This is a genomic window from Enterococcus sp. AZ128 (genome assembly GCF_051714485.1).
Taxonomy (GTDB): Bacteria; Bacillota; Bacilli; order Lactobacillales; family Enterococcaceae; genus Enterococcus_A.
In genome coordinates this window covers 1,050,344-1,281,029 of sequence record NZ_JBIORZ010000001.1, presented here as the reverse complement: position 1 = coordinate 1,281,029, position 230,686 = coordinate 1,050,344, and the positions used below count along the sequence as shown (strand labels likewise).

At 38.5% G+C, this 230,686-nt stretch carries 212 protein-coding genes, 1 tRNA gene, 1 other RNA gene, 2 pseudogenes, 2 riboswitches and 1 other annotated feature (2 of these 219 cut by a window edge); of the genes and pseudogenes, 119 read left to right on the top strand and 97 right to left on the bottom strand.

The window, feature by feature from the left end; genetic code table 11:
- Both IGI38_RS06240 and IGI38_RS06235 read right to left on the bottom strand, forming a co-directional pair.
- On the bottom strand, positions 1–114 hold the 5' portion of the coding sequence (locus IGI38_RS06240) for an AzlD domain-containing protein (protein ID WP_438727942.1). 207 nt of this gene lie to the left of the window's left edge; the window shows 114 of its 321 coding nt (coding positions 1–114); it begins with the start codon at positions 112–114; its stop codon lies off the left edge, out of view.
- The gene (locus tag IGI38_RS06235; RefSeq protein ID WP_438727940.1) at positions 107–817 is read right to left on the bottom strand and encodes an AzlC family ABC transporter permease; all 711 of its coding nucleotides are present in this window, start codon (positions 815–817) and stop codon (positions 107–109) included. The genes IGI38_RS06240 and IGI38_RS06235 overlap by 8 nt, the downstream gene beginning before the upstream one ends.
- Before the next feature lie 282 nt (positions 818–1,099).
- Between IGI38_RS06235 and IGI38_RS06230 the strand changes: the two genes are divergently transcribed.
- Positions 1,100–1,531, top strand: coding sequence for a universal stress protein (locus IGI38_RS06230; RefSeq protein ID WP_438727938.1), 432 nt, complete (start codon positions 1,100–1,102; stop codon positions 1,529–1,531).
- Between the two features lie 167 nt (positions 1,532–1,698).
- On the opposite strand, the gene IGI38_RS06225 is transcribed toward IGI38_RS06230, so the two are convergent.
- From IGI38_RS06225 to IGI38_RS06215, 3 genes are all read right to left on the bottom strand, one after another.
- Positions 1,699–1,771 (bottom strand) — tRNA-Gln (locus IGI38_RS06225).
- Positions 1,772–1,829: 58 nt separating this feature from the next.
- Complete coding sequence (locus IGI38_RS06220; protein ID WP_438727936.1) at positions 1,830–2,225, bottom strand: hypothetical protein; 396 nt, start codon at positions 2,223–2,225, stop codon at positions 1,830–1,832.
- 60 nt (positions 2,226–2,285) lie between these two features.
- Positions 2,286–2,813: an HdeD family acid-resistance protein gene (locus IGI38_RS06215; RefSeq protein WP_438727934.1), complete on the bottom strand. Its 528-nt coding sequence runs from the start codon at positions 2,811–2,813 to the stop codon at positions 2,286–2,288.
- A 161-nt stretch (positions 2,814–2,974) separates the two neighbouring features.
- Between IGI38_RS06215 and IGI38_RS06210 the strand changes: the two genes are divergently transcribed.
- Together IGI38_RS06210 and IGI38_RS06205 are read left to right on the top strand one after the other, a co-directional pair.
- Positions 2,975–3,178 (top strand): hypothetical protein, encoded by a 204-nt coding sequence (locus IGI38_RS06210; protein ID WP_304569797.1) that lies wholly within the window; start codon positions 2,975–2,977, stop codon positions 3,176–3,178.
- A gap of 12 nt (positions 3,179–3,190) precedes the next feature.
- Positions 3,191–3,685 carry a hypothetical protein gene (locus IGI38_RS06205; RefSeq protein WP_438727931.1) on the top strand — a complete coding sequence of 165 codons (495 nt, stop codon included), beginning with the start codon at positions 3,191–3,193 and terminating at the stop codon, positions 3,683–3,685.
- A 220-nt stretch (positions 3,686–3,905) separates the two neighbouring features.
- On the opposite strand, the gene IGI38_RS06200 is transcribed toward IGI38_RS06205, so the two are convergent.
- The gene (locus IGI38_RS06200; protein ID WP_438727929.1) at positions 3,906–4,502 is read right to left on the bottom strand and encodes a nitroreductase family protein; all 597 of its coding nucleotides are present in this window, start codon (positions 4,500–4,502) and stop codon (positions 3,906–3,908) included.
- Between the two features lie 186 nt (positions 4,503–4,688).
- Between IGI38_RS06200 and lepB the strand changes: the two genes are divergently transcribed.
- The 6 genes from lepB (at position 4,689) to pheT (ending at position 17,100) form a co-directional block, all read left to right on the top strand.
- A complete protein-coding gene (gene lepB, locus IGI38_RS06195) occupies positions 4,689–5,231 on the top strand; it encodes a signal peptidase I (RefSeq protein ID WP_438727927.1) in 543 nt (180 codons plus the stop codon).
- 265 nt (positions 5,232–5,496) lie between these two features.
- Positions 5,497–8,979 carry a PD-(D/E)XK nuclease family protein gene (locus IGI38_RS06190; protein WP_438727925.1) on the top strand — a complete coding sequence of 1,161 codons (3,483 nt, stop codon included), beginning with the start codon at positions 5,497–5,499 and terminating at the stop codon, positions 8,977–8,979.
- Positions 8,969–12,646, top strand: coding sequence for a helicase-exonuclease AddAB subunit AddA (gene addA / locus IGI38_RS06185; RefSeq protein ID WP_438727923.1), 3,678 nt, complete (start codon positions 8,969–8,971; stop codon positions 12,644–12,646). The genes IGI38_RS06190 and addA overlap by 11 nt, the downstream gene beginning before the upstream one ends.
- A 66-nt stretch (positions 12,647–12,712) precedes the next feature.
- On the top strand, positions 12,713–13,057 hold the full coding sequence (locus tag IGI38_RS06180) for a winged helix-turn-helix transcriptional regulator (RefSeq protein WP_438727921.1): 345 nt from the start codon (positions 12,713–12,715) through the stop codon (positions 13,055–13,057).
- A 47-nt stretch (positions 13,058–13,104) separates the two neighbouring features.
- Positions 13,105–13,304, top strand: a binding site (T-box leader).
- Positions 13,305–13,632: 328 nt separating this feature from the next.
- Positions 13,633–14,676, top strand: a complete 1,044-nt coding sequence (pheS, locus tag IGI38_RS06175; protein WP_438727919.1) for a phenylalanine--tRNA ligase subunit alpha — start codon at positions 13,633–13,635, stop codon at positions 14,674–14,676.
- 6 nt (positions 14,677–14,682) lie between these two features.
- Complete coding sequence (gene pheT, locus IGI38_RS06170; protein WP_438727917.1) at positions 14,683–17,100, top strand: phenylalanine--tRNA ligase subunit beta; 2,418 nt, start codon at positions 14,683–14,685, stop codon at positions 17,098–17,100.
- A gap of 56 nt (positions 17,101–17,156) precedes the next feature.
- Here pheT and IGI38_RS06165 read toward each other — a convergent pair whose 3' ends face one another.
- The 5 genes from IGI38_RS06165 to IGI38_RS06145 all read right to left on the bottom strand — a co-directional run bounded on the left by IGI38_RS06165 (position 17,157) and on the right by IGI38_RS06145 (position 22,098).
- Positions 17,157–17,510, bottom strand: a complete 354-nt coding sequence (locus IGI38_RS06165; protein WP_438727915.1) for a DUF1667 domain-containing protein — start codon at positions 17,508–17,510, stop codon at positions 17,157–17,159.
- Positions 17,507–18,769 (bottom strand): NAD(P)/FAD-dependent oxidoreductase, encoded by a 1,263-nt coding sequence (locus IGI38_RS06160; RefSeq protein WP_438727913.1) that lies wholly within the window; start codon positions 18,767–18,769, stop codon positions 17,507–17,509. The genes IGI38_RS06165 and IGI38_RS06160 overlap by 4 nt, the downstream gene beginning before the upstream one ends.
- A 1-nt stretch (position 18,770) precedes the next feature.
- Complete coding sequence (locus tag IGI38_RS06155; RefSeq protein WP_438727911.1) at positions 18,771–20,219, bottom strand: NAD(P)/FAD-dependent oxidoreductase; 1,449 nt, start codon at positions 20,217–20,219, stop codon at positions 18,771–18,773.
- Between the two features lie 180 nt (positions 20,220–20,399).
- Positions 20,400–20,969, bottom strand: coding sequence for a glycerol-3-phosphate responsive antiterminator (locus IGI38_RS06150; protein WP_438727909.1), 570 nt, complete (start codon positions 20,967–20,969; stop codon positions 20,400–20,402).
- Between the two features lie 154 nt (positions 20,970–21,123).
- On the bottom strand, positions 21,124–22,098 hold the full coding sequence (locus IGI38_RS06145) for a polyprenyl synthetase family protein (RefSeq protein WP_438727907.1): 975 nt from the start codon (positions 22,096–22,098) through the stop codon (positions 21,124–21,126).
- Positions 22,099–22,279: 181 nt separating this feature from the next.
- Here IGI38_RS06145 and IGI38_RS06140 point away from each other — a divergent pair, with 181 nt between their 5' ends.
- Positions 22,280–23,182, top strand: a complete 903-nt coding sequence (locus IGI38_RS06140; protein WP_438727905.1) for a prenyltransferase — start codon at positions 22,280–22,282, stop codon at positions 23,180–23,182.
- Between the two features lie 14 nt (positions 23,183–23,196).
- Positions 23,197–24,405: an NAD(P)/FAD-dependent oxidoreductase gene (locus tag IGI38_RS06135; RefSeq protein WP_438727903.1), complete on the top strand. Its 1,209-nt coding sequence runs from the start codon at positions 23,197–23,199 to the stop codon at positions 24,403–24,405.
- A 283-nt stretch (positions 24,406–24,688) separates the two neighbouring features.
- On the opposite strand, the gene trpS is transcribed toward IGI38_RS06135, so the two are convergent.
- A complete protein-coding gene (gene trpS / locus IGI38_RS06130; RefSeq protein WP_438727901.1) occupies positions 24,689–25,699 on the bottom strand; it encodes a tryptophan--tRNA ligase in 1,011 nt (336 codons plus the stop codon).
- Positions 25,700–25,959: 260 nt separating this feature from the next.
- On the opposite strand from trpS, the gene IGI38_RS06125 reads away from it, so the two are divergent.
- From IGI38_RS06125 to IGI38_RS06110, 4 genes are read left to right on the top strand one after another with little or no spacing between them, the layout of a single operon-like run.
- Positions 25,960–26,697: an amino acid ABC transporter ATP-binding protein gene (locus IGI38_RS06125; protein WP_438727899.1), complete on the top strand. Its 738-nt coding sequence runs from the start codon at positions 25,960–25,962 to the stop codon at positions 26,695–26,697.
- Positions 26,698–26,707: 10 nt separating this feature from the next.
- Complete coding sequence (locus IGI38_RS06120; RefSeq protein WP_438727897.1) at positions 26,708–27,541, top strand: transporter substrate-binding domain-containing protein; 834 nt, start codon at positions 26,708–26,710, stop codon at positions 27,539–27,541.
- Positions 27,541–28,185, top strand: a complete 645-nt coding sequence (locus IGI38_RS06115) for an amino acid ABC transporter permease (protein ID WP_438727895.1) — start codon at positions 27,541–27,543, stop codon at positions 28,183–28,185. The genes IGI38_RS06120 and IGI38_RS06115 overlap by 1 nt, the downstream gene beginning before the upstream one ends.
- 17 nt (positions 28,186–28,202) lie before the next feature.
- Positions 28,203–28,853, top strand: coding sequence for an amino acid ABC transporter permease (locus tag IGI38_RS06110; protein ID WP_438727893.1), 651 nt, complete (start codon positions 28,203–28,205; stop codon positions 28,851–28,853).
- A 120-nt stretch (positions 28,854–28,973) separates the two neighbouring features.
- Here the strand turns inward: IGI38_RS06110 and IGI38_RS06105 are convergent, their stop codons facing one another.
- Complete coding sequence (locus tag IGI38_RS06105) at positions 28,974–29,204, bottom strand: hypothetical protein (protein ID WP_438727891.1); 231 nt, start codon at positions 29,202–29,204, stop codon at positions 28,974–28,976.
- Positions 29,205–29,353: 149 nt separating this feature from the next.
- Here IGI38_RS06105 and racE point away from each other — a divergent pair, with 149 nt between their 5' ends.
- The 6 genes from racE to IGI38_RS06075 all read left to right on the top strand — a co-directional run bounded on the left by racE (position 29,354) and on the right by IGI38_RS06075 (position 33,729).
- Positions 29,354–30,166: a glutamate racemase gene (racE, locus tag IGI38_RS06100; RefSeq protein ID WP_438727889.1), complete on the top strand. Its 813-nt coding sequence runs from the start codon at positions 29,354–29,356 to the stop codon at positions 30,164–30,166.
- Between the two features lies 1 nt (position 30,167).
- Entirely contained in the window at positions 30,168–31,505 is a 1,338-nt protein-coding gene (gene rph, locus IGI38_RS06095) for a ribonuclease PH (protein WP_438727887.1), read from the top strand.
- Positions 31,502–32,014, top strand: coding sequence for a metallophosphoesterase (locus IGI38_RS06090; RefSeq protein ID WP_438727885.1), 513 nt, complete (start codon positions 31,502–31,504; stop codon positions 32,012–32,014). Before rph ends, IGI38_RS06090 begins: the two co-directional genes overlap by 4 nt.
- Before the next feature lie 91 nt (positions 32,015–32,105).
- Complete coding sequence (gene cbpB / locus IGI38_RS06085; RefSeq protein WP_438727883.1) at positions 32,106–32,594, top strand: cyclic-di-AMP-binding protein CbpB; 489 nt, start codon at positions 32,106–32,108, stop codon at positions 32,592–32,594.
- Between the two features lie 188 nt (positions 32,595–32,782).
- Positions 32,783–33,052 (top strand): 30S ribosomal protein S14, encoded by a 270-nt coding sequence (gene rpsN, locus IGI38_RS06080; protein ID WP_438727881.1) that lies wholly within the window; start codon positions 32,783–32,785, stop codon positions 33,050–33,052.
- Positions 33,053–33,141: 89 nt separating this feature from the next.
- Positions 33,142–33,729, top strand: a complete 588-nt coding sequence (locus IGI38_RS06075) for a DJ-1/PfpI family protein (RefSeq protein WP_438727879.1) — start codon at positions 33,142–33,144, stop codon at positions 33,727–33,729.
- 41 nt (positions 33,730–33,770) lie between these two features.
- Here IGI38_RS06075 and IGI38_RS06070 read toward each other — a convergent pair whose 3' ends face one another.
- Together IGI38_RS06070 and IGI38_RS06065 are read right to left on the bottom strand one after the other, a co-directional pair.
- Positions 33,771–34,685 (bottom strand): mechanosensitive ion channel family protein, encoded by a 915-nt coding sequence (locus IGI38_RS06070; RefSeq protein ID WP_438727877.1) that lies wholly within the window; start codon positions 34,683–34,685, stop codon positions 33,771–33,773.
- A 99-nt stretch (positions 34,686–34,784) separates the two neighbouring features.
- Positions 34,785–35,732, bottom strand: coding sequence for an IS30 family transposase (locus IGI38_RS06065; protein ID WP_438725454.1), 948 nt, complete (start codon positions 35,730–35,732; stop codon positions 34,785–34,787).
- A 161-nt stretch (positions 35,733–35,893) separates the two neighbouring features.
- Here IGI38_RS06065 and IGI38_RS06060 point away from each other — a divergent pair, with 161 nt between their 5' ends.
- Positions 35,894–36,907, top strand: coding sequence for a branched-chain amino acid aminotransferase (locus tag IGI38_RS06060; RefSeq protein ID WP_438727875.1), 1,014 nt, complete (start codon positions 35,894–35,896; stop codon positions 36,905–36,907).
- A 298-nt stretch (positions 36,908–37,205) separates the two neighbouring features.
- On the opposite strand, the gene fabI is transcribed toward IGI38_RS06060, so the two are convergent.
- Entirely contained in the window at positions 37,206–37,961 is a 756-nt protein-coding gene (gene fabI / locus IGI38_RS06055) for an enoyl-ACP reductase FabI (RefSeq protein WP_438727873.1), read from the bottom strand.
- A 162-nt stretch (positions 37,962–38,123) separates the two neighbouring features.
- Here fabI and fabZ point away from each other — a divergent pair, with 162 nt between their 5' ends.
- Together fabZ and IGI38_RS06045 are read left to right on the top strand one after the other, a co-directional pair.
- Positions 38,124–38,573, top strand: a complete 450-nt coding sequence (gene fabZ / locus IGI38_RS06050; RefSeq protein WP_438727871.1) for a 3-hydroxyacyl-ACP dehydratase FabZ — start codon at positions 38,124–38,126, stop codon at positions 38,571–38,573.
- A gap of 173 nt (positions 38,574–38,746) precedes the next feature.
- Positions 38,747–38,944 (top strand): annotated as a pseudogene (locus tag IGI38_RS06045) (hypothetical protein); the annotation flags it as partial.
- Here the strand turns inward: IGI38_RS06045 and IGI38_RS06040 are convergent.
- Together IGI38_RS06040 and gap are read right to left on the bottom strand one after the other, a co-directional pair.
- Entirely contained in the window at positions 38,934–39,683 is a 750-nt protein-coding gene (locus tag IGI38_RS06040) for a peptidylprolyl isomerase (protein WP_438727869.1), read from the bottom strand. The pseudogene IGI38_RS06045 and the gene IGI38_RS06040 sit on opposite strands and share 11 nt — an antisense overlap.
- Before the next feature lie 157 nt (positions 39,684–39,840).
- Positions 39,841–40,851: a type I glyceraldehyde-3-phosphate dehydrogenase gene (gene gap / locus IGI38_RS06035; protein WP_438727867.1), complete on the bottom strand. Its 1,011-nt coding sequence runs from the start codon at positions 40,849–40,851 to the stop codon at positions 39,841–39,843.
- Between the two features lie 267 nt (positions 40,852–41,118).
- Here gap and obgE point away from each other — a divergent pair, with 267 nt between their 5' ends.
- The 8 genes from obgE to IGI38_RS05995 all read left to right on the top strand — a co-directional run bounded on the left by obgE (position 41,119) and on the right by IGI38_RS05995 (position 49,778).
- Positions 41,119–42,432: a GTPase ObgE gene (gene obgE / locus IGI38_RS06030; RefSeq protein ID WP_438727865.1), complete on the top strand. Its 1,314-nt coding sequence runs from the start codon at positions 41,119–41,121 to the stop codon at positions 42,430–42,432.
- 722 nt (positions 42,433–43,154) lie between these two features.
- On the top strand, positions 43,155–43,889 hold the full coding sequence (locus tag IGI38_RS06025) for a winged helix-turn-helix domain-containing protein (RefSeq protein ID WP_438727863.1): 735 nt from the start codon (positions 43,155–43,157) through the stop codon (positions 43,887–43,889).
- A gap of 165 nt (positions 43,890–44,054) precedes the next feature.
- Entirely contained in the window at positions 44,055–44,600 is a 546-nt protein-coding gene (locus IGI38_RS06020) for a DUF1269 domain-containing protein (RefSeq protein WP_438727861.1), read from the top strand.
- A 93-nt stretch (positions 44,601–44,693) separates the two neighbouring features.
- On the top strand, positions 44,694–45,626 hold the full coding sequence (rnz, locus tag IGI38_RS06015) for a ribonuclease Z (RefSeq protein ID WP_438727859.1): 933 nt from the start codon (positions 44,694–44,696) through the stop codon (positions 45,624–45,626).
- A gap of 28 nt (positions 45,627–45,654) precedes the next feature.
- Positions 45,655–46,443 carry an SDR family NAD(P)-dependent oxidoreductase gene (locus IGI38_RS06010; RefSeq protein ID WP_438727857.1) on the top strand — a complete coding sequence of 263 codons (789 nt, stop codon included), beginning with the start codon at positions 45,655–45,657 and terminating at the stop codon, positions 46,441–46,443.
- A 9-nt stretch (positions 46,444–46,452) separates the two neighbouring features.
- Entirely contained in the window at positions 46,453–46,881 is a 429-nt protein-coding gene (locus IGI38_RS06005) for a LapA family protein (protein WP_438727855.1), read from the top strand.
- Between the two features lie 90 nt (positions 46,882–46,971).
- On the top strand, positions 46,972–49,251 hold the full coding sequence (gene recJ / locus IGI38_RS06000) for a single-stranded-DNA-specific exonuclease RecJ (protein WP_438727853.1): 2,280 nt from the start codon (positions 46,972–46,974) through the stop codon (positions 49,249–49,251).
- A 14-nt stretch (positions 49,252–49,265) separates the two neighbouring features.
- A complete protein-coding gene (locus IGI38_RS05995; RefSeq protein ID WP_438727851.1) occupies positions 49,266–49,778 on the top strand; it encodes an adenine phosphoribosyltransferase in 513 nt (170 codons plus the stop codon).
- A gap of 168 nt (positions 49,779–49,946) precedes the next feature.
- Here the strand turns inward: IGI38_RS05995 and IGI38_RS05990 are convergent, their stop codons facing one another.
- Entirely contained in the window at positions 49,947–50,213 is a 267-nt protein-coding gene (locus IGI38_RS05990) for a hypothetical protein (RefSeq protein ID WP_438727849.1), read from the bottom strand.
- Positions 50,214–50,315: 102 nt separating this feature from the next.
- Positions 50,316–50,939 (bottom strand): transcriptional repressor LexA, encoded by a 624-nt coding sequence (gene lexA / locus IGI38_RS05985; protein WP_438727847.1) that lies wholly within the window; start codon positions 50,937–50,939, stop codon positions 50,316–50,318.
- A gap of 133 nt (positions 50,940–51,072) precedes the next feature.
- Here lexA and IGI38_RS05980 point away from each other — a divergent pair, with 133 nt between their 5' ends.
- The 5 genes from IGI38_RS05980 (at position 51,073) to nth (ending at position 56,474) form a co-directional block, all read left to right on the top strand.
- Positions 51,073–51,315: a DUF896 family protein gene (locus IGI38_RS05980; protein ID WP_438727845.1), complete on the top strand. Its 243-nt coding sequence runs from the start codon at positions 51,073–51,075 to the stop codon at positions 51,313–51,315.
- Between the two features lie 92 nt (positions 51,316–51,407).
- Positions 51,408–53,402, top strand: coding sequence for a transketolase (gene tkt, locus IGI38_RS05975; RefSeq protein WP_438727843.1), 1,995 nt, complete (start codon positions 51,408–51,410; stop codon positions 53,400–53,402).
- A gap of 261 nt (positions 53,403–53,663) precedes the next feature.
- On the top strand, positions 53,664–55,007 hold the full coding sequence (locus IGI38_RS05970; protein WP_438727841.1) for an FAD-dependent oxidoreductase: 1,344 nt from the start codon (positions 53,664–53,666) through the stop codon (positions 55,005–55,007).
- A gap of 110 nt (positions 55,008–55,117) precedes the next feature.
- Positions 55,118–55,828 carry a DnaD domain protein gene (locus IGI38_RS05965; protein ID WP_438727839.1) on the top strand — a complete coding sequence of 237 codons (711 nt, stop codon included), beginning with the start codon at positions 55,118–55,120 and terminating at the stop codon, positions 55,826–55,828.
- Positions 55,821–56,474, top strand: a complete 654-nt coding sequence (nth, locus tag IGI38_RS05960; RefSeq protein ID WP_438727837.1) for an endonuclease III — start codon at positions 55,821–55,823, stop codon at positions 56,472–56,474. Before IGI38_RS05965 ends, nth begins: the two co-directional genes overlap by 8 nt.
- 45 nt (positions 56,475–56,519) lie before the next feature.
- On the opposite strand, the gene IGI38_RS05955 is transcribed toward nth, so the two are convergent.
- Together IGI38_RS05955 and recU are read right to left on the bottom strand one after the other, a co-directional pair.
- Positions 56,520–58,787 (bottom strand): PBP1A family penicillin-binding protein, encoded by a 2,268-nt coding sequence (locus IGI38_RS05955; protein ID WP_438727835.1) that lies wholly within the window; start codon positions 58,785–58,787, stop codon positions 56,520–56,522.
- Positions 58,788–58,791: 4 nt separating this feature from the next.
- Positions 58,792–59,397 (bottom strand): Holliday junction resolvase RecU, encoded by a 606-nt coding sequence (gene recU, locus IGI38_RS05950; RefSeq protein WP_438730331.1) that lies wholly within the window; start codon positions 59,395–59,397, stop codon positions 58,792–58,794.
- Between the two features lie 80 nt (positions 59,398–59,477).
- Between recU and IGI38_RS05945 the strand changes: the two genes are divergently transcribed.
- From IGI38_RS05945 to IGI38_RS05920, 6 genes are all read left to right on the top strand, one after another.
- Entirely contained in the window at positions 59,478–60,035 is a 558-nt protein-coding gene (locus tag IGI38_RS05945; RefSeq protein ID WP_438727833.1) for a DUF1273 domain-containing protein, read from the top strand.
- Positions 60,036–60,103: 68 nt separating this feature from the next.
- A complete protein-coding gene (gene gpsB, locus IGI38_RS05940) occupies positions 60,104–60,508 on the top strand; it encodes a cell division regulator GpsB (RefSeq protein WP_438727831.1) in 405 nt (134 codons plus the stop codon).
- Between the two features lie 14 nt (positions 60,509–60,522).
- Positions 60,523–60,895: RNase P RNA component class B (rnpB, locus tag IGI38_RS05935), an RNA gene on the top strand.
- A gap of 246 nt (positions 60,896–61,141) precedes the next feature.
- The gene (locus IGI38_RS05930; RefSeq protein ID WP_438727829.1) at positions 61,142–62,308 is read left to right on the top strand and encodes a THUMP domain-containing class I SAM-dependent RNA methyltransferase; all 1,167 of its coding nucleotides are present in this window, start codon (positions 61,142–61,144) and stop codon (positions 62,306–62,308) included.
- Positions 62,295–62,942 (top strand): HD domain-containing protein, encoded by a 648-nt coding sequence (locus IGI38_RS05925; protein WP_438727827.1) that lies wholly within the window; start codon positions 62,295–62,297, stop codon positions 62,940–62,942. The genes IGI38_RS05930 and IGI38_RS05925 overlap by 14 nt, the downstream gene beginning before the upstream one ends.
- A gap of 112 nt (positions 62,943–63,054) precedes the next feature.
- A complete protein-coding gene (locus IGI38_RS05920; protein WP_438727825.1) occupies positions 63,055–63,402 on the top strand; it encodes a hypothetical protein in 348 nt (115 codons plus the stop codon).
- 12 nt (positions 63,403–63,414) lie between these two features.
- On the opposite strand, the gene IGI38_RS05915 is transcribed toward IGI38_RS05920, so the two are convergent.
- Entirely contained in the window at positions 63,415–63,729 is a 315-nt protein-coding gene (locus IGI38_RS05915; protein WP_438727823.1) for a hypothetical protein, read from the bottom strand.
- A gap of 124 nt (positions 63,730–63,853) precedes the next feature.
- Between IGI38_RS05915 and IGI38_RS05910 the strand changes: the two are divergent.
- Positions 63,854–65,002 (top strand): annotated as a pseudogene (locus IGI38_RS05910) (VanZ family protein).
- Between the two features lies 1 nt (position 65,003).
- Positions 65,004–66,353 carry a DEAD/DEAH box helicase gene (locus IGI38_RS05905; RefSeq protein ID WP_438727821.1) on the top strand — a complete coding sequence of 450 codons (1,350 nt, stop codon included), beginning with the start codon at positions 65,004–65,006 and terminating at the stop codon, positions 66,351–66,353.
- A 23-nt stretch (positions 66,354–66,376) separates the two neighbouring features.
- On the opposite strand, the gene IGI38_RS05900 is transcribed toward IGI38_RS05905, so the two are convergent.
- Entirely contained in the window at positions 66,377–66,817 is a 441-nt protein-coding gene (locus IGI38_RS05900) for a GNAT family N-acetyltransferase (RefSeq protein ID WP_438727819.1), read from the bottom strand.
- A 70-nt stretch (positions 66,818–66,887) separates the two neighbouring features.
- On the opposite strand from IGI38_RS05900, the gene IGI38_RS05895 reads away from it, so the two are divergent.
- The 3 genes from IGI38_RS05895 to cls all read left to right on the top strand — a co-directional run bounded on the left by IGI38_RS05895 (position 66,888) and on the right by cls (position 72,447).
- A complete protein-coding gene (locus IGI38_RS05895) occupies positions 66,888–67,940 on the top strand; it encodes a DUF7278 family profilin-like fold-containing protein (protein WP_438727817.1) in 1,053 nt (350 codons plus the stop codon).
- Between the two features lie 266 nt (positions 67,941–68,206).
- A complete protein-coding gene (gene alaS / locus IGI38_RS05890) occupies positions 68,207–70,840 on the top strand; it encodes an alanine--tRNA ligase (RefSeq protein WP_438727815.1) in 2,634 nt (877 codons plus the stop codon).
- A 146-nt stretch (positions 70,841–70,986) separates the two neighbouring features.
- Complete coding sequence (gene cls / locus IGI38_RS05885) at positions 70,987–72,447, top strand: cardiolipin synthase (RefSeq protein WP_438727813.1); 1,461 nt, start codon at positions 70,987–70,989, stop codon at positions 72,445–72,447.
- On the opposite strand, the gene IGI38_RS05880 is transcribed toward cls, so the two are convergent.
- Complete coding sequence (locus IGI38_RS05880; protein WP_438727811.1) at positions 72,442–72,828, bottom strand: ribonuclease HI family protein; 387 nt, start codon at positions 72,826–72,828, stop codon at positions 72,442–72,444. The two genes, cls and IGI38_RS05880, sit on opposite strands and share 6 nt — an antisense overlap.
- A gap of 35 nt (positions 72,829–72,863) precedes the next feature.
- Between IGI38_RS05880 and IGI38_RS05875 the strand changes: the two genes are divergently transcribed.
- On the top strand, positions 72,864–73,298 hold the full coding sequence (locus IGI38_RS05875; protein WP_438727809.1) for an EbsA family protein: 435 nt from the start codon (positions 72,864–72,866) through the stop codon (positions 73,296–73,298).
- A gap of 9 nt (positions 73,299–73,307) precedes the next feature.
- On the opposite strand, the gene IGI38_RS05870 is transcribed toward IGI38_RS05875, so the two are convergent.
- Positions 73,308–73,508 (bottom strand): cold-shock protein, encoded by a 201-nt coding sequence (locus tag IGI38_RS05870; protein ID WP_438727807.1) that lies wholly within the window; start codon positions 73,506–73,508, stop codon positions 73,308–73,310.
- Positions 73,509–73,683: 175 nt separating this feature from the next.
- Here IGI38_RS05870 and IGI38_RS05865 point away from each other — a divergent pair, with 175 nt between their 5' ends.
- From IGI38_RS05865 to IGI38_RS05770, 20 genes are all read left to right on the top strand, one after another.
- Complete coding sequence (locus tag IGI38_RS05865; RefSeq protein WP_438727805.1) at positions 73,684–75,357, top strand: formate--tetrahydrofolate ligase; 1,674 nt, start codon at positions 73,684–73,686, stop codon at positions 75,355–75,357.
- Positions 75,358–75,573: 216 nt separating this feature from the next.
- Positions 75,574–76,605 carry an N-acetyl-gamma-glutamyl-phosphate reductase gene (gene argC, locus IGI38_RS05860; protein WP_438727803.1) on the top strand — a complete coding sequence of 344 codons (1,032 nt, stop codon included), beginning with the start codon at positions 75,574–75,576 and terminating at the stop codon, positions 76,603–76,605.
- A gap of 21 nt (positions 76,606–76,626) precedes the next feature.
- Complete coding sequence (gene argJ / locus IGI38_RS05855) at positions 76,627–77,820, top strand: bifunctional glutamate N-acetyltransferase/amino-acid acetyltransferase ArgJ (RefSeq protein ID WP_438730328.1); 1,194 nt, start codon at positions 76,627–76,629, stop codon at positions 77,818–77,820.
- Positions 77,821–77,833: 13 nt separating this feature from the next.
- Complete coding sequence (gene argB, locus IGI38_RS05850) at positions 77,834–78,583, top strand: acetylglutamate kinase (RefSeq protein WP_438727801.1); 750 nt, start codon at positions 77,834–77,836, stop codon at positions 78,581–78,583.
- Entirely contained in the window at positions 78,580–79,731 is a 1,152-nt protein-coding gene (locus tag IGI38_RS05845; protein ID WP_438727799.1) for an acetylornithine transaminase, read from the top strand. The genes argB and IGI38_RS05845 overlap by 4 nt, the downstream gene beginning before the upstream one ends.
- A gap of 331 nt (positions 79,732–80,062) precedes the next feature.
- A complete protein-coding gene (locus tag IGI38_RS05840; protein WP_438727797.1) occupies positions 80,063–80,632 on the top strand; it encodes a DUF2922 family protein in 570 nt (189 codons plus the stop codon).
- A 350-nt stretch (positions 80,633–80,982) separates the two neighbouring features.
- Positions 80,983–81,684 (top strand): CBS domain-containing protein, encoded by a 702-nt coding sequence (locus IGI38_RS05835; RefSeq protein WP_438727795.1) that lies wholly within the window; start codon positions 80,983–80,985, stop codon positions 81,682–81,684.
- Positions 81,685–81,686: 2 nt separating this feature from the next.
- Positions 81,687–82,148 carry a signal peptidase II gene (gene lspA, locus IGI38_RS05830; RefSeq protein WP_438727793.1) on the top strand — a complete coding sequence of 154 codons (462 nt, stop codon included), beginning with the start codon at positions 81,687–81,689 and terminating at the stop codon, positions 82,146–82,148.
- Positions 82,141–83,049, top strand: a complete 909-nt coding sequence (locus tag IGI38_RS05825) for an RluA family pseudouridine synthase (protein WP_438727791.1) — start codon at positions 82,141–82,143, stop codon at positions 83,047–83,049. Before lspA ends, IGI38_RS05825 begins: the two co-directional genes overlap by 8 nt.
- Positions 83,050–83,328: 279 nt before the next feature.
- The gene (gene pyrR, locus IGI38_RS05820) at positions 83,329–83,868 is read left to right on the top strand and encodes a bifunctional pyr operon transcriptional regulator/uracil phosphoribosyltransferase PyrR (protein WP_207106481.1); all 540 of its coding nucleotides are present in this window, start codon (positions 83,329–83,331) and stop codon (positions 83,866–83,868) included.
- 35 nt (positions 83,869–83,903) lie between these two features.
- The gene (locus IGI38_RS05815) at positions 83,904–85,175 is read left to right on the top strand and encodes a solute carrier family 23 protein (protein WP_438727789.1); all 1,272 of its coding nucleotides are present in this window, start codon (positions 83,904–83,906) and stop codon (positions 85,173–85,175) included.
- Positions 85,176–85,208: 33 nt separating this feature from the next.
- Positions 85,209–86,135, top strand: a complete 927-nt coding sequence (locus tag IGI38_RS05810; protein WP_438727787.1) for an aspartate carbamoyltransferase catalytic subunit — start codon at positions 85,209–85,211, stop codon at positions 86,133–86,135.
- A 13-nt stretch (positions 86,136–86,148) separates the two neighbouring features.
- Positions 86,149–87,429 carry a dihydroorotase gene (locus IGI38_RS05805; protein ID WP_438727785.1) on the top strand — a complete coding sequence of 427 codons (1,281 nt, stop codon included), beginning with the start codon at positions 86,149–86,151 and terminating at the stop codon, positions 87,427–87,429.
- Between the two features lie 4 nt (positions 87,430–87,433).
- Complete coding sequence (locus IGI38_RS05800) at positions 87,434–88,513, top strand: carbamoyl phosphate synthase small subunit (RefSeq protein WP_438727783.1); 1,080 nt, start codon at positions 87,434–87,436, stop codon at positions 88,511–88,513.
- The gene (carB, locus tag IGI38_RS05795) at positions 88,514–91,696 is read left to right on the top strand and encodes a carbamoyl-phosphate synthase large subunit (protein WP_438727781.1); all 3,183 of its coding nucleotides are present in this window, start codon (positions 88,514–88,516) and stop codon (positions 91,694–91,696) included.
- 33 nt (positions 91,697–91,729) lie between these two features.
- A complete protein-coding gene (locus tag IGI38_RS05790) occupies positions 91,730–92,518 on the top strand; it encodes a dihydroorotate dehydrogenase electron transfer subunit (RefSeq protein ID WP_438727779.1) in 789 nt (262 codons plus the stop codon).
- Positions 92,518–93,435, top strand: coding sequence for a dihydroorotate dehydrogenase (locus tag IGI38_RS05785; protein WP_438727777.1), 918 nt, complete (start codon positions 92,518–92,520; stop codon positions 93,433–93,435). The genes IGI38_RS05790 and IGI38_RS05785 overlap by 1 nt, the downstream gene beginning before the upstream one ends.
- A complete protein-coding gene (pyrF, locus tag IGI38_RS05780; RefSeq protein ID WP_438727775.1) occupies positions 93,435–94,151 on the top strand; it encodes an orotidine-5'-phosphate decarboxylase in 717 nt (238 codons plus the stop codon). The genes IGI38_RS05785 and pyrF overlap by 1 nt, the downstream gene beginning before the upstream one ends.
- Positions 94,152–94,778, top strand: a complete 627-nt coding sequence (gene pyrE / locus IGI38_RS05775) for an orotate phosphoribosyltransferase (protein WP_438727773.1) — start codon at positions 94,152–94,154, stop codon at positions 94,776–94,778. It begins immediately after the preceding gene.
- A 236-nt stretch (positions 94,779–95,014) separates the two neighbouring features.
- Complete coding sequence (locus IGI38_RS05770) at positions 95,015–96,046, top strand: AI-2E family transporter (RefSeq protein ID WP_438727771.1); 1,032 nt, start codon at positions 95,015–95,017, stop codon at positions 96,044–96,046.
- Here the strand turns inward: IGI38_RS05770 and efbA are convergent.
- Together efbA and IGI38_RS05760 are read right to left on the bottom strand one after the other, a co-directional pair.
- A complete protein-coding gene (gene efbA / locus IGI38_RS05765) occupies positions 96,043–97,746 on the bottom strand; it encodes a fibronectin-binding protein EfbA (RefSeq protein WP_438727769.1) in 1,704 nt (567 codons plus the stop codon). The two genes, IGI38_RS05770 and efbA, sit on opposite strands and share 4 nt — an antisense overlap.
- A gap of 90 nt (positions 97,747–97,836) precedes the next feature.
- Positions 97,837–99,504, bottom strand: coding sequence for a phosphoenolpyruvate carboxykinase (ATP) (locus IGI38_RS05760; RefSeq protein ID WP_438727767.1), 1,668 nt, complete (start codon positions 99,502–99,504; stop codon positions 97,837–97,839).
- Positions 99,505–99,677: 173 nt separating this feature from the next.
- Between IGI38_RS05760 and IGI38_RS05755 the strand changes: the two genes are divergently transcribed.
- From IGI38_RS05755 to IGI38_RS05680, 16 genes are all read left to right on the top strand, one after another.
- Positions 99,678–100,238, top strand: coding sequence for a hypothetical protein (locus IGI38_RS05755; RefSeq protein ID WP_438727765.1), 561 nt, complete (start codon positions 99,678–99,680; stop codon positions 100,236–100,238).
- 447 nt (positions 100,239–100,685) lie between these two features.
- Positions 100,686–101,696, top strand: coding sequence for a tryptophan ABC transporter substrate-binding protein (trpX, locus tag IGI38_RS05750; protein WP_438727763.1), 1,011 nt, complete (start codon positions 100,686–100,688; stop codon positions 101,694–101,696).
- Between the two features lie 4 nt (positions 101,697–101,700).
- Positions 101,701–102,582, top strand: a complete 882-nt coding sequence (locus IGI38_RS05745) for an ABC transporter permease (RefSeq protein ID WP_438727761.1) — start codon at positions 101,701–101,703, stop codon at positions 102,580–102,582.
- A gap of 4 nt (positions 102,583–102,586) precedes the next feature.
- Positions 102,587–103,369 carry an ABC transporter ATP-binding protein gene (locus IGI38_RS05740; RefSeq protein WP_438727759.1) on the top strand — a complete coding sequence of 261 codons (783 nt, stop codon included), beginning with the start codon at positions 102,587–102,589 and terminating at the stop codon, positions 103,367–103,369.
- A 439-nt stretch (positions 103,370–103,808) separates the two neighbouring features.
- Positions 103,809–104,687, top strand: a complete 879-nt coding sequence (locus tag IGI38_RS05735; RefSeq protein WP_438727757.1) for a shikimate dehydrogenase — start codon at positions 103,809–103,811, stop codon at positions 104,685–104,687.
- A gap of 21 nt (positions 104,688–104,708) precedes the next feature.
- On the top strand, positions 104,709–105,752 hold the full coding sequence (gene aroF / locus IGI38_RS05730) for a 3-deoxy-7-phosphoheptulonate synthase (protein ID WP_438727755.1): 1,044 nt from the start codon (positions 104,709–104,711) through the stop codon (positions 105,750–105,752).
- A gap of 11 nt (positions 105,753–105,763) precedes the next feature.
- On the top strand, positions 105,764–106,822 hold the full coding sequence (gene aroB, locus IGI38_RS05725; RefSeq protein ID WP_438727753.1) for a 3-dehydroquinate synthase: 1,059 nt from the start codon (positions 105,764–105,766) through the stop codon (positions 106,820–106,822).
- A 6-nt stretch (positions 106,823–106,828) separates the two neighbouring features.
- Complete coding sequence (aroC, locus tag IGI38_RS05720; RefSeq protein ID WP_438727751.1) at positions 106,829–107,989, top strand: chorismate synthase; 1,161 nt, start codon at positions 106,829–106,831, stop codon at positions 107,987–107,989.
- A 16-nt stretch (positions 107,990–108,005) separates the two neighbouring features.
- Positions 108,006–109,079: a prephenate dehydrogenase gene (locus IGI38_RS05715; protein ID WP_438727749.1), complete on the top strand. Its 1,074-nt coding sequence runs from the start codon at positions 108,006–108,008 to the stop codon at positions 109,077–109,079.
- A 4-nt stretch (positions 109,080–109,083) separates the two neighbouring features.
- Positions 109,084–110,355, top strand: coding sequence for a 3-phosphoshikimate 1-carboxyvinyltransferase (aroA, locus tag IGI38_RS05710; RefSeq protein ID WP_438727747.1), 1,272 nt, complete (start codon positions 109,084–109,086; stop codon positions 110,353–110,355).
- Positions 110,356–110,452: 97 nt separating this feature from the next.
- A complete protein-coding gene (locus IGI38_RS05705; RefSeq protein ID WP_438727745.1) occupies positions 110,453–110,962 on the top strand; it encodes a shikimate kinase in 510 nt (169 codons plus the stop codon).
- Positions 110,962–111,810 (top strand): prephenate dehydratase, encoded by an 849-nt coding sequence (pheA, locus tag IGI38_RS05700; protein ID WP_438727743.1) that lies wholly within the window; start codon positions 110,962–110,964, stop codon positions 111,808–111,810. The genes IGI38_RS05705 and pheA overlap by 1 nt, the downstream gene beginning before the upstream one ends.
- Before the next feature lie 96 nt (positions 111,811–111,906).
- Complete coding sequence (locus IGI38_RS05695; protein WP_438727741.1) at positions 111,907–113,094, top strand: LCP family protein; 1,188 nt, start codon at positions 111,907–111,909, stop codon at positions 113,092–113,094.
- A 79-nt stretch (positions 113,095–113,173) separates the two neighbouring features.
- Complete coding sequence (locus IGI38_RS05690; protein WP_438727739.1) at positions 113,174–114,019, top strand: DegV family protein; 846 nt, start codon at positions 113,174–113,176, stop codon at positions 114,017–114,019.
- A gap of 195 nt (positions 114,020–114,214) precedes the next feature.
- Positions 114,215–114,694, top strand: a complete 480-nt coding sequence (locus IGI38_RS05685) for a DUF6530 family protein (protein WP_438727737.1) — start codon at positions 114,215–114,217, stop codon at positions 114,692–114,694.
- 24 nt (positions 114,695–114,718) lie between these two features.
- On the top strand, positions 114,719–116,953 hold the full coding sequence (locus IGI38_RS05680) for an AAA family ATPase (protein WP_438727735.1): 2,235 nt from the start codon (positions 114,719–114,721) through the stop codon (positions 116,951–116,953).
- Positions 116,954–116,995: 42 nt separating this feature from the next.
- Here the strand turns inward: IGI38_RS05680 and IGI38_RS05675 are convergent, their stop codons facing one another.
- From IGI38_RS05675 to IGI38_RS05665, 3 genes are read right to left on the bottom strand one after another with little or no spacing between them, the layout of a single operon-like run.
- Entirely contained in the window at positions 116,996–117,535 is a 540-nt protein-coding gene (locus IGI38_RS05675; RefSeq protein WP_438727733.1) for a TIGR01440 family protein, read from the bottom strand.
- Between the two features lie 23 nt (positions 117,536–117,558).
- The gene (locus tag IGI38_RS05670) at positions 117,559–118,053 is read right to left on the bottom strand and encodes an ECF transporter S component (RefSeq protein ID WP_438727731.1); all 495 of its coding nucleotides are present in this window, start codon (positions 118,051–118,053) and stop codon (positions 117,559–117,561) included.
- Positions 118,050–118,847 carry a bifunctional hydroxymethylpyrimidine kinase/phosphomethylpyrimidine kinase gene (locus IGI38_RS05665; protein WP_438727729.1) on the bottom strand — a complete coding sequence of 266 codons (798 nt, stop codon included), beginning with the start codon at positions 118,845–118,847 and terminating at the stop codon, positions 118,050–118,052. The genes IGI38_RS05670 and IGI38_RS05665 overlap by 4 nt, the downstream gene beginning before the upstream one ends.
- Positions 118,848–119,135: 288 nt before the next feature.
- Between IGI38_RS05665 and IGI38_RS05660 the strand changes: the two genes are divergently transcribed.
- The 5 genes from IGI38_RS05660 (at position 119,136) to IGI38_RS05640 (ending at position 121,964) form a co-directional block, all read left to right on the top strand.
- Complete coding sequence (locus tag IGI38_RS05660; protein ID WP_438725454.1) at positions 119,136–120,083, top strand: IS30 family transposase; 948 nt, start codon at positions 119,136–119,138, stop codon at positions 120,081–120,083.
- 37 nt (positions 120,084–120,120) lie between these two features.
- Entirely contained in the window at positions 120,121–120,330 is a 210-nt protein-coding gene (locus tag IGI38_RS05655; protein WP_438727727.1) for a hypothetical protein, read from the top strand.
- 102 nt (positions 120,331–120,432) lie between these two features.
- Positions 120,433–121,338: a helix-turn-helix transcriptional regulator gene (locus IGI38_RS05650; protein ID WP_438727725.1), complete on the top strand. Its 906-nt coding sequence runs from the start codon at positions 120,433–120,435 to the stop codon at positions 121,336–121,338.
- 13 nt (positions 121,339–121,351) lie between these two features.
- Positions 121,352–121,651: a YciI family protein gene (locus IGI38_RS05645; RefSeq protein WP_438727723.1), complete on the top strand. Its 300-nt coding sequence runs from the start codon at positions 121,352–121,354 to the stop codon at positions 121,649–121,651.
- Positions 121,652–121,667: 16 nt separating this feature from the next.
- On the top strand, positions 121,668–121,964 hold the full coding sequence (locus IGI38_RS05640; RefSeq protein ID WP_438727721.1) for a YciI family protein: 297 nt from the start codon (positions 121,668–121,670) through the stop codon (positions 121,962–121,964).
- 49 nt (positions 121,965–122,013) lie between these two features.
- On the opposite strand, the gene IGI38_RS05635 is transcribed toward IGI38_RS05640, so the two are convergent.
- Positions 122,014–122,580, bottom strand: coding sequence for a hypothetical protein (locus tag IGI38_RS05635; RefSeq protein WP_438727719.1), 567 nt, complete (start codon positions 122,578–122,580; stop codon positions 122,014–122,016).
- A 126-nt stretch (positions 122,581–122,706) separates the two neighbouring features.
- Here IGI38_RS05635 and IGI38_RS05630 point away from each other — a divergent pair, with 126 nt between their 5' ends.
- The 6 genes from IGI38_RS05630 to IGI38_RS05605 all read left to right on the top strand — a co-directional run bounded on the left by IGI38_RS05630 (position 122,707) and on the right by IGI38_RS05605 (position 128,850).
- On the top strand, positions 122,707–124,242 hold the full coding sequence (locus IGI38_RS05630; RefSeq protein WP_438727717.1) for an ABC transporter permease/substrate-binding protein: 1,536 nt from the start codon (positions 122,707–122,709) through the stop codon (positions 124,240–124,242).
- Positions 124,243–125,196: an ABC transporter ATP-binding protein gene (locus IGI38_RS05625; RefSeq protein ID WP_438727715.1), complete on the top strand. Its 954-nt coding sequence runs from the start codon at positions 124,243–124,245 to the stop codon at positions 125,194–125,196.
- 2 nt (positions 125,197–125,198) lie between these two features.
- On the top strand, positions 125,199–126,524 hold the full coding sequence (locus tag IGI38_RS05620) for a dihydrolipoyl dehydrogenase family protein (RefSeq protein WP_438727713.1): 1,326 nt from the start codon (positions 125,199–125,201) through the stop codon (positions 126,522–126,524).
- Positions 126,525–126,598: 74 nt separating this feature from the next.
- Positions 126,599–127,285: a hypothetical protein gene (locus tag IGI38_RS05615; RefSeq protein ID WP_438727711.1), complete on the top strand. Its 687-nt coding sequence runs from the start codon at positions 126,599–126,601 to the stop codon at positions 127,283–127,285.
- 4 nt (positions 127,286–127,289) lie between these two features.
- Complete coding sequence (locus tag IGI38_RS05610) at positions 127,290–128,201, top strand: sce7725 family protein (RefSeq protein WP_438727709.1); 912 nt, start codon at positions 127,290–127,292, stop codon at positions 128,199–128,201.
- Positions 128,191–128,850 (top strand): GNAT family N-acetyltransferase, encoded by a 660-nt coding sequence (locus tag IGI38_RS05605; protein ID WP_438727707.1) that lies wholly within the window; start codon positions 128,191–128,193, stop codon positions 128,848–128,850. The genes IGI38_RS05610 and IGI38_RS05605 overlap by 11 nt, the downstream gene beginning before the upstream one ends.
- Here IGI38_RS05605 and IGI38_RS05600 read toward each other — a convergent pair.
- Positions 128,830–129,372 (bottom strand): guanylate kinase, encoded by a 543-nt coding sequence (locus tag IGI38_RS05600; protein ID WP_438727703.1) that lies wholly within the window; start codon positions 129,370–129,372, stop codon positions 128,830–128,832. The two genes, IGI38_RS05605 and IGI38_RS05600, sit on opposite strands and share 21 nt — an antisense overlap.
- A gap of 66 nt (positions 129,373–129,438) precedes the next feature.
- Between IGI38_RS05600 and pbp4 the strand changes: the two genes are divergently transcribed.
- From pbp4 to tnpA, 8 genes are all read left to right on the top strand, one after another.
- Positions 129,439–131,463: a penicillin-binding protein PBP4(5) gene (gene pbp4, locus IGI38_RS05595; RefSeq protein ID WP_438727701.1), complete on the top strand. Its 2,025-nt coding sequence runs from the start codon at positions 129,439–129,441 to the stop codon at positions 131,461–131,463.
- A 55-nt stretch (positions 131,464–131,518) separates the two neighbouring features.
- The gene (locus IGI38_RS05590; protein WP_438727699.1) at positions 131,519–131,701 is read left to right on the top strand and encodes a hypothetical protein; all 183 of its coding nucleotides are present in this window, start codon (positions 131,519–131,521) and stop codon (positions 131,699–131,701) included.
- Between the two features lie 207 nt (positions 131,702–131,908).
- Positions 131,909–132,946 carry a DUF1002 domain-containing protein gene (locus IGI38_RS05585; protein WP_438727698.1) on the top strand — a complete coding sequence of 346 codons (1,038 nt, stop codon included), beginning with the start codon at positions 131,909–131,911 and terminating at the stop codon, positions 132,944–132,946.
- Between the two features lie 216 nt (positions 132,947–133,162).
- Positions 133,163–134,011: a hypothetical protein gene (locus IGI38_RS05580; protein ID WP_438727696.1), complete on the top strand. Its 849-nt coding sequence runs from the start codon at positions 133,163–133,165 to the stop codon at positions 134,009–134,011.
- A complete protein-coding gene (locus tag IGI38_RS05575) occupies positions 134,012–135,043 on the top strand; it encodes a hypothetical protein (RefSeq protein ID WP_438727694.1) in 1,032 nt (343 codons plus the stop codon). It abuts the gene before it with no gap.
- 243 nt (positions 135,044–135,286) lie between these two features.
- Entirely contained in the window at positions 135,287–137,167 is a 1,881-nt protein-coding gene (gene asnB / locus IGI38_RS05570; protein WP_438727692.1) for an asparagine synthase (glutamine-hydrolyzing), read from the top strand.
- A gap of 468 nt (positions 137,168–137,635) precedes the next feature.
- Positions 137,636–139,522, top strand: a complete 1,887-nt coding sequence (locus IGI38_RS05565; RefSeq protein ID WP_438727690.1) for an endonuclease MutS2 — start codon at positions 137,636–137,638, stop codon at positions 139,520–139,522.
- Positions 139,523–139,717: 195 nt separating this feature from the next.
- The gene (gene tnpA, locus IGI38_RS05560) at positions 139,718–140,188 is read left to right on the top strand and encodes an IS200/IS605 family transposase (protein WP_438727688.1); all 471 of its coding nucleotides are present in this window, start codon (positions 139,718–139,720) and stop codon (positions 140,186–140,188) included.
- 114 nt (positions 140,189–140,302) lie between these two features.
- On the opposite strand, the gene IGI38_RS05555 is transcribed toward tnpA, so the two are convergent.
- Positions 140,303–142,402: an LTA synthase family protein gene (locus tag IGI38_RS05555; protein ID WP_438727686.1), complete on the bottom strand. Its 2,100-nt coding sequence runs from the start codon at positions 142,400–142,402 to the stop codon at positions 140,303–140,305.
- Positions 142,403–142,650: 248 nt separating this feature from the next.
- On the opposite strand from IGI38_RS05555, the gene IGI38_RS05550 reads away from it, so the two are divergent.
- Positions 142,651–143,415, top strand: coding sequence for an ankyrin repeat domain-containing protein (locus tag IGI38_RS05550; protein ID WP_438727684.1), 765 nt, complete (start codon positions 142,651–142,653; stop codon positions 143,413–143,415).
- A 501-nt stretch (positions 143,416–143,916) separates the two neighbouring features.
- On the opposite strand, the gene IGI38_RS05545 is transcribed toward IGI38_RS05550, so the two are convergent.
- A complete protein-coding gene (locus IGI38_RS05545) occupies positions 143,917–144,561 on the bottom strand; it encodes an HAD family hydrolase (protein ID WP_438727682.1) in 645 nt (214 codons plus the stop codon).
- 92 nt (positions 144,562–144,653) lie between these two features.
- Here IGI38_RS05545 and IGI38_RS05540 point away from each other — a divergent pair, with 92 nt between their 5' ends.
- From IGI38_RS05540 to IGI38_RS05530, 3 genes are all read left to right on the top strand, one after another.
- Positions 144,654–145,601: an IS30 family transposase gene (locus IGI38_RS05540; RefSeq protein WP_438725454.1), complete on the top strand. Its 948-nt coding sequence runs from the start codon at positions 144,654–144,656 to the stop codon at positions 145,599–145,601.
- Positions 145,602–145,612: 11 nt separating this feature from the next.
- The gene (locus IGI38_RS05535) at positions 145,613–146,236 is read left to right on the top strand and encodes an NAD(P)H-binding protein (protein WP_438727680.1); all 624 of its coding nucleotides are present in this window, start codon (positions 145,613–145,615) and stop codon (positions 146,234–146,236) included.
- Positions 146,237–146,395: 159 nt separating this feature from the next.
- Positions 146,396–147,013, top strand: a complete 618-nt coding sequence (locus IGI38_RS05530; RefSeq protein WP_438727678.1) for a hypothetical protein — start codon at positions 146,396–146,398, stop codon at positions 147,011–147,013.
- Between the two features lie 151 nt (positions 147,014–147,164).
- Here the strand turns inward: IGI38_RS05530 and IGI38_RS05525 are convergent, their stop codons facing one another.
- The 3 genes from IGI38_RS05525 to IGI38_RS05515 all read right to left on the bottom strand — a co-directional run bounded on the left by IGI38_RS05525 (position 147,165) and on the right by IGI38_RS05515 (position 149,592).
- Positions 147,165–148,112, bottom strand: a complete 948-nt coding sequence (locus IGI38_RS05525; protein WP_438725454.1) for an IS30 family transposase — start codon at positions 148,110–148,112, stop codon at positions 147,165–147,167.
- A 142-nt stretch (positions 148,113–148,254) separates the two neighbouring features.
- Positions 148,255–148,596 carry a metal-sulfur cluster assembly factor gene (locus IGI38_RS05520; RefSeq protein ID WP_438727676.1) on the bottom strand — a complete coding sequence of 114 codons (342 nt, stop codon included), beginning with the start codon at positions 148,594–148,596 and terminating at the stop codon, positions 148,255–148,257.
- Between the two features lie 96 nt (positions 148,597–148,692).
- Complete coding sequence (locus IGI38_RS05515) at positions 148,693–149,592, bottom strand: YitT family protein (RefSeq protein ID WP_438727674.1); 900 nt, start codon at positions 149,590–149,592, stop codon at positions 148,693–148,695.
- 147 nt (positions 149,593–149,739) lie between these two features.
- Between IGI38_RS05515 and IGI38_RS05510 the strand changes: the two genes are divergently transcribed.
- The gene (locus tag IGI38_RS05510) at positions 149,740–150,231 is read left to right on the top strand and encodes a YajQ family cyclic di-GMP-binding protein (protein ID WP_438727672.1); all 492 of its coding nucleotides are present in this window, start codon (positions 149,740–149,742) and stop codon (positions 150,229–150,231) included.
- 133 nt (positions 150,232–150,364) lie between these two features.
- Here IGI38_RS05510 and IGI38_RS05505 read toward each other — a convergent pair whose 3' ends face one another.
- Positions 150,365–152,707, bottom strand: a complete 2,343-nt coding sequence (locus tag IGI38_RS05505; RefSeq protein ID WP_438727670.1) for a helicase C-terminal domain-containing protein — start codon at positions 152,705–152,707, stop codon at positions 150,365–150,367.
- Positions 152,708–153,027: 320 nt separating this feature from the next.
- Here IGI38_RS05505 and IGI38_RS05500 point away from each other — a divergent pair, with 320 nt between their 5' ends.
- The 4 genes from IGI38_RS05500 to IGI38_RS05485 all read left to right on the top strand — a co-directional run bounded on the left by IGI38_RS05500 (position 153,028) and on the right by IGI38_RS05485 (position 157,522).
- The gene (locus IGI38_RS05500) at positions 153,028–153,654 is read left to right on the top strand and encodes an MBL fold metallo-hydrolase (RefSeq protein ID WP_438727668.1); all 627 of its coding nucleotides are present in this window, start codon (positions 153,028–153,030) and stop codon (positions 153,652–153,654) included.
- A 23-nt stretch (positions 153,655–153,677) separates the two neighbouring features.
- Positions 153,678–154,382, top strand: a complete 705-nt coding sequence (locus tag IGI38_RS05495; protein WP_438727666.1) for a histidine phosphatase family protein — start codon at positions 153,678–153,680, stop codon at positions 154,380–154,382.
- Positions 154,383–154,509: 127 nt separating this feature from the next.
- Positions 154,510–155,343 (top strand): undecaprenyl-diphosphate phosphatase, encoded by an 834-nt coding sequence (locus IGI38_RS05490; protein WP_438727664.1) that lies wholly within the window; start codon positions 154,510–154,512, stop codon positions 155,341–155,343.
- 295 nt (positions 155,344–155,638) lie between these two features.
- Positions 155,639–157,522 carry a heavy metal translocating P-type ATPase gene (locus IGI38_RS05485; RefSeq protein WP_438727662.1) on the top strand — a complete coding sequence of 628 codons (1,884 nt, stop codon included), beginning with the start codon at positions 155,639–155,641 and terminating at the stop codon, positions 157,520–157,522.
- Positions 157,523–157,558: 36 nt separating this feature from the next.
- Here the strand turns inward: IGI38_RS05485 and IGI38_RS05480 are convergent, their stop codons facing one another.
- The gene (locus tag IGI38_RS05480; RefSeq protein WP_438727660.1) at positions 157,559–158,182 is read right to left on the bottom strand and encodes a DUF47 domain-containing protein; all 624 of its coding nucleotides are present in this window, start codon (positions 158,180–158,182) and stop codon (positions 157,559–157,561) included.
- Between the two features lie 15 nt (positions 158,183–158,197).
- Positions 158,198–159,211, bottom strand: coding sequence for an inorganic phosphate transporter (locus tag IGI38_RS05475; RefSeq protein WP_438727658.1), 1,014 nt, complete (start codon positions 159,209–159,211; stop codon positions 158,198–158,200).
- Positions 159,212–159,436: 225 nt separating this feature from the next.
- Here IGI38_RS05475 and rpsT point away from each other — a divergent pair, with 225 nt between their 5' ends.
- Complete coding sequence (rpsT, locus tag IGI38_RS05470; protein ID WP_438727655.1) at positions 159,437–159,691, top strand: 30S ribosomal protein S20; 255 nt, start codon at positions 159,437–159,439, stop codon at positions 159,689–159,691.
- An 85-nt stretch (positions 159,692–159,776) separates the two neighbouring features.
- Here rpsT and nifJ read toward each other — a convergent pair whose 3' ends face one another.
- The 22 genes from nifJ to IGI38_RS05360 form a co-directional block, all read right to left on the bottom strand.
- Complete coding sequence (gene nifJ / locus IGI38_RS05465) at positions 159,777–163,310, bottom strand: pyruvate:ferredoxin (flavodoxin) oxidoreductase (RefSeq protein ID WP_438727652.1); 3,534 nt, start codon at positions 163,308–163,310, stop codon at positions 159,777–159,779.
- A gap of 11 nt (positions 163,311–163,321) precedes the next feature.
- Positions 163,322–164,731, bottom strand: a complete 1,410-nt coding sequence (gene gltA / locus IGI38_RS05460; protein WP_438727650.1) for an NADPH-dependent glutamate synthase — start codon at positions 164,729–164,731, stop codon at positions 163,322–163,324.
- Positions 164,724–165,560: a sulfide/dihydroorotate dehydrogenase-like FAD/NAD-binding protein gene (locus tag IGI38_RS05455; RefSeq protein WP_438727648.1), complete on the bottom strand. Its 837-nt coding sequence runs from the start codon at positions 165,558–165,560 to the stop codon at positions 164,724–164,726. Before IGI38_RS05455 ends, gltA begins: the two co-directional genes overlap by 8 nt.
- A 29-nt stretch (positions 165,561–165,589) precedes the next feature.
- Positions 165,590–166,039, bottom strand: coding sequence for a flavodoxin (locus IGI38_RS05450; protein ID WP_438727645.1), 450 nt, complete (start codon positions 166,037–166,039; stop codon positions 165,590–165,592).
- 452 nt (positions 166,040–166,491) lie between these two features.
- Positions 166,492–167,520, bottom strand: coding sequence for a DNA polymerase III subunit delta (gene holA, locus IGI38_RS05445; protein ID WP_438727643.1), 1,029 nt, complete (start codon positions 167,518–167,520; stop codon positions 166,492–166,494).
- A gap of 232 nt (positions 167,521–167,752) precedes the next feature.
- On the bottom strand, positions 167,753–169,690 hold the full coding sequence (locus tag IGI38_RS05440) for a DNA internalization-related competence protein ComEC/Rec2 (protein WP_438727640.1): 1,938 nt from the start codon (positions 169,688–169,690) through the stop codon (positions 167,753–167,755).
- 287 nt (positions 169,691–169,977) lie between these two features.
- Positions 169,978–170,469: a ComE operon protein 2 gene (locus IGI38_RS05435; RefSeq protein ID WP_438727638.1), complete on the bottom strand. Its 492-nt coding sequence runs from the start codon at positions 170,467–170,469 to the stop codon at positions 169,978–169,980.
- Positions 170,470–170,495: 26 nt separating this feature from the next.
- Positions 170,496–171,101 carry a helix-hairpin-helix domain-containing protein gene (locus IGI38_RS05430; RefSeq protein WP_438727635.1) on the bottom strand — a complete coding sequence of 202 codons (606 nt, stop codon included), beginning with the start codon at positions 171,099–171,101 and terminating at the stop codon, positions 170,496–170,498.
- A gap of 1,354 nt (positions 171,102–172,455) precedes the next feature.
- Positions 172,456–173,499: a SepM family pheromone-processing serine protease gene (locus IGI38_RS05425; protein ID WP_438727632.1), complete on the bottom strand. Its 1,044-nt coding sequence runs from the start codon at positions 173,497–173,499 to the stop codon at positions 172,456–172,458.
- The gene (gene coaD, locus IGI38_RS05420; protein WP_438727629.1) at positions 173,489–173,983 is read right to left on the bottom strand and encodes a pantetheine-phosphate adenylyltransferase; all 495 of its coding nucleotides are present in this window, start codon (positions 173,981–173,983) and stop codon (positions 173,489–173,491) included. The genes IGI38_RS05425 and coaD overlap by 11 nt, the downstream gene beginning before the upstream one ends.
- A gap of 1 nt (position 173,984) precedes the next feature.
- Positions 173,985–174,548: a 16S rRNA (guanine(966)-N(2))-methyltransferase RsmD gene (gene rsmD, locus IGI38_RS05415; RefSeq protein WP_438727626.1), complete on the bottom strand. Its 564-nt coding sequence runs from the start codon at positions 174,546–174,548 to the stop codon at positions 173,985–173,987.
- Positions 174,549–174,641: 93 nt separating this feature from the next.
- Complete coding sequence (locus IGI38_RS05410) at positions 174,642–174,989, bottom strand: YlbG family protein (RefSeq protein WP_438730325.1); 348 nt, start codon at positions 174,987–174,989, stop codon at positions 174,642–174,644.
- Positions 174,976–175,401: a YlbF family regulator gene (locus tag IGI38_RS05405; RefSeq protein WP_438730323.1), complete on the bottom strand. Its 426-nt coding sequence runs from the start codon at positions 175,399–175,401 to the stop codon at positions 174,976–174,978. The genes IGI38_RS05410 and IGI38_RS05405 overlap by 14 nt, the downstream gene beginning before the upstream one ends.
- 1 nt (position 175,402) lies before the next feature.
- Complete coding sequence (locus IGI38_RS05400; protein ID WP_438727623.1) at positions 175,403–176,509, bottom strand: CAP-associated domain-containing protein; 1,107 nt, start codon at positions 176,507–176,509, stop codon at positions 175,403–175,405.
- Between the two features lie 34 nt (positions 176,510–176,543).
- Positions 176,544–179,966 carry a pyruvate carboxylase gene (locus IGI38_RS05395; protein WP_438727620.1) on the bottom strand — a complete coding sequence of 1,141 codons (3,423 nt, stop codon included), beginning with the start codon at positions 179,964–179,966 and terminating at the stop codon, positions 176,544–176,546.
- A gap of 5 nt (positions 179,967–179,971) precedes the next feature.
- On the bottom strand, positions 179,972–181,162 hold the full coding sequence (locus tag IGI38_RS05390; RefSeq protein WP_438727617.1) for an FtsW/RodA/SpoVE family cell cycle protein: 1,191 nt from the start codon (positions 181,160–181,162) through the stop codon (positions 179,972–179,974).
- A 3-nt stretch (positions 181,163–181,165) separates the two neighbouring features.
- Complete coding sequence (locus tag IGI38_RS05385) at positions 181,166–181,468, bottom strand: DUF1507 family protein (RefSeq protein ID WP_438727614.1); 303 nt, start codon at positions 181,466–181,468, stop codon at positions 181,166–181,168.
- 454 nt (positions 181,469–181,922) lie between these two features.
- The gene (gene typA / locus IGI38_RS05380; protein ID WP_438727612.1) at positions 181,923–183,764 is read right to left on the bottom strand and encodes a translational GTPase TypA; all 1,842 of its coding nucleotides are present in this window, start codon (positions 183,762–183,764) and stop codon (positions 181,923–181,925) included.
- A 111-nt stretch (positions 183,765–183,875) separates the two neighbouring features.
- Positions 183,876–184,640, bottom strand: a complete 765-nt coding sequence (locus tag IGI38_RS05375) for an inositol monophosphatase family protein (RefSeq protein WP_438727609.1) — start codon at positions 184,638–184,640, stop codon at positions 183,876–183,878.
- A 10-nt stretch (positions 184,641–184,650) separates the two neighbouring features.
- Positions 184,651–184,920, bottom strand: a complete 270-nt coding sequence (locus tag IGI38_RS05370; RefSeq protein WP_438727606.1) for a UPF0223 family protein — start codon at positions 184,918–184,920, stop codon at positions 184,651–184,653.
- Positions 184,921–184,992: 72 nt separating this feature from the next.
- Positions 184,993–185,592: a sugar O-acetyltransferase gene (locus IGI38_RS05365; protein ID WP_438730320.1), complete on the bottom strand. Its 600-nt coding sequence runs from the start codon at positions 185,590–185,592 to the stop codon at positions 184,993–184,995.
- A gap of 55 nt (positions 185,593–185,647) precedes the next feature.
- Entirely contained in the window at positions 185,648–186,511 is an 864-nt protein-coding gene (locus IGI38_RS05360) for an Rgg/GadR/MutR family transcriptional regulator (protein ID WP_438727603.1), read from the bottom strand.
- A gap of 258 nt (positions 186,512–186,769) precedes the next feature.
- Between IGI38_RS05360 and IGI38_RS05355 the strand changes: the two genes are divergently transcribed.
- Positions 186,770–187,405, top strand: coding sequence for a GPP34 family phosphoprotein (locus IGI38_RS05355; RefSeq protein ID WP_438727600.1), 636 nt, complete (start codon positions 186,770–186,772; stop codon positions 187,403–187,405).
- Between the two features lie 32 nt (positions 187,406–187,437).
- Complete coding sequence (locus IGI38_RS05350; RefSeq protein WP_438727597.1) at positions 187,438–188,025, top strand: DUF3267 domain-containing protein; 588 nt, start codon at positions 187,438–187,440, stop codon at positions 188,023–188,025.
- Between the two features lie 256 nt (positions 188,026–188,281).
- Here IGI38_RS05350 and lpdA read toward each other — a convergent pair whose 3' ends face one another.
- From lpdA to purC, 18 genes are all read right to left on the bottom strand, one after another.
- On the bottom strand, positions 188,282–189,688 hold the full coding sequence (gene lpdA, locus IGI38_RS05345; RefSeq protein ID WP_438727594.1) for a dihydrolipoyl dehydrogenase: 1,407 nt from the start codon (positions 189,686–189,688) through the stop codon (positions 188,282–188,284).
- Positions 189,689–189,695: 7 nt separating this feature from the next.
- The gene (locus IGI38_RS05340; RefSeq protein ID WP_438727591.1) at positions 189,696–191,348 is read right to left on the bottom strand and encodes a dihydrolipoyllysine-residue acetyltransferase; all 1,653 of its coding nucleotides are present in this window, start codon (positions 191,346–191,348) and stop codon (positions 189,696–189,698) included.
- Between the two features lie 16 nt (positions 191,349–191,364).
- Positions 191,365–192,342, bottom strand: a complete 978-nt coding sequence (locus tag IGI38_RS05335; RefSeq protein WP_438727589.1) for an alpha-ketoacid dehydrogenase subunit beta — start codon at positions 192,340–192,342, stop codon at positions 191,365–191,367.
- 2 nt (positions 192,343–192,344) lie between these two features.
- A complete protein-coding gene (gene pdhA / locus IGI38_RS05330; protein ID WP_438727586.1) occupies positions 192,345–193,454 on the bottom strand; it encodes a pyruvate dehydrogenase (acetyl-transferring) E1 component subunit alpha in 1,110 nt (369 codons plus the stop codon).
- A 370-nt stretch (positions 193,455–193,824) separates the two neighbouring features.
- Positions 193,825–196,431: a magnesium-translocating P-type ATPase gene (gene mgtA / locus IGI38_RS05325; protein ID WP_438730317.1), complete on the bottom strand. Its 2,607-nt coding sequence runs from the start codon at positions 196,429–196,431 to the stop codon at positions 193,825–193,827.
- A 325-nt stretch (positions 196,432–196,756) separates the two neighbouring features.
- Positions 196,757–196,921, bottom strand: a riboswitch (M-box (ykoK) riboswitch).
- A 49-nt stretch (positions 196,922–196,970) separates the two neighbouring features.
- Positions 196,971–197,690: a nitroreductase family protein gene (locus IGI38_RS05320; protein WP_438727584.1), complete on the bottom strand. Its 720-nt coding sequence runs from the start codon at positions 197,688–197,690 to the stop codon at positions 196,971–196,973.
- Positions 197,691–199,112: a PLP-dependent aminotransferase family protein gene (locus IGI38_RS05315; protein ID WP_438727582.1), complete on the bottom strand. Its 1,422-nt coding sequence runs from the start codon at positions 199,110–199,112 to the stop codon at positions 197,691–197,693.
- Positions 199,113–199,236: 124 nt separating this feature from the next.
- A complete protein-coding gene (gene guaC, locus IGI38_RS05310; RefSeq protein ID WP_438727579.1) occupies positions 199,237–200,214 on the bottom strand; it encodes a GMP reductase in 978 nt (325 codons plus the stop codon).
- A gap of 273 nt (positions 200,215–200,487) precedes the next feature.
- On the bottom strand, positions 200,488–200,916 hold the full coding sequence (locus IGI38_RS05305; protein WP_438727577.1) for a DUF3788 family protein: 429 nt from the start codon (positions 200,914–200,916) through the stop codon (positions 200,488–200,490).
- 207 nt (positions 200,917–201,123) lie between these two features.
- Entirely contained in the window at positions 201,124–202,377 is a 1,254-nt protein-coding gene (gene purD / locus IGI38_RS05300; protein ID WP_438727574.1) for a phosphoribosylamine--glycine ligase, read from the bottom strand.
- Positions 202,378–202,392: 15 nt separating this feature from the next.
- Positions 202,393–203,925: a bifunctional phosphoribosylaminoimidazolecarboxamide formyltransferase/IMP cyclohydrolase gene (purH, locus tag IGI38_RS05295; RefSeq protein WP_438727571.1), complete on the bottom strand. Its 1,533-nt coding sequence runs from the start codon at positions 203,923–203,925 to the stop codon at positions 202,393–202,395.
- 123 nt (positions 203,926–204,048) lie between these two features.
- On the bottom strand, positions 204,049–204,627 hold the full coding sequence (gene purN / locus IGI38_RS05290) for a phosphoribosylglycinamide formyltransferase (protein ID WP_438727568.1): 579 nt from the start codon (positions 204,625–204,627) through the stop codon (positions 204,049–204,051).
- On the bottom strand, positions 204,624–205,667 hold the full coding sequence (purM, locus tag IGI38_RS05285) for a phosphoribosylformylglycinamidine cyclo-ligase (protein ID WP_438727565.1): 1,044 nt from the start codon (positions 205,665–205,667) through the stop codon (positions 204,624–204,626). The genes purN and purM overlap by 4 nt, the downstream gene beginning before the upstream one ends.
- 173 nt (positions 205,668–205,840) lie before the next feature.
- Complete coding sequence (gene purF / locus IGI38_RS05280) at positions 205,841–207,283, bottom strand: amidophosphoribosyltransferase (protein ID WP_438727563.1); 1,443 nt, start codon at positions 207,281–207,283, stop codon at positions 205,841–205,843.
- Positions 207,268–209,487 carry a phosphoribosylformylglycinamidine synthase subunit PurL gene (purL, locus tag IGI38_RS05275; RefSeq protein WP_438727561.1) on the bottom strand — a complete coding sequence of 740 codons (2,220 nt, stop codon included), beginning with the start codon at positions 209,485–209,487 and terminating at the stop codon, positions 207,268–207,270. The genes purF and purL overlap by 16 nt, the downstream gene beginning before the upstream one ends.
- The gene (gene purQ / locus IGI38_RS05270; protein ID WP_438727558.1) at positions 209,487–210,167 is read right to left on the bottom strand and encodes a phosphoribosylformylglycinamidine synthase subunit PurQ; all 681 of its coding nucleotides are present in this window, start codon (positions 210,165–210,167) and stop codon (positions 209,487–209,489) included. The genes purL and purQ overlap by 1 nt, the downstream gene beginning before the upstream one ends.
- Before the next feature lies 1 nt (position 210,168).
- Positions 210,169–210,423 carry a phosphoribosylformylglycinamidine synthase subunit PurS gene (gene purS, locus IGI38_RS05265; protein WP_438727556.1) on the bottom strand — a complete coding sequence of 85 codons (255 nt, stop codon included), beginning with the start codon at positions 210,421–210,423 and terminating at the stop codon, positions 210,169–210,171.
- Between the two features lie 2 nt (positions 210,424–210,425).
- A complete protein-coding gene (purC, locus tag IGI38_RS05260) occupies positions 210,426–211,142 on the bottom strand; it encodes a phosphoribosylaminoimidazolesuccinocarboxamide synthase (protein ID WP_438727553.1) in 717 nt (238 codons plus the stop codon).
- Positions 211,143–211,398: 256 nt separating this feature from the next.
- On the opposite strand from purC, the gene IGI38_RS05255 reads away from it, so the two are divergent.
- A complete protein-coding gene (locus IGI38_RS05255; RefSeq protein WP_438727550.1) occupies positions 211,399–211,770 on the top strand; it encodes a hypothetical protein in 372 nt (123 codons plus the stop codon).
- A gap of 197 nt (positions 211,771–211,967) precedes the next feature.
- On the opposite strand, the gene IGI38_RS05250 is transcribed toward IGI38_RS05255, so the two are convergent.
- The 8 genes from IGI38_RS05250 to IGI38_RS05215 all read right to left on the bottom strand — a co-directional run bounded on the left by IGI38_RS05250 (position 211,968) and on the right by IGI38_RS05215 (position 218,018).
- Positions 211,968–212,108, bottom strand: a complete 141-nt coding sequence (locus IGI38_RS05250; protein WP_438727547.1) for an IS3 family transposase — start codon at positions 212,106–212,108, stop codon at positions 211,968–211,970.
- A gap of 84 nt (positions 212,109–212,192) precedes the next feature.
- Positions 212,193–212,582, bottom strand: a complete 390-nt coding sequence (locus IGI38_RS05245; protein ID WP_438730414.1) for a hypothetical protein — start codon at positions 212,580–212,582, stop codon at positions 212,193–212,195.
- 73 nt (positions 212,583–212,655) lie between these two features.
- Positions 212,656–212,841, bottom strand: a complete 186-nt coding sequence (locus tag IGI38_RS05240; RefSeq protein WP_438727545.1) for a hypothetical protein — start codon at positions 212,839–212,841, stop codon at positions 212,656–212,658.
- Between the two features lie 191 nt (positions 212,842–213,032).
- Positions 213,033–214,328 (bottom strand): adenylosuccinate lyase, encoded by a 1,296-nt coding sequence (purB, locus tag IGI38_RS05235; RefSeq protein WP_438727542.1) that lies wholly within the window; start codon positions 214,326–214,328, stop codon positions 213,033–213,035.
- 74 nt (positions 214,329–214,402) lie between these two features.
- Positions 214,403–215,524, bottom strand: coding sequence for a 5-(carboxyamino)imidazole ribonucleotide synthase (gene purK, locus IGI38_RS05230; RefSeq protein ID WP_438730315.1), 1,122 nt, complete (start codon positions 215,522–215,524; stop codon positions 214,403–214,405).
- The gene (gene purE, locus IGI38_RS05225) at positions 215,517–216,005 is read right to left on the bottom strand and encodes a 5-(carboxyamino)imidazole ribonucleotide mutase (protein ID WP_438727539.1); all 489 of its coding nucleotides are present in this window, start codon (positions 216,003–216,005) and stop codon (positions 215,517–215,519) included. The genes purK and purE overlap by 8 nt, the downstream gene beginning before the upstream one ends.
- 146 nt (positions 216,006–216,151) lie before the next feature.
- Positions 216,152–217,435 (bottom strand): nucleobase:cation symporter-2 family protein, encoded by a 1,284-nt coding sequence (locus IGI38_RS05220; protein ID WP_438727536.1) that lies wholly within the window; start codon positions 217,433–217,435, stop codon positions 216,152–216,154.
- A 1-nt stretch (position 217,436) separates the two neighbouring features.
- Positions 217,437–218,018: a xanthine phosphoribosyltransferase gene (locus IGI38_RS05215; RefSeq protein WP_438727533.1), complete on the bottom strand. Its 582-nt coding sequence runs from the start codon at positions 218,016–218,018 to the stop codon at positions 217,437–217,439.
- An 82-nt stretch (positions 218,019–218,100) separates the two neighbouring features.
- Positions 218,101–218,198: riboswitch (purine riboswitch) on the bottom strand.
- 246 nt (positions 218,199–218,444) lie between these two features.
- Between IGI38_RS05215 and IGI38_RS05210 the strand changes: the two genes are divergently transcribed.
- On the top strand, positions 218,445–219,362 hold the full coding sequence (locus tag IGI38_RS05210; protein WP_438727531.1) for a CorA family divalent cation transporter: 918 nt from the start codon (positions 218,445–218,447) through the stop codon (positions 219,360–219,362).
- Positions 219,363–219,637: 275 nt separating this feature from the next.
- Here the strand turns inward: IGI38_RS05210 and tdcB are convergent, their stop codons facing one another.
- The 6 genes from tdcB to clpB form a co-directional block, all read right to left on the bottom strand.
- Positions 219,638–220,645, bottom strand: a complete 1,008-nt coding sequence (tdcB, locus tag IGI38_RS05205) for a bifunctional threonine ammonia-lyase/L-serine ammonia-lyase TdcB (protein WP_438727528.1) — start codon at positions 220,643–220,645, stop codon at positions 219,638–219,640.
- Positions 220,645–221,754, bottom strand: coding sequence for an alanine dehydrogenase (gene ald, locus IGI38_RS05200; RefSeq protein WP_438727525.1), 1,110 nt, complete (start codon positions 221,752–221,754; stop codon positions 220,645–220,647). Before ald ends, tdcB begins: the two co-directional genes overlap by 1 nt.
- 335 nt (positions 221,755–222,089) lie before the next feature.
- Entirely contained in the window at positions 222,090–222,524 is a 435-nt protein-coding gene (locus tag IGI38_RS05195; RefSeq protein WP_438727523.1) for a Fur family transcriptional regulator, read from the bottom strand.
- Positions 222,525–222,617: 93 nt separating this feature from the next.
- On the bottom strand, positions 222,618–223,547 hold the full coding sequence (cysK, locus tag IGI38_RS05190; protein ID WP_438727521.1) for a cysteine synthase A: 930 nt from the start codon (positions 223,545–223,547) through the stop codon (positions 222,618–222,620).
- A 212-nt stretch (positions 223,548–223,759) separates the two neighbouring features.
- Positions 223,760–224,620 (bottom strand): glucosaminidase domain-containing protein, encoded by an 861-nt coding sequence (locus IGI38_RS05185; RefSeq protein WP_438727518.1) that lies wholly within the window; start codon positions 224,618–224,620, stop codon positions 223,760–223,762.
- 281 nt (positions 224,621–224,901) lie between these two features.
- Entirely contained in the window at positions 224,902–227,505 is a 2,604-nt protein-coding gene (gene clpB / locus IGI38_RS05180) for an ATP-dependent chaperone ClpB (RefSeq protein WP_438727516.1), read from the bottom strand.
- Between the two features lie 157 nt (positions 227,506–227,662).
- Between clpB and IGI38_RS05175 the strand changes: the two genes are divergently transcribed.
- Complete coding sequence (locus tag IGI38_RS05175; protein WP_438727513.1) at positions 227,663–228,673, top strand: zinc-binding alcohol dehydrogenase family protein; 1,011 nt, start codon at positions 227,663–227,665, stop codon at positions 228,671–228,673.
- A 64-nt stretch (positions 228,674–228,737) separates the two neighbouring features.
- Here the strand turns inward: IGI38_RS05175 and IGI38_RS05170 are convergent, their stop codons facing one another.
- Complete coding sequence (locus IGI38_RS05170; protein WP_438727510.1) at positions 228,738–229,772, bottom strand: lysylphosphatidylglycerol synthase transmembrane domain-containing protein; 1,035 nt, start codon at positions 229,770–229,772, stop codon at positions 228,738–228,740.
- A gap of 101 nt (positions 229,773–229,873) precedes the next feature.
- Positions 229,874–230,686 carry the 3' portion of a peptidase T gene (gene pepT, locus IGI38_RS05165; RefSeq protein ID WP_438727507.1) on the bottom strand. The gene runs 417 nt beyond the window's last position, so only the last 813 of its 1,230 coding nucleotides appear in the window; its start codon lies off the right edge, out of view; the stop codon is at positions 229,874–229,876.

Below are 230,686 nucleotides of genomic sequence, written 5' to 3'. Positions count from 1 at the left end.
TTCGAAAGTTGGCGGCAACGTTAGAGCTTTTGTTAAAACAAAAGGCAGTACTCTAGGAATCCATGTTACTAATGCGCAGCCAAAAAGAGTCAATAAATAGTAGTAGTTACTCATCTTTGCATAACACCCCCGTTAAACATCCTAGTAAAGTTGCCAAAATGACTGAAAGTTCTGCGGAAATAAAACGCATGAAGACGAATAGACTGATTATCGTCACTGCCAAAATTTTGCTTGTTTTTTTCCGTTGTTTTTTTAGAGGTAACTGTACTTGAAAGAGAAATAAGCCGAGAAACATGGCAGTCAGAGCAAAATCAAAACCAAATATCGTTGGATCAGGAATAAAATTCCCTAATAAAGCACCAATAACAGTTGAAAGAATCCACACAAGATAAGCAGTTATATTTAAACCATGCATCCAATTACTGGTTACTTTCTTCTCTTGGGCAAGGGTGGACATTAGAACACCATAGGATTCGTCAGTTAGTAATGTCCCTATAGCAATGCCATTTAATAAAGAATCCTCTTTAAAATAATGGGCTACAGAAAGACTCATTAGTAAATGACGTAAATTCACAAGGAAAACAGTAAATATAATTGATAAAATCGGTGCGCTCAAAAGCAACAATCCGCATAAAATAAATTGAGCACTCCCTGCATAAACGAGTGTCGACATTAGAAATATTTGCCAAATAGCAAGATGGGCAGATTTTCCCACGATCCCCATAGCAATTCCAATTCCAAGATATCCCATAATTGTAGGGAGACAGGCTTTGACTCCATCAATAAAAGTTGAAGTATGTGTTAAACGATTATCCATATATCCACCCTCTCATTTTGTTCTAATCATATTAGACTAAAACTAATAAAAAAACAAGAGTGTAAGGAGTACAAAAAGGAACAACAATTCTAAAAGCTACTGAATACCAGTTGGTGGAAAGCTGTTGTACAATTTATTTTATCATAAGAATATTTTCTGAAATACTAAAAAAATTATTTTTATTAGGTAAATAACTAGAAATTTCTTTATGTAATGAAAATTGCCTATGATTTTATTGACAGAAGTAGTTAAGGTATAATAGACGTAAGGGAGGCGTTTTCTATGAAAGAAAGTTATAAGAAAATACTTGTTGCGGTAGATGGTTCACCATCATCAACAGACGCATTCAATGAAGCTCTAAATGTGGCTGAACGAAACGAAGCAAAACTTTTTATTCTTACTGTGGTTGATTACAAATTTTCGATCGGTGATCCAGCATTTATCAATGACGCGCTGAAATTTCATCTGAACAATGCGGAAATCGAACTGGAACAGTTGATTGCTCATTCAAATGTTAGTCAATTTGACTATGAAACAAAAATTGAATCTGGAAATCCCAAACGCAAGATTATTGATTACGCATTAGAGAACCAGGTTGATCTTATTATGCTCGGAGCCACTGGAAGGGGAACTGTAGAGCAGGCACTAATTGGATCGACAACAGCATATGTAGTGAATCACGCAAATTGCAATGTCATGGTTGTAAAATCCTAAAAATGTCTAATAAAAAACTTTTGCTTCGATTTAGAGCAAAAGTTTTTTTGCGTTTTTTAAGAGTGATCGAATAGAGAGGACAATCTTCTAAAAGCAGTAAATAATGGATTTTAGATAAAAAAAACAATCTACCCTTGAGGAAAGACTGTCGTATAAATTTTTTATAATTGGGATAGTAGGGCTCGAACCTACACTTACCTGATTCAGAGTCAGGCGCCTTACCAGTTTGGCCATATCCCATTAAGAACAGAAAGAATTATAACGCTAGTTTTTCTATTCTTCAACTAAATTGCCTCAGCTATTTTTTACCCGCTTGTTTTAGAGCAGCTAGAACTAGATTGCCATCTGCAAATCCTAGGTTGATAGTAACAATTTCCATATCAAAAGATAGCGTAAGACGAATACCATTCAATTTCTTTTTACCGTAAATTTCTTTACATTGGTAAAGATTATACTTATAGGATTTTTGTTTGCTTAACGCATAAAGAGTATTTCCAGAGATTCCATAGGCGGTCAACCCCTCTTGCTTTTTCACACTTTCATACTTATGAAAGCCTATAAAAGAAAAAGAAAAGTTCGTTTTAGGAAAAGCCTGTAAAAAGCTATCGAATAAACGAATTCCTTTCGTCTCTTTTGTATTGTAATGAATGCCATATTTCTCAGTAAATTGGTAAAGTTCACTTGCTGTGTTCATAATAACCTCGCTCTTCTTAATATACTCAGTATAAATGTTTCTTATAATAGAAACAATTTTTTATTGATTGAAACGGCGAGTATTGATAAATTCTGAAACAGCCATAGTGATCAGTAGAAAACCAAAAATCTGAAAGAGAATCATTAAACTACTGAAGGGATTAAACAAAAGAAAAAAACCAGCAATGATCATCAAGGCACTGTAGACAATTTGTCCAGTTACTGGGAAACCATTTCTTTTTGCATTCCAGCTTTGCATAAACTGCCCAATTGCAAATATCAGAATAATGAACCCTAAAAACATAGGTAAAATGCTGATAATTCCTTTAGAGAACCAAAGAATAACAAATGCAACTATGACTCGCATGATTCCGCTAGTAGCCTCAAATCCAACATTACCAGTATATTTTTTTGTTCTCAAGCCGCGAATGATCTGCATAATCCCAAAAACTAACAAATAGAAGAAGATAATGTAGACAATCCCTTTAAAAACACTTCGCGGTGAAAATAAGATAGCAATTCCAAGAATCAGATAGCAGGCACTTCGCAAATAGCCATATCTTTTGATTGAATCAATAAAATTTGTCATAAAATATCACTCCCTCTGAATAATTTTACCCGATTTGTCCTTTTTTTGCGAATGAAGTGAAAAATTCGATTGTAAACCATTCCATACTTAGGTATAATTGCGAATAACATTGATCCAAAAGCTAGACGAACAAATGAATGTCGATACTGGAGGGCTTACATATGAATGAAGAAGAAATTGAACTAGGAAGAAATTATCGTTGCCATCCGATTGGTTTCGAAGAATCCGTAGAAGGCGAAGTAATTTCAAAGATGACGAATTGTGCGGTTGTTCGAATCAATCAATGTGAAGAGGTTGATCAAGAGCAACGGGATGACAAATCTAACATGGTCGTGGTAAAATATTCTAATTTCATTCCAAGTTAGAAGGCGGTTCTTTTGAATATATTCACACTGTTATTGGGAGTTTTTACAATTGTTTTGTATGTGTTTTTACTAATAGCACGAAAAGACATTGTCATTCCTGTTTTTAAACGACGTAAACAATACCCATTTTATCTTTTTTTAACATTCCTGATTTTATGGATTGGATTTACTAGTTGGCAAGATTTGAACGGACGCGTGCAGACAATTTTGGCTGCACTTGTGATGTTGAGCTTTCTATTAGATAAAAAGGGTTTTACGGAGGATAGTTTAATTCTTTTTAGTCTAGATAACCGAGGAATTCCAATGGATGAGATCGAGCGAGTGGTCCTATTTCAAGTGGAAAACGGCTTGATCAAGCTGAACTATTTTCGTAAAGAACGTCGAGGACCAATCTTGACTTTTGATTATTCATTGACAGAATTTGTCGTTTTTCTATCAACTCACCTTAATGAAGGTACTACTTTAGAAATATTAACCAAAGATGATCAAGATAAAGATGGTAAATAGGTGGCGGAGACGTCATCTATTTTTTATTGGATTTCATCGAAGGTGGCTTAATTCGAATCGTAGAGTGAATTGCAAGCAGTTTTCTGTACTTAAAAAGAAAAATCCCACTCACTTTTATGAGATAGAATTTTCTGTTTTATTGTTTGATCAATGGCAAGCATTCATGAAATGAAAATATAAAAATGGCGCGACCAACTTCGGTCACGCCATTTTTTTAGGATTAATGAAATACGCGGAAACGTTCGTCATCTGCTAAGAATTCTTTTTCGTTAGCTTCGCCCTCTTTTGAACCAAAGACTAATTGTGAACGCAATTGCCAGTTAGCAGGAATGTTCCATTCTTTTGCAACAGCATCATCAATTACAGGGTTGTAATGTTGCAAGTTAGCACCAAGACCAGCAGAAGTTAATGCAGTCCAAGTGTTTGCCGTTGCAATACCATTTGATTGTTCTGCCCAGTCTGGAAAGTTATCAGCATATAATGCGAATTGATCTTGCAAGTTTTTCACTGTATCAGTTTCTTTGAAGAATAACACCGTACCATACGCATTACGGAAGCTTGCGATTTTTGCTTGGGTATTTGGGAAAACTTCAGCAGGGGTCAATGGTTTCAATGCTTCTTCGACAATGTTCCATAATTTTTCATGCGCATCTCCAAAAAGAATGACTGCGCGAGGTGATTGTGCGTTAAAAGCCGTAGGGCTGTTTTTTACAGTATCTTTGATTAATTCTGTAATTTCTTCCTCTGATAATTTTACGTCACGTCCTAGCGAGTAAAATGAACGACGATCTTTTAATGATTCCAAAAATTGAGACATAATAATTTCCACCTTTTCTTGTTTTGTTCTTGTTTACAAAATCTACTTTACCATCTTACAAAAAGTAAGAAAAGAAATATGCTCGGAGAAGAGTAATTTTTTTTAAAGGGGTAATTAATAACTTTCATGAAATACTCATGAGTATGATAAACTAGCAGTATGAATGTAAAAAATGGAGGCCCACAGATGAATATAAAGGAAATAGGAAAAACGCTTCTTTGGCTTTTGATCTTAGGAACACTCTTAATTGGACTGCGCCATTTCGTTTTCACACCGGTAGTAGTCAAGGGAGATTCAATGGATCCAACGCTAATCGATGGTGAACGAGTTATTGCACTAAAAAATACCGAAATCAAACGCTTCGATATCGTAACCTTCCCAGCACCGGATGACGAAGGAAAAAATTATATTAAGCGTGTAATTGGTTTGCCTGGTGACGTAGTGGCGTATAAGAACGATGAGCTTTATATCAATGGAAAGAAATATGATGAACCTTATTTGGACGAGTTTAAAAGTAAACTAACTGATAATCAACCGCTGACTTATGATTTTGACCTAACAGAATTATTCGGGTCTGAGAAAGTTCCAGAAGGTGAATTATTCGTTTTGGGGGATAATCGCCGGATATCAAAAGATAGTCGGATTATTGGAACTATAAAGGAAAAAGATATTATGGCTGATGTGAAATTCGTCTTTTGGCCGTTAAATCGATTTGGTACTGTGGACTAGCAACTTAGCTAGTCCTATTTTTTATAAGCTGTGCCTTTGTTTTTCTCAAAATAGAAGCGACGTCATAGTAAGGATAATTTCTATAGACTGTGAAAAGAGGCTTTTATCACTGAGTTTATATTTCACCAAAGGTAGATTTACTTAATTTTTTATTTGCAAAAATTTGTCAGAGTAATGATAATCTATTTTTTCTTCTTTCATGCGGCATTTTGACCGAACTGTTATAATAAACGAGTATCATAATTTGAAGAAATGAGGGGAAACGATGCCATTACAATTTTTGTTAGGTGCTGGCCAAACCAATGCGACAGAACGAATGATTCAAACGGCACAAGCTTGGTTAAAGCAAACTCCAGAGAATCGTGTGTTTTTCTTAGTCCCCAATTATAATAAATTTGAGCAGGAAATCCATCTGTTGTCAGCAATGAAACAAGAGGGGGAAAGTGCTGATTTCAGTACAATTCGTACACAAGTTTTTAGTTTTCAGCGATTGGCTTGGTATTTTTTGCAGCGTGATGGGCAAGTTCCAGGGAATACTCTATCCGAAGCTGGAAATGCAATGATTTTAAGGAAAATTCTTCATGAGCAACGGGAGGCATTAACGATTTTCCGTGGCGAAGCCAATAAAACTGGTTTTATTCAACAATTGGTCAGCTTTTATCAAGAGATGCAGATTGGAAATGTAACCGTTGAGGATCTAGTTGAAAATGGCAGTGATCAGGATCAAGTCTTGAAACTACAAGACCTACAAAAGATATTTGTTGCTTATGAAGAGGCATTACTTGCCTATCAAGTTTCAAATGAAGACCCATTATTGCTGCTACAAGATTACTTGAGTAGACAGAAATTATCAAATTGTCTTTTTATCATTAGCGGGTTCACTCGATTCAATGCTAGGGAATTAAGTGTTCTAAATGCTTTGATGACTGATAGCGAATTACTTGTATCATTGGAGTTGGATAGACCTTATCCAAGTGAGGAACCTAATCCATTGAATTTATTTGCTGATCCTGGAAAAACGTATTATCAATTAAAACGGAGTGCTGATGTACAACAGATTCCTGTCCGACCGGATCAATTTTTTCAATCGAAAAAGGCGATATTCAATCAAGTAGGTGATTTTTGGGCAAATCAAAAAGGTGTTGATCTATCCCAGACGGATCAATTACAGATTACAAAATATTCAACGGTAGCAGAGGAAATTCGCAAGGTTGGCGAGGAAGTTCGGCGTTTGGTTAGAGAAGAAAACTATCGTTATAAAGATATTCAGATCTTACTACGCAATCCACAAATTTATAACAGTGCTTTGCCAGATATCTTCAATAAACTAGACATTCCATTTTATTTAGACGAGACACAAGAAATGGCTGCACATCCATTGATAGAATTTTTACAAGCGTTATTCTTGGTCAGCAATTATAACTATCGCATCAACGATGTCTTTCGGATGCTTCGAACGGAGTTATTTGCTCCATTCGATTGGCAAACTGATGAATGGTTCATTCAACAGCAACAATATAGAGAAAAAATCGATCAAACGGAAAATGTTTGTTTAGCGTATAATTTTCGTGGCAGTGTATGGACTAAGGAAGCTGACTGGGAATTCGTAGATTATGATTTTGAAGCAGATGTTTTTAATGATGCAAAAGAGTTAGAAGCAACTACTAATGAAGTTCGACGATCTGTACAGCGAGTATTACCAGAATTTTTCAAAATGATAAAACAAGCGGAGGACGGATTAGAAGCAGCAACAATTTTTTATCATTTTCTAGAGAATAGCGGTGTAAAACGACAACTGCTTTTTTGGCGCGATCAAGAAGTCGAAAAAGGCAACTTAGATAAGGCTCGTAATCATGAACAAACATGGCAAGCGTTGCTTGATCTTTTAGACGAGTATGTATTGATTTACGGAAAAGAACCATTCGATTGGACGGATTTTCAAGAGATTTTTTTAGCCGGCTTGATGAACTTGACTTATGGAAAAATTCCGACCGCCATCGACCAGGTTCGAGTCAATGATTTAGAATTAGCTCGTGTGAACCAAATGAAGGTAACCTTTGCGATTGGTTTAAATAACAATGATTTTCCGGCTCGTTTTGATGATAAGGGTTTATTGTCTGCTGAAGAACGATCGATGATTAATCAGAATTTACCAGAAGGAAAGTTCTTGCCGGAAAGTAATAGTTCTAAAGTAACTCGTGAACCGTTCCTAGCCTACTTAGTTTTTCTTTCTGCGACGAATAAACTTTATTTGAGCGTTGCGACAACTGTAGAAGGGGAGAAGAAATTAGAAATCTCCTCCTTTTTAAGACAATTAAGTCAAGGATTAAGAATACCTATTGAAGAAAACGAGTCACTAAAATTAATGAGTGAGCCGGAAAATCATGTCGGAACGATGCGCACATTATTATCTGATCTAATCGCTTTGAATCGTTTTGCTCAGGATGAAAATCGTGCATTTTTACCTGCGTGGCGAGAGCTACAAAAATTTATTCAAAATAGTTCATTCGCTCCGATGGCACAACGAGTTTTCAAGAGTCTACAAGATCTTAATGTACCTCGAGCCCTTTTACCAGAAACGGCGGAACGTTTATATGGGAAAAATCTTTATGTTTCCGTTTCGCGAATCGAAAATTTTTATAACTGTCAGTATAAATATTTTGCAAACTTTGGACTAGGGTTAAAAGAAAGAACGATCTACGGACTTACACCTGCGGCAGCCGGGGATTTTTATCATGAAGCTTTAGACTATTTCTTCCGTCTGTTGAGGGAGCAAGGCATGCGTTTAGCAGAATTGAATGAAGCAGAACGAAATCAGCTAGCCAATGACGTACTGAAAGAAATTTTTGGTGAATTGAAATTTAAAATTTTATCCAGTTCTGCTCGAATGAATTATATTCGTTATCAATTGTCGCGGACAATTCAAAAAGTTAGTTGGGGATTAGTTCAACAAGGCATGCGGACAAAGTTTGAACCGCAACAAACAGAAGTGATTTTTGGTTCTATCGGTGGACAAAAAGGAATTCCAGGAATTAATTTGCCGTTATCCAATGGTGGTGAAGTTGCAATTCGCGGTAAAATCGATCGTTTAGATCAGTTGCAAAGCAATGATAGTGATTGGTTGAGTGTCATTGATTATAAATCGAGTCCGCATAGTTTCAACGTGGCGGATGCTTATTATGGGATCGCATTGCAATTGATTACTTATTTGGATGTTGCTGTGACTGATTTTAGTCAAGTAAACGGAAAAGAAATCAAGCCAGCAGGAGCTTATTATCTGCACGTTCATAATCCTGTCTTAAAAGATCCGAAGAACATCGAAAAAGATATGTTGAAGGCTTATCAATATGATGGATTGTTTGCGAAAGAGCCTGAACTTTATGACCAATTGGATCAAAGCATACAAGAAAAAGAGAATTCTGTATTGTTCCCAATTAAAAAGGATAAAAATGGACAAACGACAATTGTTACTCAGTCCAAAGACAAATTTTATGATTTAGCTGAAATTGAGACTCTACGTAAATACAACCGTGAAAAAATCCAAAAGGCTGGCAATCAGATTGTTTCTGGTGAGATCAAGCTGAATCCGTCGTATAAAGATAATCAGCGGATTGCTTGTCAATATTGTCCTTTCCGAAGTGTTTGTAAATTTGATGCGATGCTGAAAGAAAATAACTACCATCGCTTAGAAAAACTTTCTAAAGAAGAAGTCTTGAAACGAATGGAGGAAGAATTGCATGACAACTAATTTTCCCATCCCTCCAAAAGCACCAAATGAGATGTATACTGACTCTCAGTGGCAAGCAATCTATGATCAAGGAACAAATCTCTTGGTCTCTGCTTCGGCGGGTTCAGGAAAAACAGCGGTGCTGGTTCGGCGTGTGATTGAGAAAATCAAACGACAACAACTATCAGTAGATCAACTCTTGGTCGTGACCTTTACTGAAGCAGCAGCTAGTGAAATGAAGGAACGAATTCAATTGGCTTTGCAGGAAGCGATTAATGAAGAAACAGATCAAGAATTGAAAAATCACTTCACGCGTCAATTAACATTGTTGCCGATGGCGAACATCTCAACCTTACACTCGTTCTGTTCAAAAGTGATTCAACGCTTTTTCTATCTGATTGACTTAGATCCAAGTTATCGGATGTTAACAGATGAGACAGAGACGATTTTATTAAAAGAAGATGTCTGGGATGAACTTCGGGAGACATTCTATGAGGAAAATCAAGAGATTTTCTATCGTTTGACCGAGAATTTTTCAAATGACCGCAGTGACAGCGGGCTAGAGGATTTAGTACTCTCTATGTATAACTTTGCTCGAGCCAATCCTCAACCGTTTCATTGGCTTGATAGTTTAGTTGAGAATTATCGAGTAGAAAAGTTAGCAGAATCAGATTTATACCGCGATCTGATTCGTCCACAAGTATTAAGCACCTTACAGGAGATTAACCAGACTTATCAGTGGATGATTGACGCTAGTCATGGGACTGAGGAATTACAGAAAATTACCGAACTTGGCCAAAGTGAACAAAGTACAGTAAAACAGATTGAACAATTACTAGTAGAAGATAAGCTGAATGACGTCTTTTCCATTTTAGAAAACATAAAATTTCCCGCTTATCCTTCGCCAAGAAAAAAAGAGATCAAAGAGCTTTACGGTGACATCATCATAGAATGTAAGAAATATCGGGATCAGGCGAAGCAAGAACTGACTAAGATTAAAGAGATGTATTTTGCAGTCTCGCCTGAGGAACAAGTCGATCGGTTACAAGAAGCGTTACCAATCGTGGAAGAATTAGTTCGTGTTGAAAAACGGTTCATTGAAGAATACTCGGCCAAAAAGCGTGAAAAAGGCATGTTGGATTTCAATGATTTGGAACACTATACTTTGCAGATATTATTAACCGATGTTGACGGAAATAGACCCGCTGAAAATTATTATCGAAATCGATTTGCTGAAGTTTTAGTCGATGAGTATCAAGATATCAATCAGCTGCAGGAAACTATCCTACGACAGTTAAGTACAGAAGAACCAGGAAATCTTTTTATGGTTGGAGATGTAAAACAGTCCATTTACGGTTTTCGTTTAGCTGATCCAACACTGTTTATTCAAAAGTACCATGACTTTGCTGAGGAAAAAAATGGACGTCGTATTATTTTAGCGGAAAACTTTCGTTCCAGGAGAGAAGTCCTTGATTTCACCAATTTGATTTTCACACAGTTAATGGATCAAACAGTAGGGCAGATTGAATACGATAAACAAGCGGAACTGATCAACGGGTTCACTGCATTTCCTGATACAGATACCTTAAGCCCAGAATTATTGATTTATCAAAAAAATGGTGAAGTCCCTGAATGGATCGAGGATAAATCTATGGGCGAGATATTTATGACAGCTGTGAAGATTCGTGAATTAATTGATCAGAATTTTGAAGTTTATGATAAGAAACAAAAAGCAATGCGACCCGTTCGTTATGATGATATTGTTCTATTAACACCGACAAGAAGTAATAATTTAACGATTTTGGAAGTGTTTAAGCAATTAGGTATTCCGCTATCTATCAATGATACTCAGAATTATTTTCAATCAACTGAATTGCGAGTAATAATCTCCTTGTTGCAGATTATTGATAATCCGTACCAAGATATCCCTTTGGCAGCCGTATTACGTTCTCCAATTGTTGGATTACAAGAAGAAGAATTGGCGCAAGTTCGTTTAGCATTGCCGCAAAAAGAATATTTCCAAGCAGTAAAAAGTTATCTTCAACATAAGGATGACATCACAGCAAAAAAAATGACGAGTTTCTTGGCTCAATTAAATGAATGGCGCGAGTTTGCTAGACGAGAATCCTTGGCTAATCTATTATTAAAAATTTATAACGAAACTGCTTACTTGGATTATGTTTTGGGGATGCCGGCTGGTCAGCAACGTCATGCGAATCTTTTAGCGCTGATTGAACGAGCAAAAGATTATGAACGCAGCAGTTTTAGAGGTTTGTATCAATTTATTCGCTTTATTGAAAAAATGCAGGAAAAAGATAAAGATCTGGGTGAACCCCCTACAGAAGAAATACAAGATTCTGTAAGAGTAATGACCATTCATGGAAGTAAAGGTCTAGAATTTCCAGTAGTCTTTTTAATGGACATGAGTAAAAGCTTCAATGTACAGGATACTCGGAGAAATTATGTTTTTGACGAACGATTAGGTCTGGGCGTGAAATTGTTGACACCAGATACTCGCGTTAGGAAAGACACATTGCTATTTCAAACAGTGAAACAGAAAAATCTAAACAAATTACTTTCGGAAGAGATGCGGAAACTATATGTTGCCCTGACCCGAGCGGAACAAAAGTTATTTCTGGTTGGTTCCTATGATGATGAAGAGGCCGCCTATAAAATTTGGAGCAAGGGATCTTTAAATGAAAATTTAGTCTTAGATACGAGTCTTAGAAATGGTCAAAAAGACAGTTTCATCGACTGGGTAGGACTAACTTTGTTCAGACATCCAATTATGGAGAATTACCAAAAAGAATATGCCGTCAATCAAGTAGTAGGCTTGAAGAATCATCCGGCGATTTTTAAATTAGATTTTGTTGATCCTCAAACAATTGCGGAGGCTGTTCAAAGTTATCTTCCAGAAATTAAAGCCTTGGAGATTCCACAAGGTGCTATCAATATAGAAGCGTTGAAAAAGCGGCTAGTCTACAAATACCCGTATCCTGAAGCAACAAAAACGACAAGCTATCAGTCAGTATCCGAACTAAAACGTTTATATGATGATCCCGACAATCGTGAATCATTGGAACTAACGGCAACACAAACGCCCTATCGATTTACTCAAAGTGACTTGGGAGAACCAAGGTTTTTAAGTACGAAAAAGGAGTTGGCAGCTTCCGAAATTGGGACAGCTACTCACTTAGTGATGCAACTATTACCGCTGAAAGCCTCACCTCAACGAAAAGAAGTCGAAACAATGATTGATAGACTGGTTTCTCGTCAAACGTTGACAAAAGAGACTGCAGAAAAAATCTCTGTTGACAATATAATGCAATTCCTTGATTCTGATGTTGGCCGCTTTATCATTCAGCATGCGGATCATCTATATCGTGAAGAACCATTTGCGATGTTGCTTCCGGCAGATCAATTATTCAACGACTATCAGAATCAGGACGAGATTTTGATTCACGGAATCATTGATGGCTATTTAGAATTTGAGGATAAACTCTTTTTGTATGATTTAAAAACTGATTATTATACACCTGAAAGAGAGCAACAGCTGATCCAGCGTTACCGAGGCCAATTGCATCTATATAAAGAGGCCTTAGAGAAGGCGAAGCAAAAGCCTGTTGAGTCTGCCTACCTAATCTTTTTACAAGGAAATCAAGCAATTGATTTGTTAAAAACTCCTTAGGGATAGGCAAGTTGTACTTATAAAAGGTAAGTGATGTGCTATACTCTCTCTATCGAGGTGAGAATTATGGAACAAGTAGAAGTAATGGACTTTTCACTCTGTCCAAAATTTGAGAAGGGGTTTCAAATTTTGGGCAAAAAATGGAATGGTTTGATTATTGATGTATTGTTAGAAGGCGGACCTCAAAGATTTGTCGATATTGCTGCGATGATTCCAGATGTCAGCGATCGGGTTTTAACAGAACGACTAAAAGAATTAGAAGCAGAAGGTATTGTTGGTCGTGTGATTGCTTGCGGAAGCCAAAAGCGGATGGATTATTGTCTGACGAATAAAGGCGAAGCTTTGAAAAAGGTGATGGATGAGATTCATCAGTGGGGCGATACCTGGATCACGGATGAAGAATGTAGTTGATAAATTTTTTGATTTCTTGTAGTATTGGGTTAGTCAATTGAATAGTTTGAAAAGCGTTGATGGAAAAGAGTAATTTTTTTGGATCTTAAAAGGGAATGTCTGTCGTTGACTGTGAGCAGACTAAGAAAAGAAAAAACGAAGTTCACTTCTGGAGCTTGTCGAAAGACCGGTATAGCCGTTAAAGAGTGAGAGCGTCAATTTATTCAGTTGGCGAATTAGGATGGTATCGCGAGACCTCGTTCCTTTGTGGGACGAGGTCTTTTTTTGGTGATTTTAAATTAGGTTGTATTCGTCTAACTAAAAGCGTTCATTCGTTCTATTAGTGAAAATTCTGGTAGGAAAAATTAAGAGAATTAGAAGGATGCTTTATAAATCAAAAGTTTTTTGCGGATTTTCTTTATAGTTTAAATAGAAAAAGTAAATCAACTTAATGTTTTTAGTTTCTGAGTGATGAGGAATTGTCTTAATATCCGAATCTAAAAATATATCAAAACATCCTAGAGACAAAAAAATTTGATAGATCCTTATTTTTAAAGTTTCTATCTTTTTAAAGCAATAGGGAAAGGAAGAAAACAATGAGTTTACAAGAGCAATTAGAAGAACTAAAAAGTCAGACGTTAGCTAAAATAGATGCAGCTGATGAGCTTTCCATCGTTGAAACGATTCGTGTAGAAACGCTAGGAAAAAAAGGACCAATCACTGAGGTATTACGGGGAATGCGCGATCTCTCAGCAGAAGAACGTCCGAAAGTTGGTGCTTTTGCTAATGAGATTCGAGATCTTTTGGCAACGGCAGTTGAAGAACGCAAGGCAACACTAACGGAGTTGGCCTTAGAAAAACAATTAGCAGCAGAATCTATTGATGTGACTTTACCTGGCAGGCAAGTTTCTCATGGAACGCGACATGTGTTGACTCAAATTATGGAAGAAATTGAAGATACTTTTGTTGGCATGGGCTATCAAGTTGTAGAAGGAACAGAAATCGAATCTGATCATTACAATTTTGAACGGATGAACTTGCCTAAGGATCATCCTGCTCGTGATATGCAAGATACTTTCTACATTTCTGATGATGTATTATTGCGTACACATACCTCGCCGGTTCAAGCGCGTACGATGGAAAAACATGATTTTTCAAAAGGTGCATTGCGAATGATCTCGCCTGGTAAAGTCTTCCGACGTGATACTGACGATGCCACTCATAGTCATCAATTCCATCAAATTGAAGGACTAGTTGTCGATAAAGGAATTACGATGGGAGATTTAAAAGGAACACTAGAAGTATTATTGAAGGAATTGTTTGGGGCAGATCGCAAGATTCGTCTACGTCCAAGTTATTTTCCCTTTACCGAACCATCGGTTGAAGTCGATGTCAGCTGTTTCAAGTGTGGTGGTAAGGGCTGTAACGTCTGCAAACACACTGGTTGGATCGAGATTCTCGGAGCCGGAATGGTTCATCCGGATGTCTTGGAAATGTCAGGGATTGATCCAAAAGAGTATTCTGGTTTTGCTTTTGGTTTAGGACCAGATCGGATCGCAATGCTGCGCTATGGTGTGAATGATATTCGAAATTTCTATTTAAACGATGTTCGTTTCTTGGAACAATTCAAGGGGGAGTAAGAAGCAATGTTAGTTTCATATAAATGGTTAAATGAATATGTTGATGTTAAGGATGTTACGCCAAAGGATCTAGCGGATCGTCTTTCATTGACAGGGATTGAAGTTGAAGGATTAGAATCACCAGAAGACGGCTTAAAGAAAATCGTGGTCGGTGATGTAAAAGAATGTATCCCGCACCCTGACTCAGATCATCTTTCAGTTTGTCAGGTTGATATAGGCGAAGATGAATTGTCTCAAATCGTTTGTGGTGCACCTAATATTAAAGCAGATGTTAAGGTAATTGTTGCGTTGCCTGGTTCTCGAATCACTGGCAATGTAAAAATCAAAAAGGGCAAGATGCGCGGTCAAGTATCTAACGGAATGATTTGCTCGTTGCAAGAACTTGGCTATAGTGATTCCGTAATCCCTAAAGAATATTCTGAAGGGATTTACTATCTGCCAGAAAATGCAATTGTTGGGGAACCTGTATTTCCCTATTTAGAGATGGACGATACAATTATTGATCTATCAATTACACCAAACCGTGCTGATGCATTAAGTATTCGCGGTGTTGCTCATGAAGTAGCGGCCATTTACAACAAGAAGGTAAACTTCCCTGCTGTAGAACTAAGCGAAGCAGAAAATAAAGCCAGTGACAAAATCAACGTTTCTGTGACTGATGAGAATGATGCACCGCATTATGAAATTCGAATCATTGAAAATGTGAAGATTGGACAAAGTCCGCAATGGTTGCAAAACCGCTTAATGAACGAAGGTATCCGTCCAATCAGTAACGTAGTAGATGTAACGAATTATATCTTATTATTGTTCGGACAACCTTTACATGCGTTTGACTATGATAAATTAGGCAGCAATGAAATCTTGGTTCGTCGAGCAAAAGATAATGAACCATTTACTACATTAGATGGCGTTGACCGGACATTAAATCCTGAAAATATTGTGATCACCAATGGTGAGATTCCTGTAGCTTTAGCCGGTGTTATGGGGGGCTTGGATTCAGAAATTTCCGATGAAACAACAACGGTTGCTCTAGAAATGGCAATGTTCGATCACACGTTGGTTCGTCGTACGTCACAAAGCTATAATTTACGCAGTGAATCATCTATGCGTTTTGAAAAAGGGATCAATCAAGGGGATATCAGTTTAGCTGGTGAAGTGGCGGCCGCAATGATCGCTGAATTAGCTGGCGGGAAAGTTTTGCAAGGAGCTGTCAAGGGGAGCGAAGTACAGCCTAAAGAAGTGGAGGTAAGTACAACCCTTGAAAGTGTCAATCGTTTCTTAGGAACTGACTTGTCACAAAATCAAGTCAACGATATTTTTAAAGCACTTGGTTTTGCGTTTGAAGTTAAAGAAGACGTAACGATCGTTAGTGTACCACCGCGTCGTTGGGATATTACAATTGAAGCGGATTTAATGGAAGAAATCGCTCGAATCTATGGATATAATAACTTACCTTCAACATTACCAGAAGGACAAACAGTTGCCGGTTTCTTAACTGAAGCACAGAGAGCGGCTAGAAAAGTACGGAATCTTCTGGAAGGTGCTGGTCTATCTGAAGCAATTAGTTATGCATTGACAACTGAGACAAAAGCGCAGCAATTCTTGCTAAATGAAAGCAAGGTGACTCGTGTTGCTTGGCCAATGAGCGAAGAACGTTCAACAATGCGATTAAATTTAATTAGCGGTTTGCTAGAAGATCTATCTTATAATGTCGCTCGTAAAAACAACGATGTAGCATTTTATGAAATCGGACATGTTTTTTATCAAAACAATGATCCTAAAAAAGATCTGCCTCTTGAACAAAATCATGTGGCAATCGCTGTGACAGGAAATGTTATCGATAAATCTTGGTCAGAGAAGGCCGAACCATGCGATTACTATACAATCAAGGGTATGGTTGAGGAATTGATTGAAGGTTTAGGCCTTACGGAAGAAATTTCTTACCAAGCAATTCAAATGCCTGAAATGCATCCAGGTCAAACAGCCGGTATTTATTTGGGAGAAGTACTGATTGGTTTTGTCGGTCAGGTTCATCCGAAGGTAGCTGATGACTATGAATTGAAAACTGCATATATTGCTGAATTAAACCTAGAAGCGTTGATCGAACAAGAAAAAGCACCATTAGTATTTGAAGCTGTTTCTAAATACCCAGCTGTCAGTCGCGATATTGCAATGCTGGTTAATGAAGCAAGTACTAGTTCTGATATTGCTGAGGTCATTACAGCGGCTGCGGGGAGATTTTTGACTAAGCTGCAAGTTTTTGATGTTTACCAAGGTGCAAATATTGAAACAGGTAAAAAATCAATGGCTTACAATTTAACTTTCGTAAATCCTGAAGCGACATTGACTGATGACGAGATTAATCGCATAGTGGCGAAGGTTATTAAAAATTTAGAAGAAAAACTACAAGCGGTTATCCGCTAGTCATAAAAATGCCCCTCAATTTTTTTGAGGGGCATTTTGCTTAAATGAATAATTTTTCAGCTAGCTTGAATGTCACTTGTGACAACGACGTCAATACCAGTATCCAAAAGATTCTCAATAGCAACATCGCCAATTTTTACTGGAGCCTTTAACTGAACGCTATTTATTTCTCTCATTGCTTCCAATACGGATTTTTTGGGAATCCCGTCAGCAGTTTTTACAGAACAAAGCTGATTGTTGCCGCCATTTACGATAACTGTAGATGTCACAACTCGAATAGGATTTGTTGCTTCTGATTTTCCATATTTTACTCCCTTATTGCAACTATTGCCGCTAACTCGATAATCGTTGTCTTCATCAACTGTTAAGTGACAGCCTTTTGGGCACATGATACAGATAAATTTTTTCATACTCTTGAAACCTCCTCAACGCAAATTTCTAGTTCACCATTTGTAACTTTATCCAAAACTTTTTTCGATAGTTTGATCTTTTCCATTTCTCCTGGAACAATGTAGCTTTTCTTTTGTTTTACTAAGATTTCACCTTGAGATTTGATTAGAATCTGACTGTCATCAAATACCTTATTCACACGAAAGAAAAGTTCAGTTCGACGATCAATCTTTTCTTCACGAATTTTTTGCGGCACAACATAAGTGACGTGGTCACCATTTTTGATGTTTAGAAACTGGGTTGGTTCATTTTCTTGTTCTAAAATATATGAAGCAGCTGAGCTACCAGCCTTTATACTTTCAGCAGTTACAAAGTCCACTAAGTCATGGACATGAACGACATTGCCGCAAGCAAAAATACCAGGGATCGAAGTCTCCATATTTTCATAAACGAAGGGACCGTTAGTTTTTGAATCCAATTCAAGGTTGGCATCACGACTCAATTCATTTTCTGGAATTAAACCAACAGATAATAAAATCGTATCACAGTCAAAAATTTGTTCTGTTCCCATCACAGGTTGTCTATTTTCATCTACCTCTGAAACAACCACTTGTTCTACACGATTTTTTCCACGAATTTCGGTAATTGTATGTGAAAGAAGAAGAGGAATCTCGTAATCATCTAAACATTGAACAATGTTCCGAGTTAATCCACCTGAGTAGGGCATAACTTCGACACAAGCTAAAACATCAGCACCCTCCAATGTCATCCGGCGCGCCATGATCAAGCCGATATCGCCAGAACCCAAAATGATGACTTTCTTTCCAACTAAGTATCCTTCCATATTGACATATCTTTGTGCTGTTCCTGCTGTAAATACACCAGCTGGGCGACTGCCAGGAATTCCGATAGCTCCACGAGTACGCTCACGGCATCCCATAGCGAATACTAATGCCTTGGTTTTCAAAATTTGATAGCCTTGTTCTTTGTTGACGATATGAACTTCCTTATTTTCGGTAACCTCTAAAACCATTGTATCTAGTAAAACATTGATAGTCGTTTGTTGAATCAGATCAATGAAGCGAGCCGCATATTCCGGTCCAGTCAACTCTTCTTTAAAATAGTGCAGGCCAAAACCATTATGAATACATTGATTCAAAATGCCTCCAAGCTTTTGATCGCGTTCAATAATTAGAATATTCTTGACGCCTTTTTCATACGCTGCAAAAGCTGCCGCTAAACCGGCAGGACCTCCGCCAATTACTATCAATTCATACATATTAATGACCTCCTTTTGTTGCTTCTGCTAAAATATAGCTGTCTTCACGGTCTTGTAAAATATCTAGCGGGGACATATTTAGTTCGTCCGCTAATATCTCAACGACACGCGGGCCGCAAAAGCCCCCTTGACAACGTCCCATCCCAGCGTTGCATCTGCGCTTTATCCCATCAAGTGATACCGGTGGAATAGGGGATTGTGCGGCTGTTCTAATCTCACCTTCAGTAATCGTTTCACAGCGGCAAATAACTCTTCCGTAAGTATCATTAGTAGAAATAACCGCATTTTTTTCCTCAAGACTGAGTTCTTCAAAGACGATTTTTTCTCGCGAATCAATATATTTCTCTTTTTGTAAAAATATACTGCCAGCCGATTTTTCTAACATTTCAATACCATAAACAGCAATTGCAGGAGCAGAGGTGAGACCAGGAGATTTAATTCCTGCCAGATCGATAAAACCGGGAGCAGCTTCTTGTAAAATAAAATCACCAACGCTGTTATTTGCTCTAACGCCAGAAAAATTACGAATAGATTGTCGCAGATTAAGGGTTGGGAGTGATTTTTTTGCTAACTCTGCAACATTTTTCAATCCTTCAGAAGTATTTCTCGTGTCCCTACCGCTGTCTAAATCATCTCGTTGAATGGCTTCAGAGTTAGGACCAACCACCAAATTCCCATGAACAGTGGGGCTGACTAAAACTCCTTTTCCAACACTCGATGGGCATTGGAATATTACATGATTAACAATAGTTCCCTCTGACTTATCTAATAAATAATATTCACCGCGTTTGGGTGTAATCTCAAAATTTGGTTCAGCGATTAAATTGTGAATATCATCTGAATGCACACCTGCTGCGTTAATAACAAATCGCGTTTGATAATTTCCTTTATTGGTGGTTATCTTGTAGCCTTTGTCAGTCTTATTGATAGCACTCACGCGATTCTTTAAGGCTATCTCTACATCATTTCTCACGGCCGTTTCTGCTAATGCGATGCAAAATTCCCATGGATTTACGATTGCTGCAGTAGGAGCATGGAGAGCACCTAGACTTTCGGATGAGAGATTAGGTTCCATTATGTGGAGAGCCTCTTGATCAAGCAATGCAAGATCCTTCACGCCATTTTTGACTCCACGCTCGTAAAGATCCTGAATCAAGGCAAGTTCCTCATCTGAAAATGCGACAACAAGTGATCCAATCTGATTATAGTGGACAGAGAGCTTTTGGCAGAGTTCTTTTGCACGTTCCGCACCTTCAACATTCAATTTGGCCATTAGGCTGCCAGGCTCAGGATCAAAACCAGCATGTAAAATGGCGCTATTGGCTCTAGTAGCGCCTAGGCTAACGTCATTTTCAGCCTCCAAGACGAGTGTTTTTAACTGAAATTTGCTAAGTTCATATGCGGTAGCCGCCCCAACGATCCCGCAACCGATTACAATTACATCATACATAGATTTTTTCCTCCTGATTATTTGAGTCATTAGTGACTCAGTAGTCAATTTTGAATACAGCAAAAAAGAGTACAGTTAACAAACGTCAATGATTGTTGACGTTTGTCGCTATACTCTTTTTATCTCTAGCCAATATTTAATTACCTGTATTATAACACCTTTGTAAAAAATCAACAATCGTTAAATCGACCAAATCGAACTTTCTGTTGTTGATACAGCAAGACTTCCAGCACCTAGAGCCCCCATAATGTCTTCTTTATCCCTGATCAGCCCCCCAACGATTAGTGGCCTTTTCGAGTGGGTGACTAGCTCTTTGATAATCTTTGGCGATACATTAGGAAGAACCTCAACTAAATCAGCCTGAGTGTATTTTAGTTGACGGTCAACATTTTCTAAAGCGGAAGAATCTAATAGAAAAAAACGTTGAATGGCTAATAATCCATGCTTTTTTGCATGACGAATAATTGCAGGTTTCGTAGAAATAATTCCGTCAAAGGAGGTAGCCTGTTTAATGTAGTCAATGGCTTTTTCATCAGATGATAAACCCTTGACTAGATCGGCATGTAAAATAGCCGCCTTGCCACTTAATTTAATCTCGTTAGCTAGATTAGGTAGTTCCAATAAGTGAGATTGAAGAATAAAAATGACTTCGCTTTCAGATTTTATCGCTTCCTTCAGCTCGATCTCATTTTTTGCTGCAGCGATTACAGGGGAGAGTTCCAATTTTTGATATAGTTCATGAGTATTCATCTATTATTACTCCTTAGGTAGTTTCATATCCATTTTACCACGTAAAAAAATGAAGAAGAAGCACTGTTTGTAATGATTAAATAAACTAAAAAAGTTCCAAGCGTATGAAAGTGCTAATTGCATTTTCGGACACTTGGAACTTAATATTGAAATTCTAATAAGAACGCTCTAATAATTGTAAAGCGACTGTTTTAAGAATCGCCTTACTTTTTCCGTCGGGTAATCCTTCAATCTCGGATAAAGCTTTTTGTGTTAGATTCTCAGCAAAATTCAGTGCACCGGCTATCCCCCCAAAACTCTCAACATAGTCGGCTAATTGGATTAATTCTTGTTGAGACAGCGTTTCAGGACTTTCTAGATAGGGACGAATTATTTCAGGCTGGCTATCCCGCGCGATCAATAAAGGGAGAGTGAAAATTCCTTGCTGAACATCAGTTAAAATTGGTTTCTGCTCTTCTCCTAGTTCTAAAGAAAAATTCAAAATATCATCATATACCTGAAAAGCTAGTCCAATTGCAGATCCAATTCGTTTTGCACGCGCCTGTAATTTCTCGTCTGATCCGCCAAAATAGGCTCCTTCATGACAACTGAGTCGAATTAATTCAGCAGTTTTCCCATTAATATTTCGTAAATAATCGCCTATAGTCTGATCTGGATTGAATGTACATGACATTTGAGTTAATTCACCTTGTAAGATTTTTTTCATTGCTTGTGCATTTTTTAGTAGGAAAGGTGTCTGACTCATACATTCTGCCAACAGTTCAAAATAACTAGTATACATAAAATCTCCAGTGTAAACTGCGACATCTTTGCCAAACTGCGATTGAATTGACGGCATGCCACGACGAGCAGGAGAATCATCGATGATATCATCATGGATGAGTGTAGCGGAATGCAGTAACTCAATGGATGCCGCGATTTTTATCAATTGATCTTGGTCATTCTTGACCCCGAAATCAGCGAAAAGAAAGAAGAGTGCCGGACGAATCATTTTCCCTCCTGTAGAAGAAAATTTTTGGATGGCCTCTTCAATCGATTTATTATTAATAACAAGTCTTTGTGAGATCAAATTCTTAACCTGGATTAGATTTTTCTGTATTTTGGGGTATTCATTCCAGTAGTCTAACATAAATGCTCCTTCTAACAACGTTTTCAAGTTCATTCTATCGCAAGCGTACCAGAAAGACTACTAGAATGCTCGATGAGTGTTTCGTGAGAGGAAACACATGTTAAGTAAGCAAATCCTTTGAACAAAAAGTATAAAAATAGCATAATGAATATGAAAAAGAAATTTAAGAAAGTTGGGTGAGATGAATTTAACCGTTTTCTTGGAGCTCGTGGAAATTAAAGCGAAAACCGCGAGTATCCTGCCTTTTTTTATTGGGATTTGTTTCAGCCTGTATAATTTTCACAAACTTCATTTAGGTCTAGTCCTGTTATACTTTGTCGCAATGGTCATTTTTAATATGGCGGTTGATATTTTAGACAACTACAATGACTACCACCATGCAACAGAAATTCACGACTACCGAGAGAAAACCAATATCATCGGAAGAGAGAATCTGGAGTTGAAATTGGTGTTTAGAATGCTGATAGCTATGATCATTGTATCGGCAGTGATTGGAATCGCATTGTCTTTCATAGTCGGGTGGCCTTTTTTAGTGATGGGGTTATTTTGTTATGGTGTTGGTATTTTTTATTCATCCGGACCTAGGCCTTTATCTAGTTTACCATTAGGGGAAGTATTTTCAGGATTAACGATGGGATTCATGATTACGATGTTGTGTGTCTATCTAAATACGTTTGAGGTATTTCAATGGAATTTTACTAATTTAGGTGCGATTTTACTAATTTCATTGCCGAATACATTGTGGATAGCAAACTTGATGCTGGCGAACAATATCTGTGATTTAGAAGAAGACGAAAAGAATAATCGCTTTACTTTGGTTCACTATTTAGGAAGACAGCGAGCGCTTCAACTTTTTGTGGAGCTGAACATCGCGGCTTTTCTAGCAATTTTACTTTCGGTGATCGTTGGAATAGCCCCATGGTCAATGCTGGGGACGTTTTTTGTCGCGCCGTTTATTTACAAGCAAGTACAATTATTCCGAAATAAGCAGGTGAAACGCGAAACATTCATCTGTGCAGTCAGAATATTAGCGGTAGGGGCTGCCGCACAAGTTATCAGCTTTGCATTGACGTTTTTATTTTAGAGGAGGAAACAGAAATGAAAGAAATTGTCATTTTAGGCGCGGGATACGCGGGATTGCGAGCTTTACATGTACTGCAGAAATCAGGAGCAGATATTCATATTAGTTTGGTGGATCGGAATGATTACCATTACGAATCTACTAGTCTGCATGAAGTAGCAGCAGGTACGCAACCAGATGAAAAAATCTGTTATAACATAAAGGATGTAGTGAATCCTAAAAAAACCACATTCATTAAAGATAATGTTGAAAAGATTGACGCTGATCAAAAAGAAGTTTATTTAGAGAATCAAACATTGAACTATGATTATTTGATCGTTGCATTAGGCTTCCAGTCTGAATCATTCGGCATTCCTGGTGTGAAGGAAAACTCTCTAGAGATGGTTGATGTGAAAACAGCGGATCAAGTGCATAAACACATCATCGAACAAATGAAGCAATACAAAGAAACTAGCAATGAGGAATATTTACGGATTGTTGTCTGCGGAGCGGGCTTTACCGGAATAGAATTAGTCGGAGCTTTGGTTGAGGGAAGTAAGGCTTTTGCTGATATTGCTGGTGTAAAACCAGAAGATATCCAGATCTATTGTGTCGAAGCAGTTGATAAAATTTTGCCAATGTTTAGTGATAAATTAGGCCAATACTGTATTGACCATTTGAACAAGTGGGATGTCAAACTGTTAACTGGTAAACCGATTAAAAAAGTGGAACCAGGAGCTGTAATTTACCAAAATTCAAAAGACGCTGAAAATGATCTTGTAGCCCTTAAGGCAAAAACAATTGTTTGGACTACTGGTGTAAGCGGAAGTCAGGTGATTGGAGAGTCTGGCTTTGAAGAACGTCGTGGCCGTGTGATGGTTAAACCAAACTTGACTGATCCAAATCATGATGATGTGTATCTATTAGGTGATGTTTCTGCTGTTATGGACCCTTCAAGCAACCGTCCGTATCCAACAACTGCACAAATCGCATTGAAAATGGGGTCATATGCTGGAAAAGATATCTTGAATCAAATGAAGGGACAACCAAGCAAGCCATTTTCATTTAAATCTCTTGGTTCTGTTGCATCAATTGGAAATGCCCATGCGTTTGGTGTTGTAGGCAAAACAGAAGTAACCGCTTATCCAGCTTCCTTTATTAAAAAGGCCATCATGGACCGTTCATTGTTCGAAACTGGTGGGGTTAAAGAAGTCATGGCAAAAGGTCGCTTCGACTTTTATCATTAAATCGAAACTATTTTTAACACTCGTGATGATATTCTCGAGTGTTTTTTTGAGTTTATTTTTCTGTCATGGTATACCGGTTGATTCATAGCTTACTTTTCGTAAATAATCGAAGGAATCAATGAGGAAAACACATATATCTTATTGAAAATGGTGGGAAGGATTTTGAATAGGACTATCCATTCAAATATTTACCCGATTTCAACGATGTTTAACACTCGATGATAGAATAATGAGCAATAAAAAAACTCGAAATAGTTTCGAGTTTTTTTTGTATCAATACTTTTTATGCGAAATAATTAATCCCCATTGCCTGCTTAACTTCTGACAACGTTTCAGCAGCAACAGCTTGAGCCTTTTCGCTGCCTTCTTTTAACATATGCATAATGGCTTCTGGATTTTTTGCATATTCTTCACGACGTGCGCGGATTGGACCAAATTCTGCTTCTAAAACATCAATTAAATAGCGTTTGATTTTTACATCTCCGAGGCCGCCATGACGATAATGATCTTTTAGTTCAGCGATTTTTTCTTTGTCTGTTCCAAAAACATCTAAATAAGTAAATACCATATTTCCTTCGACTTGACCAGGATCTTCCACATGGATGTGGTTTGGATCAGTATACATGCTCATGACTTTTTTAGCTAAAATGTCGGCTGAGTCTGCAAGGTAAATACCATTACCCAGTGATTTGCTCATTTTTCCGTTACCGTCAATTCCTGGTAAACGGCCTTGTCCCTTTTCAGGAAAAACGCCCTTTGGTTCAACAAGAACCTCTCCATATGTGTGATTAAAGCTTTGTACAACTTCTTGTGTCTGCTCAAGCATCGGTTTTTGATCCTCACCAACAGGGACGAGGGTTGCTTTGAAAGCTGTAATATCGGAGGCTTGAGAAATAGGATAAATAAAGAATCCAGCTGGGACACTTTCGCCAAATTTCTTTTGTTCAATTTCAGATTTTACTGTTGGATTACGACGAACGCGACCTACGCTGACAAGGTTCAAATAGTACATTGTCAATTCAGCTAATTCAGGAATTTGTGATTGAATAAATAACGTGGAACGTTTTGGATCTAAACCAACTGCTAAATAATCTAATGCAACTTGCAACACATTTGATGATACTTTTTCTGGATTTTTCGCATTATCGGTCAATGCCTGCATGTCAGCAATCATGATAAATAATTTATTGTCGGGGTCTTCTTGCATTAAAACGCGATTTCTTAATGAACCAACATAATGCCCCAAATGTAATTGTCCTGTTGGACGATCTCCAGTCAAAATGATATTTTCCATTAACTCACCTTTTCATAAAATTCTTTCAATAGTCTCTTCAAATACTACCTTTTTTTTTCAAACATGACAACTCTTATCCCAATTTTTATCAAAAGTACAAAATGATTCTATGTCACCAAATGTAACATTAAGATGAAAGTTATTGAGATGTTTTTTTTTAACCGTGAGTTTTTTTCTTTACAAAGTAAAAAAACTTGGCTTATAATTAAACTCACATTGGAAAAATTAGAGAATGCTAAGGAAAAATGAGGTGGTTAGACATGCCAATGGTTGAATTTAAGCATGTAGAAAAATACTATGGAAAGTTTCATGCCTTGAAAAATATTAACTTGACCTTTGAAAAGGGTGAAGTGGTTGTGGTTATCGGACCATCTGGTTCTGGAAAGAGTACGATGTTACGCTGTATCAACGGGCTAGAGGATATCTCGTCAGGTGAATTACTAGTGAATGAAAAGGATTTACATAGTAAGGATGTTAAATTAAAGGACATTCGGAAAAATATTGGAATGGTCTTTCAACACTTTAATCTCTATCCAAACAAGACAGCGTTAGAAAATATTACGTTAGCGCCAATCAAGGTTTTAAAACAATCTTCTGAGGAAGCTACCAAAGCGGCAGAGAAATTATTGAATCGGGTAGACATGTTAGATAAGAAAGACTCTTATCCTTCTATGTTATCTGGTGGACAGCAACAACGGATCGCCATCGCTCGAGGGTTAGCGATGAATCCTGATTTGCTGCTTTTTGATGAGCCGACATCAGCTCTTGATCCGGAAATGATTGGTGATGTTTTAAATGTCATGAAGAAGATTGCTCGTGACGGCATGTCAATGATTGTTGTGACACACGAAATGGGATTCGCTAAAGAAGTGGCAGATCGCATCATTTTTATGGCTGAAGGAGAAGTATTAGAAGATACACGTGACGTCAAAGGATTCTTTGATAAACCACAGGATGAACGCGCGCAACAATTCGTCAGCAAAGTAATCAATCATTAGGAGGCGGCTTATGTCGAGAATAAAAAAATTAGTCTCCTTTTTATTTCTTCCGATGCTGCTCGCGATAGTACTGTCTGGATGTAAAGGAGAAAGTGTCGCAAATAAAAATATTGCGAAACGAATCAAAGAAGATCCCGTCATCACTTGGGGTGTGAAATACGACACACGCCTATTTGGGATGATGGATATAAAGACTCGTAAAGTCGAAGGATTTGATATTGATATCGCTAAGGCAATTACCAAAGAGATTCTAGGGAAAGATGGAAAGGCCGAGTTCGTTGAAGTTACTTCGAAAACACGTATTCCGTTACTTAAAAATGGGAATATCGATGCAATCATTGCAACAATGACGATTACTGAAGATCGCAAAAAAGAAGTAGATTTCTCTGATATTTACTTTGACGCAGGGCAGTCCTTGCTAGTCAAAAAGGGGAGTCATATCAAAGATATTAAAGATCTGACTTCTGCTGATACAGTTCTAGCTGTTAAAGGTTCGACTTCGACGATTAATATCCGTAAACATGCACCGGATGCAAAAATTCTTGAATTAGAGAATTATGCGGAGGCTTTTACTGCTTTGCAGTCAGGTCAAGGTCAAGCGATGACAACCGATAATGCGATTTTATTAGGGATGGCGTCAGAAAATGATCATTATGAGTTAACTGGAGGTACCTTCACAAATGAACCTTATGGAATCGCTATTAACAAAGGACAAGATGATTTCTTAAAAGAGGTTAATACTGCACTGCATAAGATGCATGAGAATGGCACCTATAACAAAATTTTTGAAAAATGGTTCCCTAAAGATGCAGATGGTCGGGCGAAGAAGGGGGCACAGTTCTAATGGCACAATTATTTCAAACTTTTTCAGCTGATTTTGTCAGTGGTTTTAAGTATACGATTTATGCAAGTTTATTGGCTTTGGTTTTCAGTTTACTTATTGGAACATTGATGGCGATTTTACAATTGTCTCATAATCGGATCATTCGAGGTTTGTCGAAAGCATATGTTGCATTTTTCAGAAATATTCCATTACTGATTATTGTTATGTTCTTCTATGTAGTAGCACCAATGTATTTCTACAGTTTTGATGGATTTCAGGCAGGAACTATCGGTCTGACGATCTATACTTCAGCATTTATCGCAGAAACAGTGCGTTCAGGGATCCAGACAGTGCCTAATGGGCAAATGGAAGCAGGTCTGTCCTCGGGATTTTCATATGCAGAAACCCTACGTTATATAGTTTTACCGCAAGCCTTCAAAATCGTAGTGCCGCCACTAGGAAATCAATTTATTAACTTGATCAAGAATTCATCTATTCTAGCAATGGTTGCTGGTCTAGATTTGATGTATCAAGGAGATCTGATTGCTAGCACGACATTTAACACCTTCGATACTTACATTATTGTCGGATTATTTTACTTGATTTTAACATTGCCGTTGTCTTATCTAATGAATTACTTAGATAAGAATTGGTCAAATGCCTAGAAAGGAAGGGGAAAAATATGAGTGATGCTTTTTCATGGGTCAATATGCGATTCCTTTTAGATGGGCTATGGGTAACGATCCAAGTTTCGATTGTTTCGATTGTCTTCAGTATGATTCTTGGCGGAATTGCTGGAACTGTTCGTTATAGCAATGTTCCAGTTCTTTCTAAAGTCGTAGGAATTATTGTTGACATCATTCGTAATCTGCCGCTATTGCTGATTATCTTCTTTACCTATTTTGCTTTACCGCAAATTGGTATCAAATTGAATATTTTTTGGGCTGCGGTTGCTGCATTGACGATTTTTGAATCAGCGATGTTATCAGAAATTTTTCGTGCTGGATTGAACGCTGTTCCGATTGGACAAACAGAGGCTGGAATGTCTTCCGGCTTGACGTACGTACAGACTTTAATAATGATTGTATTACCACAAGCCATTAAATCGATGCTGCCGGCGATTTTGAGCCAATTAATATCTTTAATCAAAGATACGTCATTAGCGGTAATCATTTCACTACCAGAACTGACTCATAATGCAAAAATCATATATGGACAAAACACGAACTACGTCATCCCAATGTTTATAGCGATGACTGCAATGTATTTTGTTGTTTGTTATCTATTATCGTTGGTTTCTAATTTATTGGAGACGAGCAAATATAACTATTAAAAAAACGAGAATCTCTTCGAATAAAAGAGATCCTCGTTTTTTGATGTCATAATACAAACAGGAGTAACATGTAAGTTAGCTAAACACCGAGCATAGAAATTTCCATGCATGTTTTATTACTTATTCCTTCTTTTTCTCAGTTTCCTGTTCAGTTTTTTTCATAGCGGGGTCTTCATAGACGGCACCAGCCTGTGTCTTTCCAAGTTTTTCCAAAAGACCTGGTTCTGAATCCTTTTTGTGACTTCTTTTGCTATTCTCAGTTTCTTTTTCAGTTGCTTTGATTGCAGGGTCTTGATTGCGATCGCCTGCAGAAATTTTACCTAGGTTTTCAGTTAGTTCTTTTTTATCCATTGTCGTCCACCTCTCTCATAAACAGTGTAGCACTGATCGTTATTCAATCAAAAGAAAACGCTTTTTATTACACAAGGTTCTAGGGCTTGAAATATTTCGCTAAAAAGTGGAAAATAAGATGATACTTGGAACTAGATAGGGTGAGCGTTTTGTCAAATGAAAGACCAATTGGATTTATCGACTCTGGCGTAGGCGGTTTGACTGTAGTCAAAGAAGCGATGCGTCAGCTACCAAATGAAGAAATTTTATATCTTGGAGATACGGCGCGCTGTCCGTATGGTCCTCGACCGGCTGAGCAAGTCATTGAGTTTACCTGGCAGATGACTCGCTTTTTACTGAAAAAAAATATAAAAATGCTCGTAATTGCTTGTAACACAGCGACTGCTGTAGCTTTAGCTGAAATAAAAGAAAATGTAGATATACCTGTGATTGGTGTTATCCAGCCTGGTTCCCGTGCTGCACTGAAGGCAAGTGAAACAGGACGTGTCGGAATCATTGGAACGATAGGAACAATTAAAAGCGGTTCTTATAAGCATGAGTTACAAGAAAAGGCTCCTGATACTTATGTTTCTAGTCTAGCCTGTCCTAAATTTGTGCCAATTGTTGAGAGTAATCAATTCAATAGTTCTGTAGCGAAAAAAATTGTCTCACAAACATTAGCACCATTGAAAAAAGAAAAACTGGATACGCTAATTTTAGGTTGCACACACTATCCTTTGTTGCGTCCAATTATTCAAAATGTGATTGGGCAACAGGTGGCCTTGGTTGATTCAGGGGCTGAGACGGTTAATGATGTCAGCACACTGTTGGACTATTTCAATTTAAATAATTATGAACAATCTGAAATGAAAGCACGGACTTTCTATACGACTGGTTCGCCTAAAATGTTTATGGATATTGCGGGTGAATGGTTGAATATTACAAATTTGAATGTTACACATATAGATTTAGGAGGAGAGTAATTTGCGACATGATGGAAGAGCGGTTCAACAATTACGGCCGATAAAAATTGAAACGAAAGTTTTTAAACATCCAGAGGGATCAGTAGTTATTTCATTCGGGGACACGAAAGTAATTTGTTCTGCAACATTAGAGGATTCCGTACCCCCGTTTTTGAGAGGCAGTGAGACAGGCTGGGTGACTGCAGAGTATAGTATGCTACCTAGGGCAACTAATACGCGTAATCGTCGTGAAAGTGCTAAGGGGAAATTAACAGGACGTACGATGGAGATACAACGCTTGATTGGTCGTTCTTTGCGCGCCGTGATCGATTTAGAGAAGCTAGGTGAACGTAGTATTATCGTAGACTGCGACGTTATCCAAGCCGATGGTGGAACGCGTACCGCCAGCATTACTGGCGGTTTTGCGGCATTGCGTTTAGCTATCAATAAATTACTAGCTAATGGTGAATTGAGAGAAGATCCAATTAAAGAACATTTAGCTGCAATCAGTGTAGGGATGCTTCCAGATGGAACAGTTGTGACTGATTTAGATTATCTAGAGGATTCTTCAGCAGCAGTTGATATGAATCTGGTTATGACAGAATCTGGTCGTTTTGTTGAAATCCAAGGTACTGGTGAGGAAGCGACTTTTGATGACAACGAATTAAATGCTTTGATTCGTCATGGAAAAACCGGTATTGAAGAATTAATTACCTATCAAAAGGAAGCATTGTTTGAAGAAATAAAAACAGAAGAAAAAACAATCGTAATCGCAACACGCAATCCAGGGAAAGCGAAGGAGTTCGCCGCTTTGTTCGCCAAAGAAGGGTATCAGACCAAGACACTATTGGATTATCCTGAACTACCTGATGTAGAAGAAACGGGAACGACGTTTGAAGAAAATGCCCGCTTAAAGGCAGAAACAATCGCTCAAATCCTACAACAGCCGGTTTTAGCGGATGATTCTGGGTTAGTAGTAGATGCTTTAAATGGCATGCCAGGAATTTATTCTGCTCGTTTTGCTGGAGAACACAAAAGTGATGCTGCAAACAATGCCAAATTATTGCATGAATTGACAGATGTTTCGGATGAAAAGAGAACGGCGCATTTCCATTGTACACTTGTTTTTGCTGCACCTCAAAAAGATAGTTTAGTCGTTGAAGCGGATTGGGATGGCCGAATTGCGCGTATCCCCCAAGGAGACAATGGTTTTGGCTATGATCCTTTATTCATTGTACCGGGATATGAAAAAACTTCTGCTGAATTAATAAGTGATGAAAAAAATGTGATCAGTCATCGAGGGCTGGCGGTGAAAGAATTGGAAAGAGTCTGGAAAAACTGGTTGGAGGGGAATCAATGAAATATTTAGTTGTTAGTGATAATCATGGAGATCGTAATATTTTAGTAGAGATCGTCAACCGTTATGTCGGTATGGTTGATCATATGTTCCACTGCGGCGATTCGGAACTGAAAGCTAGCGATGAATTATGGGAACATTTTACTGTGGTTACTGGAAATTGCGACTATGATCCGGGTTACAAAAAAGAACAAATTGTATCGATTGGTGATGACACCATCTATATGACACATGGGCATCTATCCAATGTCCGTTTTGGACTTACGATGCTCTCGCTGCAAGCTCAAGAGGCTGGAGCGAACATCGCTTTGTTTGGTCATATTCATCAAGCTGTTGCTGAGTTGGATAAAAATATTTTATTTGTCAATCCGGGAAGTATTTCCCAACCTCGTGGCCCTGTACAAATTCCTAGTTACGCGATCATCGACAGCGAGAAGGATGGCTATCGCGTAGAATTCTATAATCGAGCGCATCAACCAATAGAAGAATTGGTTGCAGATTTTGAACGTTAGTTCCTAATTTTTATTAAATATTTGGATAAATAACGCTTTCTTTTCACCGGTAAGGTAGAATAAGATGAAGATATTAGAACGGAGGCGTCACATGATTAGTCCTGCGATTGAACAATTAATGAAGGAACATGAAGAAACCATGATGATTCCAGCGGAAAATGTTGCAAACGTGATGAAGGAACACCCATTGGAACATGCTCTACTACTGCTTTCTCAAGCCGGTTATTCAACCATCCCAGTTTTAGATAAAGAGGATCATTTTGTCGGTTTATTGAGTTTGAATGATATTGTAAAAAAAATGTTGGGTATCGATGGTATAGATATATCCAATTTGGAGGAGTTTACTGTCGCTGATGTTATGAAGACTGATGTAGCGGTGATGCGACCGGACGCAGAATTAGAGGATGTGCTCCATTTATTAGTGGATGCATCTTTCTTGCCTGTTTTGGATCAGAATGGCGTATTTTGTGGAATCGTGACTCGTAGAGAAATTTTAAAAGCAGTGAATTATACTTTTCACGTATTTGAACGAAAAAGTCTTGATACTAAAGTAGTTATTCATGCAAATTCACCAAGCTAACGCTAATCAAAAGAGACCTTTGAGAAAGGGTCTCTTTTTTCGATATTTTTTTCTTTGAAATACTTTTGTTCAGAAAAAGAAGACTGAAGGTTTGACTTTGATTTTCAAATATGCTAATTTTGTTTAGTGTTTTAAACAGTAATCATTACGGTTAAGTTTGGTTGAATAAAATGATTAGGAGAGAATAGATGGCGAAAAAATCTAAAATTGTAAAAATGCAAAAGCAACAAGTATTGATTAATCAATACGCAGAACAACGTTTAGCATTAAAGGCAGCTGGGGACTACGAAGGATTAGCGAAATTACCTAGGAACTCAAATCCTAATCGGCTAAAGTATCGCGATTTGATTGATGGTCGACCTAGAGGGTATATGCGTAAGTTTGGGATGTCACGAATCAAATTCCGTGAATTAGCTCATAAAGGTCAAATACCTGGTGTCAAAAAAGCAAGTTGGTAAAAAAGAAATAAACTATTGAGATCTAAAAGCTTTCCTTTTTCGTTTTTGTTAAACTGAAGGTATTCAACGAGACGGAAGGGAGCGATAGTATGAAAACAGCATTATTTATTTTACTAGATCAATATGCTGATTGGGAAGGTGCATATTTGCTAAGTTTACTTAATCAGAGGGACGATTGGCAAATTAAGACAGCTTCGAATTTGCCTCAGGTAGAATCAATTGGCGGATTACAGACAGTAATTGATCTGAATTTTTCTAAGATTGATCAAGTTTTTGATTTGTTAGTTTTGATTGGCGGTAACTCTTGGAATCTTCAAGACCAAAATCTTTATAATTTAGTCGAAAGACAATTGGCTCATAAACTACCTGTAGCTGCAATTTGCAGAGCAGTAGATTATTTAGCTAAGCATGGTCTTCTTGAAGGATATAGGCACACAGGAAATGATCGTTTTCTTTGGCAAAACTTCTCAAACTATCTGACTCCACAAAATTTCTATGAGAGACTAGCTGTTAGCGATAGAAATCTCGTTACAGCAAATGGAACTGCAACGTTAGAATTTACTGAATTCGTATTGCAGCTAATCGGAGATAGTCTTATTGAGGCAAAAAAAGAAGTTGATTTGTATCGCTTAGGTTATTACAGTTATCGGAAGAGATATGGCAATTCTTATGCATAAAAAAGTTCGATCCATGAGTTTATTCTATGGATCGAACTTTTCTATTTTCCGATTACAATTGGTTCATTCGGAATGGTGAAACCATTCTGATTCAATTTTTTTACATAAGTAGTTAGAAATTCTTCTTGCAGTTTATATTGCTTGCCATTTGTAACATACATGATTGTGCGGATGGCATAATTACTATTACCTAGATCGACCATCCCGAAAAGTGTTGGACCATCAAATATCTCATCTTTAAAATATTCTGCCAATTCTTGGTTTGCTTGATCAATCAAGCGGCTAATTTTATCGTATCCTTCATCTGGTTGAATTCGGACATCTACCTTAACCTGCATATGAGCTCTAGAAAGGTTACTAATTGTTGTGATATTTCGATTAGGAATAAAGTGTACGGTTCCATCTGAAGCTTTCATCTGAAGCATCCGAATACCAACTGAGGTCACAGTTCCTTCAATCTGCAAATTAGTCAATCGAATATAATCCCCTACATCAATTTGTTGCTCCATAATAATGAAGAAACCAGTAATGATGTCATTGGTAATTCCTTGTGCACCCAATCCAATGGCAATACCAGCAATACCAGCACCGGCTAAAAGAGAACCCACTGGGATACCGAGTGTATCTAATATGGAATAAAGGAAAAAGAAAAACAAGGTATAAGAGAAAACGTTCATTGATAACGCGTGAATGGTTTCAATTCTTGTAGCATTATCTGTCATTTTTCTCTTTTGTCGTTCAAATGACTGATCAATCAGAAAACTTCCAATCCTTCGAATCAAGTAAAATAGCACTAAAACTGCTAAAATTGTTAAGCCTTTTTGAACCACGATAGAGAATACGCGATCCCAGTCAATTGTCTGCCAGTATTTCTGCCATGCGGATAATTGCTCAGTTGCTTGATCTACTACACTGGTATTACTTGAATCAACTGTTTGTGAATTAAGTAAAAGCATAAGCCACTCCTATAGATTAATAAAAATAGTGTAACAATCTTTCGCTTTTCTGTCGACTGGAGAAGCAGAAAACACAATTTTCTTATAACTGCTGAATTGTCAAATTAATTGCAACATTTCTTCTTGAAAGACTTCCCAACAATTTTTCCAGTTCAATGTTTTTTTAGGACGCATATTTATCTTGCGTAATGCTTCCTGTTTCTCCGTAGGGGGTACCTTTGAAAAATCAGTTCCCTTAGGGAAGAATTCTCTAAATAAACCATTCCCATTTTCGTTAGATCCGCGTTGCCATGGGGAGTATGGATCACAAAAATACATAGGTACGTCTAAATCTTTCTCAATTTCTTTCCAGCAAGAAAACTCTTTCCCACGGTCGACCGTAAAGCTTAAAAATGCCTTGTGACTCCCTAGGTCTTGCACAAAAGCTTTAATCGCTTGTGCCATTGACTTCGCGGTACGATCCCTCATTGAGATCGCCCAATAAAAGCGTGTTTTCCGTTCAATAAACGTTGCTTCGCAGGCTTTGCTTTCCCCTCTGCTAGAAACAACTGTGTCCAACTCCCAATGTCCAAATTCTTCTCGAGTTGACACAGAAGCTGGGCGTTCATCAATGGTATGCCCTACAGTCATTTTGCCTCGTGCCTCTTCTTGTTTTTCTTGTCTTCTGCCTTTATGTCTCAGACACTGTTTAGACACATTAAGAATACCGGCATAGAGCCAATTGTAAATGGTTTTGAATGAAACTATTTGACGATCATTCGCAATTTGTTCAGGGGACCAGCTGTCTTCAAGATCACATTCAATCTGATAAGCGAATTCAGAAGTCCATTTGGACTTCGCACCACAGGCACTGCGCTTCATTTCCGCATCTAATTGCGCATTGTCGGCATTATAGATCAAATCTTCGGGTACTCGTTTCAACTCACGATCAATCGTTGTTCGGCTAACACCAATTCTGTCCGCTATTTCTTGAATACTCTTGGCATCATAAATCATCGTCTCTATACATTTTCGATTATCTCGTGTAAGCTTTTTGTGTGAACCCATCAAAATCACTCCTAGTAGTTTGTTATCCTAAACTCATTTTACTAGAAATTTTTGATGGGTTCTTTGTTGCGATTAATATTACAATTCAGCAACTTAAAAAAATCATGACAACGGTGAGAGAAAGTGATAGACTAACATTTAAATAAGAAGGGGATGATAGAATGGTGAACATAAAATGGGAAGAACTAGGGTTTGATTATATCAAGACACCTTTCCGCTATATTTCTCATTGGAAAAATGGTCAATGGGATGAGGGAGTATTAACTGAGGATAATACGATCACCATTAATGAAGGCTCTACATGTCTCCATTACGGTCAAGAATGTTTTGAAGGGTTAAAGGCTTATCGTCGCAAAGACGGAAAAATCAATTTATTCCGACCAGATGAAAATTCAAAACGATTGAACAAGAGCGCTGAGCGATTGCAGATGCCAGCTATTCCGGAAGATAAGTTTATTGATGCTGTTAAACAAGTAGTACGAGCTAACGAAGACTATGTCCCTCCATATGGAACTGGAGCAACTTTGTATCTACGTCCATATTTAATTGGGGTTGGACCCAATATTGGGATCGTGCCTGCTCCAGAGTACTTATTTGGCGTATTCTGTATGCCAGTTGGGCCTTATTTCAAAGGCGGATTAACGCCAAGTAACTTTATCGTATCAGAATATGATCGTGCGGCCCCATATGGAACTGGCGCGGCTAAAGTTGGAGGAAATTACGCGGCAAGTCTGTTACCAGGACAGATCGCTCATGATCGCAATTTTTCTGATTGCATTTATTTAGATCCAGCGACTCATACCAAAATTGAAGAAGTTGGATCAGCAAACTTTTTCGGGATTACTCATGATAATCAATTTATCACGCCTGAGTCGCCATCGATTTTACCGAGTATTACGAAATATTCATTGTTGTATTTAGCAAAAGAACGATTTGGTTTACAGGCTGTCGAAGGAGACGTGCGTTTGGATGAACTAGACAAGTTTGCCGAAGCAGGTGCTTGCGGAACAGCGGCAATCATCGCACCTATAGCAGGAATTCAAAATGGAGATGACTTCCATGTGTTCTATAGTGAAACAGAAACAGGTCCAGTAACCACAAAATTATATGAAGAGCTTGTTGGTATTCAATTTGGGGATATTGAAGCACCGAAAGGATGGACTTTCGAAGTTTAGTTACTTATTGAGAAGGATACGGGAGAAGAGATGAACATTATTTGGGGTGTCATAGGGGTATTAATGTTACTATTTTTGATTCTATGGTATTGTCTTGCACATATTCACTACGTAAGAAGTACGATCAAATCGCCGATAAAACGATTTTTTTTGGCGATGTTGATGGGGATACTAGAAATATTTTAAATCTACAAGAAGAGCTGTTCTTTGTGAGCAGCTTTTTTGTTTCAAAAAATAGTATGGTATTTTCCTTAATAGATAAAAAAAGTGCGTCGCGAATACGACACACCCTAAAAATTTAACTTAAATGAACGCCTTTGTCGACATAGATAATGTCTCCAATAATACCCGTCGCTAAGTGACTAAGCAGAAAGGCACAGGAATTTCCCACTTCTTCAATCGTGACAGCCACCCTATCTGGCGTACGTTCCTCAGAAAGATTCAAGAGGGATTGATAGTCTTTTACACCAGTTACTGCTAAAGTCTTGATTGCGCCAGCGGAAATAGCGTTAACACGAATATTTTTTGGAGCTAATTCAGTCGCTAGGTAGCGAACCTCTGCTTCCAAAGCAGCTTTGGCAATTCCCATCATGTTGTAGTTAGGAATCGAACGTTCAGAACCCATATAAGTCATTGTTACAATGCTGCCGCCGTCTGTCATCAATGGAGCTGCATACTTTGAAACTGCTAATAATGAATAAGCACTGACATCTTGTGCTAATTGGAATCCATCACGTGTAATTTCAGTTACGTTACCCGACAATTCTTCTTTATTAGCAAAGGCGATGGAGTGAACCAGACCATCTATAGAACCAAAAGCCTCCTTAATAGAATCGAAGGCTGTTTTGATTTTCTCGTCACTAGCAACATCCAGTTCAAACATGTTGGCATCTTCACCAACTAACTTCACCAAATTTTTCTTCATTCGATCATTCTGATACGTATAAATGATTTCTGCACCTTGATCAGCGATGGCTTTTGCACATCCCCAAGCAATACTCTTTTTATTTGCTACGCCAGTCACGATTATTTTCTTTCCAGATAAAATAGACATTAAATGACACACTCCTAAATAATATAAAAAATAATATGCTCTCATTATGTTGGAAAAAGCTTTGATTGTCAAACTATTTTTTTGATTATTCCAATACATCTTGATTAAACTGTAAGAATATGATAGTTTGATAATCAAATAAAATATTCATAGAGGTGCAGAATGAAAAAAATTATGAATGTCGAAGAAATAATGGCTGCGATCCCGAATCGCTTTCCCATTTATTATTTAGATGCAGTCACAGAGTTTGAAGATGAGAAGCATATTACCGCAGTTAAGAATTTGACGATGAATGAAGACTTTTTCCAAGGATATTTTCCTAGTGAACCGATCATGCCAGGAACATTGATTGTGGAGGCTTTAGCACAAGCAGGTTCATTGTTAATTCTGAAATCAGCAGCTTTTGAAGGAAAAACTGCGTACATTGGCGGTATCAATAAGGCTAAATTTATAGAATTTGTACGACCAGGTGATACTTTATTTTTGAATTTTGATATTCAAAAAGTTAAAGGTCCAGTTGGAACTGCCAAAGCATGGGCAACAGTAGAGGATAAAACTGTAACAGAATGTGAATTCACTTTTATTGTTGGCGATAAAGAACAGAAAAAATAATTTAAAAAAGAATTCTCTGTATCGATCCCCAAAAGTTAGGTTAAAAATCTAACTTCTGGAGGTCGGTATTTTTATGGTTAAATATAGTTTTAAACTTAAGTTAAAATCGTTCAAAAGTGTTTTGATTGAAACTGGAAAATTATCGCGGAAGAGAATAATACCGCAGACTTAAGGAATTAAAACAAGCAATTGATGACTATATCCATTACTACACTCATGGGCACATGAAGAAAAAACTAAATTGGCAGAGTCTGATGCAATTTATAGGAGCATCTTTGAAATCTGCCAAGAATAAAATCATCAAGAAGAGCAAAGAAAAACGGAGTGGATTTCTCCACTCCGAAAAGTCTAACTTTTTGACTATTTCTTAGGTTCTTGCAGTACTTTTACTTCAGTGACCTTAACTGGATCAACAGGCGTTGATTTTTCGCCAGAATCACTGTCTTTTACTTCAGCACCAGCAATTTTGTCAACGACATCCATTCCCTCGGTAACTTGTCCGAATACAGTATATTCACCGTCAAGTTGCGGAGTACCACCATTTTTATAGGCTTCAATGATTTTTTCAGGATAGTATTGAATTGCAAGGCCATCGCTGACATCATCCTTATTCGTTACAATAAAGAATTGGCTGCCATTGCTACTGCGAGATTCAGAACGCGCCATAGACAAAGCGCCGCGAATATTATAAAGTTGTTTGGAATCTTCTGTTTTAAAGCCTTTCTTCCAAATGCTTTCTCCGCCCGTACCGTCGCCTTTAGGATCTCCACCCTGAATCATGAAGTCCTTGATCACTCGATGGAAGGGAGTATCTTTATAGTAGCCATCCTTAGCATGCTTAACAAAATTTTCTACGGCCTTAGGTGCTTGTTTAGGGAATAGTTTGATTTTAACATTTCCCTCAGTAGTCACAAGTTCTACTAAATATTCATCATCAGTGACTTTGTCATTGAGTTGAGGAAGATCTAATTTATTTAAATCTATACTAGATTCAGTAGTTTTTGCGGTACTTTCTTTTGTATCCTTAGTGGAATTATCGCTGCCGCAAGCTGCGAATAAACCGATCGATAAGGCTAGGCTTACACCGATCACTGTTTTTTTGAATTGCATATCATTCTCCTTTTAAAGTTATTATCATCTTTATGATAACAAACTTTTGGTAGAGTTCATATGAAAAAATAGTGACTTTTGCTTCAAAATTTTTAATTAAATGAAGGCAATATAAAAAGGAGATCATTTCGATCTCCTTTAAAAAATAGATTAGCTCTTATAAGTTTGCAAATTTTTCCAACAAACGAATCATTTGGCAGGTGAAACCATATTCGTTGTCATACCAAGCAACTGTTTTAACCAATTGATAGTCGCCAGCAGAAGTTACTTCTGTTTGAGTTGGGTCAAAAATTGAACCCTGAGTCGTTCCGATTACATCACCAGATACGATTTCACGATCATCATAACCAAATGATGGGTTATCAACCGTATGTTTCTTGATTGCGTCGTTAACTTGATCAGCCGTAACATTAGTTTTAAGAATTGAAACTAATTCAGTCAATGAACCATCAACAACGGGAACACGTTGTGCATGACCTTGTAATTTTCCGTTCAATTCTGGAATTACTAGACCAATTGCTTTAGCCGCACCAGTTGAATGTGGGATAGTGTTATCTGCTGCAGAGCGTGCTGCACGTAAGTTTCCACCTTTGACTGGTCCATCTAGTAACATTTGAGTTGAAGTGTAAGCATGAACAGTTGTCATTGTACCGACTTCAATTCCAAATTCTTCATTCAGGAAGTAAGCCATCGGAGCAAGACAGTTCGTTGTACAAGAGCCAGCTGAGATGATTTTATCGTTTGAATCTAAAGTGTCATCATTTACGTTATAAACGATTGTCTTCATTTGTCCAGCAGGAGCTGAGATAACGACACGTTTTACACCAGCATCAATATGAGCTTGTGCTTTTTCTTCCGAAGTATAAAAACCAGTACATTCAAGCACGATGTCTACACCGTTTTCTTTTACCCAAGGGATCTTGCTTGCGTCTGGTTCTGCATATACACGCGTTTTTTCGCCATCAACAACAATTGAATCTTCTGTCGCAGTAACTGTGCCAGGGTACGTGCCATGGGTTGAATCAAATTGTAATAATTGCGCCAACATTGTGGGACTTGTTAAGTCGTTGATTGCTACTACTTCTATATCGTCAGATACTTCTTTAATCCGACGGAAAGCTAAACGACCGATACGTCCAAATCCATTAATACCTACTTTTACTGTCATAACCAAAAGTTCCTCCTTTTTTATATCAAGCAAAGCTTGATGTCTTACATTTTTTATTGTGCAACGCATCATTTTTTTTGTCAAAAGATACATCTTGCGGAAAAATAAAGAGTCATGGATGATAATTATAGAAGAAAAAACGAAAAAATTTTTAAGCTTCTATCAATAAGAATGGACTTTTTCAGCTATTCTAGCTACAATAAACAAGACTTTGTTTAGTGTGGAGATTCAGTAGTCATTAGAATAATGGATAAGGAGGACACCGAAATGTCCATGTTTTTAGATCAAGTAACGATCGATGTCAAAGCTGGTAAGGGCGGCGACGGAATGGTTGCTTTTCGCCGAGAAAAGTACGTACCAGACGGCGGACCAGCCGGGGGTGATGGTGGTCGCGGCGGCGATGTTGTTTTAGTTGTTGATGAAGGATTGCGTACTTTGATGGATTTCCGTTTCAACCGTCATTTTAGAGCTACTCCGGGGGAAAACGGAATGAGTAAAGGAATGCACGGACGCGGGGCCGATGATACTTATGTGAGCGTTCCGCCTGGTACAACAGTACGTGATGCTGACACTGGAGCATTAATTGGCGATTTAATTGAAAACGGTCAAGAATTAATCGTAGCTCACGGTGGTCGCGGTGGTCGCGGTAACACCCGTTTTGCGTCACCAAGAAACCCTGCACCTGAGTTAGCTGAAAACGGTGAACCGGGTCAAGAACGAAATATTGAATTAGAATTGAAAGTTTTAGCTGATGTTGGATTAGTTGGTTTCCCTTCTGTTGGAAAGTCAACAATTCTTTCAGTGATTTCTTCTGCACGTCCGAAAATTGGTGCGTATCATTTTACAACGCTTGTTCCTAACTTAGGAATGGTAACGACCAGTGATGGGCGCAGTTTTGCAGCTGCAGATCTGCCTGGTCTGATAGAAGGTGCATCGCAGGGTGTCGGACTAGGTACACAATTTTTACGTCATATTGAGCGGACCCGTGTCATTTTGCATGTAATTGACATGAGCGGGATGGAAGGCAGAGAGCCTTATGAAGATTATCAAGCAATCAATAAGGAACTAGCTTCACATAACTTACGTTTATTGGAACGACCTCAACTTATTGTGGCTAATAAAATGGACATGCCAAATGCTGAAGAAAACTTAAAAAAATTCAAAGAACAATTGAAGAAAGATAAGGAAGATGAATTTGCAGATGACATTCCAGTCTTTGCGATTTCAGCGATAACAAAGCAAGGATTGGATAATTTGTTGAATGCAACTGCTGACTTATTAGAAGTTACACCAGAATTCTTGTTGTATGACGAAGAAATAGAAGAGGACACTGTTAATTACGGATTCGAGTCAAGCGAGCCTGAGTTCACAATAACTCGTGAGCCCGATGCTACTTGGGTGCTAAGTGGCGAAAAATTGGAAAAACTTTTCAAAATGACAAATTTTGATCATGATGAAACAGTTAATCGATTCGCGCGCCAGTTGCGTTCGATGGGAGTAGATGAAGCGTTACGTGCTCGTGGAGCGAAAGATGGAGATATTGTGCGCATTGACAAATTCGAATTTGAATTCGTGGATTAATAAGGTTTAAACTCATTATTAATTTTTAAGAGTACTGCAAGTGATTTTGCAGTACTCTTTTTGTGTATTGAAAGTGAATGGAAAGTGTTTTTAACCGTCAATAATGGTAGTATTTTTCAAAAAAAAGCTCAAAAGGTATCGTTGTTTATTAATTTATTTTTAAGAGAAAATTTTGATTGAAGAATTTTGAACAGTTAAAAAAACAAAAACCAAATTTATCAAGAACTAATGGTTGTTATTTATTGAAAAAAATATCGATATTTTTTTAATGATATGTTTAGTAAGTAATATCGATTGTTTTTTTAAGAATGAAGTAGTATTTCATTTAAAATATCTGAGAGTAGACTGTTCATCAAAATAGTAATAGTTGTTTATACAACGATGAAAACGATTGTTTCAGACGAAAAGAATCTATTTTGTTAATAAAACTTAATAAGAGATTACGTGCGTTATATGTTCTGAATTTTTATGAATCATCGAAAAAAGTGTTGTTTAAAAATGACAATTGAATTATTTTATCTAAGAAAAGTTTTTTTAACCCAAAAATTTTATCAATAATTCTAATTGTGAGTAGTGAATTATAAGCTTTTTGGTAGCGCTGGAGAGTTTGACGGTGTAAACTAACATTGTAAGAAGTAATAATTATATTGTTAATTAATAAAACTTTCCTAGTGCAATTTGTCGGAGGCTTATTTTTAATAATAAAAAAGGGGAATAATGTGATGCAAGTATTAATTTTAACACACAATATCTTAGTTGAGAGACCTTTAGTTGAAAAGCTGCAACGATTAAACATTGAAGTTTTGAGTTCAGCAAAATTACTAACGATGCTTCAAGCAAAGCAAGTACCATTAGAAGTTATGAGCTTTTTTGATGTATTAATCGTTAGCGAAACCATTTCTGATCAAGAATTAACTATTATTCTTGAAGAAGTTGGTGAAAAATTCACTATCATTAGAGAAACAGATCGTATGCCGCAAAAAGAAGAGAAAACAGACTGGGAACTACAAGGTGTTGACGAATGGTTAATTGAAGACGAGACACTTAGCGGGTTAAGAGAGAAGCTTGCTGAAAAAACCTTGAAGGAATCTGTTTATTCAATCGGTTTTGGTATGAGAAATCAGCATGGTGAAAATGATCGAGAAAAACGTCCAATTCCATTATGGAATTTAACGCGTTCTGAACGTGAGATGTTAAGTACATTGATTTCTACTAAAGAAGCACCAATTAGTCGTAACGATTTAGCAATCAAGATATGGGGCGACAGTGATTCTGCAAGTCATATGACACGTCTGTCAACTATCATTAAACATCTTCGTAACAAGTTGAAAATTGATGGTATCGAATACGATGTCATTCGTACAAATTGGGGCGAAGGATACCAGTTATCAAAAGTATTTTTTGATCATTATATTGTGGATGATCGAATTATGGAGGAAATTAAAACGGGTAATTAATTCAAGTCAGACTGTAGACAAAGTCCATTTAATGGATGCTGTCTGCAGTTTTTTGTTCCCTCAATTAGTTAACATAATATTTTTATGACAGCTAAACTCGTTCTGTTTTCCAAAATCTCCATTTATTGCTAAACTAATGTTAAATGAATAAAGGAGCGATTTTAGATGGAAAAACGAGTGATAATTATGAATTTTGATGTAGAATCAAAAGCTTATGAAGCCTTTTCTAAAGCAAAACGCCTTCATATGAACAAAGCTTTTAAAGGGGAGCAAATGGCCATTGTCCATCATTCAGATGACGGCGAACACAAATTTGAAATTGAAGACTTTTTAGATTTTACTGGCAGCAATAAAAGTTCAACAGGTGGATTGATCGGTATGATGGTAGGCATTTTAGGTGGTCCGATAGGTATTTTGTTAGGTTGGTTTACCGGAGGAATGATTGGTGCAACACAAGATGCAAAAGAAGTCCGAGATGCTACAGGTGTTTTTGAATTTCTTATTGATAAAATCGGTGAAGGAGATACCGCGTTACTGTTGATTGCTGAAGAAGATGATAATCGTCCATTGAATCAATTAATTATGATGGAACTAGGTGGAGAAATCACGCGCCTAGAGTATGAGGATGTTGAAGCGGATGTGAAGAAAGCACAGGAGCTAGCAAAAACTTCTAAAGACAAACCAGAAAGTAACGACGGCTCAGAAGAGTAACCAATATAGAGGATAAGATTTCCTTTATTTAGATTGCGCAAAGCAAGACTTTCTTCTAAAATAATATTAATTTGATAGAAAGTCAGGAGAATTATGGAACTAGAATTTTTAGGAACTGGCGCAGGCGTCCCTGCGAAACATCGAAATGTCAGTAGTCTTGCACTAAAGTTATTAGATGAACGTAATGCAATCTGGTTATTTGATTGTGGTGAAGGAACTCAAATGCAAATATTGCGAACAAATATTAAACCACGGAAAATTGAGAAAATTTTTATTTCGCATTTACATGGAGATCATATATTTGGATTACCAGGTTTATTAAGCAGTCGTTCTTTTCAAGGCGGAGAAGAGCCGATTATCATTTACGGCCCTGTTGGTTTGGAAAACTACGTACGAACCTCATTGCAAGTAACAAAGACTCATCTAACTTACCCGTTACAGTTTGTTGAGCTGAACGAAGGAATTGTTTTTAAAGATCAACAGTTTACTGTTGAATGCATGCTGTTAGATCATGGTATCGAGAGCTATGGCTTTCGGATAACAGAAGCAGATCACGAGGGGATGCTGCAGGTTGAAAAATTGGCTAAACTTGGTATACCAACTGGCCCAGTGTACGGTAAATTAAAGCAAGGGCAAATAGTTACACTGTCGGACGGACGTGTAATTGACGGAAAAGACTTCGTAGGTGAAAGTAAAAAAGGCAGAGTTGTGACAATATTTGGAGATACACGGTTTAAAAAGGAGTCTATTCATTTTGCTAAAGACAGCGACGTGATTGTACATGAAAGTACTTTTAACAAAAATGAAGAAAAACTAGCTTGGTCCTATTTCCATTCTACGACACAACAAGCAGCAACGATCGCTGAAGAGGCCCAGGCAAAAAAATTACTATTAACGCATATTTCAGCAAGATATCTTGCAAAAGAAGCAAGAGAATTAGAGGAAGAAGCGAAAGAGATTTTTCCTAATACTCAAATAGCAAAAGATTTTGATGTCGTTGATATTCCATTATCATTAAAGAATTAAAGATAGCTCAAGGAAAGAAGGGAACCTAATGGATCTAACAGATAAAGTTGTCGTTGTCACGGGTGGATCTGCCGGTTTAGGAGAACAGATTTGTTACGAAGCTGCTAAACGTGGAGCAATTGTTGTTACTTGTGCTCGTCGAATCAACCTGATTGGACAAGTAAAGGATCACTGCAGTGAATTAAGCGGAAAAGAAGCCTTTGCTTTTCAATTAGATATTGCTGACCCTGACAGCGTGGAATCTGTGATAGAAAAAATCGAAAATGAAGTTGGCAAAGTAGACGTACTAGTAAACAATGCTGGTTTTGGTTTATTTGATAATTTTGTAGATTTCGATTTAGATGTTGTGAAAAATATGTTTAATGTTAATGTTTTAGGTATGATGTATTTTACACAAAAAATTGCAATATCGATGGTCAATAACAAAAATGGGCACATTTTTAACGTCGCATCAATGGCTGGTAAAATGGCTACGCCAAAATCTACTATTTATTCAGCGACGAAATTTGCGGTGCTTGGTTTTTCTAATGCTCTGCGTTTAGAGTTGCGTCCGGAAAATGTTTATGTGACCACCATTAATCCAGGACCAATCGCGACTGAATTCTTTGATAAAGCTGATCCTAGCGGAAGTTACCTTGAAAACTTAGGTGGAATCGTACTAGATCCTCACAAGTTAGCTAAAACAATTATTAACAAGGTTGGGAAACCGACTCGTGAAATTAATCGTCCTTTCATCATGGAAGGTGCAAGTCGTTTTTATGGGTTATTTCCGCATATTGGAGATTTTTTGGCCGGCGGATTATTCAATAGGAAGTAGGAAGGTAAAATGAAAAAGCAATGGAAAGTCTTTTTAGGATTTATTTTAGTCTTGCTGATAGTGATTTTTGCGCTTTCCAATAGCCAAGAAGTCCCAGTCAATTTCTTGATCAAGAAATTCTACCTTTCACTTGTTTTAGTAATCATCGGCTCGGCTCTTATAGGGGCACTGGTTGTTTTTCTGACATCTGGAGCGACACTTTTCCATCAACGCAAAGAAATCAAACAGCTAAAAGAAACAATCCAAAGTTACGAAAGTAACAATGAGCAAAAGTTGACGGATGAAAAGGCGGCTTTTAAACGAGAAAAAGAAAATGAGATTGCGGTGTTGAAGGCCAATTATGAAAGTCTTCTTAAAGAAAAAGATAAGGCGCTAGCGGCAAAAGAAAGCTCGCAAATAGAGAACAAAGTTAATCATCCGATTGATTATTATGATTAGTAATGAAGACTTTAGTTGAAAAACTAAGGTCTTCTTCTCTTTCTTGTCCGATTCTTTTTTGCTATACTAATACGGTTGGGAAGTGATACAGTGAAAAAATCAAGTTTCGATTGGCAGTTTAGAGACACTACACCTGTTGATGAAACATTTAAAACAGAAATGATGAATCAAGGATACAGTGAAACTTTTGCTGAACTTATATGGAATCGGAATATACATACCTTAGAGGAATTTTCGCAGCTAATGAAGGCGAATATTGATGATTTGCATGACCCGTTCTTAATGTACGACATGGACAAGGCAGTGGACCGGATTCAATCGGCTATCGTAGAAGGCCAACGGATTTTAGTTTATGGTGATTATGATGCGGATGGAATTACTAGTACTTCCATCATGTTGGAGACCTTAGAAATGTTAGGGGCCGATGTGCATTATGTATTACCAAATCGTTTTATTCATGGTTATGGTCCAAATAAGGAGCTCTTTGCTGAAAAAATTAACGAAGGTAGCCAATTGATTATTACTGTCGACAATGGTGTTGCAGGTAATGAGGCAATTGACTTTGCCAATTCACAAGGCGTTGATGTAATCGTTACAGATCATCACGAAATGCCACCGATTTTACCGGATGCTTATTGCATTATCCATCCTCGTCATCCAGATGGGCATTATCCTTTTGGTGAGCTAGCGGGGGCTGGAGTAGCTTTCAAGCTGGCAACCGCACTTTTGGAAGAGGTTCCTTTAGAAATGCTGGATTTGGCAACAATCGGGACCGTTGCGGATTTAGTTTCAATGACAGGTGAAAATCGCAATCTTGTTAAGCTTGGACTGCAAGCTATCAAACAAACGCAACGTTTAGGATTATTAGAGCTGTTCAAAGTCAGTTCTGTTGATCCGCAAAAAGTTGATGAGACAAGTATTGGCTTTGGCTTAGGGCCCCGCCTAAATGCTATAGGTCGTTTAGGAGACCCAAATCCAGCAGTGGAATTAATGACGACATTCGATGATACTATTGCGCAAAATCTTGCTGATAAACTTAATAAAGTCAATGATGAACGTAAGCGGATAGTTCAAGAAACAACAGCTGAGGCGCAAGCGTTAGTCAATACTGAAGATTCAGTTCATTTGATTGCGGCAATGGGTTGGAATCCAGGCGTTTTGGGAATTGTTGCAGGAAATATTTTGAAAAAGACGGGACGACCAACGATTGTTTTATCTATCGATGAGAATGGTGTAGCTAAAGGTTCTGGACGAAGTATTGAAGCATTAGATTTATATGGAATGTTAAACACAATGAGATCAGAGTTTACTCATTTTGGCGGGCATGCAGCAGCTGTTGGGGTAACTATGCCTGCAGAAAATATTGATACTTTACGAAAAATGATGAACGATTATATTGCTACAGAACAGATTGATTTGTCTATGGGCTCAACTCTAGTAATCGATGAGTCATTGGCATTACCTAAAATAGATCTAAAATTGGTTGAGGAAATAAAAAAACTAGCTCCATTTGGAACAGATAATCCAGTACCGCACTTTTTAGTAGATGGGAATGTTGGTTTTTTTAAACGAATCGGCAGTGATCAGCAACATGTTAAATTCTCATTGAAGAATGATGATAGCCAGTTAGATGCCATTGGTTTTGGTTTCGGCGAAGAGGGCGAAGAAATTCAGCAACCAGATACACAGTTTGTAGGCGATTTAGAAATCAATGAATGGAACGGTCAGAAAAAAGTTCAATTACGTTTAATTGATTTTGTTTCTGATGGGCTACAAGTGATTGATCGGCGTGCAAAGTATACATGGAATCAGAAAATCGAATATGGAAAAACGCTTTACCTAGCATTTCAATCAAACAGTCAAACCTTTTTTGCTGAAGAGCTTCAACAGTCGATTGCTCTATATGATAGAAGTATTAATTGGGCTAACTATGAGCAATTAGTCGTACTTGATTGCCCTGATCAAAAAGAACTGCTTAAAGAAATTTCAATCGAAGGAAATTTTGAACGAATTTATCTTTATCTTCATAGCTCGGATGAAGCCTATCTGAATGGGGTGCCGAGTCGTGAACAATTTACTAAGCTTTATCAATTCTTTATGAAGCAGTCGCGTGTGGACATTCGCTTTAAGCTAAAAATCGTTTCAAATTATTTAAGAATTCCAGAAAAATTATTAGTATTTATGATTCACGTGTTTTCTGAACTAAAATTTGTTACAATAAACGACGGCGTTTTACAAATGGTCGAGTCTCCGCAAACTCGAGCTTTTGACGAAAGCGAAATTTATCAAAAACGCTTGGCTCGAATTGATAGCGAAGAATTTTTATTAATGAATGATATTCAAACTATTAGAAATTGGCTGAAAAGCTAGGAGGAACAACCGAAATGAATTTGAAAGATTATATTGCAAGTATCCCAGACTATCCAAAAGAAGGAATAGTTTTCCGTGATATCTCACCGCTTATGGCTGATGGTGAAGCGTATCGTGAAGCAACAAAACAAATTGTGAGCTATGCAGAAGAAAAGCAAATCGACATGGTAGTCGGACCTGAAGCACGTGGATTTATCGTAGGGTGCCCAGTTGCTTTTGAATTAGGTTTAGGTTTTGCGCCAGTCCGCAAACCAGGTAAATTACCTCGTGAAGTAATCGAAGTTGAATATGAAAAAGAGTATGGTACTGATACATTGACAATTCATAGTGATGCTATTCAACCAGGACAACGAGTGTTGATTACCGATGATTTATTGGCCACTGGCGGAACAATTAAAGCGACAATAGAATTAGTCGAAAAACTTGGTGGTATTGTGGTTGGGTGTGCCTTTTTGATTGAACTGGAAGAGTTACATGGACGTGATAAAATCCAAGGGTATGATATTTTAACTTTAATGGATTATTAAAAAGAAGCAGGAGAAAATTCTCCAGCTTCTTTTTTTTTATGGTAGAGTGGGAGGTTGCCATTTTCTAAGTAATTTCAAAATAGCTATATCAATCACCATCCTATTATTCGCTTAAGAAATAGTGATAAAAAAAGCTGCTAGAAAAAGTCTAGCAGCTGAGAGTTGAGATTAAGCTGATTTGTGATAATGATGATCATAAGTCACATAATAGAAATCTTCGGCTGGTTCTTTATAGTAGTGTTCTTCTTCAATGTCTTCTTCATCAAATTGATGCTCAGCATAATGTTGTGCATATTTGCGTTCATCCCACAACATAAACCAAACAAGGAACAAACCAGAAAAAATGACGATCGTAGCTAAAGAACCTAACTTGCCAATCAATAAACCTAGTAACAGCACAGCGATAATTAAACCAAATCTTCTTACTGCTTTCATCAATAATCACTCCTAATAAATACGCGAACGTGTGTTTGTATATCTATTATACGAATGTTTGTTCGTTTTGTAAAGAAAAAAATAATCGGAAGTAAATTCCGATTAATAAATGTGGTTACGATACAATCCGACAACTTTTCCAAGAATGGAAACATTATCGAAAATAAGTGGTGCTAACTCATCATTTTCTGGTTGCAAGCGAATATGATCGGATTCGCGATAAAATCTTTTACAAGTCGCTTCGTTCTCATCAGTCATCGCAATCACAATCTCACCGTTCGTCGCCGTAGACTGCTTCCTCACAATGACATGATCCCCATCATAGATTCCTGCATTAATCATACTTTCGCCACGAATCGTCAACATGAACAAACTACCATCTTCACTTGATAGATCTGGCGGAACAGGGAAGAAGTCTGAAGCCTCTTCAACTGCTAGAATTGGTTCACCGGCCGTAACAACACCGAGCATGGGAATGACTTGCGGAGTCGCGCCGATTTTTTCTAAACCAGTGATGGTTAATTCTATTGCTCTTGGCTTCGTGGGATCGCGCTGAATCCACCCCTTTTTTTCTAATCTGGATAGATGGCCATGAACTGTAGAAGTAGATGAAAGATTCACAGCTTCTCCAATTTCTCTAACAGTGGGTGGATACCCTTTATGTTCAACGCGTTCATGAATGAAACGTAAAACTTCCAATTGTTTCGTTTCCGTTCTTTTTGCCAATGCCCGCACCTTCTTTCGTTTTTTTTTAGTGTAGCATAGTTATTAGAACAAATCAAACAAGCGTTCGCATTTGTTTGTGTTTTCAACTTATTTATTTTTATGTATAATTGGTATGGGAAAAGAGGTGCTAAAGATGATTAACGATGAAACAATTGCACGAATCAACGAATTAGCTAAAAAAAAGAAAACGATTGGTTTGACGGATGCAGAAGCACATGAACAGAAGGTTTTGCGAGAAGAGTATATCTCTTCATTTCGCAGCGGCATGCGCCATCATATTGAAGGAATGAAGGTCGTTGATCCAGAAGGCAAAGACGTCACACCAGAAAAACTGAAAAAGATTCAAAAGAAAAAAGGCTTACATAATAGAAAGTAAATCTTTTGCTGGTAAGTGATTGAAAAGTCAAAATAAATCGGTTACAATGAATCTGTAATTAAAGTATTTATGACCAAAAAGGAGGAAGTAATTTGTTCGACAAAATCGATCAACTAGGTGTAAACACAATCAGAACATTAAGTATTGAGGCAATCCAAAAAGCAAACTCAGGTCATCCCGGGTTACCAATGGGTGCTGCTCCAATGGCTTATGCATTATGGACAAAACATTTGAATGTTAATCCGGCTACTTCATTAAACTGGCCTAACCGCGACCGCTTTATTTTATCAGCTGGTCATGGTTCAGCAATGCTGTACAGTTTACTGCATCTTGCAGGTTATCAAGTAACGATTGATGATTTGAAAAATTTCCGTCAATGGGAAAGTAAAACACCAGGACATCCAGAATTTCATCATACAGATGGTGTTGAAGCAACTTCAGGTCCTTTAGGTCAAGGTATTTCAACTTCTGTTGGAATGGCAATGGCTGAAGCCCATTTATCAGCGACGTATAACCGCGATAGTTTCAAGGTAATGGATCATTACACTTATGCATTATGTGGAGACGGCGACTTAATGGAAGGTGTTTCCGGTGAAGCTAGTTCAATGGCTGGTCACATGAAGCTTGGTAAATTGATTGTTTTATACGATTCAAATGATATCTCTTTAGATGGACCAACATCTAAGGCTTTCACTGAAAATGTTGGCGCTCGTTATGAAGCATATGGCTGGCAGCATATTTTAGTTAAAGATGGTAATGACCTAGATGCAATTTCTAAAGCAATCGATGAAGCAAAAGCTGAAACTGACAAACCAACATTAATTGAAATCAAAACAGTTATTGGATTCGGTTCACCAAAAGAAGGTACTTCAGCAGTTCACGGTGCACCAATTGGTCAGGATGGAATTGATGCTGCAAAAACTGTTTACGGATGGGAATATCCTGATTTCACTGTACCAGATGAAGTGGCGAAGCGATTCAAAGAAGAGATTAACGATAAAGGCGCTAAAACGGAAGCTGACTGGGATGCAATGTTTGCAAACTATGAAAAAGCTCATCCTGAATTAGCTAAACAATTCAAAACAGCATTTGCTGGCGAATTACCTGAAAAATGGGAAGAATCTTTGCCTGTTTATGAAGAAGGTACAGCACAGGCAAGTCGTGTATCAAGCAAAGATGCGATCCAAGCAATCGCTAAATCTGTTCCAAATATTTGGGGTGGATCAGCTGATTTATCTGGTTCAAACAATACTACGATTGCTGGTGAAGCAGAATTCCAACCTGGTTCTTATGAAGGACGCAATATTTGGTTTGGTGTTCGTGAATTTGCAATGGCTAGTGCGATGAATGGGATTCACTTACATGGTGGAACACGCGTTTATGGCGGAACCTTCTTCGTATTTACTGATTATTTACGTCCAGCTGTTCGTATGTCAGCAATTCAAAATCTACCAGTTGTCTACGTGTTAACACACGATTCAGTGGCGGTTGGCGAAGATGGCCCAACCCATGAACCTATTGAACAATTAGCGAGCGTTCGCTGTATGCCAAATGTCCAAGTGATTCGCCCAGCTGATGGTAACGAAACTTCTGCAGCATGGATTCAGGCGTTGGAAACAACTAACAAACCAACGATTTTAGTCTTAAGTCGTCAAAACTTGCCAGTCTTACCAAATAGTAAAGATACGGCTAAAGAAGGTGTTGCTAAAGGTGGTTACGTAATCTCCAAAGCTGAATCAGATACTCCAGAAGGTATCTTGATTGCAACAGGTTCTGAAGTGAATTTGGCTGTGCAAGCACAAAAAGAATTAAAAGCGCAAGGAAAAGACGTTTCTGTTGTTTCTCTTCCAAGCTTTGATTTATTTGAAGCGCAAGATGAAGCTTACAAAGAATCTGTCCTTCCAAAAGCAGTAACAAAACGTGTAGCAGTTGAAGCAGCTTCTCCATTTGGCTGGGAACGCTATATCGGTTCAGAAGGTAAAATGATCGGGATTGACCACTTCGGTGCATCAGCTCCTGGAGACTATGTTTTAGAACAGTTTGGCTTTACTGTCGAAAATGTAGTAAACACTTTTAACGAATTATAATTATCATTGATTTAACTAGGAAAGTTGAGAAGAATTGTCTTCTCAACTTTTTTTATGCTTAAACCAGTGAAACACTATGAAAAAGTTTCATATCTTGTTTTAATTGAACTGTTTAATCTAATTTCGCTTACAAATTCTCTATTTTAAAAATTTTAATGTTTATCTGTGAGCAAATATATTTAGACAGAATTTGAATTCTGTTATACTATCCTTGTGCAAAAGATTGCAAACAAAAAATGATTGAAAGAAAGAGGGACAACAATGAAAGTAGTAGTAGTAGGATGTACACATGCCGGTACCGCAGCCGTTAAAAATATTTTAGCAAACCACCCAGATGCAGAGGTGACAGTCTTTGAACGTAACGACAACATTTCTTTCTTATCTTGTGGAATCGCTTTATATGTAGGAGGAGTGGTTAAGGATCCTGCTGGTTTATTCTATTCAAATCCGGAAGAACTTGCTTCTCTAGGTGCAAAAGTGAACATGGAACACGATGTAACAAACATTGATACAGATGCAAAAAAAGTAACAGCAAAAGATTTAAAGACAAATGAAGAAAAAACTATTGATTACGATAAGTTAGTAGTAACAACTGGTTCTTGGCCAATCATTCCTCCAATCAAAGGAATCGAATCAAAAAATGTTTTGCTATGTAAAAACTATAATCAAGCAAATGTCATTATTGAACAAGCGAAAGATGCGAAAAAAGTTGTTGTTGTTGGCGGAGGTTATATCGGAATTGAGTTAGTTGAAGCGTTTGCTGAATCTGGTAAAGAAGTGACATTGATTGACGGGTTACCAAGAATTTTGAATAAATACTTGGATGAACCATTTACGAGTCTATTAGAAAAAGAATTAGTTGATCGCGGTGTCACTTTGGCATTAGGAGAAAATGTTAATGAGTTTGTTGCAGATGAAACTGGTACTGTAACTAAGGTAGTAACTGCTAGTAAAGAATTCGATGCTGATATGGTAATTCTTTGTGTTGGATTCCGACCTAACACTGATTTACTAAAAGATAAGGTTGATATGCTGCCAAGCGGTGCGATCAAAGTGAATGAATACATGCAATCCAGCAATCCGGATATTTTCTCTGCAGGTGATTCGACTGTTGTTCATTATAATCCAACTGGAAAAGATCAATATATCCCATTAGCGACTAATGCCGTTCGTCAAGGAATGCTGGTCGGGCAAAACTTGGTTGAACAAAAAATGAAATATCGTGGTACACAAGGCACTTCAGGACTATACTTATTTGGTTGGACAATCGGCTCAACGGGTTTAACTAAAGAAAGTGCCGCTCTAAATGGTATTGATGCAAATGTAACAGTGATCGAAGACAATTATCGTCCAGAATTTATGCCTACGACAGAAAAAGTCTTGATGGAAATCGTATCAGAAAAAGGGACTAATAAAATTTTAGGAGCACAATTCCTTTCAAAATATGATATTACACAATCGGCTAATACATTATCAATAGCGATCCAAAACGGTATGACCTTGGAAGATTTGGCGTTACAGGATTTCTTCTTCCAACCTCATTTTGACCGTCCATGGAACTACTTGAATATCTTAGCTCAAGCGGCTTTAGCTGAGGCTGAATAACGCGAGGCAGGAAGGGAGACCTTCCTGTTTTTTGTTTATGAAATCCTATTTACTAGGATTGGACTTCCTGTTTTTTTAGTGTAAACTGAAATGGGAATGGAGGATTTTAAATGATTTCATTAAATGATTATTTAGCAGGCGGAGAGACGACAATTTCAAACCTGCTATTACAAAATTATACAAAACTTGGTTTGAATACCATTGAATTCATGCTATGGTTGCAACTTTACGCTGCTCATCAAGCAGGAGATAATTTTCCTGATTTGACAAGGATTGCTAAAAATATGGGCGAGACGACCGAAAAAGTTTATGAATCGTTAAATAATCTTGTTGAAAAAACGTTTGTCACGCTTGAAACAGAAATGGACGAGCATGGAAGACAAAGCGACCGTTATAATTTATTGCCAGCTTTTGATAAATTGGCTGTTTTAAAAGAGCAAGAACGTTTTGAGACAGAAGAAAAAAATGATTTAGCCGCACAAAAGAAAATGTTACGTTCTTTTGAACAGGAATTCGGGCGCCCTTTATCACCGATCGAATACCAAAAAATCGGCTATTGGCTGAATGAGGATCATTATTCTCCAGCGTTGATTGAATTAGCCTTGCAGGAGGCAGTATTAAATCAAGCGTATAACTTTAAATATATCGAAACGGTCTTGCAAAGTTGGGAAAAGAAAAATATCCGTTCGAAGGCTCAAGTAGAGGAAGAGCAACGACGCCGGAAACAAATCTTGTTACAAAAAGAAGAACAAAAGCAGACAGAAGAACTTCCGAAAGTTTCTTTATATAATTGGTTAGAAAGGAAAGACTCGGATGCTTAATAAAGAAAAAACGATGGAAGCCATGTCGCGAATGTATGAAATGTTTCCTAATGCTGTTGGAGAACTTCATTCGGAATCGCCTTTTCAACTTTTGATTGCTGTAATTTTAAGCGCACAAGCGACAGATGTCTCAGTCAATAAAGCGACACCTGCATTATTTGCAGCCTATCCGACTCCTGAGGCATTAGCGCAGGCTCCTATCGATGATATCATTGCTAAGATCAGGACAATCGGTCTATATCGGAATAAAGCTAAGAACATAAAAGCATGTGCGCAAATGTTGTTGGATGATCACGGAGGAATTGTTCCGGCTTCTCGTGAAGAACTGGTAAAACTACCTGGTGTTGGTCGAAAAACCGCTAATGTGGTACTTGGGGATGCATTTGGAGTACCAGCGATTGCGGTAGACACACATGTCGAGCGTGTAACAAAACGTCTAAGAATCTGCAAACTAAGCGCATCTGTAACTGAAGTAGAAGCTACCTTGATGCGTAAGATTCCAAAAGTTTTGTGGGTGAAGAGCCACCATACACTGATCTTTTTTGGTCGTTATCATTGTACAGCGCGTGCTCCTAAGTGTGAAATTTGCCCATTGTTAGATATGTGCCAAGATGGAAAAGACAGATTAAAAGCCGTTCGGAAATAATCCGAACGGCTTTTTTTATTTTATCTGACTTGTACCTCGTCCACGTTATTGAGCAGTAGCTGGTTGGTTAGCACTTGATGACGGCTGTGACGGCTGCTGTTCAACAGATGAGGATGGTGTAGGAACTGGTGCCGAGCTGACAGGTGTTTCACTGCTGCTGACTGGCGGAACAGTTGCCGATTCTGACACGCTTGACTCGGATTCAACACTGCTAAATGAGCTAGATGTCTGACTAAAGTAGTTGTTGTTATAATATGAACTCTGAACAGAATAGCTAGGCTGCGTAGGAACTGATGTAGCTCCCTTAACATAAAGTTCATTTCCGATTCTAAGAACATCATCTGGCATTACCCAGTCTTCGTTTGATACATTTTCTGAAGCGTAACTCATCATTTCACGATAAACATCTTGTGCAATATATTCTGATTGACTAGTGATCGGTTTCATCCGATCATCATAACCCGCCCAAATAGACAATGAATAGTTGGGGGTAAATCCTGTAAACATCACATCAGGAGAGATTGATCCATAATGAGGAATCTTAGCTAACTCATCATCGGTATAGTTGGAAGTTCCCGTTTTACCAGCTTGAAACAAATTAGGTATCTGGGCTTTGAAACCTGTACCTTTTGTAATAACATCTTTTAAGATGTCGGTAACCATATAGGCGGTGTAGGGTTCCATTGCTTTTTTACCTTTATTTTCAAAGGTTTGCTCTGAACCGTCTTGATATTTGATTTTATTGATATAAAGTGGTTCGTTATAGGTTCCCCCGTTAGCAAATGCTGCATAAGCAATCGCCATTTTTTCAGTAGAAATCCCATATTTTGTTCCATCTTGAGTTTCCGTATTGCTTGAAATGGCATTCGCCTGTTGAATATCCTTATATTGAATATTCAATTTTTTCAAAAATTTTGATACATTCTCAGATCCTACTTCATTAAATAATTTCACGGCAGGTACATTCCGTGAATCATATAAAGCTTGGCGAAGTGAAATGTTTCCCTGATAACTGTTATCCCAATTCTTAACTTCTGTTTTTGTTCCTTTATAATTATAAGGTTGGTCATCGATTCGATCACCCGTAGATTTTTGTAGATATTCAAAGGCTGGACCATAATCAGTGATTGGTTTAACAGTTGAACCAAAGTCGCGATTTGTGTTAACAGCTCGGTTCATTCCTAAGTAAACGTCATCAGCAATATTGCGTCCGCCTATTTGAGCGGTAACTTCACCAGTTTTACTGTCAACTAATGTAGCGGCGATTTGCAGTTCTTCATCAGGGTATTGGACGTACTCATCACCGTTTACGATTGAATAAAGTCGATTTTGGGCATCCGTATCAAGATTGGTGTAAATGTCCAAGCCATCGGTATACACATTTTTGCCGGTTTTATCTTCAACTTGAGCGATAACTTCTTTTACATAGTTATCAGCGACTTTTCTTTCTTGATTGTCCGTTTCTAAAGGTAATAAACCTTGATCAATTGGTTCTTGTGTAGCTTTATCATACTCGTCTTGAGTAATTTTTTTATTGTTTAACATCGTGTAAAGTACAGTATCGCGACGATCTTTTGCAGCTTCAGGATGTTTATAGGGATCATAGGAATTAGGTGCTTGCGGCATTCCAGCCAATAATGCTGTTTGCGAGATAGACAGATGCTGCAATTCTTTACCATAATAAGTTTCGGCAGCTGTTTCCATGCCATAAAGACCATTCGCCATATATACCTTATTGATATAATAAGTCAAAATTTCTTGCTTTGAATGCTTTTTCTCAAGTTGAATCGCCAACCAAGCTTCTTGAGCCTTTCGTCTTAATGTTTGATCAGAAGCTTTTGTTGAGAAAAAAGAAAGCTTGACGAGCTGTTGTGTCAAGGTGCTACCGCCTTGCAGACCGCCTTTATTCGTAATGTTATGGACTAACGACCCCATAATTCGAACAGGGTCTACGCCATTGTGTTTAAAGAAGCGTCGGTCTTCGACAGAGACGATCGCGTCATCCAATTCTTGCGGAATTTTAGTGGTGCTGACTTTTTCGCGCTTTTCGGCTCCTAAATCTTCAAAGATATTTCCATCCTTGTCATAAAGTTTAGATGATACGGTTGCGTCCAGTTTCTTTTCACTTAGCGTTGGCGCGTCTTTTACATAGAAGAAAAAGATGCCAATGCCGGTGATTAATATTGCGCAGAGTAGCCCTACGATGGCGATCGCGATTTTTAACCCAATATGGCGACTTTTCTTATTCTTTGATGCCGGTTTCTTTCCTTGTGCAGTTCGCATATTCTTTTGCGAACGTGAGGGATTAGCCATTTGATTAACTCCTTTTTTCAAGATATTGTTCCACCGCTGCCAAGTAAGGTATTCTCGGCGCAATTTGCGGTGTGATCTCGATACCAACTGTTTCAATTAATATAAGCGGTATTGATTTTTTGCCATTTTCTTGTCCGTTCCAATAGTTTATCAGTTCTTCAGCAGAAAGAAAAAAGCAACGATTCAAGCTTGAAAACCATAGTAAAACAAAACATATCGCATCTTGTTTCAAGCATTGCTGCATGTGAGTGATTTGATGCTGATGAAAATTCTTCAATGGGAAAGAAGTTTTGTTCTTTGTTTCCTTTGCTTCAAAATCTAAATAGTATCCCCGATAAACGCCATTGTAGTCAGTAGTAGAAGCTTGTCTAAAATAAGCTTCCTTAATTACTGCCGCACTTCGTTTTGGATAATCGACCTTAACAATTTGAAGTGGAGTTGGCTTTTTATGGACAACTGCCTTATCATGAGTTAAGTAGTATTCATTGCTTTGATTGATTGCTTCTTCAAAGCGCATACCGCGATTAGCAAACGTCGTTTCTTTTTTTAATGAACGTTCTTGTGGATTATTTTGTGAAAACAATTGACCATTAGGGTAGTGGAAGGTCATTTTCATCACACTCCTGCTAGCTATTATAGCAAATTTTTTCGAAAGATATTTTATTTTTAAGTGAAAGTAAGGAAAATGCAATGAATGAAACAATACAACGATTATACGTAACAGGATATCAAAGCTATGAGTTAGGAATCTTCAATGAGAATGATCCTCGCGTACAAGTAATTAAGAATGTTTTAAAAAAAGAGCTGCTAGCTTTAATCGAAAACGGGTTGGAGTGGGTCCTAATCAGTGGAAGTCTCGGAACAGAGATTTGGACTGGTCAAATAGTCAATGAACTAAAACAGGATTACCCAGAGATTAAGTTAGCAATTATTTTCCCTTTTGAAGGATTCGGAAATAACTGGAAAGAACACAATCAATTATTTTTAAGCGAACTGGTTCAAACAGCTGATTTTGTGGACTCTGTCAGTCATCATCCTTATCAAAATCCTCGACAATTTAAAAATCACGTAAATTTTTTGCTGCAGCATACAGATGCAACGTTACTCGTTTATGATACTGAGTATCCTGGTAAAAGCAAATTTTTCGTAACGGATGTTGAAAAATATCAAGAAGTAAATTCTTATGAATTGCTTACGATCACCATGGATGATTTAGAAAATTCCTCAGACTTTGGGGATAGTGTTTGATTTCCTTTGGTATATCAGCTAGAATATATAGGAAAGTAAATTAAGATTAGAGCTAATGAGGTGGAAAAATGGCGAATGTAATCTATACTCCGAATGATATCTTGGAGCAAGAATTTAAAACAAAAATGCGTGGCTACGATCCAATTGAAGTCGATGAATTTTTGGACAATGTAATTAAAGATTATGAAGCTTATAACAAAGAATTATTAACGTTGAGAGAAGAAAATGATCGGTTGAAGGCAAAAGTTGAACAACTATCAAAAGCTCAGCCAGCACCTTCACGTGTGAAGGAAGCGGCACCTAAGAGTTCAGCTGTTACAAACTTTGATATCTTGAAACGTTTATCAAATCTTGAAAGAGAAGTATTTGGCAAAAAGCTTGACCAACAGGCATCAAATACAGCATCTTCTTCAGATTTTGGTCAAAACTATACTCAAGAAGAGAGCGATATCGAAAAAACTCGTCAATTTTAAATTTGAATGATGCAATTTTTGGGTGATCGCGGTTTGCATTACGCAGGCTGAGGAAAGTCCATGCTCGCACAGACTGAGATGTCTGTAGTGTTCGTGCTTAGCGAAACCATAAGCTAAGGTACTTCTTTTGAAGTAACGGCAGAAAAAAGGGCTAAGGAGTAATCTATGCCTGAGTATTCTTGAAAGTGCCACAGTGACGAAGCATTTTGGGAAATCAAAATGGTGGAACGCGGTAAACCCCTCGAGCGAGCAACCCAAACGATGGTAGGGGCGCTTTTTCTAAGGAAATGAACGATGAAAGAGACGGCATTTATGTCGGAGATAGATGATTACCACGACGGTCACACTTCCCTGAGTTGATCGCCGTACAAAACATGGCTTACAGAAAATTGCAGCAATTCAGGGTGTGCCTTCCAACTTTGTGTTGTGAAGGTTTTTTTGCCAGTTTTTCTTCCTGTTTTGGCAGGTTAGAAAAATGAATACCTTAAAGTGAGTTAGCTATCAGTTCTGTTTTTCCAGTGTTTACATAATGGAAGTGTCTTGCAAAATCAAATAGAGACATTTTCGCAGGAAACAGAATGATAAAGAATTTACGTAGATAAGTAAACGATATTATAGATAAAGGGAGCTATTATGGAAAAACAATATAATTTGATTGCCACAGCCGCCGCCGGTATTGAGGCTTTAGTAGGCAAGGAACTGAGAGATTTAGGAATCGAGTGTCAGGTCGAAAATGGTCGTGCGCGATTTAAAGGCAATCTAGAAACGATTGCTACTGCAAACTTATGGTTGCGCACAGCCGATCGCGTCAAAATTATCGTGGATGAATTTGATGCATTTACCTTTGATGAACTGTTTGAAAAGGTTAAAGCAATCCCTTGGGAAGATTTTTTACCGTTGGACGCAGAGTTCCCAGTTGCAGGACGATCAATCAAATCTAAGCTATATAGCGTTCCAGATTGCCAGTCTATCACTAAAAAAGCCATTGTTGAACGTTTACGCGAAGTTTATCATCGTCCGGCTCGTGTACCATTGCCTGAGACGGGTGCATTATTTCAATTAGAAGTGGCCCTATTAAAAGACCATGTTGTCTTAACTTTGGATACAACAGGACCGAGTCTATTTAAGCGAGGCTATCGTCTTGAAAAAGGGGGAGCTCCTCTAAAAGAAAATATGGCAGCCGCGTTAGTGATGTTAACTAATTGGCGAAAAGATCGTCCATTTTATGATCCCGTTTGCGGATCTGGTACTTTGTGTATTGAAGCGGCATTGATTGGACATAACATCGCTCCTGGATTCAATCGTGAATTTGCTTGTGAAGCATGGGAATGGTTTGATACCGCTGTTTTTGACAAAGTTCGTGTAGCAGCAGATGAAGCAGCGGATTATGAGATTGAATTGGATATCGCTGGTTCGGATATCAATGGCCGAATGATCGAAATTGCTCGTGCAAATGCTGAAGAAATTGGTTTAGGCGACTCCATCCAATTCAAACAACGAGCAGTCAAGGATTTTAAAACGGATAAGGACTATGGTGTAATCGTAGCGAATCCACCTTATGGGGAACGCTTAGGGGAGGAAGAACAAGTTCGGATATTGTATCGGGAGATGGGAGATGTTTTCCGGCCACTAAAAACATGGAGCAAATATATACTGACTAGTGATTTAACTTTTGAAGAGTTTTATGGCGCTAAAGCGACTAAGAAAAGAAAATTGTATAATGGAGCAATACGAACAGATTTATTCCAATATTGGGGCGAACGTCCACCAAGAAAGCCTAAAGCTGATGCAGAACAATAAGATAGAAGCAATTCGCAATTATGCAAAGGAAAAGTTAGGGGATGATCGCAGCGGACATGACTTTTATCATGTAGAACGAGTTGCCAAAATCGCTGCTAATTTAGCTCGACAAGAAGGAGTCTTTGACATATTAGTCATAAAAACGGCTAGTTATCTTCACGATGTTATTGATGACAAAGTCGTTGGAAATGTTGAAGCGGAAATGGAAGATCTTAAAAAGTTTTTAAAAGAACTCGGATTTTCTGTAAAGGCTATAAGTGAAATAGTCTATATTATTGAAAATATTTCTTTTTCTAAAGAACTAGAGGAAGGGAAAGCCGAACTAACATTAGCCGGAAGGATTGTTCAGGACGCCGACCGTATCGACGCCTTAGGTGCAATTGGAATTTTGCGAACGGCCTATTATGGTGGACATACACAAAGTCCTTTGTATGATCCCAATCTTTTACCGCAAGAATTTAAAAGCAAAAAGGAATATCGGCAAAAAAGCTCTGTCATCAATCATTTTTATGAGAAGCTGTTTAAACTTCCAGCTACAATGAATACTGAAGCAGGAAGATTAGAAGCAAAAAAACGCGTTGATTTTATGGAAGAATTTTTAGACACTTTCTATGAGGAATGGAATTTATCATAATTTTGAAGCAAAAATGGTGAGACAAAAGTAAAAAAATCCTTGAGACAAGACATATTATTTCCAGTGAACTTACTTTTCTCCTATAATGATTTATGGTTAGGAGGAACTCTGAATGCTGCATCGTGAATTCTTGAGTCCCGAAGAAGTTTTAGAAAAAATGCCAAGATTGTCTGAAGGATTATTTGCTATTCGTTGTAAACTTGCAAATAAAACGTATCAGGTGATTTTATATAAATATCAAGAGGATTATTTCTTAGTGGAGAATCCCGCATTGATCAGCGTTTTGCTTGAAAAAGACCGAAGCTTTTTTGGAACGCCTGAACAACTTTTGAATGAAATCGAAATGTCGTTTGAGGATAATAATTATCAACCTGCATCGAAAGAATGGGTCAATTTAGACTTGAATACCTTGAAATTATTAAATAATGTAGAAATCAAATTTTTTGATTTGGAAGAATAACAGGGAATCCTGTTATTCTTTTTTTCTAAATCGACGAAAAAGGTAATAAACATTGATCACGGTTAGAACAGCTCCAAGTATGAAAGGAACAATCAAACGTCCTTGACTGTATCCAAAGTTTTTTTGGAAACTTTCCGCTGAAGTAATCGAAATAACTGTTTGACTATAGTTATAGACTTGATAACTGAAAGTTGTTAAAAAAACTGCGATCAATGTCAAAACAAACCGTCGATAGTCGCTGTTTTTCACTCGTTTTGCAAAATAAAAAATCATATAGGCGACCATCAAAGCTGCGGGAACGCCAAAGGCGAAAAGTGGATTAAGCATGTTGTATTTACCTCCTTAAAGTAGTCACTAGAAATCCAGATTTAGTTTTATTCTACCACAACACTTAAAAATCCTTTGCTGATTCGAATAATCAGTAAGGGTTTCTATTGAATGAGGGCATTTTATGAACAGTTACATCTTTCCAATCAAAGCCGCAGTGATCACTTTTCCATTCTTGGCAATGGTTATTACTGCACCGTTTCTAATCTATTATTACCGTAAATATGGACAGTTAGGCAAACTAAGAAGCGTGATTTTATACTCGTTTGTTTTCTATTTGTTGTGCGCGTATTATTTAGTGATTCTACCATTACCAAGTATTAGCACTGTTACACAAATGACTGGCCCGCGTTATGAGCTTCAGTTATTTCAATCATGGCACAATTTTATAAAACAAACCGTTTTGCAGTTGGATACCACTAGCACTTATTTGCCTGCGATGAAGCAAAGCGTCTTTCTTGAACCTGTCTTTAATATTTTTTTGCTTTTTCCATTTGGTGTTTACTGCCGCTATTATTTTAAGTTCCCGTTTTGGAAAACAATACTAGCTAGTTTTTGTCTGTCCTTATTTTTCGAACTGACACAATTGAGCGGATTATACTTTATCTATCCACGTCCATATCGATTATTTGATGTTAATGATTTGTTGCATAATACGCTGGGAGGAACATTGGGATTCTCTTGCGCACCTCTGTTCACATTCTTTTTACCTACAAGAAACGAGTTGGATTCAGAATCCTTAGTAAAAGGCCAGCGTGTGTCATTGTTGAGACGTTTTGTAGCTTTAGGAATCGATTGGTTTATCATCGGTTTATTTAGTCCATTGATCAATTATGCCTCGAATGTATTACCGTCCCAATTAGGCGATCTGTTAAATTCTACAACTGTTGTATTTGTTTTTGAGGTGATCATTTATTTTATGATTATTACTTATTTGTTGAATGGACAGACAATTGGAAAAAAGATCGTTCGAATTCAAATTGTTGAAAAAGAACGAAAACATATTCGCTTTAGTCGTTTAGTCATTCGTTACTCTGCATTTTATTTTCTATTTTTTGGTCTATTGCAGATTTTTCAATACACAATGACCCATTTGAATATACCTAAACACACAATATTTATTGCATACGCGACATTATGAATGTTAAGTTTAGGAATTTTACTTTTATTTCTATTCAACTTATTGTATGCTCTCATAAGAAGAAAAACCCGCCTATTCCATGATAAAGCGAGTCACACGTATACGATTAGTACGTTAAAGAAAGAGGTATAACATGCGAACTTTTGAATCATTCAATTTCCAGCCGTTTATTCTTGAAGCTATTAAGGATAAAGGTTTTACTGAACCAACGACGGTTCAAGAAAAATTAATTCCTTTAATTAAAAAGGGAAAGAACGTCGTAGGACAATCACAAACTGGGTCAGGGAAGACACATACATTTTTACTTCCATTAATGAACAACATTGATGCAGCAAAAGATGACGTACAAATCGTCATCACCGCTCCAAGCCGCGAATTAGCGACTCAGATCTATCAAGCCGCAATTCAAATTGCGCAATTTTCACCGCTTGAAATTCGAGTAACCAATTTTGTTGGCGGAACAGACAAACAACGTCAATTAGATAAATTGACGAATCATCAACCACATGTTGTCATAGGTACGCCAGGGCGAATCTTAGACATGATGAATGAACAAGCTCTGAAAATCCATACAGCAGAATATTTTGTTGTAGATGAAGCAGATATGACTCTCGATATGGGTTTCTTAAATGAAGTCGATCAAATCGCTAGTCGTCTGCCAAAACATTTACAAATGTTAGTCTTTTCCGCGACAATTCCTAAAAAATTACGTCCTTTCTTATTGAAATATATGGAAAATCCAGTCATCGAAGAAATCAAATCAAAAGCAGTGATTTCTGACACGATCGAGAATTGGTTGATTTCGACAAAAGGGCAGGATAAAAATCGCTTGATCTACCAATTATTAACTATTGGACATCCCTATTTAGCGATTGTTTTTGCTAATACGAAGCAGCATGTAGATGAAATCAGCAACTATTTGAAATCACAGGGGTTGAAAGTTGCAAAGATCCATGGCGATATTTCTCCTCGGGAGCGGAAGCGTGTAATGCGTCAAGTTCAAAATTTGGAATATCAGTATGTGGTAGCCACAGATTTAGCCGCACGTGGGATCGATATCGAAGGTGTTTCCCACGTCATTAATGCGGAGATTCCTCAAGATTTAGATTTCTTTATTCATCGAGTCGGCAGAACAGGACGAAATGGGTTATCTGGAACTGCGATAACTTTATATGGCCCAAGTGATGAGAATGATGTTAGCTTGATTGAAAACACCGGGGTAACTTTTCAACCAAAGGAAATAAAAAACGGAGAAATTGTAGCCACTTATGATCGTAATCGTCGTAAAAAACGTGAGAAATCAAAAGACGAACTTGATCCGTCATTGATAGGTCTAGTGAAGAAATCTAAGAAAAAAATTAAACCAGGCTATAAGAAAAAAATCGATCGGGCAATTTCTGAATCGAACAAACAAAAACGTCGTCAAGCACGTCGCCAAGAAGAACGAGGCGCGCGTAAAAATAAAAAACGCTCGAACTCATAATAAATAAAAGGAACTTTTTCCATCTACTCGGTGGATAAAAGTTCTTTTTTCATTTTGATACAAGGTATCCCATCCTCTTCATAAACACTGGAGGTGACGTGGTAGGCTCGTTTCTCGTAGAAAAATTGAGCAGTAAGTTCCGCTGATAGGATTGAAAAACGACACCCTTCTTCAAATGCTCGTTTTTCGATTCGATCTAACAGTTTTGTTCCAAGTCCCTGACCACGATACTCGGAATGCACACATAAACGATCCGGATTCAGCGTGAACGAGTCCAATTTTTGATAACGCACGGTGGCGATGGGGTGCTGATCATCAAAGAAGACGAGATACTGCCGATCAGGCGTATCCAATTTATCAAATTCCAGTTCTGGTTCAATATTTTGTTCTAAAACAAAAATTTGATAGCGCAAATAAAAAGCTGCAGCTTGCAGTTCGGGTGATGCTCCAAAGTATTCATTCATCTTTTTCCTCATTTCTTTCTGTTAATGGTATAATTCTAGCATATGAGTGTTGGAGGAGGCAGAAAGATTTATGAACTTATTAGATCAATTGGACTGGTCCTATTGGAAACGACTGAATCCTAAGGAGAAGCGGACCATGTTGAGTCAGCTATTACTTCATTTTGTAAATCCGTTAATGAAAATTTCAGATATTGAACTGAAGGATTTTGATCTATACGGTATTAAGTGTCAAACATTTCAATTATTGATTGACGAAGAGGAATTTGTCTTTATCCCTGGAAATAAAGATGCGATTTTAGGCTGGAATTTAGGGACAAAGGGCCTATCTTTATTAGAAACAGCACCGAACTCTCAAGAAATTACGATTCCGCATGAATTGCGTGGACAATACAACTTTTTTGATGTTGATTCTTTAGGAGAATTGATCAATGATAAAACTACCAGCTTGCGAAAAGTCAAAATCCCACCAATGTTTGTTCAACGTCACGCGTTACCGGCAGGGACTAATTATTTGGGAGTCTATGATTCTGTGACAGGAAGTTTTTCAGGAGAGGCGGACCAATTTTCAACGTATGAAGAAGAAATCAAAAAAGTGCTGTCGCCTAATTTAACACCCGAAGAAAGTATGACATGGTCTTTTCCTAAAAATGTGTTGAAAGAAGACCGATGGTATATTGAAATGATTCCTCATTCTGATAGCTACTACGTATTTAGTCATGAACAGCACACATATACAAGTTTGCGAAAAAAGATTCGAAAGAAGAATTTCGATTTACTAACCGAAGATCAATGGGAATATGTCAATGGAGCCGGAAGTCGCCGTCTATTTCGATGGGGGAACGACCTGAATGTCACAGACCCATATCGCGGAAAAAATGTGCGTAAAATGATGGAACAGGCGAATATGTTTGGATTATTTTTTGATACATCAATGGAACGATTTGAAATCACTGAAGATCCTGGTGTATTGAAACTGACGAATACGAAAAATAATGTGGGGATACCAATCGTTGATTTTCTTCCATTATCTAGTTACTTCAGTAACAACACTACGATGACTCATGAAGAAATTTTATCACCCAGTGAGTATTTATATCGCAAAGCGATTTTAATAAAGATCTAGTTTGACTTTTGACAAACTTTTTTTTATACTCTTAAAAGGATATGGTTTGTTCCTTACGCTTCCACAGAAAGTGCACGATTGCTGAGAGTTGCATGTAGTGAAGAATAAATTGCTCCCAACATATTTTGATTGAAAAATCAACGCTGCTCAGCGTTAACGAGCTGAAGAGGTAATGATCAAACTATCATTGCAATCAAGGTGGTACCGCGAGTTTTCGTCCTTGACTGCAGTGGTAGTTTTTATTTTTTGAGAAAAGAGGAGAAAAAATGAAAAAATTATCAAGCGCTGAAGTGCGTCAAATGTTTTTAGATTTTTTTAGAACCAAAGAGCACATGATTGAACCAAGTGCGTCTTTAGTACCAGTTAATGACCCAACCTTGTTATGGATAAATTCCGGAGTTGCAACCATGAAAAAATACTTTGATGGGAGTGTTGTACCGGAAAATCCCCGGATCGCAAACGCGCAAAAATCAATCCGGACGAATGATATTGAAAATGTCGGAAAGACAGCTCGTCATCATACGATGTTTGAAATGCTAGGGAATTTTTCTATCGGTGATTACTTCAAAGTAGAAGCGATCGAATGGGCATGGGAATTTCTGACCTCACCAGAATGGATAGGTTTTGATCCGGACAAATTGTACGTTACCGTTTATCCAGAAGATAAAGAAGCGAAACGTATTTGGCTAGAAGAAGTCGGTATTCCAGCTGATCATGTGGTTGAAATTGAAGATAACTTTTGGGATCTGGGCGCTGGTCCAAGTGGTCCTGATTCAGAGATCTTCTACGACCGCGGAGAAGATTTTAACGATCTAGCCGAAGATGATCCCGAAAATTACCCTGGCGGAGAAAATGAGCGCTACTTAGAAATCTGGAACTTAGTCTTTTCAGAATTTAACCATACACCACAAGGAACATATGAACCATTGCCGCATCAAAATATTGATACGGGTATGGGCTTAGAACGGATGGTTTCAATCATTCAAGATGCTCCTACTAATTTTGAAACAGATTTATTCTTGCCGATCATCGGGAAAGTTGAGGAATTGAGCGGGAAGAAGTACGGGACGGATAAACAATTGGATATTTCATTCAAAGTTATTTCTGACCATATTCGTTCGCTAGCTTTTGCGATCGGTGATGGCGCACTTCCGTCAAATGAAGGTCGTGGATACGTTTTACGTCGGTTATTACGCCGTGCTGTTATGCATGGTAAGAAATTAGGAATTGATGAAGCTTTCCTATACAAACTTGTTCCAGTCGTTGGTGCGATCATGGTTAGCTATTATCCAGAAGTGAAACAGCAAGAAGCATTCATTGAAAAGGTTGTTCGTACTGAGGAAGAACGTTTCCACGAAACAATCAATGATGGATTGACAATGCTGAATAATGTATTAGCTGATTTAAAAGTAAAAAACGAAACAACTTTGGATGGAAAAGTGATCTTCAAACTTTACGATACGTTCGGTTTCCCAGTCGAACTGACAGAAGAAGTAGCTGAAGATGAAGGATTGAAAGTCGACCATGAAGGTTTCGAAGTTGAGATGCAAGCTCAGAAAGAACGAGCTCGTGCAGCTCGTACGACAGAAAAATCAATGGGTGTTCAGACAGCTTTATTAGGGGATATCAAAGTTGACAGTACATTTGTCGGTTACGATCGTTTAGAAATTGAAAGTAAATTATTAGTTATTTTACAAGACAATGATTTAGTTTCTACTGTAAACGAAGGGGAAGCACAGTTAATTTTTGCTGAGACACCTTTCTATGCTGAAATGGGTGGACAAATTGCTGATAAAGGTATGATCGTTGACCAAGATGGCAAGATTATTGCCAACGTAATCGATGTACAAAAAGCGCCGAATGGACAAGCACTACACACGGTGAAAGTTCTTACTTCATTGGACGAAGGTGGAAACTATTACTTACAGGTAAATGCGGCCTTCCGTAATAAAGTCATCAAAAATCACACGGCGACTCATGTGTTGCACAAAGCCTTAAAAGAGGTTCTAGGAGATCATGCGAACCAAGCAGGCTCACTAGTTACAGATGCACATTTGCGTTTTGACTTCACACATTTTGGTCAAGTTACAGCAGATGAATTGAAAGAAATGGAAAAAATCGTCAACCAAAAAATTTGGGAAGCTATTCCAGTTATAACGGTCGAAACCGATATTGATACGGCTAAAAACATGGGTGCAATGGCTTTGTTTGGCGAAAAATACGGACACGACGTTCGCGTAGTAAACATCGGTGATTGGTCAATCGAGTTATGCGGAGGAACTCATGTCGTTAATACTGAAGATATTGGGCTGTTCAAGATCGTTTCTGAATCAGGAATTGGTGCCGGTGTTCGTCGGATCGAAGCATTGACAGGCAAAGAAGCTTACGAGGCATTCCGCGAGGAAGAAGAACAATTGATGCAAGTAGCTCAAATCGTGAAATCTCCGCAAATCAAAGAAGTAGTAAGCAAGACAGAACAGCTGCAACAACAATTGCGTGAATTGCAAAAGGAAAATGAACAGTTAGCGACAAAACTAGCCAATCAACAAGCTGGCGATGTTTTCAAAGATGTGAAAGAAATCAATGGCACGACAGTAATCACAGCACAGGTTAATGTAAAAGACATGAATCAGCTACGTCAATTGGCAGACCAATGGAAGCAAAAAGCCTTGTCTGACGTTTTAGTTCTTGGGACAGTCCAAGGTGAAAAAGTGAATCTGTTAGCGGCAATGAGCCCAGCAGCAAATGAAAAAGGCTTAAAGGCTGGTGATTTGATCAAAGCAATTGCGCCAAAAGTTGGCGGCGGTGGTGGTGGCCGTCCCGATATGGCACAAGCTGGCGGGAAGAACCCGGCTGGTTTATCTGCGGCATTAGCAGAGGTATCTAACTGGTTAGCTTAATTTTTAGAAATAGGAGAGTAGCGTCCTTGCGATGCTGCTCTTTTTTATGAGAAAAAGAGACTTTCAACAGCGTGTTTCTTTTATTACTACAGCTATTTCGGTATAATTCAAATGAGAGACTTTATTTTTTGAAAAGAGGGGACCACTTGGGAATTATTGAACAAATTATTTTTTATATTTACGTAATCAACGCCATTGGTGCGGTCATTACTGTTTTTCGTAAACCGCGAAATATTACAACGATTTGGGCCTGGCTATTGACCTTGATCTTTTTACCAGTGATTGGGTTTTTGATCTATGCCTTTTGCGGTCGGGGAATTGATGGTGAAACGATGTATCGTTTTGAACAAGAGGACGAAAAACGTGTTAGAGAGATCAATGAAATCATTCAAGAGGACAATCGACATGTTGATCATAATGAGCCGGATCAATTATATCCTGCAGCGAAATCATTGGTGAAATATTTCCAGAACTTGGATGAATCACCACTAGCTGTTCGAAATGAATTGGAGTTCTTTTTGGATGGTACAGCAAAATTTGAACGCTTGTTTGAAGACTTGCGGGAAGCACAAAGCACGATTCATGTAGAATACTATGCGTTCTTTAATGATCGGATTGGCAATCGTTTTATGCGGATCTTAGAGGAGAAAGCGGCTCAAGGCGTCGAAGTACGGATGATTTATGATCCTTGGGGTTCCCCAAAAACAAATAAAGCTTTTTTCGAAACGTTGATCAAAAACGGTGGAAAAGTGACACCGTTTATTACTTCGAAAAATATTTTAGCGAAAACACGATTGAATTACCACTTGCACCGTAAGATCGTGGTAATTGATGGTCAAATCAGTTGGACCGGCGGATTCAATGTTGGTGACCAATACCTTGGCGAATCGAAACGTTTTGGCAGATGGCGTGATACTCACGGAAGAATTGAAGGAACAGCTAGTTTTACATTGCAGGAAATTTTTATTCGTGACTGGAATGCTTCTGTAGCAGCTAAATCTGACCGGATGAGTTATTTGCCGGAGTATTTTGTTATGCCGCAAAAAGAAATTAAAAAAGGCGTACCAATGCAGATCGTTGCTGACGGACCAGACTCTAGCGAACAGATCATTAAGGATGGCTTTGTCCGTCTGATCTTGGCTGCAGAAAAAAGTGTTTGGATTCAAAGTCCATATCTTGTACCAGATGAAACAATGATTTCTGCTATTTTGATCGCTGTTCGTTCTGGAATCGACGTGCGGATCATGATCCCGAACATGCCGGATCACCCATTTATCTATCGAGCAACCCAATATTACGCGAATTATCTGCATCAACGCGGTGTAAAGATTTATCATTACGCTGATGGTTTTATTCATTCGAAAACGATCGTCGTGGATGATGAATTAGCTACTTTTGGTTCAACTAATCAAGATATTCGCAGTTATGAACTAAATTTTGAAGTCAGCAGTTTTATCTATGATCCTGAGGTCGCGCAATTGTTCCGTAAAATTTTTGAAGAAGATATGAAAGAGTGTATTGAATTAACCGATGAAATGATTGCGAATCAATCACACTGGTTGAATTTCAAACAACGTTTTTCTCGTTTGTTATCACCTGTACTATAGTTTCTTTCGCAAACCTTGGCGGGCAAGATTGTCCGCCCCTTTATTTTTTGCTTCAGGAATCCACTGGAGAACTAATAACGGAAATTGCGGCGCTAATTCATTAAACTCTGATAAATATGGCTGGAAGAGCTTGTTTTTTGTCTGTCCTTGGTCTAAAATTTTTATTGCAGTTTTACTATCTGAATAGAGTAGAATCGTTTGACCATTTAACTCATGAGTGATCAAATAATGCAGTGCATAAAGAATCACAGCTAATTCAGCTTGATGATTGTCCTTCTCAGTCAAAGAGATTGAGAGTTGTTTTTGTTTTTCAGAAATAATTAGGATGCCTCCGCCGCTTTTTTCGGTATTGGTGGCAGCATCTGTATAAACTTTTAACATAATGACCATCCTTTTTTTAGAGTAGGAGTATACGAATGAAGAAAAAATACTATTTTTGGCAACCAGAGCTGTCAATCAGCATCATTTATTGGTCTTTGACCTTTATTATTCTCTTTTACGGATTGATTTTGACTTTGGAAAAAACGCATCCATATTTAAAAGGAAATATTTTTATTGGAATCTTTATCTTGTTTACTGTGGTGGGTCTTCATCGTTATCTATTTTTAGAAGAATCAGGAATAAGAATTCGTTATGCTAGGCTTTGGAGACGCGAGACAATCCTTCGAGAGCATATCGATTATTTAGCTCTTTGTAAGGACGGGATCATCATTCAGCGCAAAGGACTAAGTGGTGCTAAATTCCACCTTGCCATGAGAAAAAAGAAAAAGGAAGCCTTTGTCAAAGATTTCGCATCTTTCTACCCTGAAATACCAATCAAAAAAACAAACGAAAAGATCAGTCAGGACTGATCTTTTCGTTTATTTCTTTTTCACATGAGCCGCTTGCATACCGCGAGCGCCTTCTACAATCACAAATTCAACTTCGTCACCAGAATCCAATGTTTTGAATCCCTCTTCTTCAATAGCGGTAAAGTGAACAAAAACCTCTTGATTTTCATCATAGTCAATAAAACCATAACCTTTTTTTTCATCAAACCATTTAACAATGCCACTATTCATCACGCAACACCCCTTTGCAATTGCTGTTTTTATTATACGTGATGGAAACAAAAATTGCGAATCAATGAGATTGCCGAATCTAAGTGATGTTTTTCTCAAGATAATTCGTTATAATGAGATAGAACGAATAAAAAAAGTATGTTTTTCTGAAAAACGTTCGGGAAAGGGAGTTTTTATGAAAACTGATATTGAAATATCTCAAGCAACGACTTTGGCTCCAATTACAGAAGTCGCAGAAAAAATCAACTTATCCTTTGATGATCTGGAATTACATGGAAAATATAAAGCAAAAATTGAGTTTGATGCTTTAGAACGGATGAAGGAAAACCCAGAAGGAAAATTAATTCTTGTAACATCTATTAATCCAACCCCAGCAGGTGAAGGAAAATCGACTGTAACTATCGGTTTGGGGGATGCTTTAAATAAAATCGGAAAAAAAACAGTAATCGCTCTGCGCGAACCTTCGTTGGGTCCAGTTATGGGGATCAAAGGCGGTGCAACAGGCGGCGGTTATGCCCAAGTATTGCCGATGGAGGACATCAATCTGCATTTTACAGGCGATATGCACGCGATTACGACCGCGAATAACGCACTATCTGCCTTACTGGATAATCATATTCATCAAGGCAACGAATTGAGGATTGATGCACGTCGTGTGATTTGGAAACGTGTAGTAGACTTAAACGATCGTGAACTTCGCCACATTACGGTTGGATTAGGCGGACCTATTAACGGAGTTCCTCGCGAAGATGGTTTTGATATTACAGTTGCCAGTGAGATTATGGCGATATTGTGCCTTGCAAAGGATATTGAGGATTTAAAACGACGATTATCAAATATTGTTGTGGCATACACATTCGATCGTGAACCAGTGACCGTTGGCGATTTGAAGGTTGAAGGTGCTTTAGCGCTTGTTCTTAAGGATGCGATCAAACCAAACTTGGTTCAAACGATTTATCAAACACCAGCTTTTGTACATGGCGGTCCTTTTGCGAATATCGCTCATGGCTGTAATAGTATTTTAGCGACAAGAGCTGCTTTACATTGTGGCGACTACGTTGTAACTGAAGCCGGATTCGGTGCGGATCTAGGCGGCGAGAAATTCTTAGACATCAAAGTACCAAGTTTAGGAAAAGCCCCAGATGCAGTGGTGATTGTGGCTACGATCCGTGCACTGAAGATGCATGGCGGCGTTGCCAAGACGGAATTGAGTGCAGAAAATCTTGATGCTTTAAAAGAAGGCTTCAGCAATTTAGCGAAACATATCCGCAATATGCGCAAATATGGATTGCCGGTTGTTGTAGCGATTAATGAATTCATCAGCGATACGGATAAGGAAATCACATTGCTGAAAGAACTGTGTGAACAAGAGGATGTGAAAGTTGAATTAGCCAGCGTTTGGGAAAAAGGACCTGAGGGTGGGATCGACTTAGCCAAAACATTGGTAGATACGATCGCTAATGAAGATAATAACTTCCATTCAATTTTCAGCAGAGAGCATGACGACTTAAATGAAAAAGTTGAAACGATTGTTCGTGAGATCTATGGCGGAAACGACGTTATCTATAGTAAAAAGGCGCAACAGCAATTAGCCAGCTTTAAAAAGTATGGTTGGGATCGCTTGCCTGTATGTATGGCGAAAACCCAATACTCTTTATCAGATGATCCTAGTAAACTGGGAGCACCAATCAATTTTGATGTGACGATTCGTGAGTTCGTTCCTAAAATCGGCGCTGGTTTTGTAGTTGCCTTAACAGGAGATGTAATGACCATGCCTGGTTTGCCTAAAAAACCTGCTGCATTGAACATGGATGTTGACAAAAAAGGCAACGCCATTGGGTTGTTCTAAGACCTAATAAACATACTAAGAGTAGAGGGTAGAATCAGTGACGGCTGATTCTACCCTCTACTTTTTTGTATATTCAGAATAGAAAATGCATAATATTTCGAATATACGTCTATTTATTTATAAAAAACCATTGACTTGTATAAATACTCCACGTATAATCATCAGAAATAGCAATGCTCTAATCGTATTATTATGCAAATGCAAGGAGGGGTTAATATGAAAGTCTCGATTATTGGAGTGACAGGCTATAGCGGGATCGAATTGGTTCGTATATTATTGCAGCATCCGTATGTAGAGATATGTTCGATCCATAGTCATTCACAAAACGGCAGAGATATTAATGAGTATTTGCCACATCTAAATCGATTATTGGACCTTCCTTTGGAACCAATTGATCCTCAAAAGATCATGGAAAAATCGGATATCGTCTTTTTTGCTACTCCATCAGGCATATCAAAAGAAATAGCAACCACTTTTGTAGAGGCCGATTTTCCAGTAATCGATCTTTCGGGTGATTTTCGATTAAAAACAGATGGTCAATATGAAAAATGGTATAAAAATTCAAGTGCACCATTTGAAGTTTTACAAAACGCTCACTATGGATTAGCTGATTTTTATACAGAACCAGCTTCAACATTAATTGCCAATCCAGGTTGCTATGCAACAGGAACACTATTGTCACTAGCTCCATTGGTTCAACGAGAAATGATTGAACCAGATTCCATTATCGTTGACGCGAAATCCGGATTGTCTGGTGCAGGAAAAAATTTATCAGAGTCGAGCCATTTCGTAAACGGGAATGAAAATATGACTCTTTATAAAATGAACAGTCACCAGCACATTCCAGAAATTATGCAGCAGTTAAAAAAATGGAATGAGAAGATTCCGGCGATTCAATTCTCGACATCATTGATTCCTGTAACACGCGGCATTTTTATAACGACCTATGCGCGTAGTAAAGAAAAGCTGACACAAACCACGGTTTTGGAATTATTTCATGACTTTTATCAAGAAAAACCTTTTGTTCGTGTTCAAGAACAGGATGTTTATCCGAATCTATGCCAAATCGTCGGTTCAAATTTTTGTGATATAGGCGTTGCCTACAATGAAGTGACGAATATTATCACCGTCGTCACAGTTCTTGACAATTTGGTTAAGGGAGCAGCTGGACAAGCTGTTCATAACCTAAATCATCTAGCCGGTTGGCCAGAAACAACCGGCTTGAATCTTGTCCCAATTTATCCTTAAAAAAGTCGGAGTGTGAAGAATATGCAAATTATCGAAGGAACGATCGCCAGTCCTAAAGGCTTTTATGCCACTGGCTTACATGCAGGTCTAAAAAAAGAAAAGAAAGATCTAGGACTCATCTATTCAGAAATTCCGGCAAATGCCGCAGCTGTGTATACAACGAATCAAGTTAAAGCAGCACCTATTTTCGTCACGAAGGAAGCGATGGCTAATCAAAAGATTCAAGCGGTTGTCGTCAATTCTGGTATTGCGAATGCTTGTACGGGAAAAATAGGTCTAAAAAATGCGAAAGAAATGCAGGCCTTAACTGGGGCATGTTTAAAAATTGCAAAAGAGGATATAGCGGTGGCTTCTACGGGTGTCATTGGAAAGCAGCTGCCGATGGAAATAATTGAAGCGGGTATCAATCAAATCGATTTAGAAAATCAAGAGCCCTACGCTTTTCATAAAGCAATCTTGACTACTGATACAGCCACTAAAGAAATCGTTGTAACAGAAGAGATTAATGGTCAAACGGTCACGATGGCAGGCGTGGCAAAAGGGTCTGGTATGATCCATCCCAATATGGCGACTATGTTAGCTTTCGTTACGACAGATGCTCAAATCTCAAAAGAACTGTTGCAAGAAATTCTAGCTGATAAAACAGAAACAACATTCAATCAAATCACTGTTGATGGGGATACTTCAACCAATGATATGGTCTTGGTTCTTGCAAATGGGTTAGCTGAAAATCCCGTGATCGATAAGAATACAGAAGCTTATGATAAATTTGTAGCGATGTTCCAATTAGTCAGCGAGACTTTAGCTAAGATGATTGCAAAGGATGGCGAAGGAGCCACCAAATTGATCGAAGTCCAAGTAGTCGGCGCGCTTAATGAACCCGAAGCACGTTTAGTTGCGAAAAAAGTTGTTGGTTCTAGTTTAGTGAAAACAGCTATGTTTGGTGAAGACCCGAACTGGGGACGAATTATTTGTGCGGTAGGTTATGCCGGTTCGCATACAGATCCGGAAAAGATTGATATGTGGATCGGTGAACAGCAATTATTGAAGCAGAGCCAGCCGCAAGGATTCGAGGAGGAGGCCATGAAACAGACGCTGGAAAAAGAAAAAATTTGCATCACAGTTGATTTGAATCTCGGAGAAGAAAGCGGAAAAGCTTGGGGATGCGATTTGACGTATAAATACGTCGAAGTGAACGCGCTGTACCATACTTGAGGAGTGAATGATTATGGGTAAAATTGTTGTAAAAATCGGCGGTGTGGCCAGTGATAATTTAACGACGAATTTTTTTAAGCAAATTGACGAATGGCATTTCTATGGACACGAAATCATCATCGTTCATGGCGGAGGTTACTATATTACTGAAATGATGGAACGATTGAATATTCCTGTCACAATAAAAGAAGGTTTGCGAGTGACGACGGAGCAAGCGTTGAAAATCACTCAAATGGTCCTAATCGGACAGGTTCAACCAACGATCACGACTTTATTTCAACAGCAAGGATTCGCAACGATTGGGCTCAATGCTTCCAGCGATAATTTAATTCAGGGAGATTTTATTGATCAAGAAAAATTAGGTTATGTCGGAAAAATTACTGAGGTTAATCCTGCGGCCATTGAAGGCGTGCTCAACAAGAATTACATACCCATCATCGCACCGTTAGGAATGACTCCCAACGGTCAGTGGTTAAATGTCAATGCGGATGATACTGCTTGCAAGATTGCAGAAGAAGTTGACGCAGAGGCTTTGTATTTACTGACTGATGTGCCGGGTGTGAAGAAATCTGACGAGTGGCTAGAGAAAATCTCTATTAATGAAGTGGAACAGCTCAAAGCGGAAAAAGTCATTACCGGAGGAATGATCCCTAAACTAGACAGTGCTATTAAAGCTCTGGAAAATGGTGTATCCGAGGTTCATATTACCAATTGCATTGAAAAGACTGGGACTGTTATCACAAAAGAGGAGGTCTTTGCATGAGCCACTTGTTTCCAAACTATGCCCGCGACACGATCGATCTGGTCAGCGGGTCAGGCAGCTATGTTTATGATCAAAATGGAAGGCAATATCTAGATTTTATGAGCGGAATTGCAGTCAGCAATCTAGGGCATAATCATCCAAAAGTAGTCCAGGCGTTATCTGAACAGGCGGATAAAATTTGGCACAGTTCGAACCTATACAGCAGCAAGCTGCAAGAAAATGTAGCAGAAAAATTAACGATGGGCAAAGACTACTTAGCCTTTTTTTGCAATAGCGGTACAGAAGCCAACGAAGCGGCGATCAAGTTAGCCAGAAAAGCAACAGGACGATCAAAGATTTTAAGTTTTGAGCAATCATTTCACGGTCGAACCTACGGAGCTTTGAGCGCAACTGGGCAGCCGGCGTTACAAGCTGGGTTCTTTCCAATTGTCGAGGGATTCGACTATTTGCCATATAATCAGCTTGATCCTCTGAAGGAAAAGCTGGATAAAAATGTAGCTGCAGTAATGCTGGAAGTGATTCAAGGAGAAGGCGGTATCGTCCCAGCAAAGAAAAAATGGCTTCAATCTGTAGCAAAATTGTGCAAGGAAAATGGCAGTTTATTGATTATTGATGAGATTCAGACCGGAATGGGCAGAACAGGAACCTTTTTCGCCTTTGAGGCTTATCAAATTGAACCAGATATTATCACAATCGCCAAAGCTTTGGCCAATGGGATTCCCGTTGGAGCGATGTTGGGAAAGACCGAACTAGCCAAAGCTTTTGGCCCTGGTTCTCATGGGACTACTTTTGGCGGCAATAATTTAGCAATGAAGGTTGCTGATGTAGTCGTAACAGAGATTAATCAGCCAGTGTTTTTATCAGCAGTGACTGAGAAGGGGCTTTTTCTGCAAGAGGCATTGACACAACTAATTTCAGAGTCCGACAAAGTTATTGATGTTCGCGGAAAAGGCTTGATAGTTGGTGTAGAGTTAGATTCGCCAGAAACCTTACAGCAAACGATCGAAACATTGAAAGAACAAAAATTGTTAGCGATCAAAGCAGGCCGAAATGTTTTACGCTTGCTGCCGCCTTTAACGATCAGTCAAACAGAATTGGAAGATGGCTTAGCAATCATTCGATCGATACTAGTCGAAAATAACAGTTAGCTTTCGCTGAAAAAGACAAATTTTATTGTTAACTTCTTAAAAAATATCTTGATATCAATCAAAGAAAAGAAAAAATCCTTGGGAATCTTATAATTTCTAAGGATTTTTTGATGGTTTGAAATTTGAATGGTTAAGTAAAATTATTTTTCTATTATCTTTAATCACTAGAATCATTGGTTTAACAACGTTTATTAACAGACAATCATTATACTTAAAAAAATATAAACTTTTAGGAATTTAATTATCACGGAAAAAGAGGTACATTGACTGTATAAATAACCGAGTGACTAGTTTACGACAGTAAATAAATGAAAAGGAAGGAGGAAAATCGATGACGAGATTAACAGCAACATTTGAAAACAGCAACGGGAAGAAACACCGTTGGAGCTTGAAAAATTCTAATCCTAATAAAGCACCTAAAGAGATCAAAGCCTCGCTAGAGAAGCTAACACTGCTTAATATATTTGATAAAGAGGATGTCGGTTTGTTCAAAAAAGTGGTTACCGCCAAATTTGTTAAGAAAATTGAAACGGCTATTTTTGACGAGCCAGAAGATGCTTTCATTCCGGAAACAACGACCAATACTCAACCGAAGAAATCACTAAATACAGCTACAGAACCAACCACTCTTTATATTCCAGAGGATCTTGTTATCACAGAACAACGTCCAAAACCTAATCTTCTTATTCAATCGATTGAAATGTCGAAAGGGATCGATCCGCATAAAATTAATGAGAGTCAAATGTTGACTGTAATTACGGCATGTATACCAAACAGTGCTGTTTTAGAGGATATTTTTATTGATGAGCAGACTACACCGGCCAAGATTGTTCTGATAACACGTCTCAAGTCTAAAGAAGAGTCGGTTTATGCTGCGCAAGCACAATCACCGCCAAACTAAGAGAGAAAGTGCGTCTTTCTACCTGTGATTTATTCTGTCAGTTATATCTAAAAGTCCAGCGTTGTGTTGCGGCAGATAAACGCACAACATATCTGATTCTTTATTAAACCCGTAAAAATAACGGGTTATTTGTCGTGTTTTGATTTTTTTCATGTAGAGACATGGAGCTTAAAGAACCTTTTCGTTTTTACTGAAGCTCAGACTTTTCATCTCGCTTTTTTTCACTTATACTGAAGCTATCTGATTTTAAAGGATTCCTGTTGTTTAATTTGTTTCTTACTAGAATAAGAAAATACGGTATAATGGGGATTCGCACTAAACTAAATTCTGTTGAAATAAGGAGCGGTTGAATGGGAGAACGAGCAGATATTTTTTTAAGTACCTTTAATCGGATCGAGAAGGAATTGAAGCGTCAACTAGGAAACCCTGCCAACATGAGCTTTAGTGAAGCGGTTCGCCGTTTATCAAAACGTCGTGATAACCTGATCGGTGAAAGCGAAAATGATTTACTGCAGCTGGCACAACTGCGAAACGCTATCGTTCACGATCAAGTGGCGGATGATTTCGTGATTGCCGAACCTAATGAGTGGGCGGTCGAACGAATCCAGCAGATCGAAGAGAGTTTATTGAGACCAGAAAAAGTGCTGCCGCGTTTCGGGAAAAAGGTCACTGGATTCGAACGTGATCTGCCGCTAGTTGATATTATGAAAATCATTTCGGATAAGCGCTTTTCACAATTTCCAGTTTATGATTCAGGAAAATTTATGGGTTTGATCACCTTGCGCACGATCGGTTTTTATTTTGCTCAAGCGAGTTTAACTGGTTCAGTAAGTCTAAAAGGTCGAGTAGCAGAAGATCTGTTGTTGGCAAATGGCAAACGAGCCAATTTTAAATTTATATCAGCGGACACAAAAGTTTCTGAAGTAGAAAAAATGTTCCAAACAGAAGCTGTTTTAGAAGCGATCTTGATTACAAAAGATGGCAATTCGGACGGCAATCTGCTGGGAATTATTCGACCAAGAGATATTTATAGTCAAGAAGGGGAGCAGTAAGCTTGTTAGTCATTTACTTATTCATAAGCGCGGGGATTATCGCGCTGGATCAATGGTTTAAATGGTGGATCGTCAGCCAATATAGTTTTGGCGAGAGTCAAACGATCATTCCCAATGTTTTGTCGTTGACTCATATTCGCAATACCGGCGGGGCCTTTAGCCTATTCGAAGGACAGCAAATCTTTTTTATCGTAATCACGATCGTAGCGGTTGTAGCCGTAGTCTATTATTTAGTTAAGCATATAAATGAAAGCAAGTGGCTGACTGTAGGCCTGAGTTTCTTTTTAGCTGGAGCTATTGGCAATTTCATCGATCGTTTCCGTTTAGGCTATGTAGTGGATATGTTCCGATTGGATTTTGTTAATTTCCCGATTTTTAATATCGCTGATATGGCACTGGTCGCAGGTGTGATTATGATATTTATTTATATTCTATTAGATGAGAGAGATAAGAAAAATGGATAACCAAATTGAAATTATTATTAAAGATGAAACCGGACGGATCGATAAGGCTTTGAATGATCGTTTAGTTGACTATTCACGTTCACAAATCCAGCAGTGGATCAAAGAAAAGCATGTTTCAATCGCCGGAAAAACCGTCAAGGCGAACTATAAGGTCAGTGCTGGTGATAAAATTCTGATCGAGATTCCGGAACCGGAAGAGCTAGATCTTATACCAGAAAATCTTGATCTGACTATTGTTTATGAAGATGAGGATGTTGTCGTGGTCAATAAACCCCAAGGTATGGTGGTCCATCCATCAGCAGGTCATCCACAAGGAACGCTGGTCAATGGGTTACTGTATCAAATCAAAAACCTTTCAACGATCAATGATGTGGTTCGTCCAGGTATCGTGCATCGAATTGATAAAGATACTTCCGGTTTACTGATGGTGGCTAAAAACGACCATGCTCATGAAGCACTAGCCAAACAATTAAAGGATAAAACCTCTTTGCGAAAATATGTTGCCTTGGTTCATGGAGAAATCTCTCATGAAAAAGGTCGAATCGAAGCACCGATCGGCCGTTCAAAGGTCAATCGTAAAATGCAGGCCGTGATCGAAGACGGAAAGCCTGCGGTTACACACTTTGAAGTGTTGAAACGTTTTGAAGGCTACACGTTGATCGAATTGCAGCTGGAGACCGGACGGACACACCAAATCAGGGTTCATATGCAATACATTGGTTTTCCGGTCGCGGGTGATCCTTTGTATGGTCCCAAAAAAACATTAAAAGGCAATGGTCAATTTCTGCATGCGAAATTATTAGGCTTTGAACATCCAACAACTGGTGAGATGATGGTCTTCGAAGCCCCGCTGCCAGAGATTTTCAAAAAAACTTTGCAACAGTTAAAAGAAAAAGATTGATTTCTTAAATAAGGAATAGTATAGTGTCTGTAGTAAGAAATAAATAACTTAATAGTGATCCTTTAAGAGTAGTCCCGTGAGGCTAAGAAGGAAGTAGATAGTGACTTGGACTAGGTGCGCCTAGAATAACACTATCATTTTGACGAAGTCGATAACATTCCTCCTACCTAACTACGGGTAGGAGTTTTTTTATTGTAAAAAATAAGGATGTCAATTCAACTTTTCGCAGCTCACTAGGAAGAAAAAATAATACATTAAAACGAATAAGGAGGAGACAGGATGTATAAAAAAGAGGTTGTAGATGAGGTAACAATGAAACGAGCATTGACTCGCATTACTTATGAGATCATCGAACGAAATAAAGGGGTTCAAGATATCGTCTTGATCGGGATCAAAACCCGCGGAATTTTTATTGCTCAGCGAATCGCTGAACGTTTGAAACAATTGGAACACATTGATGTACCCGTTGGAGAATTAGATATCACACTTTATCGTGATGACGTGAAGGTGTCGGAAGCAGAACCAGAATTGCACTCTTCAGATATTCCTTTCTCAATTGAAGGGAAAGAAGTCATTCTAGTTGACGATGTATTGTTCACCGGCAGAACAATCCGTGCAGCACTAGACGCTGTAATCGACTTAGGCCGTCCCAATCGTATTTCATTAGCAGTCTTAGTCGATCGTGGACATCGTGAATTACCGATTCGTGCAGATTATGTTGGAAAGAATATTCCAACGGCTTTGACAGAAGAGATCGTCGTTGAAATGGAAGAAAACGACGGACAAGATCGTATCCTGATTCAAAAAGAAGAAAAATAAAAATTATTGTTTAGATACTAGAAAGAGGAAGTTTGATGGAAGAGTTTCACAATGATGACGTTGTTTTAGATATTCACGATCGTCCGAGCACAGGGCACTGGATCGGATTAAGTATTCAACATTTATTCACGATGTTCGGCGCGACAGTCTTAGTACCAATCTTAGTTGGGATCAATCCAAGTATCGCGTTAGTGAGTTCAGGTTTGGGAACACTGGTTTACTTGACCGTAACAAAAGGTAAAATACCTGCCTACTTAGGCAGCAGCTTCGCTTTTATCGCAGCGATGAAGTTATTGATGAAGAGTGACGGTTATCCAGCAGTCGCACAAGGTGCGCTGACTTGCGGTTTGGTTTACTTGATCGTTTCTTTCATTATTAGAAAAATCGGTTCTGGCTGGTTGGATAAAATCTTGCCGCCAATCGTTGTTGGACCTGTCGTAATGGTCATTGGATTAGGGTTAGCCAGCAACGCAGCTCAAAACGCGATGTACAACAACGGTGTATATAGCTTCAAGTACGTATTAGTTGCTCTGATCACTTTAGCGTTGACGATTTTCTTCAATATGTTTTTCACTGGATTCTTAGGCCTAATCCCGATCCTTCTAGGAATCGTAGGCGGCTATGTTACAGCAATGATATTCGGCATCATCGACTATCAACCAATTATCGATGCGAAATGGTTGGCAATGCCGGCTTTCAGTGTGCCTTTCGTTAGTTATCAGCCAAAACTGTATATCAACGCGATCACAACGATGGCTCCGATCGCCTTCGTAACAATGACTGAGCATATCGGGCATTTGATGGTCTTGAATAAATTAACCAAACGAAACTTTTTCGATGATCCAGGTTTGGATCGTACATTGATGGGGGACGGCCTAGCGCAAATCGTCGCAGGATTCGTTGGAGGACCTCCTGTAACGAGTTACGGAGAAAACATCGGCGTGCTAGCGATTACTCGAGTTCATAGTGTGTTTGTTATCGGCGGTGCGGCGATCTTCGCGGTCCTCCTGGGATTTGTCGGCAAGCTCAGCGCTTTGATTTTAAGTATCCCTGGACCAGTAATCTCGGGTATCAGCTTTATCTTATTCGGAGTAATCGCGGCTAGCGGCTTAAAAATCTTGATCGAAAATAAAATCGACTTTGACCGTAAAAAGAACCTGTTGATCACCTCGACTATCTTGGTCATTGGTATCGGCGGTTTGGTCTTCGAAGCGGGAACCTTCACTTTATCAGCGATGGCTCTAGCAACTGTCTTAGGAATTATCTTGAACTTAATCTTGCCAGATCAAGCACGTAGTGAAAAATAGACACTCGAAGAATTTTATTAAGGAGGAAATTTCATGATCATCCAGTCTGAAGAAATTAGTCTGAAGCATTTATTGACGGTCGAAGCTCTGACCGATCAAGAGGTGATGGGGCTGATTCGAAGAGCGCAGCAATTCAAACAAGGTGCGCGATGGACACCACATAAGGACCAATACTTTGTCTCTAATCTTTTCTTTGAAAATAGTACCCGGACCCATAAGAGTTTCGAAGTTGCAGAAAAAAAACTCGGACTAGATGTGATTGATTTTGACGCCAAAACAAGCTCCGTTCAAAAGGGCGAAACTTTATATGACACTGTTTTGACGATGTCGGCTTTAGGTGTTGATGTCGCGGTGATCCGACATGGAGACGAGAACTACTATGATGAATTGATCCAAAGCAAAACGATCCAATGCTCAATCGTCAATGGCGGTGATGGCAGCGGGCAGCATCCAACACAATGTTTGCTAGACTTGATGACCATTTATCAAGAGTTCGGCCGCTTCGCTGGATTGAAAGTCGCAATCGCGGGCGACATCACACACTCCCGTGTAGCAAAATCCAATATGCAAATGTTGAAACGTCTTGGTGCAGAAGTCTTCTTCTCTGGACCAGAAGAATGGTATGACGAAAGCTTTGATGTCTACGGAACCTATCGTCCGTTGGATGAACTTGTCTCGGACGTAGATGTCATGATGCTCTTAAGAGTGCAGCACGAACGCCATGATGGACAGGAAAGCTTTTCAAAAGAAGAATACCACGAAAAATACGGCTTAACGATCGAACGGGGCAAACGGCTGAAGGAAAAGGCAATCATCATGCACCCAGCACCTGTCAATCGTGATGTTGAGATTGCAGACGACTTAGTTGAAAGCTTACAGTCACGGATTGTTCCGCAAATGACCAACGGTGTGTTTATTCGGATGGCAATTTTAGAAGCAGTACTCAGAGGAAAATCGTAAAGGGGCAGATAAAATGAAAACATTAATTAAGAATGGAAAAATCGTAACTAAAGGGAATCAAACAATAGCCTGTGACCTGTGGCTTGAAGATGGCATCATCGCCGGTATTGGAAAGAATTTTTCAGACATTACGTTTGATCAAGAGTACGATGCAAACAATCAATTAATCACACCCGGTTTAGTTGATGTTCATGTTCATTTACGAGAACCCGGCTTTACTTATAAAGAAACCATCAAGGATGGCTCAAAGGCAGCGGCTCGCGGCGGCTATACAACCGTCTGTGCGATGCCTAATTTGGACCCTGTCCCTGACACAGTCGAAAAATTCAACAACGTAAAAGCCATTATTGAAAAAGACGCGGTGGTCAAAGTGCAACAATACGCACCGATCACAGAAGAGCTGCGCAGTGAGACCTTGACCGATCAAAAAGGGTTGAAGGCCGCTGGTGCATTTGCTTTCACCAATGACGGGGTGGGCGTGCAAACGGCTGGTACAATGTACTTGGCAATGAAAGAAGCTGCGGAAAACAATATGGCTTTAGTTGCGCATACAGAAGATGAATCCTTATTATTCGGCGGTGTAATGCATAAAGGCGAGATCAGCGAAAAATTGGATCTTCCAGGGATTTTAAGTGCTACTGAATCATCACAGATCGCCAGAGATTTAATCTTAGCGGAAGAAACCGGTGTGCATTACCATGTTTGCCACGTGTCAACGAAAGAAAGTGTACGGGTGATTCGCGACGCCAAGAAAGCCGGCGTGCATGTGACGGCGGAAGTTTCACCGCATCATTTGATCTTGATTGATGAAAATATCCCGGAAGACCATGGTTATTGGAAGATGAACCCGCCGTTACGCGGTGTGGGCGATCGTGAAGCATTGATCGAAGGCCTGCTTGATGGAACGATCGATTGTATCGCAACGGATCATGCGCCTCACGGCTTTGAGGAAAAGAACCAGAGCTTCCTGAAATCACCATTTGGTATCGTCGGCAGCGAAACAGCTTTCCAATTGATTTATACACACTTTGTTGAAACAGGACTCTTTACATTAGAACAAGTGATTGATTGGATGGCCGTCAAGCCAGCAGAAATCTTCGGAATGACCGTTGGAACTTTAACCTTTGGTCAGCCGGCGGATATCGCAGTATTTGATCTAAGTCACGAAGAAAAAATCGATGACAAAAAATTTGCATCACTAGGGGTGAACACACCTTTCACTGGCTGGCCAGTCAAGGGTGCAACACTGATGACCTTCGTGGATGGTCAGTTGGTATACAACAAGGAGGACTAAGACGTTGAAAAGACTTTTAATTTTAGAAGATGGCACAGTATTTGAAGGTGAAGGGTTCGGCGCTGAAGCAACAGTTGTCGGCGAAGTCGTCTTCACTACTAGTATGACGGGATATCAAGAGACAATCACCGACCAAAGTTTCAATGGACAGATCATTACATTCACTTATCCAATGGTAGGAAATTACGGAGTGAACCGTGATGACTATGAATCGATCGCACCAACTTGTAAAGGCGTGATCGTGAAAGAGCATGCGCGCTTAGCCAGCAATTGGCGGAATCAAATGACACTAGATGAATTTTTGAAACGCAAAGGGATTCCAGGAATCGCTGGGATCGATACACGAGCACTAACAAAAAAATTGCGCAGCGTTGGAACAATGAAAGGGAGTATCGTTGATCCAGCCGATCAATTTGAGCACTCGTTTGATCAACTAAAAGCAACAGTCTTGCCAACCAATCAAGTCGCGCAAGTTTCAACAGTTACACCTTATCCAAGCCCAGGCGTTGGCCGCAATGTAGTAGTCATCGACTTTGGTTTGAAGCACAGTATTCTACGAGAACTGTCACGACGTGAATGCAACTTGACCGTAATGCCTTATAATACCGATGCTCAAACGATCTTGGATCTTTGTCCTGATGGTGTGATGTTGACCAATGGACCTGGCGATCCGAAAGATGTACCAGAAGCGATCGAAATGATTCAACAGATTCAAGGGAAAGTGCCGATTTTCGGAATCTGCTTAGGTCACCAGCTGTTCTCACTCGCGAACGGCGCGGATACCTACAAGATGAAATTTGGACACCGAGGATTAAATCATCCAGTACGCGAGATCGCTACTGGTCGGATCGACTTCACTTCACAGAACCACGGTTTTGCAGTAGATGAAAAAACGATCGACTCAGAAAAATTAATGGTCACTCATATAGAGGTAAATGACGGTACGATCGAAGGGGTTCGTCATCGAAATTATCCAGCGTTCAGCGTTCAGTACCACCCAGACGCTGCGCCGGGCCCACATGACGGCGTTCATTTGTTTGATGAATTTATGGAAATGATGGATGCATGGAAGGAGCAAGCATAAATGCCAAAACGTACAGATATTAAAAAGATCATGGTGATTGGTTCTGGACCAATCGTGATCGGACAAGCCGCGGAATTTGATTACGCCGGCACACAAGCTTGCTTAGCGTTAAAAGAAGAAGGATATGAAGTCGTTCTGGTTAACTCGAATCCGGCAACGATCATGACTGACCAGGAAATCGCGGACACCGTTTATATTGAACCAATTACACTTGAATTTGTTTCCCGCATTTTGCGTAAGGAATTGCCAGACGCGATCCTGCCAACCCTCGGCGGACAAACAGGTTTGAATATGGCGATGGAATTAGCTGACTCGGGGATTTTGGATGAATTGAAGATTGAACTGCTGGGAACAAAATTATCAGCGATCGATCAAGCGGAAGACCGCGACTTATTCAAAAAATTGATGGAGGAACTGGACCAGCCGATTCCAGAATCGGAAATCGTCAACACAGTGGAGGAGGCGGTAGCCTTTGCCAATACAATCGGCTATCCGATCATCGTTCGTCCAGCCTTTACTTTAGGCGGAACTGGCGGCGGTATGTGTGACAATGAAGAGGAACTTCGCACGGTGGCTGAGAATGGTTTGAAACTCTCACCAGCGACTCAGTGTCTGATCGAAAAATCGATCGCTGGATTCAAAGAAATCGAATATGAAGTAATGCGAGACTCAGCAGACAATGCTATTGTCGTTTGTAACATGGAAAACTTTGATCCAGTCGGTATTCATACAGGGGATTCGATCGTATTCGCTCCAAGCCAAACCTTATCTGATTATGAGTACCAAATGCTACGGGATGCATCCTTATCGATTATTCGAGCATTGAAAATCGAAGGCGGCTGCAATGTTCAGTTAGCGTTAGACCCGCATAGCTTTAATTATTATGTGATCGAAGTGAATCCAAGGGTTTCTCGTTCATCCGCATTAGCAAGTAAAGCAACCGGTTATCCAATCGCGAAGCTTGCCGCGAAAATAGCGGTGGGACTTACTCTGGACGAAATGAAAAATCCAGTAACTGAAACAACTTATGCCGAATTCGAACCAGCTTTAGATTATGTAGTTGCGAAGATTCCACGCTGGCCTTTCGATAAATTCGAAAGTGGCGAACGAGTTCTTGGAACCCAGATGAAAGCTACTGGAGAAGTAATGGCGATTGGCCGAAATATCGAAGAATCTTTGTTGAAGGCTGTTCGTTCATTAGAAATCGGAACGTACCACGCAGAATTACCCGAATTAAGCGAGGTCACTGACGATCAATTAACCGAAAAAATGGTTAAGGCACAAGATGACCGCTTGTTCTATCTGACAGAAGCAATTCGTCGCGGCTATTCGATCGAAGAAATCAACGAGCTGACTAAGGTCGATCTGTTCTTCTTAGATAAATTGCTTCATATCGTTGAACTAGAAAATGCGCTGGCTCAAAATAGAAAAGACGTTGACCTGTTGAAACAAGCAAAACAGAATGGCTTTGCTGATGTGAAGATCGCTCAGCTTTGGAACATGACGGCAAATGAGGTTAGAGAATTCCGTACAGCTAAAAAAATCGTTCCCGTTTATAAAATGGTCGATACTTGCGCAGCCGAATTCGAATCGCAAACACCTTATTTCTATAGCACGTACGAATTCGAAAATGAGAGTGTGCGTTCTGATAAGGAATCTGTCTTGGTCTTAGGTTCAGGACCAATTCGAATCGGTCAAGGGGTCGAATTTGATTACGCGACAGTTCATTCAGTAAAGGCGATCCAAGCAGCCGGCTATGAAGCGATCATCATGAATAGTAACCCAGAAACAGTTTCAACTGATTTCTCGGTCTCAGATAAGCTCTACTTTGAACCGTTGACATTGGAAGATGTTCTGAACGTGGTCGAATTGGAACAACCAATCGGAGTAATCGTTCAGTTTGGCGGACAAACAGCCATTAATTTAGCTGAACCATTAGTAAACAACGGCGTCAAAATTTTAGGAACCACGATCGAAGATTTGGACCGTGCGGAAGATCGCGATCAATTCGAACAAGTTCTACAACGCTTGTCGATTCCACAACCGCCGGGAGATACTGCAACAAGCGCTCAAGCAGCGGTGAAAATTGCCGAAAAAATCGGTTATCCAGTATTGGTTCGCCCAAGCTATGTTTTAGGCGGACGGGCGATGGAAATCGTTGAAAACCAATCTGACTTAGAAGATTACATGGCGAATGCCGTGAAAGCATCACCAGAACATCCTGTCTTAGTCGATCGTTATTTGATCGGTAAAGAGTGTGAGGTGGATGCAATCTGTGACGGAGAAACTGTCCTGATTCCTGGAATCATGGAACATATCGAACGAGCAGGGGTCCACTCTGGCGACTCGATGGCAGTCTATCCACCGCAAACCTTCTCGGATGAATTGAAGGCAACAATTGAAGAGTATACACGTCGCTTAGCATTGGGCATGAACTGTATTGGCATGATGAATATCCAGTTCGTGATCCACAACGATGAAGTTTTCGTGATCGAAGTTAATCCGCGGGCTAGTCGGACAGTGCCATTCTTAAGTAAAATTACGAACATCCCAATGGCTCAGATCGCGACTAAAGCGATTCTTGGTCAAAGCTTGAAAGAATTAGGCTATGAAGATGGTCTGTATTCTGAAAGTGAGATGGTTCATGTCAAAGCACCGGTCTTCAGTTTCACGAAACTGCAAAAGGTCGATACTTACTTAGGACCTGAAATGAAATCAACGGGAGAAGTCATGGGAACAGATCGCAGTTTAGCCAAGGCGTTATACAAGGCTTTCGCAGCATCTGGACTGCACTTGCCAGATTTCGGAGCGGTCTTATTCACTGTCGCAGACGAAAATAAAGATGAGGCGTTAGATTTAGCCAAACGCTTTAAGGATGTTGGCTACAGCCTGATCGCAACAGCGGGAACAGCCAAATTCTTAGAAGAAAACGGTCTAAACGCTAAGACTATCGCGAAAATTTCCGAATCAGATGATAACAATGTGATCGACTTGATTCGCAGCGGCGAAGCACAAGTCGTCATTAACACGATGGATAAGAACCGGCAGAATGCATCAGAGGACGGCTTTATCATCCGCCGTGAAGCAGTGGAACATGGCGTTCCATTATTCACATCCTTGGATACGGCAGATGCCATCTTACGAGTAATGGAATCACGCGCATTTTCAATTCAAGAAATTTAATTTTTGCAGAGTGAAGCATGCTTCACTCTGTCGATGTATAGGGAGGCCGTTATGAAGCAGGAAATGATGACGATCGTTCGTCAACAAGAGTTAGCACCGAGAATCTATGAATTGGTTTTAGCTGGAGAATTAGTCAAAGAAATGACGATGCCGGGACAGTTCTTGCATCTCCGAGTACCAAGAAGTGATTTATTATTACGTCGTCCAATCAGTATCAACCAATACGATCGAACAGCAGGAACTTGTACGATTATTTATCGTGTCGAAGGGGACGGAACGAAGTATTTTGCGGATATGTCAGCTGGGGATCAGCTAGATGTCATGGGACCCTTGGGACACGGTTTTGAGATCGATGAGCTGAATACTCGAGATACCGCATTTATTGTTGGCGGAGGAATCGGTGTTCCACCTTTGTATCAGCTTTCTAAAGAGCTGACAGCTAAAGGGGTAAAAGTAATCCATTTTCTAGGTTTTGGTTCACAGGAAGTGGTCTATTATGCCGACGAGTTTCAATCATTAGGTGAGACACGTTTTTCTACGGATGATGGAACATTTGGGATTCAAGGAAATGTCGGAAATTTATTGATGGCGGAATCGGCTAAGCCAAACGCCGTTTTTGCTTGCGGGAATAACGGTCTTTTAAAAACAGTCGAACAATTATACACGGAAGTAGCAAATGTTCAGCTTTCACTAGAATCTCGCATGGCTTGCGGGATGGGCGCTTGTTACGCCTGTGTTTGTCATGTACCTGAAGATGAAAACAAAAGTGTCAAAGTATGTGAAGACGGTCCCGTTTTCCAAGCAGGGGAGGTCATCTTTTAATGAGTATTGCAGTCAAATTACCTGGATTAGACTTGAAAAATCCGATCATGCCGGCAAGCGGCTGTTTCGGATTTGGGAAAGAATACGCGGACTATTATGATCTGAATCAATTAGGCGCCATCATGATCAAGGCAACGACACCAAAGGAACGCTTTGGGAATGCAACACCACGGGTGGCAGAAACACCAAGCGGCATGTTGAATGCGATCGGCCTGCAAAACCCCGGTATGGAGGTTGTACTAAAGGATATTTTACCAAGTTTAGAAAAATACCAAGAGCTTCCCATCATCGCGAATGTCGCGGGGGCATGCGAAGAAGACTATGTCGAAGTTTGTGCTAAAATCGGTGACGCGCCGAATGTTAAAGCAATCGAGTTGAACATTTCTTGCCCAAACGTTAAACATGGTGGAATCGCCTTCGGAACAGACCCGGAAGTTGCATATCGCTTAACTAAAGCGGTCAAAGAAGTCGCCAACGTTCCAGTCTATGTCAAATTAAGCCCAAACGTGACAGATATTGTGCCGATTGCTAAAGCTATTGAAAAAGGCGGCGCAGATGGCTTCACTATGATCAATACATTACTAGGGATGCGCATCGATCTGAAAACCCGTCAGCCGATTTTAGCGAACCGAACCGGCGGATTATCAGGCCCGGCGATCAAACCAGTCGCTATCCGCTTAATCAATCAGGTAGCAGCAGTCAGCGAGCTTCCCATCATTGGAATGGGTGGTGTCCAGACAGTAGATGATGTTCTAGAGATGTTTATGGCTGGTGCCAGTGCGGTGGCAGTTGGAACAGCTAATTTTACAGATCCATACATTTGTCCAAAATTGATTGAAGAGTTGCCGATCCGCATGGCGGAACTAGGTATTGAATCTTTAGAACAGCTAAGACAAGAAGTCAGGGGGACGTTCTAATGGAAAAACGACCAATTGTTGCGTTTGATTTTGCTTCAAAGCAAGAGATCGAAACCTTCTTAACTCATTTTCCGATCGATGAAAAATTATTCATCAAGATTGGGATGGAGCTTTTCTATCAAGAAGGGCCGGCGATCGTCAATTTCTTACGTACTCAAGGCCATGATATTTTTCTTGATTTAAAGCTGCACGATATTCCTAATACGGTTCAAAAAGCAATGCGAGGCATCGCAAAAATGGGCATTAAAATCACGAATGTTCATGCTGCTGGCGGTGTAGATATGATGCGCGCGGCTAAACAAGGCTTGGTAGAGGGAACCGATGCAAATCAAGTTGTACCAGAGTTGATTGCAGTAACGCAGTTGACTTCTACGAGTGAAGAGCAGATGCAGGAAGACCAGCTGATTAGCGTTAGCTTGCAAGAAAGTGTCCTTCACTATGCCAAATGTGCTCAAAAAGCTGGATTAGACGGAGTCGTTTGCTCCGCTCATGAAGTGGAAAAAATCCACGAAGCAACCATGCAAGATTTCATTTGCTTAACACCAGGTATCCGTCCGCAGGGCGCCAGTGTCGGTGACCAAAAACGGGTGATGACACCAGCGAAAGCTCGCGAGATCGGATCAAACTATATCGTTGTGGGCAGACCGATTACTCAATCAGCTGATCCTTATCAAAGTTATCTACAAATCAAAAAAGAATGGAACGGTGAAGTATAAATGATCGCAGAACAAATCGCCAAAGATTTATTATCAATCGAAGCAGTTTCTTTAAGTCCTGATGAGCCTTTCACTTGGGCCAGCGGATTGAAATCCCCAATCTATTGTGACAACCGCGTGACAATGAGTTATCCAGAGGTTCGCCGTGCGATCGCGCAAGGCTTAGCAGCAAAAATCAAAGAAGAGTTCCCCAATGTAGAAGTAATTGCGGGAACAGCTACTGCAGGTATTCCACATGCTGCCTGGGTAGCAGAAATTTTAGATTTGCCAATGGTTTATATCCGCAGTAAAGTAAAAGATCACGGTCGCGGCAATCAAATCGAAGGTCGCATTACAGAAGGGCAAAAAATGGTTGTGATTGAAGACTTAATCTCTACCGGCGGCAGTGTATTAGAAGCCGCAGTAGCGGCTAAAAAAGAAGGCGCAGATGTTTTAGGCGTTGCTGCAATCTTTACTTACGAATTAGCAAAAGGCAGAAATAATTTTGACGCTGCTAATATGCCATTGGTCACATTGACAAACTATTCAACACTGATCGAAAGTGCTTTAAAAGAAAAATATATCAATCAAGATCAGCTTGATCTGTTAAAAAAATGGCGTAAAGACCCTGAAAATTGGTTGAGCTAAAACTAAAAGCATCCGCGGATGCTTTTTTTCTCGTAAAATCATAAAAATCGTTTTAGCATAAGTATATTAGAAGCCGAAAATGAAGTTTAATGGTATATTATTTTCAGTAGTTTATGAAAAATAGTCATCGGTTTTCCGACAGGCAACAGGCATAGGAGACCGGTAATCAGCAATAACAACTGCTTTATTTTTCACTACAAGAAATAAATACATCACTATGAATAAGAGGTTATCTAATGTATGAAAAATTTTTAGACAATACCCGATTACGAAGATTCACAGTCTTGGCACTCGTCATCTTCGTCCTATTTTTAGTCAAAGATTTCATGACTCCGATTTTATTGACGTTCATTTTTACCTTGATCTCAGTAAAAATCGTCAAATTTGTTCAGCGCTATATCAAGGCTCCGACTTTCTTGCTGGCGACGGTTTTATATCTGCTCGAAATATGGTTATTGTATCTTTTGATCTCAAGATATTCGACGATTTTGATTGATCAAATGACCTCGACGTATAACTCAATCGTTCACTTTTATCAACATAAAGAGTTTAATTCTGATGTAGTCACAAATTTCATCTCTAATTATTTTAAGAATCACAACTGGCAAGATAAGGTCGAAAGTGGCGCCAGCATTCTATTAGAACAATTGCAAAATGTCGGTCGATTAGCCGTTGCCTTTATCATGTCCTTTATCCTAAGCTTTTTCTTCATGGTAGAAAAGGAAAAAACGATTTTATTTTCGAAAAACTTCTTAAGCAGCGAATATGCATGGTTTTTCCAAGACATTTATTATTTTGCTAAGGTTTTCGTTGAAACATTCGGTGTGGTAGTAGAGGTACAGTTACTGATCGCAATCGTAAATACAGTGATTACGACAGTTGGATTAGGTTTGATCGGTTTCACCCAATTACCGACTTTAGCAATCATGATCTTCTTCTTAAGTTTGATTCCCGTCGCTGGGGTGATTTTCTCATGTATTCCTCTGACACTAATTGCCTACTCAACTGGCGGCTTACAGACAGTTATCTATGTATTGATTTTGATTGTTGCCGTCCATTGTGTTGAAGCGTATATTTTAAATCCTAAATTTATGTCGAGTCGCACGAAATTACCGATTTTTTATACGTTTGTTATCTTATTGATCAGCGAAAAATTCTTAGGTGTTTGGGGATTGATTGTCGGTATTCCAATCTTCAATTTCTTTCTTGAGATATTAGGGGTAAAAATTACTACGAAGAAAACAAAGAAAACGGATCAGCCGAATTAGGCCGATCCGTTTTTTCGTAGTTGTTCAACGACTGACTCCTCAGGCGTCACAAATAAGGTTCTTTGATTTTCATAAATGACAAAACCCGGTTTTGCGCCATTAGGTTTGTGAACATGCTTGACCGCTACATAATCAACTGGGACTTGTGCCGATTGTCGAAATTTTGAGAAATAAGCAGCCAATTCAGCAGCTTCCAATAATGTCTCCTCGGTAGGATCAGTACTTTTCACAATAACATGAGAACCCGGAATGTCTTTTGCATGGAGCCAAATATCCGTTTTCCTTGCTTGCTTCAAAGTTAATTGATCATTCTGTAAGTTATTTTTACCGACTAAAATCTCTGTACCATCGCTAGCAACAAATCGTTCCGGTTTAGAAGGTGCCTGATTTCGATTTTTCTTACTGCGTTTTTTCTTCAAATAACCACTGGCAATAAGTTCTTCTTTAATGATCTCGATATCCATCGGTCCAGCAATTTCTAATTGCGCGAGAACAGATTCAAGATAGGCAATTTCATCTTTTGCTTCAGCGATTTGATCATAAATCAATTTGACCGCTTTTTTTAGTTTCTGATATTTTTGAAAGTACTTTTGGGCATTTTGATTTGGGGTCAACGCTGGATTTAATCTGATAGTAATTGGTGCGTTGTCTTCATAATAGTTCAACAGTTCCACACGTTCAGCACCGCGTGGAACTTGAGTCATAAAGGTGGTTAACAGTTCACCATCCCGTCGATATTCTTCAGCATTTTCAGAATCCTGTAGCGTTTTTTTACGTTTTGCAAGCTTTGTTTGATTCCGCTTAATTTCATTGTCCACTTTGCGAATCAACTCATTACCTAACTGTTTGACACGATCTTTCTCAGCCTTTTCACCATAAAAAGCATCAAGTAAGGCACTCAAACTTTCATAAACCTCCGACTCCTCAAACGTTTCAAAAGCAAGAGGAGCGAAGAATTCTTTGTTATTTTTAATTCCCAATGTTGGCGTGAGATTCTCACGGATATTCATCCAAAACGTATCCCAAACAGCCATTTTTTCATTTGGTCTTGCCGAAAAACGGAAGGCAAGTTCATCACCAGTGTCACGACCTAACCCTTGGAAATGTTGCTGCAAATAACGGCCATCAAGTATTTCAGCAGTAGAAAGAATGGTAAATACCTGTTCTTTAGAAACATGGAAGGGATTCAATTGCTCTTGTTTCGGCGGCTCGATATAGTCACTACCCGGCAAGATCGAACGATACGTATTTTGAGAGTGCCCGATATGTTTGATCGCATCTAGAATTTTACCAGTCTGTTTATTCAGCAAGACAATCGTTGAATGACGCCCCATCAACTCCACGATCAGAACAATATCCTGTAAATCCCCTAATTCGTTACGCTTGCTGAAGGTAAAGTGAACCACGCGGTCATTTTCAACTTGATGAATATCTTCCAAAATCGCTCCTTCTAGATGTTTGCGTAGCATCATCACGAAATTTGGTGGGTTATCGGGATTAGTATAAGCAATTTCCGTTAATTGGACACGTGCATAGCTGGGATGGGCAGAAAGTAATAGTCGTTGATTTTTTCCGCGAGCGCGAATGACCAGTACAACCTCATTATCATAAGGTTGGTGAATCTTGGATATTCTTCCGGAAACGAGTTGTTCTTTTAATTCTCGTACCATTGCATGGGTAAAAACTCCATCAAAGGACATTTTTTATCCCTCATTTCTATTCATAGTACGTCTATTATAAACAAAAAAGCTCCAATGACCAAATAAGTCATTGGAGAAGACCCAGAACACTTAAACGCTTATAGATTCCTTATAACTATGAAGTTCGTCAAGTAGCTGAAGCAGGAGTTGTTCCGCCTCATTTGGCAATCGATCATAACCACCTTGATAGGTTTTACGTGACTGCACAAAGGCTAGTCTGGTTTCAAGCCGAGTCATTAAGTGAATCAAGTAGTGATGGCTATTAAAATCTGGTTCGTGTTTTTTTACAGGCAGATAACTGATTTTTTTTAGTGGACCGAATGCTTTAAATTCTGCCGTTCCATCAACGATTTTTTCGATACTGCTGAGTGTTTCGTCCGGTGTGACTTTTCGCCCTTTAAAATCACCAGTATTCAAAATAAAGCAAGCTGTCTTTTGTTTTTGGAACAAATCTTTGAAGTCTTGATAGTCCTCTTGGAGCGGGTAGCAGCGGAAAGGATTGGCAAAGGGCTCAATTACTAATTGATCAGAAACCTCACCAACAACATTCTCAGCGGTAGATCGCTTCGTCGCTAATGTTGCACCGAAGACAGCCGCAAGAGAAGGGTCTTCGATTTTTATTACTGGAGGAAGACTGTCATCTTTCATAATCCAAAAAAGGCCATCCACTTTTTCCGCGATATGATCGACACGATTAGGCGTAGCATATCGACTCTTGATGCTTCGGCCATTTCCGTTTCGAATATCCTCGGTAACCAACACTTTTTTGTTCTGCTCATCTAAAGTGACACCAACATTCTGAGCAGTAACGATATACTTAATCTGTTCGCTAGTCATCGGGTAATCTTGTGTTTTATCAAAATAGGCCGGTTCTAACGCGGTCGTGGACCCTTTTTCTTTTGAAATGACAAAGGCATCATCATGGAGGACATGAACTTCTCCTTTATTTTTCGGTTTTGCCAAAGTGATGGTGGATTTTCCTGAACCTGACAAACCAAAAGCCGCCATCGTATATTTTTTGTCTTCTAGCAGGTATTGCTTCATACCGCCATGGCAAGCAATAAAGCCATTACGATGTGCTGTCGCCCAAGCCAGCGTCAAAGTCGCCTTTTTTAATTCTCCAAAATAGCGTAAGCCTAGAATTCCTGCACAATTGTGAAGCGGATCAATCACAACTACCCCATCAGGAAAATCAGGATGTTCCCAATCAGGATCAGCAAAAATAAAAATATCACCAGTATAGATTTCATCTGATTGCTGATAAAATAGGTGCTTTGCATCACCAATTTGAAAGTTCAATAAATAGGAGTAAAGGTTGGGACTGTAGTCTGCCGGCAGCATTAAATGAGATTTGACAGTGAATTCTTCATCAAGTCCCACGATAACCTCACCGGAGTAGAATTTTTTGGAGCGAGCATTGAAAACTGCTTCTCGTAATAATTCACTATAAAAAGCACTATCGATTCCTTGCTGACCGATAATTCGTCGAGCTGCGGCTGTTCGTCCCACAATTTTTCCATCATTAGTTACCAGCACTTTCGCATCGGTAGGGAGCTGTAACCTGCTTGTATGCGCAACATCAAGATCCGTAGTGATCGTCCCAGGACTTGATTTTGCCAAGGCATAAGCATCTGTAAGATGACGAATACGCGTGACATTATTTCCATAAAATGCTGTTTCAATCACACTGCGGATGCTTGAAAAAAGTCGATTACTTTTTGTAATCTCTGTACGTGAAAATTGTTCAATACTGCTCATTATAAAACCTCCTTAGAATAAGTTGTCATTATTATAATATCATTAAAAGAAAACGCTAACAATCAAATATAAAACACGCTGTATTTCGTTCCTACGCAAAAAAATGAAATCTATTCTAGCTGGTAGCGCTTTTAAGATAAAAATAATATAATGATAAGTAAGGAGGGCCTATTATGGGAAGATATATAGTAATACTTAAAAATAGACTGCTTATTTTTTGGCGAAAATTCATAATTATTGTCTCAGAAAATGAGCGTCGCTCCTTAATGATTGCGGCTAGTCTAGTGGTCTTCGCACTGCTTTTCTCAGCTTCAGCCGTTTTCGCGCAGAAAACGATTCGACAAGATCAATTAGATGAATTAGTCTTTGATTCTTTAAAATCAGATCATTTGATTCCTATGGATTATCAAACAGTAGACCAAAAAATTGAACAAACTAAGGCAATTTCGATCATGTTTAGTCAACCAAATGGCACTTCTTTCGAAAACGTCATGACTATCCTCGATGATCCAAACCAACAAACAATGCTGAATCGCAAGTTTTATTACTACCCAATCGTTTATGATGGAGAAACAATCGCTAAAAAATACCAGCTTGATCCGTGTCAAGTAACCTTTATTTTCTTTCATAACGGCAAAGAAAAAAATCGCTTTGTTGTTGAAAGTTTGAAAGATCTAAATAATGAGTTTATTCCGGAATTGAATCGTTTACCAATGTGGAACCTTAAAAAGTAAAATGAGAATTCGCGTAAAATAAATGAGCTTTTTTTAATAAAAAGAGTTGACAGTCGATTTTTTTTCGGATAAACTAACCTCAACATAAAAAAAGGAGTGACATTCATGAGACACGCAAACTTATCTAATCAATTGAATAGCTGGCAAAACTGGCGTAGATAAGTTGTATTTATGAATTCACTCATAGATACAACGTTTAGGCAACTTCTAAATTTTGTATCTATGCTGGATATTTTTTCATGCTTATTCCCGCATAGAGACCATCTATGCGGTTTTTGTTTTTTTCTAGGACAACTACCGTTAAATTTTAGGTAGTTGTCTTTTTTTTACTAGTTTTTCTTCACGTTTTCGTGTGATTGGAAAAATGGTGGCGTACAAAATTCATACATTTTTATTGAACTAACTGTCAAAAAAATAGTTAAAAACAAAAATCGGAGGAATTAAATCATGAAAAATAAAGGGATTATTGGATCAATCATCGCATTAGCAGTAGTATTAATCGGCGTTTTCGCTTATCAGATGGGTTCGCGTCAAACTGATGCCACAGCAAATAAAGAAGAAATCAAAACCGTTGGTATCCTACAATTCATTAGTCACCCATCATTGGATCAAATTAAAGATGGTGTAATCGAAGGTTTAAAAAAAGAAGGCTATGTAGACGGTGAAAACATCAAAATCGAATTTTTAAACGGCCAAGGTGATCAAAGTAAATTGAATAGCATGAGTCAACAATTATTAGAAAAAAATTCAGATGTCTTAGTTGGTATCGCAACTCCAGCAGCAAAAGCATTAGCCAACGCGACAAGCGATAAACCCATTATCATGGGTGCAATCAGCGATCCCGTAGGAGCTGGACTAGTTACAGATTTGAAAAAACCAGGCGGTAATGTTACTGGCGTCAATAACTTAACTCCTGTTGATCAACAACTAGATATGGCGAAAGAAATGTTCCCAGATGCCAAAACAGTCGGTATGATTTATTCGTCTTCAGAGGAAAATTCTAAATCGCAAATTGAACGAGCAGAAAAACGTGCAACAAAGGACGGTTTGACGGTAAAAAAATATGCAATCAGTTCAAGTAATGATATCGCTCAAATCACGCAGCAGGCCTGTCAAGAAACAGATTACTTATATATTCCACAAGACAACACGATTGCCAGCGCGTTTCAAACGTTAATCAACGAATCTGATAAAGCTAAAAAACCCGTATTCGTTTCTGTAGATAATATGGCCAAAGAAGGCGGCATTGCGACAGTTGGTCAAAATCAATATGACTTAGGCGTTGAAACTGGCAAAATGGCGGCTGATGTTTTAAGTGGTAAATCAAAACCAGCTGATACACCAGTAAATGTCATTGACTATGGCGATATGATCATCAATGAAGATAAAGCCAAAGAATTGGGTATCACAATTCCAGAGAAAATCAAAGAAAAAGCAGAAGTAGTTAAAGGGGAGTAAACAAATGGTAATTTCAGCGATAGGACAAGGATTTTTGTGGGGAATATTAGGATTAGGTATTTTCATGACCTACCGTATCCTAAATTTTCCAGATATGACAACAGAGGGATCATTTCCATTAGGTGGGGCAGTCTGTGTGACTGCGATAACTAATGGCGTATCTCCTATACTAGCAACACTTTTAGGGATCGTCGCAGGAATGTGTGCTGGGTTTGTTACCGGCATGCTTTATACAAAAGGAAAAATCCCGGTCATCTTAGCTGGAATTTTAGTCATGTCTGGATTAAATTCAGTAATGCTGTTTATTATGCAAACGCCGAATCTATCTTTGCTAAAACAACCTAAAATCCAAGATTTCTTTACAAAATTAAACTTGCCAGATCATTTTGATATCGTTTTGTTAGGCTTAATAGCGATTGTAATCATCGTTGCTCTACTACTGTTTTTCTTTTTTACTGACTTTGGTCAGGCATATATCGCAACTGGTGATAACGAAAATATGGCACGTTCAATCGGTATTAATACCGATCGAATGAAAGTGATTGGCTTAACATTGTCAAATGGAGTCATCGCCTTATCAGGAGCGTTGATCGCCCAAAATGATGGGTATGCGGATATTGGAAAAGGTGTCGGCGTAATTGTCATCGGTTTAGCTTCTATTATCATTGGCGAAGTTTTGTATGGTGAAGTAACATTTATTGAACGGTTAGTCGCGATTGTTTTAGGAAGTATTATTTATCAATTGTTGATCTTAATCATTATCAAAGCTGGTTTAGATACTACATACTTGAAGATTTTCTCTTCAATTATTTTGGCTTTGTGTTTGATGATCCCACGCTTAAAAGAAGCATTGAACTTAAAAACTGGATTGGAAAAGGAGGAGTAATTGTATGAACACATTAGAGGTTAAAAACGCAAATAAAACGATCAGCAACGGTGTCAATGATCAGCGTAAAATCTTGAATAGTGTTGATTTGACGATTGCTCCTGGTGAATTCGTCACTGTTCTTGGAGGCAATGGTGCTGGTAAAAGTACCCTTTTCAATAGTATCTCGGGCAGCCTGCTATTGGATAGCGGAACAGTTTCGGTAATGGGCAAAGATTTGACCAAGCTTTCAGAAGAACAGCGAGCAACATCAATTTCCAGGGTATTTCAAGATCCCAAAATGGGGACAGCACCACGATTAACAGTTGCTGAAAATTTAGGTTTAGCTGAAAAACGAGGGCAAAAACGGCGATTACGCCAACGTCAGCTGAATCAAAAGAAAGAAATATATCGTGAACTGTGCAAACTGGTCGGTAACGGCTTGGAAAATCACCTCGATACACCAACAGGATTTCTTTCCGGCGGGCAACGTCAAGCGTTGAGTTTGCTGATGGCGACGATCACGAAACCTGATTTACTACTATTAGATGAACATACAGCTGCACTCGATCCCAAAACAGCGAAACAATTAATGCTGTTGACAGATCAACGAATCAAGGAACAAAATCTAACTTGCTTGATGGTCACCCATAAAATGGAAGATGCCCTACATTATGGCGATCGCGTGATCGTGATGGGAAAAGGGGAGATCATTAAGGATATCCACGGGGAAGAAAAGAAGCAGATGACCTTAGCAGATTTATTCCTGCTTTTTGAAGAGGGCGAGACAGTAGCTGAAGTAATGTAAATAAATTTTTTTACAGAAAAATAAAATAATGGGTTGACTTATCAGAAAAACAAATCTATACTAAGTTCAATCTTAAATCAGTTTGGAGCGATTTTTATGAATACGAATAAGAGTACGCACACACAACTGAATAATTATTACTTTAGCTATTTTAGATAGGTTTGTATTCATGATTCATGGATGCAAACTATACAAGTTTGTATCTATGATGGCTAAGGATTTTAAGTTCGACTTAACGCCACATAGATGAAAATCTATAGTGGCTTTTTCTTTGGTATTTTTTTGGGAGACTAGGCTCATTGTAGATTTTCTACAGTGGGCCTTTTTCGTTTTTAAAATCGCTGATTGAAGGTTATTAGAAGGATGCGAGTAACTCTTTCTGCTTTAGCAGATTAGGGAAATTCAAACATCTTAATTAGGAATAGGAGAGTGAGGAAAGATGGAAAATCAAATATCAGGAAGAACGCGGTTAGCCGGTTTATATGCATTGCCAGCAAGGCATAGCTTTTCACCCATGATGCATACCACAGCGTTCCAAGCAACAGGGGTTGACGCAGTCTATCTAAGCTTCGATGTTCAGCCAGAAAGACTTGGTGAAAGTATTCAAGCTATTCGCGATCTTGAAATGCTGGGAATTAATTTATCGATGCCTCACAAGATGGAAGCCATTAAACACGTCGATGAGCTCAGTCAAGCAGCACGTTTGATTGGGGCAATCAATACCATTGTCAATAAAGATGGAAAATTGGTCGGACATATCACAGACGGGATTGGCTGTATGGAAAGTTTGAAGCAAAACGGGATAGAGATCATCGGAAAAAGAATGACGATTCTTGGAGCTGGTGGTGCCGCAACAGCAATTATTACTCAAGCGGCGATCGATGGCGTAAAAGCTATTGATGTATTTAACATCAAGGATGACTTCTATCAGAAAATCGAGCCAAAATTGGCCATGATCGCAGAAGAAACCAACTGCCATATTCGATTACATGATTTAGCAGATGAAAAACAACTGAAGGAGTCTTTAGATACAAGCAGTCTATTAATCAATGCGACAAACATCGGAATGGCGCCTAAAACAGAGCAAATGCCACTAGCAGATGCAACCTTACTAAGAAAGGACTTAGCCGTTTTCGATGTAATCTATCATCCCGGCGAAACAAAATTACTAAAAGCTGCGAAGGCAACCGGAGCAAAAACGGTTAATGGTCTAGGTATGCTGCTTTATCAAGGAGCCGCTGCTTTTAAATTATGGACAGGTAAAGAAATGCCTGTTGAACAAATCCAACCGTTATTGGAAGAAACAATCAAAAAATAAAAAGTGAAGGAAGTTATTACTATGATCTTAATTATAAAAAAAGGCATTCAGGAATCAGAATTATCCCCCATTTTATCTCGCATTAAAGAAGAAGGATTAGGAGTACAAATCAATCACGGGAAAGATCGTTTAGTCTTGGGTCTCCTAGGAGATCCAAAAATTATTCAAAATGTACCGTTTCAAGCCTACAGTGTCGTTGAACGGGCAGTAGCCATTTCTAATACTTACAAGCTGACTTCAAGAGAATTCCACCCACAAGATACAGTTGTAGATGTAGATGGTGTAAAAATTGGTGACGGCAGTTTTGTAACAATGGCTGGTCCTTGTTCAGTCGAAGGCGAAGAACAAATCATGGAAACTGCACGTATGGCTAAAGCTGGCGGAGCAAAAATCTTACGTGGCGGGGCATACAAACCTCGGACCTCTCCATACGCCTTCCAAGGTTTAGGTGAAGAAGGCCTAAAAATTATGCGTAAAGCCGCTGACGCTCATGGCTTGAAGGTGATCACTGAAGTTATGGATGAATCTCATATTGATGTTGTCTGCCAATACGCTGATATTATCCAAATCGGTGCCCGTAACATGCAAAACTTCCGTTTATTAGAAGCAGTTGGTAAAACAGGAAAACCAATCGGCTTGAAACGCGGGATTTCAGGAACGATCCAAGAATGGTTGAACGCGGCAGAATACATTGCAGTGCAAAATAATTCAAACATTATCTTCATCGAACGCGGGATTCGGACGTACGAAACAGCGACCCGCAATACCTTCGATTTAAGTGCGGTTCCATTGATCAAAAAATTGAGCCACTTCCCAATCATCGTTGACCCAAGTCACGGAACAGGCGTTTGGGATCTAGTTGCACCAATGGCACGGGCTGGAGTTGCCAGCGGAGCTGACGGTATGATTGTTGAGATCCATCCTGATCCATTACATGCTTGGTCTGATGGGGAGCAATCATTGAATGAGAAAAATTACCTAAACATGATGAGTGAAGTTGAGATTATGGTGGAAGCAATGAAAAAAATCAACGCTTTATCAAAAGAACCTTCACTGATTAAATAGGGGGAACATTTATGGAAATCGTCTTAGCAGAAAAAAGCTACGAGATCATCGTTAAACGTCACGCGTTAGATTCCGTTGGAGAATGGATCGCCTCGTTATGGCAAAACAAAAAAATCGCAATTATCAGCGATGAGAATGTTTACCCGATCTATGGTGAAAGAATCCGTCAGCAATTACAAACTTATGATGTTTGTCATTACGCTGTACCCGCTGGCGAAAGCAGCAAATCATTAACAACGGCAAATAATCTCTATGAATTTTTAGCCGATCAGCAGTTCACCCGTAGCGATGCGATCATCGCTCTGGGTGGCGGTGTCGTTGGTGACTTGGCAAGCTTTGTAGCATCCACCTATATGCGGGGAATTTCTTTCGTTCAGATTCCAACTTCATTGCTGGCGCAAGTCGATTCTAGCATTGGTGGGAAAACTGCGGTGAATTCAAGCAAAGCCAAGAATATGATCGGAACCTTCGCCCAACCTGATGGTGTCATGATCGATCCAGAAACATTGATTTCATTGTCAGAAGCACGTGTTCAAGAAGGCATTGCGGAAATCATCAAATGCGGCGCGATCAGTGACGCTTCACTCTGGCAGGACCTGGAGAAACTAACAGGAGTTCAGGATCTGCTGGATCATAGTGAGGCGATCATTTCAAAGGCCTTGAACGTGAAGAAAACCGTCGTGGAAGATGATGAATTCGATAATGGTTCTCGGTTACTGCTGAACTATGGACATACCATCGGACACGCGATCGAGACTACGGCCGGTTATGGAAAAATCAGTCACGGTGAAGCCGTGGCGATCGGCATGGTACAAATTTCTCGAACCGCTGAGGCAAAAGGACTTTCGCCACAAGGCATTACGGATAAGATCATTGCGATGAATCAGAAGTATGGATTGCCGACTGCGTACCAACCATGGGAAGCCGAGAAGTTTTATTCGGCGATTACCCATGATAAAAAAGCCCGCGGTGATAGCTTAAATATCATATTGCTAGACGAAATTGGTCAAGCTCGTATTCAAAAAATCAAATTAACCGAAATCAAAGACTTTTTAATAGAAGGGAAGTAGTAGTTTATGCGTTACTTAACAGCTGGAGAATCTCATGGACCAGAATTAACCACAATAATTGAAGGTGTTCCAGCAGGACTAACACTTTCCATAGAAGCAATCAATCAAGAATTAGCCCGCAGACAAGGCGGCTACGGTCGCGGCGGACGGATGAAGATCGAAAAAGATCAAGTCCGGATTACTTCCGGTGTTCGACATGGCAAAACACTTGGCTCACCGATCACCATGATCGTAGAAAATCTCGATTGGAAAAATTGGCAAAAGGTCATGTCTGTCGAAGCAGTCGCTGAAAAAGATGAGAAGTTGCGCCGTGTTTCAAAACCGCGACCAGGTCATGCCGATCTAGTCGGCGGGATGAAATACGGACATCGTGATTTGCGGAATGTCTTAGAACGATCTTCTGCTCGTGAGACAACCATGCGTGTAGCGATCGGAGCAATTGCTAAACAAATCCTAGCTGCGATCGATATTGAGATCGCAAGCCACGTTGCAATATTAGGCGGAATCGAAGCCAATGTTCCAGAAGTATTAAGTGTCGAAGAAATCAAAGCAAAAACCGAAGTTTCAGAGGTCAACATGGTTGATCTAACAATCGAAGACTCAGTCAAAGAATTGATTGACCAAACGAAAAAAGCTGGCGATACCATCGGTGGTGTTGTAGAAGTACGAACAGACAATGTACCTGCAGGGTTAGGTAGTTATGTTCAATGGGACCGCAAGCTGGATGGTAAGATTGCTCAAATTATGATGAGCATCAATGCATTCAAAGGCGTTGAATTCGGTATCGGCTTTGAAGCAGCTCGTCAACCTGGTTCGAAGGTCATGGATGAGATCATTTGGGACGATGGCTACAGCCGGACAAGCAATCATCTTGGAGGCTTTGAAGGCGGGATGACTAATGGTGAACAAATCATCGTTCGCGGTGTCATGAAGCCGATCCCGACTTTGTACAAACCATTGATGAGTGTTGACATCGATACAAAAGAACCCTACAAAGCCAGTGTTGAGCGTTCAGACAGCACGGCAGTTCCAGCCGCTTCAGTAGTGGCGGAACATGTGGTTGCTACTGTACTAGCAGAAGAAATTTTAGAAAAATTTTCATCAGATACGATTGATGATTTAAAACAGGCGGTATCTGAATATCGCGAAGAAATCAAAAATTTTTAAGAAAGAGGGGACGTCTATGAGAAAGAAAGTGTTCGTCTTAGGGCTTGGTCTAATCGGCGCTTCACTTTGCAGAGCTATCAAGAATCCTAAAATTGAGTTATTCGGCTGGGATTATTCGGATGAAACCCGCGAGATCGCTAGTGAAGTTGGATTAGTCGATCAAATTGCTTCCATTAAAAAAGCATCTGAGATGGATATTATTATTTTAGCCGTACCCGTCTTATCTACGCTTCACTATTTGCATGAGCTGGCGCGCTTACCCTTAAAAGAATCAGTAATAGTTACAGATACCGGCAGCACGAAGAACGAGGTTATGAAATTGGCTCAGATACTGCCCTTCACTTTTATCGGTGGACATCCAATGGCCGGCTCACATAAATCAGGAGTTAGAGCAGGTAATCCGAATCTTTTTGAAGAAGCGTACTACATCTTGACACCGCCTGAAGGAACAGATGTCGAACCATTGATGGAATTACTGGAACCGACTCGAGCGAAGTTTGTTGTGATTGAACCTGAATCTCATGATGAAATAGTTGGGGTATTAAGTCACTTGCCGCATATCGTGGCGTCAGGTTTGGTAAAAATGAGTGATCAGTTAACAGAAGATCATCCTCGCGCAACACAGCTTGCGGCCGGTGGATTCCGAGATATTACTCGAATCGCTTCATCAGACCCGCAAATGTGGACAGATATTTTATTAACGAATCGTTCGATTTTACTAGACTTGATTACCCGTTGGCAGAATGAAATGTCGAATATTCGGGAAAGCTTATTACAGGAAGATCAGCCAGCAATCTACAACTTTTTTAGCCAGGCTAAGCATTCTCGAGATCACTTGCCTACAAAAGATCGCGGTGTTATTCCAGCATTCTATGATCTTTACATCGATATTCCGGATATCGCAGGAGCGATAGCTAAGGTAATGACGCTCATAAGCGAGGCAGATATCTCTATTATTAACTTAAAGATTCAAGAAACTCGAGAAGATATTTTCGGAGTTTTAGAACTTTCATTCAAGAATCAAGCAGATTTGGAAAAGGGACAATTACTAGTTGAAGAAGCGGATTTTCGTTGTCGCAGAAGGAGTTGAACAAATGAAACTATTGGAAACTAAAACAGGGCTAACTGGTACGTTGACCGTACCAGCAGATAAATCAATTTCACATCGTAGTATTATGTTTGGGGCAATCAGTCATGGGAAGACGACAGTTCACAACTTTTTAAGAGCAGAAGATTGTCTGAGTACAGTTGCTGTCTTTAAAGCATTAGGAGTTACGATTAGTGATGATGGAAAAGAGATTATCGTTGAAGGAAAAGGTTTTGAGCATTTACAAGCACCGCAAGAAGTCTTGGATGCAGGAAACTCCGGTACAACGATGCGCTTGGTCTTGGGAATTTTGACAGGTCAGACTTTTCATTCGAAAATTACTGGTGATGCGTCGTTAAATCGTCGGCCGATGGAGCGTGTCATGGGACCGCTCAGAAAGATGGGTGGACATTTAAAAGGGGAACTAGACAGTGAATTTCCTCCTATTATAATTGAGGGAAGCGAGTTGACAGCGATCACTTACGAAATGCCGATCGCAAGTGCACAGGTGAAATCAGCGATCCTTTTTGCTGCATTGCAAGCAAAAGGAATTACTACTATTATTGAAAAAGAAAAATCACGCAATCATACAGAAGAAATGATCAAACAGTTTGGTGGGGAAATCTCAGTGGAAGATAAAGTAATCACTGTCCCCGGCGAGCAACGACTAATTGGACAAGAAGTAACCGTGCCTGGAGACATTTCATCAGCTGCCTTCTATCTGGTAGCAGCTAGTTTATTGCCAGACAGCAAACTTAAACTAAAACATGTTGGGGTAAACCCAACTCGTACTGGTATTTTAGATGTTTTACAAGAAATGGGGGCTGATATCCAAGCAGCAGACATTGACCAGCAAAACCAAGCAGCGGACTTACTAATCAAGACGGCGCCATTAAACGCTGTTGAAATCGGCGGAGAAATTATTCCGCGTCTAATCGATGAACTCCCCGTCATCGCTTTAGCTGCAACCCAAGCGAAAGGAACTACTATCATACGAGATGCACAAGAATTAAAGGTCAAAGAAACGAACCGTATTGACGCAACAGCTCAAGAATTGAACAAATTAGGGGCTGACATCGAGACCACGGACGACGGGATGATCATCCATGGACCAACTAAGTTACATGGAGGAGTGGTTGACAGTCATGGCGATCACCGAATCGGAATGATGCTTCAGATCGCAGCTTTATTAACAAAAGAATCTGTTGAATTAAACAACCCAGAAGCCATCAATATTTCTTATCCGAACTTTTTCACGGATTTAGCCTCATTAATATAACTCTATAGTTTGAAAAGGGTGGGAAATCTGTATCCGATATAAAGACTGAAGCTTTTTTTTGAAAAACAAGTACTCAAAAATGAATGGAGAATGCCTAATGGAATCAATCGTCTTAATCGGCTTCATGGGAGCCGGAAAAACCACTATTAGTAAAGAACTCGCAGATACGTTGAATGCCCGTGTAGTAGATATGGATGACGTTTTAGTTGAACGGATCGGTCAGCCAATCAGTGATTACTTTGAAGAACATGGAGAAGATTCCTTTCGCGAACATGAAACGAATCTGTTAAAGGAAGCTTTAAATGAAGAATCTGTTATTGCGACAGGCGGCGGTGTCATCTTGCAAAAGGAAAACCAAAAAGTATTGTCTGATAAGTTAGTAGTCTACCTGAAGGCGGACGCTAATGTTCTTGTAAAACGAATTCGTGAAGACAAAGTAAATGTTCGACCATTAGCAATTAAAAATGACGATGGCGATTTAAAACGTCTATTCTTTTCAAGAGAAAAACTCTACGAGAAATTAGCGAAAATCACTGTGGATACTTCAGAGAAATTACCAAAAGATATCGTAAGTGAAATCATCCAACAGGTTGAGGTTGCCTCTTAATGAAAGTTGGCTATTTAGGACCTAGAGGGTCATTCACCTATAGTGCCGCAGCAAATTTTTTTAAAGAAGATGTGCTTTTACCTTATGATTCATTGACTGCTTTATTAGAGGAGCAGAGAAAAGGCACATTGGACTATTGTGTCGTTCCTATCGAAAACACAATTGAAGGCTCTGTATTGCCGACACTAGATTTAATTTTCCAGACATTACCAACGATTCAAGCAGAAATTGTCTTGCCAATCCAACAGCAGTTAATGGTTCATCCCGCTCATGCGGAATCTTGGCAGGAGACGGAATTGATCTGCAGTCATCAACAAGCACTGGCTCAATCGCAAGTCTTTTTAATGAATCATTTTCCAACAGTTGATATTGAACAAATCGGTTCTACTGCTCAAGGTGCACAAAAGGTAGCCGATAATCCTGACAAACGATATGCGGCGATCGGATCATGCGACGCGGCAGAACAATTTGGTTTAACGATAGTACAAAAAGATATCCAATCAATTAGCGAGAACGAAACACGCTTTTGGGTGTTGGGTGATTATCCTGTGGTAGGAGATCTGAACAGCGGAGAAAACAAAGCGACGATTCTATTTGATTTAGCTTCAGATCATCCGGGGGCACTTTATCAATGCTTGGCGATCTTTGCTGCCGAGAACATCAACCTTACCAAAATCGAATCTCGCACACAAAAAACAAAATTAGGCGAATATTTCTTTATTATTGATTTAGAGACACCAAAGGATGAGAAGCTCAGCAAAGTGCTGTTTCAATTAAAAGAACAGAATTTTGCGGTCACTCTAATTGGTGATTATCCAACATATCTTCCAAAGGTTAGAAAATCTTAGTAGTTAAGGTTTTCTAATTTTTTTTGATAAAAATAAGACAAAGTGCTGATGATTTGCTATTTTAATAATAATAGTAATGAGATGAAGAGGTGCACTATGAGCCGAATGGACAAATATAAAAAGATTCACGATGAGAGTCAGAAGGAAGATAAGCAACCTTTTGGCTTTCGTCGTGAAATGAAGAAAAATGAAAAAGCTGAACAGGAAAGACCAAAGTATTACGAAGAACCTAAAGTTGAAGATCCAAGACAAACGTATCAAGATTCTGAAGAAGAGTTCTATTACGAGGATCACTATCAAGAACCAAAGAAAAAACGGTTCAACTTTAAACTTCCGACACTTAAAAATCCATTTAAACGAAAACCGAAGAATCCTTATGAACAGAAGCCGAAGAAAAAGAAGCGTTGGCGCAGAAGGTTAATAATGGTGCTGATAGCCATTTTAGGATATTCTGTAATTTCTTTTGGTATCGGCAATTTTGCTGCAAAACACGATTCTTCTATGCCAAAGATTGAAACACAGGAATTTAATGGTGCAACATCAGAAAATGGCAAGCGAAATATCTTACTCCTAGGTAGCGATACTCGTGATAATGTCAGTGGTCGATCTGATTCAATGATGGTGCTTCAAGTTGATGGGTTGGGAAAGCCTAAGCTTGTTTCCTTTATGCGAGATATGTATGTTAATATACCTGGTGTTGGGCAGAATAAACTAAATGCCGCCTATGCGTATGGCGGAGCTGACCTTGTTCGTCAAACTTTAAAAGAGAACTTCGGTATTGATTGTCGCTATTATGCGATGGTGGACTTCCAAACCTTTGAAAAGGGAGTAGATGCACTTTTCCCTCGCGGTGTTCAAATCGACGCAGAAAAAGATATGAGCTCCTACATTGATGCACCAATCAGTAAAGGCCCACAAAAAATGGATGGCCATACATTGCTGAACTACGCCCGCTTCAGAATGGATGAAGAAGGAGACTTTGGACGTGTGCGTAGACAACAGCAAGTCATGCAGTCCGTTTTTGGACAGTTGATTAATCCTTTAGTATTATTACGCGGACCATATGCTGCAGGTAAGATTTGGGGGTACTTATCGACGGATATGCCAAATACTTATGTGCTGACGCATCTCCTTCATTTTGCCAAGGCTGTCGGAGGAATCGACCGTTTGACATTGCCAGTAGATGGTTCATGGTCATATATCGATACGGACAATGCTGGCAGCGCGTTGGCAGTCGACACAACCCAAAATACACAAGCTGCTCAAGAGTTTTTAGGGAAGTAACTGGATTTTGATTCCCATCAATCTATGAGTATGCTATATTATAATTATTGTAAATTTTGATTGAAACGAGGAAGCTATTATGAAATTAGCGATCGTGACAGATAGTACTGCCTATCTGAATGAACGCGTGCGCAATCATAAAGATTTATTCATCATTCCAATTCCTGTAATCATTGATGATCTGCCTTTTGATGAGGGAGTAGACATTGGCTATGAAGAATTTTATCAAAAATTGAAAAGCAGCAAGGATTTCCCAAAAACTTCTCAACCGGTTTTAGGTGAAGTCTACGAATTATTTCGCTCAATCAAAGAGCAAGGATACGATACAGTGATCAGTATCCATCTGTCAGAAGGTATTTCTGGATTTGTCCGTACACTGACAGCAATTAAAGATGATATCGAAGGTTTGCAGGTTATTCCTTATGACTCTAAGATTACTAGTGTCCCTATGGGTTATATGGTAGAAAAAGCCTTAGAAATGAGCGATGAAAAAAAATCTTTAGATGAGGTGTTGAGCGCGATTGATCAGATTCGCGATACAACCAACGCTTATATCATCGTCGACGATTTAGACAACTTAGTTCGAGGCGGACGATTGACCAATAGTGCTGCGATCATTGGTGGTTTGTTGAAAATCAAACCAATCTTGACCTTTGAAGAAGGAAAGATCGTTCTGGCGGAAAAAATCCGCTCATTGAAGAAAGCCTTGCAACGTACTGAGGAAATCATTGAAGAACGTCGTCGAGAAAACAAAGATGAATTACGAATCTTTGTGATCCATGGCAATAACCCAGAACTAGCCAAACAAGAATACGATAAGCTGCGTCAAAAGTATCCTGATGCAACGATTGACATCGGGACATTTGGTCCAGTTATCGGAACTCATTTGGGAGACAAAGCAATTGCTCTTGGCGTTGCAAAATAATCACAATGACTCACTAACATGCTTAGTGGGTTTTTTTGTTTTCCTTTAATATAAGTTAGTTGCAAAATTCAACCGAATTGCGTATTCTGGCTTCATCAGTAGTTTAGTAATTTAGTAAATTACTAAACTACTTTGAACAAAGTTATCACTAATATGATGTAAAATGAAGGATGAACAAGTTAGGAGCGATTTTCAATGAAGATACCAACAAATTTAAAACACAAACCGGTCTTTTTAGTAGAGGATTACGATAAAATTGATGGACACCATGCTTGGGAAAGCGATGCAAAAGGTTTAACACTTGGGTTAGCCCAATGGAATGATCGTGGGAGAGTAGATATTTCAGGAAAAGTTTGGCGCCATACAGGGGAGAAATGGTCACGCCAATCAGAAGAGCTGCCAATCACTCGCATTTTAGATTTAGCCATTTTAGTAGCTCAATCCAGTATCTATCTGCAAGATGCGTATCGTTATGAAAAGTTTTACGATCCCGAAAATCCAAAGGTAGATATCATTGGACTCCAAGGTGGTCGAATGGATGTCAAAGTTGATATTGAAAATCCGAAAATTGACGAAGACATTATCTTATTCAATGATACGATGAATAAAGATGGGGACCTGATCGCACAACGCTATCGTACATTAAAACGTCTTCTAGACGAATTAGGTTATTAGAAATTGAATTACGAGGTGAATAAAATGGACCAATCTTTTATCATTACTGAGGGACGGAAGTTTACAAAAGTCGAAGAACAAATGATTTGGCGTAAACCAGCCAGTCATAAAACCAGTCAGGAAGAACTGCGAATCGCATCAGAAATTAAAAATAATTGGCTCGATCCTGAAATGAAAATCATGAACGTGTTGTTGGAAGGTGATGCGGGGTCTGGTAAAACGCAACTTGCACGCGCGCTTTCTGATGATTTGCATTTACCTTATACAAAAGTAACTTGCTTTGCTGATATGGATAAAACGGATATTTTTGGTGCACTATTGCCTGTTGTCAGTACAGATAGTAATGATGATCAAGAATTATTGGAAGCCATTTATCAAACAGATTCTTTACAAGAGGTTTTATCAGTTATTCAAAAACATTTTCAAATTGATCCAGATCAAGCAAAAGAGCGATTAACTAAACTGATCGAACGAATTGATCACGCTGAAACTACGACAAACATTGAGTACAAATTCTATCCTTCAGAAATTGTTCGTGCAATGCAAAAAGGGTATCTTCTGGAAATCCAAGAACCTACAGTTATCCGGGACGCCTCAGTTTTAGTAGCTTTAAACTCAGCGTTGGAACCAAACGGGTTACTGAACATCCCAACTGGAATCATTCGCAGACACCCTGATTGCGTGGTGATCATTACCACTAACCGAAATTATCAAGGGAATCGTCCGTTGAACGAATCATTGCGTGACCGAGTACAACATGCAGAGAAAATGGATCTTCCTTCCATTGAGATCATGATCGAGCGTGCTATGGCTAAGACAAATTTTACTGATCACGAGTACTTAGAAATCATGGCTGAAATTATTCGTTTACTGGATGAAACGGCAAAAGCTAATGCTATCAAAGGTGTCGCTGGTATGCGCTCATATTTTTTCTGGGTCAATAGCTTGAAACAGGAACAGGATCCTTTGGAAAGTATTTTTCCGAAAGTTTTATACAAATTGACCACAGACGAAACAGAGTTGAAAATTTTACAGGATACTTTGGAACAGAGTAAGCTGTTAACCGAGCTTCAACAAGTAAAAAATCAGCGGAAGTTACAACAGGGGAGAAGAATCAGCCAAATAGAAGCTGATCAGCGTAATATTTGGGAAGAAGCAGAAGAGGCAACGTTGAAAAGCGAGGCAATCGAGAAGGAAACTGCTGCAGAGCATGAAGAAATAAAACCAGAAGAGATGACTGCAGAAGAGAAGGATAATAGGCCTAAAGCTACAACGATTTCTGAGGAAACTGAACGAGGGAATGCCGAGGCAGAAAGTACAAATGCCACAATTGACGAAGAAGATAAAATCGGATCGGCTATGTCGTTAGATGAAATGACCGAAATAGACAAATTGAAAAGAAAGGAATTAAACCGCGAGATTCGTGAAAGTCTAAAAGAAACAATTCATGCGAAGGAAGGAACAATTCTCCATCGCCCAAAGATCAATGAGTCCGCGATTCAAAATGGTCAAAACCTTACACAAAGTGTTTTGCCAGAAGTAGAAAGTTTAAGTCGTGTGATCAATGATCTATTAAACAAAGAAATCAGCAACGATTATGCCAGCGGAAAATATTATGGTGCGCGATTTAATCCGGGCCATGTTGCATATGGTGATCTGAGAAATTTCGATAAGAAAAATCCGCCAAGTGAACAGCCTTCACTGGCCTTAGCGGTACGGGTCGACGAATCTGGATCGATGCTGCGAGACGATCGAATTCAGAATGCCAAGTTAGCAGCAGTCGCTTTGAGCCTCTTTGCTGAGAAAACTAATATTCCGCTGATGTTATATGGTGATTCTGCAGATCTCAGCCAACGAGAAAAAACATCGATTTATTCATACAAAGAGTTTGATGACAGTTATGACTTTATGGCAGCCAAGATTTCTACTATGAAACCACGACAAAATAATCGTGATGGTGTCCCTTTAAGATTATTAGCTGAAAAACTTAGCCAGCAATCCGCGGACACAAAAGTGTTGCTTTCTATTAGTGATGGTCAACCAAAAGCCTTGCCCGATTATACTGGAGAAAAGGCCAGACAAGATATTCAATCAGTTTTAGATGATTATGAACGAAAAGGTGTCCTTTTTATTGCTTGTGCTATTGGCGAGGACAAAGAACAACTGCGAACTTTATACGGTGATAATAATTTTGTTGATATTTCCGATATTTCAACATTACCGCAGCAGCTCCTTCAACTAATTGCGCGATTTATATAAAAAAATATCCTGCATGATTTCATGCAGGATATTTTTTTATAATTAGTACGTTGCACGAGGACCACCAATATATTTTGGACGGCTACGTAATGCTGTCACGTGAGCCCCGCCTAATTCTTGGATAGATGGACGAACAGGGACTTGAACATATTTTACATGCATACCGATTGAAGTATCACCGATATCAATTCCAGCTTGCGCAACGATATGCTCTACCTCAACTGGATCAGCAAACTGTTCAAACGCAGCTACAGAACAAGCCCCGCCAGCATGCAGCGCTGGCTTAACTGAAACAACTTCCCAATCTTTTCTCTCGGCAAGCTCCCGTTCGACAACGATAGCACGATTGATGTGTTCGCAGCCTTGTACAGCTAGGTAAATTTTTTGGGGATCCAGAATAGATTTTAATGTTTCGATCACCCATTGCCCAACTTCTTGACTGGAATTTTTACCGATCGTCCCGCCGACGATCTCACTCGTAGTGCAACCTAGTATAAAGGTGTCGCCAGCCTTAAGTTCGGCTGCATCTAGAACATCATTAATAATTGTTGTTAGTTGTTGCTGGATTTTTTCTTTTTCCATCTTGAATAACTTCCTTCTATTAACTATTTATATTGAGGATGGCGTAGAACCCTTTGCAATGCATGAAAGAGGGGAACTGTCACCGCGATACCAAAAATATTTTGAATACAATTACTTGGTAATGAGGCCAAACCTGCTGGCCAGCTATATAATAAACCCGTTGCAAAGGCATAACCAATAACCATGAATAAACTAGCGAATAAAAAACCGAAGACAAGTCCTTTTCTATTTGGGTGCTTATTATATAGATACCCTAAGATAAATCCTTGGATTCCATGAATGATGATCGAAAAGAGGGCCCATTCTGGATAGCCAGAAATCATGTCAATCATTCCGCCGCTCAACGCCCCGACTACTAATCCGCCACTGGGACCAAAAAGCAAGGCGGAAGCATAGATTCCCACTTCGCAAAGTGTTACAAAGCCTTTTGTTGCAGGAATTGGGATGATAAATAAGATTGAGAGGGTTACAGTCAATGCTACCATCATTGCTAATTTAGTCATCTCTTTTGTTTTCATGTCATCACCTCCGTGGTTACACTTTCACCGAACCAGACATTTCCTTCACCATTTTTTAGCGTAAGGCCTTTTTGAATTCCTTGATAAACATATTCTTTACTATCAATGATGCTTGTGATTAAATCCTTCCCTAAAATTAAATTCGAAGTAATGGCTGAAGCAAACATACAACCAGCACCGTTAATAGCGGCATTTGTTAATTTAGGTTTAGAGAAAAATTCTAAATTTACACCATCATAGAATAGATCAGAAGCTAGATCACCAGAAAGACGTTCGCCACCTTTGATTACCACAGAATTTGCGCCCAGATTAACTATCTTTTGAGCCGCTTGCTCCATGTCATGCAAATTAGTGATCTTTTGTTGACTCAATATTTCAGCTTCCTTCAAATTTGGCGTAATCACTGTAGCAAAAGGAAACAATTCAATTAATTTTTTGCGGTAAGTATCGCTATATACATGGCTTGTCTCTTTAAAAGCCATTACTGGATCCAGTACGATTGGACCATTGAACGCTCGTAAAAAATCGCGTATGATTTCTAATGAATCTAGCTGATGGATCAATCCAAGTTTAATTCCGTCTAAAGTCAGATTCTCATTGATTGTGTTTAATTGTGCGCGTAAAAGCTCAGTCGGCAGGTCACTTATTTCAAATTGATTATTTTTGACGACCGCTATACATGTAATCGCCGTCAAACCAAATAAATGGTAATTTTCAAATGTCTTTAAATCCGATTGCAAGCCGCCACCTGCTAAGGTATCTGAACCTGCAATTGTCAGCACTGTTTTAGTCATAAAAAAACTCCTCGTGTTCTACATCAATTATAGGTGGTGCAATAAATTATTATCGTTAATGATTCTTATTATAGAGTTGTGAAATAAAAAAAAAACAGCCAATTGGTTGTTTTTTATCTCATCCAATTCTAAGTGGAAATAGTTGTTTCAAAAGAAGAAATACGTTAGCATAATCATGAGAAAGGGGCTCATGTATATGCTGAATTGTAATATTAATCGCAACAAAGAACCCATCAAAAATTTCTAGTAAAATGAGTTTAGGATAACAAACTACTAGGAGTGATTTTGATGGGTTCACACAAAAAGCTTACACGAGATAATCGAAAATGTATAGAGACGATGATTTATGATGCCAAGAGTATTCAAGAAATAGCGGACAGAATTGGTGTTAGCCGAACAACGATTGATCGTGAGTTGAAACGAGTACCCGAAGATTTGATCTATAATGCCGACAATGCGCAATTAGATGCGGAAATGAAGCGCAGTGCCTGTGGTGCGAAGTCCAAATGGACTTCTGAATTCGCTTATCAGATTGAATGTGATCTTGAAGACAGCTGGTCCCCTGAACAAATTGCGAATGATCGTCAAATAGTTTCATTCAAAACCATTTACAATTGGCTCTATGCCGGTATTCTTAATGTGTCTAAACAGTGTCTGAGACATAAAGGCAGAAGACAAGAAAAACAAGAAGAGGCACGAGGCAAAATGACTGTAGGGCATACCATTGATGAACGCCCAGCTTCTGTGTCAACTCGAGAAGAATTTGGACATTGGGAGTTGGACACAGTTGTTTCTAGCAGAGGGGAAAGCAAAGCCTGCGAAGCAACGTTTATTGAACGGAAAACACGCTTTTATTGGGCGATCTCAATGAGGGATCGTACCGCGAAGTCAATGGCACAAGCGATTAAAGCTTTTGTGCAAGACCTAGGGAGTCACAAGGCATTTTTAAGCTTTACGGTCGACCGTGGGAAAGAGTTTTCTTGCTGGAAAGAAATTGAGAAAGATTTAGACGTACCTATGTATTTTTGTGATCCATACTCCCCATGGCAACGCGGATCTAACGAAAATGGGAATGGTTTATTTAGAGAATTCTTCCCTAAGGGAACTGATTTTTCAAAGGTACCCCCTACGGAGAAACAGGAAGCATTACGCAAGATAAATATGCGTCCTAAAAAAACATTGAACTGGAAAAATTGTTGGGAAGTCTTTCAAGAAGAAATGTTGCAATTAATTTGACAATTCAGCTTATAATAAAGTAGAGGAGTGAAGTAGTTTGGAGAACTATGAGTTAACAGATTATTTGGCTGCAAAGAAATCGTTAGCTTCGACATTGCATAAAATCGAACAAGCGGTTAATTCTTTAGAGGAAAAACAATTAGCTGGACGAAACATGAAAGCGCAAATCACTTTATCGCAAGAACGCGTAAAGGCGTTGAAGCTTTCACTCGCACTGATTGAAAGAGAAATTATAAAATTGTCTTAAAAAGAGGGAAAGCATGACAGAAAATGTTTCTCCTCTTTTTTTAATATGACAGCTAGTTGTCACATTAACATTGCTATAGTTTTATTGAAAGGAAGGAATTTTATGCAGCTTGAACGGTTGGTGAGAATGATTTTTTATATTGTCAGCCATAAGCAGGTCACTGCAAAAGAATTGGCGGATTACTTTAACGTTTCGACACGCACAATCTATCGAGATATTACAACCTTGACTTTATCGGGAATTCCCATCATATCCCAAAAAGGATCTGGTGGTGGTATTTCGCTGATGGATGGGTATGCTTTAAACAAATCTTTTTTGACTACTGAGGAACAAGTCCAAGTTTATCAAGGGTTGCAAATCTTGCAAGCGTCAAATTATCCAGATGCAGAACAAGCGCTAAATAAAATTGGTGCGCTCTTTGATCAGCCGTTGTTGGATGATTGGCTGGAAATTGATTTTAGTTACTGGGGGAGCAGCGATGATGAAAAAATTACAATCGCAGATTTACGAAGAGCCATCACTCAAAAATATATATTAACTTTCGAATATTTTAATTCTGAGTTGCAGCACTCTGAGAGAACGGTCGATCCGCTTCGCTTGATCTTCAAATCGCACGCTTGGTATATCATCGGTTATTGTCATCAAAATCAAGGATTTAGAGTTTTTCGTCTATCACGTATGAAAAGAATCCATGTTACAGTCGAGACTTTTGAACGAGTACTACCTGACGGTTTCTCCTTAGCCAATTCTTCATATGGTGCAGAGTACACTTCATTCAAGTTACAATTTTCACCAGAAATGGCTTATCGTCTATTTGATGAATTCCAAGAGCAACAGGTTGAAAGAAAGGATGATGGAAACTATTTAGTTCAGGTTCAGTATCCATTGAATGAATGGACATATCACAGGTTACTATCGTTTGGCCCTTATGTGGAAGTTATCGAACCCGTGGAAGCACAACAAGAATTGAAAAAGCGTGCATTAAAAATTGCAAATAAGTATGAATAAAAGGAGGGAGATTATGGAAGATTATTTATATGTAATGATGATCAAAAAAACTAAAGAATACCGAAAATTAAATAAAACAGGGGTAACTGCACATGTCGAAAATTTAAGTAAACTAGATGCTGAAGGCAACATTGAACTTGCTGGTGCATTTAAAGGATATCCAGGAATGGCTGGAATGTTTGTTCTTAAAGCAAAAAGCTACGATGAGGCAGAAATGTTGTGCCAAAAAGAACCACTTGTTGTTGCAGGCTATGCTACTTATGAACTTCATCGCTTGCAAGTTGCAAATAAAGAAAATGATTATTTGTTATAGGAGAGGAGTAAAAAAAATGAAAGAAGGAAGTATGTTGTTTGTCCGAATTGATTACAAAAGTGGTGCCGGCGAGGTTATCGAACAAGTTGCTCTTGCTTCAGCACAGTATTTAAAAGATCTGTCAGAAAAAAGATTTCTGACGGCAGGAGTTTTTGGAGATATGCTTACTGAGAAGATAGATGGTGCGATGGTGGTATTTGAGGCGGAAAATTTAGAAGAAGCTAAAATGATTTCTGATGCTGACCCCGTCTTTCAAAGTGGTCTTTATCGTTATGAACTGAAGCAATGGCATGTAATGATAAACTCTGATTGAACAGTGATCAAAAAAAGAAACGACCACTAAAAAGTCGTTTCTTTTTTATTTAGATCGATCGAAAATATTCTAGCATTTCTACTGTCCGGTTTCTAGTGGGGGCATTTAGAGAAACTAATGCTTCAGAAACGTCGCTTGTAGAGGCTTCTTTTAATAAGAGCAAACGATTGATTAAACGCAAGTCTTGACGGCGTACTTTAGGGAAATGTTGCATCAGTACTTGATTAAAATCAGCATTCATTTGGTTGATTCCGATTAATGGATCTTTTTGAATGGTGTAATTGGTTAAATACCGTTCGAAATCTTGTAATGCTGACGAGGACTTTTCGGGAACGAAGCCATTAGCCCAGGCCGCAGTTACTAAGACAAAGCTGTCTGTTTCAGATAACTCCTTCTGAAAGCCAATAATGGACGCATTCAAAATTTTTTCTTGCAAGATATTAAAAACAGAGGACTCATTTTCTTTGATTCGCAAGAAATAGTTAGTGAACCCGTCACTGTTCAATAAATTTAAATCAATAGCTTTAAACCAGTTATAATGATGAGAATTCAAATAAGAATAAGTTTTCTCTTGTTTAGTTCGTTGGATTTCTTTTAACTCATCGATTGTTTTCATCTTTTTCCTGCTTTCTTTATTAAGAGATACTTGTCATTATACTACTTTTTATTCGAGCCAATCTTTTTGTCTCCCTTTTTGATTAAGTTATACTGAAAATAGGTCATAATTTTGAGAGGATATTTTATGAATGAATTAATTAATACTTTTAGTGAAAGAAAAGACGATCTCTTATCAGCGATTTTTGAGCATTTAGCAATTTCTCTAAGTGCCTTACTAATTGCTGTAGTAATTGCAATTCCGTTAGCAATCTTATTAAGCCAACGAAAAAAAATGGCAGAGGTTGTCCTGCAAATAACGAGTATTCTACAGACAATCCCTTCTTTAGCATTATTAGGATTGTTGATTCCTTTTGTGGGTATCGGAACAGTTCCCGCATTGATTGCTTTGGTCGTCTATGCATTACTACCGATTTTTCAAAATACTTATATAGGTTTAGCAGAGATCGATCCATCGATCGAAGAGGCGGCGGATGCATTCGGCATGTCTCGTATGAGAAAACTAATACGAGTTGAATTACCAATGGCGATGCCAGTGATTATTTCAGGAGTTCGTACAGCGCTGGTTTTAATTATTGGTACTGCTACATTGGCAGCATTGATCGGTGCTGGAGGTCTCGGTACGTTTATTTTACTTGGTATTGACCGAAATGATCCAAATTTAACATTGATCGGTGCCATTAGCTCTGCTCTACTAGCGATTATTTTTAGTACCTTGATTCGTTTTTTACAGAATCGAAGCGGGAAAGCCACTTTAATTGCATTAGGTGTAATTTGTGTAAGTATTGGCGGAATCTTTTTTGCACAGAATAATTCAATTGGAACTGAGACAGTAACGATTGCCGGAAAACTGGGTTCAGAACCGGATATTCTAATTAATATGTATAAAGAGGTTATCAAAGATGAGGATTCTTCCATAAATGTTGAGCTGAAACCAAACTTCGGAAAAACCAGTTTCTTATTCAGCGCAGTGAAGAGTGATCAAATCGATATATATCCTGAATTTACGGGAACGGTCTTAGAGAGTCTTGTTAAAGTCCCTAAAAACACGCCGGATAATTTATCACCGGAAAAGACTTATCAAGAGGCAAATAAACTATTGGACTCACAATTTGATATGCACTTATTGAAACCTATGGATTACGAAAACACCTATGCTTTAGCAATGAAGAAAAGCGAGGCTGAAAAACGTGGTATTACCAAAATTTCCCAGCTTCAACCACAGCAGGATCAATTAAAAGCAGGATTTACACTAGAGTTTATCGATCGACAAGATGGCTATCGAGGAATTCAAGATAAATATGGAGTGAAATTAAGTTCTGTTCAAAGTATGGAACCAGCGTTGCGTTATCAAGCGATTAATAACGGAGATGTCGATGTGATTGATGCCTATTCTACAGACAGTGAAATCAAACAGTATGATCTAGTGACATTAGAAGACGACCAGCATCTTTTTCCACCGTATCAAGGAGCACCTTTAATGAAAAAAAAATTTGCAGATCAACATCCAAAAGTTGTTAAAGCATTGAATCATCTGGCCGGAAAAATCACGGAAGACCAAATGATTGAAATGAACTATTTAGTTAACGTGAAGAAGGAACAACCAGCAAAAGTTGCTCATGACTTCTTAGTGAAAGAAAGAATCATTGGGGAGGAGAAATAGATGGAAGCGATAATTGAATTTAAAGATGTTAGTAAAGAGTTCGAAGGGAATGTTGTCCTAAAAGACTTGAATTTCTCAGTCAAGAAGGGCGAGATTTTTGTTTTAGTCGGACCTTCTGGAAGCGGGAAAACGACTTCATTGAAAATGATCAACGGATTGATTGAACCGACTGACGGCAACCTCTATTTTAAAGAAAAGCGAATTAAAGACTATAACATTCAAAAACTACGTTGGCAGATTGGTTATGTTCTTCAACAAATTGCTCTGTTTCCAACCATGAGTGTAAAAGAGAACATTGAAGTGATTCCTGACATGTTGGGCTGGGATAAAGAACGCCGTAATAAGCGAGTAGACCAATTGTTAAAAGAAGTAGATATGGATCCTGAACAATTTAGAGACCGGATGCCCAGCGAGTTATCTGGTGGTCAGCAGCAACGGATCGGAATTATCCGTGCTTTAGCGTCAGAACCAGACATTGTTTTGATGGATGAACCCTTCAGTGCGCTTGATCCAATCTCACGATCGAGTCTTCAAGATCTTGTATTGGAGCTGCATCAGAAATTAGGTAATACTATAATTTTCGTAACTCATAACATGAAAGAAGCGATGAAGATCGGCAGCCGAATCGCTGTGATGCACGAAGGTAAGTTGATTCAATGTGATACACCTGAAGAAATCCAAAGGCATCCCGCCAATCAGTTTGTAGAAGAATTCTTTGATGAAACGACGGATGAGGTCTATACTCAAACTTTGGAAACTCTTTACAATGGTGGTTTTTATCAAAAAGCAGAGAATATTGATATCAAATTACCAAGTTTATCCACGGAAACTAGTTTAAGTGAAGTCTTTGATTTATTAGCTGATCAAAATGCTTTTACTATTAAAAAGAATGGAAAAATAATTGGTTTGATTAATCGAAGCGATGTTTTCCGCTTTTTGAGTCAGGAGGGTTAATAGTGAAAAAATATGATGCAATCGTAATCGGAAGCGGGCCTGCTGGAAATGCTGCTGCGTATGGATTAAAGGAACAAGGGAAGAATGTGGCGATTATTGAAGCGGACTTGTGGGGAGGAACTTGCCCCAATCGCGGCTGTGATCCAAAAAAAATGTTGATGAGCGGCGTTGAAGCTCAAAAACGAATCAAAACGATGATCGGAAAGGGATTTGAACAAACCCCTAAAATTATTTGGAATGATTTGATGACTTTCAAAAAAAGTTATACTGATTATGTTCCCCAAAATACCAAAGACGGTCTAGATGCCGCTGAGATTGACCGTTATCACGGACAGGCAAGTTTCATTGATGAAAATCGAATTATTGTTAATGACCAAAATTTGACGGCCGATCAATTTTTGATTGCCACAGGGCAACGACCAGCGGTATTACCAATAGAGGGACAAGATTTACTGCAAAGCAGTACTGATTTTTTAGCTATGGAACATTTGCCTGAGAAGCTTGTCTTTATTGGCGCTGGATACATCTCCTTTGAACTGGCAGTGATCGCTAATGCAGCGGGTTCTGAAGTTCATATCATCCATCATAATGACCGCCCCTTGAAAGAATTTGATCAAGAGCTGGTGTCCAGTTTAGTCGAACATATGAAGTCAGAGGGAATTCAATTTCATTTTAATGTGGATACAACGGCAGTTGAATTGATTCATCCTAATTATCGAATTACTGGTGAGAATTTTGACTTGGTTGCGAATATGGTTATCGGTGCCACCGGACGAATTCCTAATGTCGAAGGATTGAATCTTGGAAAAGCTGGTGTCGTATATGACAAAAAGGGCATTAAGGTTGATGAGCATCTACGAACAACTCAGCATAATATTTTTGCTTGCGGTGATGTAGTAGCGAAGAAGCAACCGAAACTTACTCCGGTAGCAGGCTTTGAAGCTGGTTATGTCGTTCATGCTATGGCTAATGACACTGAAGCGATTGAGTATCCATTGATTCCAACAATCGTATTTGGCGACCAACGATTGGCCAGAGTTGGCTTAAGCGAAAGAGAGCTTGCTACTCATCCAGAAAAATATCATTCAGAGACAATTAATTTATCTAGCTGGTACACGTATCATCGCATCAATGATCAAAATGCTAAGATCAAATTTGTTTATGACGAAGAAAATAGAATTGCTGCTATTAGTTGCTTAAGTCAACTAGCGGATGAAGTGATCAATTACCTTTTGATCATCTTGACAAAAAAAATGACCCACAAGGAAGTCGAACAATATATTTTTGCTTACCCAAGTCCAGCAAGTGATCTTTCATATTTTATTTAAAACAGAGGGCAACCTCTGTTTTTTTTATGATAGATATGCTAAAGTTTACGAAAATACGTTCCCATGGTGAGATTATGAAAACAACACTAACACAAGAAATAGAGAAGGCTCTATATTATTATTGTATTGAACTTGGCGGTATTGTTGTCGAGGAGGTAACAATGCCGGATGAACAAGGAATTGTTGATACACTGGCTTGCTTTTTTAAACCCAAGGCAACGGAATGGCGTTGCTATGAACTAAAAGTCACAAAAGCTGATTTCTATTCAAAAGCTAAACTTTCCTTTATTGGCCATTATAATTATTTTGTATTAACAGAGGAACTATATCTAAAAGTTCGCGATGATATTCCTAATGAGATTGGTGTATTAGTGTATCGGCCATACGCTAGTGTGGAAGAGCTACCTGCTGAAGGAACTTTTTTTATAGCTAAAAAACCATTAAGAACAGAATTGCTAGTAGACGAACTGGCACTGACTCAACGCTTTATGGCTTCTTTATTTCGCGAGGTACAAAAGGCTAAAAGAATGTCTTATGGGACAAGTTTCTTTTCAACCGAACAACTCTATAAAGAATTGCGTCGACGTTTAGACGAAAAGGACAGCTTGCAGGAGACTAACTATTATCAACGGTTTATTGAAGATGTTCAGTCTGCTCGAATTGAGAGTTTGGAGGAAGAACTACAGGCGTTGGAACAAGATTATAAATTTTTACGCCAACAAAGACAAGTACGTCGACGTCCGACTGAACCATTGGAGTGATTCTATGTATTATCCATATTTAAGAGGAAAACAATTTGATCTACTGGCAGTAAATTCTTTGATCAATGAAGCACGTTGGTCAAAAAATATTCACCCAATTATTGAACCCGTTCGCGATTCAGCAACGTTGAAAAGATCAATCGAACTTTTTGATAAAAACGATATGACATGCTACTTAATAACGAATCCGCAAGTTGGTACTGCTAAGCTTTTTGAAGATAGGCGGTTTGAATGGGTACTACATGAAGGATCTAGTGTGAAAAAGGCGGAGATCGTAACCAAAGATAATCCTTTTGAAGCGGAGCTCTATATATTCAATGATCATTCTCCACGAAAAAAGGAACTACAAAAAATAAATAATGAGAATCTCTCAGTTATTCCGGACCAAGGAAGATTTAGGATCTTAGGGGTACCTAATAAAATTTTATTAAGAGAAGCTTTTCAACCGAAAAAAAAAGTTGCGCAATACAGTGAAAAAGTAGATGATTTTTATAGTGATGAGCATCTCTATTCGAACGCAGATTCAATGGGATTTAGTGATTATACGATCGAAGGAAGTCGTTATTTTGATAAAGGCGGCCCAAGTCGTGCGATTGCCATTCACATTAGCTATTTTGATGCGTATTTTAATTTGAGACTCAAACATTTTGTGTCAGATAGTAATGAGGATGCGCAAAATCAACAAGAAAAGTTTTTTGAAGCATTAGATAAGCTATATGATTGGTATTCACGCAACCAAGATCAGCTATTGCTAACACTTGGCTTAGAAGAATTGTTGCATTATCAAGAGATTAAAAAATTTCCAGGACTGGGTACGATCAAAAAATGGTCATTGGCTCATCATTTAGAATTGATCGGTGCTTTTCTTGAGCATGGCGATCATTGGCAGAGAGGGTGGAAAAAGAGTGGGATATGAAGATGAAGATTTTGTCATCAAACAAACCAAGCAGATAGGCGATATCTTAGACGGAAATCTAGGTAAAAGGGATACTGAAGAAATTCTTTCATTTGGAAACGAAGCACAAGTAACTGATATAAAAGAAACTAAATTTGATTTTCGTCCAAGTACGCTAGCTGATATACCAACAATAGGGATCATTATTAATGAAGCTAAACAATATTTGAAAGAGCAAGGTTCGCCTCAATGGCAGGATGGTCACGAGCCGAATGAGACAGTGATTCGTGAAGATATACGAAAAAAAGCCAGCTATGTGCTGACTTTAGAAAATGAAATAGTTGGAACTGTAGCATTGATTGCTGATAAAGATCCAGTTTATGAGGCCATCGAAGGCGAATGGCAAGGCGATGGGCCATATGTTTCTTTACATCATGTGGCTGTTAGTCAAAATTATCGCGGAATCGGTCTAGGTAAAAACTTATTAGCGCTGACGATCAAACAAGCTCAGGTTCTGGGTTACGAAGATATCCGGATTGACACGTATCCTGCCAACCAACCAATGCTAAGTCTAATCGAAAAAAGCGGCTTCAGTTATTGCGGTATGATTCATTTTCCTTTTGTACATGGAGAACGAAAAGCTTTTCAATTACGTCAAGGTCTGACGTAGTTGAAACAACATATTGTCTAGAGAAGTTTCTCCATTAATTTCGATCAGGTTCGGAAATTTTTTTAGACGGGATAAATTGTCTTGATCTTCTTGAAAAATTGACAATCGTCGTTCTAAGTCTTCAGCAGATGCTCGTTTTTCAAGTCGAGCGATCATAGTTTCTTTGGAGATATTGATCCAGATTGGAACCATTTGATTACCAAAAATACGATGTAAGTTGATGAAGCCTGTAGTAGTAATCGGGTCATAACAATCACCGATATCAAGAGATTTGCGCAAAGTTTCCTTAGCTATACCGTAAAAATGATTATCATAAACATCGTACTCAGCGAATTGATCCTGATTTACCATCTGTTTGAACTCTTTTTTTGATACAAAATAGTAATCACGACCATGTTCCTCGCCCTCACGCGGGGCACGCGTCGTATATGAAATAATCTTTTGTTCAGAAGTAAAAGCTTTTTCAGCCAAACTGGTTTTTCCTGAACCGCTTGGTCCGATGAATAAATAGCAATGGTTCATAATTAACACGTCCTTTTTTATAGTATAAAGAAATAGGACAAAAGAATCTAGGGAGGGGATCTTATCATGGAGAGAAATACACGTAATACAAAAAAGACAAATAAATTACTGATCATTATCGTCGGTGTTATTATTTTACTCACTGCTGCTTTTTTCGGAGTACGTGCGTATCAAGCGAGTCAAGTTAAGAAACAAGGAGAAGAAACTGTCAGTACCTTTGTTAAGAGTCTGCAAAAAGGTAAGTATCAAGATATGACTAAATCTTTGAATGCCGCTTCAGTTAAGAAAAATGGTTATACTAAGAAGCAAGTAGCAGAGAAATACCAATCTATTTTTTCGGGGATCAGTGCGTCAAATATCAAGATGAAAAATTTAACAGTCAATAAAAAAGATAAAAATTATCAATTTTCTTACGAACTCTCTGTAAATACTGGTTTTGGACAGTTAAAGAATCAAAAATATTCTGGTACCTTAACTGATGACGGTAAAGAGATCAATTGGAAACCAAATTTGATTTTCCCGAGTATGTCTGGCAAAGACAAGATCAATTACTCAGTTGATCCAGCGACACGCGGTGAGATATTAGATCGTAGCGGCCAAGGACTAGCAACGAATGGAACTGTTTATCAAGCAGGTATCGTACCTAAAAATCTTGGAAGTGGTGAAGAACGTACAACCAAAATCGAGGCTATTGCGAAAAGTTTGGATATTACTGCAAAAGATGTAGAAAATGCATTATCCCAAGGATGGGTTCAGGATGATTTCTTTGTTCCTCTTAAAACTAGTGCAGATGCTCCGAAAGAAACGCCAGATGGTTTAGAAGTCAAAGAAACGACGGGCAGAACGTATCCATTAAAAGAGGCTGCAGCACAATTGGTCGGATATGTTGGTAAAGTAACTGCTGAGGACATGAAGAAAAATGATGATCTTGCAAGTGATAGCTTAATCGGCAGAAGCGGATTAGAGATGGCTTTAGATAAACAACTACGAGGAAACGACGGTGGTTCTTTATCCATTATGGATAATAAAGGAAATGAAAAAAAAGTTTTACAAAAAATTGATAAAAAAGATGGCGAGAATGTCAAGTTAACGATCGATAGTCGTGCACAGCAAATTGCTTATAATGGATTAGACGGTCAAGCTGGTTCAAGTGTTGTAATGGCACCAAAAACGGGTGATCTATTGGTTGCGGTTAGTTCGCCAAGTTTCGATCCCAACAAGATGACTAACGGGATAAGTCAAACAGATTATGATGCTTACAGTAATGATAAGAACCAGCCATTCATGAGTCGTTTTGCAACTGGCTATGCACCTGGATCGACTTTTAAAACCATCACTGCTGCAATTGGTTTAGATGCAGGAACGCTGGATCCTAATGAAGAGTTAGCGATAGATGGTTTGAAATGGCAAAAGGACAGTTCGTGGGGATCTTACCAGGTAACTCGTGTTTCAGATGTCAGTCCAGTCAACTTAAGAACAGCATTGGTATATTCAGATAACATCTATATGGCGCAAGAAACGTTAAAAATGGGTGAAAAGACTTTTCGCGCGGGTCTGAATAAATTTGTTTTTGGTAAGGACTTAGACTTGCCAATAGCTATGGAGAAAGCACAAATTTCTAGTAAAGATAGTTTTGATTCTGAAATTTTACTTGCTGATACAGGATATGGGCAAGGACAATTACTGTTGAATCCAATTCAGCAAATAGCGGCTTATTCTGTATTCCCAAACAATGGCACGATGGTTTATCCTAAATTACTTGCTGACAAAGAAACAACTGACAAAAAAGATGTTATTAAGGCTAATTCAGCAGAAATAGTTACAAATGATATGCAAGCAGTCGTTAGTGATGAGAACGGTACGGCACATAGTTTAGCTGCACTAAATATCCCATTAGCTGCTAAGACTGGAACTGCTGAGATTAAACAGAAACAAGATGAAAAAGGACAAGAGAACAGTTTTTTATATGCTTTTGATTCGGAGAAACGAAACTATTCAGTGGTTGAATTTTTGGAAAATAAACCAGAAGGTACCTCTGCAACGGATCTTTCTAAAGACTTATTAGCATATTTAAATCAAACCTATCAATAAAATACTTGTCTGGAAAGCTGATGCTTGGTAAGATATCCAAGAAGGACGGTGTCTTATGAACAAGCGACAACGAAAAAAACAGGCTTACAAACAATATATCCGAGCAATTTTTGAAGGCTACGAAAAAATGTTGGAAGATTCAAGCATCAAAGAATTGCATTTCAGTTATTTAAAGGAGACGACTTACTTGGAACGTGATGACCAAGCTAAGATTCATTTTACAACTAAAGAAAACTGATACCCAAAAGACATCTCAGCATCCTTTGTTGAGATGTCTTTTGGGTTTAAAGCCATAGAAGAATAGTCTTTGCATCCTTCTTAAGACCGAAAAAAAGTTTAAGAGATTCTTAGCTTGGTAAATAATTGTTTAAAGAGGAGAGCTATTAGTAAGTATAAAGAGATAAATCAGATAGAATGTAGGTATTAAGGTACAGGAGGCAATAGTATGAAACTTCATAAATATATTTTATTAGCAGGCTTGGGCATTTCTTTAGGAGCAGGATTAATTAATCAAGACAAAGCCTATGCAGAGTCTGATGATGGAGCAATCAATGAACGTTGGGGAAAGCCAACTTTTGTAGCAGGAGCAGGATTAAACCAGCAGCAATTGAATGAAACTATGGATAAATTAGGGATCAATCAAGATAGTGTTAAGATGGAAACAGCGACTGGGGCAGATCTAGTAAAGTATTTAGGCTATGGTAGCGGAGACGACAGCGTGATGTTGAGTTCTGTTGTTGTAAATCGCGAAGATCAAGGAAATGGAATCAACGTGAAAATATTGACACCGCAAAATATTACCCAGATCACCGCAGATCAGTATAAGAACCCTTTAGTCACCGCAGGTATCAGCGATGCGACGGTTAAAGTTGCTAGTGTAGTGAAAGTAACCGGAGAGAGCGCCTTAACAGGTGTATATAAGGCTTTTGAATCTAACGGCGAAACGGTTGATCCCCAACGAGCACAATTAGCGCAAACCGAATTAGATACAACTTCAGATGTTTCACAATCAGTGGTGAACAAAGCCAATGAGCAAAGCCAGAATCAAAATTTGTCAGATAGTGAGAAAGAAAAAGCTGATGAAGCCTATAAAGCGCAATTAAATCAAACATTAGTCGATATCAAAAAAGAATTAGCCGAGCTCAAAGAGAAGCAAGGTGAGTTGGCTACTAAAGATGATGTAGAAAAAATTGTTAATGACGCGTTAGAAAAAAACAATCTATCTCAATATGTTACTAAAGACGATATTAATAAATTAGTTGTTTTGGCAGAAAAATATCAAACAACAGACGGCGTGTTGGATAAAGAATCAATCGAACAATTAGACAAGATTAGCAGCGATTTTAAAGGGACCGTTAATAAGGTCTCTGACCAACTTGGTAAATTTGGTGATTCTCTTAAAGGAACAATAGAAGACAACCAAGGTTTCTTCTCAAATCTATGGCAGCAAATCAAAGGTTTCTTTAGCGGCTTAACAAAATAATAAAAAAGATTGTGTCATATTTTAAGATAGACACAATCTTTTTTTACTTTCTCCAGCAGTTTATGCTTATCATTACGGCTACGCTAGGGTAAAATAGAGAAGTGGGTTTCAATTCTGATAGAAAATTTTAGAATATTTGCTTGTTTGAATTGAATCAGGAATAATTATGGTAATATTTATTATATAATTAATCAAAAAAATAAAGGAGGGTCTTAGATGGAGACTCCAGAAAAACAGGAAGAACTTCAAACTGAAGCATCATTTGATTCAGTGAAGGAATCTGCTTCCGATGTGTTAGGTGGGTTGATGGGGCAGATCAGACGGTTAGAAGAGGCAATGAAAGCAGAACGCATGGGCGATGTGTATCAAATCTACTGGAATGAGTTGCCAGCCTCGATCCAGCAATCCAGCAACGCGAATCATGAGATCGATAATTTCTTGACAAGCAAGTTAGATCAGGAAATACAAAGGACGTTCCCATTTATGATCATGCGTGATGTCGTTTCACCAATTTTACTAAATTATCAGATCGGTAGTTATTATCGCGACCGCGCGGTCTTACAGGTTGATGCAACTCAACCGGCTATAAAAATATTGCCTGAAATTCGTGCGCAATGGGAAAAAGCCATGAAAGGTGAATACAAGGAGCAATTGTCAGAACTGCAAAATCAGCAAGATGACTTTGATGCGAAGACGATCGCTGCACAATCAGAACTGAGAGAACTTAATGGAAAAATTGCTCATCAAGAAAAACTCAAGGCAGAGTTAGAAGAAACTAAGAGTTTTATGAACCGAAAAAAGGTCGAGGAAGAGATTGAAGTTATCGATGCTAAGTTGAAAGAATTGAAACAACAGCGGAGTCAGTGGACACCCTTTGTGGGGGACCAGCTATCTGGTGAGTCTCAGAAAATTGAACTGGCTAATCGAATAACTAGTCTTTCATTAGAACAAGCGATTGCTTTAAAAGAGTTGCGGTTGATTAAAAAACGTTTCGGTGGTTTGGAAGAAATGGATGCCGCGCTTGAGATTTTTATCAAGGATTTCTTAGACAAGGGGGCGGAATAGATGACCGAAGAAAAAAATAAAATCAATCAAATTTATGATGCTTTGGTCGATTCAGAAGAACCAGGCTTGAATATTCGTGAAAAAGAAATTCTTCACCCCGAAGAAAATACAGAGGAATCCAATGAAACGTTTAAGACAGCACCTCAAACGCGAGCTGTCAGTGACTCATCACTAAATTATTATGATAACCGCGAAGAGAATTATCAAGATTTATTAAGTTTAATCGATGATGCAGAAAAAGAAATAGCTGATTTGAAATTTAGAAAAGTCTTGATGGAATCTGATTTTCCAACATTGTTAGACTATTTCAAGAAAATTTTTGTTAAAGAAGAAATGACGGCCTCGGCAATTGCTAAAGGCGCACTACTAGAGTACTTAACTTTTGAATTGATTAAACCGTTGGAGAATCATGGTTTGCATCTTTCAACAAATGAATTTTCAACATGGGAAAGCAAGCACTTTAATCTTTCTTATCGATTGACAAATACGAATGAAATCAATTTTAGTTTTATGATGCCAACATCTGATGGAAAATTCCGCAGTGAGAAAATCAAGTTGATGGAAGTTTACCCTGAATTAATGAAAGTTACGGTTCTAAATGACGCTGTTTTGACTTTGCTGAAGGATTGTTACAACAAACATATTTACACAAGTGGGCAAAATTCAATGTTTAGTCGTGAAATGAATGATGTCATGGCACATATGAAAGAGCTGGGCTTTGAGTTTGATGAGAATCTTTTGGATAATAGCCAACCGCTAGATTTGGCAGTTGATCTCCATCACAAAACGCCAGTAGAAGTGTTAGATAAGATTTTCATCACAGCCATGGACAATGAGAATTTTGATTTCAAAAAAATTGATGAAAATAGTTACTTAGTCGCTTTGGATGGCAACCAAACTGTGACAATCAAACAAAACACTGAAGCTCAAACTAGCAACTTGAAATTGAATACAGATCGTAAAAATAAATCACTGATCGAGTTTTTTGGCAGCTACCCATTCTTAGTACCACTTACGATCACTGATGAGTAACGATGAAACAACAAGTGTTGCACCAAAAATTTGGTGCAGCTTTTTTTTGCTCATTTTTTTAATTAGGTTCTCAACTCTATGATTTAGTTGATAATTAAGCGCCTGCCTTTGGAAATAATTAATTTTTTTACCTTTTTTTATAGGAAATCACGTTCACTCGTGAAAGTCCGTAAATCCTATGATATACTTTGAAAGTTGATATGAAAGAGTATCATTTACCATGTTTGAAAGAGGGTAGAGATTGTGTGTGGATTAGTAGGATTTGTAGATCGTTCAAATACAACGCAAAAAGAACAAATTATTAAAAATATGATGGATACGATCGTTCATCGCGGCCCAAGCAGTGCGGGAGAATTTATTGATGAAGGTATCGCAATCGGTTTTCGCCGGTTAAGTATCATCGATTTAGAAGGTGGAACTCAACCAATCAAGAATGAGGATGGAACAAAAATCCTTACTTTTAATGGAGAAATTTATAACTACCAAGGTATTCGCGAAGATTTGATCGCTAAAGGTCATATTTTCACGACTCATGCAGATTCTGAAGTGTTACTGCATGGTTATGAAGAATACGGCATAGACTTATTACAAAAGATTCGTGGTATGTTTGCATTTGTGATATGGGATACGAAGAAACAAGAATTATTTGGTGCTCGTGATCATTTCGGGATCAAACCACTATATTATACGATTATGAACGGTACATTTATGTATGGTTCAGAAATCAAGAGTTTCTTGCAACATCCAAACTTTGTCAAAGAATTGAATAAGGAAGCCTTGAAGCCTTATATGACTTTCCAATATTCTGCTTTAGACGAAACATTCTTCAAAAATGTTTACCGTATCAAAGAAGGCCATTACTTCACTTATAAAGATGGAAAACTAGACGTTCAACAATATTGGGACGTTGAGGAACAAGAAACTGATATGACGTTGGAGGAAACGGTTGATTTAATTGATAAGACGGTCCTTGAATCAATTGAAGCACATCGAATCGCAGACGTTGAAGTTGGTTCATTCTTATCATCTGGTGTGGATTCAAGTTATGTGACAGCTGTTTTACGTCCAGAACACTCTTACTCGATTGGTTTTGGCGACAAAACTTATAATGAATCGATCGAAGCGAAGAAATTGGCTGATTTGATCGATTTGAATAATACGTCTCGGGTGGTTACCGGGGATGAAGCATTCGACTATTTCCCGTTGATCCAATATCATTTGGATGAACCTGATTCAAATCCTTCATGTGTTCCTTTGTATTTTTTAACAGAGTTAGCTAGTCGTGATGTACGCGTTGCGTTAAGCGGAGAAGGTGCTGACGAATTATTCGCTGGTTACCAAGCTTATGGAATGAATACTAAATCAAAAGCGGTTAAGGTTGTTGCCGAAGGTTTAAAAAAATTACCTAAAGGTATGCGTTATTCGATCGCTAAAGGTTTGAAGGGTAAAAACTTTAAAGGTGCATTGCACTTGTATACATCATTAGCACCAGCTGAAGAATTCTTTATTGGACAAGCGAAAGTCTTTGAAGAAGACGAAGCTGTAGATTATTTACAACCTAAATACCAACAAAGCCCAACGATTAAAGATATCGTTGATGTTCATTACGAAAAAGTTCAGGATATGTCTGAGATCAAGAAGATGCAGTACTTGGATATGCACCAATGGATGCCAAAGGATATTTTATTGAAAGCTGATAAATTAGCGATGGCTAATTCATTGGAAGTTCGCGTACCTTTACTAGACAAAGAAATGATGAAAGTTTCTGAAATCGTACCAACGAAATATTTGATTAACGCTGAAAATACAAAGTTTGCTTTCCGTCAAGCTGCTGCACGTCATTTGCCAGAAGAATGGTACAATCGTGAAAAACTTGGCTTCCCAGTACCGATCAAGGACTGGTTGCGGGAAGAAAAATATTATCAAATTGTTCGTGATGTGTTTATGCAAGATTTCGTCAAAGAATTCTTTGATCAAGAAAAAATCATCAAATTGTTAGATGATAACTTTGCGGGAACAGCTGACGGCCGTCGTAAAATCTGGACGATCTATACGTTCTTGACTTGGTACCAAGTGTACTTCATCAATGATGGTGTAAAACCTGTTCCAACCACAGTAGCGTAATTTTTTTCAGTCGATTTGACAAATACTAACAGTCAGGTTAGACTATTAGTAAGGAAACTTAACAAAATTATATGAGGTGTCTTGGTGAGTGTAGTTATTTAATTTGGAGTAACTTGATAGCGAAAAAATACTGTTGTAACAGGTTTATTTCGCATGCCAAATTAGATGATACCTATCAAAGCTGATGAATTCGAATTCAAGCTGTGAAGAGGAATCTTCACAGCTTTTTTGTGACTTCTATTATGCGCTTCAGCGCATTTGAAGGAAACGTATGTGTACGAGAATCATACGAGTTTTCCGTTAGAAAAATTCGATTCTTATTTATGAGCTAGTTGTCAGTTCCGTTTACCCGGACTCAAATAGTTAGTAAAAAATCATATGTATACAAAATTCGCAAACTCATAACAACATCACTGCTAAGTTTCCCCGGGCCTCGATAGGTGTCTTTTCAATCGAAAGGAAGAGACCATGAATAACGAAACATTTACAAAAACACAATTTAACGAAATCAAACAACAACTAAGCAGCTACGCAATTAGTAGCTTTGGAAAAAAACTTATTGCCAATACTCAACCACATTCAAAACTATCTGTAGTAGAAAAACGATTAACTGAAACAACTGAAGCAAAACAATTGCTTGATAGTAACCTGCATGTACCATTTATGGGGATGCAAAGTATTGAACATGTAACAAATCAGCTTGAAAAAGGTTTTGTGCTAACACCACAAGAACTTATGGAATACGCGGATTTTTTACGTAGTTTACGTTTGATTCGACAATTCTTCGAAAAAAATCAAAGTATCGCTCCATTATTGAATCGCTATGGACAAGGACTAAACGACTTCAATGAAATTGAAGAAGAGATTTATCAAGTTATTCGTAGTGGAAGAATCGTTGATGATGCTAGTCGGGAGTTGCGGCGTGCGCGACGTGATATAGCAGAAACACAAGATAAAATCCAAGAACTATTAAAAAAATTTATTCGGCAAAATAAAGAGAAAGTACAAGAGGCGATTATTACGAAACGGAATGATGTCTTCACTGTTCCGATTAAAGCGGCCTATAAGAAACAAATTAAAGGAACAATTATTGAGCTTTCCAGTAAAGGAACGACAGCCTATATTGAGCCCGGCAGTGTGAGCCGCTGGAATGAGCAGCTTGCCTATCATAAAATGATTGAAGAAGCAGAAGTTTACCAAATCTTAGCGACATTGACTGGTTTGCTTGCTGAAGCTTTACCGATAATCCAGCAGAACATCGAGATTATCAGTGAGTTTGATCATATCTTTGCCCGGGGGAAGTTTAGTCGGGAACTAAAAGGGATTACGCCTGAAATAAATGATGCTGGGTATATTCACTTAGTATCTGCCACTCATCCATTGATTGAAAATGCTATACCGTTGGATTTGACTATTGGCGAAGAGTACCGTGGATTAACAATCACCGGACCGAATGCTGGTGGTAAGACAGTTGTATTAAAGACGGTTGCACTTATGAGTTTGATGACAATGATTGGATTACAGATTCCGGCAAAAGCAGGAACAGAGATTGCTATTTTCGATACTATCTTTGTTGACATCGGAGACGCACAAAGTATCGAAAATGCTCTGAGTACTTTTTCCGGTCATATGCAAAATATTTCTGAGATTCTCAAGCAAACGCAGAAAAATAGTTTAATCCTGTTGGATGAACTAGGCAGCGGAACTGAACCAAATGAAGGTGCAGCATTAGCGATTGCTATTATGGAAGAATTTTATCAAAAGGGCAGTATTTTGATAACTACGACTCATTACGGTGAAATCAAACGGTTTGCTGAACAGCATCCAGATTTTATTACGGCTGCTATGGATTTTGACGCAGAACACTTAACACCGAAATATCGGTTGCTGATTGGTCAAACCGGAGAAAGTAACGCACTATGGATCGCCAAAAAAATGGCAATTTCGGATCAAATCATTACCAAGGCGCAGGAGTATTTTTCTGATCGAAACTACAGTCTTGAAAAGAAAATCTTTAAAAAATCTGCAAAAAAGTCGATTACATCTTCTGTAGAAATGACTTACTATAAAGGTGATAAAGTTTTCTTATTAGAACAACAAAAATCTGCTCTGGTCTATCAAGAAATTCCTTTCACTGACAATGTAAAAGTTTTTCTTGATAATGCCTTTATTGAAGTTCCTAAACGTCGAATTAAACTTGAATTTCGTGCATCTGAACTGTACCCGACAGATTATGAATTGGAAAATCTATTTGAAGATTTTCACACGCGTAAAGAGCGACGCGATATTGACCGTGGCTCGAAAAAAGCGCAACGTAAGTTAAGAAAAGAAGCATTGCAAAGAAGACAAGAGTAAAAAAACTCCTCCAGTTTTGAACTGGGGGAGTTTTACATTATTAACGACTTCAGTCAGTTTCGCTCGCGGTAGCGAGTGAAACAAAAAAAACCGCGCGTTTCTACGCGTGGACGAAAAAGCTTTAGCGTTAAAACTCCTTTCGATATACTAATAAGTGGCTACCAACCGCTCATTTTATCGAAAGGAGTTTTTTTCATGTCATCAAATGACGACAAAAGTTTATCACATACAAGATGGAATTGTAAGTACCACATCGTGTTCACTCCAAAATATAGAAGGAAAGTAATCTATGGAGAATTGAGAAAGGATATCGGAAGGATTTTGCGCAAGCTCTGTGAAATGAAAGAAGTAGAAATCATCGAAGCTCATGCAATACCAGATCATATTCATATGTTAGTAAGAATTCCACCCAAAATAAGCATTTCCTACTTCATGGGATTTTTAAAAGGGAGAAGTGCGACACTGATCCATGAACAGCATGGAAACTTAGTCTATAAATATGGGAATAAAAGTTTCTGGTCAAAAGGGTATTACGTAAGTACAGTGGGTTTGAATCAGAAAACAATCGCAAAATATATACGAGAACAGGAATCAGATGATCGTATTCGAGATAGTATAAGTAAACGAGAATACGTTGATCCGTTCAAGAGTAAGAAAAAGAAATAAAGTAGCGAGCGACGAGCGGTTGGCGGTCTTTTAGAAAGCTCCATTTATGGAGTATGTGAGCGGGGACCTCTTCTAGAGGTGTTAAAAAGCCACCCGTTTTCACGGGTGGATGGGTTACTCATACTGCTGATAGGTCTTTGTCTTATAGAGTCCAACTGTTGACTTCTGATTATTTTCACTGTACAGACTAGAAGATTGAGCGCCTTTTTGTCGTTCGATTTCTTCCAACCGAGCCTTCTGATCTCGATAGTCAAATGAATTGGGGTTAATTGAATCTAGACCACTCTCTTGATAATATCTCAGCAAATCACCATTTGTAATCTTATCGGAGGTGATCAACTGCTGATCAACCGCCTGATTCAACTCAACGAATGACTTTTCTTGCTCGGGTGTTGGTTCATCTATGACTTGAGCCGTTTGATTATCATACATTTTTCCACCGTAGAAAGTATACTGCGGTGTGACAAAGTCGCCATCACGAAAGGCCACAACTTGCTTGTGTTCAGGTGAAAATAAGTCTTGTCCAAGCTGCAGGTATTTCTTCGAATCAATACCCAATAAATGAAGCAGAGTAGGGAGAGCATCAACCTGACCGCCATAGGTATGGTTGATTTCGCCATTTGTCACTCCAGGAACATGTATCATAAACGGTACTCGTTGTAACTGAGCATTATCATAATCAGTCCACGTATCCGAATCCTTACCCAATAATGATGATAATTCCTTATTCCGTGTATTAGAAATGCCATAATGATCACCATAGAGCACAAAAATCGAATTGTCATATAGACCACTGGTTTTCATATAGTCGAAAAATTCTTTTAAAGCAGTATCTAAATAATTAGCCGTTGCAAAGTACCCATTGATCGTTTCATCTTTGGTAGCAGCTAAAGGGAAACCATCTTCTTCATTTTTGAAACGAGAATAAGGGTAGTGATTCGATACTGTAATAAATTTTGCGTAGAACGGCTGTTGCAGATGTTCTAAATATTGAACCGATTGATTCAAAAAAGGTTTATCATGCATTCCGTATTGGAACGAGTTATCATCATTAATATCGTAGTAAGAGGAGTCAAAGAAATACTCAAAACCTAAATGTTTATAGGTTTTATCACGATTCCAAAACGAAGCTGAATGTCCATGGAAGACAGCCGATGTATAATCTGCTTTTTGTTTTAAGATGTTCGGTGCAGCTTCAAAGGTATTTTTATCCCCCATTTGCGTAAACAGAGCACCTTGATTCAGCCCAAATAATGAATTTTCCATCAATGTTTCTGCATCGGAAGTTTTGCCGGCTTTTACTTGATGAAAGAAGTTATCAAAGCTGTAGGTACTTTCACCATGATATAAACTATTTAAAAACGGTGTAACGGTATGACTCGCACCATTCTCGTCAGTTAATTGGTAATCGATCAAAAACTGTTGGAAGCTTTCTAAATGAATGTAAACGACATTCTTACCCTTCGCAATACCAAACATCGAATCATTGGGTTCTGCATAATGATCCTTTACGTAACTCTCAACTTCTTTTAGATCATTTGGACTTGCTTCAGCCCGAATTTGGTTATTCTGATAGGTCTGATAGCTGTCGTATAGCGTAAAAGCATTGACCCCCAAATATTTTACTAAATATTCACGTGAAAATTGACGGCTCAATAATCCCGAACGATCAATCTCAGCCAAAAAGATATTTCCACTGCCAATCAGTAAAGACAGGGCAGACAAGGCTGCAGCTTGACGAAATCGCGGATATTTAGCATCCATAGGAATTTTTCTCTTGAACAACAACACTGGTAATAGCAATAGATCTGCGATATAAAAAACATCATACCAGCGGAACAAGCGAACAGCGCTTTCCCCTAAACCAGTTGAAACCTGGCCAGCACCAAGCATTGTGTTGATCGTAATAAAATCTGTAAACTCACGATAATAGACAGCATTTGAAAAGAGCCAGATAGTTAATAAGGCATAGATAACAACTAAAGTTCCGTAAGCGACTTTTGAACGTTTAATAAATAGACCAATACTGAGAAGAAGCATCGAGACACTTAAAGGGTTGATAACTAGAATAAATAATTGCATAGGACTTTGAACGCCTAAATGAAAATCAACCACGTAAGCAAACATATTCTTCAGCCAAAGCAAACCAATCAGCATGCTGAAAAAACCTAATCGTGTTTTGATAAAATTGTTATATTTTTTTAAATGAGACATTTTCATGCTCCTTAGATTTATTTTCCATATTCTTAAGTAGTTTATCGGTTTTTTATGCGAAGGTCAAACTGAACAAAGTCTAAAAAGCTGATATACCAATGACTTTACAATAATCTCATCCGAATATAAATAATTCTTAATAAAAAAACAATTTTGTCGAAGATACTTGTCACCGCGACCACAAGCACCCAGTTCCACAAAATCGTTTTACCGGTGTTATAATGTGTAAAAAATAAAGGAGGATGCTCATGAGAAAATTAACAATAGGAATTGCTTTTCTATTCATTTTAACCGGTTGCCAGTTGAGTCCAAAAAATACAACGATTAGTTCGTCGAGCTCTTCTGCAGAAACAACAAATCCTAAGACAACTGACAGAACTAGTACAACCAAATCATCGGAGGTAAAAGATATGGAGACTGCTCCAGGCATCCTGATTCAAGCAGTTTCGTCTAACGATTTTTCTAAAGTATCAGAAATTCTAAAAACGAACACAGATTCGATCGACGAAGTAAATGAAAATGGCGAAACGCCGTTATTGATCGCCATCCACAATAATCAAAATGACATAGCCAAAAAATTAATCGATGCAGGAGCAAATGTGAACCAACAGGATAATATCAAAGATAGTCCTTATTTATATGCAGGTGCAGAAGGCAAAACGGAAATTTTGATGTATATGTTGTCTCACAGTACACCGGATCAATCAATTACCAATCGTTTTGGTGGAAATGCACTGATTCCAGCAGCTGAAAAGGGCCATATTGAAAATGTAGAATTATTGTTAAATGACGGGAATGTTAATATTAATCATCAGAACAATTATGGATATACAGCATTAATTGAAGCTGTTGCATTAAGAGATGGATCGCAAGTTTATCAAGATATTGTTGCAGAATTGTTAAAGCACGATGCTGATCCAAACATCGTAGATAATTATGGGAAATCAGCAAAAGATTACGCGAATGAACTTGGATATAGAAATATTTCTAAGATGCTTCAGGAAAACTCATAACAAAACGTATGACAATAGAAGAGAACGATAAAACGGAGACTGAAATCAGTCTCCGCTAATTTTTTATTTTAGTTTACATAATATACATTAAACGAAGTTAGTTAATGGAAATACGCCTCATTAAATCTCAAATCAGCTGTTTTTCTGTTGGTTTCATACCATCAATTTTGCATCATCCTAATTCATACTTTTGACTATTTCTTCAAATTCTATTCTTTTTTTGTTGTAATTCCTTGAGTTGTCTTATTCACTTTGTTAGTCAGGTCTTAGTTTTCCAATTCGATTTTTGCTGAGTGTGCATTTTATAATTCTTAATTTTTAAATCATATATTGATTTAAAACGAAATCTATTTACTAAATACTAATTTAACAAGTTTCTGAAAATGTTTTAGTTTTATGGCTAATATTTTGATTTAAACTGAAATTTTACACTTATCGGAATGAAAACGATCTCAAAAATTGGAACATGAATGATTGATTCTTCGGCAATACTTCGTTTCCCTATCCTAATTTCCACAGTTTTTTGATAATTTCATGAATTTCCATCATATCTGCGGCTAGGTAATCTGCAGCACGTTGATCAACCGCTGCCCGTATTTCTTTATACGCGATGGTCGTAATACCTGCTGTTTTCGCTGCGCTTATCCCGTAGTAGGAATCTTCAATGGCCACTGCTTTTTCAGGTTCAATTTTCAATTTCTTTAAAGTATTTAGATAGATTTCTGGATTAGGTTTACTCTCTTTGACAAATTCCCCACTGTAAATTACATCGAAGTATTCGTTAATGCCACAAGAAGTTAGAACATCCAGAATATGCTCGTACGTTGACGATGATGCCACTGCCAATAAAATTTCATTTGCTTTTGCCCATTTGATAATAGAAACAATGTCTTTTCTAAAGAGCTGCAAGTAATTAATTGATTCATATTCTGTATCATTGAATGTTTCGAATCGTTCTTTGATTTCTTTTAACGGATCATCTGTACCGATAAATTTTCTTAATGTCTCATAAAGCATATCGTAAGACTGTCCTATCAATTCATCGAAATTTGTCGCAGTCTGGTCAATTGCTGGATTCTCTTTTTTGATGAATTCTTGTTGAATCCGAAAATCCTGAAATTCGGTATCAACAATCACTCCATCCATATGCTGAATTGTAATATTAATCGCAACAAAGAACCCATCAAAAATTTCTAGTAAAATGAGTTTAGGATAACAAACTACTAGGAGTGATTTTGATGGGTTCACACAAAAAGCTTACACGAGATAATCGAAAATGTATAGAGACGATGATTTATGATGCCAAGAGTATTCAAGAAATAGCGGACAGAATTGGTGTTAGCCGAACAACGATTGATCGTGAGTTGAAACGAGTACCCGAAGATTTGATCTATAATGCCGACAATGCGCAATTAGATGCGGAAATGAAGCGCAGTGCCTGTGGTGCGAAGTCCAAATGGACTTCTGAATTCGCTTATCAGATTGAATGTGATCTTGAAGACAGCTGGTCCCCTGAACAAATTGCGAATGATCGTCAAATAGTTTCATTCAAAACCATTTACAATTGGCTCTATGCCGGTATTCTTAATGTGTCTAAACAGTGTCTGAGACATAAAGGCAGAAGACAAGAAAAACAAGAAGAGGCACGAGGCAAAATGACTGTAGGGCATACCATTGATGAACGCCCAGCTTCTGTGTCAACTCGAGAAGAATTTGGACATTGGGAGTTGGACACAGTTGTTTCTAGCAGAGGGGAAAGCAAAGCCTGCGAAGCAACGTTTATTGAACGGAAAACACGCTTTTATTGGGCGATCTCAATGAGGGATCGTACCGCGAAGTCAATGGCACAAGCGATTAAAGCTTTTGTGCAAGACCTAGGGAGTCACAAGGCATTTTTAAGCTTTACGGTCGACCGTGGGAAAGAGTTTTCTTGCTGGAAAGAAATTGAGAAAGATTTAGACGTACCTATGTATTTTTGTGATCCATACTCCCCATGGCAACGCGGATCTAACGAAAATGGGAATGGTTTATTTAGAGAATTCTTCCCTAAGGGAACTGATTTTTCAAAGGTACCCCCTACGGAGAAACAGGAAGCATTACGCAAGATAAATATGCGTCCTAAAAAAACATTGAACTGGAAAAATTGTTGGGAAGTCTTTCAAGAAGAAATGTTGCAATTAATTTGACAATTCAGCATATGAAAATTTTTATTGCCGGAGCAACTGGCCGAGTAGGCGAAGAATTGATCAAGAGGTTAGAGGAAAAAGGGCATTATATTTATGCCGGAGCTCGTCGCGAAAAAGATATTGAGCCAAGTAACTCAGTTAAGCCTGTTCATTTGGATTTACATGGTAACATTGATGAAATCGCAGACACGCTAGCTGATGCAGAAGCTGTTTATTTCGTTGCCGGATCAAGAGGAAGAGACTTGCTACAAACAGATTTATATGGCGCGGTAAAATTAATGCAGGCTGTAGAACAAAAAGGAATTAAACGATACATTCACTTAAGCTCATTATTTGCTCTGCAACCGGAAAAATGGAGTAGTGCATTGACCGATTACAATATCTCAAAATTCTTTTCAGATAATTGGTTAATCGATAAAACTAAACTTGAGTATACAATTCTTCAACCTGGAAGTTTAAAAGAGATTCCTGGAAGCGGGAAAATAACTACTGACATCAGTGAAAAATCAGAAAACTCGATTGAAAATGTCGCAGCTGTCTTGGCAGAGCTGCTTGAACAAAGGAATTCTATTAGAAAAGTGATTTTAATGGGGGACGGAGAAACCCTAATTAAAGAAGCAGTAAAAAATTTATAAAGAATGTGTCCACTCAGCGAGAACGCTTCTCTGAGTGGATTTCTCTTTTACAAATTCAGACAAGCCGAAAAATATTAAATAATTTCTTAGTCTTTCGACGAACTTAATGATAAAATAGAGGTTGCTGAAATGAGAATTCCGTAATTAAGGAGAGACCTTATGAATCTTCAAAATATTCATGATCTTGGAATCGAAGAGGGGGTTCAAATGATCCGAAAAAGGAAAATTGCAAAATACTATATGAAAGTACAAGGCTTTGCTAAAAAAGAAGCCCGCGAAACGGCAGAAAATACACAACCGGAGTTTGTTGAAGCGCGCAATCTCTATCTAGCATTATTTTATGAAGCCAAACCTGTATTTGCTGATCGCAACAGAAAAGAAAAGGCATTAAGAGTTTATCAGGTTTTTAGTTTTCTTGCGCTGATTTGTTTTGTCGCTTGGCTGTTCAACAATGGTTATCTGAACGGTTCCAGCGTGACAGATAATTTTCTCTTAATTGCTTTAATGATCAACTTAGCTATCACTAGCTATTTCGATGAAAAAGTTACAGAACGAATTCACGAACAAAAGACTAGAGAGCTCTTACGTTACGATCGTGAAGCATTGGATAAGTTAGCGCAGGTTGAGGAGATTAAGCGAAATATTTTCCGTGCGGAACATCGCGGAATCAAGTTAGTTGAAGAGCAGAAAGAAGAAACTGAGAAACAGTCAGAAGTACACTCAAAGATTATCACGATAGAAAAAATAAAAGATTTGCATAATAGAATAAAAAAATAGTCAACTACGTTATGTGAAACGTGATTGGCTATTTTTGATTTTACTCTAAGTTAAGTTGCTTTTTATGAAACGCTTTGCAATAATTCAAACTATAAATAGTAAGGAGGATTGCACTAATGATTAAAGCAATTATTTTTGATATGCTGAATTGTCAAATTAATTGCAACATTTCTTCTTGAAAGACTTCCCAACAATTTTTCCAGTTCAATGTTTTTTTAGGACGCATATTTATCTTGCGTAATGCTTCCTGTTTCTCCGTAGGGGGTACCTTTGAAAAATCAGTTCCCTTAGGGAAGAATTCTCTAAATAAACCATTCCCATTTTCGTTAGATCCGCGTTGCCATGGGGAGTATGGATCACAAAAATACATAGGTACGTCTAAATCTTTCTCAATTTCTTTCCAGCAAGAAAACTCTTTCCCACGGTCGACCGTAAAGCTTAAAAATGCCTTGTGACTCCCTAGGTCTTGCACAAAAGCTTTAATCGCTTGTGCCATTGACTTCGCGGTACGATCCCTCATTGAGATCGCCCAATAAAAGCGTGTTTTCCGTTCAATAAACGTTGCTTCGCAGGCTTTGCTTTCCCCTCTGCTAGAAACAACTGTGTCCAACTCCCAATGTCCAAATTCTTCTCGAGTTGACACAGAAGCTGGGCGTTCATCAATGGTATGCCCTACAGTCATTTTGCCTCGTGCCTCTTCTTGTTTTTCTTGTCTTCTGCCTTTATGTCTCAGACACTGTTTAGACACATTAAGAATACCGGCATAGAGCCAATTGTAAATGGTTTTGAATGAAACTATTTGACGATCATTCGCAATTTGTTCAGGGGACCAGCTGTCTTCAAGATCACATTCAATCTGATAAGCGAATTCAGAAGTCCATTTGGACTTCGCACCACAGGCACTGCGCTTCATTTCCGCATCTAATTGCGCATTGTCGGCATTATAGATCAAATCTTCGGGTACTCGTTTCAACTCACGATCAATCGTTGTTCGGCTAACACCAATTCTGTCCGCTATTTCTTGAATACTCTTGGCATCATAAATCATCGTCTCTATACATTTTCGATTATCTCGTGTAAGCTTTTTGTGTGAACCCATCAAAATCACTCCTAGTAGTTTGTTATCCTAAACTCATTTTACTAGAAATTTTTGATGGGTTCTTTGTTGCGATTAATATTACAATTCAGCATAACAAAAAGTCTCCTCTTAAATTAAAGAGGAGACAAAATCTCTTGATAAATTAGCGGATCCCTAAAGCAATTCGAGCATAACGACTCATTTTATCGGTCGTCCATGCTGGGTACCAAACAAGCTTCACTTCTACATTGGTTACTTCTGGAATCTCTCCCAATGCAGATTGGATGTTGTCAGTTAAGACATCAGCTAACGGACAGCCCATAGTGGTTAAAGTCATTTTAATCACAGTGTTCCCCGTTTGTTCGAAGTCTACTTCATAGATTAATCCAAGATTAACGATATCAATACCTAACTCAGGGTCAATAACTGACTCTAAAGCGGTCAAAATAGTTTCCTTAATTTCCGCTACTTCTGCATCGGTCCATTTTTGTGTGTTCTCTTCCACTTGCTCCACTCCCTTTCGAGTTTCAAGAGTATTTTACTCTATCTGTCGACTTTTGTAAATGAGAATTGAATCCTAGTTATTCTCATTTACAAATCCTTATTTATTATTTTGTGATTTCTTTATTTGAAGTTGTTCATCTTGTGTTAAGAATGTTCCTACAACAGAATCAGTCGCAACAATGTTAGTAAATGAATTTGGATCAACGTCCGCCACCACTTGCTTCAGGGTATACAATTCATAGCGTGTAAAAACAATCATGATCACTTCTCGTTCACTGGAACTAAACCCACCGCGAGCAGGAATTACTGTCAAACCACGAAGTAATTCACGACTTAATACTGCACACATTTCTGTGCTTTTTCCAGTATTTACAAAAGCGGTCATCTTTTGATGGCTCGTATGGACATAATCAACCACAGTACTCATAGTGAAGATTGTTATGATTGTATATAGGGCACTTTCCCAAGTAAAGAAGAAACCAGCGACAACAACGATCACACCATTCAAAAGCATCATATAGTTTCCAACAGTTCGTCCGGTTGTCTTTGATAATAATAATGAAACAATATCTAGTCCACCAGTCGTAAAGCCGAATTTTAAAGAAAGCCCAGCTCCAATTCCAAGTAAAACCCCACCAGTAATTGCATTCATCAATACATTATCGGTCACTTGACCAACTGGTACTAATGTTGTAAAAATTGACATTGAGATTACATTGGCAAAACTCAAAATCATCGCTGACTTCCCTAATTTAATAAAACCTAAAATAAATACAGGAACATTCAGAAGAAAAATCAAAATTCCAGTATCAATAGTCAAACCAGCATTTGAAAGTAAATGTTCGGCAATTTGGGCGATCCCAGTCATTCCAGCTGAAAACACGTTTGCTGGAATCAAAAAATAATTTAAGCCGACCGCACCGGTCAAGCCAGTAAATAAAATGACAAGGATCTTTTTGGCTAAGTCCTTGGATGTATAATTGATAACCTTCTGCATCCGATATTCCTCCTTCAATTCAAACCTCTAATAGAGTAACAGGTTCTCTCATCATTAATCAATCGTTTTCAACAACTTATTGGAGAATAATTATAGCTTTCTTAGCATTTTTTGATAAACTAAAGGAAAAGACTTAGGAGGGTGTCTATGGCAAAAGATGCAAGCTTTGATATCGTTTCGGAATTGAATAAGGAAGAAGTGAAAAATGGTGTTCAAATTGCTTTAAAAGAGTTAAAAAATCGGTTTGATTTTAAAGGAAGCTTATTTGACATCAAAATTGAAGGTAACCAGTTAGTAATTAAGGCTGAAGACGAATATAAAGTAGAACAAGTCAAGGACGTATTATTCAATAAACTGATCAAACGCGGTGTTCCATTAAAGAATATTCAATTTTCTGCTTCTGAGCATGCTTTGGGTGGGAACGCAAGACAAGCAGCAGAACTAGTTAATGGAATCGATAAGGAAAGCGCAAAAAAAATTACAACTGCGATCAAAAATAGCAAAATTAAAGTAAAAGCTCAAATTCAAGAAGATCGATTGCGTGTAACTGGAAAAAATCGGGATGATTTACAACAAGTCATTGCGCTAGTAAAAGAGATCGAATTACCGATCGATGTTCAATTTATCAATTATCGCTAAAAAAGAAGCCGACGAAAAAAATGTCGGCTTCTTTTTTGTGTTAATCATACTTTTCCTAAGTACCAATGTTTTAAATAAGTATGATTTGATATTTATTTCGTATGCAATATTTTTATTTTGAAAATTCGTTGTTTTAATCTTTTTTCTTCCAAAATTCCTTGACCACTTGCTCGACATCTTCCGGTCCATAGACAACTTTGCGATCTGACCAATTTATTGGCAACAAGTTTTGATAATGCCGATTTGTATAGCGTTGATCCAATAATAAGATAATTCCTCGGTCTTCCATCGTACGGATTACACGGCCGGCAGCTTGGATTACTTTGTTCATTCCAGGCAACTGATACGCATAACTAAATCCCTGATTCCGTTTCTCGTCATAGTATTGTTTGATAAGTTCTTGCTCATGATTAACTTGCGGCAATCCAACTCCCACTATGACAGTTCCAATTAAACGTTCGCCAACCAAATCGATTCCTTCAGAAAATATCCCTCCTAAAACACAAAAGCCAATCAATGTTTGTTCAGGATGATCAACAAAGGCAGCTAAAAAATCCTCGCGTTCAGTTTCATTCAGCTTTGAGCCCTGAATTTGAATTGCGTATTCTGGGTAAACATCATGAAAATAATCTGCTACTTGGTCTAGATACTGGAAAGATGGGAAAAAGACTAAATAATTGCCGGTCTTCGTTTTGACCAGCCGTTCGATTGATGAAGCGATTTTTGGAATACTTTGTGTTCTTTTTTGGTAGGTGGTTTGAATACTCGCATCCACTAAAACCAAACGATTTTCATTTGGGAAAGGACTGGGCAAGCGATAGGTCAAACTGTCTTCGGCCCCACCTAAAACTTCCTGATAATAATCCAACGGTGAGAAACTGGCAGAAAAAAGAATACTGCTTCCTACTTTTTCCATCGTTTGTTCCAGAAACCATGATGGATCAATGCAGTACTCTTTGACAATTAAGTCATAACTTTTATGTTCGACAGTTGTTTGATAATGATCGTCATAGAATTCACTCATACGAGTAAAACGCAGAATTTCAAAATAAACTGGCAGCATTTTTTGTTGTGCTGAATTGTCAGGGTTTTCTGCCAACCACTCTTTGATCTGTTCTTGCAACTTAAAAAGACTATTGATTAGATTTTCGGGCGCCGCCTGTTGGTGATGGTAGGCATCGCCATTTAGTGATTGATGGATTAATTCAAATTCATTATCAACTCGAGTAAAAGCCTTATTTAGTTTCTTGAAGGATTTATCCAAGTCTTTTTGCATCTGAGCGATGTTTTCTCTGGAAATGCTGGCCGAATACATCTCCTTTGATCGATTGACTAGGTTATGAGCTTCATCGACTAATACTAAATTAGTTTTATTTTCCTCTTCAAAAAAACGACGCAGATAGACTGTTGGATCGAAGAGATAATTGTAATCTCCCACCACTAAATCACAAAATCGACTGACATCTAAGGAAAGTTCGAAAGGACAAAGTTCATGTTTTCTAGCATAGTCCTCAATAACTGGTCGAGTATATTGATCCTCAGTATTCAACATATCCCATAAACCATCGTTCACTCGGTCGTAGTACCCTTTCGCGAAAGGACAATGCTCAGGCGTGCAATTACGTTCAGTTAAGAAGCAGATTTTATCTTTGGCTGTCAAAGTAACGCTTTTAACACGAGCATTCTTTTTCGTGATTTTTGTGATAGTCTCCTCTGCAACTTGACGTGTAATTGTCTTTGCAGTAAGATAAAAAATTCGTTCCCCTAGCCCTTCTCCCATCGCTTTAAACGTTGGGAAAATCGTCGACATTGTTTTCCCAGTTCCAGTAGGCGCTTCAACGAATAGTTTTTGTTGGGCGTGGATCGTCTTATAGACAGCTGCGGCTAATTCTCTTTGACCAGCCCGATAAGTATCAAATGGAAATTCTAAAGCTTTTAACGAATTGTTACGGGTTTCTCGCCATTCCATTTGAAACACAAGCCAATTTTCATATCGTTTGATCAAATCATTAAAAAAATCGGATAGTTCTTCGAAGGTAAACGTTCGAATTTGACGAGTGATCCTTTCTTCAGTGGTTTGAAAGTATGTTAATCGAGTGCTGATTTCTGTCAATTCTTCTTGTTCGCTATAGATATAGGCATAAACCATCGCTTGATAAAAATACAAATCAATGATGCCAGATTCTAGCTCTTCAAAAGGCGTTTCGGATGTTTTTATTTCATCGATAAATACTTGTTCTTCTTCTATATAAATACCATCAGCTCGTCCTTCGATCTGAACAGCAGTTTTGGCTATCTCAATTGGCTTCTTTAACCAGACTTCTTTTTGGTATTCAGAGCCGCCTTCTTTTTGCAATTGGCGATGAATTCGAGCGCCCTCCTGAGGTGTGTGATTGCTGTTTTTTCCTTCATCAATACTTCCACTGCGCAGGATAAATTCCACAAGCTCACGAATCGCGATTTTTTTAACTGTCATCTTGTCACCTCGTTCTTTGTTTCATCTTGAAACGTTGATCAAAATCATTTTGCTGTTCCACCATAGAAGATTTTTTAGTACTCGTCAAGTTTTATTCCACTACATAGAATAATAAATCTGTCCTCTAATTTTTCTGTCTGTCGTTTCTGTTCACATGAAATGTCAAAATCGTTCAGGGAAGTCACAATTTTTTTTCTTTTAAGGTATAATAAAGAAGGAATTTGAGATACTGAATTTTTTACTAACGAAGGTTTTATTTTATGTTAGCCAAAGTGAATCAAATCAAAAAAAATAATTTTTAGTGTTTCAGGAGGAAAAGAATGATTCAAATTGAAGGTTTTGTTACCGGAATCGCGCAAGAAAATTGCTATTTGATTCATAACGAAAAAAACTTATTGATCGTCGACCCAGGTTCTGAAGGCGATCGATTGGTGCAAGAAATTGAGCGAACCGGAAAAACACCGCAAGCGATTCTCTTGACCCATACCCACTATGATCATATTGGGGCTGTAGAACAAATACGAAATAAATATGGCATTCCTGTATATGTAAGTCCTTTGGAACAGAAATGGTTAGGCGATCCAATCCTAAATCTTTCAGGTTTAGGACGTCATGATAATATGCCCGATTTGATCGTCCAGCCTGCGGAATATGAATTTGAAATGAAAGAATATACGATTGGTGGGATGACCTTCCAAATCGTACCGACACCAGGACATTCAATCGGCAGTGTCAGTTTCATCTTTGATGACTTTGTAGTTGTGGGAGACGCATTATTTAAAGGCAGCATCGGACGGACAGACTTATATACTGGTGATATGCAACAATTACTTTACAGCATTAAAACATACCTATTTACACTTCCTCGTGAGCTACCTGCTTATCCAGGACACGGGGCAGCAACAACTATCGGTCATGAGATCGATACAAACCCGTTCTTTAATTAATCAACTTTTTGGAGGTTTTAAATATGGCAGAAACAAATCTTTATATTGTTAGACATGGTAAAACGATGTTCAATACGTTAGCTAGAGTTCAGGGCTGGTGCGATACGCCGTTAACTCAAAGCGGGCGTGAAGGAATTCATTATGTTGGTCTAGGTTTACAGGATACAAAATATGAAGAGGCTTATTCAAGTGATTCTGGCAGAGCTATTGAAACAATGCGAATCCTTTTAAGCGAACACCCTGAAGGTAAAGGTATCCCTTATCATGTAGATCCACGTATCCGCGAATGGTGCTTTGGCTCATTAGAAGGTGCCTATGATGCAGAAATGTGGGGCGTTTTACCGCGAGTATTAAATTTTAAAACTGAAGATGATCTATTCGCAACAGATGTCACTTTTGAGGAAATAGCAAATGCGGTCGAGGGTGCTGATACAGCAAATTGGGCAGAATCTTATTCGCAATTGCGGGACCGTGTTTGGAATGGCTTCGAGGATATCGCTCAAAGCCGTGAAAAACAGGGTGGCGGAAACGTGTTGATCGTTTCTCACGGTTTGACTATTGCTTTCTTACTGAGTTTGATCGATTCTAAACAACCCGTTCGAGCTAACTTATTAAACGGAAGTATCAACCGTCTGCGTTATGAAAATGGTGAGTTTTCTATCCGCGCAATTAATGATATCAGCTATATGGAGCGTGGGAAAACAATTTCAGATCATACAGATGAATAAAAAATATGACTGTCAGCATCTGCTGGCAGTTTTTTTCTTAAAAAAAGCTTAGCCTTTTTTCGATGGTCTTTTTATAGACGAAACGGTATACTGTTTATTGTTATTAACTTGAAAGGACGTACATTTAATGCTTATTGCCAATATTTTTAAAGCAATTATTCTTGGGATCGTTGAAGGTATAACCGAGTGGTTGCCGATTTCATCCACGGGTCATTTGATTTTGGCGGATGAATTCATCAAACTCAACATGAGCCCCGCATTTATTGAAATGTTTAATGTCGTGATTCAATTAGGCGCGATTTTAGCCGTTGTAGTTTTATATTTCAGTAAATTGAATCCTTTTGCTCCTAGTAAAACTCATGAGGAGAAACAGGATACTTGGACGTTATGGTTCAAAGTGATTATCGCTTGTTTGCCGGCTGCTGTGATTGGTTTGCCGTTAGATGATTTTTTAGAAGCGCATTTTCACAAATTCTTACCTGTTGCGATCATGTTAATCGTATACGGGATTGCATTTATCGTAGTTGAACGACATAATAAAACAAAAACACCAAAGTGTACAAACTTAAATGATTTTACCTACAAAGCTGCTTTAATTGTAGGTGCTTTCCAACTACTCTCTTTGATTCCTGGAACTTCACGTTCAGGCGCCACTATCCTTGGTGCGATTATTATTGGCAGCTCACGTTTTGTGGCAACAGAGTTTTCTTTCTTTCTTGGTATTCCAGTCATGTTTGGAGCCAGCGGATTAAAAATTGTTAAATTTCTAATGAAGGGCAATACTTTTGGCGCATCTGAAATTGTTGTTCTGTTAGTTGGTATGGTTACGGCCTTCGTGGTTTCGATTATCGCCATCAAGTTCTTATTGGATTACATCAAACGAAACGATTTCACGGCCTTTGGTTGGTATCGAATCGGCTTAGGAATTATCTTGATCGGCTACTGGCTGATCGCTATGTAAGATCTGCATTTTTTGCAGGTCTTTTTTTCATCTCATATTTTATTGATACTAATTATAAATTGAAATGATGCTAATTTTATTGTATTAGCGATTGAAATAATCACTTTTACGTCTATTAACTACTAATGATAGTCATTCTCAATTCTAATTGATAATTACTTTCGTTCTCAATTAGCTAATTTTATTATCATTTACATAAGATAGTATGCTACTATAATGGTGAAAGAACATCAGCCCCATTTTAAGAGTTCTACTAATCGTATACGCTAAAAAAAAATTGAAAGGAGGAAAAGTTATGAGTAAGAAAGAACGTAATGCTTTTCTCTCTACCCTTTTCTGTCTACTATTTTTAATTATTGGTAAAATCTTAACTGGGTTTTCTCAACCCATCTATCCACTTTTTTTCGTTATCGCAATTGTTAGCGGCGGTTGGAAGCAAACCTATGAAGGTATCAGCGAATTGATACATGACCATACATTGAATGTCGATCTGCTAATGGCTCTAGCTGCAATTGGAGCTTGTTTAATCGGTAACTGGTTTGAAGGAGCAATGCTGACTTTTATTTTTTGTTTAAGTGGCGCACTGGAAGAATATGCCACGAACAAAAGCACTAAGGAAATCACTGCTTTAATGAATATAGCTCCTAACGAGGCGTTAAAAATTGTTGACAACCAACACATCACCGTTCCAGTTGAAACATTAGAATTGGGAGATCTTGTTTTTGTACCAAAAGGAAAAGCTGTCCCGATCGATGGACGAATGTTAGGTCCTTCTTCAATTGACGAATCAGCAATTTCAGGGGAATCTGTACCAGTAGAAAAACTGGTCAATGATGAGGCGTTTAGCGGAACGATTAACCTAGGACAACCATTTACTCTGGAAGTGACTAAAACCAGCAATGATACATTATTCGCACAGATTCTACGTTTAGTGAAGAATGCCCAAAACGAGCAAAGTGCTACAGCAACGTTTATTGAAAAAATTGAAAATGTTTATGTCAAAATTGTTTTACTAGCTGTTCCTTTGATGATTTTATTAACACACTTTTTATTAGGTTGGAGCTTCACTGAAAGTTTTTACCGTGGAATGGTCTTACTGGTCGTCGCTTCACCATGTGCTTTAGTTGCTTCGGCTACGCCAGCGACGTTAGCAGCAATTTCTAACGGTGCTAAAAAAGGGATATTATTTAAATCTGGAAAAACTTTAGAGAAGTTGGCCGATTTGCAGGCAATCTCTTTTGATAAAACGGGGACTTTGACACAAGGAAAGCCACGAGTAACTGATTATAAAACTTTTTCTGATGATCCGCTCATCCCAAAATTGTTTTATTCAATGGAACGCCAATCAACCCATCCATTGGCAGTAGCAATTACCAGCTTTTTTAAAGATGAATCCGCTCTGGTACTACAAGTTGAAGAGCGAGCTGGCTTCGGATTAGAAACGATTTACCAAGATCAAATCTGGCAGTTAGGAAAGCCAACTAAAAATCAAAATCACCCATTGATCGAACAATGGCATGATGAAGGAAAAACTGTGGTTGTCCTTAGTCAAAATGAACAAATCGTTGCATTACTAGCTTTGATGGACTTACCAAAGCCCTATACTAAAGAAGTCATCACTTATTTCCAAGAACAAAACGTAGAAACAGTCATGCTCACTGGAGACAATGAGGGAGCAGCAAATTATGTGGCACAACAACTTGGGCTGAATGATTTCCATGGAGGATGTTTACCTGCGGATAAAACTGAACGAGTCAAGCAACAGCAAATTGATTATAACGTCAATGCGATGGTTGGCGATGGAATCAATGATGCTCCCGCTTTAGCAACTGCCACTATTGGAATTGCTATGGGCGAAGGAACCGATGTCGCGATGGAAGTATCCGATATGGTCTTAATAAAAAATGATTTGACTAAATTGATATACAGTCATCGATTAGCAAAAAAAATGAAACGAATCGTTCGACAAAATATCTTGTTTTCTTTATCTGTGATCCTCTTACTGATTGCAAGTAATTTTCTTCAATTTCTCACACTACCACTTGGAGTTGTTGGTCACGAAGGTAGTACCATTCTTGTAATTTTGAATGGGTTACGAATGCTGATTCCACTAAAAGATCTTGTCAGTCTTGATGAAACAAAGTGTACTGACTGTCCGCTATATAAAGCGGCAAATTAAAAAGCTAGAATCGAAAGGATTCTAGCTTTTTTTGTACTATGAATTTTTAATAACCAGACCCTCGATTATATCTGCTGCAGCTTCACAAGCATCCGTAATTTTTTCTAAGTGATTATAAATGTCTCGCCATTTAATGACCTCAATCGGGTCTTTTTCATTCGCAAATAAATCCTTCACCAATGAGCTGTATAATTTGTCAGCTTCAGATTCCGTTTGGCTCACTTGTTCAATAGACTGTTTCAACACTTTTGAATGTTTAAATTTTGCGAATTCTTTCGTTGCATGAACAACATCGGTAGTAGCAGTTACTATTAACTGGAGAAATCTATCTGTGTTTGGTCTGATCGTATACACTAGTAAATTCTCAAATAGATAGGTCGTTGCATTTAATTCATCTAAGATATCATCTAAACGATTCGTGATCAACACGATGTCTTCACGATCAATCGGTGTAATAAAAGCATCGTAAAGTTCTGTCATGATCTCTTTTGAAATATGGTCTCCCCGTCCTTCTAAAAGATGAATTTCTTCAGATTTATTAATAAACTTTTCAGTGGAATAATCCATGATTAAGTCCAATAATAATTGTGCTGATTCAGCAGAATATTGTGCCATTTGTTCTAACTTGCCAAAATAATCGAATTGTTTTTTTCTAGCCATTATCTGATCCCCTTTTTAAAAAATTGCGACAAATAATTTTGCCATGACAAATGCGATAGCACCACATCCAGGGAAAGTCAGCAACCATGCACTGATCATTTCCTTCACGATACTCCAGTCCACACTTGAAATACGTTTTGCTGCACCTGCACCCATGATCGCTGTTGTTTTAGTGTGAGTCGTTGAAACAGGAATTCCAAAGACTGATGCAAGAAAGAGACAGATAGCTGCGCTCAAATCTGCTGCGAACCCTTGATAGCGTTCTAGTTTCACCATATCCATACCTACGGACTTAATAATCTTCATCCCGCCTACAGAGGTTCCTAAGCCCATGGTTATTGAACAAAGAACCATTACCCATAAAGGAATAACAAAACCATTTCCAGTTTTTTCAGCCAGGTTATTGTAAAAAAGACCTAGCATAAAAACACCCATAAATTTTTGTCCGTCCTGTGCGCCATGAAGAAATGCATTCATCCCGGCACTAACTGCTTGACCAATCGTAAATACATGGTTGGCAAAGCGTCTAGAGACACCTTGAAACACCATTACGATAATCTTGGTGACTAGCCAACCGCCGCCAAACCCCATGATTGTTGAAACGAGCAAACCTACAATAACCTTCATCCACTCGGTTCCGCTAACCGCTTCCAATCCGCCCATTGCCAACGCAGAACCAGTCAGTCCCGCGATCAATGCATGAGATTCACTTGTAGGAATACCAAAATACCACGCTGCAACCGCCCAGACAACAATAGCAAATAGAGATGCCGCAAGCGCAACTTGCGCAGCATTTCCTGCTCCCTCGAAAGTAACGATATTACTAATTGTTTCTGCGACTTGTGAATTGAAGTAGGTCATTACTAATGCGCCTAAAAAATTCATCCCTACCGCCATCCAAATGGCGACATTAGGTTTCAACACTCGTGTTGAAACCGCTGTGGCAATTGCGTTTGGCGCGTCAGTCCAACCATTGACAAAAACAACACCCATAACTAATGTAATTGTAATAACTAATGCAATACTCATGCTGCACCACCAATTTTTTATTTCCAAAATTATGATAGCATATCGGATACATTTCGTCTTTAAAATAATTGATTTGCCTCTTTTTTCTACTTATTTCTTCTTAATTTCTGTTAAGGAAAAAAACTTGTCACGATTTTATTGCATTGAAAAGCGGCTTTATGTATAATGAGTAATGTTGAATTGTACGGTACTAACCGTATAAGACTGAATTCGGAGGTGAAATCCATGCCAAACATTGAATCTGCAATTAAACGTGTTCGTACTAGCGAAGTTGCTAACGCTAAGAACTCATCACAAATGAGCGCAATGCGCACTACTGTTAAGAAATTTGAAGATGCTGCTGCTACTGGCGCTGAAAATATGAACGACCTTTACAAAGAAGCTGCTAAAGCGATCGATATGGCTGAATCAAAAGGTTTGATTCACAAAAACAAAGCAAACCGCGATAAAGCACGTCTTGCTAAAAAATTAGCTAAATAATAAAAACCGATCGTTTGATCGGTTTTTTATTTGTCCATTTTTATAAAAAAATAGCACCAGCATAAATTGTACTGGTGCTACTCACCTATTTGTTTGTTAACTCCGTATAACTTTTAACGCGTTCTTCCATATCCTCTACTGTTTGATTCAACATTTCCTCCACTAATGCTTCATCTTTCTTAATATTATGCAAAGCAGAGAAACGTGTTTGCCCTTCAAGGAAAGCATTCATTTTACTAAAATCAGTTTTCTTGAAGTCGATACGCATTGGATCTTTGCCTTTTTGTGCGCGAATAGGATCAAAGCGATAAAGAGGCCAATATCCTGATTCCACTGCTTTCTTGGATTCTTCGATTGATTGACTCATGCCGCCGCGAATACCATGATTGATACAAGGTGTATAACCAATAATCAATGACGGTCCAGGATAAGCTTCTGCCTCTTGAATAGCTTTCAACGCTTGCGTTGGGTTCGCTTCGATCGCCACCTGTGCAACATAAACATCGCGATAAGTCATGGCGATCATACCAAGATCTTTCTTCTTAGTCTTCTTCCCGCCAGCTGCGAATTTGGCAATAGCTGCTGATGGCGTGGCTTTCGACATTTGTCCACCTGTATTGGCATAAACTTCATTATCCATTACCAGGATATTTACATCTTCCCCTGATGCTAGAACATGATCGATCCCGCTGAAGCCGATATCATAAGCCCAACCATCTCCACCAATAATCCATTGACTAGGTTTCGCAAACATATCTTTATCCTCAAGAATTGATTGAAGCTCTGCATCCGTTTCTTCATTTAAAACAGCGCGCAGTTTAGCCGCCCTTTGTTGACTGCCTTCGCCTTCTAGCATATGGTCTAGCCAATCCTGTAATTGGGCTCTGGTATCCTCTGTTCCAAGATCTTTTTCCAAAGCTTTCAAGATTTTATTGGCCAATCGGTTTCGCTTAGTCTCGTTTGCCGTATGCATTCCTAATCCATATTCAGCATTGTCTTCAAAGAGGGAGTTACTCCAAGCTGGACCGCAACCGTCTTGGTTGACAGTATATGGTGTCGCTGGCGCCGATCCTCCCCAAATTGAAGAACATCCCGTTGTATTAGCGACCATCATGCGGTCACCAAACAATTGAGTCAAAAGCTTCACATAAGGTGTTTCTCCACAACCCGCACAAGCCCCAGAGAACTCTAACAATGGCTGTTCAAATTGAGAGCCTTTAACTGAGAATTTCTTCGCTGGGTTATCTTTTTGACGTAAGGTCATTGCAAAGGCCCAATTCACTGCTTGCTCTCTTTGGTCTTCATAAGATCGCATAACCAAAGCTTTTTCTTTCGCAGGACAGGCTTCTACACAAAGCCCGCAACCTGTACAATCTTCTAACGATACCTGGATGCGATACTTGAATCCATCTTTACCTCGCATGTCGCGAGTAATGAACCCTTCAGGCGCTTCTTCCATTTCTTCATCATTAGCCAAAAATGGGCGAATCGCTGCATGAGGGCAAACAAAAGCACACTCATTACACATTGTACAAGCTTCAGAAATCCATTCAGGAACTTCTAAAGCAATTCCACGTTTCTCATACGCTGCTGTTCCAGAAGGCATCACACCGCCTAACATACCATTTTCGATCAAATCATTTACCGAAAGTTGATTTCCTTCTTGGCGATTGATTGGTTCTAAAATATTGCGAATATATGCTGGCTTGTTTTGGTCTTCAGCATTTACAAGCGACTTCACTTCAATCTCGGCCCACTCTGCTGGAATTTCAATTTTTTTCAATTCTGCGACAGTCGCGTCAATAGCTTGACAGTTACGTTCGACGATCGTTTTAGATTTCTTTCCATATGCCGCATCTACTTCTGCTTTAAGTAACGGCAAATAGGTTTCTTGATCCATAATATCCGTCAGTTCAAAAAATGCTGTTGACATGACTTGATTAATCCGACCGCCCAGGCCAGTTTTTTGTGCAATTTCCATAGCATTAATAATATAGAAATTGATATTATGTTCAGCTAAATAGCGTTTGATCCTGCCTGGCAATAATTTTTTGACTTTGTCTTCATCCCAAACAGTATTCAACAAGAATGTCCCGCCATCCTTCAGGCCTTTTACCAAATCATATTGGTGAATATACGCGCTGTTATGACATCCCACAAAATCAGCTGCCTCTACATTATAAGTAGAAAGAATTGGCTCTTTACCAAAACGCAAGTGAGAATTCGTCAACCCGCCTGATTTTTTAGAATCATAAGAAAAATAAGCTTGTGCATAATAATCAGTATTATTACCGATGATCTTTATGGCTTGTTTATTTGCACCAACAGTACCATCAGAACCCAGTCCCCAGAATTTCGCTTGGAAAGTTGATCTCGGAGTTAAGTCTAAAACATCACTCATTGGTAAGGATAGATTAGTCACATCATCATTGATTCCAACAGTAAAGCGCTGCTTCATGTCCGCGACTGGCAACAATAAATGATCAAAAACAGCCAATATTTGGTCAGGTGTCACATCTTTTGAAGCGATACCGTAACGACCGCCGATAACGACCGGACGGTTTGTATGACGATAAAGAACACTTTGAACATCAAGCAATAATGGTTCGCCATCTGACCCTGGTTCTTTTGTACGGTCCAAAACTGCAACAGTTTGAACTGTATCTGGCAATTTTTCCAACAAGTTTTCTGCTGGAAAAGGACGATATAAATGAATATCTAGGAACCCGACCTTGCGACCATTTTGATTTAGATAATCAACTGTCTGTTGGATCGTCGGTGAAGCTGAGCCCATCGCGATAATTACTTCTGTCGCTTCTGGATCTCCGTAATAATTAGTCAAATCGTAATTCGTTCCCCGTAGTTCGTTGATTTTATTCATGTATTTTTGCACAATCGCGGGCATTTCATCATAATAACGATTGACTGTCTCTCTTTGCTGAAAATGTATATCCGGATTTTGTGCCGTACCTGAAACATTCGGACGATTCGGATTCATGCCCAATCGTCTGAATTCAGCTAATGCTTCCCAATTCATCATTGCCTTCAAATCTTCATACTCAATAATTTCAATTTTTTGCAACTCATGACTTGTTCTAAAACCGTCAAAGAAATTCATAAATGGCAATTTACCTTCAATACTCGATAAGTGAGCAACTGCCGACAAATCCATTACTTCTTGAACGCCGCCTTCAGCCAACATACAAAAACCAGTTTGACGAGCAGCCATTACATCACTATGGTCCCCAAAAATACTTAGTGCATTAGTAGAAACCGCACGTGCCGCCACATGGAACACCGTTGGCAGCAACTCACCGGCAATTTTGAACATGTTTGGAATCATCAACAACAAACCTTGTGAAGCGGTATACGTCGTAGTTAAGACTCCGGTCTTCAACGAACCATGAACCGTTCCGGCTGCACCTGCCTCAGATTGCATTTCAACTACTTTGACTGTTTCATTAAAAATATTTTTACGTCCTTGTTCTGCCCACTCATCAACGACTTCCGCCATCGTTGAACTAGGAGTGATCGGATAGATGCCAGCCACTTCAGTAAACGCGTAAGAGATGTGCGCTGCAGCTGTATTTCCATCCATTGTTTTCATTGTTCTCATCATTTGCACCTCGCTTAGACCAATTGCTCCTGCTTTGTCTTTTGAATATATTGATCAATTTCATTTGCTGCGATTTTGCCGGCACCCATTGCTAAGATGACAGTTGCTGCACCTGTTACGATGTCTCCGCCAGCAAAAACGCCCGGGATCGAAGTCGCACAAGTTTCTTCATCCGCATCAATATAGCCCCACTTATTTAGTGCTAGTTCTGGGAAAGTATCCAATAAAACTTTATTGGCACCTTGTCCGATTGCTTCAATTGCTGTATCTGCTTCAATAATGAACTCACTGCCAGGAATCACTATTGGTCTGCGACGACCAGATTCATCTGGTTCACCTAATTCCATCTGTACACATTTGACAGCTTTTAATCGACCAGTGCCATCATTTATGTATTCAATAGGGTTGCTTAACCAATGATATTCAATACCCTCTTCGACAGAATGATGATATTCTTCTTCGCGAGCAGGCAATTCTTCTAATGAACGACGGTAAACGATTGATACTTTATCAGCACCTAAACGCTTAGCAGAACGCGCCGCATCCATCGCAACATTTCCGCCGCCGATAACAACAACATTTTTTGATTTTTGAACTGGTGTGTCATACTCCGGAAATTGATAGCCATGCATCAAATTAACCCTTGTTAAGTATTCACTTGACGAATAAACACCATTTAGTGATGTTCCTTGAATTCCTTGGAATCTTGGAGCTCCGGCGCCTACAGATAGATAGCAAGCATCAAATTCCGTAATGATCTCATCCATTGTGATCGTTTTGCCAACTACCACATTTGTTTCAATTTTTACTCCTTGAGCAACAATTCGTTCGATTTCTTTTTTCACGATACGTTTTGGCAAACGAAATTCTGGAATCCCGTAAGTCAACACCCCTCCAGGAGAATGTAATGCTTCATAGACAGTGACATCATAACCTAACTTCGCTAAATCACCAGCCGTTGTCAATCCAGAGGGACCAGAACCGATCACCGCTACCTGGCCTTTGTTTCCTGAATTGTCTTTATACTCAACTGGCTGTTCTAAAGCCCAATCCGCAACAAGTCGCTCTAGTTTTCCGATTGCTACTGGTTCAAATTTCTTAGAACGACCTAAACGACAAACCATCTCACATTGTTTTTCCTGAGGACATACACGTCCACAAATAGCAGGTAAATTTGTATAGCGGCTTAAAACCTCATAAGCTTGAGGCATATCTCCCTCTTCAATCGCTTTGATGAATCCTGGGATATCGATCATTACTGGACAATTCGCAATACAGGGCGCATTCTTACACTGCAAACAGCGACTAGCTTCTAGCTGTCCTTCTTCCAGTGAATAACCTAAAGCAACTTCATCGAAATTTTGATTTCGAACCTCAGGAGCTTGTTCCCTCATCGGTGTCTTTGTGTAACTGCGTTTAGCCATTTGAACTCACCTGCTTTTCATATCTTTCATTAGCTAGTAATTCTTCTGGACGATATTGTTGCATTCGGTTGACGAACTCGTCCCAATCAACTTCTTCACCCAAAAATTCCGGTCCATCAACACAAGCGAATTTAATAGAATCCGCAACTGTCACGCGACAGCCACCGCACATTCCCGTACCATCGATCATAATTGGATTTAAGGAAACATAGATTGGCACTTCGTATTTTTGCGCTGTTAGTGTACAAAATTTCATCATGATACTTGGTCCGATAGCCCAAGTCATTGCAATTTTTTCACGCTTAAACACATCTTCCATCGCTTGGGTAACCAAGCCTTTTTGTCCAACAGATCCATCATCCGTCATCAGAATCAGCTCATCAGAATATTTTGCGCATTCCTCCTGCAAAATCAATAGTTCTTTGCTTTTTGCTCCAAGAACAGTGATTACACGATTTCCTGCTTCTTTTAGGCCTTTAACGATTGGGAATAATGCAGCTATACCAACTCCGCCCCCAACTAAGAGAACGGTGCCATAATTTTCAATGTCAGTCGCTTTACCTAATGGCCCAACAATATCCTTTAAGGCTTCACCAGCCATAACTGTTGCGAGTTGGGCTGTCGATTTGCCGATCACTTGAAAGATTAAGCGTACCCAACCCGCTTCTTTGTCTGTATCAACGACAGTCAGCGGAATCCGCTCACCTTGTTCGTCAATTCGCAAGATCACAAATTGGCCAGGCTGTGCTTTTTTGGCAATTCGTGGTGCATCAACTAAAATTTCATATTCAGTTGGCGCCAGTTCCTTGCGTTCTAATACTTTAAACAAAATCTCACTCCATTCTTCCAATGTGTCTCTTATTCCGCTGCTTCCACCAAAGCTTTCACAAATGTTTTCAACACTTCTTCATCCTCGTCATCAGCTTCGTTCTCAATTTTCACAGTTTCTGCTGCCTTTTTAGCCCCGGTTTTCGCAAACGCTTCATCAAAAGCAACCGCTGCATGACAAAAATAGTCTGGATATAATTCGCTGTCTCCACTTCCTACTACACCATAGATTTTTCCGGATAGATCTACATCTGGTAATTCTTCGTGGAAATCTTCTAAATCAAAAGGCAACTCGCCATCTCCATCAGTATAAGTAGCTAGGACACAGATATCCGCATCTTCATAAAAATCTGCTTCTGCATCATCTGCGTCAACGCGTTCAACGTCAACGCCGATTTCTTCAAAAGCATCCTCCAGAATTTCAGAGATTCCTTCTGTGTTTCCTGTGTTAGTTGCATAAACGATCTTTGCTAATGTCATTTCATTCATCCTTTCTTTTTTAGGTTTATACATTTGTGGTGCATATATAAAGTCAGAACAAGCTGACTATTATCGAATTAAAAATAGAATTTTGGACATATCATTTATCGATTCGACATCTTGAAAACTGTGTTCTAATTGAGATTGATTCTCACCGAATCCCTTCTGCCGCTTAGCTTTAGGTAATTACCACCTTTGTATTATCATACCTTAAAAATGTGAATTATTAAACATTGCTGAGAGATTTTTATTCTAATTTTTCGATTGATGACCAGTTATTCGCGTTTTTTTATTTTTTTGACTTCTCACAAGCTGTATTCTTGCTTTTTTTGTCAAAAAACACATATATTTTCTTCATCCAACAAATAAAAAAAGAACTGACGAGACAAAATAATTTGTCAGTCAGTACTTTTATAGTATATAAAACTTCGACTCTAAAACCTTGCTTCTTCTTATTTTTTAATCTTCTCGGTTGTCTTCAAGATAAACAGCTGGAAAACCATTTCTTTATCCGCCTGTCCAGTTTTTACCTCATAATCATTTTCGACCAGTTCATCATACATTGAAACCAGCAACTCCAATGGAAATTTTGCAACTTGCTGCATCGCTAATTTTACACGGTATGGATGAACCCCTAAAGTCTCAGCTATATTTGCCTGTTGGTAACCAGTTTTTTGTAATATTTTAGTTTGTAACAACAAACGAATCTGCCCGATCAAAATCGCAGTCAGTTTGATTGTCTCTTCACCTTGTAAATGCAACTCTTCATATGTTTGGTAAGCTTTGGCTGCGTCGCCCCTCAAAATTCGTTCAGTTAACTCAAAAATATTATGTTCCAACGTTTTGGGTACTAAGTCCTCTACTAACTGAAGAGTGATAGTTCCACCATCTCCCGCTAATAACAGTAATTTTTCTATTTCATTCATCGATTTTGAAAGATCAAAATCCGTCAAACGAAGAAATAGATCGAACGCTTCTTTTGAAATTTTAACATTTTCGTTACTGATGTAACGCTGTAAAAAATTGCGTAAATCACGCTCCTGCAGTGGTGCCGCATCAATGACAGCTGTTTTTTTTAGTGCTTTAGTAATTTTTTTTCGTGCATCAAGTTTGGGGTAGTTAGCCCAAAAGACCACTACCGATGTATCCAACGGCTGTTTCAAATAATCCAATAATCCGTCAACATCTTGATCGGGTACATTATTTTTCTTTTCACCAGTTAAAAAATAAGGTTTCTCAACAAAAACCAATCTATAATCTCCAAAAAATGGTAGTGTTTCCGCTTCATCAATAACTGCTCCTAAGCCACTTTCTTCCATATCAAAGGTCATAAAATTTAACTCTTCCAAGTTATCCTTTTTCATTCGATCCATAAAAGCTTGCCGCACTTCTTGAATCAAATAATCTTCTGTCCCCGTAACCAAATATATCGGCTGTAAAGGGGATGTTCTGACTTGCTGAAGGGCTTCCTGTGTATTCATTCAATTACTCCTAACTCGCACTAAAGTCTATTTTTAATTAAAAAAGAGGATGCTGCCTATCCCTCTAACAATTTAACTAAGCTGTCCGATTATTGTATTAAATCGTTTCATTCATTTGTTTTGTACCAAGCCTCGTTTCGGCAAACTTGTATTAGTTTTCTAAATTGTAATAAGCACTAATTAAAAATAGCAAGTTATCTATTTAAGTTTGTCATAACTCTGCGATTTCAGACTAATTAAGAAAATCTATTAGAGTCTTGATTCTTCCACGCTTGGTTATTGCTGACCATTGATAATAGATCATCCCTTGCTGATCAGTTCGTAAAACCTTCACCTTATGGGTATTTAATTTTTGTAACGTTTCTTCTGTTGGGTGACCATAACGGTTCTTTTGACCTACAGAAATAATACCATATTTAGGTTTGATTTTTTCTAGAAACTCTTCACTTGTGGAAGTATTACTGCCATGGTGTCCGATTTTTAAAAAGTCAGTTTTTAATTGAGGATAATTTTTTAATAGATTCTCTTCGCCAATTGTCTCTAAATCACCTGTAAGTAAAAAACGTTGCTGATTTAATTGAAAATAGGCAACTAGTGAATCATTATTTTCTCCTTCACTTTTCTCTGGAGAAAGTATTTGAATTTTCAATTTCCTTCCAATCGTATCTCCGCGCTTAATCAAATGGATATTGGTATTTTTTGTTTGTTTTAACAAATTTTGCAACTCGATTTGAGAACCGCGAGCCAAGTAAAGATTTTTTACCTTTACTTCATTTAAAACGTGGGACAATTCACCCATGTGATCTGCGTCATTATGAGTTACGAATAAATGATCAATCTCACTGCAGCCCAAAGATTTCAAGAAAGGCAATAGATTATAATCCGAAATTTGTTTTGGCTGACGATTTTGCCATTGCTTTTGTTTAAAAATCAAACGTCCCCCGGTATCAATCAAAAATGTTTCTTGCTTGAAAGGCAACTTGATAAAAATACTGTCACCTTGACCGACATCGACAAATGCAACTATCCCATTTGCTGAAAAAGAGATTGAGAATAAAAGAAAGACAGCAATTCCTAATAAAAAAAAACGATTCTGACGATATTTCAATCGGTCTATAATTATAAGGACTAACAACAAAAGAAGCAAAAAAATAGAAAATATTGGTCTGCCAGTAGTTAAGGGAGGGATGTCGACAAATACTAACATTTTTTCGAGAAACAAAAAAAGAACCTCCGTTAAATTGCCAAATATCTGTGGTATAGGGAGAAAGCATCCAACGAAGAGCAGCAGACAGCTGGGAAGAATCAACCATTCAAAAATCGGAAACAATAATATTGTGAATAATCCTCCCGTTAAATTCCACTCACTAAAACTATATATCAGAATCGGTAGCGATAAAATAGAGAAAAGGAACATCTGATGCCACACATTTGACCGTAAATCATTCAGATACAATAACAGTAAAGCAAAATACAGACTCAATTGTGCTCCCACTGACCAAAATACTAAGGGAAAACAAAAAACGAGTAAAAATAGCATCAAGCTCCACTGATCAAGTTTAGAAAGCAATACATCAAATGTTAAACAAGCAAAGCCAATCAGAAAACTTAAAACAGCACGGATGGTACTAAACCCACTTCCTGTTAAGAAAATCAGCAGAAATCCTATTAGACATAGTAAAACTAATCGTGATTCTCTAGCTAATCCGCCCCTTTTCAGTAACAAATGAATGCTTCCCAAATAAAACTGGATATGCAGTCCAGACAAGGTGAACAAATGAAGCAATCCAGTAGTTTTATATATTGCTGAGTACTCCCCAAACTCTGCATCCTTATATCCAATCACTAATGCCTTGATATAGCTTGCAAGTCGTTTAGAATAATGTTGATCAATTGTCCAAATCAAGTGATGTCTAACATTGCTCAAAATGAATCTTTTAGATTTGAATGGCTTCAAATTTTTAACTTGAATAATCCGACTGAAGCCTAAACTAAAATAATATTTTTTTGCATCAAAACCGTTTAGATTTCTGGCTGAATCGAACTTCTCTATTTCTCCATTAATTACTGCACTGTTGGGCAGATTCTTTTTTCCCCAAATTCTCTTTTCTTCTGGTGATTTCAGTGAATGATAAATTAAATATTTCTTTCCTTTGATTTTCCCGGTCATCCTTAAAAAAATTCCATCAATTTTTACGGAATCAGTTTGAATTTCCAGAATTTGATTATTTATTATATCAGGAGTCGTTTCTATATGGTTTACATAACAATAGGTTCGTAAACCCAGAAAAAAACTGCACAAAAAAGCCAGAATCAACATCTTACGGCTTTTCATACAGCAAATGCGAAGAAATAGAATGCATAATAGTAACAGCATCCAGAAATTAAATTGATAAATTAGACTCGTCAATAAAATTGCTGTCAGGATCGGTAATATCAGGTAATTCCGGACCGCAGCTATCCTTCTGGCAATGTGGCAGCATCTTCTCCTAACTGAAGCTTAGCAAAATATTTGCTTTCCAAATGGACTTGATGGGCACTGGCCCCTACTTGGTTAATCAATTCAATAGCATAAGGATCATTACGATAATCTTTAAGATAGTGAATTTTTTTGATACCCGCCTGTAACAACGCTTTGGTACAGGCTAGACAAGGAAAATGAGTTACATATACTTCCGCTTGATCTGTGGCAATGCCTAATTTTGCGCATTGAAGCAGAGCATTCATCTCAGCATGGATCGTCCGCAGACAGTGCCCATCAACGAGATAACAACCATCATCCACACAATGAACATCACCACTGACAGAACCGTTGTACCCTCCTGCGATGATTCGTTTATCTCTTACTATCGTTGCCCCTACTTCCAAACGGGTACATGTACTTCTCAATGATAGTAAAACGGCTTGCGCCATGAAATATTGATCCCAAGGTATTCTTTCAGTTGTCAAATTGTTCGTCCTCACTTTCATCTTTCTTATATTGTAATCGAGTCTTTCAAATTTTCAAGCGTCTTTTCACCTATGCCAGATACTTTAATCAAATCCTCTACCGCACGGAAACTGCCATTCTCCTCGCGATATTTGATAATATCAGCCGCTTTCTTTTCACCGATTCCTGATAATTCCTGTAATTCTGTTGCATCTGCCGTATTAATATTAATTTTTAGGGGTGTACCAGAAGTCGTTGTACTAGAAGCGGCTTGCCCTATTTCATTAATTACTGCAACTTCTTCACCGACTTTTGGTACATAGATTATTTCCTGGTCTATTAATAATTTGGAGAAATTGACTTGGTTTTGATCGGCGTCCTCCGTGAAACCTCCTGCCAGATCAATCGCATCCATTAAGCGCATTCCTTGTGTAATACGATACATTCCGGTTCTTTTGACTGCACCTTTTACATCGACGTACCATTCTTGACTATTGATTTCACTTATTTCAGTTGTGCTAGTTTCTGTAGAGAAAACCGCTGGATCTACTTCTTGTTTTTCTGGTTCTTTAGTAAGAAAGAAAATGATAATAACAGTCAAGCATACTGGTATCAGAAATAAATACGGATATTTCCTCAAATACTCTTTCATAACAACCTCCTTTACATAAAGGTACGTCAAAATAAGTTCTGTCTTTTTCAAATTTACTTAAATAATTGGTTTGTATTAAAGCTCAAAAAAGCACCCTAAAAATATTTCAGGGTGTATCTTTATAATGTACCTTCAGTTTCTTCCTAATCCAAAAAAATTTATACCGTTTTGAAGTGAATTTGAGAACAACATAATTAGGGGCATTTGGCCCTTTGAAAGAATCTTCCAATCCTCCATACCATGTCTCATTTTTTGATTCATCAGTAACAAATTTGATCTCACCAACTAAATTAATACAGTACTCCACACTACCGAAACAGACACGTACTCTTTTGCATCGAGCAATTCTTTTGCCTGATTCTCAGCCTTACCAACAATCTCTTGATTCATAATTATACCCCTACCTTTTATTTTTCTGAATAAAGTATAAGTTATATCTTCTTAGGATTGATGTAAAAATCGGACATGTTTTACCGGAAATCTTTCGAGCTAACGCCACAAACGGCTTTAAAATCACGAGTAAATGGGGCAGCCGATGAAATCAGAGACCAGAGTTAAAAAGGAATCATATAATTGATTCTGACCAATCGTACAAACGATTTACTATTGATTCCTACTTGCCGTTTAAAAAATCTATTTAATTGCCGTTCGCTATAATGAACTTCATCAGCCAATTTTATACTCATATCACCAGCACACTCCACAAGTTGACCAACCGCATAACTCAACTACGGATGAATCATTTCAGATAAATGCGCTAACATAAGTCTGTCTAAGTTAACAGCTAACTCGTGTATACTGTTTGCATCTTCAATTGTATTAGCAAAAAGTTTTGCCAATTTTGGATAAATCAAATCCAATGAGAAGAGTTTGTTGAGCAGATCACTTTGAGTAATCTCAGTGTCCAGCTAGTCTAAACTCAATCGTTACAAGTAACACAAGCTAATCTGATTGCTTACCAGAAATGTGAATCTCATTTCTGGAACCTTCTAGCTGAATAGATACATTCCTATAATCATACTCAACACTGATAATAGCACCACCACTTAGTACAATAGTAAAGCAATCAGACATCAACTTCTTTGTGCGGAAGTAGACAAATAAAATCATCTGTTTTCAATAACAGTGGTAGTTTTTTCTCAACTCTCTGAAGCTCTTTCTTTATAATCGTATCTTTATCCTTCCTTTGGTTACATAAATATTCGTTAGCGGTTTATTGATCAGCAAGAAATGCCATGCGTTTATTGCACATTATAATACAATAACGATTCTTTCATAATTCTGTAAATGAAAAACCATGTAAATAATCTTCTCCTGCGAAAAGATTATTTACATGGTTTTTAGTAAGCTCAGATTATTTCATTGCTTCCAAATAATCCAACGCATCTTTGACCGTCTTCACTGGAACAATCTTCATATCTGTATCTAACTTCTTAGCCGCTGCTTTGGCTTCTTCGTAATTCGATTTGATGCACGGCTGTGCTTCTTTCATTTCTTTGGTGATTTTATCATCAGGTGCGAAGAACACTTTGTTATTGTCAGCGGCAGCACTGGCAACTTTTTTATCGATGCCACCGATGCGCCCTACTTCACCCTCGGAATTAATAGTTCCGGTACCAGCGACTTTCTTGCCTTGTCGAAGATCTTTGTCAACTAACTGCTCATAGATCTCTAGAGTAAACATCAATCCAGCAGATGGGCCACCAATATCGCCAGCATCAATTTTCACTTTTTCATCAGAATCAATTTCTGTATGATCTGTCAATGTAATACCGATTCCCGGCTTTTTATCAGTCGGAAGTTTTATTAATTTTTCCGTTGCTTCTTTTGTCTTACCATCATGGATATAGGTAACTTTCATCTTTTGACCGACTTTTTGTGATTTCACGTATTTCATAAAGTCTTCACTACTAGTAAATGTTTTCCCATCAGCCTTCGTTACAGTATCTCCAACACTGATTATTCCTGAAAAATTTGAATTCTTTTCTACACCTAAAACATAGACACCTTTGTATTCCATTTCATATGGTTTATTAGCTAATTTCAAAGCCTGTTCGACAGCAAAGTTTTGAGACGTTTCCATGTTAAATTTTTGAATTTGCATGTACTCGTCATCGCTAGCGCCTCCTGTCAACTCGTCCACAGAAATAATTTCATGAAAAGGTTCAACCTTAGCTTTTAAAGCTGTAAAAACTGTTGCTCGTCGTATACCGACTGATGTCAAACTAAACGACCCTTTATGTTCATCCTTTTTATCATTGACTGTGATTAATTCTTTTAGATCGATCGTATCTCCTGGTTCTTCAATATAGTAAGGAATAGGTACAATCACACAAGCCACCAGTGCTAAAGCTAAAAATATAAGTAATAATCGTTTGACAAGTTTATTATTTTTCACTATTCTCACGCTTCTCTTCCAACGCCCGATAAACAGCTTCGGGCAGATATTCTTTGACATTACCGTTAAAAGTCCAAACTTCCTTTAGAATTGAGGAGCTTATATGACTATATTTAGGTTCTGCTAACAAAAAAACTGTCTCCAATTCCTGATCTAAATGATGATTCATTATGGCAATTTCTTTTTCATATTCATAATCCTTAATGCTCCGGATACCCCGTAATAAAAATTTTGCGCCGAGCTTTTCTGCGACGGTAACTGTCAATTCATTTTCTTGGGTAATCACTCGTACGTTAGGAATCAACTTGACCGATTCCTTTACGATAGCAAGTTTTTCTTCTGAGGTAAAGAAACTTTTTTTATTAGTATTGATAAATACACCGATAATTAACTCATCAAACAATTTGGCACCACGTTCAATCGTATCTAAATGTCCCATTGTTAATGGATCAAAACTTCCAGGAAAAAGTGCGATTCGTTTCATCTTAAACCTCCCAATCATAAATTGTTACAGCGGTGATCCCATAATTGTTGCGTTTACGTTCTTTTAAATTACCAATAGTTTCAGGCAACACTACTTCTTTATCTGTTTCGCACACTACGATTACTGTATCAGTCAGTAAATTATTTTGGAGAAGCATTTCAATTTGCTTTACAATTTCTTGTTTTGCATATGGCGGATCCAAAAGTACTAAATCGAATTGCGTTTCATTAGCAACTAGTTGCTGAATTGCTTGATTTGCTGGCATTTTCATTAATTGAAACGCGTTCTCATTTTTGGTCATAGCGATGTTCTCACGAATAATCTCCATAGCCCGAAAATTTTTTTCCACTAGAACTGCTTTGTCCATTCCGCGAGAGACAGCTTCGATTCCAAGCGAACCGCTCCCAGAAAATAAATCTAACGCAACACCTCCGTCGAAATACGGTCCGATCATATTAAAAATGGCACCCTTTACTTTATCTGTTGTAGGCCGTGTATTATTTCCCGTTAAGCTTTTTAACTTACGACCACCAAATTCACCTGCAACCACTCGCATGATTTGCATGCCCCTCTCATTACTTCATAGTTCTTCTGATATTGTTATTATCAAAGAAAAAGATGAAAAATGTTTGAATAAATCAGACATTTTTCACCTTACTTAGACTGTTTCAGCTAATCGAATTTTTGTATTAGCTTCCACGACATCCAATTCATCGTCATCTTTAACTTGATAAGCTGCCTTCGTTCCGATTCGATCCGCAAAATTCATTTCAATATCTGGTCGATATGAACGTTCCACTTGACGTACGAAATGCAATCCTTGCAACTTTTCTTCTGTTTCTTCAACAATTTCTTCGTTTACATATAAAACAATATATTTCATTTTTCTTGAAACAAAATGGATTAGACCAAATCGTTTCAAAGTTTTTAATTGCTTCAAAGAATAGACCCAAACGATTATTCCTCGTCTTTTTTGCATTACGAACTCAGTATTATCCATGACAATTCCCCTTACAACCATGATTCCCTGTTTCAAAAAAAGGGTTCCCGGCATTAACTTTTATCTGCGGTGAGATGGTTTTTGCCAAACATTCGCCGACTTCATCTAACATCTGTTGAAAATCAGTCTCAGCTAAACGATACGCTGCTACTTTTTCATTCAAATCAAGCGCTCGTTTACTAGTACGAACTTTACGCTGTTGTTGACGATAATCAGGCGCATATTCCCCGTACTCTGCAATTTTTTCAAATCTGTTTTTTTCAGCTTGAAATGCTTTTTTTAGCTCTATTACTTCTGAGCACTCATTCATCTTTTTTTTTGCCTGCAGATAGCATTTATAGCTTTGGCTCGCTAAAATCTCTCGAATCAATGCTTGATTCTGATCTTCTAGCTGAAAAAAAGCTTCATTAATAATCAAACTATTCACTATCCTCTGTTTTTTCTGGTTCCTGTAACAAGACTAGCACACTTTCCTGATTAATTGCAACGCCAAGCTCTAAATCCGCAGTCGTAATAACTTCAGCCAAATGCTCATAGCTTATCCAATCAAATAGATTGAATAAAGGATCGACCATTGGTGAGTAGAAAAAACCATATTCATAATCAATTTTCGTATTTTTTGCTAAATCTTTAAACTCAGTCAATGATAATTCAAATGCTAAATTACTCAAATGTGCACCTTGATCAGTTTGCCACTCTTCTAAACGGTCAGAATTCAGTATTTTTTTAGGAGCTGTTAAAAAATTTTTTAAGAGTATCTTACTGTCATCCATCGGCTTTTCTGCTGTTGGTAAATTGTCTAACTTATACATTGTCCGATAGAAATTAATAGAATCAACCAGTCGTTCTTGCTTTTGCAGATTCAAGACATTCCAATCAAGATTACTTTCCTGCACACGATTTGCTAAAGGATTACCGCTGTTTATTTGATAAGGCATCAACCGAAGCAAATTCTCGATGTCTAAATAAACGGCTCCAACCATCTTCTCATTTTCTCCATTGAAAAAAAGGATTGCGAACGTGTCATTGTCAAACGCAACCAACGGACGAAAACGCATATCACTCTCGCTTAATTCAATTGCTACAGGTTCCTCATCATAGCTTAAAGCAAAATCTGCAGATAAATTGATTTGATCTGAAAGCTGGCTAGTGGTCATTCCAAATTTAAATGGCTTGACATCAGCTTTTTTCGCCATTACTTTGATTGCACTGATTTTGCCGGCCTCCACATTTACCTCTAGAATTCCCTGATCTAATGTGTAATCCCGAGTTTGAAAAAAGAAACCACTATCCTCGATCTTCGTTGGCTGCCCAAACTTCTGTTCAAAAGTTTCAATTGGCCGAGAGATATAATTTGCATACCCCTCCGCTTTAATTGTTTGGTGCTTCAAAGCTTTATGTCTAACTACTTGATTCGTTGTCGTGACCGACACCTTTCTCTGTGTAGGAGGAAAGAGGACCGGCTGTAAATAGTAGCCAATCAAAACTAAAAATAGAATACTAAGAAAACCAATCACTCTCTTCACGCGACAACGCTCCTAATTCATACTAAATAAAAAACTATTTTTCTTTCACTTCAATCAATAAATCTCCTGAAGTAATGTTTTCTCCTTCTTCGACATATAAATGCGAAACTTCACCGGCAAAACGAGCATCAATTGATGTTTCCATTTTCATCGCTTCCGTAATTAACAATGGCTGACCCTTTTCGACATGATCGCCTTTTTTAACCAAAACCTTCAATACAGAGCCTGTCATTGTTGCACCAATCTGTTCACGATTCGTTGGTTCCACTTTACGTTTGGTTTGAACTGCACTCTTGATTGAAGCATCTTTCACGACAATTTCACGACGTTGGCCGTTCAAGTTGAAAAATAGAGTCCTATTTCCTTCAACATCAGCCTCGCCGACCTCATCCAGTCGAATAATCAGTGTTTTTCCTTTTTCAATTTGAACATTGATTGTTTCGCCAAGACGCATACCAGTAAAGAAAGTTGGCGTATCTAATAACGTAACATCCGCAAATTGTCCATAAGATTTTTGATAATCTAAAAATACCTGTGGGTACATCAAGTAGCTTAAAACATCAGTCTTACTTGGTTCGAAACCGATTAATCCTTGTAATTCTTGTTTTACTTTTTCAAAATGAACTGGTTCAGCAAATTTCCCTGGACGTTCTTGCATCGCTGGACGACCTTGTAAAATGATTCGTTGTAATTTCTCTGGGAAGCCCCCAACTGGTTGACCCAATTCACCTTGAAAGAAGCTGACAACTGAATCAGGATAGCTTAGTTCGTCACCGTGATCATAGATATCTTGTTCTGTCAGATCATTTTGCACCATGAACAGCGCCATATCACCTACGACTTTTGAAGAAGGAGTTACTTTTACGATATCACCAAACATAATATTTACGGTTTGGTACATTTCTTTAATCTCATCCCATTTTTCACCTAAACCGACAGCTTTAGCTTGTTGTTGTAGATTAGAATATTGCCCACCTGGCATTTCATGATTATACACTTCTGTTTGAGCAGCTATAATGCCATTCTCAAAACTTGCATAATATGGGCGAACATCTTCCCAGTAATGGTTCAATTGACGAACATTTTTCAGGTTCAGATCTGGAGTGCGATCTCCATATTGAAGTGCATAGTACAAACTGCTCATACTTGGCTGGCTAGTTGCACCACTCATTGCGCTTGTTGAAACATCTACGATATCAACGCCTGCCTTAACAGCAGCTGACAACGTGATGACCCCATTTCCAGCAGTATCATGAGTATGCAAATGAATCGGTAAATCGGTCGTTTCTTTTAATTCACTAATCAGATGAAAAGCGGCTTGTGGCTTCAATAGACCTGCCATATCCTTGATTGCAATCACATGTGCCCCAATTGATTCCAATTCTCTCGCCATTTCTTTATAATATTGAACATTGTATTTTGTTCGATTCGGATCTAAGATATCACCTGTATAGCAGATCGCTGCTTCAGCAATTTTACCAGCATCACGAACATACTGAATGCTCTTTTCCATCTGTGGAATCCAATTCAAACTGTCAAAGATGCGGAAAACATCAATTCCGTGATGAGCCGCCTCCTTGATAAATTCTTCCAGTACATTGTCTGGGTAGTTTGAATATCCAACAGCATTTGAACCGCGGAACAGCATTTGCAACAAGGTATTAGGCATAGCTTTACGTAATAATTTCAGACGTTTCCACGGATCCTCAGTCAAGAATCGATAGGCAACGTCAAACGTTGCCCCGCCCCACATCTCGCTTGAAAATAATTCTGGAATACCTTCCCCAGTCGCTTGAGCCACATTTAAAAGATCATGGGTTCGAACACGGGTAGCTAATAAGCTTTGATGTGCGTCACGGAAAGTCGTATCAGTCAATAAGACAGAATCTTGATCTTTGACCCATTTAGCGACTGCTTCAGGGCCATCTTGATCTAAGATATTCTTTGCAGTGACGATTTCTCTTTTTTTGATTCTAGGTGCCCTCGGAGTTTCAAAATAACGTTTTTCTTGTTTTTCTATTCCAGGGAAGCCATTAACCGTGATTTCAGAAATATAACGCATCGTTTTATTTCCACGATCACGCACCCTTGGAAATTCGAATAATTCAGGTGTATTATCTATAAAAGTCGTTTTTGCATTTCCACTTTGAAAAACAGGATGACTAATAACGTTGTGCATAAAAGGAATATTAGTTTTAACTCCACGAATTCGGAACTCAATTAAACAACGTTGCATTTTTTCGATTGCCTGGTCAAAATTCAAAGCATGGGTACACACTTTTACTAATAATGAGTCGAAGTAAGGTGTAACAGTTGCTCCTGCATAAGCATTACCAACGTCTAATCGCACACCAAACCCACCTGGTGAACGATAGGTATCGATTTTTCCAGTATCAGGCATAAATCCGTTCAGTGGATCTTCAGTAGTCACACGACATTGGATCGCCGCTCCAGACATCTGAACATTTTCTTGCTGAGGTAAGCCGATTTCAGTGTGTAAGTCTTGTCCTTGAGCAATCATTAATTGTGAGGTAACAATATCTACACCAGTAATCAGCTCGGTGATCGTATGCTCTACTTGAACCCTAGGATTCACCTCGATGAAATAGAAATTGTCCCCTTCTACTAAAAATTCCACTGTTCCAGCATTGACATACCCAACGTGCTTCATCAATTGAACAGCTGCTTGACAGATTTTTTCCCGTTGTTCATCATTTAAAGAAATGCACGGAGCTACTTCGACAACTTTTTGATGGCGACGCTGAACAGAGCAATCGCGTTCAAATAGGTGGAGTACATTTCCGTGCGTATCTCCCAAAATTTGAACTTCGATATGTTTAGGATTAGCAACATATTTTTCGACATAAATTTCATCATTGCCAAAAGCCGCTTTAGCTTCACTTTTAGCACGATCATAGCCTTCTCGAGCTTCCTTTTCATCATGAGCCACACGCATCCCGCGTCCACCGCCGCCTAAAGCCGCTTTGATCATGATTGGATAACCATGCGATTCAGCAAACTCTAGAACACCTTCGATCGTATCCACTGGACCATCTGAACCAGGAATTGACGGAATTCCCGCTTCTAGGGCAGCAGTTTTAGCCTTGATCTTATCGCCGAAAATATCTAAGTGATGCAATTCTGGGCCTACGAAGATCAGGCCTTCTTCACTACAACGTTTCGCGAATTCTAAATTTTCTGAAAGGAAGCCATAACCTGGATGGATCGCGTCCACCCTTGCTTCTTTTGCCACTCGAATAATATCTTCAATATCTAAATACGCATCAATCGGTTTCTTCCCCTTACCAACTAAATACGCCTCATCAGATTTGAAACGGTGGACCGAATATTGATCCTCCTCTGCAAAAATTGCTACCGTTTTAATGTTTAATTCACTACACGCACGAAATACCCGTGTCGCAATTTCTCCTCTATTTGCCACCAATACCTTTTTCATGCACTTCACTCCTGACTTTTTAAGTATTCATACTCAATTGCAAGTTTTGTACGTTTCTCATCCGCACTGATATTCAATGCAAAAGCTACGCCAACTGACAATACAAGTAAGCTATTTCCTCCTTGACTTAAAAAAGGGAACGTAATCCCAGTCAATGGAATAATTCCTAAAATACCACCAAGATTAATAAAAACCTGTAACAACAACAAACTTCCAATTCCAATACAAATCAATGAATTGAAAGGTTTTTTCGAACGAATCCCAACCAAGTAAATTCGTGCGATCATAAAAATCAAAATTGCTAATATAATCAAAGCCCCAATCAAACCGACTTCTTCTATTACAATAGAAAAAATAAAATCCGTATGAGCTTCACTTAAAAAACCTTTTTTCTCAATACTATTTCCTAATCCACGACCAAACCAACCACCATTAAACATAGCGTAATAACCATTGACCATTTGGTGTCCTTGATCTAGCTCATACTTAAAGGGGTTTTTGAAACTCTCAAACCGACTAACAATGTATGCTAATCTTTTAGGGAAAATCGCCTCGCCAAAATGAGTTAATAGTTCAATAACTAAAAAACTTCCAACAATTCCAGCGACACCAATTATCAAACTGTAGACCCAGTTCACACCACTGGCAAGTAATAAAATCAATGCTAGTAAAGTAATAATCGCTGCATTTCCCATATCAGGTTGTACCGCTACTAAAAAAATCATTGCAAAAACCAACATCAGTGGACGTTTCATATCACTAACAAAATTATCTTGAATTGTTTCTTGACGTTTCGATAAAATATAGGACATATACCAAACAACCATGATCTTTAAATACTCTGCCGGCTGCATACTGAACGATCCGATCTTGATCCACCCTTTAGCACCATTGATTTCATCACCAATAAAAAAGACAACAATCAACAGTATAAAAATCAAGTAAGTCGCAAAAATAATTAACTGCTGGCTCTTCAATACATCTGTTTTCATCTTGTACATTAAGCTGATGGCAATTAAGCTTAAGACCCAAAAAATCCCTTGATTCATTACTAGACTTGTTGGATTCGCATTATTTGTAATTAATAAATAGGAAGTTGAACTATAAACAAAAATTAAACCAATAATAGTTAAAATCAAATAAGGGATCAAAATACTATAATCCAAAAAATGACGTTTCTTTATCTTTGTCGGCAAGAGTTAAGCCTCCCAGCCGGTATCATTCATGTCCTGACGAGTTTCGTACAATTCAGTATATAAACGATTTAACTCTGCTTCTAAATCGCTAAGCATTTGCTGCCCTTCTCCTCGCTTTAAGATACCTACTTTTTCAGCAAAGAACACTTGACGTGAGAAGCCATACATTTGCGTATCAACGACTTCCTCAAAAGCTTTACATTGGGAGATACAAAGACTATTTGTTTGATTACGAATCAACAACTTGATCCGATTAGCATCCTCTTGCAACACTTTAATGGCAAAATCAGAAGAAATATTTTCCATTTTGCTTCCCTCCTATCTTGATTTCAACATTATAACATAGAAAAAAAATAAAAAGGGGAAAAATACGTGATACTAAGCTTTTTCTATACTCTTCGTTCGGGTTTTGACTTTTACACAACTAAAGAAATATTACGAAGAGATTACAATCCAGAAACTTTATATGAAAACGCGAAAAATCAATTCTTTTTGCGATCGCCCGCGTGAAACAAACGCGAAATATGAAACATAACGAATTATTTTATTTTTAGACAGATACTTTAAGGCATCATTAAGTTAGATATTTCATATTAATGAGTGACTTGTTTCTAAAATATCAAAAAAGGAGCATCCGTATCTATGCTCCTCTAAAAAGATATAAAAAGGACTACACGCTCAATGAAATCACCAAAAGATTTAGATGTTAGATCTAACTCCTTTTAATCAGTTCATAATTGTGTAATCCTTTAATTGTTAATTAATCTACAGCAACTTTGCGTTTCTTAGCTGCTTTTTCACGTTCAGACTTATTTAGAATTTGTTTACGTAACCGGATCGATTCAGGTGTGATCTCACAATATTCATCATCATTTAAGAATTCTAATGATTCTTCTAATGTTAAAATCCGAGGTTTTTTGATGACTGATGTTTGGTCTTTATTAGCTGAACGAACATTAGTCATTTGTTTTGCTTTCGTGATGTTTACGCCAAGGTCTTTATCGCGGCTGTTCTCACCAACAATCATGCCTTCGTAAATTTCCGTCCCTGGTTCAACGAAGACCGTTCCACGTTCTTCAACGCTCATAATTGAGTACATTGTTGCTTTACCCGAATCAACAGAAACCAATGCGCCATTACGACGTCCGCCGATTACGCTTTGGATAACTGGCAAGTATTGGTCAAATGTATGGCTCATGATTCCGTATCCACGAGTCATTGATAAGAATTCAGTCGTGAATCCTAATAAACCACGAGCAGGCGCTAAGAAGATAAGACGAATCTGACCATTACCAGAATGAACCATATCTTGCATTTCAGCTTTTCGCTGACCTAATGCTTCAATCACGCTACCCATGTATTCTTCAGGTGTATCGATTTGAACTCGTTCGAACGGTTCACATTTTACGCCATCTACAATTTTCTCGATAACTTCTGGACGTGATACTTGTAATTCATAGCCTTCACGACGCATGTTCTCAATCAAAATTGATAAATGCAATTCCCCACGACCTGAAACAGTCCAAGCATCTGGCGAATCCGTATTTTCAACACGCAATGAAACGTCTGTGTGTAATTCTGACATCAAACGTTCTTCAATTTTACGAGATGTTACATATTTCCCTTCACGACCTGCAAATGGCGAGTTGTTCACCAAGAACGTCATTTGCAACGTTGGTTCATCAATGTGTAGGATTGGTAAGGCTTCTTGATGGTCAACAGGAGTAACTGTTTCTCCAACGAAGATGTCTTCCATCCCAGAAACGGCGATCAGATCACCAGCTTTTGCTTCTTGAACTTCTAAACGTTGTAATCCGAAGAACCCAAAGATTTTCGTCACACGGAAATTTTTAATCGAACCGTCAAGCTTCATCACAGAAACTTGGTCGCCGACCTTCATTTTCCCGCGGAACACGCGGCCAATACCGATACGGCCCACATAGTCATTGTAGTCTAATAATGAAACTTGGAATTGCAATGGCTCGTCGCTGTTGTCAACAGGAGCAGGAATTTTTTCAATAATGGTATCGAAAACAGGAGCCATAGTTGGTTCTTGTTCTTCGGGATTGTCTGATAAGCTAGACGTTCCATTGATCGCTGAAGCATAAATCACTGGAAAATCTAATTGATCATCATCCGCACCTAATTCGATAAATAATTCTAATACTTCATCGACTACTTCTTCTGGACGAGCAGAAGGTTTATCAATTTTATTAACAACAACAATTGGAGTCAAATGTTGCTCTAAGGCTTTTTTCAATACAAAACGTGTTTGTGGCATTGTACCTTCATAAGCATCTACAACTAACAAAACGCCATCGACCATTTTCATGATACGTTCCACTTCGCCACCGAAATCGGCATGTCCTGGTGTATCCATGATGTTGATTTTGTAGTCTTTGTAGTTTACTGCTGTATTTTTCGCTAAGATCGTGATTCCACGTTCTTTTTCTAATGCATTTGAATCCATTGCACGTTCTTGTAGGTTAACGTGGCTATCAAGGGTATCTGATTGTTTAAGCATTTCATCAACTAATGTTGTTTTACCATGGTCGACGTGGGCGATAATGGCCACGTTGCGGATATCTTCTCTGTAATTCAATTTTAATTGCTCCTTTTCTTGTAACGCGAGACTCACTCGATTGACAATTATAACAGAAAATCATTAAGAGTGTTAGTAAAACATTTTCATTTTTTCAGAAAAATTCTTTTCTTAATAATTCTCTTTATCAAACGCTTGAATTTCCGCCATCGCCGCTTGAGTAGCACCGATGAAGAACTCGCGTCCTCTGAAGCTTAATCGGGCTTGGTTAGCTCCACAGAAACTCATTCCCAGCTGTTCCATCATAATTCCTCCAGCAGCATAATCCCAAGGGCTAAGAGAGCTGATATAGCCAATCTGAGTACCTTTTAAAATAGCAATAAAATCTAATCCTGCACAGCCTAATACCCGAATGCCCAATGAAGTTTTACCGATTTCTTGGGCATGATAAAGATTCTTACGGTAAATTGCCGCATTCATCCCGATTAAACCTTCACTCAGTCCCTTATTCTCGGGTGTTGAAATCTCTTCCTTATTACGATAAACTTTACCGACTTTCGGCCCACCCCAAAAAAGATCATCGCGCATAACATCGTAGATAAAACCTAACTGACCGATACCTTCTTCATAAACAGCAATCATGATACAAAAATTCTCTTGCTGCATTACAAAATTCAATGTACCATCAATTGGATCAATCACGAACACTCTTCCTTGATCAATCGGGGTTTCATCTTGTCCATTTTCTTCACCTAAAATTTTCGCTTCTGGGTCAAAGGCCTTGATCTTGCTGACGATAAAATTTTGTGTCTCCTTATCGACGTTCGTGACCAGATCCGTCCGCCCGCTTTTTTTATCGACCCTTAATGCACCACCTAGTCCGGCTTTGATTCCTTCTGCCGCTTCATAGATCCAGCTAATAATCTCTTCTTCCATCTTAATCCTCCTACAGCTTAAATCGCTTGGTCGTCGCAGTTTTTGCTCTTTGTACAGTCCGGTACAAAGAGTAGCCGCTGACGTTTTCAAATTCGCGTCCGATCCGCTTTTCTTCGCCAATACTTTTTATAACTGTTTTAAATTTTTTATACCCCGTCAAAAACGCTTCACTTTCAATCCCAGTCTCATTTGCTGTTTCAACGAGATTCAAAAAATTGATGACTGTCACGATCTCCTCGTGTGTCCAATCCTCATCGATTGGGTAACCATAATTTGCCATTGATCCACACTCCATTCGAAAATAGTTTACCATAGAAAAACAAAAGCTTTTATTTAAAGCTTTTAACTGAAACTATTTTCTAATGGAGAGATAATCCGTTTTATCTTCTTCGGTGATTCCTCTCAAAACACGGCAAGGATTTCCGGCCGCAATGACATTTTCCGGGATACTTTTAGTTACGACACTGCCAGAACCGATGATCGTATTCTTCCCGATTGTCACCCCTTGATTGATGATGACATTTGCGCCGACCCAAACCTTATCTTCAATCACCACATTTTTAGAATAACATCCGCCCGCCACTCGTTCTTTAGGATCGGTGGCATGATTCGTAGTAAAAATCCCCACACGCGGGCCAAAAAGGACATCATCCCCTAAATGAATCTCACCGCCATCTAATAAAATACAGTCAAAATTAGCATAGAAACGATCACCGATATAAATGTTTTTACCAAATTCGCAACGGAAATCGGGTTCGAAATGAGCCAATTCTCCGACTGAACCTAATAATGCTTGCAGAATTTTCGTTCTCTTTTGTTCATCTTTGCCATATAAAGCGTTGTATTCTTTAGTGGCTTTGACAGCCATTTTCCTGGTTTCGATGAATACAGGTGACAAGTCATCGTACATTTTTCCTGATTTTGAAACGTCGAAACCTAATAAATCATTCATCATTTAACTCCGATCTTTAAAGAATTCTTTTTTGAGATAAGTTGAATTGCCTCTTTTATTGTGCTTTTTTCACTTGTGCAAGCGTTGACTGATAGAGAATATTTAGTCGATTGCCATAATTCATGTAGCCACAATCTTCTACAAAAATATCAATGATCCGTTCGCACTGTTGCTGTCCTTTAGGATTATTCTTTTTGACTAGTAACAAGCCGTAAACAAACCTCGCATATAAATCATGATGGATATATTTTAAATCACGATTCGGCGTCAATTTTTCCAAATATTCTAAAAGAATCTTTTCCGCCTGATCTAAATGATTTTCCTCAATCAAGTAACGAGTTAAATGCAGCAACGCATCATAACGCCACTTTCTCATTTCGAAACTGCCGTCATGCTGTTTTACTAAGCGTTTGGCGTAAAAATACGCCTCCTCCGGCTTAAAAAGATCGCCATTATAAGTAATCAAAAAGAACTCGAACTTTCCCCATGTTTCTGTTTCTCTCAAATAATCAGCGATCGGGGTCAAATCAACCGTATAGCTAGGCAAAAAAATATAATTATAGAAGCGTTTTCCGATGAGCGCAGCAAAAAGAAATCTTTCTTCATGCGTTTGCTGATACATTTCCTCCTGATTTTCAACGAATTTCTTTAATAAAAAAGAGTTCCCAGCATGATAAGATCGATCAATCTCTTCTTCGATCCTATACAACCAAACATCCATACTATCGTCAATTTCAAAAACAAATTCATCAAAGGTCGTATTTAACCGACTTAACAATTGAAGTAAATTTGAAAAGCGAATATCACCATTTTCCCGCTCATACTTCCGTAAAAATTGAGGTGTCACGATCCCGTCTGAGGTATTCATAATCGATTGATTTTTCTTTTCTCGAAATTCTTGAAAAAATTTCCCCGTCACTGTTTTCACTCTCCTATTTTATGTTCGCACTAATCTATGGATTTTCAAGTCGTATACCCTTTTATCGACTCGTTAAGACAATAGAGTTGACAACTCAGCAGCTCATAAAATCGGCTGAGCGAAACTATTGTTTCCGTTATCTTAGAATACCATGGAAAAACAACCAGAAAATCAAATTATTGAAAATATTGTTTCAAAAAAGTAGATTTTTTTCACGAACAGCTATACTTTAGTAAAATGAATAAGGGAGCAATTAAAATGAATAATCTTAGTTTATCTCAACAATATTTACTTTTCACCATGAATCGCCAAGGAAAGATTTCTTCAGTCAATTACTACGTGGGTATGTGCTTAGTCATGGCCGGATTGTTGGATTTACAAAAAACGGGTGTAATCGAACTGGACAAAAAAGAGATCATCGTCCATTCACAGGATCTTCCCACCGATATCCAATATCTTGATTGTCTTTTAGAAAAGGTCATAAGTCTTAAGAGGAAACGTATTGAAAAAATCGCCACTGCTTATGGCGCGACATTCTTCGAAAAGGATCTCAAGCAATTAGTCTCACAGATCCGCAGTTCGCTTATCGATGCTGATGAGGTGGCTGTTAAGAATGATTCAACATCTCTTGCTTATATCGCGAAGGAAGTCACGATCTCAAAAATAGTCGCTCGTTTAGAAAATCTGAATCAAATGGATCACGATGGTTTATCACTAGCAATTTTATTAAAAAAATCGAGTATCTTGAAAAAATATATTGATAAAGATGTGCGAAAAGTGCTTGACATGAAAATCAAAAAAGTCAAGAAAGATCCGGTTTCTCAACAAACACAAACGATGCTCTCCCAGCTTGATTGGTTAGTAGGATCGCTTGTTGTGGTTACAAGCGTTTAGATAAAGAGTGTTTTTAGAAATGAGGCGTAAAAATGAACGAACATCAGAAAGAATTTCAAAAAATGAAAGTAGCGTTGCTGCAAGAAGGCTATAAGGAGAAAGATGTGACTTTTACTGCAAAGAAAGCCACTGCGCTCGGATTACTCTACTCTTTACCCTTTATCATGATTCTCATTTTGATTTATCGTTTTTTATTAGTCGGACGAGCACATTTGACAGAAATCACCGTACCTTCATTTTATCTCACATTTTTTGCGATCGTAGTGATCTCAGTAATGATTCACGAGCTATTACACGGAATCGGCTGGGCCTTTTCAAGCGGTAACGGTTGGAATGTGGTGCGTTTCAACATCAGTGCTCTAATGCCCTCCTGTACGTGTAAATCGGTGTTAGAAAAACGTCAGTATCTAATTGGTGCGTTGTTACCATTGATTGTCTTAGGAACCGTCAGTGTACTCTTCCTAGTCATCTATCCAGGAACTATTTCATTTCTGACCATGATTGTTAACTTCGTCGCGGCTGGCGCGGATTTGATCATCGCTTTTAACGTTTCAAAGGAAGAAAATAGTTTAATCGTCGATCATCCGATTGAGGCAGGATATATTGCTTTTTATAAATAAAACCAGTTCATGATTTTGTCTCTACCAATTTTTTTAAGGATAGTTTGAAACCTAATCTCTGTTAAGGCACTAAATTTTTTACCCAGAAAAAACGATTTATTGTCGTACACATATGATTTTGCTAAACAATTCGTCCGATAGTTCATCTCAAAGATCATAAATAAATCTTGTATCTCTAATAGACTGAAAAAAAAAAGAAACTCGCAAAAAAAGTCAAAATCCTATTGAAAATGGATTTTGACTTTTTGTTTTTAATTTAAATATGAATCGGCATACCTAATGCCAATTCTGATGCGTCCATCACGATTTCGCCTAATGATGGATGTGGATGAATCGTCAATGCGATATCTTCCGCGTTCATACCAGATTCAATGGCTAGAGCAAGTTCTGAAATCATATCACTAGCTCCGACTCCGGCGATTTGACCGCCGATGATGACATTATCATCAACTGTAGTTACTAAACGGATAAAACCTTCTGTCTTGCCTAGTGACAAGGCACGGCCGTTACCAGAGAATGGGAATTTGAAAGCTTTCGCTTCAAGTCCTGCTTCTTTGGCTTCCTTGATAGTCATCCCAACAGAAGCTAATTCTGGATCAGTAAATGCTACAGCCGGCATTGCTCTATAATCAACGGCCACTTTCTTGCCTGAAATGGCTTCTGCCGCAATTTTCGCTTCATAGCTGGCTTTATGAGCTAAAGCTGCACCAGGAACGATGTCCCCAATCGCGTAGATACTTGATACGTTTGTGCGACCTTGCTTGTCCACTGTAATCAAACCACGATCAGTCATTTCAACGCCGGCTTGTTCTAAGCCCATGTCATTCGTATTTGGACGTCGACCAACAGTGACCATTACGTAGTCTGCATCGATCGTTTCTTCTTTTCCATCCACTTCATAACGAACGGTTACGCTGTCGCCGTTATCAACGGCTTCGCGAGCCATTGCTGAGGTTACGACTTTGATGCCTTTTTCTTTAAAGTCTTTTTCAACCAATTGCACCATGTCTTTTTCGTAAGTCGGTAAAATTTGTGGTGTACCTTCAAGGATAGTAACTTCAGCGCCTAGGTTGGCATATGCGCCGCCTAATTCAGCACCGATGACTCCGCCCCCGATGATCACGAATTTTTCTGGAACTTCTTCCAATGATAATCCGCCAGTTGAATCCAACACACGTCCGCCAAATTTAAAACCGGGAATCTCGATTGGACGAGAACCAGTCGCAACGATGGCATTGTTAAAGGAATATGTTTGCGCTGAATCTGGATGGATCACACGTAAGTTTTTATCATCAACGAAGAAAGCTTCTCCTTCAATGATTTCGACTTTGTGTTTTTTTAACAGGAATTTTACGCCGGTCGTTAATTTATTTACGACGCCGTTTTCTTTCCATTCTTGCGTTTTCGTAAAATCTAAGTTTACGTTCTCGCTGCTGACACCAAACATTGATGAATCAAGCGCGTCTTGATAATGATGTCCGGCAGAGATCAACGCTTTTGAAGGAACACAACCGACGTTTAAACAAACACCGCCAATGTATTCACGTTCAATGATCGCTACTTTTTGTCCCATTTCAGCGGCGCGGATGGCGGCAACATAGCCGCCAGGTCCAGCACCGATTACTACTGTATCTAATTCAATGGCAAAATCTCCAACTACCATGATTTTATCATCCTTCCATTAATAGTAATTCTGGATCAGCTAATAAACGTTTGATATTGTTCATAGCCTTTTGCGCTGTCGCGCCATCAACGATGCGATGGTCGAAGCTTAATGAAAGTTTCATTACACGGCCAACCGCTAATTCACCTTCTGCATTCACGATTGGTTGTTGTGCGATCGTACCAACGCCTAAAATAGCTACTTCAGGGTAGTTGATTACTGGTGTGAACCAGCCGCCGCCAACAGATCCGATGTTTGAGATAGTGATCGTACCGTTACGCATATCATCAGCAGCTAATTTACCATCATGAGCCAATGCAGCTTTTTCATTGATTTCATCGGCGATCTTGAACATACCTTTTGTATCGGCATTTTTCACGTTTGGAACATACAATCCATGATCCGTATCTGTCGCGATACCGATGTTGTAGTAATTCTTATACACGATTTCTTGGGCAGTATCATCGATCGATGCATTCAAGACGGGATATTTTTTGACTGTTGCAGTCAAAGCTTTCACCACATATGGTAAGAAGGTCAATTTCGTGCCATTGTCCAAAGCCACTTGTTTGAACTTCTTACGATGATCCCAAAGTTTAGAAACTTCAACTTCATCATGTAACGTTACATGCGGAGCTGTATGCTTGCTGTTGACCATTGCTTTAGCAATTGCTTTACGTGTTGGTGTCATCTTCTCGCGGGTTTCCATTTCGCCCATGTTAGAAGTAAATAGTTGAGCAGGTTTTTCCGCTTTCGCTACTGGAGCACTTGAAGCTGCCGCTATCGATTCAGTTGCTTGTGCTTCTGATTTAGCTGCAGCTGCTTGTCCGCCGCCGGAAACAAATGCGTCGATGTCTTCTTTGACAATCCGTCCGCCTTTGCCGCTTGCTGTTACTTGCGTAATATCTACATCTTTTTCACGAGCATATTGACGAACAGATGGCATAGCCAACACACGTTTGTCAGGATTACTTGCTTCAACGACTGAAGAATCAACTTTTGCTTCCGCTTTCGGAGCTCCTGCTGATGCTGCTGATTCTGTTGAAGAAGCACTGGAGTCATTATGTCCAGGTGCATCGATCTCAACTAAAACGTCGCCAACATTGGCAACTATTCCTTCATCAACGATGATTTTTTTGATCGTTCCTGATACAGGTGATGGAATCTCTTCCACTGATTTATCATTTTGAACTTCTAATAACGTATCGTCTTCATTGATCGTATCGCCAGCTTTGACGAACCATTTAACGATCTCACCTTCTGCGATCCCTTCACCGATATCCGGTAATTTGAATTGGAATACTCCGCCGCCAGCGTTGTTGCTTTCAACTTTTCCGCTTTCAGCAGTTGGTTCAGCTGCTGGAGCAGCAGGTGTTTGCGATTCCGCAACTACGCCTGAGTCACCTTCGTTGTCTTCGTGTCCAGGTGCATCAATTTCAACGAGAACGTCGCCAACATTCGCAACTGTTCCTTCATCAACGACGATTTTTTTGATTGTTCCTGTCACGGGTGATGGAATCTCTTCCACTGATTTGTCATTTTGTACTTCTAATAAAGTGTCGTCTTCATTGATCGTATCGCCAGCTTTGACGAACCATTTGACGATCTCACCTTCTGCAATGCCTTCACCGATATCAGGCAATTTAAATTGGTAAGCCATTATTTTTCCTCCTATATTAAAACTCTACGATTTCTTTTACTTTCGCTTCAATATCTGCTGCGTTTGGCAACCAGATACCTTCCGCTTGTCCGAATGGGAAAATCGTATCTGGAGCAGAAACACGTCCGATCGGTGCTTCTAGTGAAAGAATTGCCCGTTCAGAAATTTCTGAGATGACTTGCGCAGAAACGCCTGCTTGTTTTTGTGCTTCTTGAACAACCACTACACGACCTGTTTTTTCAACTGAATTAATGATTGTTTCCACATCAAGCGGTGCAACCGTACGTAGATCAATGATTTCTGCATTGATATTTTCTTTCGCTAAATTGTCCGCTGCTTTGATCGCTTCACGAACCATTGCGCCATAAGTAATGATTGAAACATCAGATCCTTCTTTGGTGACAGCTGCTTTATCCAATGGTACTTCATAAATTCCTTCTGGAACTTCTTCACGGAATGAACGATACAATTTCATGTGCTCTAAGAAAACAACTGGGTCATTGTTGCGAATCGATGCGATCAAAAGACCTTTTGCATCATATGGATTTGATGGGATCACTACACGCAACCCTGGTGATTGTGCCATTAATCCTTCTAAGTTATCTGAGTGAAGTTCTGGTGTATGCACACCGCCACCGAATGGTGCACGAATCGTAATCGGCAAATTTCTAGTATTGCCCATACGATAACGAGTACGAGCCATTTGGCCGACAATCTCATCCATCGCTTCAAACACGAAGCCAAAGAATTGAATTTCGGGAACAGGACGGAAGCCTTGCAACGCTAGACCAAATCCCAAACCAGCAATTCCTGATTCAGCTAGTGGTGTATCGAAAACTTGATCTTCGCCAAATTTTTCTTGAAGGCCTTCAGTTGCACGAAAAACTCCACCGTTTTTACCGACGTCTTCACCGAAAATTAATACTTCTTTGTCTTTTTCAAGCATCAGAGCTAAGGCATCTGTAATTGCTTGGATCATTGTTTTTTGTGCCATGATTATTTCGACTCCTTCGCTTCATAGAATTCGATCTGTTCCTTGATATTTTGCGGCTGTACTTCGTACATATTTTTCAAGAAATCAGATACTTTTTGTTTTGGTACTCGGTCAGCATCTGTGATTGCTTGTTTAATTTCCTCTTTTGTAGCGTCAATAACTTGTTCTTCTTGTTCTTCCGACCATAAGCCTTTTTCCGTCAAATATTTACGGAAACGAACCAAGGGGTCCTTCTTCACCCATGCATCATCCATTTCCTTCGAACGGTATCGAGTAGGATCATCACCAGACAATGTATGCGGTCCATAACGATACGTCAGTGTTTCAATCAATACAGGACCATTACCGTTTGCAGCCCATTCACGCGCCTTTTTAGATACGTAGTAAACAGCTAATGGATCCATACCATCAACCTGAATACCTGGGATTCCGGCAGCAACAGATTTTTGCGCTAAAGTTTTAGCAGCCGTTTGTTTTTCACGTGGAGTCGAAATTGCAAAACCGTTATTTTGAATATAAAATACAGCGTTTGCATGATAAGCCCCTGCAAAGTTGATCGCTTCATAGAAGTCACCTTGTGATGAACCGCCGTCACCGGTATAAGTGAAGACAACATTTTTCTGATTGCGTTTCTTCAAACCTAAAGCAACACCGGCAGCTTGCACATATTGTGCACCGATAATGATTTGAGGTGGCAAAGCATTTAAGTCGGCAGGATAATTATTCCCGGCAACATGTCCACGCGACCATAAAAAAGCTTCTGCTAATGGTAATCCGTGTTTGATCAATTGCGGTACATCACGATAACCAGGTAACAGTACATCCTCTTTCTCAAACGCGAAATGACTCGCTAATTGGCTGGCTTCTTGTCCAGCAGTTGGTGCAAAAAATCCTAGACGTCCTTGACGATTCAACGCAGTCGAACGTTGATCTAATACACGGGACCAAACCATCGAGGTCATCAATTCCACAAGTTCATCATCAGACAAATCAGGAACTAAATTTTCATTTACAATTTTTCCGTCTTCGTCAAGCGCCTGGTACACGGGGAAATCCGCGTTTACATCTTTTAGTAAGGCTTCAAAATCAATCGTTAACTCTTTTTCTGCCATGGTGTCACACTTTCCTCTCCTAAATAGAATAAGTCTTGTTCGTAGTGCAACAGCAAATCAATCTGTATTATTGCTATTGCCCCTTCTTCTCTAAATTAGCATTTTTATATTTAATTGACAACAAACTTGCTCACCGATTCTGAACGAATTAAAGCGTTTCATATTTTATCCTTGTGAAATCACATTCAGCCTGTTTCTAACAGAGAAATCTTACCAGTTAGAATGTCGTTGTTGAGCTAGTCAAAAAAATTGTATACCTATGATAATTTAGACTAAAATGAAGACTTATACATCTACAATTTCTAAAAAATTGTTGTATTTTTTCACAAAAAAAGAAACAGAATGGCAGTACAGCCCATTCTGTTATAGTTCAGATCCATTCTTTTGCTATTTTTATATAGATTACTTTTCCTAATTGCGTTGCTAACATATAAGCAATGACGATTCCAACATACCATAACCAGTAGCTGCTTGGCAGTTTTACAAAGTCAAACTGCTCAGCAATCGGTGTCAAAACGACTAATGCACCTACTACTACTGCCATCAATAAGCTAGCAAAAACTTGCGGAGCTGGCCAACTTTGGATAAACGGAATTTTCTTTGTCCGAACCATGAGAACTACCAAAGCTTGTGTTGTCAAGCCAATCATGAACCACCCAGTTTGAAATAGATTTTGTGCCCCAACTGTGTTGGCTCCAAATATAAACCACATTACTAGGAAAGTAGCGATATCGAAAACAGAACTGATAGGTCCAATGCATACAGTAAATTTCAATAGACCGGTTGTCTCCCACTTTGTTGGGACTTGTAATTCTTCTTCATCCACATTGTCCCAAGGAATCGTCAATTGTGCAAAATCATAGATCAAATTTTGCAACAGTAATTGAATCGATAACATTGGTAAAAACGGTAAGAATGCACTAGCAATTAAAATCGAGAACACATTACCAAAATTGGAACTGATAGTAATCTTGATATATTTCATCATGTTGCTGAATACACGGCGTCCTTCGATCACACCATTTTCCAGCACACCTAAACTTTTCTCCAACAAGATAATCGAACTGGCATCTTTTGTAATATCTGCCGCGGTATCAACAGATATTCCTACATCAGCTTTCCGCAAAGCCGGTGCATCATTGATACCATCACCCATAAACCCTACTGTATGCCCGTTTGTTTGTAATGATTCAATGATTCGAGATTTTTGCATTGGGTTCAATTTTGCAAACAAATTGATTTTCTCTGCCGCTTGATACAGCTCATCATCTGTCATTTCATCGATTTGATTTCCCAGAACATATTTGTCTGCTGGAATACCCACATCTTGACAAACTTTTTGCGCTACAATAGCATTATCGCCCGTTAGAACTTTTACAGCTACACCATGTTGCTGTAATGACTTGATTGCTGGTTTGGCTGAAGCTTTTGCTGGATCTAGAAACCCCATAAACCCAATTAGTGTCATGTCTTTTTCGTCATCTGTTGAATAAATGGCCTCATCATGAGCGTCCCGACGAACAGCTACAGTGATGACCCTCATCCCTTGTCGATTCATTTTTTCATTAACCATTTGCAATTGTTCACGAATTTCTGGTGTTAATTCTGAAACCTCACCATTAATCTCAACATATTTACAAACAGTTGACATTTCCTCAACCGCACCTTTTGTGATCATCAATTGATGATCATCGGTTTTCATAACTACAGTTACACGGCGGCGAGAAAAATCAAAGGGAATTTCATCAATTTTTTGAACTGTTTGGAAGGGTAAACGACGAGCTTGTTCTTCGAAATAATTAATCACAGCAATATCCATCAAGTTTTTCCAGCCAGTTTGATATGTCGAATTCATAAATGCCAAGTCTAAAACTTGTTCATTTTCATTTCCTAAAGGATCTAGATGTTGTACTAAAACTACGCGATCCTCAGTGATCGTTCCTGTTTTATCTGTGCAAAGGACGTCCATACCACCCAAATTTTGAATTGAAGCAAGTTCCTTTACAATGACTTTATGCTTCGAAAGTGTCAACGCACCCTTAGCTAAGTTAGAGCTCACGATCATTGGCAACATTTCAGGAGTCAAACCCACTGCTACTGCAATAGCGAAAAAGAACGCACTGCTCCAATCTCCCTTCGTTAAACCATTAATTAAAAATACAAGTGGAAATAATACCATCACCATACGGAGTAATAGCTTGCTAACTCTAGCTAAACCTATATCGAAGGATGTTTTTCCTCGCTTCGAGGTTGCATTTTTTGCGATATCACCAAAGAATGTTTGTTGTCCTGTTTTTAATATGATCGCTTTTCCTTGACCACTCAACACATCTGTTCCCATAAAAACTAGGTTTGTTAAATCCAATGCTGTTGTTTCTTCTGTTAGTAGTGTATCTTTCGCAAGGTACTTTTCGACAGGCATTGATTCTCCCGTTAACGATGATTGATTGACGAATAAGTCTTTCGTCCAAATTAGAACAGCATCCGCTGGGATCATGTCACCAGTCGCTAACGTCAAAATGTCACCAGGTACTACTTCGTCCATCGGGATTTCCTTCGTTTCACCATTTCGAGTGATCGCCGCTGTATTTTCGATCATTTCCTTTAATTCGATACTAGCTTTTTGAGAACGATATTCTTGAATAAACGTAATCAAAACACTAGCCAAAATCATAAGCGTCATCACTACTGCTGCTTCAATATCCTTTGTCAGCACTGAAACAATCGCTAAAAGAGCTAAAACATAAACAAACGGATCGTTAAAAGCTTGTAAAAATAATAAAATTCCAGGTGTTGGTTTTTGCGCAGAAACTTCATTTGGACCATATTCCTCCAAACGGCTTTCCGCATCTTCTTCGGACAGACCCTGCATTGATGTCCGCAGATTTAAGAAGAGGTCGCGATCAGATAAAATCGCTAATTTCTTTAGTTCTTGATCTTTATTGATTTTGCGAGCAAGAAGGTTTTTTTTGTTCATCATAGTTTTTCCTCCTAAATTTCTGGACAACCAAAGTCACCCCATTATATTCAATCTTCGGTCGACTATCCTCATGGTCCATCTTCCTCACATCCTTTCAATTGTTTGAATAACTCCAAAATATTTTATAGGGTTAATCGTTCGCTCAAAACTTTAAAATTACAATTCCCATATAATAGAAAATGATTTTAGTTTTGTACGCTTATCATCCAATTACGCCTTAGCCCAATATCAAGTCTAATTATTTATCCTTATTGTAGTTGCAAAAATCTAGTCACGGACTATCAAAAAACGCGCACTCGAAAATGAGCACGCGCGAAAATCCATTCATGTTCATCGTCGAGCTTTAGCACTATAGGGCGTAGACAAAATCTGTCAGCTACGTTATGAATCACCTTCACGATGATCCCTGTTCTACCCATTGGCGTCTCTCGACATTTTTGGGCAGCAGCCTGTGTCCATATAGGAGCCTCACCTAACAATTATTCTTATTTACATTTCTACTATATGTTACTTACTTTCCAGTGTCAAACTTTAGCTCAAAAGAATTTATTTATTTTCAGAAACTCATCTATTTTCTTGTTTGGTTTGTTACTGAAGTAGTCTGCAAATTTTTTACTCCAAAGTTTTGTTTCACGAGCTTCAGCAAATTTTTCCATCGTTTGATCATATTCATTAATCAATTTATAGTCATAATCTTGATAAGTGTCAAAATGAATGACAGCCTTTTCAGGTAAACGAGGCTTGATCCTCATTTCCACAGTTGGTTTACCAATACTTAAACCAGCAACCGGAAATACATATTCGGGAAGTTTAAGCAATTTACTTACTTCCAATATATCTTTTCTAATTGATCCTACTACTACAGAACCCAATCCAAGAGCCTCCGTTGCAATTACTGCATTTTCTAATGCTAAAGCGGTATCTGTAATCGCAGTAATCAATGGATCTAGTCCTTTGTTGATAAAATAATCGACCCCATAATGCTCCGCTACTTTTTGTGTGCGTTTCAAATCTGCCACAAAAATCAGAAAGACTGAACTATGTAACATATGAGGGTTCCCAGGATTCAACGCAACAAGTCTTTTGCGTATTTCAAGATCTTTTACTACAACGATGCTGTACATTTGCCCGTTCATCCAACTTGGTGCTTGACGACTAGCTTGTAAAATCTTTTCTAAGTCGGTATCTGGCAATTGATAACCTTCATCAAAATTTCGATAAGTTCTGTGCTTCTTCATAATCTCTAATGCGTCCATTTAGCTCCTCCTTAGTTCCTTTGAAATAGCCTGCAATTTTATAAATAATTGTTTTTGCGTTTGTTCTGTTAACCGAGTGTAATTTATCCTCATCGCCATTGTATCATTACTAAATAGAAATGCAGGAGCAACCAATAATTTTTCTTCCAGAAAAAAATCCCAGTCTGTTCTAGTTAAACTTTGATGCCGCCAAGAAAAATATACATAGATCCCTCCATCTATTTCAGATATTATCCAATCCTCGGCAACTGCTTTTGCTGCTTCAGCAAATGAACTAGCTCTTTCTTTCAAAGCAATGACCAAATCGGCCTGATTATTTTCAAACCGCGGATCAGTCAAAGCCGTATGGGCAACGACTTGGGGAAAAACACTGATAGAAAAATCCATCATCTGTTTAGCTTCAGATAATCGTTGAATCAAATCTTGATCAGCCACGATCCAACCGATTTTGATTGACGAACCAAAAATTTTAGACAATGAGCCTAAATGAATTACTTGATGTGGAGCGAGTTCCTTTAATGAAGGCGGGACCTTGTTAAAATTCATTTCACTGAACACTTCATCTTCCACGATCGGCAACTGATACTTTCGACTAAGTTCAATCAATTCTTTTCTGCGTTTTTCCGACATCGTTGACCCTGTTGGATTTTGAAAAGTAGGATTAAGAATAATCAGCTTTATTTTTTTTGTAAGAATCAGTTGTTCCAGCTTATCAATTCGCATGCCTTCTTTATCCATTTTCACACCATAAAGTTTGATCCCCGCAGTCGAAAAAATCGGTAGTGAATACAAGAATGACGGATCTTCGATGGCTACACTATCACCGCTATTCAGCATCACCTGTAATAATAAGAACATCGCTTGCTGCGCACCAGAGGTAATCAAAACTTGATCAGAAGAAACATTGACTTTTTGTTCTACTTTTATTCTTTGGCAAATAACCTGCTGCAACGGTCGATATCCCAACGAACTTTGCTTCCGTTCTTCTAACAATAATTCTTCCCATGTATAGGAAGGAAAACGAAAATCTGGGATCAAGCTTAATGGCAGCTCTCCAGAATAAAGATCAATTGCTTCTGAATCATTTAATAACTTTTGGATTTTCTCTAAAAAAGGTTCTTTAGGATGTGATTCCTGAGTAAAAAAATTACGCCAGTCAACTCTTGGTATCGTGCTTCGTCCCCAGTTTCCTTCATTAACAAGCGTCCCGCTACCTTGACGCCGCAATACCCAACCAAGACTTACTAATTCATCTAAAGCATGCACAACTGTCGAACGATTTACTTGATAGTATTCCGCCAATTTACGCTCTGGTGGTAATCTGTCTCTTGGCTGCAATGTGCCATCTTGAATATAAGTAATGATTTGCTCCATAATCTGTTGATAAATCGGTGTTACTTTTTTTTCTGATAACTTCCACATAACATTCCCTCATTAATTATTGGATGACTTAACGCTACTCCAATCGTACTGCTCTGTCAATTGGATACATCAAAAAAGCTCATACTGCAATTGAGTATAAGCTTTAAAAGTTTTCTAAAAATCTTTAAATCGTATCACCGTTAAAAATTGAGTTCTTAACAACCACGTAATCAACTTTTTGCAATGCTTCTAAATCATTTCCACCAGCATAAGAAATCGACGACTGCAAATCCTGTTGCATTTCTACCAAGGTGTCTTTTAAAGAACCTTTATAAGGAATCCAAATTTTCTTGCCTTCGACATTTTTCTTTTCGCCTTTTTGGAACTCAGAAGCACTTCCAAAATATTCTTTATAGACCACGCCGTCTTCCACCATTGTTTCGCCTGGTGATTCTTCATGGCCGGCAAATAGTGAACCGATCATAATCATAGTCGCACCAAAACGAATCGATTTGGCAATATCTCCGTGTGTACGAATTCCACCGTCTGCGATAATTGGTTTGCGTGCCGCTTTTGCACACCAACTTAATGCGGCCAACTGCCAGCCGCCAGTGCCAAAACCAGTTTTAATTTTTGTGATACAGACCTTTCCCGGTCCGATGCCAAGTTTTGTCGCATCTGCCCCCGCGTTTTCTAACTCGCGAACCGCTTCAGGAGTACCAACATTCCCAGCGATGACAAATGTCTCTGGCAGATGTTTCTTAATATGTTTAATCATATTGATAACTGGATCAGAATGCCCATGTGCAATATCAATCGTGATAAAGTCAGGATTCAATTTTTCTTCTGCTAATTGTTTTACAAAATCATATTCATATCCTTTTACACCAACACTGATTGATGTGAATAAGCCACGTGACTGCATTTTCTTAATAAAGGGAATACGTTCTTCTTCATAAAAACGATGCATGATATAGAAGTAACCATTTTCTGCCAAAAATTCTGCGATGCTTTCATCGATGATTGTTTGCATATTGGCAGGAACAACAGGCATCCTAAAATTAAATTTCCCAAGTTGAACAGTCGTGTCACACTCTGACCGACTGTTCACAATGCATTTATTTGGGATCAACTGAATATCTTCATAATCAAATACTTTCATAATGGCCTCCAATAAATAAGATAGTTATCTCATTTTGATATAGTCATTTTTCCAAAAAAAGACTTTATTCTCGTCTTACATATCAGCGCGATAAACCAGTTCCATGAAATTTCTTTTATAATTACATATTTTTTCTTTATGTAACATATCCCGTGAAGAGCGCGACTGACAAAAAAACATAGGGCAACTATCGCCCTATGTAATTTACAACATATTCACTTAAAAAGCAAGCTGATTTTTGACTTTATAGCAAAAAACACGAACATTAACTTTTCAGACAAGTGTATTCCTTAATTTTTTTGCCTGTAAGCTTACTAAAAAGATAACATCTTCCATTTCTTCTTCATTGGTCACTTTCATTTCGATCTGTTGGGTATTCTTTGATACATCTTCGAATTTTTCCTTAAACTCATCCGACATCACTTTTACCATTGGTGTCAAATAGCTTATCCCGAAATCTGGGAATGGTGTGATCACAGAAAAATAGTCTCTGTGAATTTTAATGCGGCAAAGTAATCCATCATATTGTTCAACAACAAGTTGCCATCCTGTTTGTTTTTGGAAAATATACTTAATTTTAGGATCATAATGTCTCATGATTTGGGCCAATAAAATCTTTAAATATTGAGAATTCGGTAATCCTGACAAGATCGTCTGTAATTCTTGCTTCTCATCATCAGCTTTGGATCGTTTCCTTTCCATAGTCCTCGCCTCTTTCAATACGCTCTGGAACGAAAAATAATTCTAACTAATGCAATTGTCTGTATGAGTTAATTCTTTTTATTTTTCTTCAAATTCATATATTTTTTTAACGCTTTTTTCATATTCAGTTTACCACTTTTAATTAAACATGTCATTTTTTTAATCTGAATCTTTTTGAACGAAAAAAAAACGACCTTTGGCCGTTTTTTATTCTTCTCTTGATTTAGCACCAATATCATTACGATAAAAGTAACCAGTAGTATCAGCTTTACTTAATGCTTGATAAACTTTCTTTTTAGCTGCTTCAATTGTATCAGCTTCGGCTTCAACCAAAAGAACCCGTCCGCCTGATGCTTTTGTCATCCCTTGCTCTTCTGTTACGCCTGCATAATAAACAGTTGCTTGATTATCAAAATCCGGAACTAACATCCCTTTTTGATAATCGTTCGGATAACCATTCGCTGCCAAAACAACACCAACTGCTGCTTGATCACTCCAAACTAACTCGGGTTCTTGATCGTTTAATAGATCATCAATGATTTGCGCAAGATCACTTGATAGACGAGGTAAAACAACTTGCGTTTCTGGATCGCCGAAACGAGCATTGAATTCGATGACCTTGGCTCCAGCTTTAGTTGCAATTAAGCCCGCGTATAAGATTCCTGTAAACGGTGTATCATTCTTTATCATTCCTGAAGCCGCTGGTTTCAAGATCTCTTCTACTGCAGTATTGACCATTCCCGTTGAAATTTGCGGTACAGGTGAATAAGCACCCATTCCACCAGTATTGGGCCCCTGATCGTTGTCGTATGCACGTTTGTGATCTTGCGAAATTACCATTGGATAAACTTTTTCATTCTTAACGAAAGCAAGAAGCGAAAATTCTTCGCCAGCTAAAAATTCCTCTACAACAACTTTATCCCCACTTTCTCCAAAGCGATGATCCGTCATCATTTCTTTTAAAGATTGCAGTGCCTCTACTAAAGTCATAGCAACTGTTACACCTTTTCCGGCTGCTAATCCGTCCGCTTTAATAACAATTGGAGCTCCTTTTTCCTTAACATAATCACAAGCAGCTTGATACTTTGTAAAAGCTTTATACTCAGCAGTTGGAATATTGTTGTCAATCATGATTTTTTTTGCAAATTCTTTCGAACCCTCGATCATAGCAGCAGCTTTAGTCGGGCCAAAAATTTTAAGCCCCGCCGCTTGAAAATCATCAACAATACCATTCAGTAATGGAATTTCTGGTCCAACAAAAGTCCAATCAATCAAGTTTTCTTTAACAAAGACAATCAACTTTTCATGATTGTCTTCAGTTATATCTACTAATTGGATACCATCTTTTTTCATACCTGGATTTCCTTTGGCACAAAAAACATCCGTCACTTGCGTACTATTCAGCATTTTCTTTGCAATTGCATGCTCGCGACCGCCGCTGCCAATTATTAATAATTTCATTGAATCCTCCTCAAATTAATGTCTGAAATGACGAACACCAGTAAATACCATCGCAACACCATATTTATTTGCCATAGCGATCGAATCCTTGTCTCGAATGCTTCCACCAGGTTGAACGATTGCTTTGATACCATGTTGCGCGGCATATTCTACACTGTCATCCATTGGGAAATAGGCGTCGCTTGCTAGAACGGCTCCGTCCATCCTACCTTTTGCTTCTTCTAAGGCGATTTTTACTGAACCGACACGATTCATTTGCCCCGCGCCAACGCCAACAGTTTGATGAGTGTTCGCGATCACAATCGCGTTTGACTTAACATGTTTTACTGCTTTCCAAGCAAATGCTAAAGCCTTTAATTCTTCTTCAGTTGGCTTGCGATCTGTCGCAACTTCCCATTCTTCAGAGACTTCCTTGATAACATCCTGATCTTGAACAAGTAAGCCGCCCAGTACAGAGACAACTTCTGCTTGGTTGCTCGCCCGATTATCAAAGTCTAATGTCATCAGACGCAAGTTTTTCTTTCCAGATAGAAGGTCAAAAGCTTCTTTACTAAAGCTTGGCGCAATGATGATTTCTAAAAACAGTTTATGCATCTCTTCTGCCGTCGCTAAATCAATTTCCCGATTTGCCACTAAAATACCACCAAAAATCGATGTTGGATCGGCTTCATAAGCAAATCGGTAAGCCTCAGCAATCGTACGACCACTGCCGATTCCACATGGATTCATGTGTTTTAAAGCGACAACTGTAGGTTCAATAAATTCACGAGCGATACGGATAGCTGCATCCGCATCTTTGATATTGTTATATGACAATTCTTTTCCGTGAAGTTGATGTGCGCTTGCGATTGAATAAGATACGGGTAAAGCATTTTGATAAAATGCGGCCGTTTGATGGCTATTTTCACCATATCGTAAAGTTTGTTTCAAATCATAAGTCACTGTTAATTTTTCTGGTTCTAATTCGCTAATGCTCTTCGTTAAGTAATCAGCGATCAATGCATCATAAGCGGCAGTATGACGAAATACTTTTGCAGCTAGACGTTTACGTGTTTCTAAAGAAGTTGTCTGACTATCTTTAAGTTCTGCCAAAACAAGCGCATAATCTTTTGGATCAACAATCACTGTTACCGAGTTGAAGTTTTTAGCAGCCGAACGCAGCATGCTAGGACCACCGATATCGATATTTTCGATCGCATCTGCTTCAGTCACATTTGGTTTAGAAATCGTTTCTTTAAATGGATATAAATTTACACAAACATAATCAATAGGTTGAATATCGTGCTCATTCATAGCATTCATATGGCTAGTTAAATCACGCCGACCTAACAATCCACCATGAATTTTTGGGTGCAAGGTTTTTACTCGACCGTCCATCATTTCCGGAAAACCTGTTACTTCATCAATACTTAACGTTGGAATGCCTGCGTCGTCTAAAACTTTTTTGGTTCCACCTGTAGAAATAATTTCAATACTGGCTTGAACTAATCCTTTAGTAAACTCTACAACTCCGGTTTTATCTGAAACGCTAATTAACGCTCTTGTCATCATGACACTCCCTATTGAATTATTTTTTTTATTCTCTTCTCTTTCTATTCTAATAAGGGTTTGGACTGCCGTCCTTCCCATATCGTTGCTATTACTTCTCCATTTTAAACAGCAAAATGATTTTTATGCGTTTAGATTTATTTCATTTACAATCTTGGCAAGAACTTGTGGATACAGTCGATGCTCGACCTGATGGATTTTTGTTTCTAAGTCACTTAAAGTATCCTCTTCTGATACCTGTACTTTTTCCTGAGCAATGATCGGCCCAGTATCTACACCACTATCGACATAATGGATCGTAACACCTGTTTCTTTTACACCAGCTTCGTATGCATCCTTGATTCCATGCAGTCCAGGGAAATTTGGCAATAACGCAGGATGAATATTTACGATCCGATTGGGAAAAGCTCTTAGTAAATCTTTACCAATGATTCGCATATATCCAGCTAAAACGACAAGTTCTACGTTGTAGCTTTTCAATAACTCTAATAGAGCGGATTCATAAGCTTTCTTGTCAGGAAATTCTTTCAGCTCAAAACTCTCACTAGGTACTTTAAATTTTTTTCCGCGTTCCAACACATAAGCGTCACTGTGGTCCGAAAACAACAGAACTATTTCTGCCTCGATTTCTTTTTCTTTGACTGCCTGAGCGATTACTTCAAAATTCGAACCGTTCCCTGAAGCTAAGACAGCTATTCTCATGCCTCTGCTCCTTTGAATACAATCGCTGAATCTTGTTTTTCTATAACTTTACCGATAACGTATGCCACTTCGTTACGTTCCTTCAGATCTGTTTGCAGTTCCGCTAGTTTTTCTGGTGCAACAGCTAAGACCATTCCAATCCCCATATTGAAGATTTCATACATTTCTATTTCAGGGATCTTGCCATATTTTTCTAAAGCCTCGAAAATCGGTAAAACAGGCCAAGTACCCAATTTGATTTCACAAGCTAAGTCATCTGACAACATCCGCGGCAAATTTTCGACAAAGCCTCCGCCAGTTACATGTGCAATTCCATTGACTAATTCTTTTTTTACTAAAGGCATCAACGCATTCACATAAATTTTTGTTGAAACCAGAATCTCATTACTAAGCGTGTCAGTCAATTCTGGTAATTTTTGATCAATCGAAAAGTCATTCATTTCAAAGAAAACTTTACGAACCAATGAATAGCCATTTGAATGAATGCCTGACGATGGTAAACCTATCAAGATATCACCAGCTTTGATCTTATCTCCCGTGATCATTTGACTTTTCTCGGCAATCCCAACAGTGAAACCAGCTAGATCGTAATCATCGTCACCATACATGCCGGGCATTTCTGCTGTTTCGCCGCCAATTAAAGCAGCACCAGCTTGAACACAACCTTCCGCTACTCCAGCAACAACTTGTTCTAAACGAGCAGGAACATTTTTCCCCGTTGCGATATAGTCTAAAAAGTAAAGTGGTTCTGCACCTTGAGCAACTATATCGTTCACACACATCGCAACACAATCGATTCCAATCGTATCATGTTTGTCTGCTTGAATCGCAACCATCAATTTTGTTCCAACGCCGTCTGTTCCAGAAACGAGAACGGGTTCATTAAATTGAAATTGACTAAGATCAAAGCAGCCACCGAATCCCCCGATCGCTCCCATAACGCCTAAACGTTCGGTTCTTTTTACATGTTTCTTGATACGTTCAACCACTTCATAACCAGCCTCTACATCAACGCCAGCTCTAGAATATGCATTTCCCACTCGATTCTCTCCTCATAAAATATTTACTGTTTAGTACTAACAATAAATAGGTTTATCAACATACTGTACACTAGGTTCCTTAATCGTAATAATGATTATTTTTTACAGACGACGGTTTCAGGTCGCTCAATTGAAAAAAAGTAGAGCCATGATCCTTGAGTCACTTCTGTCTTCTAATAAAATGAAGTTTTTTCTTTTAGAGTTGCTTGATAATGTTCTTCATAATCGTATAGCGGTGTCGGATAATCACCGTTGAAATATGCCATACATAAACCTGAATAAGGTGCGTCAAAGTCTAATCCGATTGCATGAATCAAGCCGTCCTCACTTAAGAATGACAAGGAATCAGCGCCGATCATTTCCCGAATTTCTTCAATTGAATGATTAGCTGCAATCAGCTCTTTACGTGTTTGGATATCGATACCATAAAAACATGGATAACGTAAAGGAGGTGAAGCAATTCGCACATGAACTTCTTTTGCTCCGGCTTCTTTTAAAAGATTTACGATTCGACGGCTTGTTGTGCCTCGTACAATCGAATCATCTACCATAATGACGCGTTTCCCTTCTACTACACCTCGAACCGCTGAAAGTTTCATGCGTACCCCTTGCTCCCGCAATTCTTGAGTCGGTTGAATAAACGTTCTAGCAACATATTGATTCTTTACTAGACCCATCTCATACGGAATGCCTGATTCTTCGGCATAACCGCTAGCTGCTGATAGCGAAGAATTAGGTACACCAACAACCATATCAGCATCGATTCCAGCTTCATGCGACAAAATTCGCCCCATATTTTTACGAGCGCTATGGACATTCACACCTGCGATGTTTGAATCAGGTCTTGCAAAATAAATATATTCCATCGAACAAATTGCATGTTGGGTTTCTTCAGTAAAGTATTCCACTTTCAACCCCTCATCATTGATTGTAATAATTTCACCTGGATTAACATCTTGAATAAATTTCGCACCGACAACTTCCAAAGCACAAGTTTCAGATGCTACCACATATGCCCCATTAACCATTTGTCCAATTGATAATGGTCGGAAACCATTCGGATCAAGAGCCGCTACCATAGATTCTTCTGTTAACATCAGGTAAGCAAAGCCACCCTTTACAGTATTTAAAGCTTCTTTCATTCGTTCACATAATGATTCTTTTTGGCTGCGTCGAATTAAATGCATCAAGATTTCTGTATCCGAGTTCGAGTGAAAAATCGCACCATCCTTTTCTAATTCTTTACGCAGACTTTTAGCATTTGTCAGATTCCCATTGTGAGCCAAAGCAAAATCACCATCGTAAAAATTAAATAAGAAAGGTTGAATATTATCAACACTGCTAGTCCCAGCAGTCCCATAACGCACGTGTCCGATTGCAGCTTGTCCGGTCAATTGATTCAATTGGTGTTCGTCTTTAAAGACCTCAGATAGTAATCCTAAACCACGTGTACTGATTAATTTCCCACCGCCATTATTGCTAACAATTCCAGCCCCTTCTTGTCCTCGGTGCTGTAAGCTGTGTAAGCCAAAATAAGTGACGCGAGCAGCATCTGGGTGACCCCAGATGCCAAAAACGCCACATTCTTCATTTAAACTTCTTACTTCATTAGACATGGAATGGCTTCCTCCCATAATTCTTTTGCTTTCTTCGCGTCTACTTTAATTTCACCGCCAACAGCAGTCATTTTTAATTCGCCAGTCTCCGTTGTTATTCCAATTTTTACAGCCTTTTCTCCAGCTAATATTTCAAAAGCTGTTTGGTTTTCAGGTTGAACAGATATAACAAAACGTGATTGTGTTTCCGCAAACAGATTTTCAATCGGCATCTCCAGGTTCGCTTCGACGCCTAATTGCTTATTGAATGCTGACTCTGCGATTGCTACTGCTAAGCCACCTTCGGCACAATCATGGGCACTTGCTACTAATCCTGCTTTGATTGCTGAAAGAACTAATTCTTGGTTAGCTTTTTCAACAGCCAAATCAAAGTCCATTAATTTCCCTTCAATTAATCCCTTTTGCATTTTTTGAATCTCAGTGCCATTAAAATCAGATTTTGTTTCACCGATAACATAAATCAAATTTCCAGCTTCTTTGAATTCTTGAGTAGTAATATGCGATAAGTCTTCAATCAAACCAACCATTCCGATCATCGGTGTGGGATAGATAGCTTTGCCATTTGTTTCGTTATACATCGAGACATTTCCAGAAATAACTGGTGTGTTTAATGTACGACATGCTTCAGAGATTCCATCAGCTGAAGTCCATAACTCCCAGAATCCTTCTGGTTTTTCAGGCGAGCCATAATTCAAGCAGTCTGTAATCGCTAAAGGCTGTCCACCAGAGGCGATAATGTTACGAGCTGCTTCAGCGACTGCAATTTGTCCTCCAACTTCTGGATTCAAATAAAGATAACGAGCATTGCAATCCGTTGTCATCGCTAACGCCTTATTTGTACCGCGAACACGCATTACTGCTGCGTCACTTCCAGGTCGCACAACTGTATTTGTACGAACCTGCGAGTCATAGGTTTCATAAATCATTTTTTTCGAAGCAATTGTCGGTTGCTGCAATAGCTCTAATAGTGTTTCAGAGGCATCCTCTACATCCGGTTCAAAATTTGCCATGTTAATAAATTCTTGAATACGAGCAGGCTCTTTCTTTTCATTTTCGTAAACAGGTGCATCCTCCGCCAAAGCATCAACTGGCAAGTTAGCAACTTCTTCTCCATGATGATACAAGCGATACATTCCATCATCAGTAACTTCACCGATTGTTACAGCGTCTAATTCATAACGCTTAAATAGTTCAACAACTTCTGATTCATGCCCTTGTTCAACACATATCAACATTCGTTCCTGTGATTCCGATAACATCATTTCATAAGGAGTCATATTGGTTTCACGTTGTGGAACATCATCCAAATAAAGTTTTAATCCTGAGCCAGCTTTTGAGGCCATTTCAGAACTAGAAGATACTAAACCAGCTGCCCCCATATCTTGAATGCCTACTAAAATATCAGAATGATCAAGAATTAATTCTAGACAAGCTTCCAATAATAGCTTCTCCATAAATGGATCACCAACTTGAACAGCAGATCGTTGCTGTTCTTCGCCTTCAACAAATTCTTCAGACGCAAAAGTCGCGCCATGAATGCCATCACGACCAGTTTTTGCCCCCACATACATGATTGAATTGCCGACTCCCTTAGCTTGACCTTTTTGAATATCTTTATGATCCATCAAGCCAACACACATGGCGTTGACCAGAGGATTTCCTTCATAACAAGGATCAAATGCTACTTCACCGCCAACGGTCGGGATTCCAATACAGTTCCCGTAACCGCTGATTCCAGCAACGATTTCTTCTAATAAATATTTCGTTCGCGGAGTATCTAATTCTCCGAAACGTAAAGAATCTAGAATCGCAATTGGGCGAGCACCCATACTGAAAATATCGCGAATGATTCCGCCAACACCTGTCGCAGCACCTTCATAAGGTTCAACAGCAGATGGATGGTTATGACTTTCTGCTTTAAAAACGACTGCTTGTCCATCACCAATATCAACAATACCAGCACCTTCACCGGGGCCTTGTAAAACCTGCGGACCATCTGAAGGAAATTTTCGTAAAACAGGTTTTGAATTTTTATATGAACAGTGCTCACTCCACATTACTGAGAAAAGCCCTGTCTCGGTATAGTTAGGCAGGCGGCCAAGAATATCGTCTGAAATCAAACAGTATTCTTCATCGGTTAAACCCCATCCAGCATATATACGCTGATCTTTGATCTCTTGAGCCGTTGGTTCTAATTTCATCATTAGTTTGCAGTCACCTTTCCAAAATTAGTTAATATAGAAGCAAAGAATTTCTTACCATCATCCGATCCCAGCAACTCTTCCATAGCTCGTTCCGGATGAGGCATCATACCTAAGACATTTCCTGATTTATTTGTGATACCGGCGATACTTTCAACACTGCCGTTAATATTCTCACCTTCATAGGTAAAAACAATTTGGTTGTTGGCCTTTAGCTCAGCTAATGTCTCTTCATCACAGTAATAGTTTCCTTCTCCGTGAGCAACAGGGATCTGAATCACTTCGTTCATTTCATATTCAGATGTAAATTTTGTTTGATTGTTCACAACATTTAATGGAGTGATTTTACTAATAAATTTCAATGAATCATTTCGTCGTAAAGCTCCTGGCAATAATCCGGCTTCGGTTAAAATCTGGAATCCATTACATGTACCAAAAACAGGCTTACCTTCTTCAGCAAAACGAATCACTTCCGACATGATATTAGCAAAACGAGCGATTGCCCCGCAACGCAAGTAATCGCCATAGGAGAATCCACCTGGCAATAGCACACCATCAAAACCGACTAAGCTGTCTGCGTCATAACGAACATACTCACAATCAGCTCCCATGATCTCTTTCATTGCCCAGTACATATCTAAATCACAATTTGAGCCAGGAAACACAATGACCGCAAATTTCATGTTAAACTTCCTCCGATGTCAATATTTCATAACGATAAGTTTCCATGTTGACGTTCGCTAATAATTTGTCACAAACTTCTTCAATCATTTCTTCAACAGGGCGATTGCTTTTGGCAACCTTTATTTCAAAATATTTTCCGATTCGAACATTCTCAATTTCATCATAGCCTAAACGGTGAACAGCACCTTTCACTGCCTCTCCCTGCGGATCTAATACAGAGTCCTTATACGTTACATAAACTTTTACAAAATACATTCTTATTCTCCTCGCTTTTCTAATCTATTTAGTACTTCTTGATATACCGGAATAATGTCTCCTAAGTCACGACGATAAATATCTTTATCCAAATGATCATTCGTTTTTTTGTCCCACAAACGACAAGTATCTGGTGATACTTCATCTGCCAATAAAATGGTACCGTCTTTCAAACGTCCAAACTCTAATTTAAAATCAATCAACTTGATCCCCATTGAATCAAATAATTCAATCAACGCAGCATTGACTTTCAAAGCCATCTGACGTAATTGCTCAATTTCCTCTGTTGTTGCTAACTCTAAAATTCGGATATGATCATCAATAACCATCGGATCATCCAACTCATCATTCTTGTAATAAAATTCAACAATGGAAGATTTCAAAGGTGTGCCTTCTGAAATGGCTAATCTTTTTGAAAAACTTCCTGCAGCAAAATTTCGCACAACTACTTCTAAAGGTATGATTTTAACTGCTCGAATCAATTGCTCATTCATAGAGTGCTGTTTGATAAAATGATTATTAATCCCTTTACTTTTCAAGAAATCAAAGATTAATCCAGTTATTTGATTATTAAGTTCGCCTTTACCACTAATTTGATCTTTTTTTGCACCATTTAATGCTGTTGCTTGATTTAGATATTCGACCCAAATAATTTCAGGGTCATCTGTTTGAAATAATTGTTTTGCTTTTCCTTCATAGACTAAAGATCCTTTTATCACGTCATAACGCTCCCTTTTTATGAACATTCTAAAACATTTAGGAAATATTGTTCGCTTTTAAAGTTCATCTTCAGTGTAACAACAGAAAAAAAAAAATTCAACGCTTTATCGTATATTTCGATAGACTAAACTACTTAACGTTCGTGTTTTAACTAACTATCCTCCAACACAATATAATGCGCACCAAAGATAGCGTTTACATTTTTTGAAAATGATGCTATATTTAATTTGAATGAAATCCATGGGGGAATTGATTATGTTAGATGCGCCGGCAGCAGCTCGAAATTTTCTTGATTCAATGAATGAAACAGATAAACAACATTTACTAAATGCTTTATTAGGTTTGAATACGACACATAACTTAAACCGTAACACAAGTTTTTATTCCTACCGTAATCTCAAAAAAATCTTGCATCCAAAACAATCTCAAGCAATGCAAGCATTACATTTTTCTAATACGGCTGAAGATAATTTGGAGGTCCGACAGTTGAAAGATCATTCCTTTTTGAAAAATTCCTATCGGATAGAAATCTTATTAAATTCAGAGAGCTATGATTATCAGTTGATTTATTGCTTACTAGAACAACTTCATGAAAGTTGCTTCGTGGATACTTATTCATATGCCTAAACATAAAAACCTCTTGTCGCTTTGGTAAGGCTACCCGTCAATAAGACAATGAAATAATGAATGATTTTTAGAACTACTCTTTCATCTTTGGAGAGTAGTTTTTTTATTTTTCCAAGCAATAATTACTGCGCTATCACTTGGTTGACCATGATTTTCAAAAAAATGAACATCGTTTTGCATTTGAAAAGAATGCGTGATTAGACTGCTTCGTAATATCGATTATGAAATTCTATCGGTGTCAATATCTTTAATTTTCGTTGATAATGCCCATTGTTGTAATAGTCCATATAATTCGTGATCATTGTGACTAGCTCTGTGCGACTCGTATTTTTTTCCATAATATTTTTTCCGTTTAATCATTCCCTAAAATCCTTCCATCGGGCCATTATCAATAAATTTTTCAATACGAGATATGCTTTGTATCATTTCAGCTTTAATAATTCTATTATAAAAATTCTGATGCGTATATTGAAATCCACGATCACTATGAGAGAGCGGATGTGCCTCTGGTTCTGTTTCGATTGCTTGATCAAAGGCAATACCAGATCATTCGTATCACTAATGACATAAGAAACAATCCGGCGATCATAGATGTCTACGATCGCGTTTAAAAACACTTTACGGAATTTTGTCACATTTGTGAGCCATTTTTGATTCGGAGCTTCGGCAGTAAACTCACGACCTAAGATGTTTTCAGCTGTGTGATAAGGGTGATTCGCTCCTTTTGTAATATTTATTGTTGGCAGGATACTTGATTGTAGATTGAATCCCTTCATGTCGGCAGACGCGCAACACACGTTTATCATTGACATGAATGTCGTGTTTTCGAGTCAAGTCATTATTGATACTAGGATAGTTCTTTTCAGGATAGTCATCATGAATCGTTCAAATGAACTTGGCTAATGCCATGTTTTCTAGCGTTCTTTCACTATAAGGATACTTTATCCAGCGTAGATATGCAGAACGAGTGACGTTCATGATTTTGCACATTGGCAAGACGGCATAGTCTTTTTCTTTGTGAAGTTCTTTGATAGCTTCATAAGCAACGATCTTTCTGACTTGTCCTAGCAAGCCCTTCTTTCTAATTCCTTTACTTTTTTTAATAGATCAATTTCCATCTGTTGGTATTTTACTTGTTCTTCAAATTGAGCGATTTTTATTTGTGCTTCTTCTTTTTCCCATAATAAATACCCCTAACTAGGACTTCATTATTTCTTTGTCCTAGTTAGGGGTAGCTTATCAGCTTGGCAAGAGGTCTTTTTCTACTCGATTCCTACTCGTTTAAAAACTTTGTCTACGTTTTTCAAATGATAATTATAGTCAAACGCATCATCTAGATCCTTGGTTGATAAAACATTGGTAATTTTTTCGTCTTCTTCCAGCAATGGACGGAATGGCATCTGATTATCCCAAGCATATGCCGTTTTAGGCTGAACTAGATCATACGCTTCTTCACGTGTCATTCCTTTATCGATTAATTTCAGCATCACACGTTGACTATAAATCAGACCAAAAGTTGCCTGCATATTACGTTTCATGTTTTCTGGGAAGACCGTCAAGTTCTTTACGATATTACTAAAACGATATAGCATATAATCTACTAAAATCGTTGTATCTGGTGTAATAATGCGTTCGGCTGATGAATGAGAAATATCACGTTCATGCCACAAAGATACATCTTCAAATGCCGTGATTAAATGGCCGCGTACCACACGAGCTAATCCAGTCATATTTTCAGAACCGATTGGATTGCGCTTATGAGGCATCGCTGATGAACCTTTCTGACCTTTAGCAAAAAATTCTTCAACTTCGCGGGTTTCAGATTTTTGCAACCCACGAATTTCAGTCGCAAAACGCTCAATCGAAGTGGCAATTAAAGCAAGACTTGAGAAATACTCTGCATGCAAGTCTCTAGGTAAAACTTGTGTCGAAATTTCTTGTGGGCGAATGCCTAGTTTTTCGCAAACGAATTCTTCGACAAACGGCGGAATATTAGCAAATGTCCCCACTGCTCCTGAGATTTTTCCGGCTTCAACACCTTTAGCTGCATGTTCAAAACGCTCAATATTGCGTTTCATTTCTGAATACCAAGTTGCTAGTTTCAAACCAAAAGTTGTTGGTTCGGCATGAACACCATGTGTTCGACCCATCATCACAGTATTTTTATGTTCTTTCGCCTTTTCGCCGATAATCGTTAAAAAGTCTTGCAGGTCTTGACGCAAGATATCATTCGCTTGCTTATATAGATACCCATAAGCCGTATCAACCACGTCAGTACTCGTTAATCCGTAGTGAACCCATTTGCGTTCCTCGCCCAAAGTTTCAGAAACAGCTCGTGTGAAAGCCACCACATCATGTTTTGTTGATTGTTCGATCTCTAAAATACGGTCGATATCAAATCCAGCATTCGCACGAATTCTTTCTGCATCTGCCTTGGGGATCTCACCTAATTCTGCCCAAGCTTCATCCGCTAAGATTTCGACTTCCAACCATGCTTTATAACGATTTTCATCGCTCCAAATATTTCCCATCTCGGCTCTTGTATATCGAGGTATCATTGTATTCTCCTTTTTCTAAGTAATGCAAGATTTTTCAAAAGTAAAAAACTCTAATTCTTCAAACTTATTTCCATCTAATCCCAAGTTTCTGTCTTTTTAACATCATCTAACGTACGTTGAATACTCTCAGTCAGAATAGTGACATGTCCCATCTTACGACCTTTTTTCGGCATCGATTTGCCATAGTAATGAAAATGCCAATCCGGCCATAAATCAATCAATTCGTAAGTCTTTAACAGGTTTTCACCTAAAACATTAACCATTACTGCATTTGATAATAATTTGGGTTCACTCAAAGGCCAACCGCAGATTCCGCGAATATGCGCATCAAATTGACTCATACTGCAAGCCTCAATCGTGTAATGACCTGAGTTATGTGGTCGTGGAGCAATTTCATTTACGTACAACGCACCCGCTTTTGTAAGAAAGAATTCCACACAAAGGGTACCGACCAAATCCACACCCTGAGCAATCACTTTCGCTATACGAGTTGCTTCTTTTGCTACAGCAGAGTCGATCCCAGCTGGCGCAATCGTTTCATGAAGAATGTTGTTGCGATGAACATTTTCTACTACTGGGAACGTGACATAATCCCCAATATTATTGCCAGCCACTTGGACAGATAATTCTTTTTCAAAAGGAATCCATGCTTCTAAAACACACGTGCCTTGACGCAACAAATTCATAGAAGGTGCCAAATCAGCTGTGCTTTTCAGTACATACTGACCATGTCCATCATAACCGCCGCGAGTTGTTTTTAACACGCAAGGATAACCGATTCCCTCAATAGCATCCTGGATATCCGTTGGGCTGATGATCGTCGCATAGGGAGCAATCACGATATTATTATTTTCCAAAAATGATTTTTCCATCAAACGATCTTGACTGATTGCCAATAAGTCGGTGCCTTGAGGAATATTCGCAAAATGTTGTATATGGTTAATAGTATCAACATCAACATTTTCAAATTCATAAGTAATAACTTGTGACCTGCGAGCCATTTCCTCTAAAGCCATTTGATCATCATAATCAGCCACGATGTGCCAATCCGATACTTGCGCTGCCGGACAATCTTCTGTCGGATCAATAACGCCCGTACGGAAGCCCATCTCTTTTGCACTGATAGCCATCATACGGCCTAATTGTCCTCCGCCTACGATACCAATCGTAGAGCCTGGTTGTAACGATTTAACCAAGTTGCTCACTACTTTCCAATACAGTTTGTGTCATTTTCTGCCGCTTTTTTTCCAAGCGTTCAGTTACTTTTTTATCATACATTGAAAGCATCTGTGCCGCAAGTAGTCCAGCGTTAGTTGCTCCAGCTTTTCCGATAGCTGTAGTAGCAACAGGAACTCCGCCAGGCATTTGCACGATCGACAGTAATGAATCCAACCCATTCAACGCCTTGGATTGAACTGGTACCCCGATAACTGGCAAGGTCGTTTTTGCCGCCACCATCCCCGGTAAATGCGCTGCACCTCCAGCGCCTGCGATAATTACTTTGATTCCTCTTTCACGAGCTTTTTCAGCAAAGTCGAACATTAAGTCTGGTGTTCGATGAGCAGAAACAACACGTTTTTCATATGAAACACCCAATTCATCAAGACTATCGCAAGCATGCTTCATTGTCTCCCAATCTGAGGTACTTCCCATGATAACTGCAACTTCTGGATTCATAATTAGCTCCTTTCATTATTCAAACTTATTTTAGCAAGTCCCATTTGCTAAGTCAAAATCTAATTCGAATATTAATAGATATTTCCACCTCAACGTTCGTGTTTTATCCATTAAAAAAATAAACACAGCTAAAGCCGTGTTTACTTTTAGTTCGTTTCTTTTTTATATCCATGAAATAGCAGGTTCAAGACAATTGCCGATAAACTGCTCATAACAATACCATTACCAGCAAACATTTGAACTGTCTCTGGTAATTTTGAAAACAGCGCTGGCATTGCATTGAAACCTAGTCCAAACCCAATAGAGATAGCGATAATCAATAAATTCTTCTCATTATTGAAATCAACTTTTGATAGCATCTTCATACCTTGAACTGCCACCATACCGAACATTACCAGCATACCACCGCCTAAAACTGGTTCAGGGATAATTTGTGCTAATGCTCCTACCTTTGGAAAAAGTCCTAAAACAATTAAGAAGATGGCCGAAAAGTAGATTGGACGACGCGTTTTAATTCCAGATAATTGGACCAAACCTACATTTTGTGAAAACCCTGTATAAGGGAATGTGTTGAATAAGCCGCCCAAGATAACCGCTAATCCTTCAGCACGATATCCTCGTTTCAAATCGTCTTCCTTCACTTCCTTACCGACAATATCACCTAAAGCAAAGTAAACTCCAGTTGATTCGACCATACTCACGATCGAAATAATGATCATTAATAAAATAGAAAATGGCTCAAACCTTGGTGTTCCAAAATAAAACGGTTGAGGGACATGGAACATCGGGGCATGACCAATAGCGGTTAAATCAACTTGACCTAAAAGTGCCGCAAGAACGGTTCCACCTACTAAACCAACGAGTACTGCAATTGATCGTACAAAACCTCGACCAAATACTTGGACTGCCAGAATCAATATAATCGTTACAAAAGCTAATAATAAGTTCGTAGTGTCACCAAAAGAATTAGCAGCAGCATCTCCACCACCCATTTTTGTGATTGCGACTGGTATCAACGTTAACCCGATCGTCGTAATAACGGTTCCCGTTACGATTGGCGGAAATAGCTTTTCTACCTTGGAAAAAAAGCCTGAGATCAATACAACGAAAACTCCAGCAGCAATAATTGAACCGTATACCGTTCCAACTCCATGTGTTTGTCCAATTAGAATCAGTGGTGCAACCGCTTGGATTGCACAACCTAAAACAACGGGCAACCCGATACCAAAAAATTTATTCACCGTCAGTTGCAATAAAGTCGCAACACCACACATAAAAATATCGATAGAAATCAAATAAGTCATCTGCGCTTCGTTGAATCCTAAACCTGTTCCAATCAAAAGTGGTACCGCTACTGCTCCTGCGTACATCGCTAAAAGGTGCTGTAGGCCTAATACTGCTGATTTGCCATTTCCTGTCTCACTTGTCACTCTATGCGTCCTCCTCGATAAATGTCACTTTACCGTCATGTAAGGAAGAGATTCTAGCTAAAGAGATAACTGGAATATCCATGTCTTCAATCAACTGACGCCCATCTTGGAAAGATTTTTCAATTAAAATCCCAATTCCAGCAACACTAGCTCCAGCTTGTTGACACAGTTCAATCAATCCCTTTGCAGCTTGACCGTTCGCTAAAAAGTCATCGACTAATAAGACATTATCCTCTGCAGAAAGGAATTTACGAGAAATGGAAATAGTACTGGTCATTTGTTTAGTAAATGAATAAACAGAAGCCGTCAATAATTCTTCATCCATTGTTAAGCTTTTAGATTTACGTGCAAAGATCATGGGAACCTCTAGGGCTTGAGCAGCGTAAACGGCTGGAGCAATTCCAGACGCTTCGATTGTTACTACTTTGGTAATCTTCTTGTCAGCAAACACATCTGCTAAACGCTTACCCATCGCATTCATTAATTCAGGATCAACTTGGTGAGTAATGAACTCATCAACTTTTAACACACCTTCACCTAAAATACGGCCATTATCTTTGATACGATCTGTCAATTCTTTCATTATACTCTTCTCCTTTTTCATTTTTTGTCGTTTTTTGATACTACAAAAAACGCACCTCATCTGCAAAGCAAAAAAGATACGCAACCGTACATTTTTTACTTATAGTCTTGCGTTTACGGCACAAGGTAGAAACTGTCATCCATATTATGACGATATATAAGTTCACTTCCAATGAAATTTTCATTGAAGTTTATGAAATATGAAGATTATTATATCAGATACAATTTTTCTGTAAACTAGAATTATTTCAAATGAGAAGAAATATAGTTGAATTAAATGATTGTCTCACTTTTATCGAAATCATTATCTACTATAGGTAGAAAGAAATACTCGCAAGTGGTTCTACAATTCAAAAAATTTGGCAATTAACAGTCCATTTGAGATGATTAGATAAATACTACTATTAACATAAGGAGGTTATTTTCGTTGATTAATTTCTTTTCTATTACAAGTGATGGTGTGCAGAAAAATACTCGTGAAGGAAATTGGTTATCGGTTTCTAATCCCACTGACCGTGAGAAGCAATTACTGCATGAAACTTATGAACTACCTAAAAATTTCTTTTCTCTCGGAGAGAAATATTCCAACGTTTCCTTTTTTAAAAGATATCAAACGGAAGATAAAAAGCCGCTTTGTTTAATGCTCTTTATCGATATTCAGTCCATTGATGAGCCAGAATCACTATCAGCAGCAGTAACTGTCTTTCTATCATCAGATGTTTTGATTACCGTAAGTGAACAGTCGCTGATTAATGAGGTCTTGGACAATTACACATCTGAAATTTTCACTAAAGCAGGTTTGATCCTGCATACTTTGCAAATTATCAATGAACATTATTTAACTTTTCTGCGTAAGCAACGAAAAACAATTGAGGAAATCAGCCAAGGGACCTCCTACGGATCAAACAAGAATATTCTAGAAAAAACTACTCACACTGAAAAAAATTTAGTATATATTGATAATCTACTAAAAGAACAACGCAGAACAATTACACATCTTTTAGATTCTAGCCTAGTCTCCTCTGATCGCGATCTAGCAATTGAGATCGAACTGCAAACAAAACAAGCTACGACTTCAGTTCAAATCTATCGTGAGATGTTAAGTTCTATTAGTGGACTAATTGACAGTATGATGGACAATCGTTTGAATCAATTAATGAAGTTTCTTAATACAGCCTCGCTTTTGCTTGCGCTGCCAACGTTAATTTTCAGCCTATGGGGAATCAACACCGGTGGTTTACTGTGGCGTGATTCCGAGGTTGGTTCAATACTGGTGGTTTTACTAGCCTTTATAGTCTCTATTGTGAGCGGCGTTTATTTATTCAAAAAGGATTATGACGCCTAAGCAGTATTTCATTCCTACTTGTATGTTAAGAAGCGTTTCAACGCTAATTACTTTTCTAATTACGTAACAGTTTATTCTTAAATCGGAGTTTACCATCCATTCTAAAAGATTGAAAAAACAATTACTTAGGTGTTTTGTTTCCATGGTTATTCAAATAGATCTGTCTTAACAAAAAAAGCCGATCGGCCATAAACTTTCGATTACGATAGTTTATAGTCGTTCGGCTTTTTTGTTAAGTTTTTTCCTAAAAAGCATCAGATTTAGTTATCGTTCAGCTACTTCAATTCGTTGGCGACTGAGAAATGTCCGATAACATCAGTGATACGATTCAAGTCAACGTTTCCGCCAGATACGACAGCAACGACTTTTTTACCCTTCACATAGTTATCCACTTTACCAGAAAGAATAGCTGCTGTAGCCAATGCACCAGCACCCTCCACAACGATTTTTGTCCGTTGGATCAAATCTTTCATGGCAAGTTCAATTTCTTGTTCAGAAACAGTTACCATATCATCTACTAATTCTTCAACTACTTCAAACGTAAGATTCCCCGGAAATTCTACCGCACAGCCGTCAGCAATCGTCGCAGCTTTTTTGTATCCTACTTTATGACCAGCACGGAAAGAAGCCGTCATACCGTGGATATTATCAGCTTGAACACCAATAATGTTGATGTTCGGATTGAAAGTCTTCATTGCGACAGCAATTCCAGCAATCAGTCCGCCACCACCAACAGGAACGATAACCGTATCAACATCCCAGATTGAATCTAAAATTTCAAGACCAATCGTTCCTTGGCCCGCCATTACAAATTCATCATCGTAAGGAGGAATATATGTTACACCCGTTTCTTCAACGATTTTTTCGCAATAAGCTTTCGCATCATCAAAACCAGAGCCATGAAGAATAACTTTAGAGCCGTAACCTTCTGTTGCTTCAACTTTCGCCTTTGGTGCGGTTTCAGGCATAACTATTGTACTTTCAATTCCTAATAATTTAGAAGTTAAAGCTACACCTTGCGCGTGATTTCCAGCAGAAACGGCAATGACACCTTTATCTTTTTCCGCTTGTGTTAAATGAGCGATTTTATTGAACGCACCACGGAATTTGAATGAACCAGTTAATTGCATATTTTCCAATTTCAAGAATACTTGACCGCCCGTTTGAGCAGTCAGAAACATTGATTGAATCAATGGTGTTACACGACCGTATTGTTTAACAACATTCTTTGCCTCATGAATATCTTCAATAGATACAGGTAACTTTGTCATTGTGTCAGTCATTACAGAACATCTCCTACTTCGGTATAAGTAACATCGATTGAATCTGCTAAAGCTTTAGAAACGACTTTGCCATTGTATACACTCAAACCTGATACTAATGATTCATCAGACTTCAATGCCTCATCTAATCCTTTCACACTAACATCTTTAAGAAATGAAATATTTCCTTTAGCTAATGCGATCGTTGCTGTTCTTGGTGTAGCACCTGGCATATTAGGTACAGCGTAGTGGATAACTCCGTGCTTAGTAAAGACAGGATCAGCATGATTCGTTGGTTTGTCAATTGTTTCAACTGTTCCGCCTTGGTCAATAGCAATATCCACGATCACAGAACCGGGCTTCATTGATTCAACCATATATTCCTTAACCAATTTTGGTGGTTTAGCTCCTGGAATTAGAACAGTCGAAATGAATACATCCGCTTCTTTAATTTTTTCTTCTAAGTTTTCAGTATTTGAAACGATCACGTCTACATTATGGTCTTTGTAGCGATCTTGTAATTGTTTGATACGGTTTTCATTCACTTCAAGAATAATTACACGACAACCAATGCCAACTGCCATATCCGCTGCATTTTCAGCTGCGTTACCACCGCCTAAGATGACAACTGTTCCGGCTTCGACTCCATCGATTCCTGGAAGCAAGATTCCTTCGCCGCCATGTTGTTTTTCTAAATAGTATTGACCTAGGTTAACTGCACGACGCCCAGCGATCGCACTCATCGGTTTTAATAATTCTAAAACACCATTGATTGAAATATTTTCGCCAGATAAAGCCGTTACACCAACTTCCATCATTTTTTCGACACAAGCTTTATTTGCAGCTAAATGTAAGAAGCCCCAAATAATTTGTCCCTTTTTGAAATAGTGATATTCGCTTTCCATTGGTTCTTTAACTTTTACAATTAGATCAGCATTCCAAGCAGTATCAGTATCGACAATTTTACCACCTGCTTCTACATATTGTTCATTAGTAAAACCTGAACCAGCACCAGCATTATCATCAACTAGTACTTCATTTCCTGCCTCTACTAAAATCTTAACGTTTTCAGGTGTCATGCCTACACGTGCCTCACCTTGTTTTGGATCTTTAATTACGCCAATTTTCACGGTAAATCACTCCTATAGAATTATTATCGAAGTTCTTTAACTTCGGAACAAGTTTAATATATCACAATGCTTTTTTTAAGCAACGATCGTGCTTGAAGTGTTATTGATATCTCATATATTTTGAATGTGTCTTCATTTAACTAAAAAAAAATATCTAAAAACGCTGCAATAACAGCATTATTAGATAAGAATACTTTCATTTTAGTTTTATATATTCTCTTCAAAAAGTTCTTTTAATAAAAATCAGTGCAAACGTTGTTATATTTTTATGTGATTTCTCTCATTAGCTAAAACGGGATTTCTGTTATCTTAAATGAAAATAAAAAGCTGAGGAATTATTCCTCAGCTTTTTGGCAATCTGGACATAAGCCATATACTTCTAAACGATGCTTATTGATTTGGTAACCAGTTAGTTTGCTAGATGCCATTTCAACATCTTCCAAGCCAGGGTAGAAAAAGTCAACGATTTTTCCACACTCTGTACAAATTGCATGGTAGTGCTGTTGATTCGTAAAATCAAACCGACTTGCTGCATCACCATAATTCATCTCTTGCACAATTCCGATCTCAACGAATTTCCTCAAATTGTTGTATACGGTAGCCACACTCATATTCGGAAAGCGGCTTTCTAATGAACGAAAAATTTCATCAGCTGTTGGATGATTACGGTACTGGATCAAATACTCTAAAATGGCATAACGCTGTGGCGTAATCCTGACTCCGCCGGCCTTCAATTCTTTGACCGCTCGATCGACTGCCTCATTTACCATATAAGCCCCTCCTATTTGTATTCTATATTAAAATGATACTATTATCTGAGGGGAAATACTAGCTGGATTCAAAAATTAATGTTTTTCATAAACTTATTGGTTAAATTGGAATAACTCAGTAGACAGGTAGCGTTCACCGTTGTCTGGTAATAAAACCAATACTTTTTGATCCGAATTCATTTTTTTGGCTACTTCTATCGCCGCAAATAGTGCAGCTCCAGAAGAAACTCCTACTAGAATCCCTTCTTTTTTCGCAATTTCTCGTGCAGTTTCCATCGCGTCACTAGCATTTACAGGCAATACAGCATCGTAAATATTAGTATTTAAAATACTTGGAACAAACCCTGCACCGATCCCTTGTATTTTGTGCGGTCCTGGTTGACCGCCTTCTAAAACAGGTGACTCTTCTGGCTCTACAGCATATATTTTGATATCTGAATACATACGCTTCAATTCATTTCCTACACCGGTAATAGTACCACCAGTACCAACTCCAGCTACAAAGGCGTCTAAACCATTTTTTTCAAAAGCATTAACGATCTCTTTAGCTGTCGTTTCTTCATGAACTTTGGGATTAGCCGGATTATCAAATTGTTCCGGTACAAATCCAGCATTTTCTTCTGCAAGCTGATTGGCTTTTGCAATTGCACCCTTCATTCCATCTGGACCAGGCGTTAAAACTAAATTGGCTCCATAGGCTTGCATCAATTTACGACGTTCAACACTCATTGTTTCAGGCATAACTAAAGTCACAGGATATCCTTTTGCAGCACCCACCATTGCTAAACCAATCCCCGTATTTCCTGAGGTTGGTTCAATAATTGTCATTCCAGGTTTTAACTTACCAGTCTTTTCTGCATCTTCAATCATCCTTAATGCAATCCGATCTTTTACACTACCGCCAGGATTAAATGATTCTACTTTGACATAAATCTGTGCCATATCCTCTGCTGCCATACGTCCAAGTTTTACGATAGGTGTTTCGCCAATTGTCTCTAAAATTGAATTATAAATTTTTGTCATTTTCCCTCGCTCCATTTCTTACCTTATGTAAGTTATCTTAACGAATAATGAGAAAAGATGCGAGAATTTCGACTTTTAAAAACTTATATAGGCATTTCTCTCGCTCATTAAACTAAAAATGATTTGCTCAAGATATACTATAGGATCGTTTTTACCGAAAGAATAATGTTGGACGACAAAAAGATGGAGCAATTTGCTCCATCTTTAAAAAGCTAAATGACGATTGTGTCTCCTGGCATAATCGTTGTATCAGAACTCCAGCCATTATCTGCCAATAATTGATTGACACTAATCCCGAATTTTTCAGCGATTCCCCAGATTGAATCTCCTGATTGAACCGTATAGGATTGACCACTTGATTGTGATGTCGAAGAATCCGCCTGCGCTGTTTGATCAACGGTAGACTGAGCTTGATCTGTCGCCTGCACCGCTGTACCCGCTCCCGGTGTATCAAAACGAGTTAAGTTATATGTTTGAATCAAAGAGATCAACTTACTGGCATAGCTTGGATCTGTTGCATAGCGACCTGTTAAGTATACAGCTGCATCCTGATAACTGTTTGTGTGGCTTTTCCAAGCACCCGCATAATAAGAACTAGCTAGCAGACTAGCATGCGCTTGAAAGGATTCGGCATAGCTACTATAAACAGCAAACGGTTCGTTCATAGTTACCCACTGTCCATTTAAATATTCCTGCGTGCTCATGGTTACCGAAGAACCGCCATTATACTCCTTTACACCAAATAAATTATAATAAGGTGCAGCAGACAATTGAGATGTTCCAAAGCCTGTTTCAACCAATGCTTGAGCCACCATAATTGATGCATAAAGATCACTTGATGCTGAAACTTGCATTGCTGAAGCACCCAATTGTTCAATGAACGCTGATTGATTTTGAGCTTGACCAGTTTCTGCAGCACTGGCCTTTACCGTATTCATGGTCAAAACAGCTGGTGAAAGAATCATTGCCGTTCCTAATAAAGGCACTGTTCTTTTCGCTACCTTCATACGTTTTTCTTTTTGTTGCGTTCTTATATAATTGTATTTTTCAGTACGGGTTTTAAATTGGTTCATTATATACCTCCAAGAAACCTTTACAGAGCTCTTCATTTTTAATTACTATAAAAGTATAATCCAAGAACAATTAACAAACAATTTAAACATCACAAATTCACTAATTTGTCATTACTTCGTAACATGCGTAATGAAAAAGTTGTTATGTTTTACTTTTAAAGGGCTTGATTTTTTTGTATCTACCTTATTTCTATGGAAATAAAAAAATAGTGGAACAGCTTTTAGAAAATTCCCGCTGGCCCACTATTAATTTTGAATCACTTTAAGTTTACATAATTTTTTTATGCGTCCGTTGATTGATTTTGAAACACTAGTTGATCTTCGAATAATTCGATTGAAACTTTTGTTTTTGGCATTACCCGCCCAGCGATGATTTCTTTCGCTAATGGTGTTTCTACTTCCCTTGTGATAAACCGTTTCAAAGGTCGTGCACCATATTGTGGTTCGTATGCCTTTTCTGCAATCCAGCTCTTTGCATCTTCTGTAATATCTAATTGGATTTCTTGTTCTTCCAATCGGTGAGACAAATGTTGTACAATTTTTTCAACGATCGCCTTCACATCCTCCAAACTCAACGGAGTAAATAGGATCGTATCATCGATTCGATTCAAAAATTCTGGTTTAAAATGCCCTCGCAACATACTTAAAACTTGTTCTTTCGTTGTTTCTGGAATTTCTCCTTCGGTGGTCACACCATCCAATAATACTTGCGATCCGATATTACTAGTCATGATCAATACCGTATTTTTGAAATCAACTAAACGTCCTTTAGAATCAGTCAAACGACCATCATCTAATACCTGCAATAGAATATTGAACACATCAGGATGGGCTTTTTCAATTTCGTCTAACAAAATAATCGTATACGGATTTCGACGAACCGCTTCCGTCAGTTGCCCGCCTTCTTCATAACCGACATAACCAGGAGGCGCTCCTACAAGTCGCGACACAGAGTGTTTTTCCATGTACTCACTCATATCGATCCGCACCATATGATCTTCTGAATCAAATAGGTTCTCTGCTAAAGCCTTTGCTAATTCGGTTTTACCAACACCAGTGGGGCCTAAAAATAGAAAGGAGCCTAACGGACGATTCGGATCTTGAAGACCTGCACGCGAACGTAATACAGCATCACTTACAGCATCTACCGCTTCATTTTGCCCGATCACGCGTTTATGCAACGTGCGATTCAAGCCCAACAGTTTTTCCCGTTCTCCCTCAACTAATTTAGTTACGGGAATACCTGTCAATCGTCCGACAACTTGTGCGATTTCATTTTCCGTCACGGATTCTTGAACCATTTTGATGTCACTCTTTTGGTTCTTTTCCTCCAATTCAGTTAACTCTTTTTCTAGGTTAGGAATCGTTCCATGACGAAGAACCGCAGCTCGTTCCAAATCATAATTATTTTCTGCATCTTCCAATTCATGCTTAGCCTGATCAATTTCCGCCCGTTTATTTGAAACGACGTTAACTTCTTCTTTTTCTGTTTCCCATTGCAGTTTCATCGCATTGGTTTCTTCTCGAAGATCCGCCAGTTCCTCTTGTAAATTTTCCAAACGTTTCTTGCTTGCATCGTCGCTTTCCTTTTTTAGAGCAGCCTCTTCGATTTCTAACTGCATCAAACGACGCGTCACTTGGTCAAGTTCTGTCGGCATCGAATTCATTTCTACTCGAATACTGGCACTCGCTTCATCAACCAAATCGATCGCTTTATCTGGTAAGAAACGATCCGAAATATAGCGATCTGATAGTGTAGCCGCTGCTACTAGAGCATTATCATGAATATTTACCCCGTGATGTATTTCAAAACGTTCCTTCAATCCACGTAAAATACTGATAGTGTCTTCAACAGTTGGCTCTTTTACTAAGACTTTTTGAAAGCGGCGTTCTAACGCTTTATCCTTTTCCATATATTGACGGTATTCATCTAATGTTGTGGCACCAATCAAATGCAGTTCGCCGCGAGCTAACATTGGTTTTAAGATATTTCCGGCATCCATGCTACCTTCTGTTTTTCCCGCACCAACGATATTGTGGATTTCGTCAATAAACAGTAAAATTCTACCGTCTGATTTCTTCACTTCTTTCAAAACTGCCTTTAAACGTTCTTCAAATTCACCACGGAATTTAGCACCAGCGATCAGTGAACCCATGTCCAAGGAAAAAACAGTTTTATCTTTTAAGTTTTCTGGAACATCTTTTCGTACGATCCGTTGTGCTAATCCTTCAACGATAGCAGTTTTACCAACACCAGGTTCACCAATCAAAACGGGATTATTTTTAGTTTTTCGTGAAAGAATTCGAATCACATCGCGAATTTCTTCGTCGCGACCAATAATCGGATCTTGCTTCCCATTTTTGACTTGTTGAACTAGATCAACACCGTATTTTTCTAATGCTTTATAGGTTTCTTCTTGATTTTGCGAGGTCACTCGATCCCCTCCTCGTATATCTTCAATATTCTTTTGTACCTCTTTTTCATTTAATCCTTGTTGATTCAAATATTTTGTCAAGGAATAATTTTTTAATTTCATTAACGCCAAGAGGACGATTTCCGTTGATAAGAAATCATCTTGAAATTTTTCACGCAATTTATCCGCTTCGTTTAATAAATTGAATAGATTTTGGCTGAGGTTTTGACCATATTGGACATTACCTCCACTAACTGTTGGATAGCCTTCCAACGCTTTATCTACTTCGTGTTCAAATTGATCAACATCAATACCAGCGTCTACATAAAAATTTCGACCAAAGTGATTAGGCTGTAAAAATATCTTCCATACATGGGCGATATCGATTTCTTGATGATGCCTTGTAACCGCAATCTGCTGCGCCTCAGCGATCGCTTCTTGTAAAGTTGTCGTCATTTTTTCGATATTCATAAACATACCTCCGACATAATTAATAGTTTACAAACATTAGTATATAACGTTGGTCAGTTAAGGTCAAACAATAAACTCATCAAAATCAAAGTTTATTATTATGAAGAAAAACAAAATAATGCTACAATTCTCTCATTACTAGAAAGAGAGTGATTCAATGATTTCTCGTGTGATTGGGTTCGAAAAAGGGTTTCACCTTTCGAACGGAAACCATTTTGAAACCTATGAAGTGATGCTTCCTAAATTAAATAAATTTGATCTTGTCGTAAAGAATATGGCGGTTTCCATTAACCCAGTAGATACAAAATTGAGACAAAGCGGTAAAGGAACACCTCAACCCCATGTACTAGGCTTTGACAGTGTTGGTATCGTGACTCACTTGGGCAGCGAGGTTAAAAATATTGAAGTTGGCGATCGAGTTCTTTTCGCTGGCACTACTAAAAGATTTGGCAGTTATAGTGAAAATCAAGTTATCGATTCTCGTATCGTCGCAAAGTTAACAAGCGGAATTTCTACGGACGAGGCAGCCGCAATGCCATTAACCTTTATTACGGCATACGAAATGCTGTTTGAAAAAATGGGCTTAACTCCCGAAGAAGGGAAAAATGAAGGAACATTACTGATTATCAACGGAGCTGGCGGCGTCGGATCGGTGTCCACTCAATTAGCTAAGTGGGCTGGACTAACAGTGATTACTACCGCATCACGTAAAGAAAGCAAGGTTTGGTCAAAGAAAATGGGCGCTGACCATATCATTGATCACCATAAAGATTTGACTAAACAACTAAAACGGATTGGTTATCCTACTTTGCCCTATATTTTGATTCTCCACTCTACAGATCACTATTTTGAAGAAATGAGTGATTTACTAGAACCTTTTGGACATCTTGGGTCGATCGTAGAATCAAATAAAGATCTTGACCTAGCTAAATTAAAAAACAAGTCGGGCAGTTTTGACTGGGAATATATGTTTGCAAAAACCGATTATGACTTTAATCTAAACTCACAGGGAGCCATCTTAGAACTGCTTGTTCGCTTGTTACAAGAGAAAAAAATTCAAAGTACATTAACAAAAATCATTCCAGGTTTCTCTCCAGAGGTTTTTTACCAAGCACATCAATTCGTCGAAGAAGATAAAATGATTGGAAAACTGGTCGTTCATTATTAATGAGTACTATCAATCAACTTTAGTTTTTTACGAAAAGTTGGACAAAAAAAAGAAGTTAACGAAATTAATCGTTCACTTCTTTTTTTGCTTCTTTAATTTCATGATTAATCTGACGCTGTTTGTTAAACAGGACATAAACCATCCCAACTAGAAATGGTAATAAGTAAGTCGCATAGCGGTAAAGCAGCAATGAAGAAACAGCATCAACCTTTCCAACAACATTCCTAAATAAGAGTACATAGACAAATTCGAAACCGCCAATTCCTCCAGGCGCTGGCAAAATACCCCCTAAAATTACAGTAAAACTGATCAAAGCGACTGTTAACCATAGATCAATGTCAGGATAATCCTGTACCAGAATGAAGAATGGCAAAGCGTACCAAACAACCAATTTTGCCATATTCGAGCAAAACACACGAATAACTGCATGGCGATCACGAATAAATGTTTTGATCGCTCCACGCAGAGAATAAACTTGATTATTCACTTGGTCAACAATATCTCGTAACTTTTGACTTTTAAATATTCGATTACAGATAATAACCAATACCACCTGGGCATTAATATTCAAACTCAAAACTAATAACATCGAAATGATCAGTAATGTCACGAGAATCCCCGCAAGAACTAAAAAAATTCCATTTGCTATGTGTTTTTGAATCGCATCACTTTTCACGATCAAAAAGAACAATGCCCAAATCATCAATGCTATTTTGTATGTAACCATTCGTAAAGCACTTGTCCCTGTTCCCTCTGAATACCTCAAATCTTTTTTATGATAATAGATCACTTCAGAGACGATCGAACCTGTTCCAAAAGTAATCACTCGATAAAAAGTCGCATATGCCGACGCGAAAAAACCATCACGAATAGTAAACTCCGGATTAAACTCACCAGCAATATTTTTGATAGTGTACCCCTCAATTATTTGACTGATCAATCCCAATACTGTAACACCTAAAAGCACCGGTAAAGAGGTTCTGCCAAGTTCAGTAAAAATATCGCTTAAAGAGTCGCGAATCACAAAAACTATTACACCGATCATAACAACAAATAGTAAAATATTTAGAATCAATTTACGATTGATTGAAAACTTCATTTTTTAGCCTCATTTTTTTCTTTATTGCTATAGCCTACCACATGCGAATGCGCAAAAAAAGAAAAAGCTTCAAGTTTCCTCAAAGCTTTTTCAGAAAAAAATTATTTAGCGTTGTTTTCAATAATCCTCACAATCACATCAACAGCCTTTTCCATGGTCTGTAATGAAACAAATTCAAAACGTCCATGCATATTTTCAGCACCTGCAAAAATGTTTGGTGTAGGAATACCCATAAATGAGATCTTAGAACCATCAGTACCACCCCGAATCGGTTCGATAATTGGCGTAACACCAACTTCTTCCATCGCTCCTTTTGCCAAATCGATGACACTCATATCTTTTTCGATGACTTCTCCCATGTTGTAGTATTGATCATACATGTTGATTTCTACACGCTCTTGATCAAAATTACTGTTCATTATCGCTTGGATATCTGTAATCATTTTTTTACGTTCTTCAAATTTTTCACGATCATGATCACGAATAATATAAGTCATTTTAGCTTCTTCTACATTTCCGTCTAACGCCAACAAATGATAAAAACCTTGACGCCCATCAGTTTTTTCTGGACGCTCGTCTTCTGGTAATTGATTATGAAAATCAATCGCCATTTGCAAAGCGTTGATCATAGTATTTTTAGCTGTTCCTGGGTGAACATTTTTACCATGCATCGTTATTTCTGCTTGAGCAGCACTGAAAGTTTCATATTGTAATTCGCCGATCGGTCCGCCATCCATTGTGTAAGCAAAATCTGCATTAAACTCTTTAACATCAAATTTATCAGCACCGATACCGATTTCTTCATCCGGACCAAAACCAACACGCACTTCCCCGTGTTTGATTTCAGGATGACCGATCAAGTATTCCATCGCTGTCATAATTTCAGCGATCCCAGATTTGTCATCTGAACCAAG

Bases quoted from the DNA above. Each gene is read 5' to 3' on its own strand.
- IGI38_RS06235 (WP_438727940.1), bottom strand. From the start codon at position 817: ATGGATAATCGTTTAACACATACTTCAACTTTTATTGATGGAGTCAAA.
- IGI38_RS06230 (WP_438727938.1), top strand. From the start codon at position 1,100: ATGAAAGAAAGTTATAAGAAAATACTTGTTGCGGTAGATGGTTCACCA.
- IGI38_RS06220 (WP_438727936.1), bottom strand. From the start codon at position 2,225: ATGAACACAGCAAGTGAACTTTACCAATTTACTGAGAAATATGGCATT.
- IGI38_RS06215 (WP_438727934.1), bottom strand. From the start codon at position 2,813: ATGACAAATTTTATTGATTCAATCAAAAGATATGGCTATTTGCGAAGT.
- IGI38_RS06210 (WP_304569797.1), top strand. From the start codon at position 2,975: ATGAATGAAGAAGAAATTGAACTAGGAAGAAATTATCGTTGCCATCCG.
- IGI38_RS06200 (WP_438727929.1), bottom strand. From the start codon at position 4,502: ATGTCTCAATTTTTGGAATCATTAAAAGATCGTCGTTCATTTTACTCG.
- lepB (WP_438727927.1), top strand. From the start codon at position 4,689: ATGAATATAAAGGAAATAGGAAAAACGCTTCTTTGGCTTTTGATCTTA.
- IGI38_RS06190 (WP_438727925.1), top strand. From the start codon at position 5,497: ATGCCATTACAATTTTTGTTAGGTGCTGGCCAAACCAATGCGACAGAA.
- addA (WP_438727923.1), top strand. From the start codon at position 8,969: ATGACAACTAATTTTCCCATCCCTCCAAAAGCACCAAATGAGATGTAT.
- IGI38_RS06180 (WP_438727921.1), top strand. From the start codon at position 12,713: ATGGAACAAGTAGAAGTAATGGACTTTTCACTCTGTCCAAAATTTGAG.
- pheS (WP_438727919.1), top strand. From the start codon at position 13,633: ATGAGTTTACAAGAGCAATTAGAAGAACTAAAAAGTCAGACGTTAGCT.
- pheT (WP_438727917.1), top strand. From the start codon at position 14,683: ATGTTAGTTTCATATAAATGGTTAAATGAATATGTTGATGTTAAGGAT.
- IGI38_RS06165 (WP_438727915.1), bottom strand. From the start codon at position 17,510: ATGAAAAAATTTATCTGTATCATGTGCCCAAAAGGCTGTCACTTAACA.
- IGI38_RS06160 (WP_438727913.1), bottom strand. From the start codon at position 18,769: ATGTATGAATTGATAGTAATTGGCGGAGGTCCTGCCGGTTTAGCGGCA.
- IGI38_RS06155 (WP_438727911.1), bottom strand. From the start codon at position 20,219: ATGTATGATGTAATTGTAATCGGTTGCGGGATCGTTGGGGCGGCTACC.
- IGI38_RS06150 (WP_438727909.1), bottom strand. From the start codon at position 20,969: ATGAATACTCATGAACTATATCAAAAATTGGAACTCTCCCCTGTAATC.
- IGI38_RS06145 (WP_438727907.1), bottom strand. From the start codon at position 22,098: ATGTTAGACTACTGGAATGAATACCCCAAAATACAGAAAAATCTAATC.
- IGI38_RS06140 (WP_438727905.1), top strand. From the start codon at position 22,280: ATGAATTTAACCGTTTTCTTGGAGCTCGTGGAAATTAAAGCGAAAACC.
- IGI38_RS06135 (WP_438727903.1), top strand. From the start codon at position 23,197: ATGAAAGAAATTGTCATTTTAGGCGCGGGATACGCGGGATTGCGAGCT.
- trpS (WP_438727901.1), bottom strand. From the start codon at position 25,699: ATGGAAAATATCATTTTGACTGGAGATCGTCCAACAGGACAATTACAT.
- IGI38_RS06125 (WP_438727899.1), top strand. From the start codon at position 25,960: ATGCCAATGGTTGAATTTAAGCATGTAGAAAAATACTATGGAAAGTTT.
- IGI38_RS06120 (WP_438727897.1), top strand. From the start codon at position 26,708: ATGTCGAGAATAAAAAAATTAGTCTCCTTTTTATTTCTTCCGATGCTG.
- IGI38_RS06115 (WP_438727895.1), top strand. From the start codon at position 27,541: ATGGCACAATTATTTCAAACTTTTTCAGCTGATTTTGTCAGTGGTTTT.
- IGI38_RS06110 (WP_438727893.1), top strand. From the start codon at position 28,203: ATGAGTGATGCTTTTTCATGGGTCAATATGCGATTCCTTTTAGATGGG.
- IGI38_RS06105 (WP_438727891.1), bottom strand. From the start codon at position 29,204: ATGGATAAAAAAGAACTAACTGAAAACCTAGGTAAAATTTCTGCAGGC.
- IGI38_RS06090 (WP_438727885.1), top strand. From the start codon at position 31,502: ATGAAATATTTAGTTGTTAGTGATAATCATGGAGATCGTAATATTTTA.
- cbpB (WP_438727883.1), top strand. From the start codon at position 32,106: ATGATTAGTCCTGCGATTGAACAATTAATGAAGGAACATGAAGAAACC.
- rpsN (WP_438727881.1), top strand. From the start codon at position 32,783: ATGGCGAAAAAATCTAAAATTGTAAAAATGCAAAAGCAACAAGTATTG.
- IGI38_RS06075 (WP_438727879.1), top strand. From the start codon at position 33,142: ATGAAAACAGCATTATTTATTTTACTAGATCAATATGCTGATTGGGAA.
- IGI38_RS06070 (WP_438727877.1), bottom strand. From the start codon at position 34,685: ATGCTTTTACTTAATTCACAAACAGTTGATTCAAGTAATACCAGTGTA.
- IGI38_RS06065 (WP_438725454.1), bottom strand. From the start codon at position 35,732: ATGGGTTCACACAAAAAGCTTACACGAGATAATCGAAAATGTATAGAG.
- IGI38_RS06060 (WP_438727875.1), top strand. From the start codon at position 35,894: ATGGTGAACATAAAATGGGAAGAACTAGGGTTTGATTATATCAAGACA.
- fabI (WP_438727873.1), bottom strand. From the start codon at position 37,961: ATGTCTATTTTATCTGGAAAGAAAATAATCGTGACTGGCGTAGCAAAT.
- fabZ (WP_438727871.1), top strand. From the start codon at position 38,124: ATGAAAAAAATTATGAATGTCGAAGAAATAATGGCTGCGATCCCGAAT.
- IGI38_RS06040 (WP_438727869.1), bottom strand. From the start codon at position 39,683: ATGCAATTCAAAAAAACAGTGATCGGTGTAAGCCTAGCCTTATCGATC.
- gap (WP_438727867.1), bottom strand. From the start codon at position 40,851: ATGACAGTAAAAGTAGGTATTAATGGATTTGGACGTATCGGTCGTTTA.
- obgE (WP_438727865.1), top strand. From the start codon at position 41,119: ATGTCCATGTTTTTAGATCAAGTAACGATCGATGTCAAAGCTGGTAAG.
- IGI38_RS06025 (WP_438727863.1), top strand. From the start codon at position 43,155: ATGCAAGTATTAATTTTAACACACAATATCTTAGTTGAGAGACCTTTA.
- IGI38_RS06020 (WP_438727861.1), top strand. From the start codon at position 44,055: ATGGAAAAACGAGTGATAATTATGAATTTTGATGTAGAATCAAAAGCT.
- rnz (WP_438727859.1), top strand. From the start codon at position 44,694: ATGGAACTAGAATTTTTAGGAACTGGCGCAGGCGTCCCTGCGAAACAT.
- IGI38_RS06010 (WP_438727857.1), top strand. From the start codon at position 45,655: ATGGATCTAACAGATAAAGTTGTCGTTGTCACGGGTGGATCTGCCGGT.
- IGI38_RS06005 (WP_438727855.1), top strand. From the start codon at position 46,453: ATGAAAAAGCAATGGAAAGTCTTTTTAGGATTTATTTTAGTCTTGCTG.
- IGI38_RS05995 (WP_438727851.1), top strand. From the start codon at position 49,266: ATGAATTTGAAAGATTATATTGCAAGTATCCCAGACTATCCAAAAGAA.
- IGI38_RS05990 (WP_438727849.1), bottom strand. From the start codon at position 50,213: ATGAAAGCAGTAAGAAGATTTGGTTTAATTATCGCTGTGCTGTTACTA.
- IGI38_RS05980 (WP_438727845.1), top strand. From the start codon at position 51,073: ATGATTAACGATGAAACAATTGCACGAATCAACGAATTAGCTAAAAAA.
- IGI38_RS05970 (WP_438727841.1), top strand. From the start codon at position 53,664: ATGAAAGTAGTAGTAGTAGGATGTACACATGCCGGTACCGCAGCCGTT.
- IGI38_RS05965 (WP_438727839.1), top strand. From the start codon at position 55,118: ATGATTTCATTAAATGATTATTTAGCAGGCGGAGAGACGACAATTTCA.
- nth (WP_438727837.1), top strand. From the start codon at position 55,821: ATGCTTAATAAAGAAAAAACGATGGAAGCCATGTCGCGAATGTATGAA.
- IGI38_RS05955 (WP_438727835.1), bottom strand. From the start codon at position 58,787: ATGGCTAATCCCTCACGTTCGCAAAAGAATATGCGAACTGCACAAGGA.
- recU (WP_438730331.1), bottom strand. From the start codon at position 59,397: ATGACCTTCCACTACCCTAATGGTCAATTGTTTTCACAAAATAATCCA.
- IGI38_RS05945 (WP_438727833.1), top strand. From the start codon at position 59,478: ATGAATGAAACAATACAACGATTATACGTAACAGGATATCAAAGCTAT.
- gpsB (WP_438727831.1), top strand. From the start codon at position 60,104: ATGGCGAATGTAATCTATACTCCGAATGATATCTTGGAGCAAGAATTT.
- IGI38_RS05930 (WP_438727829.1), top strand. From the start codon at position 61,142: ATGGAAAAACAATATAATTTGATTGCCACAGCCGCCGCCGGTATTGAG.
- IGI38_RS05925 (WP_438727827.1), top strand. From the start codon at position 62,295: ATGCAGAACAATAAGATAGAAGCAATTCGCAATTATGCAAAGGAAAAG.
- IGI38_RS05920 (WP_438727825.1), top strand. From the start codon at position 63,055: ATGCTGCATCGTGAATTCTTGAGTCCCGAAGAAGTTTTAGAAAAAATG.
- IGI38_RS05915 (WP_438727823.1), bottom strand. From the start codon at position 63,729: ATGCTTAATCCACTTTTCGCCTTTGGCGTTCCCGCAGCTTTGATGGTC.
- IGI38_RS05905 (WP_438727821.1), top strand. From the start codon at position 65,004: ATGCGAACTTTTGAATCATTCAATTTCCAGCCGTTTATTCTTGAAGCT.
- IGI38_RS05900 (WP_438727819.1), bottom strand. From the start codon at position 66,817: ATGAATGAATACTTTGGAGCATCACCCGAACTGCAAGCTGCAGCTTTT.
- IGI38_RS05895 (WP_438727817.1), top strand. From the start codon at position 66,888: ATGAACTTATTAGATCAATTGGACTGGTCCTATTGGAAACGACTGAAT.
- alaS (WP_438727815.1), top strand. From the start codon at position 68,207: ATGAAAAAATTATCAAGCGCTGAAGTGCGTCAAATGTTTTTAGATTTT.
- IGI38_RS05880 (WP_438727811.1), bottom strand. From the start codon at position 72,828: ATGTTAAAAGTTTATACAGATGCTGCCACCAATACCGAAAAAAGCGGC.
- IGI38_RS05875 (WP_438727809.1), top strand. From the start codon at position 72,864: ATGAAGAAAAAATACTATTTTTGGCAACCAGAGCTGTCAATCAGCATC.
- IGI38_RS05870 (WP_438727807.1), bottom strand. From the start codon at position 73,508: ATGAATAGTGGCATTGTTAAATGGTTTGATGAAAAAAAAGGTTATGGT.
- IGI38_RS05865 (WP_438727805.1), top strand. From the start codon at position 73,684: ATGAAAACTGATATTGAAATATCTCAAGCAACGACTTTGGCTCCAATT.
- argC (WP_438727803.1), top strand. From the start codon at position 75,574: ATGAAAGTCTCGATTATTGGAGTGACAGGCTATAGCGGGATCGAATTG.
- argJ (WP_438730328.1), top strand. From the start codon at position 76,627: ATGCAAATTATCGAAGGAACGATCGCCAGTCCTAAAGGCTTTTATGCC.
- argB (WP_438727801.1), top strand. From the start codon at position 77,834: ATGGGTAAAATTGTTGTAAAAATCGGCGGTGTGGCCAGTGATAATTTA.
- IGI38_RS05845 (WP_438727799.1), top strand. From the start codon at position 78,580: ATGAGCCACTTGTTTCCAAACTATGCCCGCGACACGATCGATCTGGTC.
- IGI38_RS05840 (WP_438727797.1), top strand. From the start codon at position 80,063: ATGACGAGATTAACAGCAACATTTGAAAACAGCAACGGGAAGAAACAC.
- IGI38_RS05835 (WP_438727795.1), top strand. From the start codon at position 80,983: ATGGGAGAACGAGCAGATATTTTTTTAAGTACCTTTAATCGGATCGAG.
- IGI38_RS05825 (WP_438727791.1), top strand. From the start codon at position 82,141: ATGGATAACCAAATTGAAATTATTATTAAAGATGAAACCGGACGGATC.
- pyrR (WP_207106481.1), top strand. From the start codon at position 83,329: ATGTATAAAAAAGAGGTTGTAGATGAGGTAACAATGAAACGAGCATTG.
- IGI38_RS05815 (WP_438727789.1), top strand. From the start codon at position 83,904: ATGGAAGAGTTTCACAATGATGACGTTGTTTTAGATATTCACGATCGT.
- IGI38_RS05810 (WP_438727787.1), top strand. From the start codon at position 85,209: ATGATCATCCAGTCTGAAGAAATTAGTCTGAAGCATTTATTGACGGTC.
- IGI38_RS05805 (WP_438727785.1), top strand. From the start codon at position 86,149: ATGAAAACATTAATTAAGAATGGAAAAATCGTAACTAAAGGGAATCAA.
- carB (WP_438727781.1), top strand. From the start codon at position 88,514: ATGCCAAAACGTACAGATATTAAAAAGATCATGGTGATTGGTTCTGGA.
- IGI38_RS05790 (WP_438727779.1), top strand. From the start codon at position 91,730: ATGTATAGGGAGGCCGTTATGAAGCAGGAAATGATGACGATCGTTCGT.
- IGI38_RS05785 (WP_438727777.1), top strand. From the start codon at position 92,518: ATGAGTATTGCAGTCAAATTACCTGGATTAGACTTGAAAAATCCGATC.
- pyrF (WP_438727775.1), top strand. From the start codon at position 93,435: ATGGAAAAACGACCAATTGTTGCGTTTGATTTTGCTTCAAAGCAAGAG.
- pyrE (WP_438727773.1), top strand. From the start codon at position 94,152: ATGATCGCAGAACAAATCGCCAAAGATTTATTATCAATCGAAGCAGTT.
- IGI38_RS05770 (WP_438727771.1), top strand. From the start codon at position 95,015: ATGTATGAAAAATTTTTAGACAATACCCGATTACGAAGATTCACAGTC.
- efbA (WP_438727769.1), bottom strand. From the start codon at position 97,746: ATGTCCTTTGATGGAGTTTTTACCCATGCAATGGTACGAGAATTAAAA.
- IGI38_RS05760 (WP_438727767.1), bottom strand. From the start codon at position 99,504: ATGAGCAGTATTGAACAATTTTCACGTACAGAGATTACAAAAAGTAAT.
- IGI38_RS05755 (WP_438727765.1), top strand. From the start codon at position 99,678: ATGGGAAGATATATAGTAATACTTAAAAATAGACTGCTTATTTTTTGG.
- trpX (WP_438727763.1), top strand. From the start codon at position 100,686: ATGAAAAATAAAGGGATTATTGGATCAATCATCGCATTAGCAGTAGTA.
- IGI38_RS05745 (WP_438727761.1), top strand. From the start codon at position 101,701: ATGGTAATTTCAGCGATAGGACAAGGATTTTTGTGGGGAATATTAGGA.
- IGI38_RS05740 (WP_438727759.1), top strand. From the start codon at position 102,587: ATGAACACATTAGAGGTTAAAAACGCAAATAAAACGATCAGCAACGGT.
- IGI38_RS05735 (WP_438727757.1), top strand. From the start codon at position 103,809: ATGGAAAATCAAATATCAGGAAGAACGCGGTTAGCCGGTTTATATGCA.
- aroF (WP_438727755.1), top strand. From the start codon at position 104,709: ATGATCTTAATTATAAAAAAAGGCATTCAGGAATCAGAATTATCCCCC.
- aroB (WP_438727753.1), top strand. From the start codon at position 105,764: ATGGAAATCGTCTTAGCAGAAAAAAGCTACGAGATCATCGTTAAACGT.
- aroC (WP_438727751.1), top strand. From the start codon at position 106,829: ATGCGTTACTTAACAGCTGGAGAATCTCATGGACCAGAATTAACCACA.
- IGI38_RS05715 (WP_438727749.1), top strand. From the start codon at position 108,006: ATGAGAAAGAAAGTGTTCGTCTTAGGGCTTGGTCTAATCGGCGCTTCA.
- aroA (WP_438727747.1), top strand. From the start codon at position 109,084: ATGAAACTATTGGAAACTAAAACAGGGCTAACTGGTACGTTGACCGTA.
- IGI38_RS05705 (WP_438727745.1), top strand. From the start codon at position 110,453: ATGGAATCAATCGTCTTAATCGGCTTCATGGGAGCCGGAAAAACCACT.
- pheA (WP_438727743.1), top strand. From the start codon at position 110,962: ATGAAAGTTGGCTATTTAGGACCTAGAGGGTCATTCACCTATAGTGCC.
- IGI38_RS05695 (WP_438727741.1), top strand. From the start codon at position 111,907: ATGAGCCGAATGGACAAATATAAAAAGATTCACGATGAGAGTCAGAAG.
- IGI38_RS05690 (WP_438727739.1), top strand. From the start codon at position 113,174: ATGAAATTAGCGATCGTGACAGATAGTACTGCCTATCTGAATGAACGC.
- IGI38_RS05685 (WP_438727737.1), top strand. From the start codon at position 114,215: ATGAAGATACCAACAAATTTAAAACACAAACCGGTCTTTTTAGTAGAG.
- IGI38_RS05680 (WP_438727735.1), top strand. From the start codon at position 114,719: ATGGACCAATCTTTTATCATTACTGAGGGACGGAAGTTTACAAAAGTC.
- IGI38_RS05675 (WP_438727733.1), bottom strand. From the start codon at position 117,535: ATGGAAAAAGAAAAAATCCAGCAACAACTAACAACAATTATTAATGAT.
- IGI38_RS05670 (WP_438727731.1), bottom strand. From the start codon at position 118,053: ATGAAAACAAAAGAGATGACTAAATTAGCAATGATGGTAGCATTGACT.
- IGI38_RS05665 (WP_438727729.1), bottom strand. From the start codon at position 118,847: ATGACTAAAACAGTGCTGACAATTGCAGGTTCAGATACCTTAGCAGGT.
- IGI38_RS05660 (WP_438725454.1), top strand. From the start codon at position 119,136: ATGGGTTCACACAAAAAGCTTACACGAGATAATCGAAAATGTATAGAG.
- IGI38_RS05650 (WP_438727725.1), top strand. From the start codon at position 120,433: ATGCAGCTTGAACGGTTGGTGAGAATGATTTTTTATATTGTCAGCCAT.
- IGI38_RS05645 (WP_438727723.1), top strand. From the start codon at position 121,352: ATGGAAGATTATTTATATGTAATGATGATCAAAAAAACTAAAGAATAC.
- IGI38_RS05640 (WP_438727721.1), top strand. From the start codon at position 121,668: ATGAAAGAAGGAAGTATGTTGTTTGTCCGAATTGATTACAAAAGTGGT.
- IGI38_RS05635 (WP_438727719.1), bottom strand. From the start codon at position 122,580: ATGAAAACAATCGATGAGTTAAAAGAAATCCAACGAACTAAACAAGAG.
- IGI38_RS05630 (WP_438727717.1), top strand. From the start codon at position 122,707: ATGAATGAATTAATTAATACTTTTAGTGAAAGAAAAGACGATCTCTTA.
- IGI38_RS05625 (WP_438727715.1), top strand. From the start codon at position 124,243: ATGGAAGCGATAATTGAATTTAAAGATGTTAGTAAAGAGTTCGAAGGG.
- IGI38_RS05615 (WP_438727711.1), top strand. From the start codon at position 126,599: ATGAAAACAACACTAACACAAGAAATAGAGAAGGCTCTATATTATTAT.
- IGI38_RS05610 (WP_438727709.1), top strand. From the start codon at position 127,290: ATGTATTATCCATATTTAAGAGGAAAACAATTTGATCTACTGGCAGTA.
- IGI38_RS05600 (WP_438727703.1), bottom strand. From the start codon at position 129,372: ATGAACCATTGCTATTTATTCATCGGACCAAGCGGTTCAGGAAAAACC.
- pbp4 (WP_438727701.1), top strand. From the start codon at position 129,439: ATGGAGAGAAATACACGTAATACAAAAAAGACAAATAAATTACTGATC.
- IGI38_RS05590 (WP_438727699.1), top strand. From the start codon at position 131,519: ATGAACAAGCGACAACGAAAAAAACAGGCTTACAAACAATATATCCGA.
- IGI38_RS05585 (WP_438727698.1), top strand. From the start codon at position 131,909: ATGAAACTTCATAAATATATTTTATTAGCAGGCTTGGGCATTTCTTTA.
- IGI38_RS05580 (WP_438727696.1), top strand. From the start codon at position 133,163: ATGGAGACTCCAGAAAAACAGGAAGAACTTCAAACTGAAGCATCATTT.
- IGI38_RS05575 (WP_438727694.1), top strand. From the start codon at position 134,012: ATGACCGAAGAAAAAAATAAAATCAATCAAATTTATGATGCTTTGGTC.
- IGI38_RS05565 (WP_438727690.1), top strand. From the start codon at position 137,636: ATGAATAACGAAACATTTACAAAAACACAATTTAACGAAATCAAACAA.
- tnpA (WP_438727688.1), top strand. From the start codon at position 139,718: ATGTCATCAAATGACGACAAAAGTTTATCACATACAAGATGGAATTGT.
- IGI38_RS05555 (WP_438727686.1), bottom strand. From the start codon at position 142,402: ATGTCTCATTTAAAAAAATATAACAATTTTATCAAAACACGATTAGGT.
- IGI38_RS05550 (WP_438727684.1), top strand. From the start codon at position 142,651: ATGAGAAAATTAACAATAGGAATTGCTTTTCTATTCATTTTAACCGGT.
- IGI38_RS05545 (WP_438727682.1), bottom strand. From the start codon at position 144,561: ATGGATGGAGTGATTGTTGATACCGAATTTCAGGATTTTCGGATTCAA.
- IGI38_RS05540 (WP_438725454.1), top strand. From the start codon at position 144,654: ATGGGTTCACACAAAAAGCTTACACGAGATAATCGAAAATGTATAGAG.
- IGI38_RS05535 (WP_438727680.1), top strand. From the start codon at position 145,613: ATGAAAATTTTTATTGCCGGAGCAACTGGCCGAGTAGGCGAAGAATTG.
- IGI38_RS05530 (WP_438727678.1), top strand. From the start codon at position 146,396: ATGAATCTTCAAAATATTCATGATCTTGGAATCGAAGAGGGGGTTCAA.
- IGI38_RS05525 (WP_438725454.1), bottom strand. From the start codon at position 148,112: ATGGGTTCACACAAAAAGCTTACACGAGATAATCGAAAATGTATAGAG.
- IGI38_RS05515 (WP_438727674.1), bottom strand. From the start codon at position 149,592: ATGCAGAAGGTTATCAATTATACATCCAAGGACTTAGCCAAAAAGATC.
- IGI38_RS05510 (WP_438727672.1), top strand. From the start codon at position 149,740: ATGGCAAAAGATGCAAGCTTTGATATCGTTTCGGAATTGAATAAGGAA.
- IGI38_RS05505 (WP_438727670.1), bottom strand. From the start codon at position 152,707: ATGACAGTTAAAAAAATCGCGATTCGTGAGCTTGTGGAATTTATCCTG.
- IGI38_RS05500 (WP_438727668.1), top strand. From the start codon at position 153,028: ATGATTCAAATTGAAGGTTTTGTTACCGGAATCGCGCAAGAAAATTGC.
- IGI38_RS05495 (WP_438727666.1), top strand. From the start codon at position 153,678: ATGGCAGAAACAAATCTTTATATTGTTAGACATGGTAAAACGATGTTC.
- IGI38_RS05490 (WP_438727664.1), top strand. From the start codon at position 154,510: ATGCTTATTGCCAATATTTTTAAAGCAATTATTCTTGGGATCGTTGAA.
- IGI38_RS05485 (WP_438727662.1), top strand. From the start codon at position 155,639: ATGAGTAAGAAAGAACGTAATGCTTTTCTCTCTACCCTTTTCTGTCTA.
- IGI38_RS05480 (WP_438727660.1), bottom strand. From the start codon at position 158,182: ATGGCTAGAAAAAAACAATTCGATTATTTTGGCAAGTTAGAACAAATG.
- IGI38_RS05475 (WP_438727658.1), bottom strand. From the start codon at position 159,211: ATGAGTATTGCATTAGTTATTACAATTACATTAGTTATGGGTGTTGTT.
- rpsT (WP_438727655.1), top strand. From the start codon at position 159,437: ATGCCAAACATTGAATCTGCAATTAAACGTGTTCGTACTAGCGAAGTT.
- nifJ (WP_438727652.1), bottom strand. From the start codon at position 163,310: ATGATGAGAACAATGAAAACAATGGATGGAAATACAGCTGCAGCGCAC.
- gltA (WP_438727650.1), bottom strand. From the start codon at position 164,731: ATGGCTAAACGCAGTTACACAAAGACACCGATGAGGGAACAAGCTCCT.
- IGI38_RS05450 (WP_438727645.1), bottom strand. From the start codon at position 166,039: ATGACATTAGCAAAGATCGTTTATGCAACTAACACAGGAAACACAGAA.
- holA (WP_438727643.1), bottom strand. From the start codon at position 167,520: ATGAATACACAGGAAGCCCTTCAGCAAGTCAGAACATCCCCTTTACAG.
- IGI38_RS05440 (WP_438727640.1), bottom strand. From the start codon at position 169,690: ATGACCGGGAAAATCAAAGGAAAGAAATATTTAATTTATCATTCACTG.
- IGI38_RS05430 (WP_438727635.1), bottom strand. From the start codon at position 171,101: ATGAAAGAGTATTTGAGGAAATATCCGTATTTATTTCTGATACCAGTA.
- coaD (WP_438727629.1), bottom strand. From the start codon at position 173,983: ATGAAACGAATCGCACTTTTTCCTGGAAGTTTTGATCCATTAACAATG.
- rsmD (WP_438727626.1), bottom strand. From the start codon at position 174,548: ATGCAAATCATGCGAGTGGTTGCAGGTGAATTTGGTGGTCGTAAGTTA.
- IGI38_RS05395 (WP_438727620.1), bottom strand. From the start codon at position 179,966: ATGAAAAAGGTATTGGTGGCAAATAGAGGAGAAATTGCGACACGGGTA.
- IGI38_RS05385 (WP_438727614.1), bottom strand. From the start codon at position 181,468: ATGGAAAATATTTCTTCTGATTTTGCCATTAAAGTGTTGCAAGAGGAT.
- IGI38_RS05375 (WP_438727609.1), bottom strand. From the start codon at position 184,640: ATGGAAGAAGAGATTATTAGCTGGATCTATGAAGCGGCAGAAGGAATC.
- IGI38_RS05370 (WP_438727606.1), bottom strand. From the start codon at position 184,920: ATGGCAAATTATGGTTACCCAATCGATGAGGATTGGACACACGAGGAG.
- IGI38_RS05365 (WP_438730320.1), bottom strand. From the start codon at position 185,592: ATGAATGATTTATTAGGTTTCGACGTTTCAAAATCAGGAAAAATGTAC.
- IGI38_RS05355 (WP_438727600.1), top strand. From the start codon at position 186,770: ATGAATAATCTTAGTTTATCTCAACAATATTTACTTTTCACCATGAAT.
- IGI38_RS05350 (WP_438727597.1), top strand. From the start codon at position 187,438: ATGAACGAACATCAGAAAGAATTTCAAAAAATGAAAGTAGCGTTGCTG.
- lpdA (WP_438727594.1), bottom strand. From the start codon at position 189,688: ATGGTAGTTGGAGATTTTGCCATTGAATTAGATACAGTAGTAATCGGT.
- IGI38_RS05340 (WP_438727591.1), bottom strand. From the start codon at position 191,348: ATGGCTTACCAATTTAAATTGCCTGATATCGGTGAAGGCATTGCAGAA.
- IGI38_RS05335 (WP_438727589.1), bottom strand. From the start codon at position 192,342: ATGGCACAAAAAACAATGATCCAAGCAATTACAGATGCCTTAGCTCTG.
- pdhA (WP_438727586.1), bottom strand. From the start codon at position 193,454: ATGGCAGAAAAAGAGTTAACGATTGATTTTGAAGCCTTACTAAAAGAT.
- mgtA (WP_438730317.1), bottom strand. From the start codon at position 196,431: ATGAACAAAAAAAACCTTCTTGCTCGCAAAATCAATAAAGATCAAGAA.
- IGI38_RS05320 (WP_438727584.1), bottom strand. From the start codon at position 197,690: ATGGACGCATTAGAGATTATGAAGAAGCACAGAACTTATCGAAATTTT.
- IGI38_RS05315 (WP_438727582.1), bottom strand. From the start codon at position 199,112: ATGTGGAAGTTATCAGAAAAAAAAGTAACACCGATTTATCAACAGATT.
- guaC (WP_438727579.1), bottom strand. From the start codon at position 200,214: ATGAAAGTATTTGATTATGAAGATATTCAGTTGATCCCAAATAAATGC.
- IGI38_RS05305 (WP_438727577.1), bottom strand. From the start codon at position 200,916: ATGGAAAGGAAACGATCCAAAGCTGATGATGAGAAGCAAGAATTACAG.
- purD (WP_438727574.1), bottom strand. From the start codon at position 202,377: ATGAAATTATTAATAATTGGCAGCGGCGGTCGCGAGCATGCAATTGCA.
- purH (WP_438727571.1), bottom strand. From the start codon at position 203,925: ATGACAAGAGCGTTAATTAGCGTTTCAGATAAAACCGGAGTTGTAGAG.
- purN (WP_438727568.1), bottom strand. From the start codon at position 204,627: ATGAGAATAGCTGTCTTAGCTTCAGGGAACGGTTCGAATTTTGAAGTA.
- purF (WP_438727563.1), bottom strand. From the start codon at position 207,283: ATGTCTAATGAAGTAAGAAGTTTAAATGAAGAATGTGGCGTTTTTGGC.
- purL (WP_438727561.1), bottom strand. From the start codon at position 209,487: ATGATGAAATTAGAACCAACGGCTCAAGAGATCAAAGATCAGCGTATA.
- purQ (WP_438727558.1), bottom strand. From the start codon at position 210,167: ATGAAATTTGCGGTCATTGTGTTTCCTGGCTCAAATTGTGATTTAGAT.
- purS (WP_438727556.1), bottom strand. From the start codon at position 210,423: ATGTATTTTGTAAAAGTTTATGTAACGTATAAGGACTCTGTATTAGAT.
- IGI38_RS05255 (WP_438727550.1), top strand. From the start codon at position 211,399: ATGTTAGATGCGCCGGCAGCAGCTCGAAATTTTCTTGATTCAATGAAT.
- IGI38_RS05250 (WP_438727547.1), bottom strand. From the start codon at position 212,108: ATGGAAAAAAATACGAGTCGCACAGAGCTAGTCACAATGATCACGAAT.
- IGI38_RS05245 (WP_438730414.1), bottom strand. From the start codon at position 212,582: ATGTCAATGATAAACGTGTGTTGCGCGTCTGCCGACATGAAGGGATTC.
- purB (WP_438727542.1), bottom strand. From the start codon at position 214,328: ATGATACCTCGATATACAAGAGCCGAGATGGGAAATATTTGGAGCGAT.
- purE (WP_438727539.1), bottom strand. From the start codon at position 216,005: ATGAATCCAGAAGTTGCAGTTATCATGGGAAGTACCTCAGATTGGGAG.
- IGI38_RS05215 (WP_438727533.1), bottom strand. From the start codon at position 218,018: ATGAAAGAATTGACAGATCGTATCAAAGATAATGGCCGTATTTTAGGT.
- tdcB (WP_438727528.1), bottom strand. From the start codon at position 220,645: ATGACTGACACAATGACAAAGTTACCTGTATCTATTGAAGATATTCAT.
- IGI38_RS05195 (WP_438727523.1), bottom strand. From the start codon at position 222,524: ATGGTAAATGAGGCAGTCGATCGAGCGGTCAAAGAATTGAAGGCCGGC.
- cysK (WP_438727521.1), bottom strand. From the start codon at position 223,547: ATGACAAAAATTTATAATTCAATTTTAGAGACAATTGGCGAAACACCT.
- IGI38_RS05185 (WP_438727518.1), bottom strand. From the start codon at position 224,620: ATGAACCAATTTAAAACCCGTACTGAAAAATACAATTATATAAGAACG.
- clpB (WP_438727516.1), bottom strand. From the start codon at position 227,505: ATGAATATCGAAAAAATGACGACAACTTTACAAGAAGCGATCGCTGAG.
- IGI38_RS05175 (WP_438727513.1), top strand. From the start codon at position 227,663: ATGATTTCTCGTGTGATTGGGTTCGAAAAAGGGTTTCACCTTTCGAAC.
- IGI38_RS05170 (WP_438727510.1), bottom strand. From the start codon at position 229,772: ATGAAGTTTTCAATCAATCGTAAATTGATTCTAAATATTTTACTATTT.